The 230,686-nt window shown below is 57.9% G+C and carries 198 protein-coding genes, 5 tRNA genes, 1 other RNA gene and 4 pseudogenes (2 of these 208 cut by a window edge); 113 read left to right on the top strand and 95 right to left on the bottom strand.

Features of this window, described 5'->3' with window-relative positions; genetic code table 11:
- From BVK86_RS08970 to BVK86_RS08920, 11 genes are all read left to right on the top strand, one after another.
- A protein-coding gene (locus BVK86_RS08970; protein ID WP_075946077.1) for an SDR family NAD(P)-dependent oxidoreductase crosses the window boundary here: on the top strand, positions 1-281 show its final stretch. The gene continues 460 nt to the left of window position 1, outside the view; the window shows 281 of its 741 coding nt (coding positions 461-741); its start codon lies off the left edge, out of view; the stop codon is at positions 279-281.
- Between the two features lie 90 nt (positions 282-371).
- A complete protein-coding gene (locus tag BVK86_RS08965; RefSeq protein ID WP_075946076.1) occupies positions 372-1,331 on the top strand; it encodes a PDR/VanB family oxidoreductase in 960 nt (319 codons plus the stop codon).
- 11 nt (positions 1,332-1,342) lie between these two features.
- On the top strand, positions 1,343-1,825 hold the full coding sequence (locus BVK86_RS08960) for a flavin reductase (RefSeq protein ID WP_075946075.1): 483 nt from the start codon (positions 1,343-1,345) through the stop codon (positions 1,823-1,825).
- 181 nt (positions 1,826-2,006) lie between these two features.
- Positions 2,007-3,254 (top strand): OprD family outer membrane porin, encoded by a 1,248-nt coding sequence (locus BVK86_RS08955; RefSeq protein ID WP_075946074.1) that lies wholly within the window; start codon positions 2,007-2,009, stop codon positions 3,252-3,254.
- A gap of 59 nt (positions 3,255-3,313) precedes the next feature.
- Entirely contained in the window at positions 3,314-4,639 is a 1,326-nt protein-coding gene (locus BVK86_RS08950; protein WP_075946072.1) for an MFS transporter, read from the top strand.
- A 50-nt stretch (positions 4,640-4,689) separates the two neighbouring features.
- On the top strand, positions 4,690-5,313 hold the full coding sequence (locus BVK86_RS08945) for an NIPSNAP family protein (RefSeq protein ID WP_075946124.1): 624 nt from the start codon (positions 4,690-4,692) through the stop codon (positions 5,311-5,313).
- A 234-nt stretch (positions 5,314-5,547) separates the two neighbouring features.
- On the top strand, positions 5,548-7,035 hold the full coding sequence (locus tag BVK86_RS08940) for an aldehyde dehydrogenase family protein (protein WP_075946071.1): 1,488 nt from the start codon (positions 5,548-5,550) through the stop codon (positions 7,033-7,035).
- Between the two features lie 373 nt (positions 7,036-7,408).
- The gene (gene feaR / locus BVK86_RS08935; RefSeq protein ID WP_075946070.1) at positions 7,409-8,323 is read left to right on the top strand and encodes a transcriptional regulator FeaR; all 915 of its coding nucleotides are present in this window, start codon (positions 7,409-7,411) and stop codon (positions 8,321-8,323) included.
- 222 nt (positions 8,324-8,545) lie between these two features.
- Positions 8,546-10,012 carry a flavin monoamine oxidase family protein gene (locus BVK86_RS08930; RefSeq protein WP_157720427.1) on the top strand — a complete coding sequence of 489 codons (1,467 nt, stop codon included), beginning with the start codon at positions 8,546-8,548 and terminating at the stop codon, positions 10,010-10,012.
- Positions 10,013-10,391: 379 nt separating this feature from the next.
- Positions 10,392-10,862: a Cif family virulence factor gene (locus BVK86_RS08925; protein ID WP_075946069.1), complete on the top strand. Its 471-nt coding sequence runs from the start codon at positions 10,392-10,394 to the stop codon at positions 10,860-10,862.
- 79 nt (positions 10,863-10,941) lie between these two features.
- Positions 10,942-12,276 carry an alginate export family protein gene (locus BVK86_RS08920; protein WP_075946067.1) on the top strand — a complete coding sequence of 445 codons (1,335 nt, stop codon included), beginning with the start codon at positions 10,942-10,944 and terminating at the stop codon, positions 12,274-12,276.
- Positions 12,277-12,322: 46 nt separating this feature from the next.
- Here the strand turns inward: BVK86_RS08920 and BVK86_RS08915 are convergent, their stop codons facing one another.
- The 3 genes from BVK86_RS08915 to BVK86_RS08905 are packed head-to-tail and all read right to left on the bottom strand — an operon-like array spanning position 12,323 to position 15,251.
- The gene (locus tag BVK86_RS08915) at positions 12,323-13,402 is read right to left on the bottom strand and encodes a maleylacetate reductase (protein WP_231977943.1); all 1,080 of its coding nucleotides are present in this window, start codon (positions 13,400-13,402) and stop codon (positions 12,323-12,325) included.
- 13 nt (positions 13,403-13,415) lie between these two features.
- Positions 13,416-14,426 carry a cyclase family protein gene (locus BVK86_RS08910; RefSeq protein ID WP_075946066.1) on the bottom strand — a complete coding sequence of 337 codons (1,011 nt, stop codon included), beginning with the start codon at positions 14,424-14,426 and terminating at the stop codon, positions 13,416-13,418.
- 27 nt (positions 14,427-14,453) lie between these two features.
- Positions 14,454-15,251: an IclR family transcriptional regulator domain-containing protein gene (locus BVK86_RS08905; RefSeq protein ID WP_075946065.1), complete on the bottom strand. Its 798-nt coding sequence runs from the start codon at positions 15,249-15,251 to the stop codon at positions 14,454-14,456.
- A 211-nt stretch (positions 15,252-15,462) separates the two neighbouring features.
- Between BVK86_RS08905 and BVK86_RS08900 the strand changes: the two genes are divergently transcribed.
- Together BVK86_RS08900 and BVK86_RS08895 are read left to right on the top strand one after the other, a co-directional pair.
- Positions 15,463-16,248, top strand: a complete 786-nt coding sequence (locus tag BVK86_RS08900) for a dioxygenase family protein (protein ID WP_075946063.1) — start codon at positions 15,463-15,465, stop codon at positions 16,246-16,248.
- Positions 16,249-16,317: 69 nt separating this feature from the next.
- Positions 16,318-17,451 (top strand): muconate/chloromuconate family cycloisomerase, encoded by a 1,134-nt coding sequence (locus BVK86_RS08895; protein ID WP_075946062.1) that lies wholly within the window; start codon positions 16,318-16,320, stop codon positions 17,449-17,451.
- A gap of 70 nt (positions 17,452-17,521) precedes the next feature.
- On the opposite strand, the gene BVK86_RS08890 is transcribed toward BVK86_RS08895, so the two are convergent.
- Both BVK86_RS08890 and BVK86_RS08885 read right to left on the bottom strand, forming a co-directional pair.
- Positions 17,522-18,121, bottom strand: a complete 600-nt coding sequence (locus BVK86_RS08890; RefSeq protein ID WP_075946061.1) for a hypothetical protein — start codon at positions 18,119-18,121, stop codon at positions 17,522-17,524.
- An 85-nt stretch (positions 18,122-18,206) separates the two neighbouring features.
- On the bottom strand, positions 18,207-19,547 hold the full coding sequence (locus tag BVK86_RS08885; protein ID WP_075946121.1) for a spinster family MFS transporter: 1,341 nt from the start codon (positions 19,545-19,547) through the stop codon (positions 18,207-18,209).
- A 268-nt stretch (positions 19,548-19,815) separates the two neighbouring features.
- Here BVK86_RS08885 and BVK86_RS08880 point away from each other — a divergent pair, with 268 nt between their 5' ends.
- The 4 genes from BVK86_RS08880 to BVK86_RS08865 all read left to right on the top strand — a co-directional run bounded on the left by BVK86_RS08880 (position 19,816) and on the right by BVK86_RS08865 (position 23,951).
- Positions 19,816-20,784, top strand: a complete 969-nt coding sequence (locus BVK86_RS08880; protein ID WP_075946060.1) for an AraC family transcriptional regulator — start codon at positions 19,816-19,818, stop codon at positions 20,782-20,784.
- Positions 20,785-20,875: 91 nt separating this feature from the next.
- Positions 20,876-21,979: an NAD/NADP-dependent octopine/nopaline dehydrogenase family protein gene (locus tag BVK86_RS08875; RefSeq protein WP_075946059.1), complete on the top strand. Its 1,104-nt coding sequence runs from the start codon at positions 20,876-20,878 to the stop codon at positions 21,977-21,979.
- Entirely contained in the window at positions 21,979-22,974 is a 996-nt protein-coding gene (locus tag BVK86_RS08870; protein ID WP_075946058.1) for a 3-hydroxybutyryl-CoA dehydrogenase, read from the top strand. The genes BVK86_RS08875 and BVK86_RS08870 overlap by 1 nt, the downstream gene beginning before the upstream one ends.
- A gap of 62 nt (positions 22,975-23,036) precedes the next feature.
- Positions 23,037-23,951 carry a ketopantoate reductase family protein gene (locus BVK86_RS08865; protein ID WP_075946057.1) on the top strand — a complete coding sequence of 305 codons (915 nt, stop codon included), beginning with the start codon at positions 23,037-23,039 and terminating at the stop codon, positions 23,949-23,951.
- A gap of 41 nt (positions 23,952-23,992) precedes the next feature.
- On the opposite strand, the pseudogene BVK86_RS30505 reads toward BVK86_RS08865, so the two are convergent.
- The 3 genes and pseudogenes from BVK86_RS30505 to BVK86_RS08855 form a co-directional block, all read right to left on the bottom strand.
- Positions 23,993-24,538 (bottom strand): annotated as a pseudogene (locus tag BVK86_RS30505) (methyl-accepting chemotaxis protein); the annotation flags it as partial.
- Between the two features lie 312 nt (positions 24,539-24,850).
- Positions 24,851-26,134: pseudogene (locus BVK86_RS30500) on the bottom strand (HAMP domain-containing protein); the annotation flags it as partial.
- 202 nt (positions 26,135-26,336) lie between these two features.
- Positions 26,337-27,686: an MFS transporter gene (locus tag BVK86_RS08855; protein ID WP_075946054.1), complete on the bottom strand. Its 1,350-nt coding sequence runs from the start codon at positions 27,684-27,686 to the stop codon at positions 26,337-26,339.
- Between the two features lie 108 nt (positions 27,687-27,794).
- Here BVK86_RS08855 and BVK86_RS08850 point away from each other — a divergent pair, with 108 nt between their 5' ends.
- The 5 genes and pseudogenes from BVK86_RS08850 to BVK86_RS08825 form a co-directional block, all read left to right on the top strand.
- Entirely contained in the window at positions 27,795-28,703 is a 909-nt protein-coding gene (locus BVK86_RS08850) for a LysR family transcriptional regulator (protein ID WP_075946053.1), read from the top strand.
- Between the two features lie 539 nt (positions 28,704-29,242).
- Positions 29,243-29,608 carry a YybH family protein gene (locus BVK86_RS08845; RefSeq protein WP_075946052.1) on the top strand — a complete coding sequence of 122 codons (366 nt, stop codon included), beginning with the start codon at positions 29,243-29,245 and terminating at the stop codon, positions 29,606-29,608.
- A gap of 42 nt (positions 29,609-29,650) precedes the next feature.
- Positions 29,651-30,958 carry an NAD(P)/FAD-dependent oxidoreductase gene (locus tag BVK86_RS08840; RefSeq protein ID WP_075946051.1) on the top strand — a complete coding sequence of 436 codons (1,308 nt, stop codon included), beginning with the start codon at positions 29,651-29,653 and terminating at the stop codon, positions 30,956-30,958.
- A gap of 437 nt (positions 30,959-31,395) precedes the next feature.
- Entirely contained in the window at positions 31,396-32,601 is a 1,206-nt protein-coding gene (locus tag BVK86_RS08830) for an MFS transporter (RefSeq protein ID WP_075946049.1), read from the top strand.
- A gap of 275 nt (positions 32,602-32,876) precedes the next feature.
- Positions 32,877-33,277, top strand: a pseudogene (locus BVK86_RS08825) (PAS domain-containing protein); the annotation flags it as partial.
- A gap of 519 nt (positions 33,278-33,796) precedes the next feature.
- On the opposite strand, the gene BVK86_RS08820 reads toward BVK86_RS08825, so the two are convergent.
- The 4 genes from BVK86_RS08820 to BVK86_RS08805 are packed head-to-tail and all read right to left on the bottom strand — an operon-like array spanning position 33,797 to position 40,191.
- A complete protein-coding gene (locus tag BVK86_RS08820) occupies positions 33,797-35,212 on the bottom strand; it encodes a site-specific integrase (protein ID WP_075946048.1) in 1,416 nt (471 codons plus the stop codon).
- Positions 35,202-35,810, bottom strand: coding sequence for a hypothetical protein (locus BVK86_RS08815; protein ID WP_075946047.1), 609 nt, complete (start codon positions 35,808-35,810; stop codon positions 35,202-35,204). The genes BVK86_RS08820 and BVK86_RS08815 overlap by 11 nt, the downstream gene beginning before the upstream one ends.
- A 9-nt stretch (positions 35,811-35,819) precedes the next feature.
- Positions 35,820-37,892 carry an integrase gene (locus BVK86_RS08810; protein ID WP_075946046.1) on the bottom strand — a complete coding sequence of 691 codons (2,073 nt, stop codon included), beginning with the start codon at positions 37,890-37,892 and terminating at the stop codon, positions 35,820-35,822.
- Positions 37,870-40,191 (bottom strand): hypothetical protein, encoded by a 2,322-nt coding sequence (locus BVK86_RS08805; RefSeq protein WP_231977911.1) that lies wholly within the window; start codon positions 40,189-40,191, stop codon positions 37,870-37,872. Before BVK86_RS08805 ends, BVK86_RS08810 begins: the two co-directional genes overlap by 23 nt.
- A gap of 52 nt (positions 40,192-40,243) precedes the next feature.
- Here BVK86_RS08805 and BVK86_RS08800 point away from each other — a divergent pair, with 52 nt between their 5' ends.
- On the top strand, positions 40,244-40,552 hold the full coding sequence (locus BVK86_RS08800; protein WP_075946045.1) for a 50S ribosome-binding protein YggL: 309 nt from the start codon (positions 40,244-40,246) through the stop codon (positions 40,550-40,552).
- Positions 40,553-40,600: 48 nt separating this feature from the next.
- Here the strand turns inward: BVK86_RS08800 and BVK86_RS08795 are convergent, their stop codons facing one another.
- Positions 40,601-41,791: a benzoate/H(+) symporter BenE family transporter gene (locus BVK86_RS08795; protein WP_075946044.1), complete on the bottom strand. Its 1,191-nt coding sequence runs from the start codon at positions 41,789-41,791 to the stop codon at positions 40,601-40,603.
- 255 nt (positions 41,792-42,046) lie between these two features.
- Here BVK86_RS08795 and BVK86_RS08790 point away from each other — a divergent pair, with 255 nt between their 5' ends.
- Positions 42,047-42,811, top strand: a complete 765-nt coding sequence (locus tag BVK86_RS08790; protein ID WP_075946043.1) for a GntR family transcriptional regulator — start codon at positions 42,047-42,049, stop codon at positions 42,809-42,811.
- Positions 42,812-42,897: 86 nt separating this feature from the next.
- Here BVK86_RS08790 and guaD read toward each other — a convergent pair whose 3' ends face one another.
- The 4 genes from guaD to xdhA all read right to left on the bottom strand — a co-directional run bounded on the left by guaD (position 42,898) and on the right by xdhA (position 49,053).
- Entirely contained in the window at positions 42,898-44,202 is a 1,305-nt protein-coding gene (gene guaD, locus BVK86_RS08785; RefSeq protein ID WP_075946042.1) for a guanine deaminase, read from the bottom strand.
- Between the two features lie 25 nt (positions 44,203-44,227).
- Complete coding sequence (xdhC, locus tag BVK86_RS08780) at positions 44,228-45,073, bottom strand: xanthine dehydrogenase accessory protein XdhC (protein ID WP_075946041.1); 846 nt, start codon at positions 45,071-45,073, stop codon at positions 44,228-44,230.
- Between the two features lie 133 nt (positions 45,074-45,206).
- Positions 45,207-47,606, bottom strand: coding sequence for a xanthine dehydrogenase molybdopterin binding subunit (gene xdhB / locus BVK86_RS08775; RefSeq protein ID WP_075946040.1), 2,400 nt, complete (start codon positions 47,604-47,606; stop codon positions 45,207-45,209).
- Complete coding sequence (xdhA, locus tag BVK86_RS08770) at positions 47,599-49,053, bottom strand: xanthine dehydrogenase small subunit (RefSeq protein ID WP_075946039.1); 1,455 nt, start codon at positions 49,051-49,053, stop codon at positions 47,599-47,601. Before xdhA ends, xdhB begins: the two co-directional genes overlap by 8 nt.
- A gap of 264 nt (positions 49,054-49,317) precedes the next feature.
- Between xdhA and BVK86_RS08765 the strand changes: the two genes are divergently transcribed.
- The 7 genes from BVK86_RS08765 to BVK86_RS08735 all read left to right on the top strand — a co-directional run bounded on the left by BVK86_RS08765 (position 49,318) and on the right by BVK86_RS08735 (position 60,864).
- Positions 49,318-49,977, top strand: a complete 660-nt coding sequence (locus BVK86_RS08765) for a GntR family transcriptional regulator (RefSeq protein WP_075946038.1) — start codon at positions 49,318-49,320, stop codon at positions 49,975-49,977.
- Positions 49,978-49,979: 2 nt separating this feature from the next.
- Positions 49,980-53,468 (top strand): chromosome segregation protein SMC, encoded by a 3,489-nt coding sequence (smc, locus tag BVK86_RS08760; protein ID WP_075946037.1) that lies wholly within the window; start codon positions 49,980-49,982, stop codon positions 53,466-53,468.
- Between the two features lie 257 nt (positions 53,469-53,725).
- The gene (zipA, locus tag BVK86_RS08755; RefSeq protein ID WP_075946036.1) at positions 53,726-54,580 is read left to right on the top strand and encodes a cell division protein ZipA; all 855 of its coding nucleotides are present in this window, start codon (positions 53,726-53,728) and stop codon (positions 54,578-54,580) included.
- A 220-nt stretch (positions 54,581-54,800) separates the two neighbouring features.
- On the top strand, positions 54,801-57,158 hold the full coding sequence (gene ligA, locus BVK86_RS08750; protein WP_075946035.1) for an NAD-dependent DNA ligase LigA: 2,358 nt from the start codon (positions 54,801-54,803) through the stop codon (positions 57,156-57,158).
- 170 nt (positions 57,159-57,328) lie between these two features.
- Complete coding sequence (locus BVK86_RS08745; protein WP_075946034.1) at positions 57,329-58,495, top strand: zinc-binding metallopeptidase family protein; 1,167 nt, start codon at positions 57,329-57,331, stop codon at positions 58,493-58,495.
- Positions 58,496-58,641: 146 nt separating this feature from the next.
- Positions 58,642-58,738: signal recognition particle sRNA small type (gene ffs / locus BVK86_RS08740), an RNA gene on the top strand.
- Positions 58,739-59,175: 437 nt separating this feature from the next.
- Positions 59,176-60,864 (top strand): putative bifunctional diguanylate cyclase/phosphodiesterase, encoded by a 1,689-nt coding sequence (locus BVK86_RS08735; RefSeq protein ID WP_075946033.1) that lies wholly within the window; start codon positions 59,176-59,178, stop codon positions 60,862-60,864.
- Between the two features lie 21 nt (positions 60,865-60,885).
- On the opposite strand, the gene BVK86_RS08730 is transcribed toward BVK86_RS08735, so the two are convergent.
- Positions 60,886-61,626, bottom strand: a complete 741-nt coding sequence (locus tag BVK86_RS08730) for a substrate-binding periplasmic protein (RefSeq protein ID WP_075946032.1) — start codon at positions 61,624-61,626, stop codon at positions 60,886-60,888.
- Positions 61,627-61,749: 123 nt separating this feature from the next.
- Here BVK86_RS08730 and dnaX point away from each other — a divergent pair, with 123 nt between their 5' ends.
- From dnaX to BVK86_RS08705, 5 genes are all read left to right on the top strand, one after another.
- On the top strand, positions 61,750-63,834 hold the full coding sequence (gene dnaX / locus BVK86_RS08725) for a DNA polymerase III subunit gamma/tau (RefSeq protein ID WP_075946031.1): 2,085 nt from the start codon (positions 61,750-61,752) through the stop codon (positions 63,832-63,834).
- A 67-nt stretch (positions 63,835-63,901) separates the two neighbouring features.
- On the top strand, positions 63,902-64,240 hold the full coding sequence (locus BVK86_RS08720) for a YbaB/EbfC family nucleoid-associated protein (RefSeq protein WP_056856987.1): 339 nt from the start codon (positions 63,902-63,904) through the stop codon (positions 64,238-64,240).
- Between the two features lie 189 nt (positions 64,241-64,429).
- Positions 64,430-65,467 carry an NADP-dependent oxidoreductase gene (locus BVK86_RS08715; protein ID WP_075946030.1) on the top strand — a complete coding sequence of 346 codons (1,038 nt, stop codon included), beginning with the start codon at positions 64,430-64,432 and terminating at the stop codon, positions 65,465-65,467.
- Positions 65,468-65,542: 75 nt separating this feature from the next.
- The gene (gene recR / locus BVK86_RS08710; protein WP_075946029.1) at positions 65,543-66,145 is read left to right on the top strand and encodes a recombination mediator RecR; all 603 of its coding nucleotides are present in this window, start codon (positions 65,543-65,545) and stop codon (positions 66,143-66,145) included.
- Positions 66,146-66,326: 181 nt separating this feature from the next.
- Entirely contained in the window at positions 66,327-67,475 is a 1,149-nt protein-coding gene (locus BVK86_RS08705) for an acyl-CoA dehydrogenase family protein (RefSeq protein ID WP_075946028.1), read from the top strand.
- A 134-nt stretch (positions 67,476-67,609) separates the two neighbouring features.
- Here the strand turns inward: BVK86_RS08705 and BVK86_RS08700 are convergent, their stop codons facing one another.
- The 18 genes from BVK86_RS08700 to ccoN (BVK86_RS08615) all read right to left on the bottom strand — a co-directional run bounded on the left by BVK86_RS08700 (position 67,610) and on the right by ccoN (BVK86_RS08615) (position 84,026).
- Positions 67,610-68,158, bottom strand: a complete 549-nt coding sequence (locus BVK86_RS08700) for an adenine phosphoribosyltransferase (protein ID WP_075946027.1) — start codon at positions 68,156-68,158, stop codon at positions 67,610-67,612.
- 79 nt (positions 68,159-68,237) lie between these two features.
- On the bottom strand, positions 68,238-68,972 hold the full coding sequence (fnr, locus tag BVK86_RS08695) for a fumarate/nitrate reduction transcriptional regulator Fnr (protein WP_075946026.1): 735 nt from the start codon (positions 68,970-68,972) through the stop codon (positions 68,238-68,240).
- 92 nt (positions 68,973-69,064) lie between these two features.
- Positions 69,065-70,447 (bottom strand): oxygen-independent coproporphyrinogen III oxidase, encoded by a 1,383-nt coding sequence (gene hemN / locus BVK86_RS08690; RefSeq protein WP_075946119.1) that lies wholly within the window; start codon positions 70,445-70,447, stop codon positions 69,065-69,067.
- A 139-nt stretch (positions 70,448-70,586) separates the two neighbouring features.
- Complete coding sequence (locus BVK86_RS08685) at positions 70,587-71,270, bottom strand: sulfite exporter TauE/SafE family protein (RefSeq protein WP_075946025.1); 684 nt, start codon at positions 71,268-71,270, stop codon at positions 70,587-70,589.
- On the bottom strand, positions 71,263-71,481 hold the full coding sequence (gene ccoS / locus BVK86_RS08680; protein ID WP_047531427.1) for a cbb3-type cytochrome oxidase assembly protein CcoS: 219 nt from the start codon (positions 71,479-71,481) through the stop codon (positions 71,263-71,265). The genes BVK86_RS08685 and ccoS overlap by 8 nt, the downstream gene beginning before the upstream one ends.
- A 22-nt stretch (positions 71,482-71,503) precedes the next feature.
- A complete protein-coding gene (locus BVK86_RS08675) occupies positions 71,504-73,954 on the bottom strand; it encodes a heavy metal translocating P-type ATPase (protein WP_075946024.1) in 2,451 nt (816 codons plus the stop codon).
- 174 nt (positions 73,955-74,128) lie between these two features.
- On the bottom strand, positions 74,129-74,668 hold the full coding sequence (locus BVK86_RS08670) for a FixH family protein (protein WP_075946023.1): 540 nt from the start codon (positions 74,666-74,668) through the stop codon (positions 74,129-74,131).
- 11 nt (positions 74,669-74,679) lie between these two features.
- Positions 74,680-76,095, bottom strand: coding sequence for a cytochrome c oxidase accessory protein CcoG (gene ccoG / locus BVK86_RS08665; RefSeq protein WP_075946022.1), 1,416 nt, complete (start codon positions 76,093-76,095; stop codon positions 74,680-74,682).
- Between the two features lie 205 nt (positions 76,096-76,300).
- Positions 76,301-76,711 carry a type II toxin-antitoxin system VapC family toxin gene (locus BVK86_RS08660; RefSeq protein ID WP_075946021.1) on the bottom strand — a complete coding sequence of 137 codons (411 nt, stop codon included), beginning with the start codon at positions 76,709-76,711 and terminating at the stop codon, positions 76,301-76,303.
- Positions 76,711-76,965 carry a type II toxin-antitoxin system Phd/YefM family antitoxin gene (locus BVK86_RS08655; protein ID WP_075946118.1) on the bottom strand — a complete coding sequence of 85 codons (255 nt, stop codon included), beginning with the start codon at positions 76,963-76,965 and terminating at the stop codon, positions 76,711-76,713. The genes BVK86_RS08660 and BVK86_RS08655 overlap by 1 nt, the downstream gene beginning before the upstream one ends.
- 161 nt (positions 76,966-77,126) lie before the next feature.
- The gene (gene ccoP, locus BVK86_RS08650) at positions 77,127-78,110 is read right to left on the bottom strand and encodes a cytochrome-c oxidase, cbb3-type subunit III (protein ID WP_075946020.1); all 984 of its coding nucleotides are present in this window, start codon (positions 78,108-78,110) and stop codon (positions 77,127-77,129) included.
- On the bottom strand, positions 78,107-78,292 hold the full coding sequence (locus tag BVK86_RS08645) for a CcoQ/FixQ family Cbb3-type cytochrome c oxidase assembly chaperone (protein WP_003175465.1): 186 nt from the start codon (positions 78,290-78,292) through the stop codon (positions 78,107-78,109). Before BVK86_RS08645 ends, ccoP (BVK86_RS08650) begins: the two co-directional genes overlap by 4 nt.
- 5 nt (positions 78,293-78,297) lie before the next feature.
- Positions 78,298-78,906, bottom strand: a complete 609-nt coding sequence (gene ccoO / locus BVK86_RS08640; protein ID WP_010456412.1) for a cytochrome-c oxidase, cbb3-type subunit II — start codon at positions 78,904-78,906, stop codon at positions 78,298-78,300.
- On the bottom strand, positions 78,906-80,348 hold the full coding sequence (gene ccoN / locus BVK86_RS08635; protein WP_075946019.1) for a cytochrome-c oxidase, cbb3-type subunit I: 1,443 nt from the start codon (positions 80,346-80,348) through the stop codon (positions 78,906-78,908). The genes ccoO (BVK86_RS08640) and ccoN (BVK86_RS08635) overlap by 1 nt, the downstream gene beginning before the upstream one ends.
- A gap of 483 nt (positions 80,349-80,831) precedes the next feature.
- Positions 80,832-81,785 (bottom strand): cytochrome-c oxidase, cbb3-type subunit III, encoded by a 954-nt coding sequence (gene ccoP, locus BVK86_RS08630; protein ID WP_075946018.1) that lies wholly within the window; start codon positions 81,783-81,785, stop codon positions 80,832-80,834.
- Positions 81,782-81,979 (bottom strand): cbb3-type cytochrome oxidase subunit 3, encoded by a 198-nt coding sequence (locus BVK86_RS08625; protein WP_075946017.1) that lies wholly within the window; start codon positions 81,977-81,979, stop codon positions 81,782-81,784. The genes ccoP (BVK86_RS08630) and BVK86_RS08625 overlap by 4 nt, the downstream gene beginning before the upstream one ends.
- Before the next feature lie 3 nt (positions 81,980-81,982).
- Positions 81,983-82,591 (bottom strand): cytochrome-c oxidase, cbb3-type subunit II, encoded by a 609-nt coding sequence (gene ccoO / locus BVK86_RS08620; protein WP_075946016.1) that lies wholly within the window; start codon positions 82,589-82,591, stop codon positions 81,983-81,985.
- Positions 82,592-82,601: 10 nt separating this feature from the next.
- Positions 82,602-84,026 (bottom strand): cytochrome-c oxidase, cbb3-type subunit I, encoded by a 1,425-nt coding sequence (ccoN, locus tag BVK86_RS08615; RefSeq protein WP_075946015.1) that lies wholly within the window; start codon positions 84,024-84,026, stop codon positions 82,602-82,604.
- A 92-nt stretch (positions 84,027-84,118) separates the two neighbouring features.
- Here ccoN (BVK86_RS08615) and BVK86_RS08610 point away from each other — a divergent pair, with 92 nt between their 5' ends.
- Positions 84,119-84,796: an alpha/beta family hydrolase gene (locus BVK86_RS08610; protein WP_075946014.1), complete on the top strand. Its 678-nt coding sequence runs from the start codon at positions 84,119-84,121 to the stop codon at positions 84,794-84,796.
- A gap of 176 nt (positions 84,797-84,972) precedes the next feature.
- Here BVK86_RS08610 and BVK86_RS08605 read toward each other — a convergent pair whose 3' ends face one another.
- From BVK86_RS08605 to acnA, 3 genes are all read right to left on the bottom strand, one after another.
- A complete protein-coding gene (locus BVK86_RS08605) occupies positions 84,973-86,538 on the bottom strand; it encodes a methyl-accepting chemotaxis protein (protein WP_075946013.1) in 1,566 nt (521 codons plus the stop codon).
- A gap of 105 nt (positions 86,539-86,643) precedes the next feature.
- Entirely contained in the window at positions 86,644-87,435 is a 792-nt protein-coding gene (locus tag BVK86_RS08600; RefSeq protein ID WP_075946012.1) for a CPBP family intramembrane glutamic endopeptidase, read from the bottom strand.
- A 180-nt stretch (positions 87,436-87,615) separates the two neighbouring features.
- Complete coding sequence (acnA, locus tag BVK86_RS08595) at positions 87,616-90,357, bottom strand: aconitate hydratase AcnA (protein WP_075946011.1); 2,742 nt, start codon at positions 90,355-90,357, stop codon at positions 87,616-87,618.
- Between the two features lie 222 nt (positions 90,358-90,579).
- Here acnA and rlmM point away from each other — a divergent pair, with 222 nt between their 5' ends.
- Both rlmM and tusA read left to right on the top strand, forming a co-directional pair.
- Positions 90,580-91,653 (top strand): 23S rRNA (cytidine(2498)-2'-O)-methyltransferase RlmM, encoded by a 1,074-nt coding sequence (gene rlmM, locus BVK86_RS08590; RefSeq protein ID WP_075946010.1) that lies wholly within the window; start codon positions 90,580-90,582, stop codon positions 91,651-91,653.
- Between the two features lie 92 nt (positions 91,654-91,745).
- Positions 91,746-91,997 (top strand): sulfurtransferase TusA, encoded by a 252-nt coding sequence (gene tusA, locus BVK86_RS08585; protein WP_075946117.1) that lies wholly within the window; start codon positions 91,746-91,748, stop codon positions 91,995-91,997.
- A 43-nt stretch (positions 91,998-92,040) separates the two neighbouring features.
- Here the strand turns inward: tusA and BVK86_RS08580 are convergent, their stop codons facing one another.
- Positions 92,041-93,450 carry an MATE family efflux transporter gene (locus BVK86_RS08580; RefSeq protein ID WP_075946116.1) on the bottom strand — a complete coding sequence of 470 codons (1,410 nt, stop codon included), beginning with the start codon at positions 93,448-93,450 and terminating at the stop codon, positions 92,041-92,043.
- A 164-nt stretch (positions 93,451-93,614) separates the two neighbouring features.
- On the opposite strand from BVK86_RS08580, the gene pdxB reads away from it, so the two are divergent.
- A complete protein-coding gene (gene pdxB, locus BVK86_RS08575; protein WP_075946009.1) occupies positions 93,615-94,757 on the top strand; it encodes a 4-phosphoerythronate dehydrogenase PdxB in 1,143 nt (380 codons plus the stop codon).
- A 93-nt stretch (positions 94,758-94,850) separates the two neighbouring features.
- Here pdxB and BVK86_RS08570 read toward each other — a convergent pair whose 3' ends face one another.
- The gene (locus tag BVK86_RS08570) at positions 94,851-95,030 is read right to left on the bottom strand and encodes a PA1571 family protein (protein ID WP_075946008.1); all 180 of its coding nucleotides are present in this window, start codon (positions 95,028-95,030) and stop codon (positions 94,851-94,853) included.
- A 251-nt stretch (positions 95,031-95,281) separates the two neighbouring features.
- On the opposite strand from BVK86_RS08570, the gene BVK86_RS08565 reads away from it, so the two are divergent.
- On the top strand, positions 95,282-97,069 hold the full coding sequence (locus BVK86_RS08565) for an ABC transporter transmembrane domain-containing protein (protein ID WP_162279040.1): 1,788 nt from the start codon (positions 95,282-95,284) through the stop codon (positions 97,067-97,069).
- A 133-nt stretch (positions 97,070-97,202) separates the two neighbouring features.
- Here the strand turns inward: BVK86_RS08565 and BVK86_RS08560 are convergent, their stop codons facing one another.
- Entirely contained in the window at positions 97,203-99,131 is a 1,929-nt protein-coding gene (locus BVK86_RS08560) for a transglycosylase SLT domain-containing protein (RefSeq protein ID WP_075946006.1), read from the bottom strand.
- A gap of 213 nt (positions 99,132-99,344) precedes the next feature.
- Here BVK86_RS08560 and BVK86_RS08555 point away from each other — a divergent pair, with 213 nt between their 5' ends.
- Positions 99,345-101,261, top strand: coding sequence for an ATP-binding cassette domain-containing protein (locus BVK86_RS08555; RefSeq protein ID WP_075946005.1), 1,917 nt, complete (start codon positions 99,345-99,347; stop codon positions 101,259-101,261).
- 159 nt (positions 101,262-101,420) lie between these two features.
- Here BVK86_RS08555 and BVK86_RS08550 read toward each other — a convergent pair whose 3' ends face one another.
- On the bottom strand, positions 101,421-101,861 hold the full coding sequence (locus tag BVK86_RS08550) for a universal stress protein (protein WP_075946004.1): 441 nt from the start codon (positions 101,859-101,861) through the stop codon (positions 101,421-101,423).
- Positions 101,862-101,965: 104 nt separating this feature from the next.
- Here BVK86_RS08550 and BVK86_RS08545 point away from each other — a divergent pair, with 104 nt between their 5' ends.
- From BVK86_RS08545 to BVK86_RS08515, 7 genes are all read left to right on the top strand, one after another.
- Positions 101,966-102,403 (top strand): hypothetical protein, encoded by a 438-nt coding sequence (locus tag BVK86_RS08545; protein ID WP_075946003.1) that lies wholly within the window; start codon positions 101,966-101,968, stop codon positions 102,401-102,403.
- Positions 102,404-102,927: 524 nt separating this feature from the next.
- Complete coding sequence (fadB, locus tag BVK86_RS08540; RefSeq protein ID WP_075946002.1) at positions 102,928-105,075, top strand: fatty acid oxidation complex subunit alpha FadB; 2,148 nt, start codon at positions 102,928-102,930, stop codon at positions 105,073-105,075.
- Between the two features lie 29 nt (positions 105,076-105,104).
- Entirely contained in the window at positions 105,105-106,280 is a 1,176-nt protein-coding gene (gene fadA, locus BVK86_RS08535; protein ID WP_075946001.1) for an acetyl-CoA C-acyltransferase FadA, read from the top strand.
- 99 nt (positions 106,281-106,379) lie between these two features.
- On the top strand, positions 106,380-106,616 hold the full coding sequence (locus tag BVK86_RS08530) for a DUF1653 domain-containing protein (protein ID WP_075946000.1): 237 nt from the start codon (positions 106,380-106,382) through the stop codon (positions 106,614-106,616).
- 114 nt (positions 106,617-106,730) lie between these two features.
- Entirely contained in the window at positions 106,731-109,358 is a 2,628-nt protein-coding gene (topA, locus tag BVK86_RS08525; RefSeq protein WP_075945999.1) for a type I DNA topoisomerase, read from the top strand.
- Between the two features lie 142 nt (positions 109,359-109,500).
- Positions 109,501-110,025, top strand: coding sequence for a DUF6586 family protein (locus BVK86_RS08520; protein WP_075945998.1), 525 nt, complete (start codon positions 109,501-109,503; stop codon positions 110,023-110,025).
- A gap of 94 nt (positions 110,026-110,119) precedes the next feature.
- The gene (locus BVK86_RS08515; protein WP_075945997.1) at positions 110,120-110,353 is read left to right on the top strand and encodes a hypothetical protein; all 234 of its coding nucleotides are present in this window, start codon (positions 110,120-110,122) and stop codon (positions 110,351-110,353) included.
- Between the two features lie 92 nt (positions 110,354-110,445).
- Here BVK86_RS08515 and sulA read toward each other — a convergent pair whose 3' ends face one another.
- The gene (sulA, locus tag BVK86_RS08510; protein ID WP_075945996.1) at positions 110,446-110,922 is read right to left on the bottom strand and encodes an SOS-induced cell division inhibitor SulA; all 477 of its coding nucleotides are present in this window, start codon (positions 110,920-110,922) and stop codon (positions 110,446-110,448) included.
- 10 nt (positions 110,923-110,932) lie between these two features.
- Positions 110,933-111,541 (bottom strand): transcriptional repressor LexA, encoded by a 609-nt coding sequence (gene lexA, locus BVK86_RS08505; RefSeq protein WP_056857020.1) that lies wholly within the window; start codon positions 111,539-111,541, stop codon positions 110,933-110,935.
- A gap of 229 nt (positions 111,542-111,770) precedes the next feature.
- Between lexA and BVK86_RS08500 the strand changes: the two genes are divergently transcribed.
- Positions 111,771-112,478: a TetR/AcrR family transcriptional regulator gene (locus tag BVK86_RS08500; RefSeq protein ID WP_075945995.1), complete on the top strand. Its 708-nt coding sequence runs from the start codon at positions 111,771-111,773 to the stop codon at positions 112,476-112,478.
- 158 nt (positions 112,479-112,636) lie between these two features.
- Positions 112,637-113,647 (top strand): beta-N-acetylhexosaminidase, encoded by a 1,011-nt coding sequence (nagZ, locus tag BVK86_RS08495; protein ID WP_075945994.1) that lies wholly within the window; start codon positions 112,637-112,639, stop codon positions 113,645-113,647.
- Between the two features lie 128 nt (positions 113,648-113,775).
- On the opposite strand, the gene BVK86_RS08490 is transcribed toward nagZ, so the two are convergent.
- From BVK86_RS08490 to mfd, 3 genes are read right to left on the bottom strand one after another with little or no spacing between them, the layout of a single operon-like run.
- Positions 113,776-116,469, bottom strand: a complete 2,694-nt coding sequence (locus tag BVK86_RS08490) for a DEAD/DEAH box helicase (RefSeq protein WP_075945993.1) — start codon at positions 116,467-116,469, stop codon at positions 113,776-113,778.
- A gap of 11 nt (positions 116,470-116,480) precedes the next feature.
- Positions 116,481-117,047, bottom strand: coding sequence for a CsiV family protein (locus BVK86_RS08485; protein ID WP_075945992.1), 567 nt, complete (start codon positions 117,045-117,047; stop codon positions 116,481-116,483).
- A gap of 10 nt (positions 117,048-117,057) precedes the next feature.
- Positions 117,058-120,507, bottom strand: coding sequence for a transcription-repair coupling factor (gene mfd / locus BVK86_RS08480; RefSeq protein ID WP_075945991.1), 3,450 nt, complete (start codon positions 120,505-120,507; stop codon positions 117,058-117,060).
- Between the two features lie 363 nt (positions 120,508-120,870).
- Between mfd and BVK86_RS08475 the strand changes: the two genes are divergently transcribed.
- The 7 genes from BVK86_RS08475 (at position 120,871) to sthA (ending at position 128,157) form a co-directional block, all read left to right on the top strand.
- Positions 120,871-122,334: a glyceraldehyde-3-phosphate dehydrogenase gene (locus BVK86_RS08475; RefSeq protein ID WP_075945990.1), complete on the top strand. Its 1,464-nt coding sequence runs from the start codon at positions 120,871-120,873 to the stop codon at positions 122,332-122,334.
- 217 nt (positions 122,335-122,551) lie between these two features.
- Positions 122,552-123,037 carry a PAAR domain-containing protein gene (locus BVK86_RS08470; protein ID WP_083659310.1) on the top strand — a complete coding sequence of 162 codons (486 nt, stop codon included), beginning with the start codon at positions 122,552-122,554 and terminating at the stop codon, positions 123,035-123,037.
- Between the two features lie 115 nt (positions 123,038-123,152).
- Positions 123,153-124,265 (top strand): polymorphic toxin type 44 domain-containing protein, encoded by a 1,113-nt coding sequence (locus tag BVK86_RS08465; RefSeq protein WP_075945989.1) that lies wholly within the window; start codon positions 123,153-123,155, stop codon positions 124,263-124,265.
- The gene (locus tag BVK86_RS08460; RefSeq protein WP_231977909.1) at positions 124,246-124,689 is read left to right on the top strand and encodes a hypothetical protein; all 444 of its coding nucleotides are present in this window, start codon (positions 124,246-124,248) and stop codon (positions 124,687-124,689) included. The genes BVK86_RS08465 and BVK86_RS08460 overlap by 20 nt, the downstream gene beginning before the upstream one ends.
- A gap of 123 nt (positions 124,690-124,812) precedes the next feature.
- The gene (locus tag BVK86_RS08455; RefSeq protein ID WP_408003003.1) at positions 124,813-125,187 is read left to right on the top strand and encodes a hypothetical protein; all 375 of its coding nucleotides are present in this window, start codon (positions 124,813-124,815) and stop codon (positions 125,185-125,187) included.
- A 381-nt stretch (positions 125,188-125,568) separates the two neighbouring features.
- Positions 125,569-126,555 carry an FAD:protein FMN transferase gene (locus BVK86_RS08450; protein ID WP_231978002.1) on the top strand — a complete coding sequence of 329 codons (987 nt, stop codon included), beginning with the start codon at positions 125,569-125,571 and terminating at the stop codon, positions 126,553-126,555.
- 207 nt (positions 126,556-126,762) lie between these two features.
- Positions 126,763-128,157: a Si-specific NAD(P)(+) transhydrogenase gene (sthA, locus tag BVK86_RS08445; RefSeq protein WP_075945986.1), complete on the top strand. Its 1,395-nt coding sequence runs from the start codon at positions 126,763-126,765 to the stop codon at positions 128,155-128,157.
- 42 nt (positions 128,158-128,199) lie between these two features.
- Here sthA and BVK86_RS08440 read toward each other — a convergent pair whose 3' ends face one another.
- On the bottom strand, positions 128,200-128,922 hold the full coding sequence (locus BVK86_RS08440; protein ID WP_075945985.1) for a glycerophosphodiester phosphodiesterase: 723 nt from the start codon (positions 128,920-128,922) through the stop codon (positions 128,200-128,202).
- A gap of 14 nt (positions 128,923-128,936) precedes the next feature.
- Positions 128,937-129,518: a PilZ domain-containing protein gene (locus tag BVK86_RS08435; protein ID WP_075945984.1), complete on the bottom strand. Its 582-nt coding sequence runs from the start codon at positions 129,516-129,518 to the stop codon at positions 128,937-128,939.
- A gap of 94 nt (positions 129,519-129,612) precedes the next feature.
- On the opposite strand from BVK86_RS08435, the gene BVK86_RS08430 reads away from it, so the two are divergent.
- The 3 genes from BVK86_RS08430 to BVK86_RS08420 all read left to right on the top strand — a co-directional run bounded on the left by BVK86_RS08430 (position 129,613) and on the right by BVK86_RS08420 (position 132,862).
- Positions 129,613-130,863, top strand: coding sequence for a lipoprotein-releasing ABC transporter permease subunit (locus BVK86_RS08430; protein ID WP_075945983.1), 1,251 nt, complete (start codon positions 129,613-129,615; stop codon positions 130,861-130,863).
- Between the two features lie 7 nt (positions 130,864-130,870).
- On the top strand, positions 130,871-131,554 hold the full coding sequence (gene lolD, locus BVK86_RS08425) for a lipoprotein-releasing ABC transporter ATP-binding protein LolD (RefSeq protein WP_167371501.1): 684 nt from the start codon (positions 130,871-130,873) through the stop codon (positions 131,552-131,554).
- A 63-nt stretch (positions 131,555-131,617) separates the two neighbouring features.
- Positions 131,618-132,862, top strand: a complete 1,245-nt coding sequence (locus BVK86_RS08420; RefSeq protein WP_075945981.1) for a lipoprotein-releasing ABC transporter permease subunit — start codon at positions 131,618-131,620, stop codon at positions 132,860-132,862.
- A gap of 51 nt (positions 132,863-132,913) precedes the next feature.
- Here the strand turns inward: BVK86_RS08420 and BVK86_RS08415 are convergent, their stop codons facing one another.
- Positions 132,914-134,263 (bottom strand): heavy metal sensor histidine kinase, encoded by a 1,350-nt coding sequence (locus BVK86_RS08415; RefSeq protein ID WP_075945980.1) that lies wholly within the window; start codon positions 134,261-134,263, stop codon positions 132,914-132,916.
- Positions 134,263-134,943, bottom strand: a complete 681-nt coding sequence (locus tag BVK86_RS08410; RefSeq protein ID WP_075945979.1) for a heavy metal response regulator transcription factor — start codon at positions 134,941-134,943, stop codon at positions 134,263-134,265. The genes BVK86_RS08415 and BVK86_RS08410 overlap by 1 nt, the downstream gene beginning before the upstream one ends.
- 156 nt (positions 134,944-135,099) lie before the next feature.
- Here BVK86_RS08410 and copI point away from each other — a divergent pair, with 156 nt between their 5' ends.
- Together copI and queF are read left to right on the top strand one after the other, a co-directional pair.
- Positions 135,100-135,648, top strand: a complete 549-nt coding sequence (gene copI / locus BVK86_RS08405; RefSeq protein WP_075945978.1) for a copper-resistant cuproprotein CopI — start codon at positions 135,100-135,102, stop codon at positions 135,646-135,648.
- A gap of 61 nt (positions 135,649-135,709) precedes the next feature.
- Positions 135,710-136,540: an NADPH-dependent 7-cyano-7-deazaguanine reductase QueF gene (gene queF, locus BVK86_RS08400; RefSeq protein WP_075945977.1), complete on the top strand. Its 831-nt coding sequence runs from the start codon at positions 135,710-135,712 to the stop codon at positions 136,538-136,540.
- 39 nt (positions 136,541-136,579) lie between these two features.
- Here queF and BVK86_RS08395 read toward each other — a convergent pair whose 3' ends face one another.
- On the bottom strand, positions 136,580-136,843 hold the full coding sequence (locus BVK86_RS08395) for a DUF4404 family protein (protein WP_075945976.1): 264 nt from the start codon (positions 136,841-136,843) through the stop codon (positions 136,580-136,582).
- A gap of 124 nt (positions 136,844-136,967) precedes the next feature.
- The gene (gene pcrP, locus BVK86_RS08390) at positions 136,968-137,588 is read right to left on the bottom strand and encodes an HAD superfamily inactivated hydrolase PcrP (RefSeq protein ID WP_075945975.1); all 621 of its coding nucleotides are present in this window, start codon (positions 137,586-137,588) and stop codon (positions 136,968-136,970) included.
- Positions 137,589-137,786: 198 nt separating this feature from the next.
- On the opposite strand from pcrP, the gene BVK86_RS08385 reads away from it, so the two are divergent.
- From BVK86_RS08385 to rssC, 3 genes are all read left to right on the top strand, one after another.
- Entirely contained in the window at positions 137,787-138,476 is a 690-nt protein-coding gene (locus BVK86_RS08385) for an MlaA family lipoprotein (RefSeq protein ID WP_075945974.1), read from the top strand.
- 330 nt (positions 138,477-138,806) lie between these two features.
- Positions 138,807-139,991, top strand: a complete 1,185-nt coding sequence (gene rssB / locus BVK86_RS08380) for a two-component system response regulator RssB (RefSeq protein WP_075945973.1) — start codon at positions 138,807-138,809, stop codon at positions 139,989-139,991.
- Positions 139,988-140,470, top strand: coding sequence for an anti-sigma factor antagonist RssC (gene rssC / locus BVK86_RS08375; RefSeq protein WP_056857042.1), 483 nt, complete (start codon positions 139,988-139,990; stop codon positions 140,468-140,470). The genes rssB and rssC overlap by 4 nt, the downstream gene beginning before the upstream one ends.
- A gap of 122 nt (positions 140,471-140,592) precedes the next feature.
- Here the strand turns inward: rssC and tal are convergent, their stop codons facing one another.
- Positions 140,593-141,519: a transaldolase gene (gene tal, locus BVK86_RS08370; RefSeq protein WP_075945972.1), complete on the bottom strand. Its 927-nt coding sequence runs from the start codon at positions 141,517-141,519 to the stop codon at positions 140,593-140,595.
- Positions 141,520-141,720: 201 nt separating this feature from the next.
- Entirely contained in the window at positions 141,721-142,683 is a 963-nt protein-coding gene (locus BVK86_RS08365; RefSeq protein ID WP_075945971.1) for a glycosyl hydrolase family 5, read from the bottom strand.
- 293 nt (positions 142,684-142,976) lie between these two features.
- Here BVK86_RS08365 and BVK86_RS08360 point away from each other — a divergent pair, with 293 nt between their 5' ends.
- From BVK86_RS08360 to BVK86_RS08325, 8 genes are read left to right on the top strand one after another with little or no spacing between them, the layout of a single operon-like run.
- Positions 142,977-143,417: a low molecular weight protein-tyrosine-phosphatase gene (locus BVK86_RS08360; RefSeq protein ID WP_075945970.1), complete on the top strand. Its 441-nt coding sequence runs from the start codon at positions 142,977-142,979 to the stop codon at positions 143,415-143,417.
- A 39-nt stretch (positions 143,418-143,456) separates the two neighbouring features.
- On the top strand, positions 143,457-145,685 hold the full coding sequence (locus BVK86_RS08355) for a polysaccharide biosynthesis tyrosine autokinase (RefSeq protein WP_075945969.1): 2,229 nt from the start codon (positions 143,457-143,459) through the stop codon (positions 145,683-145,685).
- A 40-nt stretch (positions 145,686-145,725) separates the two neighbouring features.
- Positions 145,726-146,808, top strand: coding sequence for a glycosyltransferase (locus tag BVK86_RS08350; RefSeq protein WP_075945968.1), 1,083 nt, complete (start codon positions 145,726-145,728; stop codon positions 146,806-146,808).
- A gap of 15 nt (positions 146,809-146,823) precedes the next feature.
- Positions 146,824-147,936 (top strand): polysaccharide pyruvyl transferase family protein, encoded by a 1,113-nt coding sequence (locus BVK86_RS08345; protein ID WP_075945967.1) that lies wholly within the window; start codon positions 146,824-146,826, stop codon positions 147,934-147,936.
- A complete protein-coding gene (locus BVK86_RS08340; RefSeq protein WP_075945966.1) occupies positions 147,933-149,165 on the top strand; it encodes an MATE family efflux transporter in 1,233 nt (410 codons plus the stop codon). Before BVK86_RS08345 ends, BVK86_RS08340 begins: the two co-directional genes overlap by 4 nt.
- Positions 149,156-150,259 (top strand): hypothetical protein, encoded by a 1,104-nt coding sequence (locus tag BVK86_RS08335; protein ID WP_075945965.1) that lies wholly within the window; start codon positions 149,156-149,158, stop codon positions 150,257-150,259. Before BVK86_RS08340 ends, BVK86_RS08335 begins: the two co-directional genes overlap by 10 nt.
- 12 nt (positions 150,260-150,271) lie before the next feature.
- Entirely contained in the window at positions 150,272-151,309 is a 1,038-nt protein-coding gene (locus tag BVK86_RS08330) for an acyltransferase family protein (RefSeq protein WP_075945964.1), read from the top strand.
- Positions 151,310-151,336: 27 nt separating this feature from the next.
- Positions 151,337-152,467: an SGNH/GDSL hydrolase family protein gene (locus BVK86_RS08325; RefSeq protein ID WP_075945963.1), complete on the top strand. Its 1,131-nt coding sequence runs from the start codon at positions 151,337-151,339 to the stop codon at positions 152,465-152,467.
- A 15-nt stretch (positions 152,468-152,482) separates the two neighbouring features.
- On the opposite strand, the gene BVK86_RS08320 is transcribed toward BVK86_RS08325, so the two are convergent.
- Together BVK86_RS08320 and galU are read right to left on the bottom strand one after the other, a co-directional pair.
- The gene (locus BVK86_RS08320; RefSeq protein ID WP_075945962.1) at positions 152,483-152,893 is read right to left on the bottom strand and encodes a phosphohexomutase domain-containing protein; all 411 of its coding nucleotides are present in this window, start codon (positions 152,891-152,893) and stop codon (positions 152,483-152,485) included.
- 63 nt (positions 152,894-152,956) lie between these two features.
- A complete protein-coding gene (gene galU / locus BVK86_RS08315; protein WP_075945961.1) occupies positions 152,957-153,790 on the bottom strand; it encodes a UTP--glucose-1-phosphate uridylyltransferase GalU in 834 nt (277 codons plus the stop codon).
- A gap of 391 nt (positions 153,791-154,181) precedes the next feature.
- On the opposite strand from galU, the gene galE reads away from it, so the two are divergent.
- The 6 genes from galE (at position 154,182) to BVK86_RS08285 (ending at position 160,380) form a co-directional block, all read left to right on the top strand.
- On the top strand, positions 154,182-155,198 hold the full coding sequence (gene galE / locus BVK86_RS08310) for a UDP-glucose 4-epimerase GalE (protein ID WP_075945960.1): 1,017 nt from the start codon (positions 154,182-154,184) through the stop codon (positions 155,196-155,198).
- A gap of 231 nt (positions 155,199-155,429) precedes the next feature.
- Positions 155,430-155,666 carry a hypothetical protein gene (locus BVK86_RS08305; RefSeq protein WP_075945959.1) on the top strand — a complete coding sequence of 79 codons (237 nt, stop codon included), beginning with the start codon at positions 155,430-155,432 and terminating at the stop codon, positions 155,664-155,666.
- A gap of 88 nt (positions 155,667-155,754) precedes the next feature.
- Positions 155,755-156,870: a polysaccharide biosynthesis/export family protein gene (locus tag BVK86_RS08300; RefSeq protein ID WP_173668846.1), complete on the top strand. Its 1,116-nt coding sequence runs from the start codon at positions 155,755-155,757 to the stop codon at positions 156,868-156,870.
- An 11-nt stretch (positions 156,871-156,881) separates the two neighbouring features.
- The gene (locus tag BVK86_RS08295) at positions 156,882-157,547 is read left to right on the top strand and encodes a YjbF family lipoprotein (RefSeq protein WP_075945957.1); all 666 of its coding nucleotides are present in this window, start codon (positions 156,882-156,884) and stop codon (positions 157,545-157,547) included.
- On the top strand, positions 157,544-158,305 hold the full coding sequence (locus BVK86_RS08290; RefSeq protein ID WP_075945956.1) for a capsule biosynthesis GfcC family protein: 762 nt from the start codon (positions 157,544-157,546) through the stop codon (positions 158,303-158,305). Before BVK86_RS08295 ends, BVK86_RS08290 begins: the two co-directional genes overlap by 4 nt.
- Positions 158,302-160,380 (top strand): YjbH domain-containing protein, encoded by a 2,079-nt coding sequence (locus tag BVK86_RS08285; RefSeq protein ID WP_075945955.1) that lies wholly within the window; start codon positions 158,302-158,304, stop codon positions 160,378-160,380. Before BVK86_RS08290 ends, BVK86_RS08285 begins: the two co-directional genes overlap by 4 nt.
- Positions 160,381-160,676: 296 nt before the next feature.
- Here BVK86_RS08285 and BVK86_RS08280 read toward each other — a convergent pair whose 3' ends face one another.
- From BVK86_RS08280 to BVK86_RS08270, 3 genes are all read right to left on the bottom strand, one after another.
- Positions 160,677-162,071 (bottom strand): undecaprenyl-phosphate glucose phosphotransferase, encoded by a 1,395-nt coding sequence (locus BVK86_RS08280; protein WP_075945954.1) that lies wholly within the window; start codon positions 162,069-162,071, stop codon positions 160,677-160,679.
- 368 nt (positions 162,072-162,439) lie between these two features.
- A complete protein-coding gene (locus tag BVK86_RS08275; RefSeq protein WP_075945953.1) occupies positions 162,440-163,099 on the bottom strand; it encodes a winged helix-turn-helix domain-containing protein in 660 nt (219 codons plus the stop codon).
- Between the two features lie 294 nt (positions 163,100-163,393).
- Positions 163,394-164,134: a winged helix-turn-helix domain-containing protein gene (locus BVK86_RS08270; protein WP_075945952.1), complete on the bottom strand. Its 741-nt coding sequence runs from the start codon at positions 164,132-164,134 to the stop codon at positions 163,394-163,396.
- Positions 164,135-164,689: 555 nt separating this feature from the next.
- Between BVK86_RS08270 and BVK86_RS08265 the strand changes: the two genes are divergently transcribed.
- A complete protein-coding gene (locus BVK86_RS08265; RefSeq protein ID WP_075945951.1) occupies positions 164,690-165,526 on the top strand; it encodes an undecaprenyl-diphosphate phosphatase in 837 nt (278 codons plus the stop codon).
- A 45-nt stretch (positions 165,527-165,571) separates the two neighbouring features.
- On the opposite strand, the gene dusA is transcribed toward BVK86_RS08265, so the two are convergent.
- A complete protein-coding gene (gene dusA / locus BVK86_RS08260; RefSeq protein ID WP_075945950.1) occupies positions 165,572-166,567 on the bottom strand; it encodes a tRNA dihydrouridine(20/20a) synthase DusA in 996 nt (331 codons plus the stop codon).
- A gap of 443 nt (positions 166,568-167,010) precedes the next feature.
- Between dusA and BVK86_RS08255 the strand changes: the two genes are divergently transcribed.
- The 3 genes and pseudogenes from BVK86_RS08255 to BVK86_RS08245 all read left to right on the top strand — a co-directional run bounded on the left by BVK86_RS08255 (position 167,011) and on the right by BVK86_RS08245 (position 168,415).
- Positions 167,011-167,361 carry a DUF6124 family protein gene (locus tag BVK86_RS08255; RefSeq protein WP_075945949.1) on the top strand — a complete coding sequence of 117 codons (351 nt, stop codon included), beginning with the start codon at positions 167,011-167,013 and terminating at the stop codon, positions 167,359-167,361.
- A gap of 136 nt (positions 167,362-167,497) precedes the next feature.
- Positions 167,498-167,998 (top strand): annotated as a pseudogene (locus BVK86_RS08250) (MmyB family transcriptional regulator); the annotation flags it as partial.
- A 198-nt stretch (positions 167,999-168,196) separates the two neighbouring features.
- Positions 168,197-168,415: a hypothetical protein gene (locus tag BVK86_RS08245; protein WP_075945948.1), complete on the top strand. Its 219-nt coding sequence runs from the start codon at positions 168,197-168,199 to the stop codon at positions 168,413-168,415.
- Between the two features lie 49 nt (positions 168,416-168,464).
- Here the strand turns inward: BVK86_RS08245 and BVK86_RS08240 are convergent, their stop codons facing one another.
- The 6 genes from BVK86_RS08240 to BVK86_RS08215 all read right to left on the bottom strand — a co-directional run bounded on the left by BVK86_RS08240 (position 168,465) and on the right by BVK86_RS08215 (position 173,810).
- On the bottom strand, positions 168,465-168,893 hold the full coding sequence (locus tag BVK86_RS08240; RefSeq protein ID WP_075945947.1) for a DUF2628 domain-containing protein: 429 nt from the start codon (positions 168,891-168,893) through the stop codon (positions 168,465-168,467).
- Between the two features lie 149 nt (positions 168,894-169,042).
- The gene (gene copD / locus BVK86_RS08235) at positions 169,043-169,963 is read right to left on the bottom strand and encodes a copper homeostasis membrane protein CopD (RefSeq protein ID WP_075945946.1); all 921 of its coding nucleotides are present in this window, start codon (positions 169,961-169,963) and stop codon (positions 169,043-169,045) included.
- 3 nt (positions 169,964-169,966) lie between these two features.
- A complete protein-coding gene (gene copC, locus BVK86_RS08230; protein ID WP_075945945.1) occupies positions 169,967-170,350 on the bottom strand; it encodes a copper homeostasis periplasmic binding protein CopC in 384 nt (127 codons plus the stop codon).
- Positions 170,351-170,402: 52 nt separating this feature from the next.
- Entirely contained in the window at positions 170,403-171,290 is an 888-nt protein-coding gene (locus BVK86_RS08225; RefSeq protein ID WP_075945944.1) for a copper resistance protein B, read from the bottom strand.
- Between the two features lie 10 nt (positions 171,291-171,300).
- Positions 171,301-172,998, bottom strand: a complete 1,698-nt coding sequence (locus BVK86_RS08220) for a copper resistance system multicopper oxidase (protein WP_075945943.1) — start codon at positions 172,996-172,998, stop codon at positions 171,301-171,303.
- Positions 172,999-173,105: 107 nt separating this feature from the next.
- The gene (locus tag BVK86_RS08215; protein ID WP_075945942.1) at positions 173,106-173,810 is read right to left on the bottom strand and encodes a murein L,D-transpeptidase catalytic domain family protein; all 705 of its coding nucleotides are present in this window, start codon (positions 173,808-173,810) and stop codon (positions 173,106-173,108) included.
- Between the two features lie 82 nt (positions 173,811-173,892).
- On the opposite strand from BVK86_RS08215, the gene BVK86_RS08210 reads away from it, so the two are divergent.
- The gene (locus tag BVK86_RS08210) at positions 173,893-175,641 is read left to right on the top strand and encodes a L,D-transpeptidase family protein (RefSeq protein ID WP_075945941.1); all 1,749 of its coding nucleotides are present in this window, start codon (positions 173,893-173,895) and stop codon (positions 175,639-175,641) included.
- 178 nt (positions 175,642-175,819) lie between these two features.
- A complete protein-coding gene (locus tag BVK86_RS08205; RefSeq protein ID WP_075945940.1) occupies positions 175,820-176,608 on the top strand; it encodes a lipopolysaccharide biosynthesis protein in 789 nt (262 codons plus the stop codon).
- A gap of 23 nt (positions 176,609-176,631) precedes the next feature.
- Here the strand turns inward: BVK86_RS08205 and BVK86_RS08200 are convergent, their stop codons facing one another.
- Positions 176,632-177,474 (bottom strand): LysR family transcriptional regulator, encoded by an 843-nt coding sequence (locus BVK86_RS08200; protein WP_075945939.1) that lies wholly within the window; start codon positions 177,472-177,474, stop codon positions 176,632-176,634.
- A gap of 108 nt (positions 177,475-177,582) precedes the next feature.
- On the opposite strand from BVK86_RS08200, the gene BVK86_RS08195 reads away from it, so the two are divergent.
- The 4 genes from BVK86_RS08195 (at position 177,583) to BVK86_RS08180 (ending at position 182,349) form a co-directional block, all read left to right on the top strand.
- The gene (locus tag BVK86_RS08195) at positions 177,583-178,287 is read left to right on the top strand and encodes a haloacid dehalogenase type II (RefSeq protein WP_075945938.1); all 705 of its coding nucleotides are present in this window, start codon (positions 177,583-177,585) and stop codon (positions 178,285-178,287) included.
- A 17-nt stretch (positions 178,288-178,304) separates the two neighbouring features.
- Positions 178,305-179,078 carry an aldolase gene (locus tag BVK86_RS08190; RefSeq protein ID WP_075945937.1) on the top strand — a complete coding sequence of 258 codons (774 nt, stop codon included), beginning with the start codon at positions 178,305-178,307 and terminating at the stop codon, positions 179,076-179,078.
- A 150-nt stretch (positions 179,079-179,228) separates the two neighbouring features.
- Positions 179,229-180,800, top strand: coding sequence for a sensor domain-containing diguanylate cyclase (locus BVK86_RS08185; RefSeq protein WP_075945936.1), 1,572 nt, complete (start codon positions 179,229-179,231; stop codon positions 180,798-180,800).
- Between the two features lie 142 nt (positions 180,801-180,942).
- A complete protein-coding gene (locus BVK86_RS08180) occupies positions 180,943-182,349 on the top strand; it encodes a DUF1254 domain-containing protein (RefSeq protein WP_075945935.1) in 1,407 nt (468 codons plus the stop codon).
- A gap of 53 nt (positions 182,350-182,402) precedes the next feature.
- On the opposite strand, the gene BVK86_RS08175 is transcribed toward BVK86_RS08180, so the two are convergent.
- Entirely contained in the window at positions 182,403-182,717 is a 315-nt protein-coding gene (locus BVK86_RS08175; protein ID WP_075945934.1) for a hypothetical protein, read from the bottom strand.
- A 239-nt stretch (positions 182,718-182,956) separates the two neighbouring features.
- Here BVK86_RS08175 and BVK86_RS08170 point away from each other — a divergent pair, with 239 nt between their 5' ends.
- Both BVK86_RS08170 and BVK86_RS08165 read left to right on the top strand, forming a co-directional pair.
- Positions 182,957-183,751, top strand: a complete 795-nt coding sequence (locus BVK86_RS08170; RefSeq protein WP_075945933.1) for an exodeoxyribonuclease III — start codon at positions 182,957-182,959, stop codon at positions 183,749-183,751.
- Positions 183,752-183,864: 113 nt separating this feature from the next.
- A complete protein-coding gene (locus BVK86_RS08165) occupies positions 183,865-184,692 on the top strand; it encodes an arylamine N-acetyltransferase family protein (protein WP_075945932.1) in 828 nt (275 codons plus the stop codon).
- 59 nt (positions 184,693-184,751) lie between these two features.
- Here the strand turns inward: BVK86_RS08165 and BVK86_RS08160 are convergent, their stop codons facing one another.
- Both BVK86_RS08160 and BVK86_RS08155 read right to left on the bottom strand, forming a co-directional pair.
- Positions 184,752-185,078, bottom strand: a complete 327-nt coding sequence (locus tag BVK86_RS08160; protein WP_075945931.1) for a BrnA antitoxin family protein — start codon at positions 185,076-185,078, stop codon at positions 184,752-184,754.
- Positions 185,079-185,081: 3 nt separating this feature from the next.
- The gene (locus BVK86_RS08155) at positions 185,082-185,363 is read right to left on the bottom strand and encodes a BrnT family toxin (protein ID WP_075946113.1); all 282 of its coding nucleotides are present in this window, start codon (positions 185,361-185,363) and stop codon (positions 185,082-185,084) included.
- Positions 185,364-185,619: 256 nt separating this feature from the next.
- Here BVK86_RS08155 and BVK86_RS08150 point away from each other — a divergent pair, with 256 nt between their 5' ends.
- A complete protein-coding gene (locus BVK86_RS08150) occupies positions 185,620-187,137 on the top strand; it encodes a nucleobase:cation symporter-2 family protein (RefSeq protein ID WP_075945930.1) in 1,518 nt (505 codons plus the stop codon).
- Between the two features lie 65 nt (positions 187,138-187,202).
- Here the strand turns inward: BVK86_RS08150 and BVK86_RS08145 are convergent, their stop codons facing one another.
- The 15 genes from BVK86_RS08145 to antA all read right to left on the bottom strand — a co-directional run bounded on the left by BVK86_RS08145 (position 187,203) and on the right by antA (position 201,213).
- Positions 187,203-188,435, bottom strand: a complete 1,233-nt coding sequence (locus BVK86_RS08145; RefSeq protein WP_075945929.1) for a dienelactone hydrolase family protein — start codon at positions 188,433-188,435, stop codon at positions 187,203-187,205.
- 28 nt (positions 188,436-188,463) lie between these two features.
- Positions 188,464-189,252 carry an SDR family oxidoreductase gene (locus tag BVK86_RS08140; RefSeq protein WP_075945928.1) on the bottom strand — a complete coding sequence of 263 codons (789 nt, stop codon included), beginning with the start codon at positions 189,250-189,252 and terminating at the stop codon, positions 188,464-188,466.
- A complete protein-coding gene (locus tag BVK86_RS08135) occupies positions 189,249-189,842 on the bottom strand; it encodes a cysteine hydrolase family protein (protein ID WP_075945927.1) in 594 nt (197 codons plus the stop codon). The genes BVK86_RS08140 and BVK86_RS08135 overlap by 4 nt, the downstream gene beginning before the upstream one ends.
- Positions 189,842-190,375: an aromatic-ring-hydroxylating dioxygenase subunit beta gene (locus BVK86_RS08130; RefSeq protein ID WP_075945926.1), complete on the bottom strand. Its 534-nt coding sequence runs from the start codon at positions 190,373-190,375 to the stop codon at positions 189,842-189,844. The genes BVK86_RS08135 and BVK86_RS08130 overlap by 1 nt, the downstream gene beginning before the upstream one ends.
- A complete protein-coding gene (locus tag BVK86_RS08125) occupies positions 190,365-191,696 on the bottom strand; it encodes an aromatic ring-hydroxylating dioxygenase subunit alpha (RefSeq protein ID WP_092267178.1) in 1,332 nt (443 codons plus the stop codon). The genes BVK86_RS08130 and BVK86_RS08125 overlap by 11 nt, the downstream gene beginning before the upstream one ends.
- A gap of 17 nt (positions 191,697-191,713) precedes the next feature.
- On the bottom strand, positions 191,714-192,658 hold the full coding sequence (locus tag BVK86_RS08120; RefSeq protein ID WP_075945925.1) for a PDR/VanB family oxidoreductase: 945 nt from the start codon (positions 192,656-192,658) through the stop codon (positions 191,714-191,716).
- Positions 192,659-192,777: 119 nt separating this feature from the next.
- Positions 192,778-193,572, bottom strand: a complete 795-nt coding sequence (locus tag BVK86_RS08115; protein WP_075945924.1) for an alpha/beta hydrolase — start codon at positions 193,570-193,572, stop codon at positions 192,778-192,780.
- A 6-nt stretch (positions 193,573-193,578) separates the two neighbouring features.
- Positions 193,579-194,265, bottom strand: a complete 687-nt coding sequence (locus BVK86_RS08110; protein ID WP_075945923.1) for an ABC transporter ATP-binding protein — start codon at positions 194,263-194,265, stop codon at positions 193,579-193,581.
- A complete protein-coding gene (locus BVK86_RS08105; RefSeq protein ID WP_075945922.1) occupies positions 194,258-195,007 on the bottom strand; it encodes an ABC transporter ATP-binding protein in 750 nt (249 codons plus the stop codon). The genes BVK86_RS08110 and BVK86_RS08105 overlap by 8 nt, the downstream gene beginning before the upstream one ends.
- On the bottom strand, positions 195,004-196,020 hold the full coding sequence (locus BVK86_RS08100) for a branched-chain amino acid ABC transporter permease (RefSeq protein ID WP_075945921.1): 1,017 nt from the start codon (positions 196,018-196,020) through the stop codon (positions 195,004-195,006). Before BVK86_RS08100 ends, BVK86_RS08105 begins: the two co-directional genes overlap by 4 nt.
- A gap of 10 nt (positions 196,021-196,030) precedes the next feature.
- Positions 196,031-196,942 (bottom strand): branched-chain amino acid ABC transporter permease, encoded by a 912-nt coding sequence (locus BVK86_RS08095; RefSeq protein WP_075945920.1) that lies wholly within the window; start codon positions 196,940-196,942, stop codon positions 196,031-196,033.
- A 66-nt stretch (positions 196,943-197,008) separates the two neighbouring features.
- Positions 197,009-198,169, bottom strand: a complete 1,161-nt coding sequence (locus BVK86_RS08090; protein WP_075945919.1) for an ABC transporter substrate-binding protein — start codon at positions 198,167-198,169, stop codon at positions 197,009-197,011.
- Positions 198,170-198,273: 104 nt separating this feature from the next.
- Entirely contained in the window at positions 198,274-199,296 is a 1,023-nt protein-coding gene (antC, locus tag BVK86_RS08085) for an anthranilate 1,2-dioxygenase electron transfer component AntC (RefSeq protein WP_075945918.1), read from the bottom strand.
- Positions 199,297-199,315: 19 nt separating this feature from the next.
- Positions 199,316-199,807, bottom strand: a complete 492-nt coding sequence (gene antB / locus BVK86_RS08080; protein WP_075945917.1) for an anthranilate 1,2-dioxygenase small subunit — start codon at positions 199,805-199,807, stop codon at positions 199,316-199,318.
- Between the two features lie 2 nt (positions 199,808-199,809).
- Complete coding sequence (antA, locus tag BVK86_RS08075) at positions 199,810-201,213, bottom strand: anthranilate 1,2-dioxygenase large subunit (protein WP_075945916.1); 1,404 nt, start codon at positions 201,211-201,213, stop codon at positions 199,810-199,812.
- A gap of 361 nt (positions 201,214-201,574) precedes the next feature.
- Between antA and BVK86_RS08070 the strand changes: the two genes are divergently transcribed.
- The 3 genes from BVK86_RS08070 to BVK86_RS08060 all read left to right on the top strand — a co-directional run bounded on the left by BVK86_RS08070 (position 201,575) and on the right by BVK86_RS08060 (position 205,095).
- Positions 201,575-202,825 (top strand): OprD family porin, encoded by a 1,251-nt coding sequence (locus tag BVK86_RS08070; protein WP_075945915.1) that lies wholly within the window; start codon positions 201,575-201,577, stop codon positions 202,823-202,825.
- Between the two features lie 259 nt (positions 202,826-203,084).
- On the top strand, positions 203,085-204,098 hold the full coding sequence (locus BVK86_RS08065; RefSeq protein WP_034147836.1) for an AraC family transcriptional regulator: 1,014 nt from the start codon (positions 203,085-203,087) through the stop codon (positions 204,096-204,098).
- Position 204,099: 1 nt separating this feature from the next.
- Entirely contained in the window at positions 204,100-205,095 is a 996-nt protein-coding gene (locus BVK86_RS08060) for an AraC family transcriptional regulator (RefSeq protein ID WP_075945914.1), read from the top strand.
- Between the two features lie 79 nt (positions 205,096-205,174).
- On the opposite strand, the gene BVK86_RS08055 is transcribed toward BVK86_RS08060, so the two are convergent.
- Positions 205,175-205,250, bottom strand: a tRNA-Asn gene (locus BVK86_RS08055).
- 230 nt (positions 205,251-205,480) lie between these two features.
- Here BVK86_RS08055 and BVK86_RS08050 point away from each other — a divergent pair.
- Positions 205,481-205,711, top strand: coding sequence for a hypothetical protein (locus BVK86_RS08050; protein WP_075945913.1), 231 nt, complete (start codon positions 205,481-205,483; stop codon positions 205,709-205,711).
- Here BVK86_RS08050 and BVK86_RS08045 read toward each other — a convergent pair.
- Together BVK86_RS08045 and BVK86_RS08040 are read right to left on the bottom strand one after the other, a co-directional pair.
- The gene (locus BVK86_RS08045) at positions 205,708-205,920 is read right to left on the bottom strand and encodes a hypothetical protein (protein ID WP_075945912.1); all 213 of its coding nucleotides are present in this window, start codon (positions 205,918-205,920) and stop codon (positions 205,708-205,710) included. The two genes, BVK86_RS08050 and BVK86_RS08045, sit on opposite strands and share 4 nt — an antisense overlap.
- 231 nt (positions 205,921-206,151) lie before the next feature.
- Entirely contained in the window at positions 206,152-207,348 is a 1,197-nt protein-coding gene (locus tag BVK86_RS08040; RefSeq protein ID WP_075945911.1) for an amino acid aminotransferase, read from the bottom strand.
- A gap of 336 nt (positions 207,349-207,684) precedes the next feature.
- Between BVK86_RS08040 and uvrB the strand changes: the two genes are divergently transcribed.
- Positions 207,685-209,700 carry an excinuclease ABC subunit UvrB gene (gene uvrB / locus BVK86_RS08035; protein WP_075945910.1) on the top strand — a complete coding sequence of 672 codons (2,016 nt, stop codon included), beginning with the start codon at positions 207,685-207,687 and terminating at the stop codon, positions 209,698-209,700.
- A gap of 57 nt (positions 209,701-209,757) precedes the next feature.
- Here uvrB and BVK86_RS08030 read toward each other — a convergent pair whose 3' ends face one another.
- Positions 209,758-211,308: an MDR family MFS transporter gene (locus BVK86_RS08030; RefSeq protein ID WP_075945909.1), complete on the bottom strand. Its 1,551-nt coding sequence runs from the start codon at positions 211,306-211,308 to the stop codon at positions 209,758-209,760.
- Positions 211,298-212,347 (bottom strand): HlyD family secretion protein, encoded by a 1,050-nt coding sequence (locus tag BVK86_RS08025; RefSeq protein ID WP_075945908.1) that lies wholly within the window; start codon positions 212,345-212,347, stop codon positions 211,298-211,300. The genes BVK86_RS08030 and BVK86_RS08025 overlap by 11 nt, the downstream gene beginning before the upstream one ends.
- 241 nt (positions 212,348-212,588) lie before the next feature.
- Between BVK86_RS08025 and gltX the strand changes: the two genes are divergently transcribed.
- From gltX to BVK86_RS07975, 10 genes are all read left to right on the top strand, one after another.
- The gene (gene gltX, locus BVK86_RS08020; RefSeq protein ID WP_075945907.1) at positions 212,589-214,070 is read left to right on the top strand and encodes a glutamate--tRNA ligase; all 1,482 of its coding nucleotides are present in this window, start codon (positions 212,589-212,591) and stop codon (positions 214,068-214,070) included.
- 201 nt (positions 214,071-214,271) lie between these two features.
- Positions 214,272-214,347, top strand: a tRNA-Ala gene (locus BVK86_RS08015).
- A 79-nt stretch (positions 214,348-214,426) separates the two neighbouring features.
- A tRNA-Glu gene (locus tag BVK86_RS08010) sits at positions 214,427-214,502 on the top strand.
- Positions 214,503-214,555: 53 nt separating this feature from the next.
- Positions 214,556-214,631 (top strand) — tRNA-Ala (locus BVK86_RS08005).
- 78 nt (positions 214,632-214,709) lie between these two features.
- Positions 214,710-214,785, top strand: a tRNA-Glu gene (locus BVK86_RS08000).
- Positions 214,786-214,969: 184 nt separating this feature from the next.
- Positions 214,970-215,509, top strand: a complete 540-nt coding sequence (locus tag BVK86_RS07995) for a TetR/AcrR family transcriptional regulator (protein ID WP_056853720.1) — start codon at positions 214,970-214,972, stop codon at positions 215,507-215,509.
- A gap of 29 nt (positions 215,510-215,538) precedes the next feature.
- Positions 215,539-216,372, top strand: a complete 834-nt coding sequence (locus tag BVK86_RS07990; RefSeq protein ID WP_075945906.1) for an alpha/beta fold hydrolase — start codon at positions 215,539-215,541, stop codon at positions 216,370-216,372.
- Positions 216,373-216,420: 48 nt separating this feature from the next.
- Positions 216,421-216,858 carry an acyl-CoA thioesterase gene (locus tag BVK86_RS07985; RefSeq protein ID WP_075945905.1) on the top strand — a complete coding sequence of 146 codons (438 nt, stop codon included), beginning with the start codon at positions 216,421-216,423 and terminating at the stop codon, positions 216,856-216,858.
- Between the two features lie 77 nt (positions 216,859-216,935).
- Positions 216,936-217,895, top strand: coding sequence for a tRNA dihydrouridine synthase (locus BVK86_RS07980; protein WP_075945904.1), 960 nt, complete (start codon positions 216,936-216,938; stop codon positions 217,893-217,895).
- Between the two features lie 121 nt (positions 217,896-218,016).
- Positions 218,017-218,463, top strand: a complete 447-nt coding sequence (locus BVK86_RS07975; RefSeq protein WP_075945903.1) for an Hsp20 family protein — start codon at positions 218,017-218,019, stop codon at positions 218,461-218,463.
- Between the two features lie 52 nt (positions 218,464-218,515).
- On the opposite strand, the gene BVK86_RS07970 is transcribed toward BVK86_RS07975, so the two are convergent.
- The 3 genes from BVK86_RS07970 to BVK86_RS07960 form a co-directional block, all read right to left on the bottom strand.
- A complete protein-coding gene (locus BVK86_RS07970) occupies positions 218,516-220,792 on the bottom strand; it encodes a nitric-oxide reductase large subunit (protein ID WP_075945902.1) in 2,277 nt (758 codons plus the stop codon).
- A 350-nt stretch (positions 220,793-221,142) separates the two neighbouring features.
- Positions 221,143-224,421 (bottom strand): PAS domain S-box protein, encoded by a 3,279-nt coding sequence (locus tag BVK86_RS07965; RefSeq protein ID WP_075946111.1) that lies wholly within the window; start codon positions 224,419-224,421, stop codon positions 221,143-221,145.
- Between the two features lie 66 nt (positions 224,422-224,487).
- Entirely contained in the window at positions 224,488-225,378 is an 891-nt protein-coding gene (locus BVK86_RS07960; protein ID WP_075945901.1) for a LysR family transcriptional regulator, read from the bottom strand.
- Between the two features lie 147 nt (positions 225,379-225,525).
- Here BVK86_RS07960 and leuC point away from each other — a divergent pair, with 147 nt between their 5' ends.
- The 5 genes from leuC to asd all read left to right on the top strand — a co-directional run.
- On the top strand, positions 225,526-226,944 hold the full coding sequence (leuC, locus tag BVK86_RS07955) for a 3-isopropylmalate dehydratase large subunit (protein WP_075945900.1): 1,419 nt from the start codon (positions 225,526-225,528) through the stop codon (positions 226,942-226,944).
- Between the two features lie 10 nt (positions 226,945-226,954).
- Positions 226,955-227,599, top strand: coding sequence for a 3-isopropylmalate dehydratase small subunit (gene leuD, locus BVK86_RS07950; RefSeq protein WP_075945899.1), 645 nt, complete (start codon positions 226,955-226,957; stop codon positions 227,597-227,599).
- Positions 227,600-227,754: 155 nt separating this feature from the next.
- Complete coding sequence (locus tag BVK86_RS07945; RefSeq protein WP_075945898.1) at positions 227,755-228,522, top strand: class I SAM-dependent methyltransferase; 768 nt, start codon at positions 227,755-227,757, stop codon at positions 228,520-228,522.
- 66 nt (positions 228,523-228,588) lie between these two features.
- Positions 228,589-229,671, top strand: a complete 1,083-nt coding sequence (gene leuB, locus BVK86_RS07940) for a 3-isopropylmalate dehydrogenase (protein WP_075945897.1) — start codon at positions 228,589-228,591, stop codon at positions 229,669-229,671.
- A gap of 68 nt (positions 229,672-229,739) precedes the next feature.
- Positions 229,740-230,686, top strand: the 5' portion of a protein-coding gene (gene asd, locus BVK86_RS07935; protein ID WP_057715575.1) for an aspartate-semialdehyde dehydrogenase. 166 nt of this gene lie beyond the right edge of the window; only the first 947 of its 1,113 coding nucleotides appear in the window; its start codon is at positions 229,740-229,742; the stop codon falls past the right edge of the window.

Raw genomic sequence — 230,686 nt, 5'->3', positions numbered from 1 at the left:
CGTCCAAAGGCGCAATCGTCACCCTGACCAAAATCTTCGCCAAGGAATTCGCTTCCAGGGGTGTAACCGTCAATGCGATCGCCCCTGGCCCGATTGATTCGCCCATGGTGCGTGCAGCAGTGCCAGCGGATCGGATGGGCGCTCTTTGCAGCAACATCCCCGTGGGACGGTTGGGAGACGCAGCGTTCCTGGGAGATTTGATTGTGCAGTTCTCTGGCGAGGATGCCTATTTTGCCACTGGCTCCACGCTGGATATCAATGGCGGGCTTTTCATGCGTTAAGACAATGGCCAGCGAACGCGCTGGCCGTTGTAGCAATGTCTGATGAGTTGGCCCGTAACCCGGCCTCAAAGAACAACAGGAACACCGGTCATGAAAGAAGAATCTCTAAATGTCGTCGTGCGGAAGCGTGAGATCCAAGGGGCAGATGTTGCAGTGCTCGAATTGGTGCGCCAGGACGGTGTGTTATTGCCGGTGTTCACTGCCGGTGCGCATGTGGATATCCATATCGCACCGGGGTTGGTTCGCCAGTACTCCCTCTGCAGTGACCCTGCTGATCCATCTAGCTATCGACTAGGTGTTTTGAAGGATCCGTCCTCCCGGGGCGGGTCGGTCGGTGTGCACGATATCTTGCATGAAGGTAACGAGGTACAGATCAGCGCTCCTCGAAATCTGTTCCCACTGGCTGAAAATGCGCGCCGCTCGATTCTTCTGGGCGGTGGCATCGGAATCACACCCATGATTGCGATGGCTTACGAGCTGGCAGCAGCGGGTGCCGAGTTCGAGCTTCATTACAGCGCCCGTTCGCGTAAAAGCAGCGCGTTTCTGGATGAGCTGGCGACCTCGGGATTCTCCAGCAATGTTCACACCCACTTTGATGACGAAGATGCCAGCCAGCATCTCGACATCGCAGCAGTGCTGGGCAACCCGGAAGAGGGTGTACACATCTACACGTGCGGGCCGTCGGGCTTCATGGACTGGGTGATTTCCAGTGCGCTCAAAGCAGGTTACCCAGACAGTCAGATTCACCGGGAATATTTTCAGGTCGAAGTCGACAGTAGTGGCGAAGCCTTTGAGGTCGTGGCGGCTAAAAGTGGTAAATCCGTTCAGGTGGCTGAAGGCCAAACCATCCTGGAAGCGTTGGCTGAGATCGGTATCAAAGTGGAGATCTCCTGCGAGCAGGGCGTCTGTGGCACCTGCTTGTGTGATGTTCTTGAGGGTGAGCCCGACCATAGAGACGTATATCTGACGGACGATGAGAAAGCAGCGAATGATCAAATTCTTGTCTGCTGCTCTCGCTCTAAATCTAAAAAACTCGTTCTTGATATTTGAGGAGATCGGAAATGGTTGATGTAACAATTTTCCGTAATGCCATGGCCATGTTGAGTGGCGCAGTTTCCGTAATTACCACTGACGGAGCCAGCGGTCGCTTTGGATTCACAGCGTCTGCGGTGTGCAGTGTTACCGACTCGCCTCCCACGTTGCTGGTTTGCATGAATCGCGGCTCACCTTCTAACAAACACTTCGTCGATAACAAAGCGATTTGCGTGAACGTCTTGGCAGGAACTCATCAAGAATTGTCCGGAACGTTTGCAAACAAGAACTTGACAATGGATGAGCGCTTTTCCAGCACGGGGTGGACAACACTTGCAAGTGGTGCTCCGGTGATGTTGGACGCGCTGGTCAACTTTGACTGTCGTATTGCTGAGATTCATGACGTAGGTACTCACAGTATTTTCTATTGCGAAATTGTTCAGATCAGGCAGGGTGAGGCGGCAGAAGGCTTGGTCTATTTCAATCGTGCATACCATTGCTTGGGTGCTTAGTCTAAAACGACTCACTGATTCTAGAGATGTAAATATCAAGCCTGACGAAGTTTAGGCAAGACGCGCTTTATGCACTGAGAAGAATAAGAGGATTTTATGCTTCCTCTTTCGAGTATTAAATTGGTTGAGCTGCTCAAAATAATAAGCCCACATTCGTGGGCGTCACCAATGGAGCGTCACGATGTTAAACCCGTTCAAAGTTGGTCGCTTTGCGTGCTTGACTATCTTCGGATCTCTGTTTATGCCGCTTTTAGCACGGGCAGATGTTATTGACGATAGCCACCTCAAGATCGATTTCAAAAACTTTTACCTGAAAAGGAATTTTACAAAAAGCGGTGCGCCCGTTTCTGATGTGGGTAATTGGTCTCAAGGCATGGACTTGCAATTTACCTCAGGGTATACAAATACGCCAATTGCTTTCGGCCTGGATGTAGATGCCCAGTATGCAGTCAGGCTTGACTCGAAGGGCAATGACGGATCGCTTCCTTATAGCGTGCGAGATAATCAAACCGCTCATGACTACAGTCGGGCGGGTGCGACTTTCAAGGCCAAGGTATCCAAAACCGAACTCAAGGTGGGGGACATGCGACCTGAGCTTCCAGTCGCCTGGCATGATCCTAGTCGCCAGCTGGATACTATTTTTCAGGGTGCAGTAGTCGAGTCGAAGGAGTTAAACAACCTGGTGCTTACTGGTGGGCGATTTTGGTCTGCTGTAACTCGGGAATCCTCTAATCACGAAAAGTTTTATAAGTTTGGCACGAATCGTAATTTGAACAGTGATGCGCTTGATTTTGCTGGAGCTACCTACGATTTGAGCTCGGCGTTTCAAGTCAGTTATTTTCATGCTGTGATGCATGATATTTATAAGCAAGATTACTTGGGATTTAAGCACCAGATGGATCTGGGCAATGGCTACGGTATGCGTTTTGATCTGCGTGGTTTTGATAACCGAGACGATGGTGACGCAGTCGCTGGAAAGGTGGATAACCGAGCATTGTCGACTGGGGTAACCCTTTCGAAGGGCGGCCATCGGGTGAATGCTGTATACCAGCGCATGTATGGAGACACTATCTTCCCCACGCCAAATGGCTACATTCCTCAATTTTATCTTTTGAACTGGGCTAACCAGCCATTCATTAGGCCTCAAGAAAGATCTTGGTCGGTTGGTTACGCATACGATTTCGCTGCAATGGGCGTTCCTGGGCTGAACTTCAGTACCCGGTACATCAAAGGTACGCAAATCGCCAGAGGTGATGGTCTTTCGGACGAGACAGAAAATGAGAGGGACATTGCCATCGGCTACGCAATCCAGAGCGGGCCGCTTAAAGGGCTCGGGTTCATGTGGCGAAATTACCTGGTTAAGCAGCGCTATGGTAGCGACTTCGATGAGAACAGGCTTATCACCTCTTATACCTGGAACATTTGGTAAAGCGTCGATCCCTCTTCCCTACTTCTGAAGATGTATCGAGCAATGGATCTGGAGTCGAGATGACTTACTTACCGCAAAAAAATAAAAAACTACGCCGTATCGTGGCTGCTTCGGTGATCGGCAATGCTCTGGAATGGTACGACTTTTTTCTCTATGGCACTGCTGCAGCGTTGGTGTTTGGGCCGCTCTTCTTTCCCGCCGGAACCGATCCTGTTCTAGGCACGCTCGCTTCGTTTGCGGGGTTTGCTGTGGGTTTCGTAGCCCGTCCTGTTGGCGGCATAATATTTGGTCATATTGGTGACAGGCGGGGGCGCAAACAGGCATTGGTGATAACCCTCACCATGATGGGCATAGCTACATTTCTAATGGGCCTGCTGCCAACGTTTGAGCAGGCGGGCTACCTGGCTCCGGCGTGTTTGGTCATTCTGCGAGTCATTCAGGGGATCGCCTCGGGTGGAGAGTGGGGTGGCGGGGTACTCATGTTGAGCGAAAACGCCCCGCCTGATCGAATTGGATTTTATTCTTCCTGGAGCCAGTTGGGTGTAACGGGAGGATTTCTGCTCTCTTCAGCAGCATTCTATCTTGTACAAATGCTTTCTACGGAAGACTTCATGAGTTGGGGGTGGAGGATTCCGTTCTTGGCCAGCGTGGTTATCGTCGGCGTTGGTTACTACATCCGGCGCTCGCTCCCCGAAAGTGAAAGCTTTGTACGTGATGTGAAAGCCAAAGCGGAATCCAAGCATCTGCCAGCTCTTCAGGTTTTGAGGGAGCATCCGAAGGCTGTTCTGCAAGCAATGGGGTTACGGCTGGCTGAGAATGGTGGAGTCTACATATTCCTGTCGTTCACTATTGCCTATGCAAAATTTACAGGTCTTTCCACGCAATTGGTACTTGCTGGAATCATGCTGGCAATGGTTTTCGAAGCCTTCAGTATTCTCTTCTGGGGATGGCTGTCGGACATTGTTGGTCGAAGAGCAGTTTATGCCTTCGGTGCTGTTAGTTTGACCGTGTTGGCATTCCCATTCTTTTGGCTGATCGATACTCATCAGACACACTTGATCTACCTGGCGCTTTTCCTTGGCCTGCCGATTAGTCACGGTGCAATGATCGGTACCCAGCCTGCTTTGATGGGTGAGTTGTTTCCGACGGAAGTTCGGTATACCGGACTTGCAATGGGCCATGAAATAGCCTCTATATTTGCAGGGGGCTTCGCCCCTTTAATTGCAATGGCTCTATTCGCCAGTCAAAAATCCTCGTGGCCCGTTTCCGTAATGTTAATTGTGTTTGGGGTGCTGACGTTATTTGCGCTTTATACGATCAAGCCGCAGGGCAAGAGGGTCGAAGTAGATAGCAGTCTTGATACTGCCGGAATCAAAGAGGTTTAAGATTAACCCGTTTGCCCGGAGTGCTCGCCGGGCTTTTTTTTGAGGTCAAAATGAAGTATTTCGAAGTATTGATGTTGACGGTTAAAGCGCGCACAGTGTTTTCTGCATTGGCCAGGTTGGAAGTCGCTTTGAAGGAGAGTGTGACTGGCACGCATTTACTTGGTTGCTGGACATCAGAATTGGGCCCGCAAAACCAGATCGCTATTTTGCGTGGTTTTGACTCTCTGGATACCCGTCAAAGTGAACGGGAACGGCTGCTGCTCGATTCAAACGGTTTGGATGTTTCTGATGTCCTCTTGAATTGGGAGTTCAACGATTACACTATCTTCCCATTTTTGAAGCCTTTAGAGCCTGGTACTCACGGCCCACTCTACGAATTCCGTGAATACAGTTTGGTGGGCACTGGCTTAGCGCCGACACTCAAGGGTTGGCAAAAGGCAGTAGCGCCTCGCACAACCGATCAATACTCCCAGGTTTATGCTGCCCTGTACGCCACCAGTGGATCTGCCCCTCGGTACTTGCACATTTGGCCTTATCAAACACTGGAGCAGCGTCTGGATGTCAGGTCGAGAACTGTAGCCGATGGTGTATGGCCTCCAGAAAACGCCGGGCCGCAACTCCAGTTGATGAAATCGACCTTGTTTTTGCCAGCTAGCTTCTCGCCGCTCAAATGAGCGTATGAGCTATACCGAAGTGCCGTCAGTCGATCAGTGCATCCATCTGAGCCACTTAGGCGAGGCAAGATGTCAGCAGGAAGCAGGTGTGATGTCCACCGCAGCCAAGCTTTCTGACCATGAATGGATACCATGGGACAGCCTTCGAGCTAATCATGGCAGTCATTTGGCATGTATCTCCGAGCCAATCAGCGGTGTGGAGAGTGCCAACACGTAATCTATCAGGGGCATGCGATGCAAAACGTCACCATCACTCAATTCGTTCAGGAATATCTAGCGCGCCGTCATGGATCGTTCATCAACGGAAAAGTTGTATTCGACGAGTCTGCTGCCTCGATCGACATTGTGAACCCTGCTAATGGAGAACCTATCTCGTCCTTTGCAGCGGCGACAGACGCTCAGGTCGAAGAGGCAGTCTTGGGTTCCAGGGCTGCTTTTGAAGGGGTATGGGCCAAGACCTCTCCCTACCAGCGTGGCGTTTTGATCAACAAGCTAGCCGATCTAATCGAGGCCAATACAGAAGACCTCGCGCAGCTTGAGTGCCTGTGCTCCGGTAAGGCAATCAACTTGGCCAGAGGGTTGGAGGTAGCGCAGAGCGCTGTGTTCCTGCGCTACTTCGCTGGCTGGGCGACCAAAATCAACGGTGAGACGATGACTCCATCCCTGCCATCCATGGCCGGGGAAAGCTACATGGCGTACACGACACGTGAGCCTGTAGGCGTTGTTGCGGGTATCGTGCCTTGGAATTTCCCGGTGATGATTGGCATCTGGAAAATCGCCTCTGCGCTCTCTACGGGGTGCACCGTTATACTCAAGCCAAGCGAGTTCACCCCGTTGACGCTGCTGCGTATTGCGGAACTCGCCATTGAGGCCGGCATCCCTGCAGGCGTGATCAACGTCCTGAACGGCACAGGCAGTATCGGGCAGAAATTGATCGCCCATCCCAAGGTGAGCAAGGTCTCGTTCACCGGCTCTGTACCTACCGGTATCGCTGTCGGCAAAGCAGCAATGGATGCCAAGCTGACTCGTGCGACTCTAGAGTTGGGCGGTAAAAACCCCGCTGCGCTCCTGGCCGACGTCGATATTGATAGTGCAGTGCAAGGCATCGTCTATACGGCCTTCTCGCATCAAGGCCAGATCTGTGCGGCTCCAGAGCGCCTCTATGTACATCGCTCGATTGTCCAGGAGTTCTCCAAAAAACTGGGTGAGACCCTGAGCTCCCTCAAGATCGGCTCGCCCCTGGATGAAACCGTTCAATTTGGGCCGCTCTCCAACAAACCCCATTTTGACAAAGTGTTGGATTTCTTCAGCCGGGCCTCAGTATCGAATACGATCATTTGCGGTGGTAACGCAGTTCCTGGCCCGGGCTACTTTGTGGAGCCCACTGTCATTCTGGCGAATGGCGCTGATGACCCATTCCTTCGAGAGGAGACCTTTGGTCCGATCGTCTGCATCCAGCCTTTTGACGATGAAGACGAGCTTGTTCAGCTGATGAACGATAGCCCTTACGGTTTGGGTGCCAGCATCTGGACGAATAACCTTTCCAAGGCCTTCACGATCATCCCGAAATTGGAGTTCGGTACGGTGTGGGTGAACATGCACACCTTCCTCGATCCGGCTGTTCCGTTCGGTGGTACCAAGGCTTCTGGCATAGGCCGGGAGTTCGGGAGCGCTTTCATTGATGATTACACCGAGCTCAAGTCAGTGATGATCCGTTACTAAGATTCACACTCTGTAGCCCGCTTTCAACTGGTGTGAGAGCGGGTGACATCAGAGGTAGCAGAAATGGGGATTTTTGACTGGAAATACTGAGTTGTCATTCCAGCAGTGGCAGTCCTTTTCTTCAGTGGTAAGAAAATCCGCACGTTGGGCTCTGACCTCGGTCAGGCCATCACAGTCTTCAGGGCGCATTAGACGAGGAGCAGCGGAATCAGTCGTCCAATGATGGGACTGTATGCACCGGTAAATTGGTTGATAAGGAAAGCATTCTGTCCTGAGATGGCTCAAAAAATGCATCCTTTTGGTTGCAATAATAAATCCAAAAATCACGTGAAATATGCATCAAAACTGTTCGCGGGTCGCGTGAGGAGGCATCATGGTAGGGCACATATCGACACGGCTTGAGGAATGGCGTCAGATCTCAGAGGAAGTGTGTGGGCGTTTTTCCACCCAATTCTCTCTCAGTGAGGCTCTGTTCGTCGGCGACATCCACCGAGAGCGCTTCGGTCTTACCGATGTTGCGTTCATCAGAACAAATGCTTCTCAAATCGTCCGTGCCCGTAGCAATTCCGATCTTGCCGAAGACCGTTTTTGCTTCCTGGTGTTGCAGCAACAAGGGTCTATGGAGGTCTCCATGGGGTCTGAACGTATGGTGCTCCGCGAGGGGGATCTGGCGTTACTGGACTCAGCGATGCCTATCGAAATGGTGCCCAATGGATTGTTCAAGCACCTCTCAGTTCATTTGCCCCGTGAGGCCTTGAGAGGACTCGATAAAAAAGCCTACGGGAAATTGCCCTCTGGTGGGTTCAGTGGGCAACTGCTTCGTTCAATGATGCATCAAATTGCCTCGGGAGATCTTTCTAATCAGCCAGGTAGCGATGAGGGCCCGGCTTTACAGAACGCGATTCTCGCGCTGTTAGACCCTGTTGTAAGGTTTGATGCAAGCTCAGATTTTCCTGAATCATTAAGATCGCAGGCTGAGCAGATAATTAGGCAGCAATTAACCTGTACGAATCTTACGGCATCATCCGTCGCCGAACAGCTCAACATATCTAGCCGTCATTTATACCGTATATTCGAGTCTGATAGTGATACGGTATGTCGGTTTATACAACGTTTGCGACTAGAAAAAGCAGCGCTTATTCTCAGAGAGCCTGCGTTGCGACATAAGACAATAACGGATGTCGCAATGGACATAGGCTATCCAGATCCCGCTCATTTTTCCAAGGCGTTTCGTAAGCGTTACGGTCAGTCGCCCCGTGAGTTCAAATCTAGCGCAAGTCAGCTCTGATCTAAGATCGCGGCGCGCTGCTAGAGGGACAACCCTAGGGCAAGTGGTATTTTTGAGTTGACCTGGCTACGTGTCAAATCTCGGCAAGTCGGTGTCATCCACAGCCAAGAAATTTTCGTGTAAAAGTTGCAGAGTATAACTAAGAAACACTCTGCAAGCCTTGGTGATGGCGCCGATTGTCTCGGTGCCTATTAATAATAATAAACGCTAATGGTACTGATCATGTCGACGTATGATCCAACCCGAAATAGACGCAATTTCCTTAAGGCGGCCGGTCTCAGTATTGCCGGATCGGTGATTGCGAGTAACGCCATTGCTGCCGGGCTTGCACGCAGCGAAGAATCGAAAAAAAAGACCATAGCGAATGGCTCCGAATATGACGTAATAGTCATTGGAGGTGGGTTTGCAGGGCTCGCAGCAGCTCGCGACTGTGCTTTGCGGGGTCAAAAGGTCCTGCTGCTTGAGGCTCGCAACCGCGTCGGCGGTCGAACTTTCACGTCGAATTTCATGGGTCACCAGATCGAGCTAGGTGGTACTTGGGTTCACCAGGCGCAACCCTTCGTATGGAGCGAAATTCGTCGTTATGGCTTGGGGATAGTTGAGAGCCCAGGTGTGGGCGCTACGCAGGGCAGCTGGTTGTACAATGACAAATTGTACCAAGGTGATATGGTTCCTCTCTTTACCAAGATGAATCAAGCATTTGCCGAGTTTTGTAATATTGACGGGCAGGGTGGTCGTACAATTTTCCCTCGCCCGTACGAGCCATTCTTAAATCGAGAAAAAGTTAACGAGCTGGACAAGCTTTCCCTGCTCGATCGCTTGAACCAAGTTAAGCTCGACGATGAGGCCAAAGCACTTGTCAACGTGATGGTGGCGCAAAATTGCAACAATGCACCTGAAACAGGCTCTTTCCTAGACCAGCTGCACTGGTACGCCAATTGTGATTATGATCTCGGCATGCTTTTCGATCGTTGCGGTCGTTTCAAGATCGCCGAAGGAATGACTGGACTGGCTCATGCAATTCTTGGTGATTCCGATGCTGATGTACTTATGTCTACCCCAGTCACTCGCGTTCAACAGAATGCCCAAGGCGCGGTGGTTACCACTGGCGACAGTAAACAGTTCAAAGCAAAGGCTGTAATTTGTGCCGTACCGATGAACTGTTTGGGCGACATTGCTTTCGAGCCGGCCTTGTCCAGCAAAAAATTGGAAGCAGCTAAAGTACGGCATACAGGCAATGGTATCAAGGTTTACGCCCATATTAAGCAAGATATAGGCGCATGGCTGGGTATGGCTCCGTATCCTAATCCAATCATATTGGCTGCTACCGAGGAGAATAGTGAGCACGGCACTACTCTCGTGCTATTTGTGCGGCCTGATGGTCTTGATGGTAATAATGCACAGCAGGTTCAGGCCGAACTCCGTAAGTTTTATCCAGGTGTCGATGTGGTCAAGTCTGTGTCTTATGGCTGGGCAGAGGATCCCTACTCTAAAGGTACTTGGGCATTCTACCGGCCAGGCATGATGAGTAAATCACAAGAAGCATTGATGGAGACCGAAGGCGTCGTGCATTTCGCGAGCGGCGATAGCGCGACGGGCTGGCACGGGTTCGTTGACGGTGCCTTGCAAGGTGGCGTCGAGACTGCTCGCATTGTCTGTAAGCTGCTTGTTGCACAGACCCGAGCATGAAATGCGGGATTGGCTTTTTGGGTTCTGACATTGCTCAGCGGTAACTGCTCGGCAAACTCGTATAAGCCAATGGCGGAAGAGGATGTTTTCACAAATTATTGTGCGATGTGCCATGTATCAGCTTCAGTTCGGGAGCCCAGTATTGGCCCGAGCTTGAGAGGTGTGGTCGGTCGTGCGGTAGCGAACTTCCCCGGGTTTACGTATACGCCGGCCATTAGAAGTCAGGAGGGTAGCTGGACTGAATCGGCTTTAAACGACTTTCTAACTAAACCGATGGCGAAAGTGCCTGGAACCGCAATGACTTTCGGCGGTTTGAGTGTCGCGAACGATAGGAAAGTTCTTATTGTTTACCTGAAAAACCTTAAACGAGGATATTGCTATGAACATTCGTGCCATGTGTGGCGCTATTTTTATCTGCTCTGCGATCGCCATGATCCCCGCCGTTTCAATGGCTACAATCGCTCAAGGAAAAAATGAGGAGCAAATTTCTTCAAAGTTGCAGCATCTCGCCAAGACTTGGGCAGATAAAAAGCCAGAGGATATCGTCAAGTCAATGTATGTTGATGAAACCGAAATCACAGGGGAGGGCGTTCCGGAACTCTACACAGGGCATCAAGCTTTGGTTGGTCTTATCGGCCACTTGATGGAAAGCTCCAAGTCTACCACCATCGATCTCAATCGTTTCAAGCAGCTGACTGATAATGTGGCCTATACCTGGGTTACTTGGAATGTGACGCCTGCTGACGCGTCTGCCCCATTCCAAATGAAAAGTCTTTTTGTATGGAAGAAAATTGGTAATGATTGGCGGATCGTCGCTGACATGTTTGCCAATGGTGCAATGCCAAATTAAGAAGTGACTCAGCCAGCTTATGCTGGCTTATATAACAAATGAAAATGTGAAGTGGTCTGTATAGGATCGAGGTGTTCTTATGTCTAAAAATAAAATTACATTGATGTCGAGAGCAAGCCTCGGTTTGGCTGTAAGTGTCGTTATCTTCAACGCTCAGGCCATTCAGCTTTATTCTGATGACTCAAAGACGCTTAATTTCGATTTGAGTGGCGCGATGGGTTTGTTTCACAGTGGCAAGAATTACAATCAATGGGGCAATAAGAACGCTGGGTCGTCCAACTGGCAAGAGGGCTTTGTTAAATATGGGCTCAGCGGTACTCTTCCGGCTGGTGACTCCAGTCAGTTGTACAGCGCTTTCAGCATGGTTACGTCTGGATCTTTTGGTGACGGAGATGCGGGAGGGTTCACCAATGGTTCAGAGCGTTTGACCAAGATTGAGGACGCCTCATTAGGGTGGCGTTCTGGTGATATTTTCCCTGCACTCGGAAAAGATGGCCTGGATTTTTCGTTTGGACGTCAGCCGCTCTATATCGGGGATGGCTTCCTGATCGCGGGTGACGGATTGAACTTCGGTAAGGGACTTCTGGACGATCAGTGGAATCGCGGTGGGGCTTATTACATCACGGCGCGCCGCAATTTCGATCGGACGGCGATCCTCCGACTGGGCGGTAAAGAGGGTGTTCACGGCATGGTGGGGTGGTTCAAGTCCGACAACCCCGCCCAAGCAGACACCGAGATGGCGTTCTCGACCCTTGAATACACGGAAGAGCGGGGGACAGTCGGTTTGACCTACCTCAAGGGCCTATCTGTTGATAAACAACTGGCCACCGGTTATTACGCCGAGCGCGGTGACATGGACGTCTATAGCATCAGGGCTCAAGGTAACGCGGGTGTTCCCGACTTATTCTTGAACGCAGAATATGCGATCGAGGATCGCCCGAGTGGCCGAGAAACTGCCTGGAACGCTGAAGCCGCCTACACCTTTAGTGAAAAACCATGGAAGCCCACAATCGGCTATCGGTATAGTCGCTACTCCAAAGAATGGGATGCGCTGTTCAACGGTTTTTCTCGCGGTTACGGCACCTGGTTCCAAGGCGAAGTTGCAGCTAACTACGCCGGCCCATTCAACAGCAATAACTCAACGCACATGCTTTATCTGAAGGGGCAACCCTCAGATACCGTCAGTGTAGGAGCGCTGCTCTACGACTTCTCGACGCTGCATAAAGGCAATGCCGTGAATTTTGATGGTCAGGAGTTGGATTTGTACCTGGACTGGGTCGCAACGCCCAATGTGGTAGTCAGCCCTCTTGTAGGCCTGTACAAACCCAGCGCGGATGCTGATCATGGCGGGGTACAGCTGGGCGATAACAACCTGAATGTGTACGGACAATTGATCTTCAACTTCACATTCTGAAAAAGGCGGCAATTGCTATGCGTGGTAGCAATTGCCGCCTGTGGTACTACGCGGGGCGCTTCCCATTCCATGCATCGCTAATCACTTGTCTCACACCTTCCGGCTCCAGCCGACGCGGATTCGGGTAGACGTTCTTGAAGGCAAGATCTGTTGCCCGATCAATCCCTTCTTCAGGCATTCCCAGATTCTTCAGTGACATTTCTGCCCCAAGCGACTGCGCCAGATCGAACAGCGCAACAGCTGGGTTGTCGTGATTGAGCGCCCGTTTCAGGCGTTCGATCGCTTGAGGCGCATGACCAGCGTTGTAAGCCAAGGCATGCGGCAGCAGCGCTGTGTGCGTTGGTGCATGTGGCAGATCGAATGTTCCGCCCAGGGTGTGGCACAGCTTATGGTGGATGGCCATTGCAGTAGATCCCAGGCAGATACCGCAAAGCCAGGAGCCATACAGAGCCTGCTCACGCGCGCTGATATTGTCCGGCGATTTCGCTAGCTTAGGCAGAGCAGCAGCCAGCGAACGTACGCCCTCTTCTGCCAAGGCGGCGATCACGGGATTGGTATCGTGGGCGTAGAGTGCTTCCACCGCGTGAGCAATGGCATTCATCCCGCTCGTGACGGAAATGTCCACCGGCAGGGTGGTTGTCAGCTCTACGTCATAAATGACGGTTTCAGGGCGGATACGAGGATCGCTTTTAGTGATCTTCAGGCCATCTTGGGTCTCGCCCAAGATCGCTGTCATTTCCGAGCCTGAATAGGTGGTAGGCACAACGATCTGAGGAAGGCCTGTGCGGAAGGCAATGGCTTTGCTCAAGCCGATGCTTGAACCACCACCAAGACCGACAACGCCATCGATATCGAGCTGGGCAACGATGGCCATTGCTTGCTCGGTGACTGCCACGGGCGTGTGCATGGCCGCGCCGTCAAACAGCGCAACAGCATTGGCTCCAATGACTTCCTTGAGTGCTTCCATTTGAGACCGCTGGTTTTGCGTGCCAACGATCAACACCCGCTTAAGGCCTAGCAGTTCGATTTCCTGTGCCAAGCGGCTCAAGGTGCCTGTACCGAACACGACCCTTGAGGGCGCGCTGGTGTAAACGAAAGGGGTGGCCAGTTGATTGGTGTTTTCCACTATTGTCACCTGCTTATCTGATTGCGATGGCGTTTGCTGGGGAACCGACACCGCCCACGATCGGAAGCGGGGCGGCCGTCAGCATGAAGGTGTAGCGACCGTCGGCTGCGCAGGCCTCTGCCAGCGCATCAATGGCCCAGAGCTCACCAATTGGCATGCCCAAGAGAGGGATGATTGCTCGGTGCATGATGCCCGCATGGACACTGCACGCCTCATGTCTAACCTCGGCGGGGGTGAAGAAGGGGCTTTCTGGTTTAGCTGGCCAGCATTCCAGGGCAAAGTTGTCAGCGGCGATGATGCTGATCCGGTTGTCCCACAGCCAGGCGAGGGTTTTCTCGGATTGTTCGAGGCCAGGGTGGAACTGTTCGGTAACGAGATTGGTTCGGGCCTCTTCACTGGCACGATTCAGGTAGTAGTCGAGCCATCCGAAACGAATGATGACCGCATCACCAGGTTCGATCGTCACCCCTTGGCTAACTCTGGCTGCTTCGAGTACTTGCGCCGAAATAGCCTGGCCGCTTGCTTGATCAAGATCGAGGCCTGCCTTGGCCATGTAGCGCTGGACATCGATCAAGACTCCGCGCGTGGCAATCGGAAGCGCAGCGAAATGGTGGATGCTCAGCGTGTCGGTGCCAGGCTTGAATTGGGTGTGGTCGTAACCGTTGTAGAAGCCATATTCAGGATGGCCGATGTGGCGCAAGCCGTCGATTTGACTTCCGTACTGGGTGTAAAAATTATCCAGCCACTCATCATGGTGGAAGTCATTGCGTTGGAAAATGTGATGGGTGATGGGTTTGCGCGTTGGTGCCAGGGAAGGGTAGATAGAGGTTGATGGCAAATCGAGGCTGAAAGCCTTGCCCTCAACTGCAGAGGCGATGCCTCGCAAGCGTGCGGCGTTATCAATCAGGTTCAGCGTCCCCACCTGATCGTCTTTGCCAAAAAGGCCCCAGCTGGAGCCTGGAGGCGCGTCTTTGCGCTCCAACAACTGCTTGTATGTCGGCAGGGATTTGGACGTGTCAGTCATCTTTAATGCACCTCTATCTATTGTTTTTTACGTGGATTTGTTGTGGTAGTAACCAAGTGCGTTGCTGATTTGCTTAGCTGCATTCAGGAGGTGAGGCAGGAAGTCCTCACGCATGGTTTCGAGGCTCTTTCCAGCAGTGCCCGTCGACAGGGAAAGGGCGGCAGTGACATTGCCGTGCTGGTCAAAAACGGGAACTGCAAGCGAGCGACGTCCAATTTCCAGCTCTTGATCAACAGCGTCCCATCCTCTGGCTCGCACCTCGTCAATGCGCTGACGAAGCTGATCCGGATCACTGATCGTCCGATCGGTGAGAGGTTTGAGGGTGGCCGTTTCGAAGTATCGTTCAAGAGCGCGGCCTGTCAGGCCCGCCAGTAGTACATGGCCGGATGAAGTGGCGTGTGCTGGCAACCTGGTGCCTGCCGCCAGGGTGATGCTCGTAATCCGGTGTCGGTGAACGCGGTTGATGTAGATGACATCAGTCCCGTCCAGTGCCACCAGCGAAGTGCTTTCATTGAGAAGATCGGTGAGTTGCTCAAGCTGGGCTTGAGCGATCTGGGTCAGGCTTTGTGAGGACTGATAGGCATAGCCCAGCTCCAGCATCTTCGGAGTTAGTCCGAACAACGATTCCGTTTGTTTGACATACCCCAGCTGCTCCAGCGTGAGGAGTATGCGCCGCGCTGTCGGTTTGCTCAGCCCTGTCCGTTTCGCGACCTCGCTAAGGGTGCTCGCGGCGGACTGATGGGTGTACGAGGAAATCACCGCCATACAGCGCTCAATGGATTGGATGAAGTCCCCATTGCGATCCTCAGTTCTCTCTTTATTCATGACTAGCCCTTCAGTTGCGTGGCGGCCTGGTGTTGACACGCAGGCGGATTATAAGCACGATGTACTCAAGCCGTACAGATGGTACGCATAGCGTACATCGATGCGGATTTTTACTCAAGGTTTGCGCATTCGGGATGCATTTACTCGTTCCGAAAATTACAACAAGCATTGCTGCGAGCCGTTCAGGCGCTCAGCAGCAGGAGGATAAAAAATGGCCGTTAGCCGCTTAGCCGAACTTGTCACTGCCCTGGAGTCAGACCTGCTGGATTTCATGCGTCGGCATCGCGTTAGCCACGATGAGTACCGAGCCGCGACTGACTTGATTATCGATTCGATCAAAAAAGGCGAAGAGTCGCTGCTTTTCGACGTCTTCTTCGAGGCTCAGGCAACTGACACCAGCAACATTGGCAGGCAGGGGAGCCCTGAGGCCATTGAAGGCCCATTCTATTTTGAAGGTGCTCCGCTGCTGTCATCCCCTGCAGTGATGCCGCAGCGTCCCGACGAACCTGGGGATATTCTGTTCTTCAAGGGCCATGTCAGCGATGCTCAAGGCAACGCGGTGGCCGAGATGGAAATTGATCTTTGGCACGCAGATGCGGAAGGGCTTTATTCTCAGATTCACCCAGGTATCCCCCATTTCAACCTGCGCGGGCGCTTTCACACCAATGACCAGGGTGATTTTGAGGTCAAAACTATCCTCCCACCTCCGTACGAAATTCCGAAGTCTGGCCCTACCGGTTACGTGCTAGGCCAGCTGGGTCGCCATTACTTCCGACCCGCTCACCTGCATATGAAACTCCGCCATCCAAAACACCATGAAATGACCTCTCAGTTGTACTTCTCAGGCGGGGAGTATCTGGAAACCGACGTAGCTAACGCGGTTCGCGAAGGGTTGATTGGTGAACTGGTGCACGTCACTGATACCGCTGAGATCGCCCGCCGAGGGCTGTGTAAACCGTTCTATATCTATCGCTACGATTTTGAAATGCCAGCCTAAATTGCTGGATGTAGATACATAAAGCCCGGCTTGAATGTCGGGTTTTTTCTTCACGTTGGAGAAATGACCATGTCTCAGGGATTCGTAATCGGGCGGGTGCTCGCGCAACGGCTGGATATACCTTTCAGTCAGCCTATCAGAATGTCTTTCGGTACTCTTGATAGGCTGAATCTTCTTCTCGTGCGCCTCATTGATGAGAACGGGATCGAGGGTGTCGGTGAAGCCACTGTGATGGGCGGGCCTTATTGGGGGGGGGAAAGTATTGAGGCAGTTGAGGCGGCGGTTGTTAAATATCTCGGCCCACAGCTCATAGGCCAACGTTTTCGGGGGTTGGAAGAGTTCAGTTATCGCCTCAGCAAAACGGTAAAGGGGAATGCCGCTGCTCGCTCCGCGTTGGAAATGGCAGCATTCGACCTGGTTGGCAAGCAGTTGGGTGTTTCTGCTTCCGCCTTGTTGGGCGGGCGGTGCCGTGACCGCCTTCAGGTTGCTTGGACGCTGTCCACAGGAAGTGAGGGCGGTGACATCGCTGAGGGTGAGCGAGCCATCCAAGCTCGCGGGCACACCCGCTTCAAGCTCAAATTTGGCAGCGGCGACCCAGACGCTGAATTGTTGCGGGTTGCGGGGATCGCCGAGGCGTTTAGAGGGCGGGCTTCGATCATCCTCGATATCAACCAGGGTTGGGATCTAGGCACAGCGCTGCGATATTTTCCTGTCCTTGAAGAGGCTGGGGTCGAATGCATTGAACAGCCTCTTGCCGCCCTTGACCTGCATGGTGCGGCACGGCTGAAAGCATCGACCTCGATGGAGATCATCGCAGATGAGGTGTTGACCGACCTGCGTTCAGCATTTGAAGTTGCCACCGCAAACGCTGCTTCGGCGGTTTCGCTCAAGCCTAACCGGGACGGTGGAATGCTCGCCGCTAAAAGGGTCGCGACGGTCGCATCGGCATCAGGGCTGAAGATCTACGGTGGTACAGCGCTGGAAAGCTCTCTGGGCACTGCGGCAAGTGCGCTCATATATGCAAGTCTGCCCTCCCTCCAGCTAGGAACAGAACTGTTTGGCCCGCTGCGTTTGCAGGCTGATATCGTGAAGGCGCCTTTGCTTCCGATCGATGGTCATTTGGACGTCCCTACAGGAGAAGGCCTTGGGGTGGTTCTGGATGAAGACCTGATTCGCAGCCTTAGTGTCGACGTTCTGCATTGAGCCATGAGCCATGAGCCTTGCGGCTACAAGGTAGAACGAGAAGATCGTTCTACCTTCTTGGTTACCTGGCTTAGATATCTGAAGAAGGCGCTTGGGCTGAGCATTCAGCTGCAAGGTCAGTGGTCTTCTTGATGGCGCATTCGGCGAATGAGTCGACGAGAGACTTGGCATCTTGATAATTGTGTTGCTGAGCTAACGAAAGCGCCTTCACCTGTATGTCCTCTTGATCGAGGACGTATTCATAAAATGCTGAATGCTTCAGTGGTACGATCGTTTTGGAACTCTTGAGTTCTTCCAAATATTTTGCAGTCGCACCCTGTAGCGTCCCTACAAATTTCTCCGGTGCAATCCACTGAAATGCAGCAGCCGCGTAACTCTTGATGCCTGCCATGAAGTTGTTAGGTTCAAGTGACAGCTCTTTAGCGACGGGGGTATAAATGCTGAGAGTTATTTCCTCGAGCCTATAGTAGCTGCCCCAGAACTCGGCTTGGCCTTCACCACTATCTCTGTTGCGAAAAATGTCAGCCGCTTTCCTCGCCGTGGCTCTGTTAGTGAGCTCTTTTTGAAAGAGTTCCGTGAACTCGGGGTTATTGGAGTTATTCGAAGCATCTGCAGATGCGATGCCTGGAGCAGCAGCCAAGGCAGCCAGTATTGCCAAAAGCGTTTTCATTGAAGCAATTCCTATTAAGCGTCGATCGAAACTAGTGAGCGCGCCAGTGAAGCAGGGGCTGACCCACCCCTGCTTCAAGGGGATGTTACTTACCCTCGCGCTCAAGGCTGTTTCTGTACTGGGAGCAACCAAAACTCAGCAAGACTAATGTCAGAAGGCAAGCGACTACGTTGACGAGGGAGATGGAGTCGCCCACCGCAGCTGGATTTTTGAATACTTTGTCTGTTATCAATGCAACCAGAGTCGTGCCAATACCCAGTGCAATCAAATTCGAGATCATAAGGAAGACAGCGCTCACCTGAGCTCGCATTTGATTAGGTGGAAGGATCTGGGTAGCAGCGTTCGCCGCTGGCATCGCGATTGAAGAAAAGAACATTGCCATGGCTAGGAGCGTGAGGCAGACGGGCAAGCTTTCTACCTGCGAAAAAGCTGCCACAGGTATCAGCAGTGCTGAAGCCCCGATGACGCCGGCGCGAATCGGCGCATCGCTGTAGCCGCGTTGAGCCAGCCAATCAACCAACCATCCGCCGAACAGTACGCCTCCAGTGTTAGCGACCAGGACTACACCGCCAAGGATGTAGCCGGTTTCCGCAGGGCTAAGACCGTATTTACGCATCAGGAATGCAGGAGCCCAGCTCATCATCGAGAAAAGGCTGAGGGCCGCGAAGGAGTAGCCACCATACATGCAGAAAAAGGTCTGACGGTGCTGTTTCAAAAAGGCCACGGTGTTTTTCAGGCTTGGCTTGATTACATTTCCTTCCGCATCCACCTTCAAATTTCCACGAGGGGGATTCTTCACGGTCAAGATGATGAGCAACGCCACCAGCACGCCGGGCAACCCAACGATGAAAAATGTTACCTGCCAAGGGTACATCTGGCCGATCAGAGGAAGCGTAATGGTGTCCAGGTTTTTCAGCAGGTCGATGACGTAGCCACCTATCAGGAAGGCGATCCCGCCACCGATGAACGAACCTATCGAGTAAACGGCTAGCGCCCGTCCGATTTTGTTGCGGGGGAAAAGGTCGCTCAGCATCGAATAGGTAGCGGGTGAAAGTGCGGCCTCACCGATCCCAACGCCAAGTCGGGCCAGGAACATCTGCGTGAAGTTTTTGCTCAGGCCACAAGCCGCTGTAGCCAGACTCCAGAAAGCTATCCCGATCGCGATAATGCGCGGTCTGGAAAACTTATCGGCCAAGATTGCGATCGGCATTCCCATGAATGCATAGAAGAGAGAGAAGGCCAATCCGTGGAGCAAGCTGAACTGGACATCGGTCAGCTGCATGTCTCGCTTGATGGGCTCGATCATGAGCGCCAGGATCTGGCGATCAATGAAGGAAAAAATGTACGCAAGCATGCATACGCTGACCACGTACCACTCGTACATGTAGGTTTTTTGTGGCGACTTCACGTCACTCTGATTGTTCATAATCGATGATTTGCCCCGGTTAGTTATTGTCGGCTTTAGTGGCATTTTTTTAGGGCTACGTTTCGTGACAGATGGCTGGGTGAAATCCGCCCAAAACAAGCTCATCGCCTGCGTTCTCATGCAGCCATCGCAACCCATCATCGTTTTTAAATGATGGAAAAATCTCCTACCATCCGAGATGCGAAGCCCGCGTTCCATGCGTGCAAAAAACCGCCGAGTGGTGTAAATTTGATGGAAATATCCATTATTTCTGAGGTGGGTGGCGGGCATGTGGGTGGAAGATTCTGTACTGAAGCGTTTTTGCCTGGTCGACTCCTCGGACTACGGCCAGATCAAGGACGTTGTAAGCCAACACCTCAGGCCTCACAGAATGCGCCTGGAGCAATCGAGGTCGCTCCATTCACAGCTGTACGGCGTATGCTTTGGCGATTGCGCATTGTTGGATCTGCGGTACGGAGCAGCGGTGGAGATCGACATTGGCGATATCCAAGACTATTACCTGCTTCGATTTACCCTTCAGGGAGCCGGCCAGGTATCCCAAGGTAGAGATGTCGCTGTGCTGAGAAAGGGGACAATTACCGTTTCCTCTCCCTCACAGCATTCGACCATTCAAACAGATGAAAAATGTAGAAATCTGCTCTTGCGAGTTGAGCGCTCCGCACTGGAGAGCCAGCTCCAGGTCATGCTCGGTCGAGCGCTCACCCAGCCGTTGATTTTTCAGATGTGTGTTGACCCGCAGCACCAGGGTCTTGAGATTGTTCGCAGTTCCATTGAGCACATACATGCCCTTCATCAACATCCTATGGATGACACAATGAGGCTTGGTGTGTCTGCATACGCGGTTTCCGTGCTGCTCACCCAGCTTCCACACAACTACTCGGCACTGATTAACCTCGACCGCCGCTCGCTGATGCCTCGGCACGTGAGGCTGGCACAGGATTACATCGAATCGCACCTGAATGAGGCGCTGACTTTGGTAAAGGTTGCAGAGCAGTGCGGGGTATCAGTTCGGACTCTGCAGAATGGCTTCGCACGATTTCTGAATCAAACACCAACGGAATACTTGCGCTCGCGGCGCCTTGCTAGAGTCCATCAGGCCCTCAAAACTGCCAACGGGCAGACCAGCGTCACCGACATTCTTCTGGATCATGGCGTCAGTAGCATTGGTCATTTTGCGACGCACTATCGGAAAGAATTTGGCTGTTTACCTTCAGTCACGCTCAAGCAGCATTGTTGACGTTTCGCACTAGGAATTTTGCTTGCGCGTTTGGGGCAGAGTCCGTTGATTCCGCTCGATAGCATGACTCGACCTACAGAGGAGAGTGGTCATGCAAATTAGCGTTATTGGAGGTGGTCATGGTTGCTACGCTGCTGCCGTCGAGCTTTCCGAAAAGGGGCATTCAGTTAAGCTCTGGCGCAGAGACACTGATGCCCTGCGGCGCCTGAAAGATTCAGGGGGGCTTGAGGTCACGGATCATGCCGGCATCCGTCTTATCGGGCTGGGCGGGCAGGCGGATTTGCTGCAGGTCGCTGAGACGTTGCGCGAGGCGGTCGATCATGCAGAGCTATTGGTGGTCGCACTACCTGCAACCACTCATGACAGTCTTGCTGAGGAAATGGCGGAGCTGTTCAAAGACGGTCAAGTCGTTTTCTTCCCTCCAGGAACCCTAGGCAGCTTGGTGTTCGCAAACGCTATGCGCCAGGCAGGGAACACTCATCAAGTTGCCTTCGCCGAGACAGGCACGTTGCCATATTTGGCTCGTAAGCACGGCGAAAACCGCCTCACCATCAGCGGTTATGCTACCCGACTGCCGACAGGTGTTTTCCCGGCCAAGCTGAGCAACCTTGCGTTTTCCAAGCTTCGCGAGGCCTACCCAGCGGTAGAACCTGCTGGGGATGCTGTCAGTGGTGCGCTGATGAACGCGGGGCCCATCATTCATCCGCCTTTGATCCTTATGAATGCGGGCCCCTTGGAGCATTTTGCTGCTTGGGACATACACAATGAAGGCACTGTTCCTTCAATCCGTCGGGTTACTGACCAACTGGACGCTGAGCGTATAGCGATTCGAAACGCCTTGGGATACAGCGCTCCTCACTTTCCATTGGCAGATCATTACGCACCAGACGGCGATGAGTGGATGTACGGGCGTAGTGCACATGTTAAAGCCACTGACAGTGGCGATTGGAGAGAGAAGATCGATCTTCAATCGCATCGCTATATGCTGGAGGATACTGCCCTCGGTTTGTCTTTTCTTGTTTCCATAGGGAAGTGGGCAGGGGTTCAAACACCGTTGGCAAGAGGGCTTCTGAGCATCGCTGAAGCGGTGTGCGGCGTAGACCTATATCAATCTGGTCGCACACTTGAATCGCTGGGCCTGGCCGGATTGGATCGTCAGGAGATGGCCCGTCTCCTGAATGAGGGATGGCATTGATGAATGATTCCAGTCCCCCGATTTGCATCATCGGCGCAGGTCGCATGGGTGAGGGTATGGCCGTTGCTTTCAGCTATGCCGGCTTCTCAGTCACGCTCATCGATCTGAAGCAAAGACTGGCTGGCGATGCGGAGATTTACTGCCACGAAGTGCGTAGCAGCCTTGAGGCAGAATTGCTGTCACTGCAGAGCTTGGGGCTTTTGACCAGCAACCAGCTTAAGCGGGTCAATCAGCGGATTCAGATATGCAGCCGAGAAACGGCGAAACCTCATTTTGCTCGTGCTGAACTTATCTTTGAAGCGGTACCCGAAGTGCTCGATATCAAACGGAGCTGCTTTGCTTGGCTTTCAGAGCAGTGTTCACCCGATGCCATCATCGCCTCAACCACATCGACTTTTTTAGTGACCCAGCTCGCCGAATTCGTCAGCAATCCACGGCGCTTCGTGAACGCACACTGGTTAAACCCAGCCATGTTCATGCCATTGGTTGAGATAAGCCGGAGCGCCACAACATCCGAGCATGTCGTTCAGCGTCTGTCCTCGATGCTGAGAAAAATTGGAAAGGTGCCGGTCGTCTGCGCTCCTGTTGCCGGCTATATCGTGCCACGCCTGCAGGCTCTAGTGATGAACGAGGCTGCCCGTATGGTCGAAGAAGGGTTGGCAACCGCTGAGGAAATCGACACTGCGGTGAACGTTGGATTTGGCTTACGTTTCTCGGTCTTGGGCCTTCTTGAGTTCATTGATTGGGGAGGGGGGGATACGCTGTTCTACGGATCCAAGTACTTGGTGGAGCAGCTCTCACCTAGATTCACATCTCCCTCCATCATCGCGGAGCACATGCATAGCCATCGGAATGGGATGAGGGATGGACAGGGCTTCTACAACTATGACGGCGTCAACCTGAGCCAATACAAGAAGCAGCGTCTAGAGCAGTACATACAGCGGCTTGAGCTTATGGGGAAAATGCCTGTATTCGAAGCCTCTTCAGAGTCCTGATAAGCGATGCCCGGATGGCTCAAGACACGCGTAGCCATCCGGTCGACCGTAGGAGATTGGCGATGGAAGTAGTGATCATTGGGGCAGGAGCGATGGGGTGCCTGTTCGCCGCGAAACTGCAGCATTCTGGTGCCTCCGTCAGATTGGTTGAAGTCGATGAACCGACCGTTTCTGCCATTGCGGTGCGAGGCATTGAAGTGACCTGTGGTGGCTTGTCGCTAAGCCAATTTGTTCCAATTACCCGAGCAGACCAGACTCACCGGTCTGCAGATCTGATTGTCGTTTTCACTAAGGGATTGCATACCCGCCAGGCTATCGACTCGGTTCGGCACCTACTGACTGATACGACCTGGGTACTCACCCTCCAAAACGGACTGGGCAATGCGCAAGTCATTGCCCAACTTACCGATCCCGATCGTCTCGCAGTGGGGATGACCGATGTGCCGGCGGATCTCGCAGGGCCAGGCCAGGTGTCGACAGCTGATGCAGGAGAGATTCGATTCTGGAGCTACAGCAAGGCATATCATCCGATATTGGGTGAATTTCAAAACATGCTCTGTCGAGCTGGATTTCAGGCTGCGGTGGATGAGGGAGTGGTTGGCCATATCTGGGAGAAGGTGGCCTTTAACGCTGCTTTGAATGGCCTATGTACGCTTCTGGATTGTCGGGTAGAGTTGATCGGGATGAGCCAGGATGCTCGCTGGATCGCAACCCGGGCAGTGGCCGAGTGCGAGGCCGTGGCGCACCGCCTCGGGATCCCTTTCCGAAGTGATCAAGTGCTGGCAAGGATGGAAGAGGCCTTCATGCACCAAGCAGATCACATCGCGTCCATGCTTCAGGATCGAAGGGCTGGCAGGAGAACTGAAATTGAGTCAATCAACGGAGGGGTGATAAGGCTCGCAGACGAGATGGGTGTGGACGCTCCCGTCCTCAAAACGCTCTACCACCTCGTCCGATTCTCAGAGCCCAGCTCATAGCGAGCACGGCCTAAAAGGAAGCCAGTGCCCCCTTTCCAAACCTATGTCCGGAATTGGCCGATCAGCTGTTGCTGTTGGTTGGCCTGATTGTTCAGCTCGTGGCTGATGCTTGCGGCGTGCTCTGCTTGATCCGAGAGCGACTCAGTTACATCTCGGATGAAGCTGACGTTTCGATTGATCTCCTCCGCGACACTGCTTTGCTCTTCTGCAGAGCTCGCGATCAACAAATTCATTTCTGAGATTTCGTTGACGGCTGCGTCTATTCGCTCCAAGGCTGCAACTGCCATCTGGGCCTGCAAGACATTGTCTTGCGCGAGACCATGCCCGATGTTCATGCTGTGGGTCACGCTATTCGAGCCCGCTTGCAAGCTTTCTATTACACCGCGGATCTCCTCCACAGAGTCTTGAGTTCGGCGCGCAAGACTTCGAACCTCATCGGCCACTACGGCGAAGCCACGACCCGCTTCGCCAGCTCGCGCTGCCTCAATGGCAGCGTTGAGCGCTAACAGGTTGGTCTGACCTGCAATCGATAGAATTACTTCCAGCACCGAGCCTATCTGCTGGCTGCTGTATCCTAGTTTTTCCAGATCCTCCATGCCCTTGCTCATCGCAGATGCTTGGCTACGGATCGCTTCCATCGTCTTGGCGATCATTTCCAGTCCCTCTGCTGTCGCCTGTTCGGCTCGTCGAGCGGCATCAGCGGCCTGGGCGGCGCTTTGGGAGGATGTATTGGCGGTGACGGACATTTCATGCAGTGCAGATGCGACTTGATCAATTTCCCCGAATTGCTTCTGCATGCCTGAATTGGTCTGGTCTGCAATCAAGGCTGATTGGCTGGCCGTCTCTCTGATCAGACCGACAGAACCTTGGACTTTTGAGATCACAGGTTGAAGCTTATCCAGGAAACGATTGAAGGCCACCGACAACCGTCCTAATTCATCTCCCTTGTTATGCGTCAATCGCTGAGTCAGATCGCCGTCCCCATCGGCAATCTCTTCCAGACGATGCGCTACGCGAAGAATAGGGCGTGTGATGCCTCTGGCAGTCAACCACATCATGAGAGCGCCGAAGGCAGCCACTATCAAGCCGGTGAACAACTCCACCCCTGATGATTTAAGGCGTTGTTCGTCGAGCATCTCCGACATGTTGCGCGTTGGTGCTTCCAACACCGATTTTGGCACGTCGACAATGACAGTCCAGTTTGCAGAATCGTCAATAGGGCTGATTGGCACGAAGGCCGTTACACTTTGACCGCTTTCCAGCGATTTCGTAACACCTTGGTGGATAGCATCGGCCCAGCTTTTAGCACTTTGAGGAAGAGCCTGGTTGAGTAAGGATCCAACCTTGGTACTGTCAGCTGTGTGAGCGGACAGTACACCTGAAGAACTGACGATGCTGATCGTGGATTGCCCAGCATAAATCGCCTTCGCCCCCGACTCCGCATTGCGCTGAAGATTGTCGAGCCCGATATCGATCCCAATGACACCGATGACCTCACCATTTTCCATGATGGGGAAGGAGATGCTCGTGACGAGCCGTTTTGTCCCTGATGAGCTGTCGAAGTAAGGAGAGATCAGGCACGCAATTTTGCTCTTGATCGGGCATGTGTAAAACGAGTTGAAAGGTGCGCCACTGGGCCCTGGGGTCTCATCCGCGAGCAGTTGCTCATCGCCTGATACGTTGTTTAGCGTTCCGGCAGATGGCTGCAACCAGTAGATGGCGAAACGCCCTTGATCGTTGCTGCCTAAATCTGTTCGTCCCCTAAACGCACCATCTACACCATCAAGCTTGTTGGGTAAAAACGATGTAAACAAGCCGAGGATATCTGAGTGCTGTGCCAGTGCATCTCTCAGCGTCGCATTCAGATCATGGCGCAAAGCCGAAGGTGTGGACTGGTTGCGACGGGCTTGAGCTCTTAGGAAAAGGATCTGCCGTTGCACCCCAAGACCGAAGTCGTAGGCCCGACTAAACTCTCGTTGAATCAAGCTGGCTTGCAAGGCTGCCTGGGTCTGTAGATTCTGCTTGGCAGCATCAGTGAGGATGCTGTTCGAAGCGTTGATAGCACTCGCAGTGTTAGATTTGCTTTCCTCGATTGACAGCGTCAGAAGGGATCCGACCACGGCAATCAAACAGAGACTTGCCAGCAAGGTTATTTTATTTTGGATGCTGATAGTGATGGGCATTTGAGTGTCCGACGTGGATAACCGGTGTTAGCGATTGGTGGAGGTGTCGGTCAATGTATCGGTATGATTTGGGCCGGCAGTACCACATGGCAGGCACATGCAACTTGATGTCAGTCAGGTGCAAAAATTTCCCGTAGGCGCATGGCTCTACCGCGCCTAGGATGCACAGAGTAAAAATCATTACCATCCGCCCGAGCCTTTGTCACACGCTCAGCCGGCGAATTCGAAGGCTCATATAGATAGGGATGACGACGCTCAGCGCGGCAATCAGGAAGGAGATCCGGTAAGCCGCTGCGGGCTCTACCAGGTTAGTAAGCAGACTGAAAGTCACGCTAGTGACCGTGACCCCGCTGCAAAATGCTACCTGCCGGTTTACGCCCCAGAGTGCACTCGCCTGGTTCAAGCGTTGGATAGGGATGTTCATGAAGGCACCGCTTTGAGCTGTAGAGGTGCAAATGCTCCCACCGAGTCCCATCAGGCCATATATCGTCCCGAGCAATAACATATCGGATTGCTCCGTCGATCGGCTGAGCAAGAAGAAGCCGATGGCTTGCAGGATCGCTCCTACAGCTAGCAGTGGACTCGGGCCTACTCGCTTGTACAGCTTGCCATTTAGAAAGATTCCTATCCCCGCACCTACTGTCCAGGGAAGCATCAGACTACCTGCCTTGGTGGGTGAAATGCCCAGCACCTCTTGTAGGTAAAGCATGGCGAGAATGTTGATGCCTATGAACAGGCCCGTAATGGCGTGGTAAACAAGGACACCGAACCGTAGTAAACGATCCTCTAGAAGGCTTAGGTCGAGCAGTGGATGGTCGCTTCGTCGGTAATGCCAAAGATACAACGCAGCGAAACCAATGGCGGCGACCACCTGAGAAAAACCTACTGCGAATTTCCCTTCACTGAAATCTGTCAGGCCCAACAGCATTAGTGCCAACGCGGGAACGCCCATCGCAAATCCCTTGAAGTCGAAAGCGACGTTGCTGGCTCGCTCACTATCTTTCGGCAGCCACCAGAGTCCCAGTCCGATTGCGATCACCGTTGGAGGGAGAGTGCACAAAAACACCCAGTGCCAGGACAACGTTGAGACGATGAAACCGCCGATCATGGGGGATAGTGCCGGTGCAATCAGCCCAACCGCAAGGATCAAAGTTGCAAGCTGCGAGCGCTCTTCTCTTCGATATTGGGCATACACCAACGCCTGCCCTGCAGGTATGAAAAGCCCTCCACCCGCACCCTGCATAAAGCGCAGGCCCAGTAAGGTACCAATATCGGTTGCCACAGCGGTGAGCCCGGTGGCGACGCCGAAAAGCACAAGCGATCCGATCAGGAGAGATTTGAGGCCTAGCCGTTGAGCGAGCCAAGTACTCGCGGGAATGGCTAACGTAAGTCCAAGCACATAGGCAGTACTGATCCAGGCTACCTCAGCGACAGAGGCGGCCAACGCTTTGCCGATTATGGGGCTCGCAACGCTAGCAATGTAGGTGTTAATAAGGTCTAGAAACAAACCCAGTAGATAAAACGTCAGTATGCGAGCGCGTGAAAGGGGCATAGGTATCTCCGGTAGCGTTGCCCATTTTAAATCTCTCGAATTACGTAGATAAGTGCTCTAATCATGGACGTGTTGTTTGTGTTTTTTTGACAATAGGGAGGTGTTGCTTTGCTTGATCTTCAGCGAGTGGCGACGTTCGTTGCTGTGGTAGAAGCCGGCAGTTTCACAGCTGCTGCCAACACTCTCCGGCAGACGAAGGCAACGGTCAGCTTCAACGTGAGGCGACTTGAAGATGATCTAGGCGTAGCGTTGCTAGCGCGCAGCACGCGTCACACCGCCCTTACCGAGGCTGGTGAGCGATTCCTGATTCAGGCGAAAGCGTTGCTTGAGCAAGCTGACTATCTGGTTGAATGCACGCGTGGGCTGGAAGGTGAGCTGAATGGAAGCCTACGTATCACGAGCACCTTTGATTTCAGCAACTACATGGTGCTTGCGGCCATCGCTCGATTCTCAAAGGTGCACCCGCATTTACGAATTGACCACGTCGCTTCGTCCCGTCCTGAGGATTTGGTCTCGGAAAGGTTCGACGTCGCGGTAAGGCTAGGCAGCTTGCAAGACAGCGATCACAAGGCCGTGATGTTAGGCAGGTATGCGGTTTATCCCGTGGCTAGCCCCGCGTATCTCGCATCAAATCCGATCGATGGCTTAAAGGATCTCGGCAATGCTCTGTGGATTGGGCACAGTAGGTTGAGCAGGACAGCGCAATGGCTCGTCAAGGGAGCAAATGGGCGGAGCCGGAAATTCAGCATCAGTAATTTACCCAGACTGTATTCGGACAGCGCCAATGGACTTCTGCAACTTGCCCTCAACGACGCGGGAGTCGCGCTCTTACCTGATTGGGTCGCCCAGGATCACATCGAGGCCGGTCGATTGATCCATCTGGTACCTGAGATCGTTTTTCCACATCAAGAGGTACATGCGCTATATCGGAACGCTACGCATGTGCCCAGAGCCGTGAAGGAATTCATTGAGTACCTGCGATCGCATTTCACTGGTGATCGCCAGCACTCTGAATGAGAGATTTCGGTTCGATGTGCCATATGTGATGTTCGGCAGACATAGGCTAAAGCGCAAATTGGGCCTGTCTTGGCCGAGGTATCGCCTTTCCTTGAGTGCCCGTGTCCGAAAGCAGGCTTGGGCGTTGTGGCGCGATGTGAGATAGCTGGGTGCTTCCCTAGCGACGGCTATGAGTTGGTAGCTCCCTTTGGGCTGCATAGCTGCTACACAAATCTGCCTGAACACCATGCCGCCCTCGACTCTCGCGAAGTCGACGAGACCTACCCACATTGCTTCAATACTCTCCAGAGGTAGCTCGACACTAGCATCTTCGTTCCCGCCTTTGGGCCTTTGAGTTTCAGAGCAACCGGGGCAATTCAGGCAGATGCTTACCTGATCCAATGGTTACAAAGGGTCTATGAATGACGTCTACAGGTGTCTTGATAGGGAGATGTCAGTGTCGGCCAAATCCATGTCACTGTCAGACCGGTTACCGCTGTGATTTCGGCTCAGAATAGGTACGGCTAAACCTTCGTGCGTAAAAAACTAGGAGATACGAAATGACGATCGAAATTGCGGTGGAACGGCTTCAGGCTGGTTGCCAGGCGCATGACATAGAAGCTGTGACCCATCTTTTTACTGAGGATGCCACAGTGTCTGGTGAGGGCGCCCCCGGTCTCCTGCAGGGTCATGATCAATTGCGTCCAGTTTTAGGTTTTATGTTCGAACACACTCCAAAGTTATCCATTGAAATTTATCAGAAGACGCAGATCTCACCTGAAAGTGTTCTGACGTGGCTGCAATGGAGTTCTCCTTCTGCTGACGGTTCATTTATTAATTTTCGCTCTCTGACTGTGTGGCGCAAGACCGCAGATAGCTGGAAGATTGTCTCGGACTTCTACGGCCAAGGCGTGTTTGAAGATTAAGCTTTCAAGATCAAAAAATAACTATTATTAGGCAGGTGTTGAATGTCGTTGCCCTTTGAAATTCCATCAACGTACTACACGATGACCAAGAAGTACGATCTTCACTATCCTAGTCTGGAAGAGGATCTTGATGCTGAAGTCGTTATCATTGGTGGTGGATTCACAGGGATCAACACCGCCCTCGAGCTTGCCGAGCGCGGTGTTACCAATGTGGTTGTCCTTGAGACCAACTATTTAGGTTTTGGTGGTTCAGGTCGCAATGGCGGTCATGTTATGGCTGGCATAGGGCACGATCTAGAGACAATTGAAAAGGATGTTGGCCCTGAGGGGTTGAAGGCTATTTTTGAAGTTAGTGATATGGGCGCTAAACTTATCAAGGAGCGCATCGAACGGTATGGGATTCAGGCTGACTTTCAGCACGGCTATGGCTATCTTGGATTCAATAAGCGTCAGGGTAAATTGTTGCAAAGCTGGGAGAAGGATTTTCAAAGCCTGAATCCCGATCAGGAAATAACGTATCTGGAAGGAGCAGCTGTCCAAAGTATCGTCGGATCGTCGCGTTATACTTGTGCCCTCAAACATATGGGGAACGGCCACGTTCACTCTTTGAACTTGTTGCTAGGTGAGGCTAAAGCCTTCACCGAAGTGTATGGGGGGCGCATATTTGAGCACTCTCCCGTTCTCGATGTTAAATATGGCCCAAAAGTTGTTGTGCGGACGGCAAAGGGTAGCGTAAGGGCGGATAAGGTGCTATGGGCGTGCGGTGCGTTCATGAACAACCTAGAGCCTTCTCTGCATAAAAGTTTTATCAATGTCTACACGGTAAACTGTGTAACCGAGCCACTGCCGGAAGATGTTCTTCTTCGGTTGAGTCCAATTCGGGGGGCTTTCACTGATATTAGGCCTATTTTGGACTACTATAGGATTACACCTGACAATCGTCTGATGTGTGGAGGTGGGCATTCTGTGCTTGAATATTTCCCCGGGGACATCAAAGAGTGGGCTCGAAAAAAGGTTTTACACCTTTTCCCTTATTTGGGTGATGTGAAGATTGATGCGGCTTGGGGCGGGCCTATGGACTGCACGCTCAATTTGTTTCCACAAGTCGGAAATGTTGACGGGCATCGAAACGTTTTTTACGTGCAAGGATACTCAGGATTTGGTGTGACGCCGAGTCAGGTAATTGCTCAGGTTGTCGCAGACGGCATGGGTGCTGGTTCGCCTGTCTGGGATGCCATGAGCAAAATTCCACGGCGGAACATTCCTGGAAAAGATAAATTCCGCGAGGTGCTGTGCACCCTTGGGAAGGTTCAGCGACAACTCAATGCGTATCGTTTAGGTCGTCGATGATCACTAAACTATCGTTGGCTGGTTTCGCGCTCTGAGTTTTCTGATCTTAAAATTTCATGGTGTTGATAGCAATTTTATCGCTGGATTAATGAGTTCCGCTTTAGGGCTCGTATTATCACTACGCTTAAATGCACTACTGGAAAAAGTTCAGGATTTACATCGGCGATTTGCTAATGTTGCTGATGTAATTTTTGGCTACGGATAGCATGTATTCGCTATCAAAAAACGGTGCCTTGGTGGCACTCCTGTCAAAGAGCAAGGCAGGATTGACCATGTTGTTTAGCGGTTTTTGGCGGATAATCAAAAGCGTTGGTTTGCATTGTCTCTTAACGGACGGTGCGCGATCGCACATGGCTTCGGCGCGCGTGCTGTCTTCCTTCACCAGCCCATACTGCTCGAGTGGTATGGATATAATGATAATAACAGCAGGGTAACTGATGAATTCCGTCGAATCACATCCTATCGATAAGATATCGGTATACATTTGCGCTGGTTTGGTTTCCGGGGCTGGCGCATTGCTTTTAAACGTGTTGCCGTTATTGTTCGGCGCTTTCTCCGAAAGCTTCGGCTTAAGTGAAATCCAGCTTGGCAATCTAGCGTTATCAATGAATCTCGGTTTCGGACTGCTTGGTCTTGCATCCCTATTATGGGTGCATCGTATCAGCTGGCGAGTTATAGCATCACTGTCATCGCTACTCGTAATTGCCATGATTCTGCTCATGCTTGGGCAGCCAACTTATGAGAAATTGCTGATCGTAATGGCAGCTGCCGGGGCCGGAACTGGTGCGCTCTACGCATTAGCTATGACGATCTTTGGCGACAGCGCCCAGCCGGAAAAAGCGTTTGGCTTCAAGCTGGGGCTAGAATCCGTACCTGGTGCATTGTTGCTTGTATTGTTGCCCGTGGCCGTTGTCCCGTTGTGGGGTGTCGACGGGATGCTGCTGACGATCGCTGTAACAATGGTAGTTATAGGTATTCTTCCATTGCCCTGGGTACCAAAGAATAGCGTGAGGGGAGCAGTACCACTCGCAGTATCTATATCGTCTGCGGGTGCTCATCGTTCCATTGTCTGGCTTAGTCTGCTGGCGAGCCTGATTTTTTTGACAGGCGTCATGTCTGTCTGGGCGTTTCTAGAGCTAATTGGCAAAAAGACGGGGTTGTCCAGTGATACCATTGGAACGGTATTGGCTATAGGGTTTCTGATTAATGCTGTAGGCGGTTTTATCGCTTCTGCACTTGGTCTCAAGGCCGGTCGTTTCTACCCAATGGCTGTAATTATCATCGTCGAAGTGGTTGGGCTTCTTGTTTTAAGTCACTTCGATTCGCTTACTACGTACGTGGTTGGCGTCTTCTGCTTCTTGATTTCAATCAGTTTTGTTCTCGCCTATACTTTCGGCATCATGGCTGAGTTTGATCAGTCCGGAAAAATCGTTGCGCTTGGCGCTCTTTGTTTGTCCATTGGGGCGGCATTCGGCCCCGCGATTGGTGGGCAGCTGATCGAAAATTATGGATATCTCAGCACCTTGCTATTCTCTGGAGGGTGCTCAATAGCAGCTTTAGGCGTTTACGGAGTAGCGGTGTTTCGATCACGCCAGGTTTCTCGGAAAATGAAAGATGCGTCTACAATCGCTTCGGTAATTTGATCCGTCTGGACTGAAGATGATTTGGTTGATTGGATTATCTGGGCCGATTAGTTGATCGTGACTTCAGGTTTCTAAGAAACTGAGGTGAACTAGGGGTTTAAGAGTAGTCGCACCTGGGGTTTTGATGCGGCTTGCACCTAGACGCCTGGTGGTTAACCGGCGCAGCTTCGAGCGAAATTGAAAGAATATTTCGCCGATGAGGTATCCCTTCGGGTGAGCTGAGGACTCATGGACGCTGATAATGGACAACACACCTCAGCTCGCTGCGAAACCGGCGGATTTCCAATCAGTTCCGCCTGCTCATGGGGTATGCCGCGCATGAGTGCCCGATGGCTGGGATGCTCAAGTCAACATCACCCTTCCTGACGATCTGCCGAAGATTATGGCAATCTTCGATCGGGAGATCCTTGCGTCTCATGGCAGCGGCGAATATGTCTTTGCATATCGGATGCGCCACAAGACGCGTGACTACATCTGGTGTCGAGAGCGTGGTCGAGCGGTCCGAGATGAGCGGGGGCGATTGACCCGGATGATCGGCGCGGTGCGCGACATCAGCGATGAGCAGTCAGCCAGGACGACTCATCAACAGTTGCTTGAGCAGAATCAGGCGACCTACGGGCAAATCGCAACCATCGTGAGTGTCATCAAGGGCATTGCGGACCAGACGGGCCTGATTTGCTCGATTTATAAACTAATGACTACATTTTATTTTCTAATGACCACTGAAGGTAAGGTAGGTAGTAATTTCGATAGGTTGTATGAACCAAAAGATTATAGTGATATCTAGAGAAACCTTCAGGAGTATCGAGTACTTTGTGCGTCGCGCTGCGCCGCGGGCGACAGCTTAGCCAAGGCCGCTCGATGTATGAGTGATACCAGATGTGGGGTTAAGAATGTCGCCTAGCAAGAGGTGCGCATTGGAATGCGGCTGTCCAGCGCAGAACCACAGAAATTAATTACTCAGCACCACGATACAAAAAGTTTCACGCACGCCACTCATGTATCTTTGAATAACGTTTGACTAACAGCGGAGAAATAGAAGAGATTCGAAACTCGAACTTCGCTGTCAGAATTAGGGGTCCTAGAAAAACCAATCGTAAAGATTGCATGTTTTTCTGTCGTCAAATGGCCATGGCCGAACATGCGATATCCGAAAAGCGGCTGGTGACGGCGCTAGCCTGCCGTCCTATGAAGTTCATTGGTTAAGAAACTCTTTCTCCATGAGGGCAGTAAGCGTCTCCTCCTCTTGAATATATGATTCCATACTAATTCTTTTTGTTTTTAGTTGCTGTAGTAGGTGTTTTCTCCTACGCTCATAAGTCTCATAGCTTTTAGCGGCTTCCACGTTGCGAACGATCTGTTCAAATCTAGATTTTTGCCGGAATGCAGTGTCGACGTAGCTAAGTAGGCTTTCCAAAGTAGTATGGCCAGTTTGTTTCATTGCTTCCGCGGCTAGAGTTTTATCAGTCAAAAGTGTTAGTCGAAACGAGTCAGGGTTGAGGCTTTGTGTTTCTGAAATAAGTCGGGAAACAATGTTAGTGCAGAATAGGTGTCGGAATAAATGTGCGCAGGCTTGAACCTCCAGTTTTGCATGGCGCCTGATAAGTGAAAACTCCACGGTGAAAGTATCAGTTTGCAGTGGCTGTCCTCCTCGTTCGGAAATAAAAAGAAATCCGTGGTCAGCACTAATGCCGACTTTCTTTAAAGTAATACGGCGATCAGTTCGAACATGGTTCAACATGTCGCTGACCAACGCTGGACTAATAGCAAGCTCCCGAGTCTGTCCTTCCCCTCTTTTAAGCGTATTTAGAAGTATTGTTGGTTTTGCCATTGCCGCTGCAGTTAGAACCTGGCCAACCATTATCGATCTGATCTCGCCTCTACGCGCACCGGTCTCCTCAAAAAGCGATATCATTAGATGTCTTCGATTACATAAAAACTCTGATGTGGACATGTCGTCAATCGCATCGCGCATTTTAACAATAGTGGCCTGAGCAATTGGACGTCGTCTTTTTTTCGCATTAGCACTCCTAAAAGATCTATGATGAACACTGGAATGCTTAAATGCTTTGCCGTTTCGATAACCTGTTGACTCGATCAACTCAATTGAAATTGTCCCATTTATTCCAACAAAATTATGGGCCAGGTTTATTTCTCCAACGTGGGTTAAAAAGCTCAAACATCTTCTGCCTATACTGGTTATTGTTCGCTCAGTTCTTTTTAGTTGTTGTGGTTTGTTTGGCTTTGTTTCATGGCGTAATGCATCGATAAAATTATAAAAATCGTTGTCAGTAAGGGAGATGAAGTTTTTATTGTTATAATAGCAGTATCTAATAAGGTGGCTTATTTTTCCTGCGTAGTCACCAAAGCTACCTCCTTTGCTGCCAAGTCTTGAAAAGCCCCCACCAAAGCGACCTGGTTGCATGCGGAGCGTAATCATGTAGGAGTTTGCCAGCAGGCACGGAGTGCCGTCCGGCCACATTAAGAAGGGCATATTGCTGCCATCAACCGTTTTGATATTGTCTAGACTGATATAATCGTAAAGGCGAAGCGTTGGTACCATTGAAAAAAGTTGAGATGAGGATGGGTAATCAATGATTCTACTTTTCATTGTGAACTAGTTCCAAATGAGTTTTCATTGAAAGGATGGCAACATCGTTGAAAGGTTCAGGATTCAAGCTCAGTATTTTTATAATGCGATCTAATGCATCATTTATTCGCTTTTGCCTTAATCCATTATTGTTCGTACTGGCGATTGTAAGTAAGTCCCTGCGGTTGATGGCCAAAGCTTGAGTTAGAATCAGATTTATGGCGTGTAGTTGGTCGATAGAATCTTTCTGCTTTTGAATTTTATCTTCTAATGCCGATTTGGTGCGCTTTGTGAAGGTGGTTGAGCTTGGTGCGCTAGTTTCTGATATTGCTTTTTTAGCATGTCGCCGAAGTTTGTCGAGAAACGGAAGGCTTTTTTCATAAGTATTATTCTTTGTCTTGTTTTTCAGGGTGTTCAAGCTCAGCGGAAGAATTGAATGAGACACCCCGTCTACGGAGAACTCCATGTCTAGAGAGCACAAGCTTGCTTGGCTTTTAAGTGCGGCTATGAATTCTACGTTATCGATATATGTTGTCGGAGAGCGACAGGCATCCAACAATAGTAAAAAAGTACTGTTTATAGATGCATCGATCATTTTTTGTTTAGGTTCGTTTTTCATGTTTTGGCTCTAGCATACGATAAAAAGAACACGCATGGATTTCCCGCTTGCATCGTTGAAAAAATGAGGTTCAACACGGGCTTTACCTTCCTCAAGCATTCCAGCGATATATTCCTCTATGTGTTCTTCATTGACTAAATTAAATTTGGAAGTGCCAAATTTGGCAAAAAGTAAATCTTGCAGATTTTGATAGTTTTCAAGTCGCCCCAGTTTGGCGAGATCAGCAAAGTAACGCGCGCTTGCTCCTTGTATGTCTTTAGGTGTGAGGCACTCAGTCAAATATCGCCAAACATGCTCAATATCCCGGTGGCCTAGCATCCATCGGAGAGTGTCAAGGTCTCCGAAAGTGTTTGTATAAAAAAACATTATTGCAAAGAAACGTCTCAGTTGATGTTGGCGGATGTAATAGCGTTGGCCTGATGTAGTGATTTCACTTTCAAAGTAATCGCAGGCAAAGTCTAAGTGGCGGTTATAAAGGTAGCGTGAGGTTTTTTTTAAACCCCTGCGCCCCGTGAGAAGAGGGCTTGCGAAAAGATTGGTCAACTCATTGATTACGCCGAGACGCTTAAGGATTTTTTGGAATCGAATCAACTCTTCTATCATTTCAACCGCGATAGTATCAATTGGCCGTGATTCTATTTGTCTGAGGCCTAATGCTCCGCGGGTCGACTTTGCCATATTAAATATTAGCCATGTCTTAGTTTTGTCGAGGCACTTTGCGGATTCCAATGTTACTAATTCATCCATTCGTCTAGCCATCATTGTCCCAACGATAATCTCGATAGCGCCTATATATATATGGGTCAGTTCTAGCAGTCCGTAGTTGGCTCTGAAGCGTTTGTAATATAAAGCTCTCTGCGGTTTTCGGGTTTTTCTGGGACCACCGGTCGGTTTTGAAAAGCTGGAAAGTCCAAGTGCTCTAACTCCAAGCTGGTGAAGCTCGGGACCGATAATTTCCAGAAATTCTTCATTCGAAAGATGAAACATCGGAATATTTAGTTTATGACAGTGTGCGGCTATTTTAATGAATCCATTCAGAATTTTCCTGCCGTGTGAAATGTGTAGCTGTACGCTTTTCCTGAATAGTAATAAAAGATTTTTCGAAGGGACGCTTTTGAATCGAGCAGCGTTAGCAACCGGCGGTATATAGTTTTCAATTGCGTCAAGATCGACAGGGGCGGGTAGCCCTATTTTTGCTAGAGCTGAGATGCAGGAGAAGAAATTTCTATAGTATAAGTAATAGTCAATCTGCAAATTTTTTGGTGTTCCAGTGGTTACTAATACTGTTGGATATTCCCGGCGGTGTGTGGGCTCGTTTGGGAAGAAGGCGAGTGCATGCAATGCTGGTTTCTTCGTGTCCTTTCCTCGTAGAGTGTCTGTGTATAAATGTTCTGAGAGTTTGCGAGTGTTTGCCGCAAGAGCGTAGCCATCGGTTTTGGCGAAAAATCCGAATCGCATGAGTGCTGCTCTAATCTTTGGTATTTCTTTTATAGAAATGTCTAGCTTGAAGTTCTCCACTTGATCATCGGTTACAATCTTCATTGCCGGATATTTAGAAAGTATATCGTTGATGTCTTGCTCGCTCAGCTTGTTAAGCAAGTTTTTGCAAAAAATGCTTACCCTATTATGCCAGTCATAGATGGAGTCTTCACTACTTGGAATGGATGCAAGTTTGTCCAAAATTCCCTTTAGTGAGTCCGAGTCCAATGTGGCTAAGCCATGTTCCACAAGTTCTAGACTGCGAGAATGGATAAGAAGGTAGTCAATTGCTCTCATGCTGCATCTCAACCGAATATTTTTCGTTTTCGGCGAGAGATTGGCGAATTCTCCGCTTGCACCATCTGTAGTGATAATCAAAAGGTGCTTAAGCGAATTGAGAAGTAGTGAGTTTTCTGAGGAGGTGAGGAGACTTCCATTCCAAAGAGGAATCTGCCAGTCTAGAAAAATTGGTTTCTTTTGGGAGGTCTGGATTTGCCAAATACAACTCTCGAAATCATTCTGTAACCATGTCGCGGTCTTGTATGGCGATTCGTCAAATTCTTCTAAATCATTTAAAAACTCATATCCAGTGAGATGGGACATATATTAATTTCTCCATTTTTTTTGGGTCAACTAACTTTAGTGCGGTTTTAAGATATTGTTTTTGTAGCCTCTTATGTCCGTTGGTGATTTCAGATTTTATATGGTCCGCTATTGAAGCCCAATATTTTGCTTTGCCACATACTTGGTCGCGGTTAGTTGAAGACCTAACGGCCGCATCTAAGGATAAGAGTGAAGCCAGAAAGCCCACCCCGATAGAGAAAATGGCTTCGCTACCATCTGTGACCTTTCTGTCATTCAACCGATCCGGGTCCGAGGCCTGGGTTGGAATCTCTTTAATTGCATGATTTGCGAGGAAAGTGTGTAATTCATCCATATTTTGAAAGTTGGTTGCTCTCAGTAAATCCTCGCTATCTTTCATTGCTTCGCATATGATTGCTTTTTGAAAAATTCGGATCCAACGCGATTTGATAAAGGCAAGGATGGGGTCTGGAAGGTAATGGCTTAATAAGTCGGGATAATAGTGTGTATGTCCTAATGCCTTAGACATGGTCTCGGTGCTTTTTGTCTCTAGGAAAATTTCCACTGCTCTAGAAGCCCGTATCGTCGAAAGACGGACCCTCTCGATGAAATCTACCAGCTCAGTTTCGGGCAGGCTTAGATATGGGCTAAACTCATCAATCATCTGTTGGCGTAGCATTTTATTGTTAGTGTAGATGGAGTTGTTAAATATAGTGGCTCTTGATCGTCGTGGGTATGAAAATGCCTGTCCTGTCGCTAAGAACAAATAGCGATGCGCGTCATCTCCATTGAGTTTCAAAATATTTCTTGCCCGTGATGTTATCTCTATTATTTCGCACGCCCGATCATAGGCGGCATCAGATAATTTTATAATTTGCTCGCGCTGATCAGGAGGCTTGCGCATTTTGTAGCCGGTAAAATGTCGATTTTCTCTGTCTAAGCCTGCAAGTTGATTATCTTCGTTGTATAGTTCGAAATTTCTTAAAAAATCAGTAGTGATCGCAGGATGCTCCATGACCAACAGGCACTGGTGTGGGAAAAGACTACGTGACACCGATAGCCCGAAGTGATTGGCAAGTTGAATCGCACTGCATGGAAGTCCTGTATTGTGCTCATAAACCTTACAAAGAAATTCAGGGGGAGTTTTTGACGTGGGATCTTCAAGTGTTGCGCAGATATCTGCGAGCGTATAGCGATCAATTACTTCCTTTGCCCAGTACGAAATAGGCGTTCCAGTTTTTGCCAAAGATGTCCGATATCGATTTCGAGATATAAGGCTATCTGCATGATAAGTAGCCCATTTTCGGACGGCGGAGATGTCATTTTTTATGTGAAAAAACAACAGTTCTATCGCTTCTGTGTCGGTAATGTGAAGGGGGATGCTGGTAAGAAGTTTCTCTTGAGTTAATAAACCATTATCGCCTTTCGTGATTTTGGTTTGTGATCCATGCTTTGTTGAAGGTGGTGGCCTTTTTATCGATGATGATAGTTTTGCCCATACGCCGCTTTTGCAAAGACAGTTTTCCACGCCTGTTAGGAACTGTACCCAACTTTTAATTTCAGATTGGGCGTCATTTCCTAAAGTTTGAGCCTGAGTGAAATAAAAACGCGTGAATTCGTGCATGAATCTCATCACCCCAGTCGCAGTTGAGAAGCTCCTGGCGGGCCATTTGACATGGCATTCTGAGAGATAATCAAACATTTTATTCCATTGGTGGCGTAATGATCCAGGTCTGTTGCCGTAGTATTTTCTTAGATTCGTATAAATACTATCGACATATTCACGACCGTAGATATGAGCGAGGGGGGCCAGACGCAAATAAGTGACGTCGCGTCCTGTGCCCTTGATCGTCCATCCCGCCCAATACCAGCGTTGGTCATCTGATGCTTCGCTCAGTCGTTTACAAACTTCTGGATTGGGGGAAAAGTGCCTGATGCTCCAGGAGCATGGATGGCTTTCCGGCATAATCCTGTGGACTATAGCGAATGTGCGGTAGAAGTCCCGGCACATGGCACTACCTCTACGATCTGAAAGATTTACAAGCACACCACCCGCTACTGCAGAGCAGAACTCTTTGAGGATTTTCTCGATCTCAGGGCGTTTGAGCGTATCCATAGTGATCCGCTGGTTCGTCACCTCGCAGTAAGCTTCCAAAAGCTTCAAGCAGGGGATGACTTGGAATCTATGAGTGTCGTACATGCACTCATGCGTGGCAGCTGCATGGATGAGCAGATCGCCGACATTTTGGTCGATTGCGATAAGTGGGTGATTCCGGATAGCGCGGGTTTTTTTGACAATTGTCAGTTCTTCATTCAGCATCATAGTCACCGATACCCCAATGCCAGCACGCGTTCAGCAAGGATGACACCGAATGCTGAATAGTCAAAATCAAGAGCTGGGTTTCGAACTGAACCTGGATTTCAAAGAAGATTTGGCTGATGAAGCCATTGATGCTTTCCTCGACGCTTTCCTCAAAGAAGCCATGGAAGCCAACGGTCTGGGTTATGTTGGCGGCGACGACTTCGGTCTGGTTTGCCTGCAGAAGCGTGGCTCGGTTTCCGAAGCGCAGCGTGCAGCGGTTGAAGCCTGGCTCAAAGGCCGCAGCGAACTGACCGAAGCAACGGTCAGCCCGCTGATCGATGTCTGGTACCCGGAAAAGCCGATCAATCCGGTAGCTTGATGTCCTGAGAAGAACGGCGACCCAAGGGTCGCCGTTTTTTTATGCCTGTCAGGCCTTGCGCCAATTCAAAATCACCATTGTCACAACCCCCGCCACAATCCCCCAAAACGCCGAACCAATGGAAAACAGCGTCAGCCCCGACGCCGTGACCATGAAGGTGATCAGCGCCGCCTCACGCTCCTTCACTTCGCTCATGGCAATGCTCAGGCCGTTGATGATCGAGCCAAACAACGCCAGCGCGGCAATCGAAAGCACCAGTTCCTTGGGCAATGCCGCAAACAATGCCGCCAGCGTCGCGCCGAATACCCCGGCAATCCCGTAGAAAATCCCGCACCAGACGGCGGCTGTGTAGCGTTTGTTGCGATCCTCGTGGGCATGCGGCCCGGTGCAGATGGCGGCACTGATCGCTGCGAGGTTGATGCCATGGGAGCCGAACGGCGCCAACAGCAGCGAAGCGATGCCTGTCGTGGTGATCAGCGGTGAGGCCGGCACGTTATAGCCGTCGGCGCGTAATACGGCGATGCCGGGCATGTTTTGCGAGGTCATCGCCACCACGAACAGCGGAATGCCGATGCTGATTGTCGCGGCGAGGGAGAAGTGCGGTGTGGTCCAGACCGGCGTGGCTACTTCCAGATGGAAACCGCTGAAATCCAGCAACCCCATGAAGCCGGATAACGCGGTACCGATCAACAACGCCGCCAGCACCGCGTAGCGAGGCGACAGGCGTTTGACCAGCAAATAGGTGACGAACATGCCCAGGACCAGCGCCGTACGATGCTGGGCGGCGACGAAGATTTCGCTGCCGATCTTGAACAGAATGCCCGCCAGCAAAGCGGCCGCCAACGAAGCCGGGATCTTTTTCACCAGGCGCTCGAAACTGCCGGTCAGGCCGCAAATCGTCACCAGCACGGCACAGGTAATGTAGGCACCGATGGCTTCGCCGTAGGACACGCCGCCGAGGCTGGTGATCAGCAGCGCGGCGCCCGGGGTCGACCAGGCAATGGTGATTGGCGTGCGATAGCGCAAGGACAGGCCAATCGAGCACACCGCCATGCCGATGGAAATTGCCCAGATCCACGACGAAATCTGCCCGCTGGTCAGGCCTGCCGCTTGTCCGGCCTGGAACATCAGCACCAGCGAACTGGTGTAACCGGTCATCATCGCGATGAACCCGGCAACGATCGCCGACGGTGACGTGTCGGCCAGGGGGCGTAATTGCGTGCGCGTGGCGTCGTTCATGACGGCGGTGTTCCTTATACAGATGAAGTCATCCCCTTCAGGAGATCGTGCTTGGCAGCGAATTCTGAGATCAAGCCTAAACTCAAACGTAATGGAACGTTGCAATACAGCGGAAGTGACAAACAGCCGTACAGTCGTGTTGCCACTAAGCATTGTGTACAATCGCCATGTTTTTTACGCGATACTTGCCAGTGACCCACTGTGCCGTATTACAGTCACGGTCAATTCGCCGCAGTTCTCCCGACTCGAGTGCCCATGAACGAACAGTTGCAGCCCCTAAAGAAACAACCGCGAGCAGGCAAAGCCGGCCGTAGCGGTACCCAGGACGATATTGTCTACGCGCATATCTTCGAGGCCATCCTCGAACAGCGTCTGGCGCCCGGCACCAAGTTGAGCGAAGAAGCGCTGGGGGAAATTTTCGGGGTCAGCCGCACCATCATTCGCCGCGCCTTGTCGCGCCTGGCCCATGAAGGCGTGGTGCTGCTGCGTCCGAATCGTGGCGCCGTGGTCGCCAGCCCGAGCGTCGAAGAAGCCCGCCAGGTGTTCATGGCTCGCCGTCTGGTGGAGCGCGCGATCACCGAACTGGCCGTCCAGCACGCCACCGCCGAGCAGATCGCCGAGTTGCGCCAGATGGTCAACGACGAACGCGACAGCTTTTCCCGTGGTGATCGCGGTGCCGGTATCCGTTTGTCGGGCGAATTCCACCTGAAACTGGCCGAGGCGGCGAAAAATGCGCCGTTGATCAGCTTCCAGCGCAGCCTGGTGTCCCAGACATCGCTGATCATTGCCCAGTATGAGAGTGGCAACCGTTCCCACTGCTCCTACGACGAGCACACCCAGTTGATCGATGCCATCGAAAAGCGCGACGGCGAACTGGCGGTGAACCTGATGATGCATCACATGGATCACATCGACAGCAAGCTCAACCTCGATGAGGACAGTGCTTCGGATGATCTGCATGCGGTGTTCTCGCATTTGTTGCAGACCAAGAAGCCGGGGCGTTCGCCGGCGAAAATCTGACGGACCGCGTCGCCTCTATCGCTGACAGGCAATAAAAATCCCCCGGGCTGAAAAGCGGCGGGGGATTTTTTATGCCCGAAGAAAACTCAGCGCTGATGCACCAGATTCCCCGCCGCATAGGTCTGCTGAACCGTCCGGTCATCCCCCAGCGTCATCAACACGAACAACGTCTCGGCGATGTTGTTGGCCTGCTTCAAGCGATAACCCAGCAACGGTGTGGCGTTGTAGTCCAGCACCAGGAAGTCGGCGTCGGTGCCCGGTTGCAGGTTGCCGATCTTGTCTTCCAGGCGCAACGCACGGGCGCCGCCGAGGGTCGCCAGGTACAGCGATTTGAACGGGCTCAGGCGCGCACCTTGCAGTTGCATGACCTTGTAGGCTTCGTTGAGCGTTTGCAGCAGCGAGAAACTGGTGCCGCCGCCGACGTCGGTGCCGAGGCCGACATTGAGTTTGTGCTTCTCGGCCATCGGCAGGTTGAACAGGCCGCTGCCGAGGAAGAAGTTGGAGGTCGGGCAGAAGGCGATGGCCGAGCCGGTTTCCGCCAGGCGCGCGCACTCGTCGTCGCACAGGTGCACGCCGTGGGCAAACACCGAGCGCTCGCCCAGCAACTGGTAGTGATCGTAGACGTCCAGGTAGCCCTTGCGCTCCGGGAACAGTTCCTTGACCCACTCGATTTCCTTGAGGTTCTCGCTGATGTGGGTCTGCATGTACAGATCGGGGTATTCGGTCAGCAACTGGCCAGCGAGGGTCAGTTGTTCCGGGGTGCTGGTCGGGGCGAAACGTGGCGTCACCGCGTAGTGCAGGCGACCCTTGCCGTGCCAGCGCTCGATCAGCGCCTTGCTTTCGACGTAGCTGGATTCAGCGGTGTCGGTCAGGTAGTCCGGGGCGTTGCGGTCCATCATCACCTTGCCGGCGATCATCCGTAGATCCAGCTGTTCAGCCGCTTCGAAGAACGAATTCACCGATTGCGGATGCACGCTGCCGAACACCAGCGCGGTGGTGGTGCCGTTGCGCAGCAGTTCCTTGATGAAAATGTCCGCGACTTCGTCAGCGTGGGCCTTGTCGGCGAACTGGCTTTCGCACGGGAAGGTGTAGGTGTTGAGCCAGTCCAGCAGTTGCTCGCCGTAGGCGCCGACCATGCCGGTTTGCGGCAGGTGAATGTGGGTGTCGATAAAACCAGGGGTGATCAGGGCGTCTTGATAGTGGGTGATTTCAATGTCTGCCGGCAGCGTCGGCAGCAAATCGCTGGCGTGGCCCAGTGCGCTGATTTTGCCGTTATCCACCACCAACAGGCCGTCCTCGAAATACTCATAAGAGGCTTCGATGCCGACTTCGGCAGGGTCGGCGATGCTGTGCAGAATGGCGGCGCGGTAGGCTTTGCGAGTCAGAGGCATGTGGGTTCTCGATTTCTAAGGCTTGTCAATTAGAGGCTTGGCTGCGGCGTGAAGCAGGCAGCAGTTTGGCAATCGATGATCCGGCACTGGCAGTCTGCTGGCCGAAATTCGCGTTGTAAGTGGCGATGATCTCGCCAGCGATGGAGATGGCGATTTCCACAGGCAGCTTGCCTTTGACTTCGCCGATGCCCATCGGGCAGCGCATGCGTTGCACGACGCTGCTGTCGAAGCCGCGATCACGCAGACGATGTTCGAACTTCACCCGTTTGGTCTTCGAACCGATCAGGCCGAAGTAGGCGAAGTCGTTACGCTTGAGGATTGCGGCAGTGAGTTCGAGGTCGAGCTGGTGGTTGTGGGTCATGACAATGCAGTAGCTGCCGGCGGGCAGATCGTCGATTTCATCCACCGGTTCTTCGGAAACGATCTTGCGCACGCCATGGGGGATCTGTGCAGGGAATTCGTCATCGCGCGAGTCTATCCAGCGAATGCGGCAAGGCAGGCTGGCGAGCAGCGGCACCAGTGCACGGCCGACATGGCCGGCGCCGAACACGGCGATTTGCGCTTGCACCTGGCCCATCGGTTCGAACAGTAAGACGGTGGCGCCGCCGCAGCACTGGCCGAGGCTGGCGCCGAGGCTGAAGCGTTCCAGGTGGGTGTCCTGTTTGCCGCTGGCGAGCATCTCGCGGGCGATCTGCATGGCCTTGTATTCCAGGTGCCCGCCACCGATGGTGTCGAACGCCTGGGCCGCGCTGATGACCATCTTCGAACCGGCATTGCGCGGCGTCGAGCCGAGCTCTTCGATGATGGTCACCAACACGCAGGGCTCACCCTGGTTTTGCAGGTCGGCGAGGGCGTCGATCCAGTTGTACATGTTTCACCTCAACGTCTCTGTTGTCTTTCTCGGCCTCTTCGCGAGCAGGCTCCCACATTGGATGTGGATTGATTCATAAATCACCACATAACCCTGTGGGAGCGAGCCAGCTCGCGAAGGCAGCGCCTCGATCCTAGAGCGGAGCCAACTCGGTTTCAGCCTCGACAGCCTTCGCCACCTTTAACTGGCGCATCTGCTCGCACCCCCACAACACCCGCTCCGGCGTCGCCGGGGCGTCGATCTTCGGTTGATGCTTGTAGTCGCCCAGACTCGCCACGGCATCCTTGATCGCGCACCACGCGGCGATGCCGAGCATGAATGGCGGCTCGCCCACGGCCTTGGAATGGAACACCGTGTCTTCCGGGTTCTTGCGGTTCTCCACCAGCTTCACCCGCAGGTCCAGCGGCATGTCCGCCACGGCCGGGATCTTGTAGCTGGCCGGGCCGTTGGTCATCAGCTTGCCTTTGTTGTTCCACACCAGTTCTTCCATGGTCAGCCAACCCATGCCCTGGATGAAACCGCCCTCGACCTGACCGATGTCGATGGCCGGATTCAGCGAGGCACCGACATCGTGGAGGATGTCGGTGCGCAGCATTTTGTATTCGCCGGTCAGGGTGTCGACCAGCACTTCGCAGCACGCCGCACCGAAGGCGAAGTAGTAGAACGGACGTCCCCGGGCCTGGCTGCGGTCGTAGTAGATTTTCGGGGTTTTGTAGAAACCGGTGCTCGACAGCGACACCTGATTGAAATACGCCTGCTGGATCAGTGCTTCGAAGGTCAGGATGTGATCGCGAACCCGTACGTGGCCGTTGTGGAATTCCACATCTTCTTCGCTGACTTTGTACTGGCGAGCGGCGAATTCCACCAGGCGTTGCTTGATGGTTTCAGCGGCGTTTTGTGCAGCCTTGCCATTCAGGTCGGCGCCACTGGAAGCAGCGGTTGGCGAGGTGTTCGGCACTTTGTCGGTGTTGGTCGCGGTGATCTGCACGCGGTCGATTTCGACCTGGAAGACTTCAGCCACGACCTGCGCGACTTTGGTGTTCAGGCCCTGGCCCATTTCGGTGCCGCCGTGGTTCAGGTGGATGCTGCCGTCGGTGTAGACGTGCACCAGGGCACCGGCCTGGTTGAGGAAACTGGCGGTGAAGGAAATACCGAATTTCACCGGGGTCAGTGCCAGGCCTTTTTTCAGGATCGGGCTGTTGGCGTTGTAGCGACGGATCGCTTCGCGACGCTCGTAGTACTGGCTGCTTTCTTCCAGTTCGGCGGTCATTTCCTCGAGCATGTTGTGCTCGACGGTCTGGTAGTAATGGGTGACGTTGCGCTCGGTCTTGCCGTAGTAGTTGGCCTTGCGCACCGCCAGCGGGTCGAGCGCCAGATGGCGGGCGATGGCATCCATCACTTCTTCGATGGCGACCATGCCTTGCGGGCCGCCGAAGCCACGGTAAGCGGTGTTCGACGCGGTGTTGGTCTTGCAGCGGTGACCGTTGATGGTCGCATCGCCCAGGTAATACGAGTTGTCCGAGTGGAACATCGCACGGTCGACAATCGACGCTGACAGGTCCGGCGAGCAACCGCAGTTGCCGGCCAGTTCCAGAGCGATACCGTGCAGACGACCGGCGCTATCGAAGCCGACGTCGTACTCGACGTAGAACGGGTGACGCTTGCCGGTCATCAGCATGTCTTCGACGCGGGGCAGGCGCATTTTGGTCGGCTGGCCGGTCAGGTGCGCGATCACCGCGCACAGGCACGCCGGGCTCGCCGCTTGCGTTTCCTTGCCACCGAAACCACCGCCCATGCGACGCATGTCGACGACGATCTTGTTCATCGACACGTTCAGCACTTCCGCCACCAGCTTCTGCACTTCGGTGGGGTTTTGCGTGGAGCAGTAGACGATCATGCCGCCGTCTTCGGTCGGCATCACCGAAGAGATCTGGGTTTCCAGATAGAAATGCTCCTGGCCGCCGATGTGCAGCGTGCCCTGGATGCGGTGCTCAGCGGTGGCCAGCGCGGTCGCTGAGTCGCCGCGATGATGGGTATGGCTGTCGAGCACGAAGTGGCGTTTGCGCAGGGCTTCGACCACGTCGAGTACTGGCTCCAGATCTTCGTATTCAATGATCGCGGCCATCGCTGCTTTGCGTGCGGTGTCCAGATCTTTCGCGGCGACGGCGATCACCGGTTGCCCGACGAATTCCACGGTGTCGATGGCCAGCAACGGATCGCCCGGCAGCAATGGGCCGATGTCTTTCAGGCCCGGCACGTCTTCGTGGGTGATGGCGATGCGCACGCCTTCAAAGGCGTAGCACGGCGAAGTGTCGATGCTGATGATTTTCGCGTGGGCGCGGTCCGACAGGCGTGCATAAACGTGCAGCTGATTTGGAAACTCCAGGCGATCGTCGATGTACTGCGCTTCACCGGACACATGTTTGGCGCCGCTGTCGTGTTTGACGCTGCGACCGACACCAGTGGTCAGGTCTTTGGCGAACAGTTCAGCCAGTTCGGCCTGGGTCTTCTCTACGGCGTGATGATTAGACATAAGCGGTCACCCGAGTCTCGATGTGCGGTGTTTGCAGTTCGATGAAGTATTTGCGCAGCAGGTTCTGCGCGCTGAGCAGGCGATATTCCTTGCTGGCGCGGAAGTCCGAGAGCGGCGTGAAGTCTTCGGCCAGGGCGGCGCAGGCACGTTCGACGGTGGCGTTATTGAAGGGCGAGCCGAGCAATGCCGCTTCACAGGTTGCAGCACGTTTTGGAATAGCCGCCATGCCGCCAAAGGCGACGCGGGCTTCTGCGACGACGCCGTTTTCCAGGCGAATGTTGAAGGCGGCGCACACCGCGGAGATGTCATCGTCCAGGCGCTTGGAGACTTTGTAGGCGCGGAACAGCGTTTCGACGCTGGCGCGGGGCACGATGATCTTCTCGATGAACTCACTTTCCTGACGCGCAGTCACGCGGTAATCGATGAAGTAATCCTCAAGCGCCAGGGTGCGGCGGGTTTCACCCTTGCACAGGACGATTTGCGCGCCGAGGGCGATCAACAGGGGCGGCGAGTCACCAATCGGCGAGGCGTTGCCGATGTTGCCGCCGAGGGTGCCCTGGTTGCGGATCTGCAAGGAGGCGAAGCGTTGCAGCAGTTCGCCGAAGTCCGGGTATTCGGCCTTCAAGGCTTCGTAGCAGTCGGAGAGGGCGGTGGCGGCGCCGATTTCCAGGCGGTCGTCGAAGCGTTCGATGCGTTTCATTTCGGCGACGTTGCCAACGTAAATCATCACCGGCAGCGTGCGGTGGAACTGCGTGACTTCCAGCGCCAGGTCCGTTCCGCCGGCCAGCAGGCGGGCCTGTGGATAAGCGTCATAGAGGTCGGCCAGGTCGGCCACGGTCAGCGGCACCAGGCAGCGCTTGTCGCCGCTGTTGAGTTCGCCGATGTCCTTCGGAGCGATGGCTTTCAGACGGGCGATGGTCTCGGCTTCACGGGCGTCGAACTGGTCGGGTTGCTTGGCGCAGCACGATTGTTGGGCCGCTTCCAGGATCGGACGGTAGCCGGTGCAGCGGCAGAGGTTGCCGGCCAGGGCTTCGTGGGCTTTATGAGAGTCGGGCTCGTCGCTGTTTTTTTGCAGGGCGAACAACGACATGACGAAGCCCGGGGTACAGAAACCGCACTGCGACCCGTGGCACTCGACCATGGCTTTCTGCACGCTGTGCAGTTCGCCTCTGTGCTTGAGGTCTTCAACGCTGATGAGCTGTTTACCGTGCAGTGACGACACAAACGTCAGGCACGAGTTGAGGCTGCGATAGCGAATATGTTCGCGGCCATCGTCATCCGTCTGCAATTCGCCAACCACCACGGTGCACGCGCCGCAGTCACCGCTGGCGCAGCCTTCTTTGGTGCCGGGTTTGCCCACATGGTCGCGCAAATAGTTGAGCACGGTCAGGTTCGGGTCCAGGGCGTGCTCGCTACGGAGTTCCTGGTTTAGTAAAAACTGGATCACGGAAGGCCTCGCAGACTCATTATTGTTGTTAACCGATGGGACCGAATTTAGCAGGTCTGACTTTTCGGTCAATTGTTTTCTGACTTAAAGGTCAGGAAAATGCATTTTGTCGACTAACAACTCGTTTCTTCATTATCGACCCTCGCGGGCTAGCCTGCTTTTTGCTTGAATCGTGCCAAAACCCCCGCCAGGGCTGTGCGCCATGACGTATCAATTGCGCTACACTGCGCCGCTTGTGCAGATCGAACAGTTTGAAGGACAACCATGACGTTCAAGGCGCCGGACAGCCTCGCCGAGCAAATCGCTCATCACCTCGCCGAACGCATCATTCGCGGCGAAATGAAGCCCGGGGAGCGCATCCAGGAACAGAAGGTCACCCTGGCACTCAATGTCAGCCGCGGTTCGGTCCGTGAGGCCTTGCTGATCCTTGAGCGACGCCATCTGATTGCGATCCTGCCGCGACGTGGCGCCCACGTGACCGAGCTCACCGAGCACAAGGTGCGCAGCCTGTGCACGCTGATGGGCGAAATGTACATCCTGCTCGCCAACGCCGTGGCCAGTGGCTGGAAAGTCCAGGCTGACCTGGCGCCGTTCGTGCAGATCCAGCAGCGCCTGACGGCCAGCTTCGAGCGCCAGGACATCCATAGCTTCGTCGACGACAGCTTCAATGTGATGCGCGCCACGTATTCGTTCGCCAACAATCCGTACCTGCAGGAAACCGTCGAAAATCTGCAGCCGGCCATGAGCCGTGCCTATTTCCTCGCCCTGGATCAGCGCAAGGCCTCGATGAGCGAGTACCTTGAACTGTTCGATCGCCTGCTCGCCGCCGTGATTGCCCGTGACTACGCACAGATCCGTGAAGTGTTGATCGCCTACGGCCAGCGCAGCTGCGATCTGGTGATCTCCGCCCTGACGGACGCCTGATCTTGCGGCTCAAGTGCATCAAGCTGGCGGGGTTCAAGTCCTTCGTCGATCCGACCACGGTAAACTTCCCCAGCAACATGGCGGCGGTGGTCGGGCCCAATGGTTGCGGCAAGTCGAACATCATTGACGCCGTGCGTTGGGTCATGGGCGAGAGCTCGGCCAAGAACCTGCGTGGCGAGTCGATGACCGATGTCATCTTCAACGGCTCCACCAGTCGCAAGCCTGTGAGCCAGGCGAGCATCGAGCTGGTGTTCGATAACGCCGACGGCACGTTGCTCGGCGAGTATGCCGCTTATGCGGAAATTTCCATTCGCCGCAAAGTCACTCGCGACAGCCAGACCACGTATTACCTCAACGGCACCAAATGCCGTCGTCGCGACATCACCGATATCTTCCTCGGCACCGGCCTCGGGCCGCGCAGCTACTCGATCATCGAGCAGGGGATGATCTCCAAGCTGATCGAGTCCAAGCCCGAAGACCTGCGTAACTTTATCGAGGAAGCGGCGGGCATTTCCAAGTACAAGGAGCGTCGGCGCGAGACTGAAAACCGCATCCGCCGTACCCACGAAAACCTCGAGCGCCTGACTGACCTGCGCGAAGAGCTGACGCGTCAACTCGAGCGCTTGCACCGCCAGGCCGAGGCCGCGAAGAAGTATCAGGAATACAAGGGCGAAGAGCGCCAGCTCAAAGCGCAACTGTCGGCCCTGCGCTGGCAGGACCTGAACGATCAGGTCGGCCAGCGCGAAGCGATCATCAGCACCCAGGAAATCAGTTTTGAAGCGTTGGTCGCCGAGCAGCGCAATGCCGATGCCAGCATCGAACGCTTGCGTGATGGCCATCACGATCTCTCCGAACGCTTCAATCTGGTGCAGGGGCGCTTCTATTCGGTCGGTGGCGACATCGCCCGCGTCGAGCAAAGCATTCAGCACGGCCAGCAGCGCTTGCGTCAGTTGCAGGACGATTTGAAAGAGGCCGAGCGCGCGCGGCTGGAAACCGAATCACACCTGGGCCATGACCGCACGCTGTTACTGACCCTCGGCGAAGAGCTGGACATGCTCACGCCGGAACAGGAAATCACCAGCGCCGCTGCCGAGGAAGCCGCCGCCGCGCTGGAAGAATCCGAAACCACCATGCATGGCTGGCAGGAGCAGTGGGACGCCTTCAACCTCACCGCTGCCGAGCCGCGTCGTCAGGCTGAAGTGCAGCAATCGCGAATCCAGCAGCTGGAAACCAGCCTGGAGCGTTTGGCTGATCGTCAAAAACGTCTCGGCGAAGAACGGGCCTTGCTCTCGGCGGATCCCGAAGACGCGGCAATCATGGAACTCAGCGAACAACTCGCTGAATCCGAAGCGACCCTCGAGGATTTGCAGACCAGTGAAGAGGCTCAGGTCGAAAAGCTCGAGCAGCTGCGCCAGCAATTGCAGCAGACCCTGACGGCGCAGCAACAAGCCCAGGGTGATCTGCAGCGACTCAATGGGCGTCTGGCGTCACTGGAAGCCTTGCAGCAAGCCGCGCTCGACCCCGGCACCGGCACTGCCGAATGGCTGCGCGAGCAGCATCTGGCGGATCGTCCGCGTCTGGCCGAAGGCCTGAAAGTCGACGCCGGTTGGGAGCTGGCGGTGGAAACCGTGCTGGGTGCCGACCTGCAAGCGGTGCTGGTGGATGACTTCAATGATTATGATCTGGCCGGGTTTGCCCAAGGCGATTTGCGCTTGCTCAGCCCTGCCGGCGATGGCGTGCGGGTGGCAGGCAGCCTGCTCGACAAGGTCGAGGCGCAGATTGATCTGTCGCCTTGGTTGGGGCAGGTCAGGCCGGTTGAAAACCTTGAGCAGGCGCTGGCCTTGCGCGGGCAGTTGAGCGCTGGCCAAAGCCTGATCAGCCGTGACGGCTTCTGGGTTGGCCGGCATTTCCTGCGGGTGCGTCGGGCCAGTGAAGCCGAGAGCGGTGTGCTGGCGCGGGGGCAGGAAATCCAGGCGCTTGGCCTTGAGCGTGAAGAGCGCGAAGCCGCCGTCGAAAACCTCGAAAGCCAATTGCAAAACCTGCGCGCCCAACAGCGTCAGCAGGAAAACGGCCGCGAACATTTGCGCCGTTTGCTGCAAGACGAAGCCCGTCAGCAAGGTGAATTGAAAGCCCAATTGTCGGCCGGCAAAGCCAAGGCCGAACAGTTGACCCTGCGCCGCACTCGCCTCGACGAAGAACTCATTGAGCTCGACGAACAGCGCGCGCTGGAGCACGAAAACATCGGCGAAGCGCGCCTGCAGTTGCAGGAAGCGCTCGACAGCATGGCGCTGGACACCGAACAGCGCGAGTTGCTGCTGGCCCAGCGCGACAGCCTGCGCGAGCGCCTTGATCGGGTGCGTCAGGAGGCGCGGCAGCACAAGGATCACGCCCATCAACTGGCGGTGCGACTGGGTTCGCTCAAGGCCCAGCATGATTCGACGCGACAGGCGCTGGAGCGTCTGGAGATGCAATCCGAACGCCTGACCGAAAAGCGCGAGCAGTTGAGCCTCAATCTGGAGGAGGGCGAAGCACCGCTGGAAGAGCTGCGCCTGAAGCTCGAAGAGCTGCTCGACAAGCGCATGACCGTCGACGAAGAACTCAAGACTGCGCAGATCGCTTTGGAAGACGCCGACCGTGAACTGCGTGATGCGGAAAAACGGCGCAACCAGGCTGAGCAGCAATCGCAGTTGATCCGCGGTCAACTCGAACAGCAACGCATGGAATGGCAAGCGTTGACCGTGCGCCGCAAGGCCTTGCAGGATCAACTGCTGGAAGACGGCTACGATCTACACGGTGTGCTCGCCACGCTGACGGCCGAAGCCAGTGAGAAAGCTGCCGAGGAAGAACTTGAACGCATTGCTGCGCGAATTGCACGCCTCGGTGCGATCAACCTCGCGGCCATCGACGAATACCAGCAACAATCCGAGCGTAAACGTTATCTGGATGCCCAGGACGCCGATCTGGTGGAAGCACTGGAGACGCTGGAAAACGTGATTCGCAAGATCGACAAGGAAACCCGCAACCGTTTCAAGGATACCTTTGATCAGATCAATGGCGGTTTACAGGCGCTTTTCCCAAAAGTTTTCGGGGGTGGTCGCGCGTATTTGGAACTGACGGGCGAAGATCTACTCGATACAGGGGTAACGATCATGGCGCAGCCGCCAGGAAAGAAGAACAGCACCATCCATTTGCTCTCCGGTGGCGAAAAAGCCCTGACGGCATTGGCTCTGGTTTTTGCGATCTTCAAGTTGAACCCGGCGCCGTTCTGCATGCTCGATGAAGTTGACGCGCCACTGGATGACGCTAACGTTGGACGCTACGCACGACTGGTCAAAGAGATGTCGCAGACGGTGCAGTTCATCTATATCACCCACAACAAGATCGCCATGGAAATGGCCGATCAACTGATGGGGGTGACGATGCACGAGCCCGGCTGTTCGCGTCTGGTGGCCGTGGATGTCGAGGAAGCGATGGCGATGGTGGATGCCTGACCCGGTATTCGTAGGAGGAGTATTTACAGTCTGTAGGACTTTTCACTTGCTTCGACTTGCTGGCCAATCGATATATTCGCGTAAGCCGGGGCGGTAGACGGTGTAAAGTTGCCTTTGGTCGTGCTAGTTTAATGTCAATTTTTCGTATACGTGGGCAAAACGCCTGTCAGAACATAGAGTTGGCGCCACGTTTTAAAGCGGTTTACAGGTTGTAAACCCCTTATTTTTCAGCATTTTTTATAGAGGCACGGGATTACATGGAAATCGGTCTGCGAGAGTGGCTGATCGTCATCGGCATAATTGTCATTGCCGGTATTCTTTTTGATGGCTGGCGCCGGATGCGCGGCGGCAAGGGAAAACTGAAGTTCCGTCTTGATCGAAGTCTGTCCAACCTGCCGGATGAGGACACCAGCGCCGAGCTGTTGGGGCCGCCCCGCGTGCTGGACACCCATAAAGAACCGCAACTGGACGAGCACGACCTGCCTTCGGTGAGCATGCCGGCCCGCGAGCCACGTGAGTCGGGCTCCAAGCGTGGCAAGCGTGGTCATGGCGAGCCGGCCCAGGGCGACATGAACCTCAGCCTGGATCTGGACGGCGGCCCGAACTTCAGCAGTCGTGACGACGATTTCCCGGATGACACCAAGTCCTCGCCGTCGGTCAGCGAAAAGGATCAACCTCAGGCTGAAGAAGTGCTGGTGATCAGTGTGATCTGCCGTGACACCGCCGGCTTCAAAGGGCCGGCGTTGTTGCAGAACATCCTTGAAAGCGGTCTGCGTTTTGGCGAGATGGATATCTTCCACCGCCACGAAAGCATGGCGGGCAACGGTGAAGTCCTGTTCTCCATGGCCAACGCGGTGAAGCCGGGTGTGTTCGATCTGGACGACATCGACCATTTCAGCACCCCGGCGGTGAGCTTCTTCCTTGGCTTGCCAGGCCCGCGTCATCCGAAGCAAGCCTTCGACGTGATGGTGGCTGCAGCGCGCAAACTGTCGCAAGAGCTCAACGGCGAATTGAAAGACGATCAGCGCAGCGTACTGACTGCCCAAACGATCGAGCATTACCGTCAGCGCATCGTCGAGTTCGAGCGTCGCGCCCTGACCCAGAAACGATAAGGTCGCTTTTGTGACGAGGGAGCTTGCTCCCGCTGGGTCGCGAAGCGGCCCCAAGGCCATCCTCCTCGTTGTGCCGGGTACAACGAGGTTGCAGGGTTTACGACGGCTACGCCGTCACGCGGGAGCACGCTCCCTCGCCACGATGTCCATAGCCTTGAGCTATTGTGATTTGGAAAATTGAGCAGCCTCGGCTGCTCTTTTGCTTTATGAGAGAACACCCATGACTGCCGCCAAAAACCGCATTCTAGAGCTGCGTGCCGAGCTGGATCAGCACAACTATCGCTATCACGTGCTGGACGAGCCGAGCATTCCGGACATTGAGTACGACCGGTTGTTCCACGAACTCAAAGCCCTTGAAGCTGCCAACCCGGAACTGGTGACCAGTGATTCGCCGACCCAGCGGGTGGGCAGCGCAGCCCTGTCGGCGTTCACCCAGGTGCGCCATGAAGTGCCGATGCTCAGCCTCGGCAACGCCTTCGAAGAAACCGACATGCGCGAGTTCGACCGGCGAGTGACCGAAGGTCTGGACCTGCCGGTTGGCGATCTCTTCGGTGGTGGCGCGGCGGTGGAGTACAGCTGCGAGCCGAAGCTCGATGGCCTGGCGGTCAGCTTGTTGTATCAGGACGGCGTGCTGGTGCGCGGAGCCACGCGCGGCGATGGCACCACCGGCGAAGACATCAGCGTCAACGTGCGCACCGTGCGTAATATCCCGCTCAAGTTGCATGGCACGGGTTGGCCGGCGACGCTGGAAGTGCGCGGTGAAGTGTTCATGTCCAAGGCCGGTTTCGAGCGGCTCAACGCCACGCAACTGGAAGTTGGCGGCAAGACCTTCGCTAACCCGCGCAACGCTGCCGCGGGAAGTTTGCGACAGCTGGATTCGAAGATTACCGCCAACCGGCCATTGGAGTTTTGCTGCTACGGCATCGGCCAGGTTTCGGCGGACATTGCTGAGACACACATCGGCAATCTGCAACAGCTCAAGGCCTGGGGCTTGCCGATCAGCCACGAGCTGAAACTGGCGAACGGTATCGCTGAATGCCTGGCGTATTACCGCGATATCGGCGAGCGCCGCAACGCGCTACCGTACGAAATCGACGGTGTGGTGTTCAAGGTCAACAGCATCGCTGCACAGCGTGAGCTGGGTTTCCGCGCCCGTGAACCGCGCTGGGCCATCGCCCATAAATTCCCGGCCATGGAAGAACTCACCGAACTGCTCGACGTGGAATTCCAGGTCGGTCGTACCGGTGCCGTAACGCCGGTGGCGCGACTGAAGCCGGTCAAGGTCGCCGGTGTCACCGTGGCCAACGCAACGCTGCACAACATGGACGAAGTGGCGCGCCTGGGCTTGATGATCGGTGACACGGTGATCATCCGCCGTGCAGGCGACGTGATTCCGCAAGTGGTGCAGGTGGTGCTTGAGCGTCGACCGGATAACGCGCGGCCGGTGAAAATTCCTGAGCAATGCCCGGTGTGTGGCTCCCATGTCGAGCGTACGCAACTGGTCAAGCGCAGCAAAGGCCGTGAGACAATCAGTGAAGGTGCGGTGTACCGCTGCGTCGGCCGGCTGGCCTGTGGCGCGCAACTCAAGCAGGCGATCATTCATTTCGTGTCGCGTCGGGCGATGGACATCGAGGGCTTGGGCGACAAGAGCGTGGAGCAGTTGGTCGACGAAGGGCTGGTCAGCTCGCCGGCGGATCTGTACGCACTGAAGTTCGAAGACATCGTCGATCTGGAAGGCTTTGCCGAGGTGTCGAGCAACAAGCTGCTCAGCGCCATCGAAGGCAGCAAGAAACCGGGGCTGGCGCGGTTCATCTATGCCCTGGGGATTCCCGATGTCGGCGAGGAGACGGCCAAGGTGCTGGCGCGTTCCCTTGGTTCGCTGGAGCGGGTTCAACGGGCATTGCCGCAAGTGCTGACGTACTTGCCGGATGTCGGCCTCGAAGTGGCTCACGAGATTCACAGCTTCTTTGAGGATGCGCATAACCAGCAGGTGATCGCCGATCTGCTCAAACATGGTTTGCAGATTCAGGACCAGGGCGACTTGGGCGCTGAGTTCGCGGCCAGCACGACATTGGGTGGTTTCCTCGACAAGCTGCACATTCCTTCGGTCGGGCCGGGCGGGGCGCAGAAACTGGCTGAAAAGTTCGGTTCGCTGCAAGGGGTCATGAGTGCCGACTGGCTGGACATGCGTCAGGCGTTGCCGGAAAAGCAGGCCAATTCGGTTCGCGAGTTTTTTGCCAGCGAGGAAAATCGCCAACTCGCCGAAGCGGCTGAAAAACAACTGGCCGATTTCGGCATGCACTGGCAGAGCGAGAAGAAAGTCGTCGAAGGTCTGCCGCTGGCCGGGCAAACCTGGGTGCTTACCGGTTCGCTGGAGTTGATGAGCCGCGACGTGGCCAAGGACAAGCTCGAAAGCCTCGGCGCCAAAGTGGCAGGTTCCGTCTCGGCCAAGACCCATTGTGTGGTGGCGGGGCCGGGGGCGGGGTCGAAGTTGACCAAGGCCAATGAGCTGGGACTGAAAGTGTTGGATGAAGAGGCGTTTGTCGGATTCCTGAAGGATCACGGTGTTCCTGTCTGATTTTTGACCTGTGGCGAGGGCGCTTGCTCGCGCTGGAGCGCGAATCGGTTCAACTCGAGCTGGCGCCTGCTACTCAGGCGAACGGGAGCAAGCTCCCTCGCCACAAAGAGCAAGGAACGATCCTGTCCGGGAAATGATCTAGTCTTGGCAAGCCCCAGGGAGAGATCGCCATGTACCGCTTCTTCGAACAGCTCAGCTCGCGCATCGCTGCACCCTTCATGGGCGAAAGCTCGCGCAACAGCAAGATCTGGCCTTGTCGGTGCGGACAGTCGCTGTTCTTCCGCAACAGTCAGTGCCTGGCGTGCTCGGCGGCGTTGGGCTATCAGCCGGAGCGGAGTCGCTTGTCGTCGCTGCAGCCGGGCGATGTCCCGGATACCTGGTTGCTTGATGTCGATCCCGCAGCAGGCCTGTTTCGTCGATGCGCCAACCTTGACTCACCGGCCGCGTGCAATTGGCTGCTGCCTGCCAATGGCCACGACGCGTTGTGCATCGCCTGTAACCTGAATCGCACCATTCCCGATTTATCGATAGCCGAAAACCATGCACGCTGGCGCAAGGTGGAAACGGCCAAGCGGCGGCTGGTCGCGCAGTTGGTCAGCCTGGGTTTGCAGGTGACTCCGAAGACAGTCGACGAAGAAACCGGCCTGGCCTTTGATTTCATCGGCGTGGACCTCGAGGGCAAGGCGCCTACCACCGGTCACGCCAATGGCTTGATCACCCTCGACATCAAAGAAGCCGACGATGCCCATCGCGAACAGGTGCGCGTGCAGATGCACGAACCCTATCGCACATTGCTCGGGCATTTTCGCCACGAAGTCGGGCACTACTACTGGGATCGTTTGATCGCCAACAGTGACTGGTTGCCAGCGTTCCGCGGATTGTTCGGGGATGAGCGCGACAGCTACGCCGAAGCCATCGAGCGGCATTACCAACAGGGCGCACCGCTTGACTGGCAGCAACGCTACGTCAGTGCCTACGCCACCATGCACCCCTGGGAGGATTGGGCTGAAACCTGGGCGCATTACCTGCACATGATGGACGCAGTCGATACTGCGCTGGGGTTTGGCATGAGCGCGCGGGAAATGGACTTCGACTATCAGCCGTTTCCGCTGGATACCCTCTACGACCCGCAGCATCCTGGCGGCGCGGCGTTTCTGTCGTTCGTCAACGCGTGGATCGAGCTGGCCGGCATGCTCAATGAACTGTCGCGCAGTATGGGACAGCCGGATTTCTATCCTTTCGTATTGCCGCCGGCGGTGATTGCCAAGCTGCACTTCATCCATCTGGTGATCCAGCGCGAGGGCGGCAGGGCGGATGAGGTGCTGCAGGACGTGTAGTCATCGCCGAAGCCTGCGCAGTTTTTAGCGTTCTGCATGTCATTGAAGCTGCTCATATTTTTTAATCCGCCGGAACGGTTGTAAGTTCGTCTCAGATAGGTACAATGGCGCGGCTCGCCGTCAGGTGAGCGTCGTTATGGTGACCCCATCGGTCCCCCCGCAACGATTACCCGTGAACCTGGTCAGATCCGGAAGGAAGCAGCCACAGCGGGAACATTGTGTGCCGGGGTGTGGCTGGTGGGGTTGCCTCCATAACGTACCGCGAGTCTTCTCTCGCGTTATCTGAATAAAATACTTTTTATTGCGCTGCCATGGATCTGGTCCATAGCGGTTTTTTGCCGTCTGCAAATTGGTAAGGCGACGTAAATTTGAGCTGGCGCGCCCAACGGATTAACCTGCGGCTCGCTTTAGGGGTTGGACGTTCACCGGCGGATGTTTTGCGGCAGGTAGCGGCATGATCACTGACCTTTCCTTGCAAAATGTACCGCATCTCGTAGAATCGCCGCCGGAAACGGGCATTTAATGGCCTTTTTTCAGTCGTTCGATCTATAAAATCAAAGCCAGCATGGCGTCCGCTCACAGGGTTGCGTGAGTCTTTGGGCCGCCGTGGTATCCCGCGGATTGTCAGCGGTATATCGCCGCTTCTGCGCCGCCAATGTTAGCAACAGCGAGTCTGACTCATGGATGAGAAGTACCGCAGGGCCGTGGATGCCGCCGCGATTTTTTCCGAAACCGATCTGTCCGGCCGGATTACCCACGTCAACGACCAATTTTGCGCCATCTCCGGCTATAGCCGGGAAGAGCTGCTGGGGCAAAATCATCGTCTGCTCAATTCCGGCACCCATTCGACCGAATTTTTCGCTGGCATGTGGCGCACCATCGCCCTGGGCAACGTGTGGAAAGGCGAAATCTGCAATCGCGCGAAAGATGGCAGTCTGTATTGGGTCGAAAGCACGATGGTGCCGGTCCTCGACAAAGCCACCGGGCGGGTTGAGCGGTATTTGTCGATTCGCTTCGATATCAGCGAAAAGCGTCAACTGCTGCATACCCTGCAATGGCGGGTCGGGCACGACGTGTTGACCGGTCTGCCCAATCGCGCCTTTCTTTCCGATTTGCTCGATCAGGCGCTGGAGTTTTCACGACAGGAAAACATCCCGCTGGCGGTGTGCATGCTCGACCTTGACGGTTTCAAGGCGGTTAACGATGGCTACGGGCATGCCACCGGCGATTTATTGTTGGTCGAAGTGGCCAAACGATTGCGCAGTATCATTCGCGCCGAGGATGTCGTGGCGCGGCTGGCCGGTGACGAGTTTGTGCTGGTGCTGCGTTACGTGCGTGACCTGCCGGAGTTGCGTGCGGCGTTGAACCGGGTGCTGGGCACGATTTCGGCGCCATACTCGCTGCACGGCAAGGACATCAATGTGTTTGCCAGTATTGGCGTCACGCTGTTCCCCCATGACAACGAAAATGCCGAAACCCTGCTGCGTCACGCGGATCAGGCGATGTATGTGGCCAAGCAAAGCGGTCGCAAGCGTTTTCACCTGTTTGATGTATCCCGGGACCAAGAGGTCAAGGCCACTCACCAGACTGTCGAGCGGGTGCGCCAGGCGCTGAACAACCATGAGTTGCGCCTGCACTTCCAGCCCAAGGTCAACATGCGGCGCGGCGAGGTGGTCGGGTTCGAAGCATTGCTGCGCTGGAAGCACCCGCAAAACGGCATGCTGGCTGCCCGGGACTTTCTGCCCCTGATAGAGGAAACAGACCTGATCATCGATATCGGTGAGTGGGTGATGGATCAGGTGTTGTTGCAGTTGGACCTTTGGCGTCAGGCCGGATTTGACTGGCCGGTGAGCGTGAACATCGCAGCACGGCATTTTCAGCGGGCGGACTTTGTCGACCGGCTTAAAAGCGCATTGGCCCGGCATGCGCGGGTGGCCCCGCAGAGGCTTGATCTGGAAATCGTCGAGTCGGTGGCCGTCGAGAACATCCAGCACGTCGGCGAGTGCTTGCGGGCCTGTCAGGCACTGGGCGTGCAGTTTTCGTTGGGTGACTTCGGCACGGGTTACTCGTCCCTCAGCTATCTCAAGCGGTTGCACACACAAACGATCAAGATCGATAAGTCGTTTGTGCGGGACATTTTGCATGATGGCGATGACCTCGCCCTGACCACGGCGGTCATCGGCCTGGCCCGGGCATTTGGCCGACAGGTGATTGCCGAGGGCCTGGAAAGTATTGAGCACGGTGAATTATTGCTGCGCCTGGGGTGCGAGGTGGCGCAGGGGTACTTCATTGCTCACCCGATGCCATCCGCCGATGTGCCAGCGTGGGTAGAGGGGTTTGTCGCACCGCCGCAATGGCGCAATTGTTGACCGGCCTGCGCATTCGGCGGGTCAGGATTTATCGCCGATATAAAGCCGGATGATGTCATCGATTTCACCGGACATTTTCATCCGTAACAACGTCCGCAGAATTCGCTGCACCGGGACTTTCGGATCGTTGCGCACATAGCAGCCGACACTCTGCTCCTGTAAGACCGCCACACTCAGTAATTGCTGCTGCGGTAACAGGCGCTGGTTGTACCAGTCCAATGTCCATTGATTGCTGACCGCATAGCGGTTGCGACCGGCATTCAGCTTTTCCAGCACCTGCGCCTGATTGCGCGCGTCATCGCGGTGCAGGCGCTTTGCGTCGAACAGCGGTTGCAGGGTCTGGTAGTTGTAGCCCAGAACAGTGCCGATCAATTGGGGGTGCAGGTTTGCAGGCACCACCGGCTCGGCTTGGGCAGGGCGGCTGATCAACAGGTCAGGCTGCGTCCACAGCGGGATACTCCAGATGTAATCGCCGGACTGATTCGGCAGCCACGATTGCGCGGCATAGCAACGCACATCGACTTCGCCATGTTCCATGGCATTTTGCACTCGCCCTCGGGGCAATACATGAAATTCGGCCGGGATGCCGACTTGAGTCGCCAGACTGATCATTACGTCGTAAAGGATGCCCTGGGTCGGCCGGCCATGCTCGAGGTGCACCATCGGCATCGTCCAGCTGTCAGGCACCACGAAGCGCAACGGCGCATCATCGGCCGCGGCGTCCAGGCTGATCAACAGCAATGCCCCCAAGGTCAACCGCATAAACGCTCCAATAAACCCGCACAAAATGCAGCTTAGCCAGATTAGACGAGGACACCGGATGCAATTTTGGCCTTGCTCCGCTAGCATTAGCCGCTTCTGCTTCCTTCGCTGCGACGGTTTTCGATGAGTTATCAGGTTCTTGCACGTAAATGGCGTCCGCGCTCGTTCCGCGAAATGGTCGGCCAGACCCATGTGCTCAAGGCTCTGATCAATGCCTTGGACAGCCAGCGGCTGCACCATGCCTACCTGTTCACCGGTACGCGCGGGGTTGGCAAGACCACCATTGCGCGGATCATCGCCAAATGCCTGAACTGTGAAACAGGTATCACTTCGTCGCCGTGCGGTGAGTGTTCGGTGTGCCGCGAAATCGATGAGGGCCGTTTTGTCGACCTGATCGAGATCGACGCCGCAAGCCGGACCAAAGTCGAGGACACCCGCGAGCTGCTCGACAACGTGCAATACGCTCCGAGCCGCGGGCGCTTCAAGGTCTACCTGATCGACGAAGTGCACATGCTCTCCAGCCATTCCTTCAATGCGCTGCTGAAAACCCTCGAAGAGCCGCCGCCGTACGTCAAGTTCATCCTGGCCACCACTGACCCGCAGAAACTCCCTGCAACGATTCTGTCGCGTTGCCTGCAGTTCTCCCTGAAGAACATGACCCCGGAGCGAGTGGTCGAGCATTTGACCCACGTACTGGGCGTCGAGAACGTGCCGTTCGAAGACGATGCGCTGTGGCTGCTGGGCCGTGCCGCCGATGGTTCGATGCGCGACGCCATGAGCCTCACCGACCAGGCGATTGCTTTCGGCGAAGGCAAGGTCATGGCCGCCGACGTGCGGGCGATGCTCGGGACCCTCGATCACGGTCAGGTTTACGACGTCCTGCATGCGTTGATCGAAGGTGATGCCAGGGCTTTGCTCGAAGCGGTCCGCCACCTGGCCGAACAAGGTCCGGACTGGAGTGGCGTGCTGTCCGAGATTCTCAATGTGCTGCACCGTGTCGCCATCGCCCAGGCCCTGCCTGAGGGCGTCGACAATGGTCACGGTGACCGTGACCGGGTGCTGGCGCTGGCCCAGGCGTTGCCGGCCGAAGACGTGCAGTTCTACTACCAGATGGGCCTGATCGGCCGCCGCGATTTGCCGCTGGCGCCGGATCCCCGTGGCGGGTTTGAAATGGTGCTGCTGCGGATGCTCGCCTTCCGACCGGCAGACACCGCGGATGCCCCGAGGCAACCGCTAAAGCCAGTGGGGATCAGCCAGGCCACAGTTGATTCCGCAAATTCAGTGGCTGCCGCGCCGGTTGTTGCGCCGGTGGTCGCTGCGGCAGTTACATCGACACCCGTTGCCGCCATCGCACCAGCCGCGCCGGTGGCTCCAGCACCTGAGCCTGAGCCGGTTGAAACGGTCGTTGAGCCCGAGCCTGTGGTCGAAACGGTGGTGGTCGAAGAAGTGGTCGACCTGCCGTGGAATGAACCGGTCGAGCCTGCCCCGGCTCAGCAGCCAGCGGTTGAGCCTGTACTGGAAACCACCAGCGAACAGCCCGAATTGCCACCGATGCCGTTGCCGACGCCTGACAGCGTGGTGCCGGACGCGCCTGAGTGGGCCGCTGCGCCGATTCCGGAGCCGACCGTGGCAGAGGTCGATGCTGCGACGCCAGGCATCGACCTGGATGACGAGCCTCCGCTCGACGAGGACTACATCGAGCCGGATATGGATTCGGCCTACAGTTACCTCGACGAACTGGCCAGCGAGCATGCCGCCGAGCCCCCACCGGAACCTGAACCTGAGCCCGCAGCGGCGCCGGCCACCGGCCTGGCCCTGCAATGGCTGGAGCTGTTCCCCAAGCTGCCGATCTCCGGCATGACCGGCAGCATCGCCGCCAACTGCACACTGATCGCCGTGGATGGCGACAACTGGCTGTTGCACCTGGACCCGGCTCACAGTGCCTTGTTCAACGCGACGCAACAGCGCCGGCTCAACGATGCCTTGAACCAGCATCACGGCCGCACCCTGACCCTGACCATGGAGCTGATCAAGCCCGAGCAGGAAACCCCGGCCCAGGCGGCGTCCCGCCGTCGTGCCGACCGTCAGCGCGAGGCCGAGGAGTCGATCCACGGTGATCCGTTCATCCAGCAAATGATGCAGCAGTTCGGTGCGGTGATCCGTAACGATACTATTGAACCTGTCGAAGCTCTGGTCAGTCAGGGCTAATAACTGAGGGCGTTCGGCCGTCAGGGCCGGACGCTGTTTTAATCCAAGTACTTTTGAGGTGATTCCCATGATGAAAGGTGGCATGGCCGGCCTGATGAAGCAGGCGCAGCAGATGCAGGAAAAAATGGCCAAGATGCAGGAAGAACTGGCCAACGCCGAAGTCACCGGTAAAGCCGGTGGCGATATGGTCACCGTGGTGATGACCGGTCGTCATGACGTCAAGCGCGTGACCATCGACCCGAGCATGGTCGAAGGCCTGAGCGAAGATGATCGCGAGATGCTGGAGGCAGTGTTCGCCGCCGCCGTCAACGACGCCGTGCGCAAGATCGAGGCCAACAGCCAGGACAAAATGTCCGGCATGACCGCAGGCATGCAACTGCCGCCGGGCATGAAACTGCCATTCTGATTCGCCTTCGGGGGACAGATGAGCTACAAAAAATGCCAGGCATCGCGCCTGGCATTTTTATTTGTGGCTGTTGGTACAGGCTGTCTGATGGGACGCCATCGCGGGCAACTGCTGAATCATCGAACCCACCACCGCCACAAAGGTCTGCTCCCTATATCACCCACCTCATCGATGAAAGGAGACGCTGACATGTCCGACCCCATGACACTCAACCAACGTATCGTCCTGGTCTCACGCCCGGTGGGCGCGCCGACGCCGGAAAACTTCCGTCTGGAACGGGTCGCTTTGCCCGATCTTGCCGACGGTCAGGTGCTGCTCAAGACCCTCTATCTGTCGCTGGACCCCTACATGCGCGGGCGCATGAGCGATGCTCCGTCCTACGCCGCTCCGGTGGAAATCGGCGATGTAATGACCGGTGGCGCTGTCAGCCGTGTCGAGCGTTCGCTCAACCCCAAGTTTCAGGAAGGCGACCTGGTGGTAGGTGTCACGGGCTGGCAAAGCCACAGCATCAACGACGGTCGCGGCATTATTCCGGTCCCTAAAGGCTTGCCGAGTCCATCCATGGCCTTGGGTGTGCTGGGCATGCCGGGCATGACGGCCTATATGGGCTTGATGGATATCGGCCAGCCGAAGTCCGGTGAAACCCTGGTCGTCGCGGCGGCCTCTGGCGCGGTGGGTTCGGTGGTTGGCCAAGTGGCGAAGATCAAGGGCCTGCGTGTGGTCGGCGTGGCGGGCGGTGCGGACAAATGCCGTTACGTAGTCGAGGAGTTGGGTTTCGATGCCTGCGTCGACCACAAGAGCGCAAGTTTTGCCGACGATCTGGCCCAAGCCTGTCCCAAAGGCATTGATATCTACTACGAAAACGTCGGCGGCAAGGTGTTCGACGCCGTGGTGCCGTTGCTCAATCCCAAGGCTCGGATCCCGTTGTGCGGGCTGATTGCCTCGTACAACGCCAGCGAAGCGCCAAGCGGGCCGGATCGCTTGCCGCTGTTGCAGCGCACGCTGCTGACCAAGCGTGTACGGATTCAGGGTTTTATCGTGTTCGATGACTATGGTGATCGTCAGCCGGAATTCATCAGTGCGATGGCGCCGTGGGTGCGTGATGGCAAGGTGAAATTCCGTGAAGACGTGGTCGATGGTCTGGAGAACGCACCGCAAGCGTTCATTGGTCTGCTGGAAGGGCGTAATTTCGGCAAACTGGTGGTGCGCGTCGCCCAGAGCGAGTAATTGGCGACGTAATTTGACGCTAAACGGAGGCGCGGGTATAAACCGCGTCTCGTTGTTTTGTCGGACTTTTTCCTCATGAGCTTCAGCCCTTTGATTCGCCAACTGATCGACGCCCTGCGAATTTTGCCTGGCGTGGGTCAGAAAACCGCCCAGCGCATGGCGTTGCAGTTGCTCGAGCGTGACCGCAGCGGCGGCTCACGACTGGCGCTGGCCCTGAGCCAGGCCATGGAAGGGGTCGGTCACTGCCGTTTGTGCCGCACGCTGACCGAAGACGACCTCTGCCCGCAATGCGCCGATACCCGCCGCGATGACACGCTGCTGTGCGTCGTGGAAGGGCCGATGGATGTCTACGCTGTGGAGCAGACCGGTTTCCGTGGCCGCTACTTCGTACTCAAGGGGCATCTGTCGCCCCTTGATGGCCTGGGGCCGGAAGCCATCGGCATTCCACAATTGATGGCGCGGATCGAAGAAGCGGGCAGCTTTGCCGAAGTCATTCTGGCGACCAACCCGACGGTGGAAGGCGAGGCCACGGCTCACTACATCGCCCAGTTGCTCAGCAGCAAAGGCCTGATCGCCTCGCGTATCGCCCATGGCGTACCGTTGGGTGGCGAGCTGGAGTTGGTGGATGGCGGGACGCTGGCGCATTCGTTTGCCGGGCGAAAGCCGATCAGCTTGTAATTTTGTCTCGTCTGAGTTGACGCCATCGCGGGCAAGCCCGCTCCCACAGGCGTTACGCTGAACCTGTAGGAGCCGGCTTGCTGGCAATGCTGGCACCTCGCTCCTCCAGATTCACACAATCTTGTTGAAAACCAAGCAAGCGCTCGGTTAACTTCGCTGAACCCTTCAGTGGAGTTCGCCGATGTCTGCCTTTCAGGAATACTTCGACCCCAGCCACCAAATGGTCCGCGACAGCGTCAGACGTTTCGTGGAGCGTGAGATTCTTCCGGACATCGATCAGTGGGAAGAGGCCGAAAGCTTTCCCCGTGAGCTCTATCTGAAGGCCGGTGCGGCGGGAATTCTGGGCATCGGCTACCCGGAGTCTTACGGTGGCAGCCACGAAGGCGACCTGTTCGCCAAGGTTGCCGCCAGCGAGGAGCTGATGCGCTGTGGCTCGGGCGGCCTCGTGGCAGGGCTTGGCTCGCTGGACATCGGCCTGCCGCCGATACTGAAGTGGGCCAGGCCGCAAGTCCGTGACCGAGTGGTGCCGCAGGTGCTGGGCGGGGAAAAGATCAGTGCCTTGGCCATCACTGAGCCCGGGGGCGGCTCCGACGTGGCCAACCTGCAAACCCGCGCCGTGCGTGAGGGTGATTTTTACCGGGTCAGCGGCAGCAAAACCTTCATCACCAGCGGCGTGCGTGCCGATTACTACACCGTTGCCGTGCGCACCGGTGCGCCGGGTTTTGCCGGCATCAGTCTGTTGTTGATCGAGAAGGGCACACCCGGTTTCACGGTGGGGCGGCAGTTGAAGAAAATGGGCTGGTGGGCGTCGGACACGGCTGAATTGTTCTTCGATGATTGCCGGATTCCTGTAGGAAACTTGATCGGCGCAGAGAACATGGGCTTCGCCTGCATCATGGGCAACTTCCAGAGCGAACGCCTGGCGTTGGCCCTGATGGCCAACATGACCGCGCAACTGGCGCTTGAGGAAAGCCTGAAGTGGGCACGGGCGCGAGAGGCTTTTGGCAAACCGATCGGAAAATTCCAGGTGATCAAGCACCGCCTCGCCGAGATGGCTACGCAACTTGAGGTTTCTCGGGAGTTCACTTATCGCCAGGCGGCAAAAATGGCGGCGGGGCAGAGCGTGATCAAGGAGATATCCATGGCCAAGAATTTTGCCACCGACACGGCGGATCGAATCACGACCGATGCGGTGCAAATTCTGGGCGGGCTGGGGTATATGCGCGAAAGTCTGGTGGAACGGTTGTATCGGGATAACCGGATTCTGTCGATCGGCGGGGGGACGCGGGAAGTGATGAATGAAATCATCAGCAAGCAGATGGGGCTCTGAACGTCGGTGTAACGACTGACGCCATCGCTGGCAAGCCAGCGCCTACAAAGATCTGCGTTGTACACACATCCAGTGCATGACATAGAACCCTGTGGGAGCTGGCTTGCCAGCGATGGCGCCAGTGAAGGTGCCGCTTACTTGTCAGTCAGCGCAAATTGCGTCAGGCAAAACGTCGGGATGCCCATGTCTTGCAGGCGTTGCGAACCGCGCAGTTCCGGCAGGTCGATGATCGCCGCCGCTTCATGCACCCGCGCACCCATGCGCCGAATCAGGTTCGCTGCAGCGATCAACGTACCGCCAGTGGCGATCAGGTCATCGAACATCACCACCGAATCGCCTTCGCACAAGCTGTCGGCGTGCACTTCGAGGAATGCTTCGCCGTATTCGGTCGCGTAACCCTCGGCCAACACGTCCGCCGGCAGCTTGCCTTGCTTGCGGAACAGCACCAGCGGCTTGTTCAACTGATAGGCCAGCACCGAACCGATCAGGAACCCACGGGCATCCATCGCGCCAATGTGAGTGAAGTCGGCCTCGACGTAACGGTGAGCGAAACTGTCCATCACCAGGCGCAGCGCCGTGGGCGACTGAAACAGCGGAGTGATGTCACGAAATATCACGCCCGGCTTGGGAAAGTCGATCACGGGGCGGATGAGGGATTTGATGTCGAAGGAGTCGAAGACCATCGTCGGGTGTCCTGGCAGGGCTGCAAACGACGCAGTATAACGGCGGCTGAACCGTTTCGCTCAGCCGCAACCGCTTGTTTCAGCTTTCCAGTGAGCCGCCGGCCAGAGCACAGAGCTGGATCGGGTCGAGGATGCGGATCTCCTTGCCCTCGGCGGCGATCAGTTCGTTCTGCTGGAAGCGTGTGAACACCCGTGACACGGTTTCCACCGCCAGGCCCAGGTAGTTGCCGATTTCGTTGCGTGACATGCTCAGGCGGAACTGGTTGGCCGAGAAGCCCCGGGCGCGGAAACGTGCCGACAGGTTGACCAGAAACGTGGCGATGCGCTCGTCGGCGGTTTTCTTCGACAGCAGCAGCATCATTTGTTGATCGTCGCGGATCTCGCGACTCATCACGCGCATCAACTGACGGCGCAGTTGCGGCAGTTGCAGCGCCAGTTCGTCGAGACGCTCGAAGGGGATTTCACACACCGAAGTGGTTTCCATCGCCTGTGCCGACACCGGGTGTTTTTCGGTGTCCATGCCCGACAGGCCAACCAGTTCGCTCGGCAAGTGGAAACCGGTGAGCTGTTCTTCGCCGGCATCGCTGAGGTTGAAGGTCTTGAGCGCGCCGGAGCGCACCGCGTAGACCGAGTCGAACGTGTCGCCCTGGCGGAACAGATACTCACCCTTTTTCAGCGGGCGGCCACGTTTGACGATTTCGTCCAATGCATCCATATCTTCCAGATTCAGCGAAAGCGGCAGGCACAGCGGGGCCAGGCTGCAATCCTTGCAATGGGCCTGGTTATGAGCGCGCAATTTTACTGGCTCGGACATTTATTCAATCCTTGTGAGAAAACACACATAAGACGTAAGGGTAACTCACCCAAGGACATTGAGGCCAGTGCGTGGCGGTTTTGTCGCAGCGGTCAGATCACTCTGGAAAACCGCTGACGGCCGTGTTGTTCCAAGTACGCATCGAACACCATGCACACCGAGCGCACCAGCAAGCGCCCGGCGGGCAATACGTTGATCCTGTCGCTGTCGAGCTCGATCAAACCGTCCTCGGCCATGGCTTGCAGTTGTGGCCAGAGCTCACCGAAATAACCCTGGAAATCGATGTTGAACGCTCGTTCGATCTCAGCGAACTCCAGGCTGAAATTGCAGATCAGTTGCTGGATCACGGCACGACGCAGGCGATCATCGGCGTTGCACAGCAGGCCACGGCTGGTGGCCAGTTGCGTGGACGCCAAGGCGTTCTGGTATTGATTGAGGTCGCTGCTGTTTTGGCAGTACAGGTCGCCGATCTGGCTGATGGCCGACACGCCCAGGCCGATCAAATCGCAGTGACCGTGGGTGGTGTAGCCCTGGAAATTACGCTGCAGCGTCGACTCTTCCTGGGCAATCGCCAGATCATCGTCGGGCAGGGCGAAGTGGTCCATGCCGATATAGCGGTAACCGGCGGCGGTCAGTTGCTCGATGGTGCGCTGGAGCATGTCCAGTTTCTGCGCCGGCGTCGGTAGCTCATTGCCGTTGATCCGTCGTTGCGGCATGAAACGTTCCGGCAGGTGCGCATAGTTGAAAACCGAGAGCCGGTCCGGTTGCAGGCTGATGACTTCTTCGACCGTGCGGGCGAAGTTCTCCGGGGTTTGTTTCGGCAGGCCGTAGATCAGGTCAATGTTGATCGAGCGAAACTGCAGGGTTCGGGCGGCGTCGATCACCGCGCGGGTTTCCTCGAGGCTTTGCAGGCGATTGACCGCGCGCTGCACGGCGGGGTCGAGGTCTTGCAGGCCGATGCTGACCCGATTGAAGCCCAGTTCGCGCAGCAGGCCCATGGTCGACCAATCGGCCTCGCGCGGATCGATTTCGATGCCGTAGTCGCCCGAATCGTCGTCGAGCAGGTTGAAATGTTTGCGCAGGTGGGCCATCAACTGACGCAGCTCGTCATGGCTGAGAAATGTCGGGGTGCCGCCACCGAAGTGCAGTTGCTCGACCTTTTGCGCGGGGTCGAGGTGGCAGGCGATCAACGCGATTTCCTGTTCCAGGCGCTGCAAGTAAGGCAGGGCCCGGCCTCGATCCTTGGTGATGACCTTGTTGCAGGCGCAGTAGTAGCAGATGTTCGCGCAGAACGGTATGTGCACATACAGCGACAACGGGCGTAGCGCCTTGCGGCTGTCGCGCAGGGCGTGGAACAGGTCGAAAGTGCCGATCTGGCTGTTGAATTGCACGGCGGTCGGATAGGAGGTGTAGCGCGGTCCCGCCAGGTCATAACGGCGGATCAGATCGGTGTCCCAACGAATGGCGTCGAGCATCATGCGGGCGTTCCCCCGGATAGGCTGGCTGTGTCGGCCAGTCTAGGGGGCGGGGCGGCGCGGCATCTTGATTTGCGTCAAGGGTAAAAGGTGGTCGTGATCGGTTTTTGTGGCGAGGAGCTTGCTTCCTCGCCACAGTTCAGTGGCCCATCAACCAATGCTGATGTGGCCCTGGCAACGTCCAGATTCCGAACAGCATCACCAACATCCCGCCCGCCATGCGCACACTGCGCTTTCGCAGCAGAGCGGTCACCCGCTCGGCGGCTAATCCCGTGGCAAGCAAAACCGGCCAGGTTCCCAGCCCGAACGCCAGCATCAGCAGCGCACTGTCCAGCGCATTGCCCTGACTGGCCGACCACAGCAAGGTGCTGTAAACCAGACCGCAGGGCAACCAGCCCCAGAGCGCGCCCAGCAACAGTGCACGGGGCAGGCTCGACACCGGCAGCAGTTTGTTGGCAACCGGCTGGAGATGCCGCCAGAGGCCGCGCCCGAGGCTTTCGATGCGCGTCAGGCCGCTCCACCAGCCAGCCAGGTACAAACCCATCGCGATCAGCAGCAGCCCGGCGAGCACGCGCATGAACATCGCCGCCGGACTGTTGGCCACCGCCCAGCCAGCCAGGCCGATCAACAGTCCTGCGGTGGCGTAGCTGAGAATTCGCCCAAGGTTGTAAGCCAGCAGCAGGCGAAAGCGCCGACTGCGTTGTTCCTTGGGGATCGCCAGGGTCAATGCGCCCATCAAGCCGCCGCACATGCCCAGGCAGTGACCGCCACCGAGCAGACCGAGAATCAGCGCAGACACCAGCAGTGGCGCCAATTCAAGCATGGGGCGGGGCCTTGTCGTCGGGTTTGGCCGGATGGCCGCTGGCTTCGTCGACGGCCGCGGTGTGGTTCGGGTCCTGGTCATCGAACAGGATGCTGTGGGCCGGGCCGTCGAGGTCGTCGTACTGACCGCTGTCGACCGCCCAGAAGAAAATGTAGACAGCGATGGCCACGATCAGCAGGGCGGCCGGGATCATCACGTAGAGAGCTGGCATCTGGACTCCATGCCCGCGCGGCTCAGGCCGGCAGCGGGCGGGTTTCTGGCGTGGCGTTGGCACTTTGCACACCCGGCAGGCGGGTGAGACGGAGCGCATTGAGCACCACGGTCAACGAACTGATCGACATGCCGACCGCGGCCCACACCGGCGTGATCCAGCCGAGGGCGGCGAACGGCAACATGAGGCCATTGTACAACCCGGCCCACAACAGGTTCTCGATGATTACCCGACGGGTGCGCCGCGCCAGGCTGAACGCTTGCGCCAACGCATCGAGACGGTTGGACAGCAGCACCGCGTCGGCGCTGGTTTTCGCCAGGTCGGTGGCCGAACCCATGGCGACGCTGATGTCTGCCGCTGCCAGCACCGGTACGTCGTTGACGCCGTCGCCGAGCATCAGCACTTTGCGTCCTTCCTTGTGCAACTGTTGCAGCACTTGCAGTTTGTCGTCCGGACGCAAGCCACCCCTGGCTTCATCGATACCGAGTTCGGCAGCCACGCTGGCAACCATCGGCGAGCTATCGCCCGACAGCAGCAAAGTATGCCAGCCGCGGACCTTGCAGGCCTGCAGCAACGCGGCGGCATCAGCGCGCAGGCGGTCATCGAGGACAAACCAGGCCAACGGCCCGTGGCGGTTGCCGAGCAATAACCATTGGCCGGCTTCGTCCGGCATCACGGGCACCTCAGCGCCGCTGAGCTCACAGACAAAACCGGCATGGCCGATACGCAAGCGTTGATCACCCACCACACCTTCCAGGCCGAGCCCCGGCGTGCTGTGGACTTCTTCAGCCGCCAACGGTGCGCGGCCAAAGGCACGGGCGATCGGGTGTTCGGAGCGGTTTTCCAGTGCGGCGGCAAGCGCCAGGCACTGGTCGCTACCGAGGTCGCCGAGTGGGCGAATCGAGCGCAGCGCCAGACGCCCTTCGGTGAGCGTGCCGGTCTTGTCGAAAATCACCGTGTCGATCTGGTTCAAGCCTTCCAGCACATGGCCGCGCGTCAGCAGTAAGCCGAGTTTGTGCAGGGTGCCGGTCGCGGCGGTGAGGGCGGTTGGCGTAGCCAGGGACAGCGCGCAAGGGCAGGTGGCGACCAACATTGCCAGCACAATCCAGAAGGCCCGCGACGAGTCCAGTTCCCACCACAGCAAGCCGATGGCCGCGGCAGCGATCAGCGACAGCAACAGGAACCATTGCGCGGCGCGGTCGGCAATTTCCGCCAGACGCGGTTTTTCCGCTTGGGCACGGTCGAGCAGGCGGACGATTGCCGAGAGCCGGGTGTCCTGACCGAGCGCCTGGACTTCGATGGTCAGCGCGCCTTCAACGTTGAGGGTGCCCGCGGTCACCGTATCGCCCGGGGTACGCGCCTGCGGCAGGTATTCGCCGGTCAATAGCGATTCATCGATGCTCGATTGGCCATCGAGGATCTTGCCATCCGCCGGGAGGACCGCGCCCGGGTGCACCAGCACGTGATCGCCCACCCGCAGTTCACTCAGCAGGATCCGCTCGCTCTGGCCGTCGGCGCTGAGTCGCAAGCACGAGGCAGGCAGCAGATTGACCAGTTGCGCGGTCGCAGCGGCCGTGCGCTCGCGGGCGCGTCGCTCAAGATAGCGTCCGGCCAGCAGGAACAGCGCAAACATGCCAACCGCGTCGAAATACAGTTCCCCGACGCCGGTGATCGAGGTCCAGATCCCGGCGATGTAGGCGCTGCCAATCGCCAGCGACACGGATACGTCCATGGTCAGATGGCGGGTGCGCAGATCGCGCACGGCACCTTTGAAGAATGGCGCGCAGCTGTAGAAGACGATGGGGGTGGTGAGAAACAGCGCGACCCAGCGCAGGATCGTGTGCAGTTCGGGGCTGAGGTCGATGTTGAATTCAGGCCAGGTGGCCATGGTTGCCATCATCGCCTGAAACCACAGCAACCCCGCGACGCCGAGTTGGCGCAGAGCCAGGCGATTTTCACTGGCCAGTTGTTCGCTGGCACGGTCGGCCTGATAAGGGTGGGCGACGTAGCCGATGTGACGCAGCTCGCTGAGTAGCTTGCTCAGCGGCAGTTGTGCGTCGGCCCAGCGCACGTGCAGGCGATGGTTGGACAGGTTCAGACGGGCTTCTTCAACGCCGGGCAATGTGCGCAGGTGTTTCTCGATGAGCCAGCCGCAGGCCGCGCAGCTGATGCCTTCCATCAACAACGTGGTTTCGGCGAGTTCGCCTTCGTGGCGGACGAAGGGTTGTTGCACATCGGCACGGTCATACAACGCCAGTTCATCGACCAGTTGCACCGGCAGTGCTTCGGGGTTGGCGGAAGCTTCACTGCGGTGTTGATAATAGCTTTCCAGCCCCCCGGCGACGATCGCCTCGGCCACGGCCTGGCAACCCGGGCAGCAGAATTCGCGGGATTGCCCGAGCACGACGGCGGTGAAGCGGCTGCCGGGCGGGACGGGCAGGGCGCAGTGGTAGCAGGGGAGTGGAGTGGTCATGTGTGTTGCCATGAAAACCATTGTGGCGAGGGAGCTTGCTCCCGCTCGGCTGCGCGGCGGTCGCACATCGGCGAACTCGCTGAGACTGAAAGGACCGGTTTGCAGGTTTCGGGCGCGCTTTGCTTCCCAGCGGGAGCAAGCTCCCTCGCCACATTTGATCGCATTCGCAGGTTATTACTTCTTCAGGTCTTCCGCGCCTTGCAGCGGTTCATCACCGAGCAGCAGGTCTTTGTCATGGCTGACCAGTTCTTCTTCGAACATGCGCCAGATATGGTCGTCCTGAGTGCCCAGTAATTCGACAAACCGGCGACCGTCGATCTTGTCGCTCAACTGGCCGATGTAGCGGCCCTGTTCGGTTTCGCTGCGAGTGAGGACGATCTTGCGGTCTTTTTCCGGCTGGGTTGGCGAGATCAGGTTCAGTTCCAGGGTCTTGGGCTGGCTGTTGCCGCTCAAGCGCAGGTCGACTTCGCCGGTCACGTCATCGAGGTGCATGCTGGCGCGCAACAGCAGGGTTTGCGCCAACAATTCGCGGTCGAGGGAGCGGTTGATGCCTTTGCCGGCTTCGTAATAGTTGTCGTTGACCAGGTTGTCCGGGTTGTTCACCGCGATGGTCACCATGGACAGGGTCAAGGTCACCGAGCAGGCCAGAATCCCGATGATGATCCACGGCCAAAGGTGCTTGTACCAGGGACTTGCGGCAGTTGCTGCGGGCATGTTCACTTCTCTCAACGAATTTGGGGGCCGATGAATCGGCTCTTGGCTTCAACATGAATACTGGCGTCATCGGCATCCTTGAGGATGAATTTCACCTCATTGGTGCTCGATGGCAGGTGTTCCGGCGCCACGGACAATTCGGCTGGCTGGCTGATGATGTCGCCGGCCGCGACCTTGATCTCGCGTCGGCCCTGCAGCTTGAGATCCGGCAGACCGGTGGCTTCCAGCACATACGTGTGGTCGCGCTGATCCTTGTTCATGATCTTCAGGCTGTAGACGTTTTCGATCCGGCCTTCGGCGTTCTCGCGGTACAGCACGCGATCCTTGCTGACGTCGAAACCCACCAGCGAGCGCATGAAGAAGGCGGTCACCAGCAAACTGATCATCGCCAGCAGCACCACGGCATAGCCAATCAGGCGCGGACGCAGTTTATGGGTTTTCTGCCCGGACAGATTGTGTTCGGTGGTGTAGCTGATCAGGCCGCGCGGGTATTCCATTTTGTCCATGATGGCGTCGCAGGCATCGATGCACGCGGCGCAACCGATGCATTCGATTTGCAGGCCGTCGCGGATGTCGATGCCGGTCGGGCAGACCTGGACGCACATGGTGCAGTCGATGCAGTCACCCAGGCCCTGGGCCTTGTAGTCGACACCTTTCTTGCGTGGGCCACGGCCTTCGCCACGGCGCGGGTCGTAGGAAACGATCAGGGTGTCCTTGTCGAACATGACGCTCTGGAACCGCGCGTACGGGCACATGTAGATGCACACTTGCTCACGCAGCCAGCCGGCGTTGCCGTAGGTGGCGAGGGTGAAGAAGCCGACCCAGAAGTACGACCAGCCATCGGCTTCGCCGGTGAAGAACTCGATCACCAGTTCGCGGATCGGCGAGAAGTAGCCGACGAAGGTCATGCCGGTCACAAAGCCAATCAGCAGCCACATCGTGTGCTTGCTGAATTTGCGCAGGAACTTGTTGGCGCTCATGGGCGCCTTGTCCAGTTTGATCCGTTGGTTGCGGTCGCCCTCGGTGACCTTTTCACACCACATGAAGATCCAGGTCCACACGCTTTGCGGGCAGGTATAGCCGCACCAGACCCGACCGGCATACACCGTGATAAAGAACAGGCCGAACGCGGCGATGATCAACATGCCGGACAGCAGGATGAAGTCCTGAGGCCAGAAGGTGGCGCCGAATATGAAGAATTTGCGTTCGGGCAGGTTCCACCAGACGGCCTGATGGCCGCCCCAGTTCAGCCAGACCGTGCCGAAATACAACAGAAATAACGCGGCACCGCCCGCCATCCGCAGGTTGCGGAACAGGCCGGTGAAAGCGCGGGTGTAGATCTTTTCTCGAGAGGCGTACAGGTCGACGCTGTTGTCCGCGTTCTTGGCGGGTGGAGTGACGTCGTGTACCGGAATCTGGTTGCTCATCAATTGCATCCCACGGCAGTGGAAAAATGCCTCGGTCAGTACGTGCCGAACGAGGTCAAAAGGGGCATTGCAGTGGCGCAATGATACGCCTGTCGCTCTAGCCCAAGGGTGCGACCTTTAGTCACGTTGGGAGAAATTAAACGATGGTGTAATGACTTGAATCAATTGACTTGTGAATTATGGACGTTTTTGCGCGGCCTGACGTTCAATTGGCCCATGGGTTAATCAGCGGCACGCCACTGGCTTGAAAATCGCCGACGTTACGGGTGACGACCGTCAAGCCATGAACCAGAGCGGTCGCTGCAATCAGCGCATCGGCTTCGTTGGTGCGATCCGGAACATGCAAGCCGGCACAGCGAAGGGTCACGGCAGCGTCGATCGGCAGAATACGGGCATCGAACGCTGGAAGGACATGACGCTTGAGCCAGGTGCGCAACACTTTGCCCTGGGCGGGGTCGCGGCGCTCCATGCGTAGCACCCCCGTTTCCAGTTCTTTCAAGGTGATGGCTGAAATGTACATGCGTGGAGCGATGATGCTTTTGGCCCAGGCGACGACGTTTGCGTCTGCCTGGGGTTTGCGGAGCTCGGAAATCACGTTGGTGTCGAGTAGGTACATCAAGACAAATCCACAGGGCGATGAGTGATCACGGCGCGCTCGGTTTCGAACTCGATGTCTGCCGCTTCCGGCATGACCAGGAGCTCGACGATGTCGGCATTGATGCCCGTGAGTTTTTGGTACTCCTCAATGCTTAGCAGCACATGGGCCGGTTTGCCTCGGTCGGTGATGAAAACCGGCCCCTGACGCGTGGCTTTTTTGGCACCACTTGTGTCCTGGTTGAATTCGCGGCTGGAAATCGTGGTGATGGCCATCATGCCTGCGCCTCCTGAGTGTTTCGATGTAGAAACGTTACTACCTGATCCCGTGGCCCGCAACTTCATCGTGCGAGCACTCGACCGCCGGTCGCTGTTCGACAGATAAAAAAAAGCCCCGTCAGATGACGGGGCCTCATGTGCTGCATCAAGCGTTTGCCTTACTGGGCATCCGCCGCCGGAGCTTTCTCACCGTGAGAGAGGCTGTAGACGTAAGCGGCCAGCAGGTGAACCTTGTCGTTGCCTTGCATTTGCTCTTGCGCAGGCATCTGGCCCTGACGGCCGTAACGGATGGTCTGCTGCAGTTGAGCGAAGCTCGAACCGTAGATGAACGCGCCCGGGTGGGTCAGGTTCGGTGCGCCCATGGCCGGGGTGCCTTTGCCTTCCGGACCGTGGCAAACCGCGCAGTTGGCGGCGAACAGCTTCTGCCCTGCAACCGGGTCTGCCTTGGCGCCTTCCGGCAGCTTGCGGCCGTCCAGGCTGGTCAGGACAAACGCCGCCACGTCGGCAACGCCTTGCTCGCCAATCACTTCAGCCCACGCTGGCATGACCGCGTGACGGCCGCCCATGATGGTGGTCTTGATGGTTTCCGGCTCGCCGCCCCAGCGCCAGTCGGCGTCGGTCAGGTTGGGGAAGCCATAAGCGCCCTTGGCGTCGGAACCGTGGCAAACCGAGCAGTTGGAGGCAAACAGACGGCCACCCATCTTCAGGGCTTGCGGGTCCTTGGCCACTTCTTCGATTGGCATGGAAGCGAACTTGGCGAAGATCGGGCCGAACTTGGCATCCGACTTGGCCATTTCCTTTTCCCACTCGTGAACGCCGGTCCAGCCGGTCTGGCCGTTGGCGAACGCAGTCTGCTTCTCGTTATCCAGGTAGTTGTAACCTGGCAGCAGGCCTTTCCAGTTGCCCAGGCCCGGGTACAGCACCAGGTAGCCCAAGGCGAAAATGATGGTGCCCACGAACAGCATGAACCACCATTTCGGCAGCGGGTTGTCGTACTCCTCGATACCGTCGAAGGAGTGCCCAACCGTCTCTTCGGTGGACTCGGTGCGCTGGCCCTTTCGGGTCGACAGCAGCAGCCAGGTCAGGGAAAAGATCGTACCGAGACTGAGGACTGTGACGTACAGACTCCAGAATGTAGTCATTCTTTGTTACTCCTAGAAGCTTGCTCGACGTGCTTGATGGCTTCGGGATCATCCGCAAAAGGCAGCAAGGTCGCGTCTTCAAACTCCGACTTGCGCTTGGGGCTGAATACCCACAACGCCAGACCGATGAAGGCCACCATCACAACGACGGTGCCCAGGCCACGAATCATCCCGATATCCATTTAGATCACCGTTTGCTTTTGATGATGGTGCCCAGGCCTTGCAGATAGGCCACCAGCGCGTCCATTTCGGTTTTGCCCTTCACGGCATCCTTGGCACCGGCGATGTCTTCGTCGGTGTAAGGGACGCCGAGCGTGCGCAAGACTTCCATTTTCTTGGCGGTGTCTTTGCCGTCGAGCTTGTTTTCCACCAGGAACGGGTAGGCCGGCATTTTCGACTCAGGCACTACGTTGCGCGGGTTGTACAAGTGCGCACGCTGCCAGTCATCGGAGTAACGACCGCCGACGCGGGCCAGGTCCGGACCGGTACGCTTGGAACCCCACAGGAACGGGTGGTCCCAGACGCTTTCACCGGCAACCGAGTAGTGGCCGTAACGTTCGGTTTCAGCACGGAACGGGCGGATCATCTGCGAGTGGCAGCCGACACAACCGTTGGCGATATAAATGTCCCGGCCTTCCAGTTCAAGGGCGGTGCGCGGCTTCATGCCCTCGACCGGCTTGTTGGTGACATCCTGGAAAAACAGCGGAACGATCTGGGTCAGGCCGCCGACACTGACGGCGATAACCATGAAGAAGGCCAGCAGGCCAATATTCTTCTCGACTGCTTCATGCTTCATCAGTGAGCTCCAACTACAGCAATCTGTTCGGCGGCTTCAGCTTCGGCCGGGTTCGAGGCGCGTACGGTACGGAATACGTTGTAGGCCATGAACAGCATGCCGGTGGCGAAGAACGCACCGCCCAATGCACGAACGATGAAGCCTGGGTGGCTGGCTTGCAGCGCTTCTACGAACGAGTAGGTGAGAGTGCCGTCATCGTTGATTGCACGCCACATCAGACCCTGGGTGATGCCGTTGACCCACATCGAAGCGATGTACAGAACGGTACCGATGGTTGCGAGCCAGAAATGCGTGTTGATCAGGCCGGTGCTGTGCATCTGCGCGCGACCGAACAGTTTCGGGATCATGTGGTAGATCGCGCCGATCGAGATCATCGCTACCCAACCCAAGGCACCGGCGTGTACGTGACCGATGGTCCAGTCGGTGTAGTGCGACAGCGAGTTAACGGTCTTGATCGCCATCATCGGACCTTCGAAGGTCGACATGCCGTAGAACGCCAGGGAGACAACCAGGAAGCGCAGGATCGGGTCGGTGCGCAGCTTATGCCAGGCGCCCGACAGGGTCATCATGCCGTTGATCATGCCGCCCCAGCTCGGAGCCAGCAGGATGATCGACATCGCCATGCCCAGGGACTGAGCCCAGTCCGGCAACGCGGTGTAGTGCAGATGGTGCGGACCGGCCCAGATGTACAGGGTGATCAGCGCCCAGAAGTGCACGATCGACAGGCGATAGGAGTAGATCGGACGCTCGGCCTGTTTCGGCACGAAGTAGTACATCATCCCCAGGAAGCCGGTGGTCAGGAAGAAGCCCACGGCGTTGTGGCCGTACCACCACTGGATCATCGCATCCGTCGCGCCCGAGTAGGCCGAGTAGGACTTGAAGAAGCTGACCGGCAGGGACGCATGGTTGACGATGTGCAGCATCGCGGTCACGACGATGAACGCGCCGTAGAACCAGTTACCCACATAGATGTGCTTGGTCTTGCGCTTGACGATGGTGCCGAAGAACACCAGACCGTAGGTGACCCAGACAATGGCCAGCAGAATAGCCAGGGGCCATTCCAGCTCAGCGTATTCCTTGGTGGTGGTGTAACCCAGCGGCAAGGTAACGATGGCGCCGACGATCACCGCTTGCCATCCCCAGAAGGTGAAGGCGGCGAGGCTGTCGGAAATCAGTCGCGTTTGGCAGGTTCGCTGCACGACGTAATAAGAAGTGGCAAACAGTGCACAACCACCGAAGGCGAAAATCACCAGGTTGGTGTGCAACGGGCGCAAGCGTCCAAAGCTCGTCCACGGCAGACCGAAGTTCAACTCCGGCCAAACCAGTTGCGAGGCGATGAAGACACCGAGCCCCATGCCAAGGATCCCCCAGACCACCGTCATGATGGCGAACTGGCGGACTACCTTATAGTTATAAGCAGTCGGACTGATTGCTGTGCTCATTCTAAGGTTCCACGGTTTGGGTGTTTTATTAGGATTGAAAATCGGCCGCAAGTATGGAGAAAGCAGGGGGTCATTGCAACGCGCCATGACCTGGGTCAATGCTTTCAAAAGCTGATTCTGCGGCCTTTCCATGCGCCGCGTAAGGGCAAAATTACCCATGGACAAAGTGTCCGTGCGGAGAGATCAGGCGAGGGGGTCCGGTCGGGTGTAACTGAGTGTGTTCAAACGCAACGATTGGGTGACCGGAGGCAATTGGCGCGACAGCCGGTATCTACCAGCCTTTGCGGCCTGTCAGTCAGCCGATTCGTCGAACACGTCGTTTCTGGGTCGACCTGGAACCGGCACCGGCCAGTCCGCATCGGAGCAAGCTTAGACCCGAATCCCGGGATCCGAAAGGAAGACCGAAGGAGGGTGCGACAATGGGTCGCAAAGAGGAAGGGAACTGCCGCATTGCGAAGAATGCGGCAGCAGAGCGGTCGAGATTTATTCGCGGTTGTCTTCAGCCTGCAAACGCTCGGTGTTCAAACCGTGGGACAGGCTGTACACATAAGCGGCCAACAGTTGCACCTTGTCGTTGCCCAGCAGTTCGTTTTGCGCCGGCATATGGCCCTGGCGGCCGTGACGAATCGTCTGCTCAAGTTGGGTCAGGCTGGTGCCGTAGATGAACCCGGCCGGGTGCGTCAGGTTCGGCGCGCCCATGGCTTCGGTGCCTTGGCCGTTTGACCCGTGACAGGCCACGCAGGTCGTGCTGAACGCCTGCTGCCCGGCCTGCAAATCGGCCTTGCTGTCGGCAGGCAATGGCAGGCCGGCCAGTTCATGGCGTACATAGGCTGCGACGTTTTTTACCCCGGCCTCACCCAATATTTCACCCCAGGCCGGCATGGCCGCCATGCGACCGCCCATGATGGTGGTCTTGATGGTGTCGGCGTTGCCGCCCCAGCGCCAGTCGCTGTCTGCCAGGTTGGGGAAACCGAACGCACCCTTGGCATCCGAGCCGTGGCACACCGAGCAGTTTGACGCGAACAAACGTCCGCCCATTTTCAGCGCTTGTGGGTCCTTGGCCACTTCTTCCACCGGCATCGCCGCGAATTTGGCGAAGATCGGCCCGAACTTCGCGTCGGCCTTGTCCATCTCCTTTTCCCACTCGTGCACGCCGGTCCAGCCATTTTCGTAGCCGGGCAGGATACCTTTCCAGTTGCCCAGGCCCGGATACAGAATCAGGTAACCGACGGCAAACACCAGCGTGCCGGCGAACAGCATGAACCACCATTGCGGCAACGGATTGTCGTACTCCTCAATGCCGTCGAAGCTGTGGCCCATGGTCTGGTCGACACTGCCCTTGGTTTCGCCCTTGCGGGTGCCGATCAGCAGCCAGGTCAGGCCGATCAGGCTGCCGATGGTCAGTACGCAGATCCACGTACTCCAGAAAGTGGTCATGGCCGGGTACTCCTTGTGACAGGTGCTTCAGTGATGTCGGATTGCGGCTCATCGGCGAATGGCAGCAGGCGCGCTTCGGCGAACTCCGGGCTGCGCTTGGCGCTGAACACCCACAGGGTCAGGCCGACGAAGGCCACGAACACCACGACCGTGCCGAGGCCGCGGATCATTCCAGTACTCATTTCAATGACCATGGCTCACCTCTTGCTCTTGATCGCAGTGCCCAGCACTTGCAGGTAGGCGACCAGTGCGTCCATTTCGCTCTTGCCCTTGAGCGATGCAACGGCACCGCTGATGTCTTCGTCGGTGTACGGCACGCCGAGGGTGCGCAGGGTCTTGAGCTTGGTTTCGGTGTGGCTGCTGTCCAGCACATTGGCCACCAGCCAGGGGTAGGCGGGCATCTTCGATTCCGGCACGACGTTGCGCGGGTTGTACAAGTGCGCGCGATGCCACTCATCCGAGTAACGCGCGCCGACCCGCGCCAGGTCTGGCCCGGTACGTTTCGAGCCCCACAGGAACGGGTGATCCCAGACGCTTTCACCGGCCACCGAGTAGTGCCCGTAGCGCTCGGTCTCGGCGCGGAACGGGCGGATCATCTGCGAGTGGCAGCCGACGCAGCCTTCGCGAATGTAGATGTCGCGACCTTCCAGTTGCAGCGCGGTGTAGGGCTTCATGCCTTCCACCGGTTTATTGGTCACGTCCTGGAAGAACAGCGGGACGATCTGGGTCAGGCCGCCGATGCTCACGGCGAGCACCATCAACAGCATCAGCAGGCCGACGTTTTTCTCGATTGTTTCGTGTTTCATGGCGGACTCCTCAGGCCATCTGCGCGGCAGCGGCGGCTTCGGCAGGCTGCGAGGCCCGCACGGTGCGCCAGGTGTTGTAGGCCATCAGCAACATGCCGCTGAGGAAGATCGCGCCGCCCACCAGCCGCACGACGAAACCTGGATGGCTGGCCACCAGTGTCTCGACGAAGGAGTAAGTCAGCGTGCCGTCCTCGTTCACCGCACGCCACATCAGGCCCTGGGCAATGCCGTTGACCCACATTGAAGCGATGTACAAAACGGTGCCGATGGTGGCGAGCCAGAAATGCGCGTTGATCAGGCCGATGCTGTGCATCTGCTCGCGTCCGAAGATTTTCGGGGTCATGTGGTACAGCGCGCCGATGGAAATCATCGCCACCCAGCCGAGCGCGCCGGCGTGGACGTGGCCGATGGTCCAGTCGGTGTAGTGAGAGAGGGCGTTGACGGTCTTGATCGCCATCATCGGGCCTTCGAAGGTCGACATGCCGTAGAACGCCAGCGACACCACGAGGAAGCGCAGGATCGGGTCGCTGCGCAACTTATGCCAGGCGCCCGACAACGTCATCATGCCGTTGATCATCCCGCCCCAGCTCGGCGCCAGCAGCACCAGCGACATCACCATGCCCAGCGACTGCGCCCAGTCCGGCAGTGCGGTGTAGTGCAGGTGGTGCGGGCCCGCCCAGATATACAGGGTGATCAGCGCCCAGAAGTGCACGATCGACAAGCGATAGGAATACACCGGGCGTTCGGCCTGCTTCGGCACGAAGTAATACATCATGCCGAGGAAGCCAGCGGTGAGGAAAAAGCCCACGGCGTTGTGCCCGTACCACCATTGCACCATGGCGTCGGTGGCACCGGCGTACAGCGAGTAGGACTTGGTGAAACTCACCGGCAATTCAAGGTTGTTGACGATATGCAAAATGGCCACGGTGATGATGAAACCGCCGAAAAACCAGTTGCCGACGTAGATGTGCCTGGTCTTGCGCTTCATTACCGTGCCGAAAAACACGATGGCGTAGGCGACCCAGACAAGGGTGATGAGGATGTCGATCGGCCATTCCAGCTCGGCGTATTCCTTGGAACTGGTGTAGCCCAGCGGCAAGCTGATGGCTGCCAGGAGAATGACAAGCTGCCAGCCCCAGAAGCAGAACGCCGCGATTTTCGGCGCGAACAGTTGTGTCTGACAGGTGCGTTGTACCGAGTAGAAAGAACTGGCGAACAGGGCGCAGCCGCCGAACGCGAAGATCACCGCGTTGGTGTGCAGCGGGCGCAAGCGGCCGAAACTGGTCCACGGCAAATTGAAGTTGAGTTCGGGCCAGACCAACTGGGCGGCGAGAAAAACCCCGAGCCCCATGCCGACGATGCCCCACACCACCGTCATAATGGCGAATTGGCGGACCACCTTGTAGTTGTAGGCGGTACTGATAGAAGTGTTCATGGTTCCCCATCCACGGTTCAGCCGAAATGGGCGCAGCGCAAGGCAGCGTCCCCTTCGCCTGGAGTTATAGGCAGACTAAAAGCGAGGCAAGCATGAACAATGGGCACAAGGCCGGTATTGACGGGGATCAATGGGCGCAGTGTGTGCGGGAACACGGATGGCTGTGGGATACCGCCTCGAGCACGGCTTTGGCAACGTTGATTTTGGCCCACGGTGCCGGTGCACCCATGGACAGCAGCTGGATGAACGACATGGCCGTACGCCTCGCGGCGCAAGGCGTCAACGTGCTGCGCTTCGAGTTTCCGTACATGGCGCAACGACGAATCGACGGCGGCAAGCGTCCACCCAACCCGGCGCCAAAACTGCTGGAATGCTGGCGCGAGGTGTATGCCGAAGTGCGACGCCATGTCACTGGGCCTTTGGCCATTGGCGGCAAGTCCATGGGCGGGCGGATGGCAAGTTTGTTGGCGGATGAGCTGGGGGCGGATGCGCTGGTGTGCCTGGGGTATCCGTTCTATGCGGTGGGGAAACCGGAGAAGCCGCGGGTTGAGCATCTGGCTTCGTTGAAAACCCGTACCTTGATTGTGCAAGGCGAGCGGGATGCATTGGGCAATCGCGAGGCGGTCGAGGCTTATGCGTTGTCACCGAGTATTGAAGTGTTCTGGCTGGTGGCGGGGGATCATGATCTGAAACCGTTGAAGGCTTCGGGGTTCACGCATGAGCAGCATTTGGCGGCTGCGGCGAGCAAGGTGGCTGCGTTTCTTCAGTGATATTTGCGGTGAACATCATGGCCCCCATCGCTGACAAGCCAGCTCCCACGGGGACGGTGATCCTTTGTGGAGCTGGCTTGCCAGCGATGGGGGCCTATCAGGCGACATCATTATCAGATCGGCAATAAAAAACCCGGAAGCTTGCACTGTCCGGGTTTTTGTCATTCCAGCATCAATCAGCGGTTAAACCGCTCCACCAACGAATACTGGGTATTTGCCGTCTTGGTCAGCTCTTCACTCAACAACGCCGAGTTCTGTGCCTGTTCCGAGGTCTGGTCAGCCAGGTGCGAGATGTTGCTGATGTTGCGGCTGATTTCTTCGGCCACAGCGCTTTGCTCTTCGGTGGCGGCGGCGATCTGGGTGGTCATGTCGGTGATGTTGGCCACCGCTTCGCTGATCCCCACCAGCGCCTGATCCGCTTCCAGTACTCGCGCCACACCTTCTTCGGCCTGACGGTGCCCGGCTTCCATGGTTTGTACGGCCGTGCCTGCGGTTTGCTGCAGCTTGGCGATCAGGGCGTGAATCTGCCCGGTGGATTCGCTGGTGCGTTGCGCCAGTTGACGGACTTCGTCGGCCACTACCGCAAAACCACGCCCCATTTCACCGGCACGGGCCGCTTCGATGGCGGCGTTGAGCGCCAGCAGATTGGTCTGGTCGGCGATGCCCTTGATCACGTCGACCACACCACCGATTTCGTCGCTGTCCTTGGCCAGTTGAGTCACGGTCAGGCCGGTTTCCCCAACCACGACCGACAGTCGCTGAATCGCTTCGCGAGTTTCCCCGGCGATGTCGCGACCGCGACCGGTCAGGCGATTGGCTTCCTGGGTGGCATCGGCAGTGCGCTGCACATGGCTGGCGACTTCCTGGGTGGTTGCAGCCATCTGATTGACGGCGGTCGCCACTTGCTCGGTTTCGACGCGCTGACGTTCCAGGCCGGTAGAACTGTTGTGTGCCAGTGCATCGGACTGCTTGGCTTGTTCGGTCAGGTGTTCGGCCGTGTCCTGCAAACGGGTCAGACAGGTTTTCAGGCGGGCTTCCTGACTGAGAATCGACATTTCCAGGCGCGCCTGGGCGCCGCGGCTGTCGGTGTACATCCGCGCGATCATCGGGTCGGAGGTGGTCTGCTCGGCCAGGCGCAGCAAGCGCTTGATGCCACGCTGTTGCCAGCTCAGGCCCATCAGGCCCAGTGGTACCGAGAGCGCGGCGGCGAGGGCGAAACCCCACTGCGAAGTCAGGGTGGCGCCGATCATGAAACTCAACTGGCTGACCAGAATGAACGGCAGCCAGTCTTGAAGGACCGGCAACCATTTATCCGAGGAAGGGATGGCCGACTTGCCCTGGTTGATGCGTTGGTAAAGCGCTTCGGCGCGTCGGATCTGTTCGGCGGTGGGCTTGACCCGCACCGACTCGTAACCGATCACCTGATTGCCTTCGAAGATCGGTGTCACGTAGGCGTTAACCCAATAGTGATCACCGTTCTTGCAGCGATTCTTGACAATGCCCATCCATGGCAAGCCTTGTTTCATTGTGCCCCACATATGCGCGAACACCGCGGCCGGGACGTCGGGGTGACGCACCAGGTTGTGCGGCGCACGGATCAGTTCTTCACGAGAAAACCCGCTGATATCGACGAAGTCGTCGTTGCAGTAGGTGATCATGCCCTTGGCGTCGGTGGTGGAAATCAACCGTTGCTGGGCCGGGAAGGTCCGTTCGCGTTGTGTAATTGGCTGGTTGTTACGCATGGCTTTTTAATCCGCAAGGCTTTCAAGTGCTGTATCGGCACCCCTGGCCAATTGTTGAAATTATTTTTCGATAATCAGAGGCGCGTCGCAAAAATGATCCTTGCGTCAGCCGGCGAGCATCGGATAGGTGAACAGGCCGAAGTGCAGCAGGTTCAAGGCAAAGTGCGTGGCGATGGCGGCGGCCAGTCCACCCAAGCGGTAGGCCAGGCCGTAGCCGACACCCGCCAGGCTCGCCAGCAGCATCCATTGCCAGCCCGCTCCTGCGTGCATTAGGCCGAACAACAGCGAAGCCAGCAGCAGCGCGAGGTTTTCGCCGTACGCCAAGTGTTTGAAGCATCGGCTCAGGCCGCCCTGAATATAGCCGCGAAACAGCGCTTCCTCGACCAGCGTCACCAGCAGCAGATTGTTCAGCAGCCATAACCAGCCAGCGTCCGGCCATTTCGGCGCCCAAGCGATGACGTTCAGCAACAGCGCGCCACCCAGTGCAAGCACGGCGCTCAGGACCAGCGCGACGGGCGTGGCATAGAGGAACAACCGCAGTGAACGCCGGCCGACAATCCACGGGCAGACCAGCAATAGCCAGAAACCGATCAGGGGTTTATCCAGATTCAGGTACATGGAAAACCGCACCGCATCGTCCGTGAGACGCTGTGGTTCGATCACCCGACCGTTATGGAAGCCGGGCAGCCAGTGCATGGCCAGTGCCAGCGCGAGGAAGATGAACAGGCCATGGCCGAGATAGCGGCCGAACGGCAATTTTGTCTGACGCACCGCGTAACCGGCGATCAGCAACAGGCCGACGGAAATTCCGGCGAGCCAGCCGAGCCGGCCATAGGTCAGGGCCAAGCCATAGCCGAGGGAGAGCAACGCCAGAAATGTCCATGGTAGAGCGAGCATTGAGAATCCTTGTGTCTGGGCCTGCACCAGCCCTGTGAGAGCGAGCCTGCTCGCGATAGCGGAGTGTCATTTAGCATCCTTTGTGAATGTTACACCGCCATCGTGAGCAGGCTCGCTTCCTCAAGGTTTTTCTCGAGCACAAAAACACCGCCCTAAGGCGGTGTCTTTGTCAGTGCACAACTACGACGCGATCAACTGCCGTAACACGTAGTGCAAAATCCCTCCCGACTTGAAGTACTCCACTTCATTGAGCGTGTCGATCCGGCACAACACTTCGATTCTTTCGTGGGTACCGTTCTCGCGAGTGATCACCAGGGTCAGGTTCATCCGCGGAGTCAGCTCGACGCCGGTCAGGCCGAGGATATCCAGGGTTTCCGTGCCCCGCAGATTCAGGCTCTTACGGTTTTGATCAAGCTTGAACTGCAGTGGCAGCACGCCCATGCCCACCAGGTTGGAGCGGTGAATCCGTTCAAAACTTTCGGCGATGACCGCTTTGACCCCGAGCAGATTGGTGCCCTTGGCCGCCCAGTCACGGCTTGATCCCGTGCCGTACTCTTGCCCTGCGATCACCACCAGAGGCGTGCCCGCCGCCTGGTAACGCATGGCCGCGTCGTAGATCGCCAGTTTTTCCCCGGTCGGGATGTAGAGGGTATTGCCACCTTCTTCGCCACCCAGCATTTCATTGCGAATGCGGATGTTGGCGAAGGTGCCGCGCATCATCACTTCATGGTTGCCGCGGCGCGAGCCGTAGGAATTGAAGTCCCGCGGCTCCACGCCTTTCTCGCGCAGGTAGCGGCCCGCCGGGCTGTCGGCCTTGATGTTGCCGGCCGGGGAGATGTGGTCGGTGGTCACCGAATCGCCGAGCAGGGCGAGGACGCGCGCACCCGCGACGTCCTTCACCACCGGCGGCGGCCCAGCGATGTCATCGAAGAAGGGCGGATGCTGGATGTAGGTCGAGTCGTCCTGCCAGACATAGGTTGCCGCTTGCGGCACTTCAATGGCTTGCCACTGTTCATCGCCGGCGAATACTTCGGCGTATTCCTTGTGGAACATGGCGGTGTTGACCTGCTCCACGGCATCGGCGATTTCCTGGGTGCTCGGCCAGATGTCCTTCAGGTAAACCAGATTGCCGTTCTGGTCCTGGCCCAACGGCTCGCGGCTGAGGTCGATGCGCACAGTGCCGGCCAAGGCATAGGCGACCACCAGCGGCGGTGAGGCCAGCCAGTTGGTTTTTACCAGCGGATGAACCCGGCCTTCGAAGTTGCGGTTGCCCGACAACACCGAGGCGACGGTCAGGTCGGCTTTCTGGATGGCTTTTTCGATCGGCTCCGGCAACGGCCCGGAGTTACCGATGCATGTGGTGCAGCCATAACCGACCAGGGCGAAACCCAACTCATCGAGGTACTGCGTCAGGCCGGCAGCCTTGTAGTAGTCGGTGACCACTTTTGAGCCTGGGGCCAGGGAGCTTTTCACCCACGGCTTGCGGCGCAGGCCTTTTTCCACGGCTTTCTTCGCTACCAGGCCGGCGGCCATCATCACGCTCGGGTTGGAGGTGTTGGTGCAGGAGGTAATCGCGGCGATCACCACCGCGCCGGTTTTCAGGCGAATGGTTTGTCCATCAGAGTCGTAATCCACTTCACCGGCCAGATCGGCGTTGCCCACCGCCACGCCACCGCCGCCTTCGCTTTCCAGGCGGCCCTCTTCCTTGCTGGTAGGCTTGAGTTGCATTCCCAGGAAGTCGCTGAAGGCTTGCGCGACATTCGGCAGTGAAACCCGGTCTTGCGGACGCTTGGGTCCGGCGAGGCTGGCTTCGACGCTGGCCATGTCCAGCGCCAGACTGTCAGTGAACACCGGTTCCTTGCCCGGCAGGCGCCACAGGCCCTGCGCCTTGCTGTAGGCCTCGACCAGTTTCACGGTTTCAGCCGGACGGCCGGACAGGCGCAGATAGTCCAGCGTCACGTCGTCCACCGGGAAGAAACCGCAGGTGGCGCCATATTCCGGGGCCATGTTGGCGATGGTTGCGCGATCCGCCAGCGGCAGGTCGGCGAGGCCATCGCCATAGAACTCGACGAATTTCCCCACCACGCCTTTCTTGCGCAGCATCTGGGTGACGGTCAGCACCAGATCGGTGGCGGTAATGCCTTCCTTGAGCTTGCCGGTGAGTTTGAAGCCGATCACTTCCGGGATCAGCATCGACACCGGTTGTCCCAGCATCGCCGCTTCCGCTTCGATGCCGCCAACGCCCCAGCCGAGCACGCCGAGCCCATTGATCATCGTGGTGTGGGAATCGGTGCCGACCAGCGTGTCCGGGAAGGCGTAAGTGCGGCCGTCCTCGTCTTTGGTCCACACGGTGCGGCCCAAATACTCCAGGTTCACCTGGTGGCAGATCCCGGTGCCCGGCGGCACCACGCTGAAATTGTCGAAGGCACTCTGGCCCCAGCGCAGGAACGCATAGCGTTCGCCGTTGCGTTGCATTTCAATATCGACGTTCTGTTCGAACGCGCTGCTGGTGGCGTACTTGTCGACCATCACCGAATGGTCGATGACCAGATCGACGGGGGAGAGCGGGTTGATCCGCTGCGGATCGCCACCGGCCTTGGCCATCGCCGCGCGCATGGCGGCCAGGTCGACCACTGCGGGCACGCCGGTGAAGTCTTGCATCAGCACCCGCGCCGGGCGGTACTGGATCTCGCGATCGGAGCGGCGCTCCTTGAGCCAGGCGGCAATCGCCTTGAGGTCGGCACCGGTGACAGTTTTCTCGTCCTCCCAGCGCAGCAGGTTTTCCAGCAGCACCTTCAACGACATCGGCAGCGGGTCCAGGTCACCCAGGCTCCTGGCGGCATCCGGCAGGCTGAAATAGTGGTAGGTCTTGTCGTCGACTTGCAGGGTTTTCAGGGTCTTCAGACTATCGAGGGACGGCATTACGATCACTCCTTAGAGTCCGCACGGCTACGGACTGAGGGGACGGGCAGAGCATTAAACCTAGCCCTGTTTTAAGTAGCTGGCTAATAACTGGACTCTATGGACAGACCCCAGGTTCCGATCTCGGCTATCATGCGCCGGTTTTCGTGACAGGCTTTGCTCCAGAGCAAGCCTGGGCATCGCGCAGTGGTTGAATGTCTCGCCATCTGCCCAGGAGTAAGAATGAACACCCTATTCATGCATTGCCGGCCGGGCTTCGAAGGCGAAGTCTGTTCCGAGATTTCCGACCTCGCCGCACAACTGAACGTGGCCGGTTATGCCAAGGCCAAGGCCGCCAGTGCCTGCGCCGAATTTGTCTGCACCGAAGAGGATGGCGCCGAACGCCTGATGCGCGGTCAGCGTTTCGAACGCCTGATCTTCCCGCGCCAATGGGCACGGGGCATTTTCATTGATCTGCCGGAAACCGACCGCATCAGTGTGATCCTCGCGCACATGGCGGATTTCCCCGTGTGCGGCAGCTTGTGGCTGGAAATGGTCGACACCAATGATGGCAAGGAACTGTCGAACTTCTGCAAAAAGTTCGAAGTGCACCTGCGCAAGGCATTGATGGCGGCCGGCAAACTGGTGGACGACGCCAGCAAGCCGCGCCTGCTGCTGACCTTCAAGAGCGGTCGTGAAGTGTTCGCCGGTCTGGCCGAGTCGAACAACTCGGCGATGTGGCCGATGGGCATTCCGCGTTTGAAATTCCCTCGCGAAGCGCCGAGCCGTTCGACCTTGAAGCTGGAAGAGGCCTGGCACCATTTTATCCCGCGAGATCAATGGGACGAGCGCTTGCACAGTGACATGACCGGCGTCGACCTTGGCGCCGCGCCGGGGGGCTGGACCTGGCAGCTGGTCAACCGCGGCATGCTGGTGACCGCCATCGACAACGGCCCGATGGCCGAAAGCCTGATGGACACTGGCCTGGTGCAGCATTTGATGGCCGACGGTTTCACCTTCAAGCCCAAGCAACCGGTGGACTGGATGGTCTGCGACATCGTCGAGAAACCGGCACGCAACGCCGCGATGCTCGAAGAGTGGATTGGCGATGGGCATTGCCGCGAGGCGGTGGTCAACCTCAAGCTGCCGATGAAACAGCGCTATGCCGAAGTGAAGCGCCTGCTGGAACGCATTGCCGATGGCTTCAAGGCCCGGGGCATCAAGGTCGAGATCGGCTGCAAACAGCTGTACCACGACCGCGAAGAAGTGACCTGCCATTTGCGCCGACTGGACGTAAAGAAACCCAAGTCCCGTTGATACCCATCGATGGCTTTTGTGGCAAGGGAGCAAGCTCCCTCGCCACAAACCCGGCAATGCGCGACAATGCCGGCCAGATTCAGGAGTTGATCATGAGTGAAATACTAGATACGCCGGTTGACGGCACCCTCGACGCCACCGGCCTCAACTGCCCGGAGCCGGTGATGATGTTGCACCAGCACATCCGTGACCTGACGCCTGGCGGTCTGCTCAAGGTGATTGCCACCGATCCGTCGACCCGTCGTGACATCCCCAAGTTCTGCGTGTTTCTCGACCACGAACTGGTAGCGCAGCACGAAAACGCGGGCACCTATCTGTACTGGATCCGCAAAAAATCCAATTAACAGAAAAAAAGACCTGCAAAAGCAGGTCTTTTTGTTTATGCAGTCAGCCCGCCGGGCGGCTTGGTCGAATCCGTTTGCGAGCACTACGGGTCAGTCGAATCGACAGCATCAGCGCCGCACAACTCAAGCCGGCGATCAAGCCTTCCCAGAGCCCGCTCGGGCCGCTGGCGGGGCCGAGCCAATCGGTCAGCCCCAGCACGTAACCGACCGGCAAGCCGATTCCCCAGTAAGCGAACAGCGTCAGGATCATCGTCACCCGCGTGTCCTGGTAACCACGCAGCGCTCCGGCGCAGATCACCTGGATGGCATCCGAGAACTGATACAGCGCGGCATAGACGATCAACATCGACGCAATCTGGATCACCGCCTTGTCGGGCGTATAGATCGAAGCGATCGGTTCGCGCAGGCACAGAATCAGCGTCGCCGAAAACGCGGCAAATACCAGGGCGGCACCGAGCCCGACTTTCGCGGCGAACCGCGCCTGCCAGGGATTGCCAGCGCCCAGTGCCTGGCCGACCCGAACCGTGACCGCCATGCCCAGCGAGTAAGGAATCATGAACAGCAGCGAGCTGATGTTCAGGGCGATTTGGTGGCCGGCGACCACGGTGGAGCCGAGGCTGCCGATCAGCAGGGCAATGACCGCAAAAATGCTGGACTCGGCGAAGACCGCGATACCAATCGGCAGGCCAATGCTGACCAAGCGCTTGATCACGGCCCATTGCGGGCGGTCGAAGCGCACCAGCACACGAGTACGCGCATAAAACGGCGCCCAGAAGGTCCAGGCGGCCATGCTCAACGCCATGAACCACATCACGATGCCGCTGGCCCAGCCGCAGCCGACGCCACCCAGGGCCGGAGCGCCGAAGTGACCATAGATCAGCGCATAGTTCAGCGGGATGTTCAGCAACAGGCCGCACAGGCCAATGACCATGCTCGGACGCGTCCGACCCATGCCATCGCTGTAGCAGCGCAGCACATAATAGAAGGCCATGCCCGGCAAGCCGAAAGCGATGCCGTGCAGGTAACCCATGCTCGGCTCGATCAATTGAGCATCGACTTTCATCCAGTGCAGGATCGGCTCGGCGGCAAGCAGCAGGCCACTGCCGATCAACCCGACACACAGTGCCAGCCATAACGCCTGGCGTACCAGCGGACCGATCTCGTCGAACTGCCCGGCGCCAAAGCGTTGTGCGACCTTGGGCGTGGTGGCCAGCAGAACGCCGGACATCAGCAGGTAGACCGGAATCCAGATCGAGTTGCCCAGCGCCACCGAGGCGAGGTCTCGCGGGCTGACGCGGCCGGCCATCACCGCATCGACAAAGCCCATGGCCGTGGTAGCCAACTGCGCGACCATGATTGGCACCGCCAGGCTGAGCAGGCCTTTGAACTCGATGCGTACGGGCGTCGTGCGCGCAGGCGCTGCGGCGGCGGTATTTTCAGTTACAGGATTCAATAGCAAAGCGTCCAAAAGGTTTTGTTGCACAGGCGCGCATTCTACGCGTTGACGCAGTGGTCAGGAAAAGACCCGTGTTAGCGTTTTGTAATCGACCCTCTGGCGTGTGCTAGGCGTTATGGGCCATCTCCGCCTACACTGCCGATCCGCCTAAGGAGCCTGCCATGCTGATTGTTGCCGACGAAAATATTCCCCTGCTTGATGCGTTCTTCGAAGGTTTCGGAGAAATCCGCCGGGTGCCGGGCCGATCCATCGACCGCGCCACCGTCGAACAGGCCGACGTATTGCTGGTGCGCTCGGTGACCAACGTCAACCGCGCGCTGCTCGAAGGCAGCAAGGTGCGCTTTGTTGGCACTTGCACCATCGGCACCGATCACCTGGATCTGGATTACTTTCAACAGGCCGGCATCACTTGGTCGAGTGCGCCGGGTTGCAATGCCCGTGGCGTAGTCGACTACGTGCTCGGCAGCCTCCTGACCCTGGCCGAAATCGAAGGGGTCGACCTGACGCGGCGCACATATGGCGTGGTCGGTGCCGGTGAAGTGGGCGGGCGACTGGTCAAGGTCCTGCAGGGGCTTGGCTGGAAAGTGCTGGTTTGCGACCCGCCCCGGCAAGCCGCTGAAACCGGCGATTACGTCAGCCTTGAAGACATCATCGAGCAGTGCGACGTGATCAGCCTGCACACGCCGCTGACCAAACAAGGCCCGCAGTCGACCTGGCATCTGTTTGATAGAAAACGCTTGAGCCAGCTCAAACCCGGCGCCTGGCTGATCAATGCCAGCCGCGGGCCGGTGGTCAATAACGCTGCATTGCGTGATGTGTTACTGGAGCGTGAAGACCTGCAGGCCGTGCTTGATGTCTGGGAAGGCGAGCCGGAAGTCGATGTAGCGCTGGCCGAACTCTGCGTATTGGCAACGCCGCACATTGCCGGCTACAGCCTCGACGGCAAACAACGCGGTACGGCGCAGATCTACCAGGCGTATTGCGAATTCCTCGGGCAACCGGCCACCGTCAGCTTGAGTGATTTGTTGCCGGCACCCTGGTTATCGCAAGTGACCTTGAGCGCTGAAAGCGATCCGGCCTGGGCACTGGCGATGGTGTGCCGAGGCGTGTACGACCCGCGCCGCGATGACGCGGACTTTCGCCGCAGTCTTGTAGGCAGTGTGAGCGAGCAGCGTGTGGCGTTTGATGTGCTGCGCAAGAATTACCCATCGCGGCGCGAGATCAATGGCTTGCAGGTGCGGATTGACGGTGATGCGCCGGCATTGCAACAGATTGTCGCAGCGTTGGGCGCGACACCCGTCTAAAGACCACTCGTGCGGCAGCTCCCACACAAAGCTGTTTGTGCGGGCATAAAAAACCCGGCCTGCAAGGGCCGGGTCAAGAAGACGGTGGCTATATCACTCTTGTTCGACAGGCTTGACCAATCGCTTCTCCAGTTCGCTGCAAGCTTTCTGGATCATGTCTTCAGTGATCGGTACTTCGCGGCCCTGTTCATCGATAATCGAGCAACCCAGAGACTGGTCTGGCTGTGTGCGGATCACTTGAATCTTGTCATCGCTGCTGTTTTGCAAGGACATGGCCTGTCTCCTCATCAGGTTGTGTACCCACTATAAAACCGCCAGGTGACCAGGCTATGACAACTCCCTGCGATCACTTCAGAACGGCAATATCAGTCCACCAGAAATACTCCGGCGTTGCCACCCGGACGTTAGACCGATAGCGTCTAGCGCCTAGTCTTGGTGGACATAATTAACCTGACTCATTGTGATTTACCAAGTTCCACCCCATTGATCGGTGTAGGTTGTCCTGATCCACTCTTCCGTCCTGGATGATGCCAATGCTCACTGTTCGACACCGCCGTGCCATTCGTCTGGCCAGCCGTTTCATTGCACCTTATCGCTGGCATGCGTTGGGTGCTTTGCTGGCGTTAATTGTCACGGCAGGCATCACCTTGTCCATGGGGCAGGGCATTCGAATGCTGGTGGATCAAGGCTTCATGACCCAGTCGCCGCATCTGCTCAACCAGTCCATCGGCGTTTTCATGTTGCTGGTGCTGGGATTGGCGCTCGGGACCTTCGCCCGGTTTTATCTGGTGTCGTGGATCGGCGAGCGCTGCGTCGCCGACATTCGCCGGCAGGTGTTCAACCATCTGATTTATCTGCATCCCGGGTTTTACGAAAACAACCGCAGCTCGGAAATCCAATCGCGGCTTACCGCCGATACCACCCTGCTGCAATCGGTGATCGGCTCTTCGCTCTCGTTGTTTTTACGCAATCTGTTGATGGTGATCGGCGGCATCGTCCTGTTGTTTATCACCAATCCCAAGCTCACCAGCATCGTCGTGGTCGCCTTGCCGTTGGTGATTGCGCCGATCCTGATTTTCGGCCGACGGGTGCGCAGCCTGTCACGCTTGAGTCAGGACCGGATCGCCGATATCGGCAGTTATGTCTCCGAGACCCTCGGCCAGATCAAAACCGTGCAGGCCTACAACCACCAGTCCCAGGACGAACGGCGGTTTGCCGTCACTGTGGAAGAAGCGTTCGACACCGCGCGTAAACGCATTTTCCAGCGGGCCTGGCTGATTACCCTGGTGATCGTGTTGGTGCTGGGTGCGGTAGGGGTCATGCTCTGGGTCGGTGGCATGGACGTGATTGCCGGGCGCATTTCGGCGGGTGAGCTGGCGGCATTCGTTTTTTACAGCCTGATCGTTGGCAGCGCGTTCGGCACCTTGAGCGAAGTGATCGGCGAATTGCAGCGCGCCGCCGGTGCAGCGGAACGGATCGCCGAGTTGCTGCGTTCAGAAAACATCATTCAACCACCTGCCACTGACGTAGTCGCCTTACCCGAACGAGTGAAGGGCGAACTGGTGCTTCAGGACGTGCGCTTTTCCTACCCGTCGCGTCCCGAAAGTTATGCCGTCGATGGCTTGAACCTGAGCATACGGCCTGGAGAAACCCTGGCCTTGGTCGGTCCCTCCGGGGCGGGCAAGTCGACGGTGTATGACCTGCTGCTGCGCTTCTACGACCCGGCCGAGGGGCGCATCCTGCTCGACGGCACGCCGTTGACCCAGCTCGATCCATTGGACCTGCGTCGTTGCTTCGCACTGGTCTCGCAGACCCCGGCGCTGTTTTTTGGCAGCATTGAAGAGAACATCCGCTACGGCAACCCGACGGCGACGCTTGCTGAAGTGCAGGAGGCGGCAAAAATCGCCTACGCCCACGACTTTATCGAAGCCATGCCCAACGGTTACCAGACGCACCTGGGCGATGGCGGCCTCGGTTTGTCCGGCGGCCAGCGCCAGCGCCTGGCCATCGCGAGGGCGTTGCTGGTGGATGCGCCGATCCTGTTGCTCGACGAAGCCACCAGCGCCCTCGATGCACAAAGCGAACATTTGATTCAACAAGCGCTGCCCAGCCTGATGAAAAACCGCACCACCCTGGTCATCGCCCATCGCCTGGCCACCGTGAAAAACGCCGACCGCATCGCGGTGATGGACCAAGGCAAACTGGTGGCGGTGGGCACGCATCAAGAACTCATCGCCAGCAATGCGCTGTATGCGCGGCTGGCGGCCTTGCAGTTCAGTGATGGCAACGCTGAGCTCAATCTTCACCTGTAGGCACTGTGCCAGGCTGCGATGTTTTGATCTAGTTTCAACAAAAATGCCCGCATCAATCGATGCGGGCATTTTGGTGTCTTGCAGACAAGTGCAGATCAAAAGATCGCAGTCTTCGGCAGTTCCTGGCGGGGCATCACTGGTCGTCGAAGTACCGTTCGTGCCAGTCCACGATTGGCTGCGGTGAGTTGAGTTTCTGGCCGTAGATCACCGAGTACGACAACACGTTTTGCACGTACTGGCGGGTTTCGTCGAACGGGATGCTTTCGACCCACACGTCGAAGCTCAGGTGGTCGGCGCCGCGCAGCCACTGACGCACACGGCCTGGGCCTGCGTTGTAGGCGGCGGAGGCGAGGACGCGGTTGCCGTTGAATTGGCTGTGCACCTGGCTCAGGTAGGCGGCGCCGAGCTGGATGTTCTTGTCCGGGTCGAACAATTGCTGCGGCGAGGCGTACGGGATGCTGAATTTGCGCGCGGTTTCCTTGGCCGTGGCGGGCATCAACTGCATCAGGCCTGAAGCGCCGACGCCCGAACGTGCATCGTCCATGAAGGCGCTTTCCTGCCGGGTAATGGCGAACACCCAGCTCGAATGCAAGCCACGATTCTTGGCTTCACGCACCAGTGCATTGCGGTGAGCCATCGGGAATCGAATGTCCAGGTCATCCCAGTACTGTGCCTGGCTGATCGTGCGGATCGCCGGGAAATACCATTTCAGGTCATAGGCCAGTTTCGCCTGGGCAACCATTTCATCACGGCTGAAGTGGCGACTGACGTGGTACCACTCGCGGCGCCCGTCGACGATTTGCCCGCGAGCGTGGAACTCCAGGGCGCGACGTATGCCGGGGGTATTGCGCACTTTATTGATCAAGGCCTGGCTCATCACCAGTGGTTTGTTGTTCAACGAATAGGGTGATTGCGACCGATCGGCGGCGAGAAATCCGTAGAAGTCACGCTCCCGGGCGAGGTTCTTGTAGAGGGTTTGCGGTTCTGGACTCTGTGGTTGCGCCAGTTCCAGGCTGCGGGCTTGCCAGTATCGCCAGCGATTGGTGGTAGCGAGATCCTGCGGCAGGCGTCGGGTCAACTGATAGGCGTCGTCCCAACGGGCCAGGCGAAGCAACAGGCGCATGCGCCATTCGGATACGGTATTGTCGCGCAACTCCGGATCATATTTGGTCATCATCTCCAATGCGCGACCGTCGAAACGTTTGGCGAGCGTCAATCCGATTTCTCTGGCAATCGCGACTTTTTCATCCCGCGAGAAGTGCATGCTGCTGGCATATCCGTCCAACAGGTTCATGGCCCTGTCAGGGTCCTGGCGGGCAAGGCGGCGCAGGCCGAGACTGACCACGTCGGACATCGGCTCATCGGCCGGGGTGAAGCGCGATGGCTGGTTTAACAGCTCCGGGTTCTGCGCCACATCCACCAGCAAGCGGCCACGAGGGGCAAGGGTGGTCAGGCCATTGACCAGGCTGTTGGCCAGTGGGTAGTTGCGCGCCTGGGCGGCGAGCTTGGTGCGCTCCCAGCGTTTTTGTTCGGTCAACTGGCCGTCGGCGGCCCACATGCCGAACAACGCGTCACAGGCCGCCGGTTGCGATTTGCCGGTCAGCCAGAGCTTGTTGGCGTTGGCGTAGCCTTCGGACTTGAGGTTGTGGCTGATCTGGTACTGCGCGTTCAGGCAGTCCAGTTCGGTGAAGTTGAGCTTGGGGTCGTAGTACTTGACGAAGGTCGCCCAGTCACCGCGATCGGCCAGCCAGCGCAACCAGCGCAGTTTCATCCAGTTGGCTTGCGGCAGGTCGCCATGCTCGGCGAGAAATTTTTCGATCTCGGCGTTGCTCGCGGTTTTCAGGCGCGCGGTCAGCTCGTCGTAGGCCAGGTAGGGTTCCAGCGGATAATCGGCCAAGGCCTGGCTGTAACGGAAATAAGGGCCGGTGTCGCCCTTGGCCAAGGCGCGTTTGGCTTCATCGTAATACTGGCGTTGGGTGGACAGGTCTACCGCCTGGGCGGATTGAACGGCAGCGGCAGACAGTAAAAAGCACGATAAAAAATTGAAAAGGCGACTGCGCATGAGACGTCCGGACAGAAAAACCATGACAAGTGCTGGCGATGCCGACACTGAATTATCTGTAGCTTAGCCTTTTGCCAGCAGCGGGTGAAAGCTTTGCGGACCTGTCTGCATCAGTTCGCAACATTTGTTGTGCAGAGTGCTTCGACAGTGAAATTGCCGGCCTTCTGAAGCCTTGATTCAGGTAGAATGCGCGCCCGGTTTTTGGAGAAGCTCATGACCCTGCTCAAATTCAGCGATGTGTCCCTTGCTTTCGGCGCTATGCCGTTGTTGGACAAGGTGTCCTGGCAGATCGCCCGTGGAGAGCGGGTGTGCATCATCGGCCGCAACGGCACTGGCAAATCCAGCATGATGAAGCTCGTCAAGGGCGACCAGAAGCCCGATGACGGCTCTGTTTGGCGCGCACCCGGCCTCAAGATTGGTGAATTGCCGCAAGAATTGCCGGTAGCCGACGAGCGGACCGTGTTCGACGTGGTGGCTGAAGGCCTTGACGGTGTGGGTGCCTTGCTCGCCGAGTATCACCACCTGAGCCAGAACATCGTCACCGACGCTGACCTGGACAAACTGATGCATGTCCAGCACGACCTCGAAGCCCGCGATGGCTGGCGTTTGCAGACGCTGGTCGACAGCACCCTGAGTCGCCTGCAATTGCCGGCAGACAAGACGCTGGCCGAATTGTCAGGTGGCTGGCGTCGCCGCGTACTGCTGGCCCAGGCCCTGGTTTCCGAGCCGGACCTGCTGCTGCTCGACGAACCGACCAACCATCTGGACATCGGTGCGATTGCCTGGCTTGAAGAAGCGCTGAAGGATTTCCAGGGCGCCGTGCTGTTCATCACGCACGACCGTTCTTTCCTGCAAAACCTCGCGACTCGCATCCTCGAACTGGATCGCGGTGGCTTGATCGACTGGAATGGCGACTACGCCAGTTTCCTGGTGCATAAAGAAGCCGAACTGGCTGCCGAGGCCACGGCCAATGCGCTGTTCGACAAACGTCTGGCCCAGGAAGAAGTGTGGATTCGCCAGGGCATCAAGGCTCGTCGCACCCGTAACGAAGGCCGTGTGCGAGCCTTGAAAGCCTTGCGTGTCGAGCGTAGCGAACGGCGCGAGCGTACCGGCAAGGCCAACATCCAGCTGGAAACCGCCGATAAATCCGGCAAGCAGGTGATGGTGCTCGAGAACGTGAGCTTTGCTCACCCGGGCGGGCCGTTCCTGATCAAGGATTTCTCCATGGTGCTGCAGCGTGGCGACCGCATCGGTCTGCTCGGCGCCAACGGCACCGGCAAGACCACGCTGCTCAAACTGATGCTCAGCGGTCTGCAACCGACCAGCGGCAAAGTGGAGGAGGGCACGAAGATCGACGTCGCCTACTTCGATCAGTTGCGTCATCAGCTGGATCTGGAAAAAACCGTGATCGATAACGTCGCTGAGGGGCGCGACTTCATCGACATCGACGGCCAGAGCCGCCACGTGCTGAGCTACCTCGGCGACTTCCTGTTCAGCCCGCAGCGTGCCCGCACGCCGGTCAAGGCGCTGTCCGGTGGTGAGCGTGCCCGTCTGTTGCTGGCCAAACTGTTCAGCAAACCGGCGAACCTGCTGGTCCTCGACGAACCGACCAACGACCTCGACGTCGAAACCCTCGAGTTGCTGGAAGAGGTCTTGCTGACCTTCAACGGCACCGTACTGATGGTCAGCCACGACCGGGCATTCCTCGACAACGTGGTGACCAGCACCCTGGTCTTCGAAGGCGAAGGCAAGGTTCGCGAGTATGTCGGTGGTTATCAGGACTGGCTCCGTCAGGGCGGCTCGCCGCGTCTGCTGGGCGTGACCGAAAGCAAGTCTGGCAAGGCCGACCTTAACTCCGCAGTGGTCAAGGCTGAGCCTGCGCCAGTGGCGGCAGCGGTCGAGGCGCCAGCGAAGAAAAAGCTCAGCTACAAGTTGCAGCGCGAGCTGGAAGCGTTACCGGGCCAGATCGAAGCCATGGAGCAGCAGATCGCCGCTGTGCAAGCTCAGATGGCGGATGCGGGTTTCTACCTGCGCCCTGCGGCTGAAACCGCAGCCGTGATTGCTCAGCTGTCGCAGTTGCAGGCTGAGCTCGACGTGATGGTCGAGCGTTGGGCTGAACTGGATGCTTGATTGATCCTGTAATAAAAAAGCCCGGCGCTCAGAGATGAACGCCGGGCTTTTCATAGGGAATGCGGTCCTTTGCAGGCGCTGGTTTGTTGGCAATGGCATCGCCGCGGTGCAGTTTGTGTCGTCCGCATCGCCAGCAAGCCGGCTCCTGCAGGGGGCGCTTCAGCTTTTGCTTTGCAGTCGCACCGCCAGCACATCGCAAGGTGCGCCGTGCAGCACGTCATTGGCAGTGGACCCCAGCAGTAGCGCCAGGCCGTGTCGGCCATGGCTGCCTACCACGATCAGATCGCATTGCTGTTCCTTGGCGAAATGATGGATCTCCTGGCGTGGCTGGCCATAAGTCAGTTGGCAGTTGGCACCTTCGAGTTCGGAGTATTTGCGTTTCAAATGCTCAAGGCGCTCCTTGGCCTGATCGAACTGCTGTTGTTGCAGTTGTGACAGATCCATCGGCACATCGCCGCCGAAGGCCATGGCCATGGGTTCGACGATGTGAACCAGGGACAACTTCGCACCGTTGCTCACCGACAGCTCGCGAGCGCGATGGATTACAGGGTCGCACTCTTCGGTTAGATCTACAGCGACCAGAATATGGTGGTAGGGCATGAGGTGCTCCTCCTGAGGGATGCAATATTGGTAAGTATGGCTGGTTTCAAGCGCATTGGTTCCAAAGTCATTCAATGCGCTCATTCAAAATCGGGAGTACAGATATGACGGTCTGGATAGTGGTGTCAATCCTGTTGGTGGTGCTCAGTCCACTGGCATGGTTGCGTCCCTCGCGTCATCAGAGCGGCCGGATGGCTCTGCGCATGGAGGCGCGGCGCATGGGCCTGGCCATGCAACTGGCGCCTCAGGAGTGGCCGCACTGGCTCGGTCAGGAACCGCCAAACCCGTGCGCCCAGTACCATCGACCGCGGCGCGGCAGTCAGCTGGCATGCTGGAGTTATTGGCAGAAGGCGCCAGGTGTATGGGTGAATCAATGGCAGGAGGTCTGCGAGGAACCGGCGCTGCTGATTCATTTCGAAAAGTTGCCGGACAACGTCTACAAGGTTGAAGCCGACAAGCAGATGATTACCTTGTACTGGGGCGAGAAAGGCGAAGCCGAGGTTCTGCAGCACATCGACGCCACCCTCAAAGCTCTCGCCTGAGATACAGACCTCCCGCAGGTCTTAATTCCCAGGCAATAAAAAGCCCGACATCAAGCATCGGGCGGGGTTGGCCAGGCAGGCCGGTAACTCGGTTTGGGCAGATCTTACGCTGGGTGTTCACCGCAGCGTTCAAAAATTTTTCTCTCGAGTCCCGCCAGCGTAGCTTGTTAAACAAAGACTGCAGGGAATTAGGGCGACTTTTCTAATGATTGATTCTATGAATGGCAGCACATGCACCCGCGTGTTAGAGATCTTCGTCATACGGAAATGACTGCAAAGTCGCGTTTCAACCCGCATTTTGGGCGATTGACAATTGTCGGAAATTCCGTGAAGGTGGCATACCCAAATCAAACGGGCGTATGAATTGAGCGTTTGTATTTCAGACCGCTCCTACAGAATCCCGACTATCGCGTTGGCGGGTGTGCCGGGGGAATGGGCGTAGCATCGACGTTTAACGTCCCTGCCGAGCCATTCGCCTGCGTCCGACGTGTACTGTTCAGCTTCCATATCGTGGAGATCAGTTGATGATTTACGAAGGTAAAGCCATCACGGTTAAGGCTCTTGAAAGTGGCATTGTCGAACTGAAGTTCGACCTCAAGGGTGAGTCCGTCAACAAGTTCAACCGTCTAACCCTGAACGAACTGCGTCAGGCCGTAGACACCATCAAGGCAGATGCTTCGATCAAGGGTGTGATCGTCAGCAGTGGCAAAGACGTGTTCATCGTCGGCGCCGACATCACCGAATTTGTCGACAACTTCAAGCTGCCGGATGCAGAGCTTGTTGCAGGCAACCTCGAAGCCAACAAGATTTTCAGCGATTTCGAAGACCTCAGCGTCCCGACAGTTGTTGCCATCAACGGCATCGCGTTGGGTGGTGGTCTGGAAATGTGCCTGGCGGCGGACTACCGCGTCATGTCCACCAAGGCCAAGATCGGTCTGCCGGAAGTCAAGCTGGGTATCTACCCGGGCTTCGGCGGTACCGTACGCCTGCCGCGCCTGATCGGTGCCGACAACGCCATCGAATGGATCGCCTCCGGCAAGGAAAACCGTCCTGAAGACGCGCTGAAAGTCGGCGCCGTCGATGCTGTGGTTGCTCCTGAGAAGCTGCAGGAAGCTGCCCTCGAAATGATCAAGCGCGCCATCTCCGGCGAGTTCGACTACAAGGCCAAGCGTCAGCCGAAGCTTGAAAAACTCAAGCTGAACGCTATCGAACAAATGATGGCTTTCGAAACCGCCAAAGGTTTCGTGGCTGGCCAGGCTGGCCCGAACTACCCGGCGCCGGTGGAAGCGATCAAGACCATCCAGAAAGCCGCGAACTTCGGTCGCGACAAGGCGCTGGAAGTCGAAGCGGCAGGTTTCGTCAAACTGGCCAAGACCTCTGCCGCGCAGAGCTTGATCGGTCTGTTCCTGAACGATCAGGAGCTGAAGAAAAAGGCCAAGGCCTACGACGAAATCGCCAAGGACGTGAAGCAGGCCGCCGTATTGGGCGCCGGCATCATGGGTGGCGGCATCGCCTATCAGTCGGCGTCCAAAGGCACGCCGATCCTGATGAAGGACATCAACGAAGCCGGTATCGAACAGGGCCTGGCCGAAGCTGCCAAGCTGCTGGTTGGCCGCGTTGATAAAGGCCGCATGACCGCCGCGAAAATGGCTGAAGTGCTCAACGGCATCCGCCCAACCCTGTCTTACGGCGACTTCGGTCACGTGGACCTGGTGGTGGAAGCAGTTGTCGAGAACCCGAAGGTCAAGCAAGCCGTACTGGCAGAAGTTGAAGACAAGGTCAAAGAGGACACCATCCTCGCCTCGAACACCTCGACCATTTCCATCACCTTGCTGGCCAAAGCCCTCAAGCGTCCGGAAAACTTCGTCGGCATGCACTTCTTCAACCCGGTGCACATGATGCCGCTGGTTGAAGTGATCCGTGGCGAGAAGTCCAGCGAGCTGGCTGTTGCCACCACCGTTGCCTACGCCAAGAAAATGGGCAAGAACCCGATCGTCGTCAACGACTGCCCGGGCTTCCTGGTCAACCGCGTGCTGTTCCCGTACTTCGGTGGTTTCGCCAAGCTGGTCAGCGCCGGTGTGGACTTCGTCCGAATCGACAAGATCATGGAAAAATTCGGCTGGCCTATGGGCCCGGCGTACCTGATGGACGTGGTCGGCATCGACACCGGTCACCACGGTCGTGACGTGATGGCTGAGGGCTTCCCGGACCGCATGAAAGACGACCGCCGTTCGGCCGTTGACGTGCTCTACGAAGCCAAGCGGCTGGGCCAGAAGAATGGCAAGGGCTTCTACGCCTATGAGACCGACAAGAAAGGCAAGCAGAAGAAGGTTGCCGATCCATCGGTACTGGAAGTTCTCAAGCCAATCGTGTTCGAGCAGCGCGAAGTCACCGACGAAGACATCATCAACTGGATGATGATCCCGCTGTGCCTGGAAACCGTGCGTTGCCTGGAAGACGGTATCGTCGAAACCGCCGCCGAAGCCGACATGGGGCTGGTCTACGGTATTGGTTTCCCTCCATTCCGTGGCGGTGCGCTGCGCTACATCGACTCGATCGGTGTGGCAGAGTTCGTTGCCCTGGCTGACCAGTACGCTGATTTGGGCGCGCTGTACCACCCGACCGCGAAGCTGCGCGAAATGGCCAAAAACGGCCAGAGCTTCTTCGGTTAAGCGCCCCCAACTAGAGTGAGAGTGAACTTATGAGCTTGAATCCTAGAGACGTCGTGATTGTCGACTTCGGTCGTACTCCGATGGGCCGCTCCAAGGGCGGCATGCACCGCAACACCCGCGCCGAAGACATGTCGGCGCACCTGATCAGCAAACTGCTGGAACGTAACGTCAAGGTTGACCCGAGCGAAGTCGAAGACGTGATCTGGGGCTGTGTGAACCAGACCCTGGAGCAGGGCTGGAACATCGCGCGCATGGCGTCGCTGATGACCCAGATCCCGCACACTTCCGCCGGCCAGACCGTCAGCCGCCTGTGTGGCTCCTCCATGAGTGCGCTGCACACTGCTGCGCAAGCGATCATGACTGGCAACGGTGACGTGTTCGTCGTCGGCGGCGTCGAGCACATGGGCCATGTGAGCATGATGCACGGTGTCGATCCGAACCCGCACATGTCGCTGTACGCGGCGAAAGCCTCGGGCATGATGGGCCTGACCGCTGAAATGCTGGGCAAAATGCACGGCATCACTCGCGAGCAACAGGACGCTTTCGGCGTGCGCTCCCACCAACTCGCCCACAAGGCGACCATGGAGGGTAAGTTCAAAGACGAAATTATCCCGATGCAGGGCTATGACGAGAACGGTTTCCTGAAAACCTTCGACTACGACGAGACCATTCGTCCGGAAACGACCCTGGAAAGCCTGGCGGCTCTGAAGCCAGCGTTCAATCCGAAGGGCGGCACCGTGACAGCCGGTACTTCGTCGCAAATCACCGATGGTGCTTCGTGCATGATCGTGATGTCGGCGCAACGTGCACAGGACCTGGGTATTCAGCCTTTGGCGGTGATCCGCTCGATGGCAGTGGCAGGTGTGGACCCGGCGATCATGGGCTATGGTCCAGTACCGGCCACACAAAAAGCACTGAAGCGCGCGGGCCTGGGCATCAACGATATCGACTTCTTCGAGCTCAACGAAGCTTTCGCCGCACAGGCCTTGCCAGTGCTGAAAGATCTGAAAGTGCTCGACAAGATGAACGAGAAGGTTAACCTGCACGGCGGCGCGATCGCCCTGGGTCACCCGTTCGGTTGCTCTGGTGCGCGTATCTCCGGCACTTTGCTGAACGTGATGAAGCAAAATGGCGGCAACCTCGGGGTAGCCACCATGTGCATTGGTCTCGGCCAAGGCATCTCCACCGTCTTCGAACGCGTTTAAGCGTCTCGTTGATGGAAGCCGGGGCCAAGTGCCCCGGTTTTTGTTTTTCCGGATTTATTTTTGTTTTTATTTTGAAAAAATTTGAGTGAGGGCCAAAGCATGCCGATACAACCTGGGCTCTACCAACATTATAAAGGTCCGCAATACCGCGTTTTCAGTGTTGCGCGGCATTCGGAAACCGAAGAAGAAGTGGTCTTCTACCAAGCCCTGTATGGCGATTACGGCTTTTGGGTGCGTCCCTTGAGCATGTTCCTGGAGTCCGTCGAGGTTGACGGCGAACAGGTGCCACGCTTTGCTTTGGTGCAGGTCGAAGAAAGCCTTTTTACCAAGCCATAAGCTGAGTTCGCGCAAAACCCTGCGCTTGACCTCACCTTGTTGCCACTATATATAGCGGTGCCGCGTCAGGCGCCAACCGCCTTTCACTTCTCGAATTCAGGAATTTTCCGATCCATGGGCAAATCGCTGGTCATTGTGGAATCCCCGGCTAAGGCCAAGACCATCAACAAGTATTTGGGCAACGAATACGTGGTGAAGTCGAGTATCGGCCATATCCGAGACCTGCCCACCAGCGGTTCGGCTAGCGCCAGCAAAGAACCAGCTGCCAAGCGCGGCAAGGCTGTTGCGGGCGAAGCGCCGGCCTTGTCGCCGAAAGAAAAGGCGCGCAAGCAGCTGGTAGCCCGCATGGGGGTCGATCCCGATCATGGCTGGAAAGCCAAGTACGAGATCCTTCCGGGCAAGGAAAAGGTCATCGAAGAGCTGCGCCGGCTCGCCAAGGATGCTGACACCATCTATCTCGCAACCGACTTGGATCGCGAGGGGGAAGCCATTGCCTGGCACCTGCGCGAAGCCATCGGTGGTGACGACACCCGCTACAAGCGCGTGGTGTTCAACGAAATTACCAAGAAGGCGATTCAGGAAGCTTTCTCCAAGCCGGGCGAGCTGGATATCGACCGCGTCAATGCGCAACAGGCGCGACGCTTCCTCGACCGCGTCGTGGGCTACATGGTGTCGCCGCTGCTGTGGGCCAAGATCGCCCGTGGCCTGTCCGCCGGTCGCGTACAGTCGGTTGCAGTGAAGCTGGTGGTTGAGCGTGAGCGCGAAATCCGCGCGTTCATCCCGGAAGAGTACTGGGAAGTTCACGCCGACCTCGGCACAGCCAAAGGCGCCAGCGTACGTTTCGACGTCGCTCGCGAGAAAGGCGAAGCCTTCAAGCCGCTCAACGAAGCCCAGGCAATGGCCGCGCTGGAGAAGCTCAAGGCTTCCAGTTACAGCATCGTCAAGCGCGAAGACAAGCCGACCAGCAGCAAGCCGTCGGCGCCGTTCATCACGTCCACCCTGCAGCAGGCCGCGAGTAACCGCCTGGGCTTCGGTGTGAAGAAAACCATGATGATGGCCCAGCGTCTGTACGAAGCCGGCTACATCACTTACATGCGTACTGACTCCACCAACTTGTCGACCGATGCCGTGGCGATGGCGCGGACCTACATTGAAAGCGAGTTCGGCAAGAAGTACCTGCCGGAAACCCCGAACGTCTATAGCAGCAAGGAAGGCGCACAAGAGGCTCACGAAGCGATTCGTCCGTCTGACGCCAACACTGAGCCAAGCAAGCTGTCGGGCATGGAACGTGACGCTGAGCGCCTCTACGAGCTGATCTGGCGCCAGTTCCTCGCTTGCCAGATGCTGCCAGCGCAGTACCTGTCGACCACCGTGACTGTCGGGGCCGGCGACTTCGAGCTGCGCGCCAAGGGCCGCATCCTCAAGTTCGACGGTTACACCCGTGTCATGCCGCAAATCGCCAAGCCAGGCGATGACGAAGTACTGCCGGACATGGCCCAGGGCGACGTGATGAAGCTGATCAAGCTTGATCCGACCCAGCACTTCACCAAGCCTCCGGCGCGTTACTCGGAAGCCAGCCTGGTAAAAGAAATGGAAAAACGCGGCATCGGTCGTCCTTCGACCTACGCTGCGATCATTTCGACCATTCAGGACCGCGGTTACGTAGCGTTGCACAACCGTCGTTTCTACTCGGAAAAGATGGGTGACATCGTTACCGAGCGTCTGGCCGAAAGCTTCTCCAACCTGATGGACTACGGGTTCACCGCGGGCATGGAAGAGCATCTCGATGACGTGGCCCAGGGCGAGCGCGACTGGAAAAACGTGCTCGATGAGTTCTACGGCGACTTCAAGAAAAAACTCGAAGTAGCCGAAAGTCCGGAAAACGGCATGCGCGCCAACCAGCCGGTCATGACTGACATTCCGTGCACGACCTGCGGCCGCCCCATGCAGATCCGCACCGCGTCGACTGGCGTGTTCCTCGGTTGCTCGGGCTACAGCCTGCCGCCGAAAGAACGCTGCAAGGCCACCGTCAACCTGGTGCCGGGCGATGAGATCGCTGCGGACGATGAGGGTGAGTCGGAATCGTTGGTACTGCGTGGCAAGCATCGCTGCCCAATCTGCAGTACCGCCATGGATGCCTACCTGCTCGATGAGAAGCGCAAGCTGCACATCTGCGGTAACAACCCGGATTGCGATGGCTACGAAATCGAAGAAGGCAGCTATCGCATCAAGGGCTACGAAGGACCTAGCCTGGAATGCGACAAGTGCGGCAGCGAGATGCAGCTCAAGACCGGCCGTTTTGGCAAGTTCTTCGGTTGCACCAATCCGACCTGCAAGAACACCCGCAAACTGCTGAAGAGCGGTGATGCGGCGCCGCCGAAGATGGATCCGGTCAAGATGCCTGAGCTGAAATGCGAAAAGGTCAACGACACCTACATCCTGCGCGACGGTGCTTCCGGGTTGTTCCTGGCCGCCAGCCAGTTCCCGAAAAACCGCGAGACCCGTGCTCCATTGGTGCTGGAGATCATCCCGCACAAGGATGAAATCGATCCGAAGTACCACTTCCTTTGTGAGGCGCCGAAGAAAGATCCGGATGGCCTGCCAGCCGTGATTCGCTACAGCCGCAAGACCAAGCAACAGTACGTCCAGACTGAAGTCGACGGTAAGCCGACAGGCTGGAAGGCTTTCTACGACGGCGGTAAGTGGAAGGTCGAAGACAAGCGACCAGCCGCGAAAGCATAAAGTGTTGCGGTACTGAAAAGGCCGCATGACAACCCTCGGGTTTTCATGCGGCCTTTTTGTTTTGTGCTTGCGGTCAGCTTGGGTGATCCACGACACTGTCCGACCTGCATCAAGCACATATTTCGTTGTGGAGGCTGCCGTCATGGCCCACGAACTCTATACCCGCACCAACCAGAAAATTTACTTCGCCGGCCTGTCGCTGGAAGCTCTCGCCAAGGCCGAAGAGGGGCGGGCGATGAATTCCCTGGCGCTGATTCAGGCGGGTCGCGAATCAGCGTTGTTTCACCTGTACGGGGCGCTGTTGGGGCTGTGCCATGAGATAGCCGGTTTTTACCGTTTGCCTCAGGCCAATGCATCCCGTGCCGAGTCTTTGCTGACCCGCGAAGTACTGGACAGTATTGCTATCCCCGAAATGGCCGAGATGGTTGAGCTGGCCAACAACCCGGAAACCTGGTTGGCCAAGCTGTTGGCAGCCCACGCGGCGCTGTTTCAGCCACCAAGGGCGCCGCACAAGCCTAAAGGCGATGTGACGCAGCCTTTGATCCTGGCTGTGAACCTCGACGAAGAGGAGGCGCCTGAAGAGCTGAGTCGTGAGGAGCTGGAGAGCTGGCGTCAGAATCTGAAGGGGTTGGCGATCCGTTTTCGCGAAGGCCTGAACGAGTGCTGAAAGAAACAGTTTTGGGGCGGCATCTGGTCAAGATCCCGAGCGAAGCCTGGCCGATGCCTATATAATCCCCGCCTTTCGTGGAGAACAGACCTTTATGCCAACGTCCTTTCTAGAAATTGTCGAGTTACCAGACGGCCGTATCGAGCTGCGAAGGGCTGAGGACGAGGGTTCTCTGGTTACTTTGGATTTCTCCGCGGACGCCAAAGCCTTTCTGCAAGGTCAGCACGTAGAAGTCGCCAAGGCGATGCTGAGTGTCGGCGTGCAGATGGCTGGACGCCTGGTTGAAGGTGAACTCGACAAGGAAGAGGGGTCGCGGGTCCTTCATTGATCCCGTCTGTCGGTTTTTTCTGATATCGATTCATTTCGGCTTCTCTGTCCTTGGAGAAGCCCGACACGACTTAAATGTGCGCGACTTGCATGTTAGCCCAACCGAATATTCAGGCTTTGCGCGTCCCCGGTTCGGGCGGCGCTGATCAGCTGTTGGCGCGACGTTGTGCTCAGTGGGTTCAGCCAGCTGACAACCGTGTGGCTGCGACCCAGGCGAAGGGCCTCGCATGTCAGTTGCTGGGCACTCTGTGTGCCGCGTGGTTGCAGCAGCAGGATGCGTTCGCGATTGAGTCCTGCGTCACGTAGCCAGGCCTGAGTCAGGCTGGCAGGTGGGGCGATCAACGTCAGCCAGCGGGCATCCTGATCCTGACTCAATTCCCTGAGAATTGGTGCCAGAAGGTTCAGGCAGTTCCCGGCTGCACCACGCAGAGACAATTCACTGAAGACTTCAGGTTCGGCGCTCCACGGCGACTCGACCACTTCCTTCAGAATTGGCGCAAGCGGTTGCGCCATGAACGCTTCGAACAGCAGAGGCAGTTGGGCTTGCTGGGATGTGTGTGGGAACTGCATAGAGCCTCCTTTAGCGGCGAATGACGCCGACACTCAAGCCTTCGATCACCAGTTCCTGATCTTTAAGGTTCACTTCGATAGGGGCAAATTCAGGGTTTTCTGCGATCAGCCAGACCTTGCTGCCATCGCGCTTGAAGCGCTTGACGGTCACTTCGTCACCGATCCGTGCTACCACGATCTGGCCGTTGCGGGCTTCGCGAGTGGTGTGGACCGCCAGCAGGTCGCCGTCGAAAATACCGACGTCTTTCATGCTCATGCCATGAACCCGCAGCAGATAATCGGCGCGAGGGTGGAAGAACGCCGGGTTGATGTTGCAGGATTCTTCGACATGTTGCTGGGCAAGGATGGGCGCGCCAGCGGCGACCCGGCCAATGATTGGCAGGGTGGAGTCGTCGGCCTTGGCTTCAAATCCGGGGATGCGGATTCCGCGGGAGGCACCGGGGGTCATCTCGATGGCGCCTTTGCGAGCCAGCGCCTTGAGGTGTTCTTCCGCCGCGTTGGGCGATTTGAAACCCAGCTCCTGAGCGATTTCCGCGCGGGTCGGCGGGTAGCCGTTGTCTTCCAGGCAGCGTTTGATGAAGGCCAGAATCTCGGCTTGGCGTGGCGTCAGCTTTAGCATATTGATCGCTCTGTCTTTTTATACAGTGACTGGGATTATATACAGTGAAACGCTCTTGGCAATGCCCCTTTTTTTGCAGGCCGCCAGACGGTCGATCAGCCCGTTGATTGAAGCTTTGCTGTTGTATGGTTAAATGTCTGACCGACCATTCCCAAAACGAACTCCCAGGCTTGACAAGGCACAGGCTGAAACGTATGTTTCAAACAAGTGTTTGTCAGGCGGAGTAGCCATGGCCCAGTCGGAAACCGTTGAACGCATTCTCGATGCTGCCGAGCAGTTGTTCGCGGAAAAAGGTTTCGCTGAAACCTCGTTGCGTCTGATCACCAGCAAGGCCGGTGTCAATCTGGCGGCGGTGAACTATCACTTCGGGTCGAAAAAAGCGCTGATTCAGGCAGTCTTCTCGCGATTCCTCGGGCCGTTCTGCATCAGTCTTGATAAAGAGCTCGAGCGTCGTCAGGCCAAGCCTGAAAACAAACCGACGCTTGAAGAGTTGCTGGAAATCCTGGTAGAGCAAGCCCTGGTGGTCCAGCCACGCAGTGGTAACGATCTGTCCATTTTCATGCGGTTGCTCGGTCTGGCATTCAGTCAGAGCCAGGGGCATTTGCGGCGTTATCTGGAAGATATGTACGGTAAGGTGTTTCGCCGTTACATGATGCTGGTCAATGAAGCTGCGCCGCGCATTCCGCCAATCGAGTTGTTCTGGCGTGTGCACTTCATGCTGGGGGCCGCTGCGTTCAGCATGTCCGGGATCAAGGCCTTGCGCGCCATTGCCGAGACCGATTTCGGCGTGAACACCTCCATCGAGCAGGTCATGCGTCTGATGGTGCCGTTCCTGGCCGCTGGCATGCGCGCCGAATCCGGTGTCACCGACACCGCGATGGCCACCGCACAATTGCGTCCACGCAGCAAATCGACACAGGTTGCCGCCAAGGTTTAACCGCTCACGGGTGGGCGACGCAGCTTACATCCGCTAAGCTAGCCGCCCATGCCGACTCTCGTTCTGAACCCGCTCCCCAGTAATGTCGCCGAACTACCGGGCACTGCCCACGGTGGCGATTTGGCGCGAGCCGGGTTTATCGTTATCAAGGAATCTCTATGACTGCTGGCCTGCAAGGCTCGTTGATGGTGGACGTCGCCGGTACCTGGCTGACGGCTGAAGATCGCCAATTGTTGCGTCAGCCCGAAGTGGGCGGCCTGATCATTTTTGCCCGCAACATCGAGCACCCGCGTCAGGTGCGGGAGCTGAGCGCATCGATTCGTGCCATTCGCCCCGATCTGCTGCTGGCGGTGGATCAGGAGGGCGGGCGGGTTCAGCGGCTGCGTCAGGGATTTATCCGGTTGCCCGCCATGCGTGCGATTGCCGATAACCCGAATGCCGAATACCTGGCTGAGCAGTGCGGCTGGATCATGGCCACCGAGGTGCTGGCGGTTGGCCTGGACCTGAGCTTTGCGCCGGTGCTGGACCTCGATTACCAGCGCAGCGCGGTGGTCGGTACTCGCTCCTTCGAAGGCGACCCGCAGCGTGCTGCGTTGCTGGCTGGCGCATTCATTCGCGGCATGAACAACGCTGGCATGGCGGCCACAGGCAAACATTTCCCCGGTCATGGTTGGGCTGAGGCGGATTCTCACGTCGCGATCCCGAACGACGAGCGTAGCCTCGACGAAATCCGTGCCAATGACCTGGTGCCGTTCGCCAGGTTGAGCAAGCAACTGGCCGCTGTCATGCCAGCCCATGTGATTTACCCGCAAGTCGATTCCCAGCCTGCCGGCTTCTCTCGCCGCTGGTTGCAGGACATTCTGCGTGGTGAGTTGCAGTTCGACGGTGTGATTTTCAGCGATGACCTGTCCATGGCTGGCGCTCATGTCGTTGGCGATGCCGCCAGTCGTATCGAAGCGGCGCTGACGGCGGGTTGCGACATGGGCCTGGTGTGCAACGATCGTGCTGCCGCCGAGCTGGCCCTGAGTGCCGCGCAACGTCTGAAGGTCAAGCCTTCAGCGCGTATCGCGCGGATGCGTGGTCAGTCGTTTGCCAGCACCGACTACCGTCAGGATCCACGTTGGTTGGCTGCGGTCGGTGCGTTGAAAGAGGCTCAGCTGATTGATTGAGTAGACCCCGTTGCGAGCAGCCTCGCTCCTACAATTTGATGGGTGTTCAGCCTCAAGAACCAGGCCGACACAACACCACTGTAGGATCGAGCCTGCTCGCGATAATGTCGGTTCAGACGCAAAGGCTCTCAGCGCTTTTCAAGTTTGTCCGGCAACGGCGCAAACAACGCCTCGATATCATCGTTTTGCAGTTTCCAGTCCCCGGCCTGACGGCCATCCAGTACGCCCGCTGCCAGATCGGATTTTTCCTTCTGCAGATGCTGAATTTTCTCTTCCACCGTGCCGCGCGCAATCAGCTTGTAGACGAACACCGGCTTTTCCTGGCCGATGCGATACGCACGGTCCGTCGCCTGATTTTCCGTAGCCGGATTCCACCATGGGTCGTAGTGAATCACGGTGTCTGCTTCTGTCAGGTTCAGGCCAACACCACCTGCCTTCAAACTGATCAGAAAAATCTGACGCTTGCCGCTTTGAAAGTCTTTCACGGGCGTTCGTCGGTCGCGGGTCTGACCGGTCAACAATGCGTAAGCCACCCCGCGTTTTTTCAGTTCGTCTTCGATGAGCGACAACATGGAGGTGAACTGCGAGAACAGCAAAATCCTTCGGCCTTCCTCAAACAACTCTTCGAGCATCTCCATCAGGCTGTCTAGCTTGCCTGACGTACTACCGCGCGCCGGTAGGGTTGCGTCATTGACCAGACGCAAATCACAGCACACCTGACGCAACTTCAACAGCGCCTCAAGAATAATGATCTGACTGCGGGCCACGCCTTTGCGGGTGATCTCGTCGCGGACTTTCTTGTCCATGGCCAGGCGCATGGTTTCGTACATGTCGCGCTGGGCTTCGTTGAGCTCGACCCAGTGGATGATTTCGGTTTTCGGCGGCAGTTCGGTGGCCACCTGCTCCTTGGTTCGGCGTAACAGGAACGGTTTGATCCGGCCGTTGAGGTGCTGAAGCCTCACTTCGCTGGTGCGCTTTTCAATCGGCACGCGGTAATCACGATTGAAGCTTTTCACATCGCCGAGCCAGCCCGGCAGCAGGAAGTGAAACAGCGACCACAGCTCACCCAAGTGGTTTTCCAGAGGCGTGCCGCTCAAGCACAAGCGCTGGCGGGCGTTCAGTTCCCGGGCGGCCTGTGCGGCCTTGCTGTTCGGGTTCTTGATGTATTGCGCTTCATCCAGCACCAATACATGCAGCGGCTGGGAGGCCAGACGTTCGACATCCTTGGGCAGCAGTGCATAGGTGGTCAGGATGAGGTCGTAATCCGCCAGGTGCTCGAAATGTTTTTTACGACTGGCGCCGTACAGTGCCAATACTTTGAGCTGCGGCGTGAAGTGCGCCGCTTCGTCGAGCCAGTTGGGGATCAGGCTGGTCGGCATCACCACCATGCAAGGGCGGTCGAGGCGGCCGGCAATTTTCTCGGTGAGTATATGCGCCAGGGTTTGCAGGGTTTTTCCCAGGCCCATGTCGTCCGCGAGAATCCCGCCAACCTCCAGCTGCCGCAGCGATTGCATCCAGCTCAAGCCCTCGAGCTGATAGGGTCGCAACGTTGCGTTCAGGCCTTGCGGCGCCGTCGCGGTGTAATCCTTGATGTCGCGCAGGCGCTGGGCAAAGGTGCGGATTTGCTCGCCCCCCTCCCAGAGCAGGGGCAGGTCTTCCAGTGGATTCAGGCGCGTGGCATCCGCCTTGCTCAAGCGTAAGGTGGTTTCGCCTGGCTCCTGCAGATAGAACTCGCCCAGCGTTGCCAGCACCGGTTTCAAGCGGCCGAAGGGCAGGGCCACTTGCAGGGGGCCGTATTCGGAGTTCGGTCGGTTTGGGATGTTCACCAGGATCAGTTCGTCGTCGCGACGTCGGGCCAGCCGTTCCGGATTGAGGAGTTCGGTGTGCGAGCGCATCAGGTTCAGCAGGATCGGTAGCAGGCTCAGTCGCTCGCCGTTGACGATGATTCCCAGTTCCAGGTCGAACCAGTCGCGCTCGGGTGCTTGTTCTACCGTGGCGTACCAATCGTCCACTGCCGTCAGGTCGAAGCCGAAGTCCTCATTGATCTGCAGCTCCCAGCCTTGAGTCCGGAGCTTGGGCAATTCGTTTAGGGTGAAGGTCAGCCAGGCGCTGTCATTGACCATCTCGAACAATTCCCCGGCGCTTTCCGGCAGGGCCTTGCTCTGGCGGGTGGCGATTTTGAAACCGAGGATTCGTAACTGTTCGCGGTAGGACTGTTCCACTTCCGGGTGACGTTTTATCCGTAAGGTCTGTGTTTCCTGGCGGATCAGGATGTCAGTGTTTTTTTGCCCGGAAACGTATTCGTCCAGATACCTGAAGGACAGCGCAGCCCGGTGCTGGATGTAGCGCTGCATGCGTCCATTGCGCGGCTCGAACGCACTGAACTCGATGCTCGCCAGCCACAGGCGCGGCACGGGTTGCACGTTGTCCACCATGACTTGCGGTGGTGCCTTGGGACTGCGGTTCTCCAGCACGGCCTGGAGCTTTTCCAGCAGTTCGGCGTCTTTGGCAGCGGCGGGGTAGTCGAGGGTTTCCTGCACTTGCAGCAGTACCGCTGCGCAGTGTTTGCAGTTGCTGTGAACCGGACAGGAGCAGAGGGCATCAACCATCAGCAGGGTGCCTTTGGCTGACTCGCGCAAGCGAATGGTCTGACGGTAAACATTACCGCCAGAGCCTTCGCAGGCCGCGATGATGGTGGCGTCGCCGGCCTCGACGATCCTGACGCGGTTCTCCAGTGCGTAGCGCCGGCCACGCTCCAGGCTCTGTTCCTTGAATCGGCTGACCCAGGAAGGTGCCAGGGGTTTGCTCAGGGTCGCGGACATGGGGACTTCAATCAGTCAGGGACGACTTCAGGGGCTTCCCGGGGAGCGGGCGCCGTCAATGAAGTGATCTTGATCAGCAAGCCGAGGTGGCCGGCGTCGAGGAAGTTCAGTTGGCCGTTTTTGGTATGGCTTTCCTGTTTCAGGCGTTCGCTGGCGGTCACCAGGCCGTCTGCGTTGAACTGGTTGACCCAGAAGTCGGCGCCAACATCGGTGAAGCGCCCGAGTTTCAGGTCGAGGGTGCCTTCGATCGGGAATTGACCGAACTGCTCCTTGCCATCACTGATCGCCACTTTGACCGGGGATTCGCCAAGCATCTGCTGCCATGCCTTGTGCATCAGGACGCTGTAGTCGTTGCTGGCGGTGAGTTTTTCCACTTCTGGGTTGAGGCTTGGCGTGCGAAAACTCTCAGGATCGATGCGCTTGGCGCCAGCGTCCCAGTCTTCCGGTGCGGCACGGCTGACAATCGCCGGCACGGCGTTTTGACGGACCAGAATCATTTCGACCTGATACAGGTCATCGGCAAACGCCGTAGGTGCGACCAAAGTCATCAGCAAGGTCAGTGAGCGAAACAGGCGCATGCGGCGTCCTTCAAGCAGTTTTCGGAGTGAGGCGCTCGAACAGCGCCTCTACAGTATTAAAGCGCTCTTCCGGGCGCTCCATCGGGACCTGGAACTTAAACATCGTGGCCCCTTCGAATTTGTAGCGTTTTGGCTGGCTCTGGATCAGTTTGATCAGGGTCAACGGGTCCACCGGAGTTTGCGCCGCGAACTCGATGCGCCCACCTTGCGGGCCGCCATCGACTTTCTTGATGCCCAGCAATTCAGCCTGCAATTTCAGGGCGGTGATGCGCATCAGGTTCTTGGTCGGCTCCGGCAGCAGGCCAAAGCGGTCGATCATCTCCACCTGCAAATCCTTGAGGCCTTCCTCATCGGTGGCCGAGGCAATGCGCTTGTAGAGAATCAGGCGGGCGTGAACGTCCGGCAGATAGTCTTCGGGAATCAATGCCGGTACGCGCAAGTTGACTTCCGGACCACCGCCCAGCGGTTGATCGAGGTTCGGCTGCTCGCCCTTGCGGATCGACTTCACCGCGCGCTCGAGCATTTCCATGTACAGCGTGAAGCCGACCGCCTGGATTTGCCCGCTCTGGCCATCGCCGAGCAATTCCCCGGCGCCACGGATCTCCAGGTCGTTGGTGGCCAGCACGAAGCCCGCGCCGAGATCCTGGGTGTTGGCAATCGCTTCCAGGCGCTTTTCCGCGTCCGTGGTGATTTGCTGGCGCGGCGGCGTCAACAGGTAGGCGTACGCCTGGTGGTGGCTGCGCCCGACCCGGCCGCGCAACTGGTGCAACTGCGCCAGGCCGAATTTGTCGGCACGCTCGATGATGATGGTGTTGGCGCTCGGCACGTCGATGCCGGTCTCGATGATGGTCGAAGCAATCAGTACGTTGAAGCGCTTGTGGTAGAAGTCGCTCATCACCTGTTCGAGTTCGCGTTCGCGCATCTGCCCGTGACCGATGCCGATCCGTGCTTCCGGTACCAGTTCGGCGAGGTCGGCGGCGCACTTCTCGATGGTCTTCACGTCGTTGTGCAGGTAATAAACCTGGCCGCCACGCAGCAGTTCACGCAGCAGGGCTTCTTTGACCGTGCTCTTGTTCTGCTCCATGACAAACGTGCGAACCGACAGGCGTCGGGCCGGTGGCGTGGCGATGATCGACAAGTCGCGCATGCCCGACACCGCCATGTTCAGCGTGCGCGGAATCGGCGTAGCGGTCAGGGTCAGGATATCGACTTCACTGCGCAGGGCTTTGAGCTGTTCTTTCTGGCGCACGCCGAAACGGTGTTCCTCGTCGATGATCACCAGGCCGAGGTTTTTGATCTTCACGTCGTCCTGCAGCAGCTTGTGCGTGCCGATGACGATATCGATCTTGCCTTCGGCCAAATCCGCCACGGCTGCGTTGACTTCTTTGGTCGATTTGAAGCGGCTCATCACTTCCACGGTCACTGGCCAGTCGGCAAAGCGGTCGCGGAAGCTGTTGTAGTGTTGTTGGGCGAGCAGGGTGGTCGGCACCAGGATCGCCACTTGCTTGCCGCCATGCACGGCGATAAACGCGGCGCGCATCGCCACTTCGGTCTTGCCGAAGCCCACGTCACCGCACACCAGTCGGTCCATCGGTTTGGGCGCCAGCATGTCTTCGCGCACGGCTTCGATGGTGGTTTGCTGATCGGGGGTTTCTTCGAACGGGAAACCGGCGCTGAAGGTGGCGTAGTCGGCTTTCGGGTCAGCAAAGGCATAGCCTTCGCGGGCGGCGCGGCGGGCGTAGATGTCGAGCAACTCGGCCGCCACATCGCGCACCTGCTCGGCAGCCTTGCGCTTGGCTTTCTGCCAGGTTTCGGAGCCGAGGCGATGTAGCGGGGCCAGTGCGTCGTCGCTGCCGGTGTAACGGGCGATCAAGTGCAGGTTGGCCACCGGGACGTAAAGCTTGGCGCCCTCGGCGTATTCCAGGGCGAGGAATTCGGCGGTCTGGCTGTCGATTTCCAGGGTCGCGAGACCGAGGTAGCGACCGACACCGTGGTCGATATGCACCACCGGCGCACCTTCGCGCAGCTCGGTGAGGTTCTTGATGACGGCGTCGTTGTTGGCGTCGGCGCGTTTTTCGCGGCGACGGCGTTGCATCACGCGCTGACCGAACAGCGGGCTTTCGGCCACCAGCGCCAAGGCTGGGTCGTCCAGCAACAAGCCTTCATCCAGCGGCGCGATGGTGATCGCCAGGCGTTCTTTGCCGGCGACAAAGTCCGGCCAGCTATCGACGGTCTTTGGTCGCAGCTTCAAGCGTTCCAGCAGTTCCAGCAACACTTCGCGACGGCCCGCAGATTCGGCGGTGAACAGCACGCGACCGGGGAACTCGTCGAGGAATCCTGCCAGTGCCGCCAATGGCTGGGTGGCCTTGGCTTCGATCGCCAGGTTCGGCAACTCGCGAGCGGGGAAGCGCTCGCGGCCCGCGCCGCTTTCTACATCCTGTTGACTGGCCACCACGCGCGGCCAGTTTTTCAGGCGCGCGAAGCAGTCTTCGACCGGCAGGAACAGCTCGGCGGGCGGTAATAAAGGACGGGACGGATCGACGCGGCGCTCTTCATAGCGATTGCGGACGTCATTCCAGAAGTTTTCTGCCGCTTGTTCGATGCCTGGCAGGGAGAACACTTGTGTGTCCTGGGGCAGGTAATCGAACAGGGTAGAAGTTTCTTCGAAGAACAATGGCAGGTAGTACTCGATACCGGCGGGGGTGATTCCGCTGCTCAAGTCCTGAAAGATCGGACAGCGACGGAAGTCGACATCGAAGCGTTCGCGAAAGCGTGCCTTGAAGCGCGTGACGGCTTCTTTTTGCAGCGGGAATTCCTTGGCCGGCAGCAGCTTGACCGATTCGACCTTGTCGATGGAGCGCTGGTTCTCCGGGTCGAAGGTGCGCAGGGTTTCGATTTCGTCGTCGAACAGGTCGATGCGATACGGCAGTTTGCTGCCCATCGGGAACAAGTCGATCAGCGAGCCGCGCACGGTGAATTCACCGTGTTCGTACACGGTATCGACATAACGATAACCGGTGGCTTCCAGCCGGGTGCGCATTTGCTCGACGTCGAGCTTTTGCCCGACATCCAGCACCAGGCTGCTGCCCAGCAGGAATTTAGTCGGCGCCAGGCGGTGCAGGGCCGTGGTGATCGGCACGACCAGCACGCCATGGCTCAGTTCCGGCAGCCGGTACAGGCTGGCGATGCGCTGGGAGATGATGTCCTGATGCGGCGAGAACAGGTCGTAGGGCAGGGTTTCCCAGTCAGGGAAATGCAGCACAGGCAAATCCGGGGCGAAGAAACCCAGCTCCTGTTCCAGCCGTTCGGCACTTTGGCTGTCGGCTGTGAGCAGCAGGGTAAAGCGCTTGGCAGCGCTGGCAGCCTCGGCGATGGCCAGGCTCAGGGCGGCACCGGGCAGGTTGCCCCAGTGCTGTTTACCTGCCGCGGCAGGGAGAAGCGGTAGACGCAGAACGGGCACGGAAGGTTGAGCTCCAAGCGTTGCGACAAAGTCGGTAATTGTAGCGGTCCGGAGTGCCGCCTGTCAGTTGCAGACTGTGTCTATTACGCAGGTTTGACGAAATGTAGTGGTAAAGACAAAAAACCGCGGTTTTTTACCGGAAAAAACCAATTATGTAGTGGTAAAACGAAGAGGTGTTACGGAGGGTTACGGACAAGGTAGCGATACCTCCAAAAAATTGACTCTTCTGAAAGCCCCGTATTTACTGGGCTTTAGCGCCGTGCAATTTTTTTGAACGGGAAAATGTTACTGATCGCACGACAGGCGCGCATTGCTACACGCGTCACTCGGCGGCATAATGTAGCCCCTTTTTTCTGCCCCTACATGTGGAAGGTTCCCGTGACTCAGAAGCCCGACCAGTGTCTTGGTGAATGGATCGACCGTGAAGCACTCGCAGAAGCGATGATTCCGCTTATCGGTCAGCTCTACCGCAATAACAACGTGGTGAGCTCGATCTATGGCCGCAGCCTGATCAATCGTTCAGTCATTGCGATTCTCAAAGCTCACCGCTTTGCTCGTCACCGTCAGTCCGACGACAGCGAGCTGTCCGTCCACGAAACATTCCCGCTGCTCAAAGCAATGAGCGAGCTCAAGCTCGGCGCCGCTTCGGTCGACCTGGGCAAGCTGGCGGCCAAATTCAAGGCCGAAGGCAATGGCCGTACTGCCGAGCAGTTCGTCCGTGAAGAACTGGCTGACGTGGTAGGTCAACAGAACGCTTCCGCCCGCAAGGGCACCGACGTTGTCCTGTACGGCTTCGGTCGTATCGGCCGTCTGCTGGCGCGCATCCTGATCGAGAAAACCGGTGGTGGCGATGGCCTGCGTCTGCGCGCCATCGTGGTCCGCAAGGGTGCCGAGAACGATCTGGTCAAACGTGCCAGCCTGCTGCGCCGTGATTCGGTTCATGGTCCGTTCGACGGCACCATCACCATCGACGAAGCCAACAACACCATCACCGCCAACGGCAACCTGATCCAGGTTATCTACGCCAAGAGCCCGGCCGAAGTCGACTACACCCAGTACGGCATCGAAAACGCTCTGATCGTCGACAACACTGGTGTATGGCGTGACGCCGACGGCCTGGGCCAACACCTTGCCTGCCCTGGCGCTGCCCGCGTAATCCTTACCGCACCTGGCAAAGGCGCGCTGAAGAACATCGTGCACGGCATCAACCACAGCGAAATCACCCCTGACGACAAGATCATCTCGGCCGCTTCCTGCACCACCAACGCCATCGTGCCGGTGCTGAAAGCCGTGAATGACAAGTACGGCATCGTCAACGGCCACGTCGAAACCGTTCACTCGTTCACCAACGACCAAAACCTGATCGACAACTTCCACAAAGGCAGCCGTCGTGGCCGCGCCGCGCCGCTGAACATGGTCATCACCGAGACCGGTGCTGCCACCGCAGCCGCCAAGGCGCTGCCAGTGCTCAAGGGCAAGCTGACCGGTAACGCGATTCGCGTGCCTACGCCGAACGTGTCGATGGCTATCCTGAACCTGAACCTGGAAAAAGCCACGACTCGCGAAGAGATCAACGAGTACCTGCGCCAGATGGCCATGCACTCGGATCTGCACAAGCAGATCGACTATGTCAGCTCCCAGGAAGTGGTTTCCACCGACTTCGTTGGCTCGCGCCACGCAGGCGTTGTGGACGCTGAAGCGACCATCACCCAAGACAACCGCGTTGTTCTGTACGTTTGGTACGACAACGAATTCGGTTACAGCTGCCAGGTGGTTCGCGTGATGGAAGACATGGCCGGTGTAAACCCGCCAGCATTCCCGCGCTAAGCCTTTAGCTGCACATGAAAACGCCCCGGCCTTGGTCGGGGCGTTTTTGTTTGTGCGCTCCGCGATAAATACGTTTTAGAAACAATCCTGTAGGAAAAGGATAGTTTCTATTGGCGAAACTTCTGAATCATTCCTTTGACCCTGCCGTGAGGGTCGCGACGCTGTTAGCGACCTCCGCATCATTTCTGAACACCCTTCCTAGGATATGGATTTTGAAATGAATGCACCCTTGCAGCCTTTGTATACCAACTCTGTTTCCCCAGAGTATCTGCGCAGTCTGGACAATCCACACTTCACTGAGCAGCAAATTGCGCAATTCCATGAGCACGCCCAATTGGTTGTGCGTCAACAGCAGGCTTACATCGACGCTCATCCTGCTATCGCCATCTTCCGGTGCGCAACCGAGGGCAGCCACACCCGTAACGGCGGCGTGGTCCAGCAAGGGACAGGGCCGCTGGAATTCAAGTTGGAAAATGGACGGTCGGTGCGCGTAGCGCGAAAAGGCGACTACGTCCTGTATGCCGATGGCAGTACGGCGCAAATCATCACGGGTGCAGGGCAAGACAACAATGATGTGGCGCTGGTCGGCAGCATGCTCAGCAATGGCGACGAAATCATCAATACACCGCAAGGCGGCTACGTGTTTATTGCGCGCGAAGGTGAGTCGATGGGCGAGGATTTTTTGCCATCGGTCGCGGACTGAGCGGCGAAGCCTGGCGCTGTCCAAAGCTGTCTCAGTGCTGCGTTGCTTAAATGCTCACGCAGCTGATGGTCGAAAACTTTCTGGACTCGGCCGGAAGTAATGGAGAAGAAAATCAATGAAAGAAGGACATTTCATCGGTCTGAATGACCGAACCACCTGTGGTGGCAAAGTTCTGGATGGCGACACCCGGATCATGATGTATGGCGTTGCCCACGCCTGCGATGGTGATCGAGTCACGTGTGGAAAAGACGGGAAGACGTATCGGGTCGTCGGTGGTATTTCGCACATGATCAGTCATGGAAAGCTCATGGCTGGTACGCTGGACAGTTACAGCAACTGCCCCTGTAAAGCTCGGCTGATCTCCTCCGTAATGACGGCCACGTATCAAAGCAACGCAAGCCCTGCACAGGCGGCCGCGAGGGTCGCGGGATCATCGGCGGCTCCGGCTGAAAACAGCTTTACAGTCAAGCCTCAGGTGGTTGATCTGAAGCTGGCAGATAAAATCTCTGCACCACCCGGCGACCTTGGTGGAAGCGAAGCCTGTAACCATCCAGACCAGATGGAAGAGCTTGCCAGCTACATTGCAGGTGAGATGAACAGGAACATCAAGCATCCGTCTGTGTTGAAAATGAAAGAGCTGATGAGCTACGACAGCAGCGCGCAAGCCAGGAAGTTTCGGGCGTTACCCTGGCACGCCAGACTGGCTGGACCACCAAATTTCAACGGAATTGCATGGACGAAAAAGCTTGAGGCGATGGCGATTTGGACGAAGCAGGTGGGTCAGAATAGGGAGTGGGATCACAAGCCGAAGCTTCGGGAGCTGTTTCCTGGTGTACGACACAAGCAAGGGAAGTATCTCTACTACTACGACATTTGGTCGAACATCCACTACGGTTATGTCGGAATCATAGGGGGACTTTCAGAAAGCTTACTGCTAGACGGAGCAGGGGCCGAGCAAATCGCCTCAGATACCCTGCGCAAAGCCGAAGAGATAAGAACAACGCCCAAAGAAGATAGAGAGCTCCTTGGCCCTCGTCCTACAGCTAGCCCTTGGACTGAATTGCGATCATGGGATGATGTAGCTGATAGAGTGTCGATAAGCATCGGTATAAAGCTCGCCAATCAGCACCCTGAAGGCGGGATATCAGCGCAGATGATCATGAATAAGGTGTTGGCAGTTCCACCAGAGAACTGGGGAGATGGAGTCCGTGTCCACGTCTGTAAATAACCCCCGATCTCGTTACTTACGGTGGCTATGGATTCCGTTTTTACCACTGCTGCTGCCACTGCTGGTACTGCAGTTGATGGCCCTCTGGAATATTTATGTTCTACCCAGTGCAACCGTCAATTATTCCAGGGATGCCGAGCACGGATTGCGGTACACCTGGAACGTTCAAGATCGGATATACAGGGGGCGGATGTCCCCAGGAGGTGCCACCAGCGACCACGGATATCTATTTCCGGATGCCGAATTTTTCATGGAGTTTTCTTGGGCTGCCGAGAATGGGCGTTGGCACTGCATCAGCATCAGACCGAAGTGGCCCAACATGCATATTTTTCTCGACGCCGAAGGCAACATTGATATGGGCAAAGGGAGTGGTGCAGATGTGGATAGGCTGAAAGAGTGTCAATGGGATTTGGCGAAACCATAACATGCACCAAATTTAGTAGGCAGTCTTGGCTTGGTTAATGAAATGTTTGCCAATAGATCCGCCACTGAAGGAAAAGAGTTCGTGGACGCATTGGCCAGTAAACCCCTAAAACGGTACTCGCGGTTGTTATGGATCCCAGTTGCTTTTCTGCTCATCACCCAATGGGATATTGGGTTACCTACTGTGACTATCCATTACTCCAAAGATGCTAAAGAAGAACTTAAATACATCTGGAACGTACAGCACCGAATATTCAAAGGGCGGATGCAGCCTGGGGGCGGTACACGTGATTATGGCTTTCTGTTTCCAGATGAGAGATTTTTCATGGAGATTTCTTGGTGGGACGATGGAGTGCTACGACATTGCGTCAACGTAACCCCTAAGTGGCCTAATACGCATATTTATCTCGATGCCAACGGCGATATTGATCGCAGCGAAGGCAGTGGCACGGATTCGGATCGACTAAAACAATGCGTCACCGATACCGCAACTCCATGAAAAGACCTCGTTTGCAGCCATTGCTGTTCGGTCAAGAACTTTGTAGGCGCGAGCTTGCTCCGCGCGGCGTTCCGACGATGGAGCCAAGAGTGCTGCGTTTAATCAGCAAACATGCGTTATCGTTGACGACCATCGCGAGCGAGCTCGCTCCCACAGGGTTATCAGGTGTACGCAGCATCTGCGGGTATCCAAAAAACATTGTGGGAGCGAGCTTGCTCGCGATGAGGCCCGCCCATTCAACATCGGTGTCGCCTGACAGGCCGCCATCGCGGGCAAGCCCGCTCCCACAGTTCTATCGCATAATGGCTGGCCCTGGCGGTGTGTCAGGGGGTGTATCGGGGAGCTCGGGAATTGTTGATCAGGTGGCAGGGGGTGGCATTTTTGCTGCTCGGCGCACTATCAGGCTGCGGCAACGGCGACACTCTGGAAAGCTTCGGCGGCCCGACCATGGGCAGCACTTATTCGATCAAGTATGTGCGCCATGCCGGCCTTCCGGCGCCGGACGAGGTCCGCTTCCAGGTCGAGCAGATCCTCGCTGACATGGACCGGCAAATGTCGACCTACCGCAGCGACTCGGACATCGAGCGCTTCAATGCATTGCCGGCCAACAACTGTCAGGCAATGCCGGCGTCGATCCTCGAATTGGTCCGCGTGGGCGAGCAGCTGTCGGTGCAAAGCGATGGTTCCTACGATTTGACGGTGGAGCCGTTGCTCAATCTCTGGGGATTTGGTCCGCAGGCGCGTGGGGAAACAGTCCCGACCGCCGAGGCACTCGCCGACGCCCGCAAACGGGTCGGTCATCAACACTTGCGTATCGAGGGTGATCGGCTGTGCAAGAACGTCGCCGTCGAGGTTGACTTCAACAGCATCGCTGCTGGTTATGCGGTGGACACGATTGCCACAAGGCTCGAGGCGATGGGCATCCGGGGCTACCTCGTCGAGGCCACGGGCGAACTCAAGGCGTCCGGGAAGAAGCCCGACGGCTCATCGTGGCGCATCGCCCTGGAAGAACCGCGTGACGATCAAAAAGTGGCCGAACGCATCATTGCTGTCGACGGTTTTGGGTTGTCCACCTCCGGCGACTACCGCAATTATTTCGAACAGGGTGGCAAGCGTTATTCCCACGCCTTCGATGCCCGCACCGGTGCGCCGGTCTCGCACACCCTGGCCTCGGTCACCGTGATTCATCCTTCAGCGTTAATGGCCGATGGCTTATCGACGCTGTTGCTGATTCTCGGTCCGGAGCGCGGTTGGGACTACGCGGAAAAACACGACATCGGCGCGTTTTTTGTCATTCGTGCCGATACAGGTTTCGTCACACGTACCAGTCACGCTTTTGAACGCCTCAGCGCTGGAAAAACTGAATGAGTGCGGCGATTCAAGCATTGAAAAGTGGCGTTGTAGTGCAGGCAAAACTAGCCTACGACGCGACCAAGGGTTAATGTGCGCGGCGTTGACGCTTCTATAGACTGTGTCCGGGTTCTGCACTGGCCCCAAATTGTTCCTTCATGCCACAGATTGGCGTGATTTAGCCGCAGGTGCCGATGGCGCCGCGGCCTGTTCTGAGGAGTACGCATGGCTGTCTACAACTACGACGTGGTGGTGTTGGGTTCCGGCCCGGCGGGAGAAGGCGCGGCAATGAACGCCGCCAAGGCAGGGCGCAAGGTCGCGATGGTCGACAGCCGTCGCCAGGTCGGCGGCAACTGCACTCACTTGGGCACCATCCCGTCCAAGGCACTGCGTCACTCGGTCCGGCAGATCATGCAGTTCAACACCAACCCGATGTTCCGGGCCATTGGTGAGCCGCGCTGGTTCTCGTTCCCGGACGTGCTGAAAAGCGCTGAAAAAGTGATCTCCAAGCAAGTTGCGTCGCGCACCGGCTACTACGCCCGTAACCGCGTCGACGTGTTCTTCGGTACCGGCAGCTTCGCCGACGAGCAAACCATCGAAGTGGTCTGCGCCAATGGCGTGGTCGAGAAACTGGTGGCCAAGCACATCATCATCGCCACCGGCTCGCGTCCGTATCGCCCGGCGGACATCGATTTCCACCACCCGCGCATCTACGATAGCGACACCATCCTCAGCCTCGGCCACACGCCGCGCAAACTCATCGTTTACGGCGCTGGCGTGATCGGTTGCGAATACGCATCGATCTTCAGTGGTCTGGGGGTATTGGTCGAGCTGGTGGACAACCGTGGTCAGTTGCTGAGCTTCCTCGACTCGGAAATTTCCCAGGCGTTGAGCTACCACTTCAGCAACAACAACATCACCGTGCGCCACAACGAAGATTACGAGCGCGTCGAAGGCGTGGACAACGGCGTGATCCTGCACCTCAAGTCCGGCAAGAAGATCAAGGCCGACGCCTTGCTCTGGTGCAACGGCCGTACCGGCAATACCGATCAGTTGGGCCTGGAAAACATTGGCGTGAAGGTCAACGGTCGCGGCCAGATCGAAGTCGACGAAAACTACCGCACCGGCATCCAGAACATCTATGGCGCCGGTGACGTGATTGGCTGGCCAAGCCTGGCCAGTGCCGCTCACGACCAGGGTCGTTCCGCCGCTGGCAGCATCGTCGACAACGGCAGCTGGCGCTTCGTCAATGACGTCCCGACCGGCATCTACACCATTCCGGAGATCAGCTCGATCGGCAAGAACGAGCAGGAGCTGACCCAGGCCAAGGTGCCGTACGAAGTGGGCAAGGCGTTCTTCAAGAGCATGGCGCGTGCGCAGATCGCCGGCGAGCCGCAAGGCATGCTGAAGATTCTGTTCCACCGTGAGACTCTCGAAGTGCTGGGCGTGCACTGCTTCGGTTATCAGGCGTCCGAGATCGTGCACATCGGCCAGGCAATCATGAACCAGCCGGGCGAATTGAACACCTTGAAGTACTTCGTCAACACCACGTTCAACTACCCGACCATGGCTGAAGCCTACCGGGTAGCGGCGTACGACGGCCTCAACCGGCTTTTTTGAGCGGCTCCGGCCGGTGGCCTGAGCCGGCCGGGGAGACCGATTTCAGCAATTCTCGAGTGTGGCAGTGGCCAAACCGGGAAAGTCTGTAATCAGGCTGTCAACGCCGAAGTCGGCGAGTCTGCGCATCAGCGCGGGCTCGTTGACTGTCCATACCGACACATGCAGCCCCTGACGCTGCGCCTTCTGCAGGCGTTCCGGCGTACACAGGGTCCAGTTCAGCGCCAGAATTTCACAGCCATAGCTTTGCGCGACCTTCAGCGGGTCGAGCCAGGCGTACTCGGCCACCAATCCACGGGAAACGTCCGGCACCAGGTCCAGCGCGGCCTTCAGCACTTCCCGCGAGCTCGAGGTGATTGTCACCTTGTCGAGCAAGCCATGACGTTGCGCCATTTCGCGAATCGCCAGCACGGTGGTTGCCGCGCGAGTGCGTGAGGCGCTCTTGACTTCCAGTTGCCAGTGATCGAAATCGCATTGTTCGAACAGCGACTCCAGGGTTGGAATCGGGCATGGCTTGATCCAGCCGGGGCCGCCCTTGCGCGCGTCGTAAGTCACCAGATCGGCGGCCGTGTGCTCGACGACCTTGCCGCGCCGGTCGGTGGTGCGCTTGAGCGTCGGGTCGTGGATGACCATCAGTTCGCCGTCCTTGGACAGGTGCAGGTCCAGTTCGCAGCGACGCACGCCGTGCTTGAGACATTCCTGAAAACTGGTCAGGGTATTTTCCGGTGCTTCGCCCTTGGCGCCGCGGTGGCCATAGATGAGGGTCACGGTTCTTCCTTAAATTAATTGCCTGATTCGATTTGTTCGCGGGCCAGACGTCGTTCCTGGGCCTGCTTCTGCAAGATGTGGCGGGCCAACAGTTGCCGCTGGGCGTCGGTCAGGTGTTCGAACTCAGTGCCGACGTCATAACCATCACCCTTGCGGTCGCAGTGGGTGACGCGAGCGCGCAGCAGCAACCCCAAGGCCTGCGGCATCAGCACCAGCTTGACCGACAGGCGAGAGCCGGCGGCGATAGGGTTGGGGTGCTGAAAGTCGATGCCACCCTCGGAGATGATCACTGGCTGCGGCTCGCCAATTTGCCCGAGTACCGTCAGGGCGATGACCTGGCTCAGCAAGTCGATGCGCTTGTTCTGGGCTTTCAGGAATGCAGCGATATTGCGGTCGCGCTCATTGATCTGGCGCAACAGGTGCTGCGACTCGAATTCGCTCAGGTGCAATTCGCTGAGCAGGTTGAAGAGCGGGGAAGCATCCTGCAACACTTCCTGGCCTGTGGCTTCGGTAGCGGACAGGGGCCGAATTTCCAGTGCGATCGTGTCCTCGATACGGTAGTATTCGCGGCGATCTTCTTCATCTAATGTCGACATGGCGAACCCATGGTAGCGGCGGTGGTCTGAGTGTAAAGCTGGTTATCGACCCCCGCCACAAGGACGTTCCTTTTCCCTCCGAACAAGCCCCGACATGTTCAGACCTCTCTTCGTATTTATCGGCACGCGTTACACCCGTGCAAAGCGTCGCAATCATTTTGTGTCATTCATTTCCCTGACTTCGATGATCGGGCTCGCCCTTGGCGTGGTCGTGATGATCGTCGTGCTGTCGGTCATGAACGGCTTCGATCATGAGATGCGTACCCGCGTGCTGGGCATGGTGCCCCACGCGACCATCGAATCCGGTGAAGCCATCAGCGATTGGCAAAGCCTGGCCGCCAAGGTCAAGCAGAACCCGCAGGTGACGGCCGTGGCGCCGTTCACGCAAATGCAGGGTTTGCTGACCAATAACGGCAAAGTCTCGAAAGTCCTGCTCAATGCCATCGACCCGGCGCTGGAGCGCCAGGTATCGATCATTGATCACTTCATGCAGCAGGGCAAACTCGACGATCTGGTGCCGGGCGAGTTCGGCATCGTCATCGGCGACAAGGCCGCGGCAAAGCTCGGTGCGGCGATTGGCGACAAACTGACGTTCGTGGCACCTGAAGTCACCGTGACCCCGGCCGGGATGTTCCCGCGCATGAAGCGCTTTACCGTAGTGGGCATCTTCCACGTCGGCGCGGGCGAGCTCGATGGCTACCTCGGTATCACCAACCTTCAGGACCTGGCGCGTCTGCATCGCTGGAAACCGGATCAGGTCCAGGGCCTGCGCCTGAAGTTCGATGACCTGTTCCAGGCACCGCGTACCGCGTGGAATATCGCCCGGGACCTCGGCGAAGATCATTTCTATGCCCGCGACTGGACGCGTACCCACGGCAACCTGTATCAGGCGATCCGCATGGAAAAAGCCATGATCGGCCTGCTGTTGCTGCTGATTGTTGCCGTCGCCGCCTTCAACATCATTTCCACGCTGGTGATGGTGGTGAACGACAAGAAAGGCGATATCGCGATCCTGCGCACACTGGGCGCCACGCCGGGCACGATCATGCGCACGTTCATGGTGCAAGGCACGGTCATCGGTGTGGTGGGTACCGCCATCGGCGCGGTGGTCGGGATCTTCGCCGCGTTGAACGTCAGTGCCGCGATCTCGGCCCTCGAAGGCTTGATCGGGCACAAGTTCCTCAATGCCGACGTGTATTTCATCGATTACCTGCCGTCGCAAGTGCAGAGCCAGGATGTTGTGATGGTCTGCTCTGCGGCGTTGGTCCTGAGTTTCCTCGCCACCCTGTATCCAGCCTGGCGTGCCGCGCGCACCCAGCCTGCGGAGGCGCTACGTTATGAGTGAGTCGGGCATGAGTGATAAAGCAATCTTGAGCTGCCGCAACCTGGGCAAATCCTACGAGGAAGGCCCGGAGTCGGTGCAAGTGTTGGCCGGCCTGCAACTGGAGTTGCACCCGGGTGAGCGCGTGGCGATTGTCGGTACCTCGGGTTCGGGCAAGAGTACCTTGCTCAACTTGCTGGGTGGCCTCGATACGCCGACCAAGGGCAGCGTCTGGCTCGACGGCGAAGAACTCTCGGCACTCAGCGAAAAGAAACGCGGTCTGCTGCGAAATCGGTCGCTGGGTTTCGTCTACCAGTTTCACCATTTGCTGCCGGAATTCACCGCACTGGAAAACGTCTGCATGCCGCTGCTGATCGGCAAGACTGCGATTCCTGAAGCGCGCCAGCGTGCCACGGCGTTGCTGGAGCGGGTAGGGCTCGGCCATCGCCTTGAGCACAAGCCGGCCGAGTTGTCCGGCGGCGAACGTCAGCGTGTGGCCATCGCCCGCGCCCTGGTGAACAAGCCGGGTCTGGTGATGCTCGACGAGCCCACCGGCAACCTCGATTCCCACACCGCCCAGGGCATTCAGGATTTGATGCTGGAACTCAGCACCTCGATGCGCACGGCGTTCCTGGTGGTGACCCACGACATGAACCTCGCCCGCCAGATGGACCGCGTCCTGCACTTGCAGGAAGGTCGCCTGACGGCTATCTGACGGATTGAAACCCGATGCCTGAAAAGGCCTCGGGTCTTTTATTTTTATACGGTGCCCCAGCGAATGTTCAGACCGTTATCGATCTTTATCGGCACGCGCTATACCCGCGCCAAGCGCCGCAATCGCTTCGTTTCATTCATCTCGATGACTTCGATGATCGGCCTCGCCCTGGGTGTGCTGGCGATGATCGTGGTGCTGTCGGTGATGAACGGCTTCCAGCGCGAAATGAGCTCGCGCATCCTCGGCATGGTGCCGCACGCGACCATCGTCGGTGTCAACCCGATCGACGATTGGCAGCCCGTTGCGGCAGCCGCGATGAAAAACCCGGAAGTCACGGCAGCGGTGCCGTTCACCGAGATGGAAGGCATGCTGTCCTATAAGGGCACGATGCAGCCGATCCAGGTCAGCGGCGTTGATCCGGCGCTGGAAGGTCAGGTGTCGATCGTCGCCAAGCACATTGTCCAGGGGCGTCTCGATGCCCTGAAGCCGGGTGAGTTTGGCGTGGTGATCGGCGAGATCACGGCGCGCCGCTTCCGCCTGAACGTCGGTGACAAGATCACCCTGATCGTGCCGGAAGTCAGCACCGCGCCGGGCGGGATTACCCCGCGCATGCAGCGCTTGAACGTGGTCGGTGTGTTCAAGGTCGGCGCCGAGCTGGATGGCTCGATGGCGCTGATTCACGTTGCCGATGCCGCGCAGATGCAGCACTGGGAGCCGAATCAGGTCCAAAGCGTGCGCCTGGCGGTGAAAGATTTGTACGCTGCGCCAAAGGTATCGAGTGACATCGCCACCGGGCTCGGCGCCGCGTACAAGGCGGATGACTGGACCCACACCCAGGGCAGCCTGTTCAGCGCGATGAAAATGGAAAAAACCATGATCGGCCTGTTGTTGCTGATGATCGTTGCCGTGGCGGCGTTCAACATCATCGCCACTCTGATCATGGTGGTGAACGACAAGGGCGCGGACATCGCTATCCTGCGAACCATCGGCGCCACGCCACGGCAGATCATGGCGATCTTCATGGTGCAGGGCACGGTCATCGGTATCGTCGGTACCTTGATTGGCGGGGTGCTCGGCGTCATTGCCGCGTTGAACGTCAGCGAGATGGTCGGCTGGGTGGAGCGGGTCACCGGCCAGCACATCTTCAGTTCCGACGTGTATTTCGTCAGCAACTTGCCGTCTGAGTTGCAGGGTGCGGATGTGGCGTTGATTTGCTCGGCGGGGTTTGTCTTGAGCTTCCTGGCCACAATTTACCCGGCGTGGCGGGCGGCGAAGATCGAGCCGGCTCATGCGCTCAGATATTCATAGCCTTTAGCCGTTATCGCTGGCTTGCCAGCGATGAGGCCGGCAGGTCCGGCCTCAATCTCCTTTTGGCAACTCAATCACAAACCGGGTCCACCCATCAGCCGATTCGCAATGAATCTGCCCACCGTGGGCGCGGACAATCGACTGGGTGATTGCCAGACCCAACCCCGCATGCTCGCTGCTCCCTTCATGGCGCGACGGATCGGCGCGGTAGAAGCGATCGAACAGGCGCGGCAGCAACTCTGCGCAAACCCCGGCACCACTGTTTTCAACCGTCAGGCTCAAGTCTTTGGGCTGATCGACGATCTTCACCCGCACATCGCCCTGTACCGGAGTAAAGCGCAACGCATTGTCCAGTAAATTGGAAAGCGCCCGCCGCAACATGCTCCGGTCACCGTTTATGCGCGCGCTTCCTTCGCGGCTCAGCGTCATTTGAGCGTCCTCGGCCAGCGGTGCAAAGAACTCCAGCAACACATCCGCCTCTTCTGCAAGATCCAGTGATTCGCGTTTGGGCATTAATAACCCGTGGTCTGCCTTGGCCAAATACAGCATGTCGTTGACCAGTTGCGCCATCCATTGCAGTTCTTCGAGGTTGCTGTGCAGTGCTTCGCGATAGTCCTCGATGGGGCGCGGGCGGGTGAGGGTGACCTGGGTGTGGGTCAGCAGGTTCGACAGCGGTGTGCGCAGTTCATGGGCGATGTCAGCGGAGAACGCCGACAGCCGCTGAAAAGAGTCGTCAAGGCGTCCGAGCATGGCGTTGAAGTTGTGGGCCATTTCCGCGAGTTCCGGCGGCATGTCGTCCTCGGGCAGGCGTGCGTTGAGTGATTGCGCCGATACACCGCTGGCGACCGCACTCATGCGCCGCAACGGCCGCAGTCCGCTGCGCGCCGCCCAGGCGCCGAGCAGGGCAGTGGCCAGGGCCGACAAACCGACCGTCAGCCAGATCAAGTGCTGCATGCGTTGTAGAAAGTGCTGGTGGTGGGTGATATCCAGCAGCAAGGTCAATTGCGGGGAGTCAGGCTTGTCGGTAAACAGCGGCGCATTCAGGACGCGGTAGTCAGTGCCATCGTGGTTGAGGGTCGACAGGCCTGGCTGGCGTGGCAGTTCGTCGGGCAGTTGCGTCGAGCTGTCATACCAGCGTTTGCCATCGCTGCCAGTGATCCGTAATGACAGATCCGCCTGCCGACTCAATTCCTCGGCGAGTCTGACCTGGCTGTCGCTCGATTGAAGATCGTGCAGTGCCCGCCGCAGACCAATCAACTTGCCATCCAGCAGTTGCTGATCAAGTTCGATGAAATGCGCCTCGCTGGCGCTACTGAACAACACTCCGGCGAACAATGAAACGACCGCGGTGCAGGCGGCAAACAGCAGCGCCAGGCGACTGCTCAAGGACAGTCGGCGCATCAGGCGCAGCGCTCTTCTAGCACGTAACCCATGCCGCGCACGGTGTGGATCAGTTTGTTGGGGAACTCATCGTCGATCTTCAGGCGCAATCGGCGGATCGCGACCTCGATGACATTGGTGTCACTGTCGAAATTCATGTCCCAGACCTGGGAGGCGATCAGCGATTTGGGCAGGATTTCACCCTGACGACGCAGCAGCATTTCCAGCAGGGCGAATTCCTTGGCGGTCAAATCGATGCGCTGGCCGTTGCGTTCCACCCTGCGGCGAATCAGGTCCAAGCGCAGATCAGCCAGTTGCAGGCTGGTTTCTTGAGGCGAGGTGCTGCCCCGGCGCAACAGGCTGCGCACCCGCGCCAACAGTTCGGAGAACGCGAATGGCTTGACCAGATAGTCATCGGCGCCCAGTTCCAGGCCATGCACCCGGTCTTCCACCGCGTCCCGTGCCGTCAGGAACAGGACTGGCGTATCAAGGCCCGCACTGCGCACCGCTTGCAGAATCTGCCAGCCATCGCGACCCGGCAGCATTACGTCGAGAATCAACAGCGCGTAGTCACCGCTCAAGGCCAACTGCTGGCCGGTGTTGCCGTCGGCCACCAGTTCGGTGGTAAATCCGGCTTCGGCCAGGCCCTGGCGCAAGTAGTGGCCGGTTTTCGGTTGGTCTTCGACAATCAGCAGTTTCATGGGGGGGCTCGGGTCAAATGGAACGAAAGCTTTATACCGCGGGCGCCGACGGTGCGGTCCAACCTGACAAAGTTGTAATCTGACTGTCAGGTTGCGGGCAGTGATTGCAGTTTAGAGTCTTCCACAGGCTGAACCTTATTTTGTTGGAGTACGACTATGTTTATGCGCAAAACCCTGGTGGCAGTCGCGTGCCTGTTGGCGCTGACGTCGCCGGCATGGGCTGCCCCCGCGCACACCTACGATTTTGGCCAACCGGCGCCGGCGGTCAAGGCAACTCGCAGTATTGAAGTAGTGATGGGTGATATGTCGTTCAACCCGGGGACCATCGAGATCAAGGCGGGCGAGACCGTGCGTTTCGTGCTGGTGAATAAAGGTCAGTTGCTGCACGAATTCAACCTCGGTGACGCATCGATGCATGCCAGACACCAGCAGGAAATGTTGCAGATGCAGCAGAGCGGCATGCTCACGCCTACTGGTATGAAGGAAATGGACCACGGTGCAATGGCCGGTATGGATCACGGTTCAATGGGGCACCATATGAAGGGCGGCATGAAGCACGACGACCCCAACAGCGTGTTGGTTGAGCCGGGCAAAACGGCGGAACTGACCTGGTCCTTCACCCAGGCGACCACTCTCGAATTTGCCTGCAACATCCCGGGTCACTATCAGGCCGGCATGGTCGGCAAATTGACTGTCAGTCAGTAAGCACTCAAAGGCGGGAGCAAAGGCTGATAGAATCCGCTGATTCTTCAGTCAGGTTTCCGTCATGCATCCCGCAGCCGAACACTCGCCGCTGGGCAAATCCAGCGAATACATCGCCACTTACACGCCGTCCTTGCTGTTCCCGATTCCGCGTACCGCGAAGTGGGCAGAATTGGGCCTGATGGCTGAAAGCCTTCCGTATAAAGGCGTCGACTTCTGGAACTGCTTCGAGCTGTCGTGGCTGCTGCCTTCGGGCAAGCCGGTGGTGGCGATCGGCGAGTTCAGCATCCCGGCGGACTCGCCGAATATCATTGAGTCGAAGTCCTTCAAGCTGTACCTCAACTCGTTGAACCAGACCCCGTTTGCCGACACCGCGAGCCTGGAAGCGACGCTGGTCAACGACCTGTCGGCCGCTGCCGGCAAGCCGGTCGGCGTACGGGTTCGCAGCCTGAAAGATGTCGAAGCCGAAGGCGTCGTGGCGCTGCCCGGTGTGTGCATCGATGACTTGGATATCCGTGTCAGCAACTACGAGCATCCGCGTCCGGAACTGCTGCGTTGTGACGACTCGCGCATTGTCGAGGAAAGCGTGCACAGCCATTTGCTCAAGTCCAACTGCCCGGTGACCAGTCAGCCTGACTGGGGCAGCGTCGTGGTGGAGTACCGTGGCGCGGCACTGGATCACGCGAGTTTGCTGGAGTACATCGTCAGCTTCCGCCAGCACTCGGACTTCCATGAGCAGTGCGTGGAGCGGATTTTCCTGGATCTGCAGCGGTTGTTGAAACCGGAAAAACTGACGGTCTATGCGCGTTATGTGCGCCGTGGCGGGTTGGATATCAACCCGTATCGCAGTACCGAAGCCGTGCAGTTGCCGAACCGTCGTCTGGTTCGTCAATGAAGATCTGATGCGGGAGCGAGCCTGCTCGCTCCCGCAGGCTCAGATTCCCATGCTGTGCAGGGCCGTACCAATTCGGCGCAGGGCGTCGGAGAGGGTCGGGTGCTCAAGTTCGAAGCGTTCGACGGCAAGGTTGACGTTATCGGCGAGGTTGACGTCCTTGGTTTTGTTTTCGAGATCAAGTTCCAGCTCGATCTGCTGCATCAACACGTGCAGTTCTTCGCGCTCGGGTTCGGACAGCGGAGGATTCTTATCCAATTGCTCGCGCAGGGCATTGAGCTGTTCTTGCAGTTCGCGGGCAGGCATGGCGTTGTTCCTTCTCTCAATTGGCACTGGCATAGACCGCAGCGAAACGCCAAAGGTCTATGGCTTACCTCAAGATTAATCCACTCCCGCGTAATCTGCATGCTTCATAGGTGTTGCGCGGCGTTCAGGGCTTTTCGCCTTTGAGTCGACGCAGGCTGATATCGGCCAGGCAGGTGTCGAGTTCGCCGAGGTGGTCGATCACCGAATGCACACCCAGGCCAAAGAGTTGCAAGGTTGCCTTGCCGCGCTTGATGTCGCGTTCCTGCGCAGACAAGGCTTGCCATTGCGCAGGCGACAAGCCGCAAAGCGAGCCGCACGACGCGAGCCCGATCGTCCATAGACCGGCATTGAGCCCCGATTGCAGCAGACGCGGTTCGCCGCTGACCAGTACGCAACCATCCAGTCGCTCGACGTTTAGCGCCATCAAGGCTTGCCAACACGCGTGGGGTGCCGGCCAAGGATTGTTTGTTGCAGAGTGTTGCGAGGATTTCACCCACTCCGGCAGGGCGATCGCCAGGGACTGGCTGAGGGCAGGGGGCAGTTCATCGAGCCAGGCGCAAGGTATCTGTTGCTGCTGCAAGCTGTGCAGGCTGTCGAGGGCGCCGGGCGTGGCCTCGGTGTGCTCGGCCGAATGACCGCCGTTCAGACGCGTGTGAGCGCCGAAATCCACCAGGCAACCACTGAGGCCGAACAGCACGGCAGTCAGGTTTGGCGCAGTTTGAGGCTTGGTTTCGGCGTGCGGCATGTCAACGTCCCTGAAATAGCCTCGAGGCTAGCGGGCCGCGATGACAGTTGAGTGACACGGATGTGAACCGATCACAAACAGCCAAATCCCGAATCCGCCCTTGGGGGCATGCTGCCTAAAGCGACCTTTCCGTCTTATACTAGCGGTCTTTGCGCCAGGCTCAGCGCCCGGCAACGGAACAATCCAAGGAGTTTTTATATGCGCTGGAGCAATCAACTCGCTCAGCTTTGTGTGTGTGCCAGCGCGTTGCTGGTTCCGTTCGTTGCCCAGGCAGCGTCGGAAGACGACCCTTGGGAAAGCATCAACCGTCCAATCTACAAATTCAACGACGTGCTCGACACCTATGCCCTGAAGCCTTTGGCCCAGGGCTATCAGTTCGTGACGCCACAGTTCCTTGAAGACGGCATCCATAACATGTTCCGCAACGTCGGCGATGTCACCAACCTCGCCAACGATATCCTGCAGGCCAAGCCTGCGGCGGCCGGTGTCGATACCGCGCGTTTGATCTTCAACACCACCTTCGGCCTGCTCGGTTTCTTCGACGTCGGTACCAAGATGGGCCTGCAACGCAACGACGAAGACTTCGGCCAGACCCTCGGTTACTGGGGTGTCGGCAGTGGTCCGTACGTCATGCTGCCGCTGCTGGGGCCAAGCACCCTGCGTGATGCGCCTTCGAAATTCGTCGACGGTTACACCGGTCCGTACCGCTACATCAACGATGTGCCGGTGCGTAACTCGATCTTCGCCCTGAACATTGTCGATACCCGTGCCAATCTGTTGTCCTCCGAGAAGCTGATCACGGGTGACAAATACACCTTCATCCGTAATGCGTACCTGCAGAACCGTGAATTCAAGGTGAAAGACGGCCAGGTTGAAGACGATTTTTGATCTATCCCGGTCATTGAAGAAGGCGGCCATCGAGCCGCCTTCTTCCTTTTTGGATGCCTGCGGTCCTTCCATTGTGTTTCGGTTTTGGCCGTTCTTATAACTCTCGGTGATTTGACACAGATGGATGTCAAGCGACCATCGGCGTGAGCTTGAAACGCCTCGCGGATGGGAGTACCGTCTGCGCCTTAGAAGGGCACCTCTGGTGTACATGCGTGTAGGGCAAATGCTCGAAAACAGTGCGACAGAGAGGCTAGAAAGCGAATCCAGTAGTGTGAGCCGGGCCAAAATCCGAGCCGCTACGCCAACCTAATTCTGGCGCCGTTTGCCCACATGCCAAAAACCAGTGCCACGCTGCTGATAATCGATGATGACGAAGTAGTGCGCGAGAGCCTCGCCGCCTATTTGGAAGACAGTGGTTTCAGCGTCTTGCAGGCCAGCAATGGTCAGCAGGGTCTTCAGGTATTCGAGCAAGACAAGCCCGATCTGGTCATCTGCGATCTGCGCATGCCGCAGATGGGCGGACTCGAACTCATTCGTCAGGTGACCGAACTTTCCCCGCAAACGCCGGTGATCGTGGTGTCCGGTGCCGGCGTGATGAATGACGCGGTCGAGGCATTGCGCCTGGGCGCGGCGGATTACCTGATCAAGCCTCTCGAAGATCTGGCGGTGCTCGAGCACTCGGTGCGTCGGGCCCTGGATCGAGCGCGTCTGCTGCTGGAGAACCAGCGTTACCGCGAGAAGCTGGAGAAGGCCAACCGCGAGCTCGCCGCCAGCCTGAACCTGCTCCAGGAAGACCAGAACGCCGGTCGCCAGGTGCAGATGAACATGTTGCCGGTCAGCCCCTGGACCATCGACGAGTTCAGGTTTGCCCACCAGATCATCCCGTCGCTGTACCTGTCGGGTGATTTCGTCGACTACTTCCGGGTCGACGAGCGCCGGGTTGCGTTCTACCTGGCGGATGTTTCCGGTCATGGTGCCTCTTCAGCGTTCGTTACCGTGCTGTTGAAATTCATGACCACGCGCTTGTTGTTCGAATCCAAGCGCAGCGGCACATTGCCGGAATTCAAGCCTTCAGAAGTCCTTGGTCATATCAACCGGGGCCTGATCAGTTGTAAGCTGGGTAAACACGTCACAATGGTCGGTGGAGTCATCGACGAGGAGACAGGTTTGTTGACCTATAGCATCGGCGGTCATTTGCCGTTGCCAGTGTTGTACACACCCGACAGTGTTCGTTATCTGGAAGGGCGTGGTTTGCCGGTTGGCCTCTTCAATGAAGCCACTTATGAAGACCACGTGCTGGAGCTGCCGCCGACATTCAGCCTGACGCTGATGTCTGATGGCATTCTGGACCTTTTGCCAGAACCCACACTCAAAGAAAAAGAAGCTGCGTTGCCCCAACGGGTCAAGGCAGCGGGCGGCAGCCTGGATGGTCTGCGGCAGGTTTTTGGATTGGCCACGCTAGGGGAGATGCCGGATGATATCGCCCTGTTGGTGTTGAGCAGGAATCTTCAATGAGTACCGGTAGAATCCAGTTCGCCGAGCAGGACGGCACCTTTGTCCTGAAGTTCGTCGGTGAAGTTCGCCTGACCCTGTGTTCGGCGTTGGATGCGACTATTGATCGGATCTTCACCGCGTTGAACTTCAACGCCATCGTGATCGACCTGACCGAAACCCGCAGCATCGACAGCACCACCCTTGGCCTTCTGGCCAAGCTGTCGATCCTTTCGCGGCAAAAGGTCGGCCTGCTGCCGACCGTCGTCACCACCCATGAAGACATTACCCGTCTTCTGCAGTCCATGGGCTTCGAGCAGGTGTTCAACATCGTTGACAAGCCTGTGCCGTGCCCGGAGTGCCTGGACGACCTGCCAGACCAGGATCAGTCCGAAGAAGTGGTGCGAATCAAAGTGCTCGAAGCGCACAAGATCCTCATGGGCCTGAACGATTCCAATCGTGAAGCGTTCCATGACCTGGTGAATGCGCTGGAGCGGCACTAAGCACACCGCTAGCCTGTGGCGAGGGAGCAAGCTCCCTCGCCACACATCATCATTTGCCACAAAGCCGCAAAAAAAGGGCGAACCCGACAGGGTTCGCCCTTTTTGCATCACGGTAGCTCAGATCACAGCTTGGCTTGCAGCAACGCCTCAAGCTTTTCCTGGTCACGAGCAAACTGACGAATGCCTTCAGCCAGTTTCTCGGTCGCCATGGCGTCTTCGTTGGACAACCAGCGGAACTGCGCTTCGTTCAGGGTCAGGCGCGCTTCACCGGCCTGGCCCGGCGCCAGTTTGCGTTCCAGCTTGCCGGTATCCGCCGCCAGCTTGTCGATCAGGTCCGGGCTGATGGTCAGGCGGTCGCAACCCGCCAGTTGTTCAATCTGGCCCAGGTTACGGAAGCTTGCGCCCATCACGACGGTTTTGTAGTCGTTGGCCTTGTAATAGTTGTAGATGCGGGTCACCGATTGCACGCCCGGATCATCCGCGCCGGTAAACTCGTTACCGGTGGCTTTCTTGTACCAGTCGTAGATGCGGCCCACGAACGGCGAAATCAGGAACACACCGGCGTCGGCACATGCGGCGGCCTGAGCGAAGGAGAACAACAGGGTCAGGTTGGTCTGGATGCCTTCCTTTTCGAGGATCTCGGCAGCACGGATGCCTTCCCAGGTGGAGGCAATCTTGATCAGCACGCGGTCGCGGCCAATACCCGCCGTTTCGTACAGCTCGATCAGACGGTGCGCACGCTTCAATACGGCGTCAGTGTCGAACGACAGGCGCGCATCCACTTCGGTGGAAATACGCCCCGGGATCACCTTGAGGATTTCTTGCCCTACCGCGACGCCAAAACGGTCGCTGGCCAGGCCTACATCGCCCTTGCAGTCGCTGACGCAAGCATTGAGCAGCTCGGCGTAAGCGGGGATGGCAGCGGCCTTGAGCAGCAGGGAAGGGTTGGTGGTAGCGTCTACCGGCTTGACGCGGGCGATCGCTTCGAAGTCGCCGGTGTCGGCAACCACGGTGGTCATTTGTTTGAGTTGTTCCAGCTTGGAAGTCATGGGCGTGCTCTGTCCTATGGGTCTGATGACATTACCCGAGCGCTGACAGCCACTCAAGGGTGTGTACGTGTATCGATGGCCCCTGCGGCAACAACCTGAAAACGATTGTTTGAAAGGTGGGGCGCGGTGTCGATGAATACGATGCCAAAACAACTCACAGGTTCAAAGCAACCGACCTGCGCACAGATCGGTTGCGCAGGCTTACTCTGCATTGAATTGACTTTCGACGGTGATTCTTGCCGGTTTCGGCTGCCCGTCGGAGGTCAGCAAACCGAAATTCTTCTCCCGGTCGTTGCTGCCTGAGTCGCTGTTTTTCCATTCATAGATGGAGGTCAGCGGGATGTTGAGCTTTTTTACATCGGCTATGAACGAGCCGATTTTGCTGGCTTGTCCTTCGACGCCGCCGTTGGAGGCGAGTGCCGAAATGCCCCATTCGCTGATCACGCCCGGCAGATGGAAGTTCTGCTGGATAAACGCCTGCGCGTTGCTGATCTGTGTGCTTGTCATGCCATAGGGGTGGTAGGAAATGGCGTTCAGGCATTTGGGGTATTCGCTGACGATGCGGTTCAGCGCCACGGTCGATGCAGATCCGGCCGTCGGTGGGCGGGCGAAGCCGAAGCCCACTCGGGGCGTCGCTTGCGGTTTGTCTTGCAGCGACTTGCACATGGCGCTCATGAACGGCACGAAGGTCGTGTCGAAATTGCGCGTCGGCCAATAGGTTTCGAGGTCCGGCTCGTTCCAGATTTCAATGGCCACGAGTTGAGTGCTGTAGGACGTTTCCAGCTTTGTCACGGTGTTGGCGAAGGATTCGCCAGCGGTTGCCAGTTCACTGAGGTTGCCTGACGCGGTCATCAACGGCTTGATGGCGCGCACGGTCAACAGCACCGGCAGGCCAGCGGACCTGGCGGCCGCAAAGGCATCGCTGACCTGTTTCTGATATTTCGCACTGCCCAGGCTGTCGCTCCATACACCGAAGCGCACAAAGCTGAAACCGGCCGCTTTGATCTGCCCGGCGTCGGCGGCGGAAAAGTTCTGAATCTTGACCTGCACGCCAACGGTCCGGGTGGGGAGGTTAGGGAACAGTTCGCTGGCGTGAACCTGAGTCGTCGCACCCAGCGCTATCAGTGTCAGCGCGCCGAGTCCTTTGAGATGTGCTGATTTCATGTCTGCTCTCCTGATGAGAAGTGACAACTTCGAATAGATATCTCTTTACTTATGTTTCGATAATGAAGGAGGTATGAAGTGCACGAATGTTATTTTTTGTCGGAAAACCATGAGCTGAAAATCACAGTTATTTTTAGTCCGGTAATTGTGGTTGGGGGGCTTTTGAGCGCTGTGGTACTTAATGCTCCGGTACTAACAGGTCGAATCTATTTCTGAGTTCAGGAAGATCCTGAGGGTTCATTAAGATCCTCTCGAGATGTTGGCCGTTTGACATTACACGGGAAAGTAAAACCTTGTTCAGAAAGATCCTTGTCGTCTGCGTGGGCAATATATGCCGAAGTCCGACAGCAGAGCTTTTGCTGCGTAACGCGCTGGCCTCTTCAGCGATCACGGTGACCTCCGCAGGCCTGTCCGCAAGGGTTGGCGAGTCCATGGAAGCGTCGGCCCGGCAAATTCTCGAAGACCATGGGCACTGCGCCGAAGCGTTCACGGCGCGGCAATTGACACCGGACATCGTCAATGAAGCAGACCTGATTCTGGTCATGGAAAAAGAGCATGTAAAACAAGTATTGAAGATTGCCTCTCACGCGAGGGGCAAAGTTTTTCTGCTCGGTAAGTGGCAGAGCGAGCGCGAAATACAAGACCCGTATCGTCGAGGCAAGGCCGCTTTTATTCATGCCCATGCATTGATTGAAGATGCTGTTAGCTCATGGGCGCAACGCCTCGCGCGTTGATAAATATTCTTCAGATCAATGAATGGTAAGAACAGACTTATGCAGTTACCGTCCGTAATCGGCACCCGTGACAACGATCAAGACAGCATTGATCTTCTCGGCATATTTGGCAGTTTGATCGATCAGAAATGGTTGATCGGCGCGCTCACCGGCGCCTTCATGGTGACCGGGGTTGCCTATGCGGTATTGGCGACGCCGGTGTACCTGGCGAACGCGCTGGTGCAGGTCGAACCGAAGAAGAACGACATGCTCGGGTTCTCCGATCTCAACAGCATGCTCGGGGGGCAATCGCCCTCGGTGACCGAGATCGGCATCATCAAGTCCCGCGCGGTGATCGGCAAAACGGTCGACGACCTGCGCCTTGATATCGACGTCACGCCCAACACTTTCCCGGTCATTGGTGGCTTTCTCGCCCGGCGTTATCGCGGCGAGACCGAGTTCAGTGTCGCGGCGCCACGTTTCGGTCTCGACAGCTACGCCTGGGGCGGTGAACGCCTGGAGATCACCCGGCTCAATCTGCCCAAAGAACTGCTGGGCAAGAAACTCACGCTGGTTGCCGGTGAGCAGCATCGATTCCAGTTGTTTGATGAGAACGACAACCTGCTGGCGGAAGGTGTTGCTGGACAGGCGTTCGCCCAGGACGGCGTAGAGGGGTTGATCGCTCAGCTGTCGGCGAACCCAGGCACGCGTTTTGAAGTGGTGCGCAATCCACGGATCGTGACCATTCAGGGGTATCAGGAAGCGCTGGATATTTCCGAGCAAGGTAAGGAATCGGGAATCATCCGTTTGGCCCTGGCGAGCTCCGATGCGGCTGAGGCGGTGAAAATCCTCAACAAGATCGCTGCGTTGTATGTGCAGCAGAACGTGCAGCGCACCTCGGCGGAAGCGGCGCAGAGCCTGCAATTCCTGCAAGGCCAGTTGCCCCAGGTCAAGCGTGATCTGGCCAAGGCCAGCGATGCGCTCAACCGTTATCAAACCCGTGGCAAGACGGTCAATATTTCCCTCGAGACCCAATCGGTGCTGGAACAGGTCGTCAGCCTGGACACGCGGATCTCCGAGCTGAAAATGCAACAGGCGGAACTGGACCGCAAGTTCACCCGGCAGCACCCGGCGTATCGCGCGCTGATGACCCAGCTCGGCGAGCTGACCCAGCAACAGAAGGCGCTGGAGAGCAAAGCCCAGGACTTGCCTGCCACGCAACAAGAGTTGCTGAACCTGACCCGCGATGTGGAAGTGGCGTCGCAGATCTACACGCAACTGCTGAACAAATCCCAGGAGCTGGACATTGTCCGGGCGGGGGCAGTGGGCAATGTGCGCTTGATCGACAGCGCGGACGTCGACCTGACCAGCCCGGTCAAACCGAAGAAAGCCTTGATCGTGCTGATCGCAACTTTCCTCGGAGCGTTTTTCGGGGTCGCGCTGGTGTTGCTGCGCAAATCCCTGAGTCGCGGGCTGGAAGGGCCGGAAGCCATCGAGCAACTCGGTTTGCCGGTGTACGCTTCGATTCCCTACAGCGCGTTGCAGCAGGAAGAGGACAGCAAAAAAGGTCGCGCCCGGGACGGCGTGGACAAACCGGCCTACCTGCTGGCCCTGCGCAACCCGACGGATCTGTCCATCGAGTCGATTCGCAGCTTGCGCACCTGCCTGCACTTTGCCGGGCTCGATTCGACCAACAACCGCATCATGATTTCCGGCCCGAGCCCGCAGGTCGGCAAGACCTTCGTTTCTTCCAACCTCGCGGCAGTCATGGCGCAAAGCGGACAGCGCGTGGTGCTGATCGACGCCGACATGCGCAAGGGCCATCTGCACAAAACCCTGAATACACCGATTACCAACGGTTTGTCCGACCTGCTGGTCAAGCGCTGCAGCATTGAGCAGGCGATCAATAGAGTCGAAGTCGACAACTTGCATTTCATCAGTCGTGGCCAGGTTCCGCCCAATCCTTCCGAGCTGTTGATGCACGCCAACTTCCGCGAACTGCTGGCGCAACTCAGCGAGCGCTACGACCTGGTGATCATCGATACGCCGCCGCTGCTGGCCGTGACCGATGCGGCGATTGTCGGTCGTGAAGCGGGCATCAGCCTGATTGTCACGCGCTTCGGGGTGAACCCGGCCAAAGAGATCGAACTGACGATTCGTCGCTTCGCCCAGAACGGCATCGAGTTGAAGGGCGCGGTGTTCAACGGTGTCGAGAAGCGCGCGGCCAGTTACTACGGCAACGGCGGCTACGGCTATTACAACTACGAATACGCGTCCGACAAATCCTGAGTGTCAGCGATTTTTCTTTCATGTTTGAAGTGGGTGACTTGTGAAAAAAATATTGCACGTGGCTGAGACAATCAAAGGTGGTGTCGCGACGGTAATCCGCACGATTTCAGCTTCACCCGAAGGCGACGCGGCCAAGTATGAGCTGGTCTATCTGGTGCCTGAGGATCAGGAAAAGGAACTGCACGGGATTGCCGCGCAACAAGTCCGCACCTTTGCCCGGACCGGGCGCAATGTCCCGTCGTTGCTGCGCTTCGCCTGGCGGTTGACCCAGGTGATGCTCAAGGAAAAACCCGATGTCGTGCATTTGCACAGCACCTTTTCCGGGGTTATCGGGCGTTGCGTGTGCGTGCTGTTGCGACCTTGGCGCAAGCCGAAAATTGTCTACTGCCCGCATGCCTTTTCGTTCCTGATGGAAAGCTCGCCGACCAAGCAAAAAGCCTATGCGTGGATCGAGCGGGTGTTGCAGAAGGTCACCGACGTGATCATTTGCGTCAGTCAGTACGAGCTGGATAAAGCCGCGCGATTCGGCATTCAGCGCAAACGCATGAAGCTGATCTACAACGGCATTCATCATCGGGACGAAGCGGCCAAAGCGAGCAATCCCGAACCGATTCATCTGCTGTTCGTTGGTCGTCTCGACTACCAGAAAGGCTTCGACGTGTTGCTCAAGGCGTTCGCCAACGTCCAGCGCAGCGATCTGAAACTGACTGTGGTGGGCAGTGCCGTGAACGAAGATTCGGTCGAGTGCCCGCCAATGGAAGGGGTTGAATACCTGCCGTGGGTGACACCGAACGAAGTCCAGGCGCTGTATCGAAAAGCGGATGCGCTGATCGTGCCGAGTCGCTGGGAAGGTTTTGCCATGGTGCCGCTCGAAGGCATGGCCATGGGCTTGCCGGTGATTGCCAGCAACTGCACCTCGCTGCCCGAGTTGGTCACCAACGAGGTGTCCGGCTACGTCTTCCCCAGCGGGGATCACCAGGCGCTCGCCGATGTGCTGAAGAAAATCCAGAAGCCGCGGTTGCTCGACCTTGGCAGCGAAGGGCGCAGCATCGTCCGTGAGCGCTTCAGCGCCGCGTTGATGATCCGCCAGACCTATGACCTGTATCGCGCCCCCTCTTTTTAAGTAGAACTCAAGCATATGAACGTAACGATTTTGCATGGCTACAGTGCGTCCAACTCCGGTGACGGTCTGCTCGTGGATCTGGCCATTGCCCTGGTGCAGCGAAACTTTGGCGACGACACTGCGATCAGTGTCGTGGCCTCCGATCCAGAGTCCTTCAGCTACTTGCCGCACCCGCGCTTCGACGCGCCGGTGATGGCGGCCAAGGGGCTGGGCCGGGTCAAGCAAGCGGTATTCCTCAACCAGTCCTACGCCGGACTCGCCGATCTGTTGAAGAAAACCGATTTGATAGTCGGCGTCGGCGGCGGCTACATGCGCTCCAAAAGCGCCTTCGAACACATCAAGTTGAAACTTGGTCACGCCAAGCAACTGGAAACGGCGATCCTCAGCAAAGTGCCGTCGGTCTACCTGCCGCAAAGCATTGGCCCGTTCCACGGCGAGAGCAGCAAGATTGTCGAGCATTACGCCAGCGCCGATGCGGTGTTTGTGCGTGACAACAGGTCGTCGGCGATTTTCGATGCCTGCGAAAATGTCTATCGTGCGCCGGATCTGGCGGTCCAGTCCCTGGCAAGCAAAATCCTCCAGCAACCCAAGTTCACCCGCTGCGCCTCTTCACCGGCCACGGTGTGTGTGGTGCTGCGCAAGCCGCCGGAGTGGAGCAAGGAAAAGAAAGTCGCTTATGTGGCCAACTTGAAATTGCTGCTGCAGCGCTTGAAGAACAAGAGCAAAGTGGTTTGCGCGGTGCAAAGCGCGGTGCGCGGTAACGATGACGGCGCGTTCTACCGCGAGTTGGGCATTACCGAAGACCTGCTGCCGTTGAAGGCGACGCTGGCCAAGTATCAGCCGGACCTGGTGATTTCCGTGCGCCTGCATGGCGCCATCGAATCGCTGCTCTCCGGCGTCCCGGCGTACCACATCAGCTACGAGCGCAAAGGCTTCGGCGCCTATCAGGACATGGGCGTGGAAGACTGGGTGATCAACGGCGGCGACATCGATGTCGATACCATTATCAACACGGTCTACGCACCGAACGCACTGTCCGGTTTCGGCAAACGCCTGACCGATACCTGTCGCGAGATCGAAGCGAAAACCGTGGCCATGGACGACATCATCAAAGGTGTCGTTCGATGATATTTCGGCTATTGCTTCGCGGCGGGGCATTAGGCGCGAAGTTTTTGCTGGTGTTGGCCATCACCCACTACCTGGGCTATGAAGCGCTGGGCTTCTATGGCGTGGTGGTCGCGGCTTCGTTGATCGCTTCGAAGTTCTACAGCGTCGGCTTCAGTTCCGAGATCAATCGGTTGATCAGCGTCGGTGGTACTTCGCGACGGGTGGTCGACAAGGTTTTGCTGCTGTATCTAGCGGTAGGGTTAGTACTGTCGATGGTGACGGTGCTGATTTACTTGCTGTTCCAGCAAGTCGAGGCAACGACGGCGCTGATCCTCTGCGTGACGCTGGTTCTGTTGACCGAACACCTGTCTTTCGAAATCAATTCCTTCGTGTTTTCCGCGCAGAAAGCCACGGCGGGTGCGCTGCTGTTTTTCGTCAAGACCGGTCTTTGGGCGGTGTTGGCGGTGGGCGGGATGATGCTGGGCTGGGTGTCCGGGATTGCCAGCGTATTGTGGCTCTGGGTGGCCGCCAACGTGCTGGTGATCATCGCCGGTTACCTGATTGTGGTGAACGTGCATAAAGGCCGGGAGGCCGGCGCGCTGGCCACGGCCACCGTGTGGAAAGCCGGGTTGCCGTTCTATCTCGGCACCGGGCTGATCGCGTTGAGTCAGTATGCCGAGCGCTTTCTGATCATTGATCTGGAACCCTACGCCAGCCTCGGTAAATACGTGTACGCATGGTCGGCGGCCAACACCTTGCAAGCGTTGTCCTATGCGGTGGTGGCGGTGGTCGGAATTCCGGTGCTGGCCAAGCGTTTTCAGGCGGATCAACAGCCGTTCACGGTCCGGCAGTTGTTCATCAACAAATGGGTCATGCGCTCGCTGGTGGTGTCTGCCGCGGTGGCGGTGCTGATTTATCTGTTTTTCAATGTCGTCCTTGATTACGTTGGCGCGGCAGTGCCGCGGCCGGACAACGCCATCCTCGGCGTGTTGATTTTTTCCTTCGCCCTGCGCGCCATCGGTGACATCGTCTGGGGTGGGTTGATCGCCTCGAAAAACAGTCGGGTGTCATTGGCGAGCGCGGTCATCTGCCTGCTGGTTTCAGTGCCGGTCAGCTTCCTGCTGATCAAACACTATTCGATCTACGGTGCTGCCTGGGGCAACGTCTTCGCGATCATTGTGCAGCTCGCTGCGATTGCTCTGCTGACCCGTGTGACCGGCGCGAAAAAGGCTGCTCTGTCATGGGCCTGAAGCTGCCGTGCATCGAGTTTCGCGGCAAGAAACTCGACTCGTCGATTTCGTTTTTGATCCTGTTCACCGGGTTGTTTCTGTCGGTGGCCATGCCACTGTTGGTCCCGCGTGATCCCGGCCCGGATGCCATGACGTTGTGGTCGTCCTATGCACGCGCCGACAACTGCAACTTCTGGAACCCGTTCTCGCCGGATCGCTCTTCTTATGAGTGCTCGGCGTTTCTGTTGCGGCCCACCGGGATCAACCTGACCAATGCCTGGGCCTACGGCATGTTCTGCAATTTTTTCCTCACGGCGATTCCGGTGGTGGTGTTCCGCCGCATGCCATTGGCGATCTTCGGCACCCTGTGCCTGTGGGGCATCGTTCGCTCGTTTTTCCTTGAGAACCTGACCAAGGAAATCATTGTGTCGGTAGCGGTGTTGAGCATTTTGCTCAGTTCGCTGACGCACAAATATCGCGGCGGATTTTTCCTCTCGGCGGTGATCTACGGCGTGTTGATCCGGCCCTACTGGATTCTGTTTTCACTGTCCTGGGTCGGCGTCTGCGTGATGAAGAAATACGTCTCGCGCTTCACCTTCTTCCTTATGCTGTTCCTGTTCTACCTGGCGGTCGCCATGGCGATCCAAGTGGCGCTCGGGTTTCCGGTGTCGTCGATTCGCGCCAGTAACAACGAGCTGCGAACGGCGGGCGAGGAGGGGTCGAAATCGTTGATCGTCTCGTGGCTCAGCGGCAGCGACTTTGTCTCGCAGGCTCTGGATTCGATGATCATTTTCTTCCGACTGTCGTTTCCCGTGGAGCTGATCCTGTTGTCCGGGCCGGGTCAGGTGATCTTCGTGGCGTTGATGATCATGACCGCGTTGCTGCTGTTCAAAGTCATCACCTCCACCGATTACAAGGGCGCGCCGATCCAGACCAAACCCAAGGAACTGATCGCGATTCCGCTGGCGTTTTTGCTGGTGCAAGGCTTGTTCGAACCGGATTTCGGCTCCTTCGCCCGGCACTTTTCCATGGTGGTGCCGGTGCTGTTTGTCGGCCTGGGATTGATGCTGCGGGCCAACAAACCCGTGCAGGTTGAATCAAGAATACTGAATTGAGGCAGGTGCTTTATGTCGAGCAAAAAAAAGTCCCTGGAAATAGAAACCCTGCGTGGCCTGGCGTGCCTGTTGCTGGTGCTCTACCACGTCATCGGCCCGTTGGGCGGCGGTTTGAAAATTGACCTGGGCTCGCCGTTCCGGGTGATCGCCGACTCGATGGTGTACGTGCGCATGCCGCTGTTTACCTTCATCTCGGGCTACATTTATTCGATCTACAAAATCCGCGGCAATGATTTTCCAGCATTCATCAGCGGCAAGGTGCGTCGGTTGATCGTGCCGCTGTTTTGCGTGGGCGTGCCGTTTTCCGTATTGCAAGCGGTTGGCCCGGGGGTGAACAAGGACGTCGGTGTGATCGAGGCGTTGTTGTCGTTCTGGGTGCCGATCAACCACTTCTGGTTCCTGCAGGCGGTGTTCATCATTTTCATGTTCGTCGGCTTGCTGGAGTGGCGCGGATTGCTTCGATCGGCGACGCGCTTGTACCTGTTGTTTGCCTTTGCGGCGGTGGTGTTCCTGCTGCCGCCGTTCAAGGTCGATGCGTTCGGCATCAACGGCGCGATCTACCTGCTGCCTTTTTTTGTGGCGGGGATGATCGGCCAGGAAAACGTCGAGGCATTGAAGCAGCGGTTCAAGGTGATCGGCCCGCTGGTGTTCGTGGTGATCTCGCTGACGCTGTTGTACGTGGCGGCGGTGGATCGCGAGTTGATCGTCGACCGTCGCAGCCTGATCGGTTTGACCGTGGGCTGCGTGTCCTGCATCGCGTTGCTGTGCAGTGACATGCGCTCGAAGTGGTTGACCTGGCTGGGCGGCTATTCCTATACGATCTTCCTGTTCCATGTACTGTTCGCAGCCACTTCGCGGTTTGTCCTGGGGCGGTTGGGCGTGAAGGATGAAAGCCTTCTGGTGTTTGGTGGTGTGGCCTGTGGTTTGCTCGGGCCGGTGGTGTTGTCGATGATGTTCAGTCGGTTCAATTTCACCTCCGTGCTGTTTCTCGGTGAGCGCGCAGCGACTAAAAAAGCCCCGGCGAACATCACTCCGGTGGCGCAGACTTGATGATTGTCCGAGGGAAGGAAGCCGTGCATGTTGGCAGTTGATGACGTCCAGCCTGTCGCGGCGTCGGTGGTCGAGGTGGGTGACGCCCGCGAGCGTTTTGCTCAGTGGCGCGAAGGCAAGACCGGCAAGGTGCTGTCGATCTCGGTGATCGGCGACAGCTACAGCGCCGGGCAGGATTTCTATCTGAATAAACTGGTGCAGCGCGTGTCCGGGGAGGCCGGTTTTGCCGGCCCTGGCTACGTCGGCTTCAACCACGGTGCGGCCCTCGGCGGTACGCATTTCAAATACACCCGCAGCAGCGAAAAGTACTTTGGCGGCGGCTGGCAGGTGTCCGGCCTCGGCCAGGCCAGCCCCGACAGCCGCACGGTGACGGGGCGCCCCGGCGCCTGGCTGCAGATCGATGCCAGCCCGACACCGTCCATCAACACCGCTGTGACCCAGGCAAAATTGCTCTACCTCGGCAACGGCGAGCCCAGCGAGATCCGCTATCGCTGGACGCCATCCCAAGACTGGCGACCCTTGACGCTCGGCGGCTCGGGGGTTCAGGAAGTGCCGTTGCCCGACGCATCACAGGCAGCGAACTGGGCGCTCAGGCTGGAGGTGGTGAAAGGCGCACCGACCCTGTTCGGCCTGTGGATGAGCAATGATCAGGGCGGTGTGCGGGTTTCCAAACTGGCGGCGTCCGGCGCGGCGTCCGCTGACTTCTACCACGGCGACTTTGCCTGGCAGACGCAGTGGAAAGCGGCGGTGTCGAAGATCCCTGCGGACATCTATTTGATCATGCTCGGTGGCAACGATCAGGGCTTCGGTGTGAAGCCGGAGCAGTATCTGGAGAACGTACAGGGGTTGGTGGGGATGATTCGCGAGATCCAGCCAGCGGCGAGCATTAACCTGATCCTGCGGCAGGAAACCACACGCTCCAGTGCCTATCCGATGTCGGCATATGCGCAGGTGTTGGAGCCATGGGCGCGCGCGAAACATCTCGGTTACGCCGATCTGCAATGCGCGTTCGGCAGCGACGTCAAACGCTATGCCGCCTCCATGATCGGTCCGGACAAGATTCACCCGGTTCCGGCCACGGGTGGACGACTGATTGCCGATTACTTCTATCGCTGGATGGTAGGTGGGCAAGAGCGCTGCGATTGGGGCTTGAAGTAGGCGTTGCCGCAGTGGTTAGCCTTTCTCGAACGAGTCCAGGTGACTTAGCAACTCTGCGGTTTTGAGCGGCATCAATTGCGTCGCGCAGCGGGTTTCCACATTGATGAGGATGGCCGGTTCGTTGCAGCAAATGCGCACCCGGAACCGCCAGTCACTGAATATCACTTTGAGGCCATCGCGGTCATCCACTTCCAGCGCCTGCTCGCCGTAGAGTTTTTTCAAGTGGGCGAGGAGAGGGTAGGGGTCGCGTAGCGGGCGGCGGATGTCGCCCGATGAGGGAAACATGCCGATCCGCTCCACCAGCAGCGTGGTGCCCAACCACGGCTCGTTCGCGCTGGGTAGCGGCTGATGGCGGGGCAACCAGGTCATCACGCCGAGGTTGCCCACCTCCAGTTCAATGTCTGCCGAGTGTTTTGCATTGTTCATGATGGCCTGCCTGGGTGAAGAGTGGGCGTGGTTGTGCGTGCAGCAATGAGTCGGGGTGGTCCGTCAAAGGCCCTTGAGGTACACGTTGTCGTAGCAGAAATTGGTCGCTTCGAGATAACCCTCGGCGCCGCCACAATCGAAGCGCATGCCTTTGAACTTGTAGGCCAGCACGCAACCGTTCTGCGCCTGTTTCATCAACGCGTCGGTGATCTGGATTTCCCCGCCTTTGCCAGGTTGGGTGTCGGCGATCAGATCAAAAATATCCGGCGTCAGGATGTAGCGGCCGATGATCGCCAGGTTGGACGGCGCGTCTTGGGGGCTGGGTTTTTCCACCATGTTGTTGACCCGGTAGATCCCTTCGGAGATCAGCTCGCCAGCGATCACGCCGTATTTGTGGGTCTGGTCGTGTGGCACTTCCTGAATGGCCACGATCGAGCAGCGGAATTTCTTGTAGAGCTGGATCATTTGCGTGAGCACGCCGTCACCTTGCAGGTTCAGGCACAGGTCATCGGCCAGCGCCACAGCGAAGGGCTCATCACCGATCAACGGGCGGCCGCTGAGAATCGCGTGACCCAGGCCTTTCATCTCGACCTGACGGGTATAGGAAAAGGTGCACGTGTCGATGAGTTCGCGGGTGCCGGCGAGGAACTTCTCTTTTTCGGTGCCACGAATCTGGTGCTCGAGTTCATAGCTGATGTCGAAGTGGTCTTCGAGTGCACGCTTGCCCCGACCTGTCACGATTGCCATGTGTTGCAGGCCGGCGTCCCGAGCTTCTTCAACGGCGTACTCAATCAACGGCTTGTTGACGATGGGCAGCATTTCCTTGGGCATGGCTTTGGTGGCCGGCAAGAAACGCGTGCCGTAGCCGGCAGCGGGGAACAAACATTTACGAATCATAAAAGTATCCTGGACAGTCACGGCACGCCGTTAACGGCTGCGCGCAATAACAAGTGATTGCAAGTTCAATGATTATTGAAGGAGTACTTTAATACCCGAGTCGGGTTGTTAATGGCAATTAGCAGTGCGCGCAGAATGCGTCAATGTTATGAGATGTCGGTTTGATACTTGTTAGTTATTTTTAGTCGGTATCTGTTGATAGTGAGGAAAGCACTGGAGTGCTAATAAGTACCGGGCAATACAGTTTGACCTGCAAAAATATTTATTGCCAGTCGTTGAACTAAATTTGTTTTAGGTTGTTGTCGCCCTTGTTTGTGTGGTGCGCCACACATTTTCAATATATGGGGCTTGACACACTACTGAGTACTTATCTCTCTCTATGGACCGCACTATGAAAATTCTGGTAACGGGTGGAGCCGGGTATATCGGCTCGCACACCACACTCGCACTGCTTGAAGCAGGCTATGAAGTTGTAGTGCTGGATAATCTTTGCAACAGCAGTGATGCGGCCTTGCATGCGGTGGAAGCCATATGCGGCAAAAGTGCAATGATGATTCGCGGTGATGTGTGCGACCGGGCATTGCTGGACCGGATTTTTCGTGAGCACACCATTGATGCGGTCCTGCACTTTGCCGGGCTCAAGGCGGTGGGTGAGAGCGTGCGCAAGCCGCTTGAGTATTACGAGACCAACGTCAGCGGCAGCATCACGCTGTGCCAGGCGATGGCCGCTGCCGGGGTGTTTCGCCTGGTGTTCAGCTCGTCGGCCACAGTCTACGGCGCGCCGGAACAGATGCCGATCCGCGAAGACTTCCCGACAGGCAATCCGACCAACCCTTATGGCCAATCGAAGCTGATTGTCGAAAACGTGCTGCGCGACCTGAGCCTCGCTGAGCCGCGCTGGAGCATCGCCCTGTTGCGTTACTTCAACCCGATCGGCGCCCACGACAGTGGTCACATGGGGGAAGACCCCAACGGCATTCCCAATAACCTGGTGCCTTATATCAGCCAGGTGGCGGTCGGGAGCCTGCAGGAGTTGTCGATCTTCGGTAACGATTACCCCACGGTCGACGGCACTGGCGTACGTGACTACATCCACGTCGTGGACCTGGCGGACGGGCACCTCAAGGCATTGCAGTCCATCGCCGGGCGCACGGGAATCCATACCTGGAATCTCGGTACGGGCGATGGCTACAGCGTGATGCAAGTGCTGCGTGCATTCGAGGAAGCGAGTGGGCAACCGGTGCCGTTTCGCATGATGCCGCGTCGTTCGGGTGATGTTGCCCAGAGCTGGGCCGACCCTTCCAAGGCCGCGAAAGAGCTGGGCTGGAAGGCGACGCGCACTTTGCAGCAAATGATGACCGACACCTGGCGCTGGCAATCGAATCATCCCAAGGGTTATCTCGGATGATGTCGTTTTGGCCTAATGTTATTTCCAGTCAGGTTGTTAGATAACGTCGGGAAAATACACTGGAAATGCCTTTTGCATGTCCGTAGATATAAACCTGCCGTTTGACGTTTATCAGTCAGGTAGGACTGTGAATGAATGACGGATCTTGTTCGCACTTTTCGCGACTTGAACTCTACCAACTCTAACGGAACATCCGGTTTTAATCGGATCAAATGTTAGAAAGGAGTTGATATGAAAAAAGTGATGGCGATTGCCTTGTTGACGATGTTGAGCAACTGGGCTGCCGCAGCTGAAACACCGCTGACTGCGGTGACCAATGTAGGTGGCAGTGTAGCGGCTTCTCAAGCCCCTGCAGCCAGTACTGCAATGGTTGCCAGTGCAATAGCGGCGTCCAATAGCGGTGGCAGTGCCAACGGCGGTACCACCGGTACGACCGGTACCACCGGTACCACCGGCACGCATAACTAACAGAAGTTTTGTTAGTGCAGTACAGGGTCGCCCGACGCAAGTCGGGTGACTTCTTTTTAGATTCGCCCTTGAATAGCGTAGTGCCATTATGACTCGTAGTTTTTCTCTTTTAATGTTGGCAAGTCTCGCTTTACAAGGTTGCATGTTTTCCCCCGGCCAATACCTGAGCACCAGTGATATCACCCGCCAAGGGGCCAGTGAAAGCAGCCGGGTCGAGCTGATCCCGATTACCCCCAAGCTGATTTCCACCACCCGCGCCACGCAAAAGCGTGAGTCGCTGCCGGCGGAGCTGTTGGCGACTCCGGCCGAGTACCGCATCGGTAACAACGATGTCTTGTACATCACGGTCTGGGATCACCCTGAGCTGACAGCCCCGTCCGGCGCGCAACAACAGATCGATGCCAACGGCCGGCTGGTGCGCTCCGACGGCACGCTGTATTACCCCTACATCAAGGAAGTGCAGGCCGCCGGGCGTACGATCCAGCAACTGCGCGCAGACATCGAGCAACGGCTGTCGGCGTTCATTGCCGAGCCGCAGGTAGATGTCGCGGTGCTGCGTTTCGCCAGTCAGAAAGTCGTGGTGACTGGTGCCGTGGCCAAGGGCGGTCCGCAAGCGATTTCCACCAATCCACTGAGCGTGGTCGAGGCCCTCGGTTCCGCCGGAATCGATACCAACAACGCTGACTTGTCCGGCCTGACCCTTACGCGCAACGGCCGGGTGTATCCGCTCAATCTCGACTCGCTCAACCAGCAGGATTCCGAGTTGCAGGGCGTGTATCTCAAGGGTGGCGATCAGTTGTATCTGCCGTACAACGACAACAAGCGCATCTACGTCATGGGCGAGGTCAACCAGCCGCGCGCATTGAGCTTCAAGACCGCCACCATGAACCTGTCCGATGTCCTCGGCTCGGTTGGTGGCTTGAGCCAGACCACTTCCAACGGCAACGCGGTGTACGTCATCCGCGGGGTTGAAAATCTGGACGTGGAGCCGGCGAAGATCTACCAATTGAACGCTGAATCGCCGACCGCCATGGCGCTCGCCACGCACTTCGAAGTGCGCCCTCAGGACGTTGTCTATGTCGGCCCTGCCAATGTGACTCGCTGGAACCGCTTCATCAGCCAATTGGTGCCATCGGCGTCGATTGTCGGTACGGGTGCTTCCGCTGCGAAGAACTGGAGCGAATACAGTAACAACAGCAAATAAGGTCGCCGACTGTGAACATGTTGAAAGTTGGCGTCTGCCTGAGCGCGGCCCTGTTGTTGTGTGGCTGCAACCCGCTGATGAGCGCTTCGTTGAACAACCTCAAATCGGCGGTGATCGGACCGGATGAGGTGGACGTGACCCCGGCCCAGGTGGCCGAGGTCAACTATCCGCAGATCAAACTGACCACGCCGACCGGCTCCGGGGTATTGGCGCTGGTACGCGAGCGTGAAGACCTGCAGTTCTGGGTCGCCTCCGGTAAACAAGTGCTGCTGCTGCGCAATGGCCTTGCCGTGCGCAGCGTTGGCCTGGGCCTGGAGGGTGACCTGGACGGCACGCGTCTATCGGATACCTCACCGTTCAAGCAAGGCCTTCATCAAGTCGCCGATGGTTACACCTCCCGGCGCTGGATCGATCTCTATAAGGACCAGGAAGTGGGGGTGATCGTTAACAGTCGCTTCTCCCGAAAATCCATGGACACCTTGACCATTCTCAACAAGGAATACAGCGTGCTGCGTGTCGATGAGCAGATTGATGCCCCGGCCATCGGCCTGCGGGCGATCAATCGTTATTGGGTCGACCCCGTCGACGGTTTCATTGTGCAGAGCGAGCAACAGCTGACGTCGCAGTTGCGCGTCAGGATCGTGCAATTGACCCCCAACCGCAGGCATGTCCCGTGAAGCGCTGGGGAAGGCTATCGGCGTGTTTACTGTTGATCACCAGCTTCAGTCAGGCCGCTGTCACTGTCAGCGGTGACGTCGCCAACCCCGGGCCGGTCGAGTTGCCGGCCGGCGGGCGCTTGCTCGATGCGATCAACGTGGCGGTGCCCAATGTCGAAGGGTATTGGCTGGCGGGTGTCTTGTTGCGTCAGTCGTTGCTGCAAGAGCAGGCGCGGCTCAAGGCGGGCGTGTTGTTTGATCTGGACGTTTTGCAGCGTATGGCTTCGCTCTTCGATAAACCAAGCCGTGCAGCGCTGGCACTGCGTTTGTCTGAGCAAGTGCGGCAGATGCCGGTCACCGGGCGACAGATCGCCAATCTTGATCCGGTCGCGGTGGAAGTCGGCTTCGCGCGCAACATTCGTCTCGACGATGGCGACCGCCTGATTTACCCGAAACGTGTCGATGAAGTGGAAGTGCTCGGTGCTGTCGCGCAAACCTGCCACTTGCCCTATCAGCCGTTACTGGAGGCTCGCGAGTATCTGCAAGGTTGCACACCGCTGGGCGATGCCGAGGCCGATTACCTGTGGCTGATTCAGCCCGACGGTGTGGTCCGGCGGGTCGGTATTGCGCACTGGAATCGCGAGAGCGGTCACTTTCCCGTTGCCGGCAGCAAGATTCTGGTGCCGGTGAAAAATGATGACCTTGATCCGCCTGTCCCTGAGCTGAATCAGCAGTTGGCCGAATTCATTGCCACGCAGCTGGCTGAGGTGGTTCGTTGAATTTACGTTTTGCAGCCGTGTTGTTATTGCCGTGTGGTCTGGCCCATGCAGAGCCACGCATTACTCAGAATGACTTTGGTGGTGCTGGCTTGTGGCAAACGCCGACGGCGCGAATGTTGCCGGCCGGTGAGTTGAGCGTGAATGCCAATCGCACCGATCCCTACAGCCGGTACAGCGTATCGCTCCAGCCGTTTGAATGGCTGGAAGGTTCGTTCCGCTATACCGCCATTACCAACCGCCCTTATGGCCCCGACTCGCTGAGTGGCAGCCAGAGCTATAAGGACAAGGCGGTCGACCTCAAAGCCCGACTCTGGGAAGAAAGCCATTGGGCGCCGGAAGTGGCGCTGGGCTTTCGAGACATCGGGGGTACGGGTCTGTTCTCCAGTGAGTTTGTGGTTGCCAACAAGCGCTATGACAATTTCGATTTCAGCGCCGGTATTGCCTGGGGTTACATCGGCAATCGCGGCGACTTCGACAACCCGCTGGGCGAGCTCGCTGACCGCTACAATACCCGGCCCGACAGCGAAGGCACCGGCGACGTCAACGCCGGGTCGTACTTTCGCGGCAAGCCTTCGCTGTTCGGCGGCGTGAGCTACCAGACACCATGGGATCGGCTCAGCCTGAAACTGGAATACGAAGGCAACGATTACAAGCACGAACCGAAGGACAATGAGATCAAGCAGGACTCGCCAATCAACCTCGGTGCGGTGTTCAAACTGACCGACTCGATCGACGTCAGCGCGGCGTGGGAGCGCGGCAACACCGCCATGTTCGGCGTCACCTTCCACACCAACTTCGTCAGCCGCAAGGCACCGGCGAAAAACTTCGATCCACCGGCCGAACCGCTGCCGGCCAAAAAGCCGAGCAAGGAAATGGAGCAGGTCAATTGGGCCGATGTGTCCCGACGCCTGCAGCAAAATGCCGGCTACAAGGTCGAGCGCATCAGCCAGCGCGGGTCGGAGTTGTTTGTCTATGGCGAACAGCAACGGTATTTCCATTCGGCCAAAGCGGTGGGGCGCGCGAGCCGGATTCTGGACAACAGCGTCAACGACGATATCGACTGGTTCACCGTCGTGAACAAGCGCTACGACCTGCCGCTGGAAGAGACCAGCGTGCCGCGGCAAACCTTCCGTGAAGTGATCAACAACGAGGAGCCATTGCAATCGCTGCACCGCACCACCGAGGTCAATCCGGCGATGCCGCACAACGAAAAAACCCTCTACACCGAAGCCCTTCAACCCTTCAGCTATGGCGTCGGGCTGGGCTTCAAGCAGAATGTCGGCGGCCCGGATGGCTTGCTCTATCAATTCAGTGCCGACGCGGACGCCGAGTATCGCTTCAACCGCAACACCTGGTGGAGCGGGTTGCTCAGCGCCAATCTGGCGAACAACTTTGACAAGTTCACCTATGACGCTCCCAGCGGCCTGCCCCGTGTGCGCACCGACTTGCGTCAGTACCTGACGACCTCCGAAGTGACCATGCCGTTGTTCCAGGTCAGTCACGCCGAGCAGTTGGACAAAGACCTGTACGGCATGGTTTACGGCGGCTATCTGGAGTCGATGTTCGCCGGGGTAGGGGGCGAGGTGCTGTTTCGCCCCACCGGCCAGCGCTGGTCGCTGGGTGCTGACCTGAACTACGTCCGCCAGCGCGAATTCGATCAGGGTTTTGGTCTGCGAGATTATTCGATCGTCACCGGTCACATCACCGGCTACACCGACTTGCCGTTCGATACGCTTGCGGCGGTCAGCGTCGGGCGTTACCTGGCGGGTGACTGGGGCGGCACGCTGGATATCTCGCGGGAGTTTTCCAACGGTGTGCGCTTTGGCGCCTGGGCGACGATCACCACCGCCAGCGGCAACGAGTATGGCGAAGGTAGTTTCGACAAAGGCATCTACCTGTCCATCCCGTTCGACGAGTTGATGAGCATGTCGACCATGCGCCGCGCCAACCTTGTCTGGTCGCCACTGACCCGGGACGGCGGTGCACGACTCAACCGCAGCTATCAGTTGCACTCCATGACCGACAGCCGCGACGACGACATGTTCTATCGCAACTTCGAGAAGATCACCGAGTAACTTTGTGGGAGCGAGCCAGCTCGCGAAGGCGTCGCAACATTCAGCCTGGATGTTGACTGACCCACCGCTATCGCGAACAGGCTCGCTCCTACGATTGTTCATCGGTGACGCAACCAGCGAGCCCCACCTAAATCCCCTTTAGGCGCGAGCCTGCTCGCGATGGTGTCAGCGCATCAAACGTGGGTGCCAGCTGACCCGCCACTCAAGCCAGTGCAACCACCAACCTCCAAATCCCACCCACAAAAAAGGGGACTTGCGTCCCCTTGCGGTGTTGCGTCGTGCAACGTTTTAAACCATCAGTAGATGTCCTTCGACAGTAGCGTAAATGGCGTCTTCACCAGAATTTTCAGGTCCAGCCACAACGACCAGTTGTTGATGTACTTGAGGTCAATTTCTACACGCTTCTGCATCTTGTCGAGGGTGTCGGTCTCACCACGGCAGCCGTTGATCTGTGCCAGGCCGGTGATACCCGGTTTGATTCGGTGGCGTGCCATGTAAGCGAGGATTTTCCCGGAGTAGTAGTTGTTATGCGCAACCGCATGCGGCCGTGGGCCAACCAGTGCCATATGGCCTTGCAGCACGTTGAACAGTTGCGGCAGTTCATCCAGCGAAGTGCGGCGGATGAAGCGGCCGACGGCGGTGATACGCGAGTCGTTGCGGCTGGCCTGCTTGACCTCTTTATCATCGTGGACACGCATCGAGCGGAACTTCCAGACCTGAATTACCTTGCCGTTCCAGCCATGGCGATCCTGCTTGAAGAACACCGGGCCAGGCGAGTTGAGCTTCACCGCCAGTGCAATGACCAGCAGTACCGGGCTCAACAGGATAATGGCCAGCAGCGCCACGCTTTTTTCCACCAGGCTTTTGCTCAGTGCAGCAGTTGGGCGGCTGGTCAGTGGGCTTTCGTTCAAGTAGATCGCCGGCAGGCCGTCCACGACTTTCACCGAGTGATTGAGCAGCGTCAGGCTGTTCAAGTCCGGTACCCACACCACGTCAACGTTGGCATCGAGCAAATCGACATACATGGCTTCGATTTTTGCCGCTTCCGACAAGGGCAGCGTGATGTACAGGCGACGGATATCATGGGTTTTGATCAGTTCGAGCAGATCTTCCTGAGCGCCGACAATGCTCGGTGCGCCCGGCTTCAGCGAGGGCACGTCGCCGTTGCTGACCAGACCGACCAGTGGCAGGTTTTCAAGATGGCTCAGCTTGTTGGCCAGCCCCAGGGCCAGTTCGCCGGTGCCAACGATCAGGGTTTTATGCTCGCTTTTACGCGACCGCTGGTAGAACTTCGAAAAGGCATGCAGCGGCGCATACAACAGTGCCTGGCCCAGGAAACCGTACACCGCCCAGCCCAGAATCACCTTCCGCGAAAACAGCTCATCGGCCTTGCAGATAAACGCAATGCAAGCCAGTGCAGCCATGGTCATGGACCAGCCCATGAACAGACGTCCCAGACCCGTCAGATAGTTGTCTCTTTTTCGATAAACGCCACTGAACGTGTAAGCCGGGACCGAGGCAAGTACAGCGAGCGTTGCACACATTCGGTAGTAGAACTCGACCGATCCTGTGTGTCGCTCAGCAAGTAGGAACAACAATGAAACAACAAAGCCCTGTGCCAGCGCCCATTGGCCCCAAAATGTAAGTCCCTTGAGGCCGGTGTTTCGATTGATACGAAGAGTAAGATCCATACGATATCCCCAGAAAACGTCCATTCAGGTTTCGACAGTTGAAATCCGAGTTGTTAAGTAGACTTATTGTTGTTGTTAGAGCGAATGTCCTGAGGTAACAACGCCGGTATGCGGAACTGTCGTCAGTCAATAGACTAAGTTATTGCTGGGGACGCTGTCTGACGAGTTCTAACAAGGTGGCAAAGTGCAACTAGCCATAAAATATAAGTAGTCGGCCGTTAGAATTGGTCGACGAGCAGGGGGTGAATAAATGGTGTTGTATTGGGTATTGTAGGAGGGGTGGAGGCAGGAGGAAGTTAGCGGGAAGATAAAACAAACAGAGTGCTATTTTTATTGTTGTCGCACTGTTGTTTGATTGGGTCAGGCGTTCAGCACACCACTTCCTGGATCAGGCAGTAACCGCGGTTTCTCACCGCACGAAACAGGCGTTCACCATTGCTGGCACTTTTGAATTTGTCCTGTAGACGACTCAGGCACATTTCCAGGCCGCGGTATTGTTCCGGTTCCCGGCCGATACTCAGGATCAGTTCGTCCCGACTGACGACGCGTTCTTCATGGTGCAGCATTTTCTTGACCAGTGCGGTTTCCAGTCCGGTCAGGCTTATTTCGACACCCTCTTTAACCAATGCACCTTGGTCATTATCGAGTTGCCAGACTTCGCTGGAAGGCGCATTACCCTCGATTGATTGGGCGCTGCCACTGGCGTCTGCCATGATAGCCGGCTTACTGTGGAAGGGACTTTCTGATTGAGCTGCCAACCATTCGGATTCGAGTGTGGCCAATATTTTCTGCGTATCGTGTTCAATGCTCTGCGCAACTTTTTTCCTTGTCACGCTTGGGTAAGAGAACTCCATCAGCACGGGGGCGGAAGAGGGCGAGGCAACTCCTTCAACAAACATCTGTGCCTGGGAGGTCCCAAATGAGTTGAATCGCTCACTGGACAGAATGGTCTCTAGTTCACGTTGCGACGTTGTGCTGTGGGTTACGACGACGAAATATTTTCTTGGGAGGGGTGTACTAATTTCCATGTCTCTCTCCTGAAGTACGCACCAAATTTGGCAAAAAAATGATCGGCAGGGGAGTAAAGACTCCCTCGGAAGTAATCGAAAGGCAGGGTTTGGGCCCAAAAATGGCCCTCGATGGGTTCCACACGATCTGCTATAGAATGACTTCTTATTGTTATGGTTCAGTGTTGCCACGGTCATGGAGTCGATAAATTGGCATGAAGTATAAAAGACAAATCAAACAATGAAACCGATATCTTTGTACAGCTTAAAAAAACATTACCTTAGATGATGTCAAAAAGCCTCTGAATTGCTGGCTCATACAGTCGATATCAACCCTCTCATCAGCCGGTATCCATAGCCTCGTATGCTCTGGATGGCGTTTGTACCGTAAACATCTTTGATTTTTCCGCGCAAGCGACTGATGGACTTTTCCAGCGCTCTGGGGTCGTAGAAATTGGTGTTGAGCCCCATGATAGCGGCGATTTCATCGTGACTTAGTATGTGATTACTGGTTTGCGCAAATGCTTCCAGAATCTTCATTTCGGCAAACGAAATATCCAGTTTTTTGCGGGTGCCCATTAAGCAGATACGAGTAGGGTCCAATATCAGATTGATATCTCTTTGCCATTCTTCACTGTTGAAAAAATCGGTAAGTAGCTCTGAACCTTCTTCAGATAAGGTATTGAACTTGATACAAAAGTCGGCCCCTGCCAGATAGTATTTCATCTTGTTGGGAGTGCCGCGTCCGGTAATAACCGCACATATGATAGGCTTTAAATGGGCGTTGCGCAGGTTTTCGACTACCGCAAGGCTCTCCTCGAGGGCCTGAGGGCTATCGATGATGATGAAGATGGCTCGATACGAACCGAGGTACTCGTTCTTTTTATATGAAAGAGTGTACGAACTGACATCAAGTGCTATATCGGTTCGCACGTGCCTTGCGACTAGCGCTCTAAAATGTTCAGCCACGCCACGCGTCCGACCCAGGGTGAGAACACCGGGTTCGTCGTTTGTCTGGCGCAGGCTTCTAGTCGCTAAGTTCCCTGTAAGCATCATGCATTGACTCGAATAGGTGCTGACATCGGGATGTTAAAGCACCGGTTCTCGTCTGTGACTGACAATTGGTAACATTTAAGCGAATTTTAGACGTGGCTCCCGAGTTTTCTAACAATAATTAAGCTTTTCAAGCTTTTAGTTGATTTTCTCGGTGCGCTGAACTAGTGAAAATTAGCTCGTTAGATGGTGGCAATATGGAATTGTGCCACTATTTTGAGTCTATGGCGATTTATTTTCATGTCCATTTGCCACTGTTTGTATCCTGTGGCGTCACGCTTTTTGAAATTCAGGCCAATGACGTGAAAATACAAATAGTGTGAGCTTGATCACGTTTTATCGCATGAGGTCGTCATCTCACCTAACTAGCGAATTACTTCCGCTGAAGTAATCAGCCGGACGATTCTTAACATGGCTTGAGTGTATTGTTTGATAAGACATATTCTCCGTCGCTGGGTCGAGCAATGGGTGTCAATTTGCCAGTTGCTTTGAGTTCGGTTGCTCAATACCTGAAGGTAGTTAACGCGGCGCTCATACGGGCAGTCTGACGGAGGATTAATGGATTTCTTGACCCTTATAAAGGTGTTGATTCTAGGTGCAGTAGAAGGCCTTACAGAGTTTTTGCCCATCTCCAGCACGGGGCATCAGATTATCGTTGCAGATTTATTAGAGTTTGGCGGTGAACGCGCCATGGCGTTCAATATTATTATTCAGTTGGGTGCCATTCTTGCCGTTGTGTGGGAGTTTCGTCCGAAGATCTTCGACATCGTCAAAGGCTTGCCGACGCAGCGCAATGCTCAACGCTTCACCCTCAACCTGCTGATCGGTTTTCTGCCAGCCGTTGTTCTGGGCGTGTTATTCGCCGACAAGATTCACGAATACCTGTTCAACCCGATAACCGTGGCCGTCGCGTTAGTCATCGGTGGCATTGTCATGTTGTGGGCGGAGCAGCGTGACCATGTGGTGTACATCGAGCATGTTGACGATATGCGCTGGTCAGATGCGCTGAAGGTGGGGTTCGCACAATGCCTGGCGATGGTACCGGGTACTTCCCGTTCCGGGTCGACCATCATTGGTGGTTTGCTGTTTGGCCTTTCGCGAAAAGCCGCCACCGAGTACTCGTTCTTTCTGGCGATGCCCACCATGGTCGGCGCTGCGGTGTACTCCGGCTACAAGTACCGCGACCTGTTCCAGAACAGCGATCTGCCGGTTTTCGCCCTGGGTTTCGTCACTGCGTTCTTTTTCGCGATGATCGCTGTGCGCGGCCTGCTCAAGTTCATTGCGAACCACAGTTATGCCGCCTTCGCGTGGTACCGCATCGCCTTCGGATTACTGATCCTGGCCACTTGGCTATTTGGTTGGGTGAATTGGACGGCGGCCGCAGCGGCGGGCTGACAGCAGCGCCAGGCGGTTCAAACCGCCTGGCTCGATTGCCGGGGCTTAACGTCCTTCAAGCAACTCAGCAGCTTGATCCAGCAGCGCCAACGGCTCCTTGGCTTTATGGATATCCACCGACAACAACTGGCGAAACTTGCGCGCGCCCGGAAACCCGGTGCCCAGGCCCAATATGTGTCGGGTGATGTGGTGCATCGAGCCACCCGCATCGATGTGCGCAGCGATGTAAGGCCGTAACTGCGCCAGCGCTGCGGCACGGGTGATCACCGGCGCAGTGCTGCCGAACAACTGCTGATCCACTTCAGCCATCACGTAAGGGTTGTGATACGCCTCGCGGCCCAGCATCACACCGTCAAACGTCTGCAAATGTTCATGGCAGGCCTCCAGCGTCTTGATCCCGCCGTTGAGAATGATCTCCAGCTCCGGAAAGTCCGCCTTCAGCCGCGCCGCGACGTCATAACGCAACGGCGGAATGTCACGGTTCTCCTTCGGTGACAACCCTTCCAGAATCGCAATCCGCGCATGCACGGTAAAACTGGTGCACCCGGCATCCCGTACCGTACCGACGAAGTCGCACAGCTCTTCGTAACTGTCGCGACCATTGATGCCGATGCGATGCTTGACCGTCACCGGAATCGACACCGCATCGCGCATCGCCTTCACACAATCGGCCACCAACTGCGGATGCCCCATCAGGCACGCGCCGATCATATTGTTCTGCACCCGATCACTCGGGCAGCCGACATTCAGATTCACCTCATCGTAACCATGCTCCTGCGCCATCCGCGCACAGGCCGCCAAATCCAGCGGAACACTGCCACCCAACTGCAACGCGAGCGGATGCTCAGCGTCGTCATGCCGCAGAAAACGCTCGTGATCACCGTTGAGCAGGGCGCCGGTGGTAACCATTTCGGTATAGAGCAGGGCGTTTTTCGACAACAGGCGCAGGAAAAAACGGCAATGGCGGTCAGTCCAATCCATCATCGGCGCAACCGAAAACCGGCGGGACAGCGGGGCGGGTGTAGCGTTGTTTACGGGCATGAGGAATCTGGAATCGGTGGGGCTGGGAGGTGAGGGAGTTTATCAGGATTGGCCTTGTGGGGCGCGGACGTGTCCGAAAGCGGCTGACAAGATGCTGATCTGCCGTTTATAGCATCACGAAAATGTAGGAGATTTCTCTCAAGTCGCGTCCGCTTTACCCATATTGCTCATCATTTGTTAGCCCCGCTAACCTTACGCCGTCGCTGCAAAATCAGCGACAAGGGTGTGGAAGCCCTTCACAAGATCTAGGCGCACAAGGCGCCACCTGAATTTAAGCAGGCGTTTTTTTCATGTCTGCTGTTAAATTATGGCGGCTGTGCGCGGGGCACTCTCGAGTGCGCCGGGTTCCTAGATCCCCGGTCTTCCACACCTGCGCACAGCTGCCACCCATCATGTGGAAGTGATGCTGGCAGTTCCTTTAATTAATTCTAGGAACGAAAACGATGAAAAAGATCACGCCTGATCCTCCTGAGTCCTCAACCGCTTGCGAAGCTGTCAATTTTGGTCAGCTCTCCGAAGCCAGTCATCGCGTTGTCAGAAAACGCCTACGCAATCCGAGCCACGCCGACCCTATCTGTCACGTTCTTACGATAGTTCCCAACGTCGACACTGAAACCTTGCTTTGTCATGCCTGCGAAACTCTCGCGTCGCTAAACGCCTTGACCACCGATCTGACTTGCAAACTCGAAGGTTCACCGCGCAGTCTTGCTCTGTCGATCCAGCAGTTGGCAGTAGTGGGGGAGCTGTTGGTGAATCGCGCGCTGGATAACATCGAGCCACCCGGTGGGGTATGAAGGTACTTTCGGCACCTGGAGGGTAATGATGGATAACAGAAGGACGTTCTGGATGGCGTCCTTTTTGATTTCAGTCTTAAACGTGGAGAAAAGGGCACTAATTTATTCTGGAAAATAAATCCGTCCCCTTTTTGGTATAACTCACCTGCTTCATGCCAACAACCCCGCACCAGCGATTGTCTTGGGGAGTCAGTGGGAGATATTGGCAGCCAACGCCAGCACTGGAGTGCTGTTCGATCTGGTCGGCCTGAGTGCCGATGCGGCAGAAGGCCTAAATCTGTTGGTAACGCTGCTGGAGCCTGGAGGGTTGGGCGATCATCTGAACAACGTCGAGGAAATCAGATTGATTGCTTGGCAAAGGGCAGCTAGAGAGGCCCTGAGCAACCCGGGGCTCGCTACGCTTCTGAAAAGCCTCCCCACGCCTCAAGAGGCTTCCACGTTGACAAACGAACTGCCTCCGTTGGTACTGACGCGGCTCGACTCAAGGCATGGGGAACTGAAATTCATGTCAACTTTTACAACATTTGGCATGCCTCTCGACATTACGATGGAGTCGCTGCGTATTGAGCATCTGATTCCTGCCGACGCGAGAACCTGGGAAGTCATGGCCCGAGCCTATGGACAATTGAAATGCTGATGCCGTTATCTTCGGTTCAACACATTCATAGGTGTGTTCGCCAGACGCTTACCGCGGACGTGCCTCAAAGCGATGTTTTCAACACTTCCTGAACCGACGCTGTCGCCGAGTCAGGTTTCATCCTGCCTGACCGAACTCCGGCATAGGATCAATCCCGACCCTTTTCAAACTGCATCCAGCCCCACAGGAACCCGCAAAATGATCGCAAACCTCATCAAAGTCTCGTTGATCGCGGGTGCTGTACTGTTGAGCGCCTGTTCCGGTGTGAGTACCGATCACCGGTATGCGGATGACTCGTGGCCGTCCAGCGGTTTCGGCCCGGGGCCGACTCGTAGCGCCAGCCAGTTGAATTTCCATGGCAGTGCGCTGGGCAACAGTTTTGGTGAGTACAGTTCGGGGTTGTTGCAGGACGATTGACCGATGCAGAACGGCGCAATGATTGCGCCGTTCTGCATTCGGGAGAGGATCAGAGCATCCTCAAACCTTCAAAAGGATTCCAGCCTTGTGAGCCTTTGACCTGTTTCAGGTAGTAGGCGTAGTTGGCGCTCAGCCCGTACATCAGCGCAAAGACGATATTCAGGCCGGTGTTTAGGGCTTTGGGGCCTTCTTCGTAACCCAGCAGACTGAATATCAGTGTCAGGACGAAGGAGAGGGCGATGATAATCGCGATGATCGCCAGGTTCTTTTTCCACAGTCCAAGCACGAACAGATAGATGGGCCCGAAGAAAAACGCGATGAAGTTCAGGTTGATCAGAATGCGCTTGCGCGCTGGCAACTGCTTGAAAGCGGATTTGAATTCCGGGCTTTTTGGCGCGCCGTGTTGATCGAAGAAAGCGAAACGCTCTTGCCATTTCGGGCTGGCGTTGTAGGTTTGCAATTCATCCGTGCTGCTCATTGTCTGTCCTTTTTTTGAGGGTTTTGCTCGGTCGAGGCATCGACCGAGTTGTCGTTCGGTGCGCTTATCAACGCGTCTTGCATGCGACCGGCGTGCTGTCGGCGCGACCGCAGTTTCGGACATGTATCAAGATTTAACAAGCCATGACGTCACAACTCGTCCACTTGCGGGCTCAACGTTCCCAGCCACGCCACCAACCCTACAATCAACAGACCTGCAGCGAGCTCTATCTTCATGCTGCAGCGAAGCGTGTTCGCCGCTACGCGATACTGCCCCTCTCGCAATGAGTGCTGGAGCAACGGTCCCCAATGGAGGCGGTTTAGCGCGGCCAGTACGAGCATACCGGCGAACAAGGCGACTTTGATCAACAGCAAAACGCCGTAGGTGCCTGGCAGCACTGCGTCAATGCTTGGTCCGGCGATGTATAGGTAGTTCACAACGCCGGTGATTGTGATGACAAGCACAATCAGCGCACCCACGGACTCGAACCGGGTGACGGCACGTGCCAGGAGACGGATGTGCTTTTCCGATTGCAGGCGGTTGTCGCGTGACATCCAGAAAAACGCGACCAATGCCCCCAGCCAGGCACCCGCGGCCAGCAAGTGCAGGATGTCTGCGGTGAAATGCCAGACGCCTTCATCCATGGCTCCATGTCCGCTCCAGGCCAGAGAGGCGAGGGCGATAGCGCCAGCAATAGCCGCTACCCATAAGCCTGGTGCAGATGCGCGCGTGTTGCATAACACCGCCAAAGCGACGACTGACAACATCGTGATCCGAATCATCCAGGCCATCCCGGCGTCCATTTCAAACACCATCATTTCCATGTGCGGGCGCAGTTCGCCAAGGTCGGATTCCCCGCTCATGGCGCTGACCATCAGCAGCATGCCAATGACGGATAGCGCCCCCCCGACAATGGCCGCGCCCACCAGTAGTGATCGAAATGGCAGCACGCCCCCCGAAATCCGTTCCTGCCCCTTAAGGCTGTACAACCCGAACAGCGCGATGCCAAATAGCAGCATCAAATCCACGTACAACAAAAAGCGCAGAACGATCTGGGCCGAGTCGCTCATCAATCACTTCACTTTGAATGAAACGTTGCCGGTGATCGGGTGGGTGTCCGAGGACACGGCGCGCCACTCGACCTTGTAGGTGCCAGCGGGTAGCGGTGCCAGCGGCGTAATGAGCATGAATTTCGGGTCGCTGCCAGCGCTGACTCTGGCTTTCATGGGCGTGGGAGAATGCGCCATGCCGGACATTTCGGTCATGACCAGTTTTGCCCCGGAAAACTGCGTGACCAGGTTTTCGGAAAAGTGCAGTTCGATGGTGTCGGGCGCCGCACCCATGGCACCGTCGGCAGGGCTGGAGGACAGCAACTTCGGATGGGCTTGAACTATGGTGCCCATTAGCAGCCCGGCTGACAGCACGACAGTGACAGCGGTGTTTTTGATGATGTGCATGCAAGGCCTCTTGCCGCTCAATGCGGCTGTTTTTCATTGTGGGTATAGGGGGTCAGAACCACAGACGCACGCCGAGAACCAGCCGCGCCTCGCTGCGATCCTCGCCATCGGTCGTGGCGTAATCGGCGGTTTTGCCGTAGGTGCGGTTCCAGGTCACGCCAATGTAGGGCGCAAACTCCCGGCGAATTTCGTAACGCAGGCGCAGGCCCGCTTCGCTATTGGACAGGCCGGAGCCAATCCCTCGTTGCGGGTCGTTCTTGCCGTAGACGTTAAGTTCCGCGGTCGGTTGCAGGATGAGGCGGTTGGTCAGCAGGATGTCGTAGTCGCCTTCCAGTCGCACGGCGCTCTGACCGCCTTCACCGATGAATGCCGTCGCCTCGGTTTCGAAGTTGTACAGCGCCATGCCTTGCACGCCTAACGCGGCCCAGGTTTGCGGGGCACCGGGTTTGAAGTCCTGGCGGATACCGCTGACCACGTCCCACCATGGGCTGATCGCATGGCCCCAAAGCGCCTGGATTTCAGCATCTTCGGTCTTGCCGTTGGTGCGTTCGCCTTCAGAGCGCAGCCAAAGACGATCGATGTCGCCACCGATCCAGCCGGACAAATCCCAGGCCAGGGTGCTGCCGTCGTCGGCGTCCTGCCATTCGAGTTTATCGGCAAGAAAGAGTGAGTTCAGCGCAGTGTCATGTACGGCATGACCGCTATGGCTGCGGAAGACGGCCGCTCGGTCGGCGTCGGTCAGTGCCGGGATGGGCGTACGACTTTCGGTCGGGGCTGCAGGTTGCATCTGGCCTTCGTCCATGGTTTGCAGCTCGCCATGATCCATTGAGGTCATCTGGCTGTGATCCATGCCCTGCATGTCGCTTGAGGCGGCTTTTACCGTGGAGAACGGCAGACCAGCGGTGATGAAGGTCATGGCAATGGGGATGAGTCTGATCATGTTTGGCGCCTCATTCTTCCACGCGAACTTCACGGAACATGCCCATTTCCATGTGGAACAGGAGATGGCAGTGATAGGCCCAGCGCCCGAGCGCGTCGGCGGTTACCCGGTAGCTGCGGCGTGTGCCCGGTGGCATGTCAATGGTGTGCTTGCGCACCATGAAGGCGCCGTTCTCGTCTTCGAGGTCGCTCCACATTCCGTGCAGGTGGATGGGGTGCATCATCATCGTGTCGTTGACCAGCACCACGCGAACGCGCTCGCCATACGTGAGGTACAGAGGCTCGGCATCGGAGAATTTCACGCCGTTGAACGACCAGGAGAACTTCTCCATATGCCCGGTCAGATGTAACTCGATCGTGCGCCCGGGATCGCGGCCATCCGGGTCCTCGAAGGTACTGCGCAGGTCGGCGTAGGTCAGAACCCGGCGGCCATTGTTGCGCAGGCCCAGGCCGGGGTCGTCGAGTTTGGGTGAGGTGGACATGGCTTGCATGTCCACCAGCGGGTTGTCGTTTTCCGAATCGGGATGAGACTGCATCCCGGGCATGGCCATGTTGCTGTGGTCCATGCCGGCCATGTCGCCGTGATCCATTCCGCCCATACCCATGTCCTCCATGCTGACCAAGGGACGAGGGTCCAGCGGTGGCACAGGCGCGGACAGGCCAGGTTTCATCGCAAGGCTGCCGCGGGCGTAGCCGCTACGGTCCATCGATTGAGCGAACACGGTGTAGGCGGTGTCAGTCGGCTCGACAATCACGTCGAAGGTCTCCGCCACGGCAATGCGAAATTCGTCGACGCTCACGGGTTTGACGTGCAGGCCATCGGCCGCGACAACGGTCATTTTCAGGCCAGGAATGCGCACGTCGAAGTAGCTCATGGCCGAGCCGTTGATGAAACGCAGCCGCAGTTTTTCGCCGGGACGGAACACACCGGTCCAGTTCGCGTCCGGTGGCTGGCCGTTCATCAAGTAGGTGTAGGTGGCGCCGCTGACGTCGGCCAGATCGGTGGGATTCATCTTCATTTCAGCCCACATCTTGCGATCGCCAACGGTCGCCCCCCAACCGTTGGCGCTGACGTCGTCGATGAAATCGCCCACGGTGCGCTTGTGGTAGTTGTAGTAATCGGACTGCTTTTTCAGCGTTTTCATCAGGCTGGCCGGGTCTTCGTCGGTCCAGTCGGTCAGCATCACCACGTAATCGCGGTCGTACTGGAAAGGCTCCGGCTCCCTGGCGTCAATCACCAGCGGGCCGTAGACGCCGGATTGTTCCTGCAGCCCCGAATGGCTGTGATACCAGTAGGTGCCGTTTTGTCGGACTTTGAATTGGTAGACATACAGCCCGCCGGGGTCTATGCCCTTGAAGCTCAGCCCCGGCACGCCATCCATGTTGGCGGGCAACAAAATCCCGTGCCAGTGAATGGAGGTGCTGTCCTTGAGTGCGTTCTTCACCCGCAACGTGACCGTATCGCCTTCGCGCCAGCGCAGGAGAGGGCCGGGAAGGCTGCCATTGATAGTCATCGCGGTGCGCGGATTGCCGGTGAAGTTGACAGGGGTTTCACCGATGAACAGCTCGAAATCGCTGCCGGCCAGCACTTGCGGTTCGCCGGGGCTGGTGATCGCCCAGACGGACGGGCGCCATAATCCGAAACCGCTCAGCAGTCCGCCTGCAGCCAGGCCTTTGACGAAGGTGCGTCGTGAAGTGTTGGAGTGCATGCCGATTATCCCGTCCGTCAGCCTGGTGAACTTATCGACGAGACTAACGAACGGTGCCTTTCAACAGGCTGAGGCGAAGATTACAGATTTGTCAGGTGGAGGACGTTTTACTGGCGCTTGGTAGGCTTGTCAGACGAGGCCACGGTGCCGCCGCTGCAGTTGATGTAGGACGACGACTTCAGCCAGCGCTGATCCGGGTAGTAGGAAAACAGCAGTTGCCCATCCTTCATCGAATCGATCAGCCGGTGGGCAATTGCCGGTCGGACTGCGGGGCAACCGAGGCTTCTGCCGATCCGGCCATTCGCCCTTGCCAGCACGGGACTGACGTACGGCGCGCCATGAATGACGATTGCGCGGTCGAAGGCGTTATCGTTGAAGCCCGGTTCCAGGCCTTCCATGCGCAATGAATAGCCATTCTGGCCGCGATAGCTTTGCTGGGTGCGGAACAGGCCCAGGCTGGTGGCGAAGCTTTCGTTTTGATTGGAGAACTGAGTGGCCATGTTTTCGCCGCTGTTGCGGCCATGGGCGACGAGCTCCTGGAACAGCAATTTGCGCTTTTTCAGATCGAACACCCACAGGCGTTGTTCGGTCGAAGGCAGGGAGTAATCGATCACTGCTAGTCTCTGTGCCGGGGCGGCGCCTTGGACGCGGGTGCATTGGGTGGCACGGACTGCCAGGGCAATCACCTTGGCATTGGCATTTGGAGCGGCTTTGGCCAGCGCGACTTCAAGTGAATCGGCGTAGGCTGTTGAAAGGGAAGCCGACGTCAACAGCAGAGCTGTGTACAGAAAGCCAAAGCGATGTAGCGCCATAAAAATGTCTCATCAGGAATATTTCGAGTCTAGCAGCGAGTTGGACGCTAGCCCTTTGATTGCGGGAGATTAAGGATTATCCATGGGTCAATTAACAAGGTTATTCGTCATAAGCCGTGTATTTTTTATGGTCTTTCTGATCAGCGGCACTGCCTTCGCCGAAACTTCGCCGATCATGCCGATAACTCCGCCAACCAGTCCCGTGGCTGCTGCGCCGGATGATGTCGTCGGTCAAGCGATCCAGGCGGTGCTGGAACCGATGCAATCTTCGTTCCCGCCGCTGCTCACTTCGGGCAAGCATCAACGCGTGGATGTCAGCCGGGTGGTGATGGATTTCTATTCCCATCGTAATTTTCGTGCCGCCTGGACGGACGGGCGGGACGTCACGCAACTGCTCAAAAGCCTCAACGAAACAGATATCGATGGCCTTGTGCCGACGGATTTCCGGGTGGCGGAACTGGCTCAGGCGCAACTGGCGCTTCATGCGACCGCACCGACTCCGGCGCAGGCGGCGGCTTTTGATCTCGCGGCTACTCGCACACACATCACCGCGCTGCTGCAATTGCGGCGTGGCAAAGTCGATCCGGCACGCCTGGATTTCCACTGGAATTTTGACCCGGTCGGGGTGGATCCCCGCGAGGACGTCAACAGCTTCTTCACTGCCCTGGACGATCACGATGTGGCTCGCGCATTTGCTCAAGCGCCACCGCAGGAGGCGGTTTATCGCAACATGCGTGTGGCCTTGGCGCATTTGCGCCAGGTCAGGGATGCGGGCGGCTGGCCAACAGTGACGCAAGGACAATCGCTCAAGCCCGGCATGGACGGTGTGGCAGTGGCGCAGCTGCGTGCCCGCCTGGCGGCCGGTGGCTACCTGGAAGCGCAAACGGGCAAGCGCACGGATTACGACGAAAAAGTCATCGCGGCGGTGAAGAAGTATCAGTCTGAGCAGTATCTGGGCGCGGATGGTGTAGCGGGGGCGGCGACCCTGGCGGCGTTGAACGTGCCGGTGGAGGCGCGGATCGATCAGGTCCGGGTGAACATGGAGCGGGCGCGGTGGTTGCTGTACAAACTTCAGGGCACGTTCGTCATCGTTGATATCGCCGGATACAAGGTTGCGCTGTATCGCGATGGCCAACCGGTCTGGCGCTCCCGGGTGCAGGTCGGCAAGCCGTTTCGCAGCACGCCGGTGTTCCAGTCCGAAATTACCTATGTCACGTTCAACCCGACGTGGACGGTGCCGCCAACGATTCTGGTCAAGGACATGTTGCCCAAGATTCAACAGAATCCGGGCTATCTGGCCGCCAACCGGATCCGGGCCCTCGACCGGGAGGGCAATGTGCTCGATCCGGCGGGCATCGACTGGTACAACGCTCGCGGCATTACGTTGCGCCAGGATGCCGGTCCGGAAAACTCCCTGGGCCAGGTGGTCATTCGCTTCCCCAACGATTACGCCATTTATTTGCACGACACGCCGCACCGCGAGTTGTTCGCCAAGTCCATGCGCGCCACCAGTTCCGGCTGTATTCGGGTGGAGAATCCGTTGCAGTTGGTCGAACTGTTGTTCAACGATCCGGTGCGCTGGAACAGCGAAGGTATTCAAAAGCAATTGGCCAACGGCAAGACCGAAAACATCAAGCTGCCGGTCAAGGTGCCGGTGTTGTTGGCTTACTGGACGGTCGATATGAGCAACGATGGACGGGTGACGTTCAAGCCCGACGTGTATGGCTATGATTCTCCGGTGTTGCGCCGGTTGAACATGCCGACGGAGTTGCCCGCACTGGATTTGCAGCAGGCGGCAACGTCTATGGTGGTGTCGGGGCAAAACAACTGATTGCCCGGCAGCGCAGTGCTGGTTACTCCGTTCAATAACGGTCAAAAGCTCTAGGCCGGCCTTGTGCTCCGTCGCAAATTTGCGAACTGGCAACGCAATGCAGTTGGCCATGAGGTTAAAACTATCACAATGAAAGTAGGTCATAGATGACCGGGCTAAATGGGATAGGGAATTCAAGATGGATGTTGTGCAAAAAAAATCGTCACTGACCGCAGGTCCACTTCATGTGCATGACCTTGATGAGTGCCGCAACATTCAGAAAGGATCAGTGTTTATTGTGGCTTCGGGGGCGTCCGCCAAGGACTTTCCAGCGCAAAAGTATGCTGGCGTTCCCATGATCACCATGAACGGTGCGATTTCGAAGTTCGTTGGAACAGGGATCAAACCGTTTTTTTATGTGTGTACCGACCTCGGCTTTCCCCGGGAGCAACCTGATTTGTTTTCCCAGGCCATGGGTATCAGTGAGCGAGTCGCACTCGGCGAAGATCATCTCTGGGGCAATCAGGCGGAGCCCGAAGGCGAGTTGTATTTGCTCGGGCGGGCGCCCAAACAGTCCTGGAGTGATTTGTTCCGCACGGATCAGGAGCTGGTCAGAAGTCGCAAGTTGGGCACCGGGCGCACTCGCAGCCTGGGTTTCAGCAAGAATCTCAAACGCGGCTTTTTTGACGCTCGCACGGTGGCTTATCTGGCATTACAGCTTGCCTATCATCTGGGGTTTACCAAGGTGTTTCTGGTCGGCGTCGACTTGAATGAAACGGTCTGTCGTTTCTACGAAGAGCCTGGGTCCAAGACATCTCCTTGCCGGCTCGATCAGCACTTTTTTACGAGAATCTTGCCGTCGTTGGAAATTCTGTCGAAGTACGTCGTGAATGAAGACTTTCAGGTCTTCAACCTGTCGGACACGTCGAGGATTCCGGTGGAGCTCGTGCCCCGGGTGACGATGGACCAGCTCGATGCACTGATCTGACCGCTGCCGTGGGAGAGTCGGGCTTAGGGGGGCGATAGCGCTCCTCGCAAGAACTCGATCAAGGCCTGCTGTAAACCGCTCAGAGCGCCGTCGCGGCTGATCAACGCCAGTTCCGTGGGGGGCAGTGGCGGCAGGTCGGTGCAGACGCTGTGTTCAGGCAACACCGCCGATGCGGGCAACACCGAAATGCCCAACCCGCAAGCCACGGCGGCTTGAATGCCCGTCAGGCTATGACTGCCGAAGGCGATTCGCCAGGGCCGTTGCGCGACATCCAGCAATCGGATGGCGCGCTGACGATAAAGGCAGCCCTGCGGAAACAGCGCCAGGGGTAATACGCCGTCGATGGACTCAACATCCGCACCTTTGACCCACACCAGTGTTTCCGGCCAGGCGTCCCAGCAGGGGCCGCTGCCGGGCTCGCGCTTGACCAGCGCAATATCGATGCCGCCGCTGGCGAGTTGCTGTTTAAGGTCGGTGCTCATGCCGCTGACTGTTTCCAGGCGTGCCTGGGGTTTCTCCCGCTTGAACCCGGCCAGAATCGTTGCCATGCGCCGGGCGTCGAAATCCTCCGGGACACCGATGCGCAGGATCTCCAGATCAACGTCGCTGGCCAGCGCTTCGACGGCTTGCGACGACAGCGCCAGCAAACGCCGGGCATAGTGAATCAGCATTTCGCCATGCTCGGTGACGCTGATGTTTTGCCCGGTGCGATCGCGCAACAACAGTGCATGCCCGACCATTTCTTCGAGTTTGCGCAGCTGTTGACTCACCGTCGATTGCGTTCGATGCACGCGCTCGGCGGCGCGGGTGAAGCTGCCTTCATCCACCACGCAAACGAAGGTCTTGAGCAGTTCGAGATCGAGCATGGCAATCCCCTTGATATTTGAATTACAACTAACATGCGTCTATTAATTTAATTTCACACTATCACGTAGCGCTCATAAGCTGAAGATCACCTTTCAGAGGATGCTTCCATGACACTGCAAAACACTCCACGCCCTGAGTGGCTGACCTTTGATTGCTACGGCACGCTGATCCAGTGGGATGAAGGCTTGAAAGCCGTGGCGGCCGATATCCTGCGCGGCAAGGACGAACATGCTGTGGATGTCGAGCGCCTGATCGAGGTCTATGACCGCCACGAGCATCGACTGGAGCAAATCCCGCCGCATCGGTCGTTCCGCGAATTGAGTACCCAAGGTTTGCAACTGGCCCTGGAAGAGCTTGGGCTGACGAGTGATCCACAGGACAGTCAACAATTGGCGTCGGCCATCCCACGGATGCCGCCGTTCTCCGAAGTCATTGCGACACTGGCGCAGCTCAAGGCCATGGGCTTCAAGCTGTGCATCGTTTCCAATACCGACGACGACATCATTGCCGGCAACGTCGCGCAACTGGGCGGGCATATCGACCGGGTCATCACCGCCCAGCAGGCCGGCGCCTACAAACCCGATCCGCGCTTGTTTGACTACGCTCACCAACAGCTTGGTGTCACTCGCGAGCAGGTGGTGCACATCTGCGCCAGCCCGACGCTGGATCACACCGCCGCCCGGGACATGCATTTCCGGTGCGTGTGGATTGACCGTGGCACCGGCCGGCAATTGCTGCCGGATTATCGACCCGATGCGATATTGAACACGCTGGATCAGGTCGTGCCCTTGTTTAAGTCCCTTGGCTGGTAACACACGGAGTCGTCAACATGGCACACACGCTTGCAGGCAGTTCCCGGCGTTCGTTTTACGCTGACCTGAACCTGGACTCAGAGGCCGTCATCACCGCTCGCACCGAGTTGGCGGCGTGCTTTCAACTGGCGGCGCGCCACGGTTTGGAGGAGGGCATCTGCAACCATTTTTCGGCCATGGTGCCGGGGCGCGATGATCTGTTTTTTGTGAACCCGTATGGCTACGCATTCGAAGAAGTCCGCGCCGACAACCTGCTGGTCTGCGACTTTCACGGCAATGTCATCGACGGCGATGGCCAGCCGGAAGCGACGGCTTTCCATATCCACGCGCGGCTGCACAAACAACTGCCCCGGGTGAAAGTGGCGTTCCACACGCACATGCCCCATGCCACGGCGTTGTGCCTGCTGCAGGGCCCGCCGCTGTTATGGCTGGGCCAGACTGCCCTGAAGTTTTATGGCCGCACGGCGGTAGACGAGCATTACAACGGCCTGGCCCTCGATGAATCCGAAGGCGACCGGATTGCCGGCGTCATGGGCAACGCCGACATCCTGTTCTTGAAAAACCACGGGGTGATCGTCGCCGGGCCGACCATCGCCGAAGCCTGGGACGATTTGTATTACCTGGAGCGCGCAGCGCAGGTGCAATGGATGGCGATGGCAACCCAGCGCGAACTCAAACCGGTGCCCCATGAAATCGCCCAGCGGGCCTATGAGCAAATGCGCCTGGGCGATGCCGAGAGTGCGCGGGCGCATTTGCACAGTGCGATGCGGCGATTGCAGCGTTCTGGCTGATGCGCGGTCATTCGGGGTGTCGGGCGCAGAGCAACGGAACCATATGCCGAGTGGTCTCCATTTATTCCTGATAACCCCGTAGACTACGCGCACAAAAAATAAGGGCTTTTGGGCAGGTGCCCATGCATTGCCCTTAAAGGACGAGCTTTTTTGCCCACACGCTTCCTGGACCGTTATTACACTCCCGGCGTCGCCTTCAAACGCGCACCGTTGCGCAAAGCGGCTGTACTATTTGTAGCCACGGTGTGCCTGTGCCTGTGCGGTTTGCTTTACCTGCAACTGGAACAATCCCGGCGCCACGACCTGAACCAGGCTCAGATTGCGTCCTCGAACCTGACGCGCGCCATGGCGCAGCAGGCCGAAGACACGTTCATGAAGGCCGACCTGGTGCTGACCAGTCTGGTGGACTGGATTCAAGTGGACGGTTTCGGCCCGGCGCTCAGGCCACGCTTGCAGAAAACCTTCGCTCGACGCGTGCTGTCGCTGGAACAATTGCACGGCATCTTGCTGTTCGACCAAAAAGGTCAGTGGATTGTCACTTCCTTTGAAAGCCTTCCTCGCGGACCCGGCGTGGCGGATCGCGACTACTTCAAATTCCATCAGCAAAACGTGACATCCGCGGCGCACATCGGTGCGGCGATTCGCAGCCGGGAAAATGGCGAGTGGATTATCCCGGTTTCCAAGCGGATCAACGACAAGAACGGCCAGTTCCAGGGGGTGTTGTTGGCCGGGATCAAGATGTCGTACTTCGACCAGTTCTTCAAAAGCTTCAGCATCGATGACAACGGCTCGATGTTCATGGCGTTGACCGATGGAACATTGTTGGCGCGCCGGCCCTTTGTGGAGTCGCAGATCGGCACTTCTTTGGCCCGGAACGAAATCTTTCAGACACTCCTGCCGCAAGCGTCTTCGGGCAACGCAATGTTAACCTCGGTGGTGGATGGCATTGTCCGCTTGTTCGGGTACCGGCAGTTGGAGGCTTACCCGCTGGTGGTGTCGTCGGCCTCGTCGAGGGACTCGATTCTCGCCGGGTGGTACGACACCGCGTTTCGCTCCGGCCTCATCGTTGCGTTGGTGATGTTGGGTGTGGCGCTGTTCGGATGGGTGTTTCTGCGGCAGGTGCGCGTCGGCGAACGGGTCGAGGCGGATTTGCGCAAGGCCCAGGAAGCGCTGGAGTTGATCGCGACGCACGACAGCCTGACCGGCCTGGCCAATCGCCGATTGTTCGAGCGAGCGCTGGATATCGAGTTCGGGCGCGGTGCGCGACAGAGCAGCGCGCTGAGTCTGATCATGCTCGATATCGATTACTTCAAGCGCTACAACGACACCTATGGCCATGTGGTAGGGGACCACTGCCTGGCGCAGGTGGCCCGGGCGATCAAAGGTTGCTGCCATCGCAAAGCGGATCTGGCCGTGCGTTACGGCGGTGAAGAGTTTGCGGTGTTGCTGCCCGACACCGACATCCACGGCGCCATGACCCTTGCCGAACAAATACGCCGCAGCGTCATGGACAAGAACATCAGCCATACCGGTTCACCCACCGGCTATGTGACGGTCAGCCTCGGTTGTTACTCGTTCGTGCCGACGGGGCGTGACAGCATGGAGGTGTTTATCCAGCGCGCCGACGCGGCGCTGTATCAGGCCAAGCACGCGGGGCGCAATCGCTCGGCGGTGCTGTCGATGGAGGGTCATGTCGAGGCGCTGATGCGTTCTGACCGATAAGTTGGAACTCGACTCTGTTTCACGAAAGCAACACCCCGGCCAACCGGTGGTCCGCCTGTCGGGTCATGTTCATTTGATCGTCTAGAGTTCCGATAGCTCTGCCAAATCCGGCAGATCTCCCATCGCACGGACGATCGCCATCATGTTGATAACCCAAGCATTGACGGCCGTTGCCATGACCGTTGCCGTCGCAGCCATGTTTCCGCTGGTCAGCCAGGCTCAATCGAACACCACTCCCGAAGAGGCTCACGCCATTGGCGTTGAGGCCTACGTTTATTTCTATCCCTTGTTGACCATGGACATCACCCGCAAACAGTTCACCAACATCGAGCCGGGCAAGGCGTTCGGCAAAGGCCCGATGAACATGTTCGTGAGTGTGCCGCAATATCCGCCCGCAGATTTCAAAGGGGTGGTGCGCTCCAATTTTGACACCTTGTATTCCATCGCCTGGCTCGACTTGACCAAGGAACCGCTGGTCATCGCCGCGCCGGACACCGCCGGACGCTTCTATTTGCTGCCGATGCTCGACATGTGGAGCGACGTTTTCGCCTCACCGGGCTGGCGCACCACGGGAACCGAAGCCGCGCAATTTCTGGTGACGCCACCAGGCTGGACCGGCACGGTGCCGGCCGGGCTGAGTCATTTGCCGGCGCCGACGCCATTTGTCTGGGTCATCGGCCGGACCAAAACCGACGGCGCGGCGGACTATGCGGCCGTGCACAAGATCCAGGCCGGCTACACCGTGACGCCGTTGTCGCGACTGGGCAAAGACGCCGAGCCGGTCAGCGTAAAAATCGATTCGTCCGTCGACATGAAAACCCCGCCGAAGATTCAGGTCGACTCGCTGTCGGCGGCTGACTACTTCGCCTACGCCGCCGAGTTGCTCAAAGTGCATCCGGCCCACAGCACGGATCAGCCGATACTGGCGCAGATCAAACGCATTGGTATCGAGCCCGGCAAATCGTTCGACATGGGCGCGCTGGCACCTGAAGTCCAAGCCGCGCTCGATTCCGTGCCCGCACAAGCGCAGAGCCTGATGAAGTGGAAGGTGGAAACCCTGGCGCGCGTCGTCAACGGTTGGTCGATGAATACCGACACCATGGGCGTCTATGGCAACTACTACCTTAAACGCGCGATCGTCGCCCAGGTCGGGCTCGGCGCCAACTTGCCCGAGGATGCGATTTATCCATTGAACATGGGGGATGCGGCCGGCAAGCCACTCGACGGCACGAACAAGTACGTGTTGCATTTTGACAAGGGGGATACGCCACCGGTGAATGCTTTTTGGTCGATCACGCTGTACGACCCGGAAGGGTTCCAGGTTGGCAATGAACTGAATCGCTTTGCAGTCAGCAGCTGGATGCCGTTCAAGAGCAACGCTGACGGCTCGCTGGACATTTACTTCCAGAACGAAAGCCCCGGCAAAGACCTTGAAGCCAATTGGCTACCTGCACCCAAAGGGCCATTCAACCTGACGATGCGCTTGTACGGGCCCAAGGCCGAAGCGCTGAACGGCAAATGGAATCCACCGCCTGTCAGGCAGATTTAGCTAGCCGGCAGCAGGCAGCCGCGGGTGTCTCACCATCGGTTGCCTTTACGCGTTCAGCTGCCGGTCCCGCCGCCAGCACCCCCGGTGCCACCGCCGGATGATCCGGTACCACCACCGGCGCCTGATCCCGACCCCGAACCGCTGGAGCTACCGGCACTGCCGCCCGATGAACCCGTCGCACCACCGTCACCGGCGTTGCCGCCTGACGGTGCGCTGGGGGTGTTGTCGGGCGGCATGACAGGGCCGCTGGTCGCGCCGGATTTGGTGCTCGTCGCATCAGCGTCATCGCCAGAGGCGGCGATACTGGCCATGGACGCCACAGAGAGCAATCCGGCCAATAGCAGCGAAGTACATTTAATGTTCATCATGGTCCGTCTCCACAAATGAGTCGTTACCTGATGTTGGTGTGATGGGCCGCGCGGAGGGTGCCGTTTGGCTGACGAGCGGCAGTCACTGATCATCACCGATGGTCAGCCGCTATCCCTGTGGGAGCGAGGTGTTGGGTGTATTCGTCGACGGTTGATACGCCGCAGACCGGCCGGCCGACGAAACACCGGCAAGTCTGCGAGGTCACAGCCAGGACAGCCGGGCATATGGAGCGTGGGTCATGAAAAAATTGCGAATCGCGACGTTCAACGTCAACGGCATGCGCGCACGGTTGCCCAACCTGCTGGCCTGGCTCGAGCGCGAGAAACCGGACATCGCCTGTCTGCAGGAGCTGAAGTCGGTGGACAGCGCATTTCCTGCCGCCGAGCTTGAGGCCGCCGGCTACGGCGCGATCTGGCAGGGGCAGGCGTCGTGGAACGGGGTGGCGATTCTGGCGCGGGATGCGCAGCCACTGGAAAGCCGCCGGGGCTTGCCGGGCGATGACAGCGACAATCACAGCCGCTATCTCGAGGCTGCCGTGCATGGTGTTTTGGTGGGGTGCCTGTACCTGCCCAACGGCAACCCGCAACCGGGTCCGAAATTCGATTACAAACTGGCGTGGTTCGAGCGACTGATCCGCTACGCTCAAGCTCTGCAGAGCAGCGAGCACCCGGTGGTGCTGGCCGGCGACTACAATGTGGTCCCGACGGACCTGGACATCTACAACCCGCGTTCCTGGCTCAAGGATGCGTTGCTGCAACCCGAGAGCCGCGAGTGTTATCAGCGACTGTTGGATCAAGGCTGGACCGACTCCCTGCGACATCTTTATCCGCAGGAGCGGCTCTACACCTTCTGGGATTATTTCCGCCAGCATTGGCAAAAAAATTCCGGCTTGCGCATCGATCATCTGCTGCTCAATCCGGCCTTGAGTCCTTATCTGGCAGGTGCGGGTGTCGATGCCTGGGTCCGCAACGAACCGCATGCCAGTGACCATGCGCCCACCTGGATTCAACTGGGTTCGCGCAAGCGTCGTTGATGTGTCTCGGGGGAGCGATTGGCTAAATCAATTGTCGTGCGCAGCGGTTCATCCCTTATACATAACGGCCATGGGTGGAGCGATCCGCCGCTTGCGTGCATAGGGACTGAACGATGAGCAAACCCCGCCTGACCAATCGTGCGCTATACCTGCAACGGCTGGGCTTCGATGCGCCGCCGGCGCCGACCCTGGAGACCTTGCGTCAGCTGCAATTGCGCCACACCGGCGTATTCCCGTTTGAAAACCTGACCACCTTGTCCGGCGAGCCGGTGCAGATCGATCTTGCGTCGATCGAACAGAAAATCCTGGATCAGGGACGCGGCGGTTACTGCTACGAACTCAACTACCTGTATCTGACCTTGCTTCAAGAACTGGGTTTCGATGCGCAAGGCATCAGTGGCCGCGTGGTCATGGGTCAGTCCGAAGGCGCCTGGACGGCACGCACCCACCGCTTGAGCGTGGTGACGCTGGGTGGCGTACGCTACATCAGCGATGTGGGCTTCGGCGGCATGGTGCCCACCGCGCCGCTGTTGCTCGACAGTCCCGCTGAGCAAACGACGCCTCATGAGCCTTATCGCATCGAACAACACATGGACGGCTACACCCTTCGCGCCAAGGTCGGCGACGAGTGGCGAGCGATGTACATTTTCGATCTGCAGCGCCAGGAAGACATCGATTACAGCGTCGGCAACTGGTACGTCTCGACTCATCCGCAATCATCCTTTGCCAGGCAGTTGATGGTGGCGCGGACCGGGGAAGGGTGGCGTCGTACGCTCAACAACGGCAGCTTCGCCATCCACCGCATCGGCCACGACAGCGAGCGTCGGCAGGTGGCCGATTTGCAGGCGTTGCTCGGCGTGCTGGAAGGGGAGTTCGGTATTCGGGTGCCGACCAATGCGACGTTAATGCGCACACTCGAGGGCCTTATCCGGCCGAAATAGCACCATATCGTGTGCACAAGAAAGGGGCGGATTGAATCAATCTGCCCCTTTTTGTTGGCCTACGGCCGAGCATCGGGCTCCATCACACGATGGATTTCATTAAGGGCCTCCAGCAGTTTTTTCTCCAGGCTTTTCAACTCCGTGGCCGTGATGCCCGGTTTTAAATGCCCGGTCGTTTTCGGCTCGGTCGTTTTGTTCAGATCGCTGAGCAATGTCCGTCGCAGGATGTTGTTGATGACGGTCTGATAGCCGTACCCCTCAGTTTCTGCCAACGCGCGTGCCGCCTCGATGACCACTTCATCGAGCATGATGGTGATTCGGGTTTTGCCTTTGCCCGAAGCAACGGCCCCGCGCTTGGCATTGCTGAAGTCGTATTCGTCTTTCATGGGTCAAGCCTCCAGATACTGGCTTCGCTCGGCTTTGCTGGCGGGGCGCACAGAAATAATTCGAACGAAATTCGGATCACGATAGGTGTATGCAACGACCAGCAAATGCCCTTTGCCATCCAGCCCCATGGTGATCCAGCGTTGTTCGTCATGGTCTTCGTCCTGAAAGGTCAGGGCGTGCTCGTCATGGAATACCGGTTCGGTCTCGGCGAGGCTGATGCCTTGGTGCTTGAGCTTGTTGGCTGCGTTCTTTGCCTTGTGACACTGAATTTCGAATGACTTAATTATGCATACTTTATATGTATATTGAAGAAGTCGAGCTCTACCGACGGTCGTCATGAATTCAAAAGACTAGTGGTTGCAGGAGAATGGCTCAGCCGGATGTATTGCAAGGAATTAGGCAAGGCAGGAAAGCGGTGGCACACAGTCTGCATGACTGACCGTTCATAATTTGACGAGCGAGTTGTATACAACTCTATAGACATTTGTCCTGAGTCTTGCATACAGTGTGCGCATAACAAAAACCAGGGAACCCCCTAACATGAAAACGCCCCATGTTTCACACCAACGGCCCGAAGACGAAAACCTCGGGATCGGCGCGAATATGGCTTACGGCCTGCAACATGTTCTGACCATGTACGGTGGCATCGTCGCGGTGCCTTTGATCATTGGTCAGGCTGCCGGCCTCTCGCCAGCGGACATTGGTTTGTTGATTGCTGCTTCATTGTTTGCGGGAGGGCTGGCGACGTTGCTGCAAACCCTGGGTCTGCCGTTTTTCGGTTGTCAGTTGCCGCTGGTACAGGGCGTGTCGTTTTCCGGCGTCGCGACCATGGTGGCGATTGTCAGCAGTGGCGGCGAGGGTGGGTTTCAGTCGATTCTGGGGGCGGTGATAGCGGCCTCCCTGATCGGGTTGCTGATCACGCCGGTGTTCTCGCGAATCACCAAGTTCTTCCCGCCGCTGGTGACGGGCATTGTGATCACCACCATCGGCCTGACGCTGATGCCGGTGGCCGCGCGCTGGGCCATGGGCGGTAACAGCCATTCCCCGGAGTTCGGCAGCATGGCCAACATCGGCCTGGCCGCCATGACACTGGTGTTGGTGCTGTTGCTGAGCAAGATTGGCAGCGCGACCATCTCCCGTCTCTCGATCCTGCTGGCGATGGTCATCGGTACGGTCGTCGCGGTGTTCCTGGGCATGGCGGATTTCTCTTCCGTTGGCGAAGGTCCGATGTTCGGCTTCCCGACCCCGTTCCACTTCGGCATGCCGACCTTCCACTTCGCGGCGATCCTGTCGATGTGCATCGTGGTCATGGTGACCCTGGTGGAAACCTCGGCGGACATCCTGGCGGTCGGTGAAATCATCGACACCAAGGTGGATTCCAAGCGTCTGGGCAATGGGCTGCGCGCTGACATGCTGTCGAGCATGATCGCGCCGATCTTCGGCTCCTTCACCCAAAGCGCCTTCGCCCAGAACGTCGGGCTGGTGGCGGTGACCGGGATCAAGAGCCGCTATGTGGTCGCCACCGGCGGCCTGTTCCTGGTGCTCCTCGGCCTGTTGCCGTTCATGGGGCGGGTCATCGCGGCCGTGCCGACCTCCGTCCTTGGCGGCGCCGGTATCGTGCTGTTCGGCACCGTAGCCGCCAGCGGCATCCGGACGCTGTCCAAGGTCGACTACCGCAACAACGTCAACCTGATCATCGTCGCGACCTCGATCGGCTTCGGCATGATCCCGATCGCTGCACCGAACTTCTACGATCATTTCCCAAGCTGGTTCGCCACGATCTTCCATTCGGGCATCAGCTCTTCGGCGATCATGGCCATCGTGCTCAACCTGACCTTCAACCACCTCACCGCCGGTAACTCCGACCAACAGTCAGTGTTTGCGGCGGGCACCGAGCGGGTCCTGCGTTATCAGGATCTGGCAGCGTTGCGCGAAGGGGATTACTTCAGCGACGGCAAACTGCATGACTGCGATGGCAAAGAAGTTCCGGTGGTCGAGGTGGACCACGGGCATGGCGAGCCACGGGCGGCGCATGCGAAAGCCAGTGAGCATGTCTGACGTTTGAGTGAATGAAAAAAGGCCGATCCGTTGAATGACAGATCGGCCTTTTTCAATGTCGGGCTCTATTGCCCGCTTTGCGTCCAGCGCCCCATCAACGTATTGGACGGCAGTTGTTCATCCAACAGCTTTCTCGCCGTTTCCACCCCTGCCACCGGCAGCCCTTCAGGGTTCAACAAGCCAATTTGCACCAGCACGCTGGCCTGGTCCCAGTAGATATGCTCGTGGTACAGCTTGTCCCCCCGGAACTTGATCACCCCCAGCATTGGAATCTCCACGTACTTCCCGGTCGGAGCCACGTTGGGCAGCATCCAGTCGATTTCGCTGCTGTGGGTGAAGCACATGATGAATTCGTCGACGATCTGCAGGGCACCGATGGTGCGGGAGATGGGGATGAGCTTCATGTCTGGCGGATTGCCGTGGACAAAATGGTGTTGGTAGAAGCGGCTGAGTTCCTTGGCGCCGACGCCGCCGGTCATGGTCGGAATATGGTTGACGTAGGGTTCGGCGACCATGGTCGCCATGGTGGCGGGCACGTCGCGGGTGTCGAACTCGTGGCGGATGTGTTCTTCCCACAGGGCGGACAGGTTGAAGTGCGGGCCGATCTCACGCTTGAGTGCGGCGATGCTGCGTTCATGGGCCATCAGCGAGGCCGGCTTGTCGTAGTGTGAACTTCCAGCCCGGGCGAAAGCGTGGTCGACGCCCGGGTACACGTAGATTTCGGCCTGGTCGTTGCCGGCCAGGTGTTCGCTGATCAGCGCGCGGGCATTGGCGTCGCAGTAGCTATCGTTTTCGGCAAAGTGCAGGACTAACCGACCCTTGAGATTTTCCGATTCGTGCAACAGGTGTTCGATGCCCATGCCGTAGTAACCGACAGCGCAGGCCACGTCGGTGCGCGTGGCGGTCAACCAGGCCAGTTTGCCGCCCATGCAGAAACCGACGTAACCCAGGCCCGGCCCTTCGACTTCAGGCAATGCCCGCAGGGCTTTGAAGCTGGCGTCGATATCAGTGACGGCCTTGTCCACGTCCAGGCGCTGGAACAGGTCGATGGCCATGGCGAAATCCGCTTCGGTGTAGCCCAGGTCAACGCCCGGCTGCAGGCGCCAGAACAGGTCCGGCACCAGCGCCACATAACCCTCCTCGGCATAGAAATCGGCCACCGCGCGCATGTTGGCGTTGACCCCGAATATCTCCTGGCCGATCACCACGCCAGGTCCTTTGCCGCTGGCCGGCAGGGCCAGGTAACCGCTGAACGTGGCGCTGCTGTCCGTTGCACGGATCTGAATCATTTTGCCCATGTCATCTTCCTCATTCGGTTATCAGGATTTATTGGCTGTCACGGTATTGCTGGAACCACACGCGGGGCGACACGCCACGGTCGGGCCCGAGAATCGAAAAGCCGCCGTCCACCGGCACGTCGACACCGGTCATCCAGCCTGCACCCGGGCTGCACAGAAAGGCCACCACGCTGCCGATTTCATGGCCACGGCCGATGCGTCCGAGCGGGTGAAAGGGTGCCCCGACCCGGTCGGCCAGTTGCGGATCGTTGTCGCTGAAGTCGGCGACGCTGGGCGACCAGGTCCAGGCCGGGGATACGCTCAGCACCCGGATCTGTTCCGGAGCCAGGGTCATGGCCAGGTTTTTCGTCAGTTGCAGGATGCCGGCCTTGGAGGCGGGGTAGAGCGCGCGCCCGGCCGCGCCGAACTTGCCGCCCGTGCTGCCGATGTTGATCACCACGCCGCCACCGGGCAGATGCACGGCCGCTTTCTGGGTGAAAATCGCCGCCGATACCAGATTGACGTTCAGGGTTTTCAGCCACTGCGCGCGGTCCGAAGCCAGCCCCTGATCGGCGTACAGGCAGGCATTGTTGACCAGTATGTCGAGCCTGCCGAAGCGGGCCAGCGTGGTAGCGATGCACGCGTCGATGTCTTCGTCGCGCTCCACGTCGCACGCTGAAAACCCGCAATCGAGTTCTTTCGCCAACGCTTGGCCACTGTCGGCGTTGCGTCCCACCAGCATCACCCGCGCACCTTCGGTCAACAACTGCCGGGCGATGTCCAGGCCCAGCCCTTGGGTACTGCCAGTGACAATCGCCACTTTGCCTTCGAGCATCATGCGAAATCCTCCAGTGCTGCCTCGACGTGGCTGATGCGGGCGATCAGCGCCATGCTCGCCAGCGAGGCCGTGTGTGTGCCGCTGTCCGCGCTGGCGCAGGCATCGGCCGCCACCGTGACTTCGAAACCGCAGTCCACGGCATGACGCACCGTGCTTTCCACCACCGAGTGAGTCGCCACGCCCGCGATCAACAAGTGTGAAGGATTGAACTGGCGCACCAGGCTTTCCAGCGGTGAGCCATAAAAGGCATTGATCCGGTTGTGGGTGACGACGAACTCCTGGCGGCTGACCTTTGGTACCAGTGCGCTGTAGAACTCCGCGCCCCAGCTGCCTTCCCGGACAGCGCCAAGGCTGGCGACAGCGCGCAAGATCGGCGCGTTCTGGATCAGGTCGGCGTAGTCCGGCCGGAACGCCACGCGCACGTGGATGATCGGCCAGCCCTTGGTTCGCGCGCCGGCGAGCAGCCGCCCGGCAGCGTCGAGCAGCGCAGCGCGCACGAGGTCATCGGCCCCCAGCCCGACCCGAATCTTGCCCTCGGGGTGCAACACGTCGTTCTGATAGTGCAGGGCGATCAGCACCGGCGCGCTCATCACACGAACACCTCGAGGTTGGCGAACACATCGTTGCAGTTGATGAGATCCACGCGCTTGAGCTGGATCTGCCAGCCACCCCCCTCCTGAGCGGCCAACTTATAGGTGTAGCGACCGGCGAGCTGACGTTGTTCCAGGCGCCATTCGCTGTACTGGAAGCTCGCGCTGACCACCAGCAAGCCCTGGGCATCGAGACCCTCGACCATCACGTTACCCACCAGGTGCGCGGTTTGGGTCTGCGGTTGCTGCGACCAGTTGCGGGCGTTTTCCACCCGGCGGATCCGCACCTCGCGCAGCATGCGGTTTTCCCAGAACAGCGAAATATGGTCGAACGGGTTGGCTTGCTCGTGCTTGTGCGGCACCCAGTACATGCCGGTGTCGGTGAACAGCTTGTCCCACTCCCAGAAACGCCGCTCATCCAGCAGGCGCGCTTCCTGGTAAAGAAACTGTTCGATCTGGCGCAGGGTTTCGACGGGAACCTGGGCGGGGGTCAACTGGCGGGTGTCGACGTCGATTCGGCGGTCAAGCAGCATGGGTGCTCTCCTTGGCGATCAGGGTGGCGGTCATGAACTGTTTCCAGGCGGCGAACTGGTTGCGCATCGGCAATTCGCTGGTGCCGTTGGTGGACACCGCGCCGTCTTCCAGCGGCTTATCGGTACCGACGTAGCGGTGCATGCTGATCCACTCGCCACCACGGGTCATGTTGCCTTCCTGGCAGCGAGCATAGACTTCGACGTCGTCGGGCATCACGTTGGAGGAGGGCGAGTTGATGACGTTGGCGTAGGTCAGTGCGCGGTCGAACACGGCATCCGGGGCACCTTTGCAGCGGAAGGTTTGAATCTCGACCATGGTCTGGTCCACGGCGATGGGGCGGATCACCCGGAACTGCATGAACACGGTGTGCGGCGAACCGCTGCCGTAGATCACCGTGTTGTGGCGGTTCATGCCCAGGATCTCTTTGGCGCGCTGCTCGCCGTAAGCCTCGCTCAGGCATTCGAAGTGCGCGCGGGAGACCTCGTCGCGCTCGGCGGCGGTCGGGTCGAAGATCGCTTCCATGTAGCCGTGGCCGTTGTGATAGGCGCGCAGTTCGAGTTTTTCCCAGAAGTCATAGGGCTCGCCGTTGCCGTCCATGATCAGCAGCTCGAAAGGCATTTCACCGATGGCTTGGGCTTCGTCACGCGCAGCATCCACCGACGATTCGTGGGTCACGCGGGCATGCATGGTGTCGTGCAGGTTCTCGTAGAACACTTTCCAGTTGGAGCGTTGCTGAACGCGGAAGATGCCGCCGGCCACCTCGACCTCACCGACCGGTGAACGGTCGCAGAGGTTGTCGATGGAGGTGATGACGCCGCCCAGAAATGTCTTGAGGTCCGGTCCGAATGCCGCCTGGCTGGCAAACACAAAGCCGCGATAGGCCTCGACGCGGGCCACACTGACCATGGAGAAATCCGGGTGTTTGGGGTCGTAGCAGGTGCCTTCGAAACCACTCTTGAGCGGCGCCGACAAATGCTGGCCGTCGAGCTTGAAGGTCCAGGCGTGGTACGGGCAGCGGAAGAATTTGCCGACACTGCCGTCACCGTCAGCCACCAGTTTGGCGCCTTTGTGCGGGCAGCGGTTGTACAGCACGCTGACCTGCTGGTTGGCGCCGCGCACCAGGATCACGTCCTGATCGCCGATGCGCGTGGTGTGGTAGTCGCCGGGGTTCTTGACCTGGCTTTCATGGCCGACGTAGATCCAGGCGTTGCCGTAGATGCGCTCCATCTCCAGCTTGAACAGGGTCGGGTCGGTGTAGACGCTCTTGTGAACGCTGTCTTCGCGGATCAAGGCAGCGATTTGCTCGTTGGTCGGTATCACGGGATGTCCTCGGCTTGTCACAGATCGAGTACCAGCAGCGCGCTGCTGGCACGGGAGACACAGGTGCAGAAACTGCCGCTGGCGCGATCGCGCTCCGACAGGCAGATGTCGCGGTGGTCGGGCTGACCGTCGATGACCTGGGCGACGCACACGCCGCAGTCACCCCGCCGGCAGTCGAACATCGGGTCCAGGCCGGCCTGGAGCATGGCGTCCAGCACGCTTTGCCCGGCGGCCACTTGCAGGTTCACGCCGCTTTCGCGCAGGTGCACCTCGAAGCCCTGGTCACCGGCCATTTCCAGCGCGCCGCTGAACAGTTCGTAATGCAAGTGATCGTCTGCCCAGCCCTGTTCGCGAGCGCAGGTCAGCACACTGTTGAGCATGGCGGTCGGGCCGCAGATGTAGAGGTGCAGGCCGGGTTTTGGCGCGGCCAGAATCTCAGCGACGGGCAAGCGCTTCTGCGGGTCGCCGCCGCTGATCCAGCAATGGTTGTCGAGGCAGGCGCGCGCTTCGGGCAGATAGGCCATCTGTGCTTCATCGCGACCGGCATAGTGCAGGGTGAAAGACTTGCCCGCCGCTTGCAGCGACCGGGCCATGCTCAGCATGGGCGTGATGCCGATGCCACCGGCAATCAGCAGCGCGTGTTCGGTGTTGTCACAGAGTGGGAAGTGGTTGCGTGGCGCATCGGCCAGCAGTTCATCGCCGACCTTCAGCGAGTGCACCCAGCGCGATCCACCGGTGCTCGTTTCTTCGAGCTGGACGGCGATTTCGTAGTGTTCGCCGTCGGGCAGGTTGACCAGCGAATAGGCACGGCGTTGAGCGCGGCTGCCAGGTACATGCAGCTCCAGATGGGCGCCGGCAGTGAAGTCCGGTAGCGGCTGGGTGTCGCTGGACACCAACAGCACGCGGCGGATTCTGGGGGTCAGAGGCTCGATCTGTTGGACCCTGAGCGAGAGGCTGGACATACGCAATTCCTGTCTGAATTCGTAGCCACTGTATGAAGCCTGCGAGGGTCAAAAAAGCCGCAAACGGCAAACCGGTATCCACTTCTGGCGAGAGTTATTTGTAGGAGCAATGCGTGCTCTTACGGGGTCAGGTGCTCAAGCAAGGCCTGCACGTGTTCGCCATCCACCCTGGCCAGATCGTCCAGCACCGCGAAGTGATGACACCCGGCAAGCTCGACAAGGCGCACGGCCTGCCCCGCCTCGCGGCAGGCACTGGCGTACTCGCGCGAATGGCGGATCAATGCCGGCAACTCATCCCCGCCCACGGTCACCAGCAACGGTGCGCCATCGCCGATCAGCCGTTGCGGGCTATAGCGCTGGATGTCGTCTGCGCTCAGGCGCAGCTTGTCGTTGAGCCAGCAGCGGCTGATGGGGTCAAGCTCCATCAGGCCGCTGATCGGCATGGCCAGGGTCACCAGCGTATGCCGACGATACAGCGCGGTCAGATGACCGCCTGCCGAGTGCCCGCACAGCACCACCTGCTGACCGATGTTCAAGGCGTCGCGATGCGCCAGCAGATAATCCAGCGCCTTGCCGATCTGGCCGACGATGGTGCCCATGCTCGCTTCGGGCGCGAGGGTGTATTCCAGCAAGCCGACATTGAAACCGGCCTCGATCAGGCCCTCGGCGATAAAGGCGTAATCGTCCTTGTCCGAGGCTTGCCAGTAACCGCCATGTATGAACAGCAGCGTCGGCGCCCCGGCATTCGCCTGGGCGTACCAGTCGAAACGCTCGCGCATGGCATTGCCATACGGCACATCACGCTGCCAGGCGTGGCTCACATAGGTCTCGGCGCTGCGTTGGCGAAAACGCTGCATGATCTGCGGAAAATTGCCCACGGCGGCGACGTTGTTGTAAGCCTGATCGAAATCCATGTGCGCTCACACTCCCAGGTAGCGTTGCGACAGTTCGGGTTGAGCGGCCAGCTCCAGCGGTGTGCCATCCCAGACCTGGCGCCCCTTCTCGATGATGTGATGGCGGTCGACCACCCGCGCCATTTCCTTGAGGTTCTTGTCGATCACCAGAATCGTCTCGCCCTCGGCCTTGAGGGTGGCCAGGCAACTCCAGATCTGCTCGCGGATGATCGGCGCCAGGCCTTCAGTGGCTTCGTCGAGAATCAGCAGGCTGGGGTTGGTCAACAGCGCGCGGCCGACCACCAGCATCTGCTGCTCGCCGCCCGACAGGGTGCGTGACAGCTGGTCCTGGCGCTCCAGCAAACGCGGGAACAGTTCGTAGACCCGCGCCAGGTCCCATTTGCCCCGCGTGGCGGTGGCCAGCAGATTTTCCCGCACGCTCAAGGTGCCGAAGGCGCGGCGGCCTTCCGGCACCAGCCCCAGGCCGGCCTTGGCGATGCGATAGGGCGCGGCACCGCGCATTTCCGTGCCGTTGATGCGAATGCTGCCGGCGCTGGGCTTGAGCAAGCCCATGATCGATTTGACCGTGGTGGTCTTGCCCATGCCGTTGCGGCCGATCAGCGACACCACCTGGCCCTGCTCGATGCTCAGGTGCATGTCGAACAGCACCTGGCTCAAGCCGTAGCCCGCTTTCAAACCTTGAACCTCAAGCATGTTCTTCTCCCAGGTAAGCGGCCCGCACTTGCGGGTCGTTGCGCACTTGTTCGACACTGCCGGTCAGCACCGTCTGGCCGTACACCAGCACCGTGATACGGTCGGCGAGGGCGAATACCGCATCCATATCGTGCTCGACCAGCAGGATCGCGTAACGACCCTTGAGGCTGTGCAGCAGCTCGGTCATGCGCGCGGACTCGTCGGCGCCCATCCCGGCCATCGGCTCATCGAGCAATAGCACCGAAGCTTCCTGAGCCAATGCCAAGGCGATCTCCAGTTGCCGCCGTTCGCCATGGGACAGTTCGTGGACCGCATCTTGCGCGCGAGGGCCCAGGCCCACCTGTTGCAGGTAGCCCAGCGCCGGTTCCAGCAGGCGGGTGTCGCGGCTCAGCGGACGCCACATTCCAAACGCCTTGCCGTCGCGGGCGGCGATGGCCAGGGCGATGTTTTCCAGCAGGGTGAACTCGGTATACAGCTGGCTGACCTGGAAGGCCCGCGCCAATCCCAGGCGCGGCCGCTGCCAGGCGGGTACACGGGTGATGTCCTGGCCATTGAGATGGATCTGGCCCTGGTCGGGGAAAATCTCGCCGGCAATCTGCGCGATCAAGGTGGACTTGCCGGCGCCGTTGGGACCGATGATGGCGTGCAACTCGCCCTTGGCCAGTTCGAGGCTGGCGCCGTTGGTGGCTTTCACCGCGCCAAAGGCCTTGTGCAGATCCCGAATCGATAGCTGTGCGCTCATGGGCGTGCCTCCACGGCGGCATTCGGTTTGATGGCAAGTGCCTTGGGTTTGCGCTGCAGCAGGCTGAGCAGCAATCCGTAGACGCCTTTCTTGCCGAACAGCACCACCAGCAACAGCAGGGGGCCGAAGATCAGCATCCAGTGCTCGGTCCACTGGCTCAGCACCTGTTCAAGTCCCAGGTAAGTGGCCGCGCCCAGCAGTGGGCCGAGCAGGGTGCCGACGCCGCCGAGAATCACCATCGCCATCAGCTCGCCGGACTTGTGCCAGGCGCCCATGTCGGGGCTGACAAACAGCGCGTAGTTGGCCCACAGAATCCCCGCCAGACCACCGCCGGTGCCGGCGATCACAAACGCCGTGAGGCGATAGCGCAAGGGTTTGAGACCCAGGCTGACGCTGCGCCGCTCGCTCTGCTTGAGCCCGCGCAGGACAAAACCGAATCGCGAATTGACCAGCCGCCGGCACAGCAGCAACCAGCCCGCCAGCAAGATCACGCACAGGTAGTAGAAGTGGTTGGCGTCACCCAGGTCCAACCCGCCGAGGGTATTGCGCTCGTTGAGCAAAATGCCGTCGTCACCGCCGTACAGCGACAGCGAGCCGAGCACGAAGTAGAGCATCTGGCCGAACGCCAATGTGATCATGATGAACTGCACGCCGCTGGTGCGCAGCGACAGATAACCCACCAGCAGCGAAAGCAACGCGCACACCAGCAGCGCCAGTGGCCACACCACCAGCGCGCTGTTGCTGCCTTCCCAGCCCCACAACGGCATGCCTTGCGAGGTGTGAAAGGCCACGATGCCGACGATGTAGCCGCCCAGGCCGAAGAACGCTGCGTGGCCGAAACTGACCATGGCGCCGTAGCCGATCAGCAGGTCCAGGCTGATGGCCGCCATGCCGTAGATGGCGAGGCGGGTGAAGAAGCTGACCAGGTAAGGCTCGTGCAGCCAGTGGGCCAGCAGCGGCATGCAGGCGAAGGTCGCCAGGCACGCAAGGTCGATGATGAGGCGTGGTGACATAGGGTTCTCCTCAGGCGCGGGCCGGCAGCAGGCCGCGGGGGCGCACCAGCAGCACCAGGGCCATGACGATGTAGGCGCTGGCGGAAATCAGCCCGGCGCTCAGGGTGCCGCTGGTCTCGCTGGGCAGCAGTTGGTCCAGCAGCGGCGGGATGTAGGCACGGCCCAGGCTGTCGACCATGCCGATCAGCAAGGCCCCGACCAACGCGCCGCGCACCGAGCCGACACCGCCGACGACGATGACCACGAAGGTGGTGATCAGGATCTTTTCACCCATGCCGATCTCCACCGACAGCAGCGGTGCCGCCATGAAACCGGCCAGGCCGCACAGCACGCAGCCGAACACGAAGACCAGGGTGTACAGCCGGGCGATGTTGACCCCCAGCGCGCCGACCATTTCATGGTCGTCGGCGCCGGCGCGAATCAGCATGCCCAGGCGCGTGTGGTTGATCAGCAGCCACATGCCGACCGCCACGATCAGCCCGGCGGCGATGAACAGCAGCCGGCTGACCGGGTACATCAATCCCGGCAGTACTTCGACAAAACTGGAATACCACTCGGGCGTGGGCATCGCCGGTGGGCTGCGGCCGAAGATCAGGGTCAGCAGTTCGTTGCTGAAAAACACCACGGCCAGCGTCGCCAGCACCTGATCGAGGTGATCGCGATTGTAGAGGCGACGCATGATCGTGGTTTCGATCAGCGCGCCGTAGCAGGCCGAGCCGATCAGCGCGGCCAGGCCGCCCAGCCAGAACGACCCGGTGGCCATGGCGGTGTAGGCGGCACAGAATGCGCCGACCATGTAGAAGGCGCCGTGGGCCAGGTTGATCACGCCCATGATGCCGAAAATCAGGGTCAGGCCTGAGGCCAGCAAAAACAGCAACGCGCTGTATTGCAGGCCGTTGAGAATCTGTTCGAGCAATAACATGACTGCGTTCCTCACGAAAACGCCCCGCAGCGGTACTGCGGGGCGAGGACAGGGCTCAGTTGCCGGTCAGATCGAGCATTGAGCGGCGTAGCTGTCGACGTGGCGAGTCGCCAGGGTCCTGATCGGCACTTCGACCAGCTTGCCGTCGGCGCCGCTTTGCACTTGCAGCAGGTACCAGTCGATCACCGGGTGCTGGTTCTGGGCGAAGCTGAAGTCACCGCGAATGGAGTCGAACTGGACGTTCTTCATCGCCGTGCGGAAGGCCGGCTGGTCCTTCAGATTGCCCTGGGAGGTTTTCAGGGCAGCACCAATCAGGCGTGCCGTGTCATAAGTCTGGGCCGCATACACCGTCGGGGCGCGCTTGTATTTTTCGGTGAAGGCTTTGACGAAGGCCTGGTTGGCCGGGTTGTCCGATTGCGGGTTCCAGAGGGTGACGACGTTGGTGCCCTTGGCCACATCGCCGACCGCGGCGAGCATGCGTTCATCCATGGAGAACACCGGCACCACCATCGGGATTTGCGCCGACAGGCCCGAGCCGCCGTATTGCTTGGCAAAGTTGATGCCGCCGCCACCCGGGTGAAACTGGAAAATCGCATCCGGCGTCAGTGAACGTACGCGCGCCAGTTCCACCGAGAAATCCAGCTGGTTGAGCTTGGTGTAGATCTCCGTCACCTCGCCCTTGAAGGTGCGCTTGAACCCGGCCAGTGCGTCACGACCGCCCTGATAGTTGGGCGCCAGGATCACCATTTTCTTGTAGCCCAGCTCGTTGGCCGCGACACCGGCCATTTCGTGCGGAGTGTCGTTCTGGTAGGAGCCGACGAAGTAGTTGGCCATGCACTTTTCACCGGCCAGGGTCGAGGGGGCGGTGTTGTTGCTGACGTAGAAACCGTCCTTGGTGGCGGTGTTGATCACGGCCGCCAACACGTTGGAAAAAATCACCCCGGTGTACAGCGAGATGCCGTCCAGGCTCATGCGGTCGGCGATCTGCTTGGCCTTGGCCGGTTGCAGGCCGTCATCTTCCACGATGAGTTGCACCGGCACGCCGCCGAGCTTGCCGCCTTCCTGATCGATCGCCAGTTGGAAGCCGTCGCGCGAGTCTTCGCCCAGGTAACCGGCGGGGGTGGAGAGGGTAGTGATGAAGCCGATTCGGACAGGTTCCACGGCCTGGGCAGCCGTCGCTGCGCAGAGGGAGGTTGCCAGACATGCACGCAATACCAGGTTTTTCATGAGGCGGCCTATGAAGTAGGTCGTGCCAACGCACGGTAGATGTCGATGAGGGCAGTGATTCAGTGTTCGGACGGGCCGATTGATTGTTGTTATGGGGTGCTGCGTCAGCTGTTGCTCTCGGTGAACTTCTCCAGATAAAGGCGGCTTTGCTCCAGGCTGTGCTGCTGGCGCCAGTCCTTGATCGACTCGACCATCGGCGGCGGGCCGCACAGGTACAGGTCGAACGGCTGGTCGCGCAGTTCGGCCACTTCCAGGTGTTCGGCGATGTAGCCGGTCTTGCCCGGCCAGTCGGGGTTGGGGTTGCTGACCACGGGCGTGAAACGGAACCCCGGGATCCGCGCGGCATAGGCCTCGATGCGCGACACCTCGCACAGGTCCTCGGCCTCGCGCACGCCGTAGTACAGGTGTACCGGGTGGCCGCAGCCATTACGGTCGGCTATCTGATCGAGCATGCCGAGGAACGCCGACAACCCGGTGCCGCCGGCGACCATCACCAGCGGACGGTCGATATGGCGCAGGTAGAAAGCGCCCAATGGCGCTTCCATGTGGATCACGTCGCCGACCTGGCAACGATCGCGCACGTAGTCGGTCATCACGCCGCTGGGCAGCAGGCGAATCAGAAACTGCAGGTTGCTGCTGCCCGGTGCGCAGGCAAAGGAATACGAGCGCCGATGTTCGGTGCCCGGTACTTTCAGGCGCGCGTATTGCCCCGGCAGATAGTCCAGCGCCGCGCCCGCTGCGCCGACCTCCACGTGCACGATGGCGGTGGTCGGCGAGACCTGCCGCACCTCGCTCACAGTGCCTTGCAGGCTGCTCGGGCCGTTGCTGCCGCAGAGGCGGGAATCGAAGTCGAAGTAGAAGGCCGCGTCGGACTGCACGCGGGTCTGGCAGGTCAGCACCTTGCGCTCGGCCAGGTCGCTGGCCGACAAGGCTTCATCGTCCACATAGTCCTGGGTGTACTGCCCGGATTCACAGCGGCCCTGGCAGGTCGCGCAAACTCCTTCGCGGCAGTCCAGCGGAATCTTGATCCCGCTGCGCAGGGCCGCGTCGAGCAGGATTTCATTGTTCTGCACGTTGCAGAAGAGTGTTTTGCCGTCGGCGAAACTGAAGGCGACCTTGTACGTCATGAGCGTTAATCCGCAGGGTTCAGAGATGGTAGAAGTCGAGCACGGAGTTGATCGTGTCGTTGAGCAGCACCACGTGTTTGCGGGCGATTTTCCAGCTCTCGCCGTCGGGGCGCAGACGGTACGTGGCGTGGCCGAAGAATTGCTCGGCGGTCTGCATGCGGTAATAGAGGGTGCTCCAGTTGACGCGTACCTCCAGCTCATCGTCCTGCAGCGGCGCGATGCGCACGTTGCTGATCAGGTGCAGGGTGCGCGGCATCGGAATGGTCGACGCCGCCTTGCCGGTACGAATGCGGAACACCCGGTCCTCCAGGCCGCCACGGTTGGGGTAATAGATCAGCGACATGCCTTTTTTCGGGTCGGTGGTGTAGACGTGTTCGGAGTCCCATTGCGGCAGGTGGAATTCGCTGTCGTCGCTGAACATGTCGAGGTAGGTGTCCCAGTCTTGGGCATCACAGGCCTCGGCCTTACGGTAAAGGAGTTGCTCGACGCGGTATTGCAGTTGCGAATTCATGTTCACACCTCACGCAGTTTCAACGGTTGTTGTTCGGCCGCTTTGCGCGCCAGGCCTTCAAGCAAAAAGCGCTGCCAGTTGGCGTGCTGGTTGACGTACAGGCCTTCATGGGTGAACTCGGTGCCGGTCAGGGCTGGAGCGATGCCAATGGTCTCGCTGTTGCGGGTCGGGCCTTCGACCCACTTGCCCTGGCCGCGGGAAATATCGCTCCAGCGCTCCAGGCGTGCCTGGAAGCCACGCTGGGCTTCACGGAACTCCACCAGGTCATCGGGGGTGCCCATGCCGGACACGTTGAAGAAGTCTTCGAACTGACGAATGCGGTTTTCCCGATCCGCGTCCGACTCGCCGACCACGCCCAGGCAGAAGCTGTTGATCTCGGTCTTGTTCCAGGCCAGCGGGCGGATGATCCGCAACTGCGAGCTGATCTGGTCGAGGAAGAACATGCTCGGGTAGACGTTGAGGTTGCGCAGGCGGTGCATCATCCATTCGGCCTTGCCTTGGCCGTGTTCCTCGACCAGGCGCGGCATGATGCTGGCGTAGCCCGGGCGCACGGCGGGGTTGGGCATGTCGCTGAACAGCACGCTGTGGCCGTTGTGGAAGGCGAACCAGCCGTCATCGGTTTCCTTGTCGCCCGCGCCCAGCTTGCTGTAGTCCAGGGTGTCGCTGGCGGTCAGGCCTTTCTCGGCGTTGACCTGCTGGCGATGCTGAACGGTGGCCACGTAGTTGTAGTGGACGGTGCTGACGTGATAACCGTCCAGACCGTTCTCGTTCTGCAGTTTCCAGTTGCCGTCGTAGGTGTAGGCCGATTTGCCCGGCAGCACTTCGAGCTGACCGGTCGGCGATTGCGCCACCATCATGTCGAAGAACACCTTGGCGTCACCGAGAAAGTCTTCGAGGGTATCGGTGCCTTCCACATTGAGGCTGACGAACACAAAGCCGTTGTAGCTTTCGATACGGGCCTTTTTCAGACCGCGGGTGGCCTTGTCGAAACCCTCGGGGTATTCCCCCGGTGCCTTGACCTTCACCAGACGGCCGTCGCTTTTGTAGCACCAGGCGTGAAAAGGGCAGGTGAAGGTCGACTGGTTACCCTTGCCGACGCGGGTGAGGGTGGTGCCGCGGTGCTGGCAGGCATTGATCAGGGCGTTGAGACGACCTTCACCATCGCGCGTGATGATCAGCGGCTGGCGGCCGGCGCGCATTGTCATGAAGTCGTGAGGATTGGCGATCTCGCTTTCGTGGCAGGCGTAGATCCAGTTCTTCTCGAAAATCAGTTCCATTTCCAGATCGAACAGTTCCGGGTCGGTAAACATATCGCGGGCAATGCGATAAACACCGTCTTGCGGGCGGAAGTCCAGGCAACTTTCTATATAACTTTTCCACTGTTCGACACTTCGTGCAGTTGTCATTTCCCAGTCCTCGGCCAATGGGCTAATTCACGCCTTCATTTAATGCCGTGGCAGCTGACAGGGTCTATCCGCTTATTAGTGGAAACGCATCCGGAAAATAAGCCGTGAACCTCGGTTGTTGGCGACAGACCCCCGTAATTATTGGTTGTTGCTGCGAATGGCGGCTGAGCAAGTGGCTATTTGTCATTTAGTAACGGGATAGCCGCTGATGAACTTGTTGCGGCTTAATTTCAATCGAAGCACCACCAGAGTGTCTCGCTTCAGGTCACTAAAAACTGCCATTACTCATGGCCCAGGGTTCTGTACCCGAAGTGCCTTCTATTCATGCGCTGCTCAATAAGCGGCAGGGGGAAGAAATAATATGTTGCATAAGTCGTGGCTGGTTCGGGGAGTTCAAACAGTTGGCTTGTTGACACCATTGTTGGCGCAGGCAGATGTCGTCAATGACAGCAAGCTGACCCTTGGCACCCGTAACTTTTACATTGATCGGGACTTCAAGGGCGACAATCCGCCCCATTCGCGAGTGGGCAGCTGGACCCAGGGTTTCGACCTGCGTTTCGCCTCCGGCTATACCGAGGGTCCGGTGCAGTTTGGCGTGGATGCGGAGGTGCAATACGCCTATCGACTGGACGGCGGTGGCGGGCGGGGCGATGACAGCATCATCCCTTACAGCAAAAGCCGTCAGGAACAGGCCGATGAATATGGCCGCGGCGGTGCAACGCTGAAAATGCGCTATTCGAAAACCGAGTTGAAAGTCGGTGAGCTGCGCCCGTTTCTGCCGGTGGTGATCATTGATGACTCTCGCCAATTGGTCACGACCTATCGCGGTGGCTTGCTCGAGTCCAAGGAAATCGACGGCTTGACGTTGACCGCCGGGCGGCTGACGGAAATCGGTGCGCGTAACTCTTCCAACTACGAAAAGTTGTACCTGCAGACGGGCTCCGGCGTGCGCCACGGCAGCGACGGGCTCAACCTCGCCGGTGCCAGCTATGCCTTAACCCCGTCGCTGACCGGTTCTTACTTTTACGCGCAACTGGAAGACATCTACCAGCAGCACTACCTGGGCATCACCCATCTGGCAGACCTGGGTAACGGTTATGGCCTGAAGACCGACCTGCGTTACTTCAACAACAACGAAGAGGGCGATGCCCTTTACGGCGACATCGACAACAGTTCCTACGGCGCCATGACCTCGCTGAAAAAGGGCGGGCACCGGTTCGGCGTGGGCTACCAGCGCATGCTGGGCGACAGCAACTTCCCGACCTTGGGCGGTTATGTACCGCAGCCGTTCCTGGTGAACTGGTCGCGGGTAGGGTTCATCAAGCCTAACGAAAAATCCTGGCAGGTTCGTTATGACTACGACTTTGCCGCCATGGGCGTGCCAGGCCTGAATTTCATGACCCGCTACTTCAAGGGGACGTCGGTGGACCGTGGCGACAACCTCAGCCAGGCGGCGGAACAGGAGCGCGACCTGGTGCTGTCGTATGTCGTGCAAAGCGGCCCGCTCAAAGGTGTGGGCGTGGAGGCGGGCAACGTCGTTTCCAAATTCAGTCACGGCAATGACTGGGTAGAGAACCGCCTGATCACCACCTACACATGGAAATTTTGGTAACGTCCTGCCCTGAAATGACAAGCCGTTGTGCGCTGAAGTGACGCCTCGGGTAGCGTTTTACCCGAGGCGTCGACCCGTTATGGCACCCTGGCCGTGCACATCAACGCCGCGCAACGCGTTCAATATCCGGATAGTTTCCGATTGCTAGCCGAAAATTGCGGATTTCGTCTGTTCGCACCGGCTGGGCATAGCCCTTGCAAACCCAATGAGAATACGCGCCGAAGAGCGTGTCGATGTCCATTGCCGTGGGTGTACTGACATGACCGAACCAAATGTTGTTCAGTTTCGAGATATCCGCATAGATCGCTACGACCTGGCCGGTGCCCGTGCGTGGATGGCCGGCATTTGCGGGCCGCATGAATTACAGACCAGCCAGCCGAACCGGATTCAGTTTCACCACAAGGCCAATGTGTTCAAATCGATGTCCACGACCCTGGGGCGTATGGAATATGGCACCGACGTGACCATCGGCGTCGAGGACGCTGAACACCTCAACTGCTACAGCCTCAGCCTGCCGATTCGCGGCGAGCAGGAGCTGATCAAGGATGGTCGCCGGTTACACTCCAACCAGGACCAGGGGCTGATCGTGACGCCCCACGAAACCCAGTCACTGAGCATGGCCGGTGACTGCCACAAGATTTCCGTGGTGATCACCCGCATGGCCATGCGCCAGACTCTGGAAGGCATGCTGCAACGTCCGCTGGAGATGCCGGTGAAATTCGAGCCGGTGATGGACGCAGTCAACGGCGCCTCTGCCTCCTGGTGGCGACTGGCCCGTTACTACATCGATGAGATGGAACGCGGCCATGACCTGTTCAATCAGGTGTTCTTCACCCGCGATATCGAAAGCGCGCTGATCAAGGGGCTGATTCTTTCCCAGCCCAACAACTACAGTGCCGAACTGCGTGAGCAACTGGGCGTCAAGTTGCCGTATTACCTGGTGCGCGCCAAGGACTTCATCGAAAGCAACGCCCGCGAGGACATTCACCTGGAGGACATCGAAGCGGCGGCAGGTGTGTCGCGCTTCAAGCTGTTTGAGGGTTTTCGCAAGCACCTGGGCGTATCGCCCATGGCTTACTTGAAAAAGTATCGCCTCGGCGCCGTGCGCCAGGAAATCCTCGAAGACGCCTCGGTGCGCAATATTTCCGTGATCGCCATGTGCTGGGGGTTCTCGCATCTGGGCCGGTTCGCCAGCGAATACCGCAAGCTGTTCAACGAAACGCCCAGCGCCACCCTGCAACGCAGCGAAGCCCGTCGCAATCGGTCGCTTTGAAATGACGACTCTACACGCGGCCACTGCTAACAGTGTGGGCCTGAACTTGTCGCTGATGTGCCGTGAGCCGGTCTTCACCAGCCGCTCGGCGCAGGAAACCCAGCGTTTGATGAGGCAAGTGCTGGTGGAGCATGAGCTGGAGTGGCCGCGGGGCGGTGTCGATACGGCGTTCTATCGTGGCCAGGTCGCCAGTTGCGAACTGTATGCGCTGCGCTACGGCGGCCTGGTGGAAATCCGCCCGCAGCCGTTCGAAGATTTCGTCCTGGTACAAATGCCGCTGCGCGGTAGCGCCACCCTGGAGTCCGACGGCATGAGCTATGGCGTCAGCCCTGGCGAAGTGGCGATCCTGTCCCCGCGTGAGCAGGCGCGAGTGGTGTGGGAGGAGGGCTGTGAGCAACTGATTCTCAAACTGCCACTGGCATTGATCGAGGCGAGCCAGCAAGCGCTGGCCGATGACTTGCCGTCGGGCTTCACGCTGGCGCCGGTCAGCCGCCTGCAACGACCACTGGCGATGCGCTGGTTTCGACTGGTCAGCGAGTTGCTGGAGCATTTGCCCGAGGGCGAGGCGAGCGTGGCACCTTCGCGCTGGTTGCAGCACCTGGAGCAAAGCCTGCCGTTGTTTCTGCTCAGCCATTGTGGCGTTGCGCAACAAGACTCGCCGGCGCCACGGCAGCCCACGCGGCAGCTGCAAAAAATCGACGCGTGTATGCGCGAGCACCTTGTCCAGGGCATTACCCTGGCTGAACTGGCGGTTGCCACCGGGGTGAGCATTCGCAGCTTGAACACCCTGTGCCAGCGCGAATACGGTCAGAGCCCGATGGATCGCTTGCGCGGATTACGGCTTGAGGCCGCGCGGGAATACTTGCTGGCGCGACCGCACGCCAGTGTGACTGAGGTGGCGCTGGAATTCGGGTTTGGGCATGTGGGGCGATTTGCCAATTACTATCGGCAGCGGTTTGGAGAGTTGCCGAAGCAGACGATGAAGTCTCAGGCATGAGCAGGAAACGCGAGCACAAAAAAACCCGCCATAAGGCGGGTTTTTTGTTGGCCGGAGATTTTGATCTCCGAACCTTGTCTGGCTCCACGACCTGGACTCGAACCAGGGACCCAGTGATTAACAGTCACTTGCTCTACCAACTGAGCTATCGCGGAATGGCGCCTATGTTACTGATTCAAAAAGAGAAGTCAAGCGACTGTTAGCAAGATGGCGGATTCATCGTGACAGACGGTGGTTTATCGGTGATTGGCGGTTACCGGAATCGTCTCAGGGGGCTAACATGGCGACCCGGAAGTGGTTACACGCGCTGCCGGCCATTCGCCGAAAAGGTACGCGCCATGTCCCGTTTGCCCCTCACAACGTCTCGAAACAACGAGGTGCTCCCATGAGCATCGCTCAGATCAGCCTGCCCAAAGGGGTCGGCCCGCCTGCCGAAAAACTCTTCGACGCGATCACTCAGGCCAGCACCGCCGATGAGTTGAACCGCGCCGGTGGCAAGGCCGAGGGATTTGTCCTGGGCCTGGAAAGCACCAAGGCGATCAAGAGCCAGGTCGCGGAATCGCTTTACGTCGCCTATGACGACGCCGCCAGCCAGCGCGCGACCGAGTTGGCTTAACCGCCGAAGGTGATCGTGCCCATCATCAGTTTGGCGTAGAGCGCCGTGGCGCCCAATTGCACCAGCCACAGGGCCAGGCCGCCGAGAAACACCCCGGCAGCGACTTGCATCACCAGGTTGTTGCTGCGTTGTTTAGCCGGGGTGCGAGGAGTAAAGCGATCCAGGTCGTCAAGGTCATCGCGATCGGCGCGTAGGTCATCGTTCTTCATGTGGGCTCTCTTTCGAATTCTCGGGTGTACACAAAACCTGTAGGAGCCGGCTTGCTGGCGAAGAGGCCATTACATTCAACATGGATATTGACTGATCGCCATCGCCAGCAAGCCGGCACCTACAACAGATAGTGTGCAGTTTAAGGGCTCGGTCGCCGCTTTGAGATTTATCTGCGACAAATAAAAAACGGGAAGCCCAATGGCTTCCCGTTTTTCGTATCACGGCGCGGTTCAGATCACCTGAACAATCGCATCCGTCACAGCCTTGATGTTGCTCTGGTTCAACGCAGCCACGCAGATACGACCAGTGTCCAGCGCGTAAATGCCAAACTCGTTGCGCAGACGGTGAACCTGCTCAACGCTCAGGCCGGAGTACGAGAACATGCCACGCTGACGACCGACGAAGCTGAAATCACGCTGCGGTGCGTTTTTCGCCAGGGTCTCGACCATCTGAGTGCGCATGCCGCGAATGCGCAGGCGCATTTCGGCCAGTTCCGCTTCCCACTGGGCGCGCAGCTCCGGGCTGTTCAGTACGGCAGCAACGATGCTTGCGCCGTGGGTCGGCGGGTTGGAGTAGTTGGTGCGGATCACGCGTTTGACTTGCGACAGCACGCGCGCGCTTTCTTCCTTCGATTCGCTGACGATCGACAAGGCGCCAACGCGCTCGCCGTACAGCGAGAACGATTTGGAGAACGAGCTGGAGACGAAGAAGGTCAGGCCCGATTCCGCGAACAGACGCACGGCAGCGGCGTCTTCGTCGATGCCATCGCCGAAACCTTGATACGCCATGTCGAGGAATGGCACATGGTTTTTCGCTTTCACGACGTCCAGAACGTTTTTCCAGTCCGCCGGGCTCAGGTCAACGCCGGTCGGGTTGTGGCAGCAAGCGTGCAGCACAACGATCGAACCGTTTGGCAGGGCGTTCAGGTCTTCCAGCAGGCCCACACGGTTTACGTCGTGGGTCGCGGCGTCGTAGTAGCGATAGTTCTGCACCGGGAAACCGGCGGTTTCGAACAGCGCGCGGTGGTTTTCCCAGCTCGGGTCGCTGATCGCCACAACCGCGCTCGGCAGCAGTTGCTTGAGGAAGTCGGCACCGATTTTCAGCGCGCCGGTACCACCCACAGCCTGGGTGGTGAGGACGCGGCCGGAAGCGATCAGCGGCGAATCATTGCCGAACAGCAGTTTTTGTACGGCCTGGTCGTAGGCGGCGATGCCGTCGATTGGCAGGTAGCCACGGGAAGCGTGTTGAGCGACGCGAATGGTTTCGGCTTCGACAACGGCGCGCAGGAGTGGAATTTTCCCCTCCTCGTTGCAATAAACACCGACGCCCAGGTTGACCTTATTGGTACGGGTATCGGCGTTGAATGCTTCGTTGAGGCCCAGGATTGGATCGCGTGGTGCCATTTCGACAGCGGAGAACAGGCTCATTTTTGCGGCGGCTCTGAATGGAGAATGGAGGGACGTGTCGCGCTCCAGCCGAATGCACTAGAGCGGTGCACAAACGGGGAGCTAGTATAGAGGCCATCTGCGATCGATGGCGACAGACGATTCGGCTTTTAAGGTAAGTTTTTCCGATTATTTTTCGACCGTTAGTCGATTGGTGTCGTCCAAGGCTTTAGGCGATGTAAGACGTTTGCCTTGAAAGCGATGGCAATCGGCTCCACATTGAGTGCAATCCAGTTTTTTCCTCGGGCGACATCGGTCGTTTGCGGTCTTTCTCGTTCGCGCCGGTTTTGCCGGCAAGCGTGATCCCAGAGGTTTTACATGTCTGAATTTCAGCTAGTCACCCGTTTCGAGCCCGCTGGCGATCAGCCGGAAGCCATTCGCCTGATGGTCGAGGGCATCGAAGCCGGGTTGGCGCACCAGACGCTGCTCGGTGTGACCGGCTCGGGCAAGACCTTCAGCATCGCCAACGTGATCGCCCAGGTGCAGCGTCCGACGCTGGTGCTGGCACCGAACAAGACCCTGGCGGCGCAGTTATACGGAGAGTTCAAGGCGTTCTTCCCGAACAACGCGGTTGAGTATTTCGTTTCCTACTACGACTACTACCAGCCTGAAGCCTACGTGCCGTCCTCGGACACCTTCATCGAGAAAGACGCCTCGATCAACGATCACATCGAGCAGATGCGTCTTTCCGCGACCAAGGCGTTGCTCGAACGCAAGGACGCGATCATCGTCACCACGGTGTCGTGCATCTACGGTCTGGGGAGCCCGGAAACCTACCTGAAGATGGTGTTGCACGTGGATCGCGGCGATCGGCTCGACCAGCGTGAATTGCTGCGTCGTCTGGCGGACCTGCAATACACCCGCAACGACATGGATTTCGCCCGTGCGACGTTCCGGGTGCGTGGCGACGTGATCGATATCCACCCGGCGGAATCCGACTTTGAAGCGATCCGCATCGAACTGTTCGACGACGAGGTGGAAAGCCTGTCGGCGTTCGATCCGCTGACTGGCGAGGTCATCCGCAAACTGCCGCGTTTCACTTTCTACCCGAAAAGCCACTACGTGACGCCACGGGAAACCCTGATGGGCGCCGTCGAGGGCATCAAAGTCGAGTTGCAGGAACGCTTGGAATACCTGCGTTCCAACAATAAACTGGTCGAGGCGCAGCGCCTGGAGCAACGCACCCGATTCGACCTGGAGATGATCCTCGAACTGGGCTACTGCAACGGCATCGAAAACTACTCGCGCTACCTGTCCGGCCGTGAGGCTGGCGCGCCGCCGCCGACCCTTTACGATTACCTGCCGGCCGACGCCTTGTTGGTGATCGACGAATCCCACGTCAGCGTGCCGCAGGTGGGCGCGATGTATAAGGGTGACCGATCGCGTAAAGAGACACTGGTGGAATACGGTTTCCGCCTGCCGTCGGCGCTGGACAACCGGCCGATGCGTTTCGACGAATGGGAAAGCATCAGCCCGCAGACGATTTTTGTCTCGGCGACCCCGGGCAACTATGAAGCCGAGCACGCCGGCCGCGTCATTGACATGGTGGTGCGTCCGACCGGTCTGGTCGACCCGCAGATCGAGATCCGCCCGGCACTGACCCAGGTCGACGATTTGTTGTCGGAAATCACCAAGCGCGTCGCGCTGGAAGAGCGGGTGCTGGTCACCACGCTGACCAAGCGCATGGCCGAGGACTTGACCGACTACCTGGCCGATCACGGCGTGCGCGTGCGCTACCTGCACTCGGACATCGATACTGTGGAGCGGGTCGAAATCATCCGCGATCTGCGCCTCGGCACTTTCGATGTGCTGGTGGGGATCAACCTGCTGCGCGAAGGCCTGGACATGCCGGAAGTGTCGCTGGTGGCGATTCTCGATGCCGACAAGGAAGGTTTCCTGCGTTCCGAGCGCTCGCTGATCCAGACCATCGGCCGGGCGGCGCGTAACCTCAACGGTCGGGCGATTTTGTACGCCGATCGGATCACCGGGTCCATGGAGCGAGCGATCAGCGAAACCGAACGTCGTCGCGACAAGCAGATCGCCTTCAACCTGGCCAATGGCATTACGCCTAAAGGGGTGTTCAAGGACGTTGCCGACATCATGGAAGGCGCCACCGTGCCGGGTTCGCGTAGCAAGAAGCGCAAGGGCATGGCCAAGGCTGCCGAGGAGAACGCCAAATACGAAGCAGAATTGCGCTCGCCGGGCGAGATCGCCAAGCGCATCAAGGGGCTGGAAGAAAAGATGTATGCGTTGGCGCGTGATCTGGAGTTCGAAGCCGCGGCGCAGATGCGCGATGAAATCACCAAGTTGCGCGAGCGGTTGCTGACTGTCTGATCTTCAGTGCCTGACAGCGCCCCATCGCGGGCAAGCCCGCGATGGGGCGCCACGGTCTCAGTGCGCCTCGCCAGCCTTCAATCCTTCCGGCAGCTTCTTGGTCAACAACACTGCCAACATGCTGATCCCCAGCGCAATCCCGACAAAGTGAAACGCATCGTTATAAGCCATGATCGACGCCTGCTGATGGGCAATCTCGCTGAGCTTGCCCAGCGCCGCCGTCTCATTGCCCAAGCGGTCGGTGAGTGACGCAATACGTTCGGCAACCTGCGGGTTGCTCGGCACGATGGATTCGCGCAAGTAGTCAAAATAGGTCTTGGTGCGCGCATCCAGCAGCGTGGCGAGGAGGGCGATGCCAATGGCGCCGCCGAGGTTGCGCAGGATGTTGAACAGGCTGGAAGCGGACCCGGCGTCTTGCGGCAGGATGTAGGCGGTGGCGATCAACGAAATGGTGACCATGATCAGTGGCTGACCCAGGGCGCGGATGATCTGGATCTGATTGAACTGTGGTCCGGCAAAGTCCGGGTTCAGCACCCCGGACGAAAAACTCGCCAGGCCGAACAACCCGAAACCCAGCGTGCACAGCCATTTCGGCGAGATGTATTTCATCAGCTTGGGCACCAGCGGAATCAGAAACAGCTGCGGCACGCCCATCCACATGATCACTTCACCGATCTGCAGGGCGTTGTAATTCTGGATCTGCGCCAGGTACAGCGGCAGCAAATAGATCGAGCCATACAGCCCAACCCCCATCCCGATGCTGGAAATACTCGACAGGCCGAAATTGCGATTGCCGAGGATGCCCAGGTTGATCAACGGATTGGGTTTGGAAAACTGCACGATCACGAAGGTGATCAGACTGATCAGCGCGATGCTGCCCAGGCTCACGATCAGGCTCGATTCAAGCCAGTCCTTGCGATGGCCTTCCTCCAGAAACACCTGCAAACAGCCGAGACCGACGCCCAGGGTGACGATGCCGGCGTAGTCGGTGCTTTTGAGCAGTTCCCAGTGCGCTTCTTTCTTTTCCAGCCCGTACATCAGGCCGGCGATCATGATCAGCCCGGGTGGAATGTTGATGTAGAAGATGTATTCCCAACCCCAGTTCTCCGTCAGCCAGCCACCCAGTGTCGGGCCGATGGAGGGCGCGAAGGTGGCGGTCATGGCGAACATGGCCATGCCTTTGGCGCGGTGATGCTCCGGGAGTTTGATCAGCGTGAGGGTGAACGCCAGCGGAATCAGCGCGCCGCCGGTGAAGCCTTGAAGAGCGCGGAAGACGATCATGCTTTCCAGGCTCCAGGCCATGGAACACAGCAAGGAGGCGACCAGGAAACCGAGGGACACCCACACCGCCAGGCGCCGCGCCGACAAGAGCTGCACCAGCCAGGCGGTGAGCGGGATCATGATGATTTCCGCCACCAGGTACGAGGTGGAAATCCATGAGCCTTCTTCCAGGGTGGCCGACAGTGCGCCCTGAATGTCCTTGAGCGAGGAATTGGTGATCTGGATATCCAGCACCGCCATAAAGGCGCCGAGCATCACGCTCATCACCGCAATCCAGTCCCGCCGCGTCGGTTCCTCGACCGGGCGGATCAGTTGATCACCGGCCATCGACAGGGGAGTCTTTGATGTTCACTTTTGCGGTGACCGACATGCCCGGGCGGATTTTGCCATGCAGTGGATTATCAGCGGCGAAGGTCAGTTTGACTGGAATCCGTTGCACGACCTTGGTGAAGTTGCCGGTGGCATTGTCCGGTGGCAACAGGCTGAACTGCGCGCCCGAGGCAGCGAACAGGCTGTCGACCCGCGCTTCGATCGGCGTGTCGCCATACGCATCGAAGGTCAACTCGGCCTTCTGGCCGGGCTGCATGTGGCCGATCTGGGTTTCCTTGAAATTGGCCTGAATCCAGATGTCTTCATCCGGCACGATCGACAGCAGATAAGCGCCGGCCTGCACATATTGGCCATTGCGCGCGGCGCGCTGACCGATCAGGCCGCTGATCGGCGCGTGGATTTCACTGCGTGTCAGGTTCAGCTCGGCCTGGGCCAGGTCGGTCCTGGCGTTGACGATCTGGGCGTCGAGGCGCTTGATTTCGGCGTTCAGCGCATTGATCTGCTGGCGCTGGCCCTGGGCATCGGCCTGGGCCTTGGCCAATTGCGAGCGGGCAATGTGGTTATCGGCGGAGAGGGTGGTGACACGCTCCTCCGACACATAGCCGGGTTTACGCAAGGTTTCGGCGCGGGTCAGGTCGATTTGTGAACGACCAAGGCTGGCCTGGCTGGACGCGACTTGCGCATCGCTGGCGGCGATCAGGCTGCCTTGCTGGGTCAGCCTGCTCTGGGCTTGCAGGCGTTCGGCCTGGCGGGTGGCGAGGGTTGCATTGGCGCGGTCGACGGCGAGGCGGAAGTCATCGCCCTCAAGCTTGATCAGTAACTGGCCTTTCTCGACGTGCTGGTTGTCCTGCACCAGTACTTGATCGATGCGCGCGCCCAATTGGCTCGACACACGGGTGATCTCGCCCTGCACATAGGCGTTGTCAGTGCTTTCATAAAACCGTCCCTTGAAGAACCAATGGGCAAAGAACCCCCCGGCAATCAGCAGGACGATTAACAGGAATATGGACAGGCGACGCTTGAGTTGGGCAGGCATGGGGCAAACTGTAGTCGAGAATATGTAAGGAAAGTTATCAGCAGGTGAATCAGGCAGACAGCCGATAAACGGTAAATGGCATCGGCTGATATGCAGTCATTCACCGCGCCATACGGGGCTGTAGTCGCAACCTTGGCTTAAATGCCCTGTTCGCTGGAGCCGGGCGTACGTCGCCTGTTACCATTCGGCTCTTGTTTGAAGTTCGCTTTGATCTTCGCTTTTATTCTTTTCGAGACATGCCATGACCACCGTCCGCACTCGCATCGCGCCATCGCCTACCGGGGACCCCCACGTAGGTACCGCTTACATCGCATTGTTCAACTACTGCTTTGCCAAGCAGCATGGCGGTGAGTTCATCCTGCGGATCGAAGACACCGACCAATTGCGTTCGACCCGCGAGTCCGAACAGCAGATATTCGACGCCCTGCGCTGGTTGGGCATCGACTGGAGCGAAGGCCCGGACGTCGGCGGCCCGCACGGTCCGTACCGTCAAAGCGAGCGCGGCGACATTTACCAGAAGTATTGCCAGCAGCTGGTCGACATGGGCCACGCCTTCCCGTGCTTCTGCACCGCCGAAGAGCTGGATCAGATGCGCGCCGAGCAAATGGCTCGCGGCGAAACCCCGCGTTACGACGGCCGTGCGCTTTTATTGTCCAAGGAAGAGGTTGCTCGACGTCTCGCTGCCGGCGAGCCTCATGTGATCCGCATGAAAGTGCCGAGCGAAGGTGTCTGCGTGGTGCCGGACATGTTGCGTGGCGACGTGGAAATCCCGTGGGACCGCATGGACATGCAAGTCCTGATGAAAACCGACGGTTTGCCGACGTACTTCCTGGCCAACGTGGTCGACGACCACCTGATGGGCATCACTCACGTATTGCGCGGCGAAGAGTGGCTGCCATCGGCGCCGAAACTGATCCTGTTGTACGAGTACTTCGGCTGGGAACAACCCGAGTTGTGCTACATGCCGCTGCTGCGTAACCCGGACAAGAGCAAGCTGTCCAAGCGCAAGAACCCGACCTCGGTGACCTTCTACGAGCGCATGGGCTTCATGCCTGAGGCGATGCTCAACTACCTGGGGCGCATGGGTTGGTCGATGCCGGACGAGCGCGAGAAGTTCTCGCTGCAGGAAATGGTCGACAACTTCGATCTGAAGCGAGTTTCTCTGGGCGGGCCGATTTTCGACATTGAGAAACTGTCGTGGCTCAACGGCCAATGGCTGCGTGACCTGCCGGTGGAAGAGTTCGCCGCGCGCGTGCAGAAATGGGCATTCAACTCCGACTACATGATGAAGATCGCGCCGCACGTGCAGGGCCGGGTTGAAACCTTCAGCCAGGTTGCACCGCTGGCCGGGTTCTTCTTTGCCGGTGGCGTGAACCCGGATGCCAAGCTGTTCGAATCGAAGAAGCTTTCGGGTGATCAGGTTCGGCAGTTGATGCAATTGATCCTGTGGAAGCTCGAAAGCCTGCGTCAGTGGGAGAAAGACAACATCACCGCGACCATTCAGGCTGTGGTGGAGTCCCTGGAGCTGAAGCTGCGTGACGCCATGCCACTGATGTTCGCCGCGATTACCGGGCAAGCCAGTTCGGTATCGGTACTCGACGCCATGGAAATCCTCGGGCCGGATCTGACCCGTTTCCGTCTGCGCCAGGCCATCGACCTGTTGGGTGGCGTGTCGAAGAAAGAAAACAAAGAGTGGGAAAAGCTGCTGGGCGTTATCGCCTGAGCACGACTGACTCTGCAGTAGCCGCCGGAGGTCGGGATTTTTGCTCCTGTCCTTCGGCGTTTTCTCCTGAATTTACGGGGGAAGGGCGGTAAGTGGTTGTTATGCCGACAAAAAATTTTGAAATTTTTCAAAAATAAGTTTGACAGGCTTTCGATACGCCCTTAAGATTCGCCCCGTCCTCAGCGATGACATCAACGATGAGGGGCTATAGCTCAGCTGGGAGAGCGCTTGCATGGCATGCAAGAGGTCGACGGTTCGATCCCGTCTAGCTCCACCAATTTACACTTCAAGGTCTGGCCACACCGGCCTTGAAGCGATCAACACTCAGCGTTGATCAGTTGTATAGAAGGGTTTGTGTCCCCTTCGTCTAGTGGCCTAGGACACCGCCCTTTCACGGCGGTAACAGGGGTTCGAGTCCCCTAGGGGACGCCAGTTTTACAGAAGCGATGTTGCAAAATGTCGCTCCGCCGCGAGGCGAAAAATCCGGGGCTATAGCTCAGCTGGGAGAGCGCCTGCATGGCATGCAGGAGGTCAGCGGTTCGATCCCGCTTAGCTCCACCAATTTACAGTTCAAGGTCTGGCCACACCGGCCTTGAATCGATCAGCTCTCAGCACTGATCAGGTGTATAGAAGGTTTGTGTCCCCTTCGTCTAGTGGCCTAGGACACCGCCCTTTCACGGCGGTAACAGGGGTTCGAGTCCCCTAGGGGACGCCACGATTACCCGCTCTGCGGGATTTTATAAGGGTCATTCAATTATTGAATGGCCCTTTTGTTTGTCTGGCGTTTGGCCAAATCCCCCCAATTCTTTCAAACTGTTCTTCAGACCAGCGGTCACATCCACGACTTGCAGAAAATTATTATGAGAATAATATTCTAGTCGTAATATTCGGAGGCAACGATGAACGATAAAAAAGCTCAAACCCGCGAACGCATCCTCAAGGCCGCCAGCGCAGCGCTGATCCAGCGCGGCCCGGCGGAACCGAGCGTTGGCGAAGTGATGGGCGCAGCGGGCCTGACGGTCGGCGGCTTTTATGCGCACTTCGAAAGCAAGGACGCAATGATGCTGGAGGCGTTCAAGCAATTGCTCGGCCACCGTCGCGGCCTGATTGCCGATATGGATGCCGAGTTGACCGGCGAAGAGCGTCGCGCCTTGGTGGCGGCGTTTTATCTGTCGCGCAAACACCGCGACTCGTCCGAATCGGCATGCCCGATTCCAGCGTCGGTCGGTGAGCTTGGGCGCCTGCCGGAAGCGTTTCGTATCGCCCTGAATGAGCACGTGGAAATGATGGTCGCGCAACTGGCGGCCAGCCCGGAAGACACCGACAAGGCCCTGGCTGACATGGCGTTGATGGTGGGTGGTCTGGCTCTGGCGCGGGCGCTGGGGCCGGGAGAGTTGTCCGACCGTTTACTTCGCGCCGCTAAATCAGCGGTGCTGTGACCTGAAGGCTGCGGCCTGGGGAGAATGCGATGAGCACGTTGAAGTGGGTTCGTGGCGTGAATGGCACCTTGGGTTGGTTTGCACCGAAACTGGTGGCAAGCAAGATGCGACTGGCGTTCATGACGCCGAGGGATTTGCCGCCGCGTGACTGGGAGCTGCCACTCCTGGCGAAGTCCGAACGGATCACCCTGCGGTTCGGCCTCTCGGCGCTGCGTTGGGGGCAAGGCCCTGCGGTATTGCTGATGCACGGCTGGGAAGGTCGGCCGACGCAGTTTGCCAGCCTCATTACTGCGCTGGTCGATGCCGGTTATTCAGTGGTTGCCCTTGATGGCCCGGCGCACGGTCGCTCACCCGGCAGTGAAGCGAATGTGGTGTTGTTCGCTCGCGCCATGCTTGAAGCCGCCGCCGAATTACCACCGTTGCAAGCCGTCATTGGTCATTCAATGGGAGGCGCCAGTGCCATGCTTGCCGTGCAACTGGGCCTGCGCACCGAAACCCTGGTCACCATTGGCGCGCCAGCGCGGATCCTTGGCGTGTTGCGCGGGTTTGCCCGCTATGTGGGGCTGCCACCCAAAGCCCGTTCGGCGTTCATTCGCCAGGTCGAGAAAGATGTCGGAATGCGCGCCGCCATGCTCGACGTCGCCCACTATCAACTCGACATGCCCGGCCTGATCGTCCACGCCGAAGATGACAACTTTGTCTCGGTCAAGGAATCGCAACTGATCCACGAAGCCTGGTTCGACAGCCGCCTGCTGCGCCTGTCAGAGGGCGGTCACCAGCGGGTGATGGCTGACCCTCGGGTGATTGATGGCGTGTTATCACTGCTGGCGGGACGCAGCCTGCAATCGCGCCAATTGGCCTGAGCTTCCGTTACACTGCCCCGGTCGAAATAATCTGACCGGGAGTGGGGCATGGGCTGGGATCGGGCAACGCCATTTATCATTGATCTTCAAGTGGGTGCCGAAGACATCGACGGGCTGGGCCACGCCAATAATGCGGTGTACGTGACCTGGCTCGAACGCTGTGCCTGGCGCCATTCCCAGCGCCTGGGCCTGGATCTGGTCGAATACCGTCGCCTGGACCGGGCCATGGCCGTGGTGCGGCATGAGATCGATTATCTGACCGCTGCCTACGAGGGTGATGAGCTGCAATTGGCGACCTGGATCGTCGATTGGGATCAGCGCCTGAAAATGACCCGTCACTTTCAGTTAAAGCGCCCCAGCGACAACGCCACATTGCTGCGTGCGCAGACCACGTTTGTCTGCATCGAGCTGTCCACGGGCAAGCCCAAGCGCATGCCGGCCGAGTTCATCGAAGGCTATGGCCCGGCCTTACAGATCCTGATGTGAAAAGACCGTGTGGCAAGTCATTCGCTCGATAATCCAGTAAACTGCCGCACGTTTTTTCCTTGAGTAGTGTTTTCCCCATGCAAATTGCCTTGGCGCCCATGGAGGGGTTGGTCGACGACATCCTGCGCGACGTGCTGACCCGAGTGGGCGGCATCGATTGGTGCGTGACCGAATTCATTCGGGTCAACGACCAATTGCTCACGCCGGCCTATTTCCACAAATTCGGCCCAGAGCTGCTCAACGGCGCTCGTACGGCCTGCGGTGTGCCACTGCGCGTGCAATTGCTGGGTTCCGACCCGGTGTGCCTGGCGGAAAACGCCGCGCTGGCCTGCGAGCTCGGCTCCGAAGTGATTGACCTCAACTTCGGCTGCCCGGCCAAGACCGTGAACAAATCCCGGGGCGGTGCGGTGTTGCTCAAGGAGCCCGAATTGTTGAACCGGATCGTCGAGCACGTCCGTCGTGCCGTTCCGGCGCACATTCCTGTTACCGCCAAGATGCGCCTGGGCTTCGACAGCCCGGATGGTTCGCTGGTGTGCGCCACGGCGCTGGCCGAAGGCGGGGCGCAACACATCGTGGTGCATGCGCGGACCAAAGTGGACGGCTACAAGCCACCGGCGCACTGGGAGTGGATCCCGCGGGTGCAGGACGTGGTCAAGGTGCCGGTGTTCGCCAATGGCGATATCTGGAGTGTCGAAGACTGGCACCGTTGTCGCGAGATCAGCGGCGTGGAAGACATCATGCTCGGCCGTGGCCTGGTTTCGCGCCCCGATCTGGCGAAGCAAATCGCCGCCGCGCGGGCCGGTGAAGAGGTCGTGGAAATGACCTGGGCCGAACTGCTGCCGCTGATCCAGGACTTCTGGCTGCAAGCCAAGGCGCAGATGACTGCGCGACAATCGCCGGGCCGCTTGAAACAATGGCTGGCGATGTTGACCCGCAATTATCCCGAAGCTGTCGAGCTGTTCACCGTCCTGCGTCGCGAGACCGAACTGGATAACGTCTCGCGTTTGCTGGGCCTGCCGGTGGCTGAAGCTGCCTGAAAAAAATCTGAAAATAATCTCTTGAAATGCAATCAGCGGTCCCAATCTAAGGGTTACGCGATGCCGAATTCGGGTCGCGGAGACAAAAGACCTTGCTGATTGTTTTCAGGAGATTTGAACCATGACTACTGCATTTTCCCTGGCTCCACTGTTCCGTTCCTCGGTAGGTTTCGACCGTTTCAACGACCTGTTCGAAACCGCCCTGCGCAACGAGCCAGGCAGCACCTATCCACCCTATAACGTGGAAAAACACGGCGACGACCAATACCGCATCGTCGTAGCGGCGGCCGGTTTTCAGGAAGAAGACCTGGAACTGCAAGTCGAGAAGGGCGTGCTGACCATCAGTGGCGGCAAACGCGATGCCAATGAAGGCGTGACTTTCCTGCACCAAGGCATTGCCCAGCGCGCGTTCAAGCTGTCGTTCCGTCTGGCGGACCACATCGAAATCAAGGCCGCCGGCCTGAGCAACGGTCTGTTGAGCATCGACCTGTTGCGGGTGGTTCCGGAAGAGGCGAAAGCCAAGCGCATCCCTATCAACGGGGCGCAAAAACCAGCTCTGCAACACTAAGCCGAGCAAAACAAGAAGGGCGCCAATTGGCGCCCTTCTTTGTGTCTGCGGTTTAACGTTGTCCGGTCACGGTTGCGGATTCCACCGCTCGCGGGTGGCGGGACGAAAACAGCAAGCCGCCAGCGATTTGCCAGATCACCGCAAACGCGCCGACCAGGAACACGATGTCACCGAACGTGCGCACCCAGCGCAGGGTTTGCAGCAAATCCTGCTGCATGAAGGCTTCGCTGCGGGCGTACCACAACCCCTGGCTGGCGCTGGCGTAAAACTGCAGGATGCCAATTGGCAGCAGGCTGGTAACGATCATCAGCATCAGGCCGCCGTTGAGCCACCAGAACCCGGTGTTCATCAGTCGGTCGTTGAACTGCAAGTTGGGTCGCAGATAACGCAGGATTAGCAGGCTGAAACCCAGCGCCAGGGAGCCATACACCCCGAACAGTGCCGCGTGAGCGTGCAAGGGCGTGGTGTTCAGGCCCTGGATGTAATACAGCGCGATCGGTGGGTTGATCAGGAAACCGAACACCCCGGCACCGAGCATGTTCCAGAACGCGGTAGCGATGAAGAACTGCAGCGGCCAGCGCAGCCGAGCCATCCACGGCGCGCGCTCTTTCAGGCGCCAGTTCTCCCAGGCTTCATGCCCGAGCAAGATCAACGGTACCACTTCCAGTGCGCTGAAGGTTGCGCCGACAGCCATCACCGGGGTGGTGGTCCCGGAGAAGTAGATGTGATGGAACGTACCGGGCACGCCGCCGAGCATGAACAGCGAAGCCGAGCCGAGGGTGGCGGTGGTGGCCAGGCGCTTGGAGACCAACCCCATGCTGGTGAAAATGAAGGCCAGGGCGGTGGTGGCGAACACTTCGAAAAAGCCTTCGACCCACAGGTGCACGACCCACCAGCGCCAGTACTCCATGACCGACAGATTGGTGCGCTCGCCATAGAACAGGCCAGCGCCGTAGAACAGGCCGATGGCGATTACAGACGCGGCCAACAACGCCAGCAGGTTCTTGTCGCCGGGCTGACGCAGGGCAGGGACCATGGCGCGCAACATCAGTACCAGCCAGAACACGATTCCGGCGAACTTGGCGATCTGCCACAGACGACCCAGATCAACGTATTCGTAGCCCTGATGCCCGAGCCAGAAGCTCCATTGGGCCGGCATCAACTGGGCGATGGCGAGGAAGTTGCCGGCATAAGAACCGACGACCACCAGCACCAGCGCCCAGAACAGTACATCCACGCCGAGCTTTTGCCATTTCGGATCTTTGCCGCCATTGATGAACGGCGCCAAAAACAGCCCTGCCGCGAGGAAGCCAGTGGCGATCCAGAACATCGCACTCTGCAAATGCCACGTTCGGGTCAGCGAGTACGGGAACCACTTCGACAGCGGCAACCCATAGAAATCCTGGCCCTCGACCGTGTAGTGCGCGGTCAGGCCCCCCATCAGGACCTGGAAGCCAAACAGCGCACCGACCAGCAACAGGTATTTGCCCAGGGCTTTTTGCGAAGGCGTGAGTCTGATCAGGCTCAGCGGATCCTGGGCCGGGACTTTGGGTTGGCCTTCGTCGTGATTGCGCAGGAACGCCCAGCCCCAGACCAGGAAGCCAATACCTGCCAGTAGTACGACGATGCTGACAATCGACCAGACCATGTTTTCGGCAGTCGGCTGGTTGTCGATCAACGGCTCGTGGGGCCAGTTGTTGGTGAAAGTCGCGCTCTGGCCATCGCGCTCGGTGGCGGCAGCCCAGGCTGTCCAGAAGAAAAAGTGCGTCAGTTGCTGGCGCCGAGCGGCATCGGGCAGGGTGTTTTCTTTCATGGCAAAGCTTTCGCGGCTGTGGTGCAGCGCGGGGTCATTGCCGAACAGGGCGTGGTAATACGCGGCGGTTTGCGCGATAGCCTGGATGCGGCGGTCGCTGAGCACCAGTGTGCCGTCGACCAGACGGTTGGCACGGTACTCGCGTTTGAGTTGATGGCGCAGCAGGGCCTGCTGATCGTCATCGATATCCTGATAAGGCTTGCCATAAGTCTGCTGCGCCGCCAGATCGAGCCAGGCGAGTAGCTCGCGGTGCAGCCAGTCGGCGGTCCAGTCCGGCGCCTGATAGGCACCATGACCCCAAATCGAGCCTAGCTGCATGCCGCCAATGCCCTGCCAGGCCGTCTGGCCGTCGAGGATGTCGTCGGCACGAAACAGGATCTTGCCCTCGACGCTTTGCACCTGTTCCGGGATCGGTGGCGCCTGTCGGTAAATCTCGTGGCCGAACCAGCCGAGCAGGCAGAAGGTCACGCCGAGGACGCCAATCAGCGACCACCATAACTTGCGGTATTCACCCATGGATCACCTTAATGTCAAAAAAAAGCGCCCGCATAACGAGTATGCGGGCGCAGAAAACCCGGCCGTGTGATCGGGAAGAGACGCCGGGGTGTTGCTCAGGGAAATGATCGGTTGCCGCGATCATCCATCAGCGGTGCGGGACGTTTGTCCGCAGACCGAATGCGTGGCTTCAATGTAAGGCGCACCCGCAACCGCGTCACTCCTACACAGGGTCAGTGGCGTCACGTCTGGGTTTTAATGATTCATACGAAGGTATTAAAAATTGCAGGAGCTGGCTTGCCAGCGATGGCGTTGGGTCTGCAACCATCAATGTGGACTGTGTCGGCCTCTTCGCTGGCAAGTGGTTGATGTCACCGGAGCAGTTTCTGAAACTCCTCCACCGGCAATGGCTGGCTATGCAAATACCCCTGATAGAAATGGCAGCCCAGCCCCTGCAGGAACGCCAGTTGCTCCGCGGTCTCCACGCCCTCGGCAATCACTTTCAACTCCAGGCTGCGGGCCATGGCAACGATGGCGCGGATGATTTCGGCATCGTTGGGGTCGGTGGTGGCGTCGCGGATGAACGACTGGTCGATTTTTAAAGTGTCGACCGGCAGACGCTTGAGGTAGGTCAGCGATGAATAGCCGGTGCCGAAGTCGTCCATGGCGAAACTGACGCCGAGTTTTTTCAGGCGACGCATTTTGCCGATGGTGTCTTCCAGGTTCTGGATGACGATGCCTTCGGTGATTTCCAGCTTGAGCAGCGAGCAGGGCAGGCCGTAGCGCGCAAGGCTTTCTTCGATGCGATCGACGAAGTCGGTCTGGCGAAACTGCCTTGGGCTGATATTCACGCACAGACTGAAATCGAGCGGGTTCACCAGGCCGTCGGAAATCATTTGCCGGCAGGCCTTGCAGGCTTCGTCAAGAATCCAGCTGCCGACCTCCAGGATCAAGCCGCTGTCTTCCAGTACCTTGATGAATTCGGTGGGGGATTGCGCGCCGAGTTCCGGATGGTTCCAGCGCACCAGGGCTTCGGCGCCGACGATGCGGTTGTCGCGAGCATCGAGCTGCGGTTGGTAATGCACACGAAACTCGCCACGGGACAGCGCCAGGCGCAGGTCGGTTTCCATGCGCAGGCGTTCACTCGCGGCCTTCTGCATGGTGTTGTGGTACATCTGCGCGGTGTTGCGCCCCGAATCCTTGGCGCGATAGAGGGCAATGTCGGCACGTTTGAGCAGGTCGGTAGGCGTTGAGCCGTGATCGGGAATGAGTGCGATGCCGATGCTCGGCGTCACTTGCAGGCGCTGGCCGTCGAGGAACATCGGCTCCGACAACAATTCACGCAAGGTGTCGGCCAACTGCCGGACCTGGGCGCTGACGTCATTGCGCGAGCCTTCAAGCCCGCTGAGCAGCACCACGAATTCATCGCCGCCCAGGCGCGCAACGGTGTCTTCCATGCGCACGCTGGCTTCCAGGCGAGCGGTGATGATCTTCAGTACCGTATCGCCCACCGGATGGCCGAGGGAGTCGTTGATGTGCTTGAAGTGGTCGAGGTCGAGGAACATCAGGGCGCCACGTAAATTGTGGCGCTTGAGCAGGGCAATCTGCTGGCTGAGCCGATCCATCAAGAGAGCGCGGTTGGGCAGGTTGGTCAGCGGATCGTGGTAAGCCAGGTGGCGAATCTGCGCCTCGGCGTTTTTCAGCAGGCTGACGTCCCGCGCGGTTAACAGCAGGCACGCGGTTTCGTTAAGGTTGATCGGTTCAACCGAGACCTCGACGGTGAGCAGCTCACCGCGCTTGTTGCGCCCGAGCATTTCCTGATGATGAACCCGACCCTTGATCCGCAATTCGGCCAGCAACGCCGAGCGTTGTTTTTCTTCGGCCCAGATCCCCACCTGATACACCGTGCGGCCAATCACTTCGTCGGCGCGGTAACCGGTCAAGCGGCAGAAACCGTCGTTGACCTCCAGATAGCGCCCGGTGTCGCGTTCGGTGATGGTGATGGCGTCGGGGCTGGAGTGAAACGCCTTGGCGAATTTCTCTTCGCTGGCCTTGAGCGCCGCTTCAGAGCGCTGTTGCTGGGTGATGTCGCGCAGCGTGGTGACGATGCACGGCTGGTCGCCGACGCTGATCTGCCGGCTGGAAATCACGCAGGTCAGGGATTGGCCGCTTTTGTGCTGGACGACAATCGCCACGTTATTCAGGCCTTGTTCGCGAATCACCTGTTCGATCCGCTGCAAACTTTTTGCCGAGGCGTCCCACAGGCCGATTTCATCGGCGCTGCGACCGATCACATCGGCAGTGGTCCAGCCGAAAGTCTGGGTGAAGCTGGAATTGATCTCGATGAACTGGCCGGTGTCCTGGCGGGTCACGCAGATCGGGTCCGGACTGACCTGGAACAGCGTGGCGAATTTCTCTTCCGAGGCCACCAGTCGTTGCTCGCGTTCGACCTGATCGGTGATGTCGAGCAAGGTGCCGGCCATGCGTAGCGGCAGGCCGTTTTCATCGCGGTAGAGGCGGGCGCGGCTTTCCAGGTAGCGCGAGCTGCCATCGGGCAGCTGCACGCGGTAGGTCAGCTGATAATTGCCGGCCGGGCCTTCGCGCAGGCTGCGATAGGCGTCGCGCATGGTGTCGCGTTCTTCGCCGGGCACGCCTTCGAAAAACTCTTCGAAGGACTCATGGAAAGGCTTGGCCTCCAGGCCGTGCAACTGCGCGGCGCGGGCCGAGCCATAGAGCATGCCGCTGGGAATGTGCCAGTCCCAGGTGCCCAGTTGCGCAGAGTCCAGCGCCAGGTCGAGGCGTTCCTGGCTGTCCTTCAGGGCATGCTCGGCGACTTTGCGGTCGGTGGTGTCGAGGAACGTGCTCAGCAGGTAGGGCTGGCCCTCGAGCTCGACCTTTTGCGCGCTGAGGATGCCATCGTGGATCTGCCCATTGCTGGCACGAAATTGCACCTCCATGCTGGTCAACTCGCCTTTGGCTTTGGTGGCCTTGACCAATTCCGCCCGTTGCTCCGGGTGCACCCACAGGCCCAGTTCCAGGGTGGTGCGGCCGATGGCATCTTGCACCGGCCAGCCGAACAGGCTTTCAAAATACTGGTTGGCCTCGGTGATCAGGCCGTCTTCCTGACGGGTCAGCAGGACCATGTTCGGGCAAAGGTGAAACAGCGTGGCAAAACGCTTTTCCGAGCTGCTCAGCGCCTGCTCGCGCTGGCGCTGGTGGGTGATCTCGCGGATCACGCCGATCATCCGCGGCCGGCCGTGTTTGTCCGGTAGCAGGCTGCCGTTGATCTCCAGCCAGTGCAGGCTGCCGTCGGGCCAGCGGATGCGGTGGTGCATCGCATGCTCCAGCGGTGCGCCGGCGATCACCGCGTGGAAGGCGCGGACGGTTTTCGCGCGGTCTTCGGGGGGCAGCAAATCGAGGTATTCCAGATCCGCCGGCAGCGGTTGCCGGGGATCGAAGCCGAACAGCGCCTGCGTACCCCGCGACCAACTGATCTGTCCCCGTTCGATATCCCAATACCACGCACCCAAACGCGCGCCGTTCAGGGCTGCCAGCAATTGCGGAGCACTTTCCCAGCTCTGCTCGGAGCTTTTGGGGTCAATTGCCTGGATACGCGGCATCGGCGGAACACGGTCAACAGATTTCGGCATTGGCAGGCCTTGGGCTGAGTTGAGCATTGGGCACAGGAATTCGCGGTTCTATAGGAGTAGCACAAGTTAGCCTTGAGTCCCTGGCAGATCGATTTGCGCATCCAGCAGGGCCATGAAGGCCCGTGCCGCGTTCGACAAGGTCCGTTCTGTGTGCAGGATATAGCCTAGCTGGCGAGAGAGCTGTATGCCCGGCAAAGGTATCCGTGCAACTTGATTGTCGAGCATGGTCCGTGGCAACACGCTCCAGGCCAGGCCGATCGAGACCATCATCTTGATGGTTTCCAGGTAATTGGTGCTCATGGCGATGTTCGGCGTCAGGCCCTGGGCTTCGAACAAGCGCTGGACGATATGGTGGGTGAAAGTGTTCCCGCCGGGGAAAACCGCCGGGTGCCGGGCGATATCGGACAGATTGACCGCGCCGTTGTTGAGCAGCGAATGCTCCGGGGCCACCACGAAGTCCAGCGGATCGTCCCAGACCGGCATGGCCTTGACCAGGCCATGGGGCTCCGGCGCCAGGGTAATGACCGCCAATTCCGCTCGGCCATGGAGGATTTCTTCGTAGGCTACTTCCGAATCGAGAAACTGAATGTCCAGCGCCACTTCGGGATAACGCCGGGTGAACTCCCTTAATAAGGGCGGCAAACGGTGCAGACCGATGTGGTGACTGGTGGCCAGGGTCAGACGACCGGTCACCTCGCCCGTAAGGTTGGTCAGCGCACGGCGCGTATCATCGAGGACGTTCAGAATCTGGTAGGCCCGCGGCAGCAGGGCGCGACCGGCCTCGGTCAACCCGACCTCGCGGCCCAGTCGATCGAACAGTCGCACCTTCAATTGCTGCTCCAGCCCGGCAATGCGTTTGCTGATGGCCGGTTGTGTCAGGTGCAACCGTTCGCCCGCGCCGGAGAAGCTTCCGGTCTCCGCGATGGCAATAAAAGCGTTCAGGTTGGCCAGGTCCATGGTTGCATTCCAGTTGGTTATCCAAAGCATAAAAAATATGAATTTGAGTTATTTAATGTAACCCCATAGGATCAGCCTCACAAGCCAAAGGGTTATTGAAAACTTCAAAGCCCGGGGCATAGAAACAAGCTGATGAGGAACCGTCTGATGGCCGGCAAAACGCTCTACGACAAGCTCTGGGATTCGCATTTGGTCAAGCAGCGCGACGATGGCTCCGCGCTGATCTACATCGATCGTCACATCATCCACGAGGTGACCTCGCCGCAAGCCTTCGAAGGTCTGCGTCTGGCCGGGCGCAAGCCTTGGCGTATCGATGCCAACATCGCGACCCCGGACCACAACGTACCGACCACCCCGGAGCGCAAGGGCGGCATCGAAGCCATTGCCGACCAGGTCTCGCGTTTGCAGGTTCAGACTCTCGACGACAACTGCGATGAATACGGCATTGTCGAGTTCAAGATGAACGACGTCCGCCAAGGCATCGTCCACGTCATTGGTCCGGAGCAGGGCGCTACCTTGCCGGGCATGACCGTGGTTTGCGGCGACTCCCATACTTCGACCCATGGTGCATTCGGCGCTTTGGCTCACGGTATCGGCACCTCCGAGGTCGAGCACGTGCTCGCCACCCAGTGCCTGGTTGCCAAGAAAATGAAGAACATGCTGGTATTGGTCGAAGGCCAATTGCCATTCGGCGTGACCGCCAAGGACATCGTCCTCGCCGTCATCGGCAAGATCGGCACCGCTGGCGGTAACGGTCACGCCATCGAATTCGCTGGCAGCGCGATTCGCGACCTGTCCGTCGAAGGCCGCATGACCATCTGCAACATGTCCATCGAGGCCGGCGCCCGCGTTGGTCTGGTCGCGGCTGACGAAAAAACCGTGGCCTACGTGAAGGGCCGTCCATTCGCTCCGAAAGGCGCGGAGTGGGACTTGGCTGTCGAAGCGTGGAAAGACCTGGTGTCCGATGCCGATGCGGTATTCGACACCGTCGTCGAGCTCGACGCGACCCGGATCAAACCGCAAGTCAGCTGGGGCACGTCGCCTGAAATGGTGCTGGCCGTTGATCAAAACGTTCCGGACCCTGCGAAGGAAATGGACCTGGTCAAGCGCGGTTCCATCGAACGCGCGTTGAAGTACATGGGTTTGACCGCCAATCAGGCGATCACCGACATTCAACTGGACCGCGTATTCATTGGCTCCTGCACCAACTCGCGGATCGAAGATTTGCGCGCAGCAGCGGTGATCGCCAAGGGCCGCAAAGTGGCCTCGACCATCAAACAGGCGATTGTGGTGCCGGGCTCGGGTCTGGTGAAGGCTCAGGCTGAATCGGAAGGCCTGGACAAGATTTTCCTCGAAGCCGGTTTCGAATGGCGTGAGCCGGGTTGCTCGATGTGCCTGGCGATGAACCCGGACCGTTTGGAGTCCGGCGAGCATTGCGCCTCGACGTCCAACCGAAACTTCGAAGGCCGTCAGGGCGCGGGTGGTCGTACTCATCTCGTCAGCCCTGCCATGGCCGCCGCCGCCGCTGTGAACGGTCGTTTCGTCGACGTCCGTGAATTGATTTAAGGAGCACAGCATGAAAGCTTTTACCCAGCACACTGGACTTGTCGCGCCTTTGGATCGTGCCAACGTCGACACCGATCAGATCATTCCAAAGCAGTTCCTGAAGTCGATCAAACGCACCGGTTTCGGCCCGAACCTGTTCGACGAGTGGCGTTACCTGGATGTGGGTCAGCCGTACCAGGACAACTCCAAGCGTCCGCTGAACAAGGACTTCGTTCTCAATGCCGAGCGTTACCAAGGCGCCAGCGTGTTGCTGGCCCGCGAGAACTTCGGTTGCGGCTCCAGCCGTGAACATGCGCCGTGGGCGCTGGAAGAATACGGTTTCCGCAGCATCATCGCGCCGAGCTACGCCGACATCTTCTTCAACAACAGTTTCAAGAACGGCTTGCTGCCGATCATCTTGAGCGATGCCGAAGTCGATGAGCTGTTCAAACAGGTCGAAGCCGATCCGGGTTATCAGTTGCAGATCGATCTGCAAGCGCAGACCGTGACCCGTCCGGATGGCAAGGTGTTGAGCTTTGAAATCGACGCGTTCCGCAAACACTGCCTGCTCAATGGCCTGGACGACATCGGCCTGACCTTGCAGGACCATGAGGCGATTGCGACGTTTGAAGGCAAGCACCGTGCGAGCCAGCCCTGGCTGTTTCGTGACGCTTGATTGATCCGAGATTGACGTAGTCAGGGCCGGCCTCTTCGCGAGCAGGCTCGCTCCCACAGGGATTTTGTAAACACTGAAAATCCAATGTGGGAGCGAGCCTGCTCGCGAAAGCGTCAGCCCAAAAAAACCAAGACTCCCCCCAAAAGGAAGTGACCATGACCCGCACCGCCCAGCACAGCCAGGTAGTCCAGAAGCAATTCGGTGAGCAGGCTTCGGCCTACCTGAGCAGCGCCGTACACGCTCAAGGTGCTGAATTCGCGCTGCTACAGGCCGAACTGACGGGGCAGGGTGATGCCAGGGTTCTGGATTTGGGGTGTGGCGCCGGCCACGTGAGTTTTCACGTAGCCTCGCTGGTGAAGGAAGTGGTGGCTTATGACCTGTCGCAGCAAATGCTCGACGTGGTAACGGCCGCTGCTGCCGATCGTGGCTTGAGCAACGTGTCCACGGTCAACGGTGCCGCCGAACGCTTGCCGTTCGCCGATGGCGAGTTCGATTTCGTGTTCAGCCGTTATTCAGCGCATCACTGGAGCGATCTTGGCCTGGCCGTGCGGGAAGTGCGTCGGGTATTGAAACCGGGCGGTGTGGCGGCGTTCATCGACGTGTTGTCACCGGGTAGCCCGTTGTTCGACACTTACCTGCAAAGCGTCGAGGTACTGCGCGACACCAGCCATGTGCGCGATTATTCCGCCGGCGAGTGGTTGCGTCAGGTCAGCGAGGCGGGGTTGCATACCCGCAGCACCACGCGGCAGCGGTTGCGTCTGGAATACAACAGCTGGGTCGAGCGCATGCGCACACCTGCAGTGATGCGCGCCGCCATCCGTGAGTTGCAGCAGTCGATGGGCAACGAAGTGCGCGAATATTTTGAAATTGAGGTCGACGGTTCGTTCAGCACCGATGTGTTGGTACTGTTTGCAGAGCGATAGGTACAGATCGATAGAATTTTTCCGGGGGCGCCCCCAGGGCGCACCGACTGATGACATGAGGAAAGCATGAGCAAGCAGATTCTGATTCTCCCAGGTGACGGTATTGGCCCGGAAATCATGGCCGAAGCGGTCAAGGTGCTGGAATTGGCCAGCAACAAGTTCGACCTGGGCTTCGAGCTGAGCCACGACGTGATTGGTGGCGCGGCCATCGACAAGCACGGTGTGCCGCTGGCCGACGAAACCCTGGAGCGTGCCCGCGCAGCCGACGCGGTACTGCTGGGCGCCGTTGGCGGCCCGAAATGGGACACCATCGAGCGTGACATCCGTCCTGAACGCGGCCTGCTGAAAATCCGTGCGCAACTGGGCCTGTTCGGCAACCTGCGTCCGGCGATCCTGTACCCGCAACTGGCCGAAGCTTCGAGCCTGAAGCCGGAAATCGTCTCCGGTCTGGACATCCTGATCGTTCGCGAGTTGACCGGTGGTATCTATTTCGGCGCCCCGCGTGGCACCCGTACCCTGGAAAACGGCGAGCGTCAGTCCTACGACACCCTGCCGTACAGCGAAAGCGAAATCCGCCGCATTGCCCGTGTCGGTTTCGACATGGCGATGGTCCGCGGCAAGAAGCTTTGTTCCGTGGACAAGGCCAACGTATTGGCCTCCAGCCAACTGTGGCGTGAAATTGTCGAAGAAGTGGCCAAGGATTACCCTGAGGTCGAACTGAGCCACATGTACGTCGACAACGCCGCCATGCAACTGGTGCGCGCGCCGAAGCAGTTCGACGTGATCGTCACCGACAACATGTTCGGCGATATCCTGTCCGATCAGGCTTCGATGCTCACCGGTTCCATCGGCATGCTGCCCTCGGCGTCCCTGGACACCAACAACAAGGGCATGTACGAGCCGTGCCACGGTTCGGCGCCGGATATCGCAGGCAAAGGCATTGCCAACCCGTTGGCAACCATTTTGTCGGTGTCGATGATGCTGCGTTACAGCTTCAATCAGCAGGCCGCGGCCGATGCCATCGAGAAAGCCGTCAGTCTGGTGCTGGATCAGGGCTTGCGCACGGGCGACATCTGGTCGGCCGGTTGCACTAAAGTGGGTACGCAGGAAATGGGTGACGCAGTAGTCGCCGCGCTGCGGAATCTGTAATCTCTCGGGCCCGCTGCCCATTTCACCCCCGAAAGCAGCGGCCCACATTTCAAGAAGGTGTAGTTGCGATGAAACGTGTAGGTCTGATCGGTTGGCGCGGTATGGTCGGTTCCGTGCTCATGCAGCGGATGCTGGAAGAGCAGGATTTCGATCTTATCGAGCCGGTGTTTTTCACCACTTCCAATGTCGGTGGCCAAGGCCCGTCCGTGGGCAAGGACATTGCTCCGCTCAAGGACGCTTACAGCATTGAAGAGCTGAAAACCCTCGACGTGATTCTGACCTGCCAGGGTGGCGACTACACCAGCGAAGTCTTCCCGAAATTGCGCGAAGCCGGCTGGCAGGGTTACTGGATCGACGCCGCTTCCAGCCTGCGCATGCAGGATGACGCGGTCATCGTCCTGGATCCGGTCAACCGCAAGGTGATCGACCAGCAACTGGACGCGGGCACCAAGAACTACATCGGCGGCAACTGCACTGTCAGCCTGATGCTGATGGGCCTGGGCGGTCTGTTCGAAGCCGGTCTGGTGGAGTGGATGAGCGCCATGACGTATCAGGCGGCCTCCGGTGCCGGCGCGCAGAATATGCGTGAACTGATCAAGCAGATGGGCGCCACCCACGCCGCCGTCGCTGATCAACTGGCCGACCCGGCCAGCGCGATCCTCGACATCGACCGTCGTGTGGCCGAAGCCATGCGCAGCGACGCGTACCCGACCGAAAACTTCGGTGTACCGCTGGCCGGCAGCCTGATCCCGTGGATCGACAAGGAACTGCCAAACGGTCAGAGCCGCGAAGAGTGGAAGGCCCAGGCCGAGACCAACAAGATCCTCGGTCGCTTCAAGAGCCCGATCCCGGTCGATGGCATCTGCGTGCGCATCGGCGCCATGCGTTGCCACAGCCAGGCGCTGACCATCAAGCTGAACAAAGACGTGCCGATTGCCGATATCGAAGGGCTGATCAGTCAGCACAACCCTTGGGTCAAGCTGGTACCGAACAACCGCGAAACCAGCATTCAGGA

This window comes from Pseudomonas reinekei, assembly GCF_001945365.1.
Taxonomy (GTDB): domain Bacteria; phylum Pseudomonadota; class Gammaproteobacteria; order Pseudomonadales; family Pseudomonadaceae; genus Aquipseudomonas; species Aquipseudomonas reinekei.
This window is presented reverse-complemented; position numbering and strand designations above follow the sequence as displayed.

Bases quoted from the DNA above. Each gene is read 5' to 3' on its own strand.
- BVK86_RS08965 (WP_075946076.1), top strand. From the start codon at position 372: ATGAAAGAAGAATCTCTAAATGTCGTCGTGCGGAAGCGTGAGATCCAA.
- BVK86_RS08960 (WP_075946075.1), top strand. From the start codon at position 1,343: ATGGTTGATGTAACAATTTTCCGTAATGCCATGGCCATGTTGAGTGGC.
- BVK86_RS08955 (WP_075946074.1), top strand. From the start codon at position 2,007: ATGTTAAACCCGTTCAAAGTTGGTCGCTTTGCGTGCTTGACTATCTTC.
- BVK86_RS08950 (WP_075946072.1), top strand. From the start codon at position 3,314: ATGACTTACTTACCGCAAAAAAATAAAAAACTACGCCGTATCGTGGCT.
- BVK86_RS08945 (WP_075946124.1), top strand. From the start codon at position 4,690: ATGAAGTATTTCGAAGTATTGATGTTGACGGTTAAAGCGCGCACAGTG.
- BVK86_RS08940 (WP_075946071.1), top strand. From the start codon at position 5,548: ATGCAAAACGTCACCATCACTCAATTCGTTCAGGAATATCTAGCGCGC.
- feaR (WP_075946070.1), top strand. From the start codon at position 7,409: ATGGTAGGGCACATATCGACACGGCTTGAGGAATGGCGTCAGATCTCA.
- BVK86_RS08930 (WP_157720427.1), top strand. From the start codon at position 8,546: ATGTCGACGTATGATCCAACCCGAAATAGACGCAATTTCCTTAAGGCG.
- BVK86_RS08925 (WP_075946069.1), top strand. From the start codon at position 10,392: ATGAACATTCGTGCCATGTGTGGCGCTATTTTTATCTGCTCTGCGATC.
- BVK86_RS08920 (WP_075946067.1), top strand. From the start codon at position 10,942: ATGTCTAAAAATAAAATTACATTGATGTCGAGAGCAAGCCTCGGTTTG.
- BVK86_RS08910 (WP_075946066.1), bottom strand. From the start codon at position 14,426: ATGACTGACACGTCCAAATCCCTGCCGACATACAAGCAGTTGTTGGAG.
- BVK86_RS08905 (WP_075946065.1), bottom strand. From the start codon at position 15,251: ATGAATAAAGAGAGAACTGAGGATCGCAATGGGGACTTCATCCAATCC.
- BVK86_RS08900 (WP_075946063.1), top strand. From the start codon at position 15,463: ATGGCCGTTAGCCGCTTAGCCGAACTTGTCACTGCCCTGGAGTCAGAC.
- BVK86_RS08895 (WP_075946062.1), top strand. From the start codon at position 16,318: ATGTCTCAGGGATTCGTAATCGGGCGGGTGCTCGCGCAACGGCTGGAT.
- BVK86_RS08890 (WP_075946061.1), bottom strand. From the start codon at position 18,121: ATGAAAACGCTTTTGGCAATACTGGCTGCCTTGGCTGCTGCTCCAGGC.
- BVK86_RS08885 (WP_075946121.1), bottom strand. From the start codon at position 19,547: ATGAACAATCAGAGTGACGTGAAGTCGCCACAAAAAACCTACATGTAC.
- BVK86_RS08880 (WP_075946060.1), top strand. From the start codon at position 19,816: ATGTGGGTGGAAGATTCTGTACTGAAGCGTTTTTGCCTGGTCGACTCC.
- BVK86_RS08875 (WP_075946059.1), top strand. From the start codon at position 20,876: ATGCAAATTAGCGTTATTGGAGGTGGTCATGGTTGCTACGCTGCTGCC.
- BVK86_RS08870 (WP_075946058.1), top strand. From the start codon at position 21,979: ATGAATGATTCCAGTCCCCCGATTTGCATCATCGGCGCAGGTCGCATG.
- BVK86_RS08865 (WP_075946057.1), top strand. From the start codon at position 23,037: ATGGAAGTAGTGATCATTGGGGCAGGAGCGATGGGGTGCCTGTTCGCC.
- BVK86_RS08855 (WP_075946054.1), bottom strand. From the start codon at position 27,686: ATGCCCCTTTCACGCGCTCGCATACTGACGTTTTATCTACTGGGTTTG.
- BVK86_RS08845 (WP_075946052.1), top strand. From the start codon at position 29,243: ATGACGATCGAAATTGCGGTGGAACGGCTTCAGGCTGGTTGCCAGGCG.
- BVK86_RS08840 (WP_075946051.1), top strand. From the start codon at position 29,651: ATGTCGTTGCCCTTTGAAATTCCATCAACGTACTACACGATGACCAAG.
- BVK86_RS08830 (WP_075946049.1), top strand. From the start codon at position 31,396: ATGAATTCCGTCGAATCACATCCTATCGATAAGATATCGGTATACATT.
- BVK86_RS08820 (WP_075946048.1), bottom strand. From the start codon at position 35,212: ATGAAAAGTAGAATCATTGATTACCCATCCTCATCTCAACTTTTTTCA.
- BVK86_RS08815 (WP_075946047.1), bottom strand. From the start codon at position 35,810: ATGAAAAACGAACCTAAACAAAAAATGATCGATGCATCTATAAACAGT.
- BVK86_RS08810 (WP_075946046.1), bottom strand. From the start codon at position 37,892: ATGTCCCATCTCACTGGATATGAGTTTTTAAATGATTTAGAAGAATTT.
- BVK86_RS08805 (WP_231977911.1), bottom strand. From the start codon at position 40,191: ATGCTGAATGAAGAACTGACAATTGTCAAAAAAACCCGCGCTATCCGG.
- BVK86_RS08800 (WP_075946045.1), top strand. From the start codon at position 40,244: ATGCTGAATAGTCAAAATCAAGAGCTGGGTTTCGAACTGAACCTGGAT.
- BVK86_RS08795 (WP_075946044.1), bottom strand. From the start codon at position 41,791: ATGAACGACGCCACGCGCACGCAATTACGCCCCCTGGCCGACACGTCA.
- BVK86_RS08790 (WP_075946043.1), top strand. From the start codon at position 42,047: ATGAACGAACAGTTGCAGCCCCTAAAGAAACAACCGCGAGCAGGCAAA.
- guaD (WP_075946042.1), bottom strand. From the start codon at position 44,202: ATGCCTCTGACTCGCAAAGCCTACCGCGCCGCCATTCTGCACAGCATC.
- xdhC (WP_075946041.1), bottom strand. From the start codon at position 45,073: ATGTACAACTGGATCGACGCCCTCGCCGACCTGCAAAACCAGGGTGAG.
- xdhB (WP_075946040.1), bottom strand. From the start codon at position 47,606: ATGTCTAATCATCACGCCGTAGAGAAGACCCAGGCCGAACTGGCTGAA.
- BVK86_RS08765 (WP_075946038.1), top strand. From the start codon at position 49,318: ATGACGTTCAAGGCGCCGGACAGCCTCGCCGAGCAAATCGCTCATCAC.
- zipA (WP_075946036.1), top strand. From the start codon at position 53,726: ATGGAAATCGGTCTGCGAGAGTGGCTGATCGTCATCGGCATAATTGTC.
- ligA (WP_075946035.1), top strand. From the start codon at position 54,801: ATGACTGCCGCCAAAAACCGCATTCTAGAGCTGCGTGCCGAGCTGGAT.
- BVK86_RS08745 (WP_075946034.1), top strand. From the start codon at position 57,329: ATGTACCGCTTCTTCGAACAGCTCAGCTCGCGCATCGCTGCACCCTTC.
- BVK86_RS08735 (WP_075946033.1), top strand. From the start codon at position 59,176: ATGGATGAGAAGTACCGCAGGGCCGTGGATGCCGCCGCGATTTTTTCC.
- BVK86_RS08730 (WP_075946032.1), bottom strand. From the start codon at position 61,626: ATGCGGTTGACCTTGGGGGCATTGCTGTTGATCAGCCTGGACGCCGCG.
- dnaX (WP_075946031.1), top strand. From the start codon at position 61,750: ATGAGTTATCAGGTTCTTGCACGTAAATGGCGTCCGCGCTCGTTCCGC.
- BVK86_RS08720 (WP_056856987.1), top strand. From the start codon at position 63,902: ATGATGAAAGGTGGCATGGCCGGCCTGATGAAGCAGGCGCAGCAGATG.
- BVK86_RS08715 (WP_075946030.1), top strand. From the start codon at position 64,430: ATGTCCGACCCCATGACACTCAACCAACGTATCGTCCTGGTCTCACGC.
- recR (WP_075946029.1), top strand. From the start codon at position 65,543: ATGAGCTTCAGCCCTTTGATTCGCCAACTGATCGACGCCCTGCGAATT.
- BVK86_RS08705 (WP_075946028.1), top strand. From the start codon at position 66,327: ATGTCTGCCTTTCAGGAATACTTCGACCCCAGCCACCAAATGGTCCGC.
- BVK86_RS08700 (WP_075946027.1), bottom strand. From the start codon at position 68,158: ATGGTCTTCGACTCCTTCGACATCAAATCCCTCATCCGCCCCGTGATC.
- fnr (WP_075946026.1), bottom strand. From the start codon at position 68,972: ATGTCCGAGCCAGTAAAATTGCGCGCTCATAACCAGGCCCATTGCAAG.
- hemN (WP_075946119.1), bottom strand. From the start codon at position 70,447: ATGCTCGACGCCATTCGTTGGGACACCGATCTGATCCGCCGTTATGAC.
- BVK86_RS08685 (WP_075946025.1), bottom strand. From the start codon at position 71,270: ATGCTTGAATTGGCGCCACTGCTGGTGTCTGCGCTGATTCTCGGTCTG.
- ccoS (WP_047531427.1), bottom strand. From the start codon at position 71,481: ATGCCAGCTCTCTACGTGATGATCCCGGCCGCCCTGCTGATCGTGGCC.
- BVK86_RS08675 (WP_075946024.1), bottom strand. From the start codon at position 73,954: ATGACCACTCCACTCCCCTGCTACCACTGCGCCCTGCCCGTCCCGCCC.
- BVK86_RS08670 (WP_075946023.1), bottom strand. From the start codon at position 74,668: ATGCCCGCAGCAACTGCCGCAAGTCCCTGGTACAAGCACCTTTGGCCG.
- ccoG (WP_075946022.1), bottom strand. From the start codon at position 76,095: ATGAGCAACCAGATTCCGGTACACGACGTCACTCCACCCGCCAAGAAC.
- BVK86_RS08660 (WP_075946021.1), bottom strand. From the start codon at position 76,711: ATGTACCTACTCGACACCAACGTGATTTCCGAGCTCCGCAAACCCCAG.
- BVK86_RS08655 (WP_075946118.1), bottom strand. From the start codon at position 76,965: ATGGCCATCACCACGATTTCCAGCCGCGAATTCAACCAGGACACAAGT.
- ccoP (WP_075946020.1), bottom strand. From the start codon at position 78,110: ATGACTACATTCTGGAGTCTGTACGTCACAGTCCTCAGTCTCGGTACG.
- BVK86_RS08645 (WP_003175465.1), bottom strand. From the start codon at position 78,292: ATGGATATCGGGATGATTCGTGGCCTGGGCACCGTCGTTGTGATGGTG.
- ccoO (WP_010456412.1), bottom strand. From the start codon at position 78,906: ATGAAGCATGAAGCAGTCGAGAAGAATATTGGCCTGCTGGCCTTCTTC.
- ccoN (WP_075946019.1), bottom strand. From the start codon at position 80,348: ATGAGCACAGCAATCAGTCCGACTGCTTATAACTATAAGGTAGTCCGC.
- ccoP (WP_075946018.1), bottom strand. From the start codon at position 81,785: ATGACCACTTTCTGGAGTACGTGGATCTGCGTACTGACCATCGGCAGC.
- BVK86_RS08625 (WP_075946017.1), bottom strand. From the start codon at position 81,979: ATGGTCATTGAAATGAGTACTGGAATGATCCGCGGCCTCGGCACGGTC.
- ccoO (WP_075946016.1), bottom strand. From the start codon at position 82,591: ATGAAACACGAAACAATCGAGAAAAACGTCGGCCTGCTGATGCTGTTG.
- ccoN (WP_075946015.1), bottom strand. From the start codon at position 84,026: ATGAACACTTCTATCAGTACCGCCTACAACTACAAGGTGGTCCGCCAA.
- BVK86_RS08610 (WP_075946014.1), top strand. From the start codon at position 84,119: ATGAACAATGGGCACAAGGCCGGTATTGACGGGGATCAATGGGCGCAG.
- BVK86_RS08605 (WP_075946013.1), bottom strand. From the start codon at position 86,538: ATGCGTAACAACCAGCCAATTACACAACGCGAACGGACCTTCCCGGCC.
- BVK86_RS08600 (WP_075946012.1), bottom strand. From the start codon at position 87,435: ATGCTCGCTCTACCATGGACATTTCTGGCGTTGCTCTCCCTCGGCTAT.
- acnA (WP_075946011.1), bottom strand. From the start codon at position 90,357: ATGCCGTCCCTCGATAGTCTGAAGACCCTGAAAACCCTGCAAGTCGAC.
- rlmM (WP_075946010.1), top strand. From the start codon at position 90,580: ATGAACACCCTATTCATGCATTGCCGGCCGGGCTTCGAAGGCGAAGTC.
- tusA (WP_075946117.1), top strand. From the start codon at position 91,746: ATGAGTGAAATACTAGATACGCCGGTTGACGGCACCCTCGACGCCACC.
- pdxB (WP_075946009.1), top strand. From the start codon at position 93,615: ATGCTGATTGTTGCCGACGAAAATATTCCCCTGCTTGATGCGTTCTTC.
- BVK86_RS08570 (WP_075946008.1), bottom strand. From the start codon at position 95,030: ATGTCCTTGCAAAACAGCAGCGATGACAAGATTCAAGTGATCCGCACA.
- BVK86_RS08565 (WP_162279040.1), top strand. From the start codon at position 95,282: ATGATGCCAATGCTCACTGTTCGACACCGCCGTGCCATTCGTCTGGCC.
- BVK86_RS08560 (WP_075946006.1), bottom strand. From the start codon at position 99,131: ATGCGCAGTCGCCTTTTCAATTTTTTATCGTGCTTTTTACTGTCTGCC.
- BVK86_RS08555 (WP_075946005.1), top strand. From the start codon at position 99,345: ATGACCCTGCTCAAATTCAGCGATGTGTCCCTTGCTTTCGGCGCTATG.
- BVK86_RS08550 (WP_075946004.1), bottom strand. From the start codon at position 101,861: ATGCCCTACCACCATATTCTGGTCGCTGTAGATCTAACCGAAGAGTGC.
- BVK86_RS08545 (WP_075946003.1), top strand. From the start codon at position 101,966: ATGACGGTCTGGATAGTGGTGTCAATCCTGTTGGTGGTGCTCAGTCCA.
- fadB (WP_075946002.1), top strand. From the start codon at position 102,928: ATGATTTACGAAGGTAAAGCCATCACGGTTAAGGCTCTTGAAAGTGGC.
- fadA (WP_075946001.1), top strand. From the start codon at position 105,105: ATGAGCTTGAATCCTAGAGACGTCGTGATTGTCGACTTCGGTCGTACT.
- BVK86_RS08530 (WP_075946000.1), top strand. From the start codon at position 106,380: ATGCCGATACAACCTGGGCTCTACCAACATTATAAAGGTCCGCAATAC.
- topA (WP_075945999.1), top strand. From the start codon at position 106,731: ATGGGCAAATCGCTGGTCATTGTGGAATCCCCGGCTAAGGCCAAGACC.
- BVK86_RS08520 (WP_075945998.1), top strand. From the start codon at position 109,501: ATGGCCCACGAACTCTATACCCGCACCAACCAGAAAATTTACTTCGCC.
- BVK86_RS08515 (WP_075945997.1), top strand. From the start codon at position 110,120: ATGCCAACGTCCTTTCTAGAAATTGTCGAGTTACCAGACGGCCGTATC.
- sulA (WP_075945996.1), bottom strand. From the start codon at position 110,922: ATGCAGTTCCCACACACATCCCAGCAAGCCCAACTGCCTCTGCTGTTC.
- lexA (WP_056857020.1), bottom strand. From the start codon at position 111,541: ATGCTAAAGCTGACGCCACGCCAAGCCGAGATTCTGGCCTTCATCAAA.
- BVK86_RS08500 (WP_075945995.1), top strand. From the start codon at position 111,771: ATGGCCCAGTCGGAAACCGTTGAACGCATTCTCGATGCTGCCGAGCAG.
- nagZ (WP_075945994.1), top strand. From the start codon at position 112,637: ATGACTGCTGGCCTGCAAGGCTCGTTGATGGTGGACGTCGCCGGTACC.
- BVK86_RS08490 (WP_075945993.1), bottom strand. From the start codon at position 116,469: ATGTCCGCGACCCTGAGCAAACCCCTGGCACCTTCCTGGGTCAGCCGA.
- BVK86_RS08485 (WP_075945992.1), bottom strand. From the start codon at position 117,047: ATGCGCCTGTTTCGCTCACTGACCTTGCTGATGACTTTGGTCGCACCT.
- BVK86_RS08475 (WP_075945990.1), top strand. From the start codon at position 120,871: ATGTGGAAGGTTCCCGTGACTCAGAAGCCCGACCAGTGTCTTGGTGAA.
- BVK86_RS08470 (WP_083659310.1), top strand. From the start codon at position 122,552: ATGAATGCACCCTTGCAGCCTTTGTATACCAACTCTGTTTCCCCAGAG.
- BVK86_RS08465 (WP_075945989.1), top strand. From the start codon at position 123,153: ATGAAAGAAGGACATTTCATCGGTCTGAATGACCGAACCACCTGTGGT.
- sthA (WP_075945986.1), top strand. From the start codon at position 126,763: ATGGCTGTCTACAACTACGACGTGGTGGTGTTGGGTTCCGGCCCGGCG.
- BVK86_RS08435 (WP_075945984.1), bottom strand. From the start codon at position 129,518: ATGTCGACATTAGATGAAGAAGATCGCCGCGAATACTACCGTATCGAG.
- BVK86_RS08430 (WP_075945983.1), top strand. From the start codon at position 129,613: ATGTTCAGACCTCTCTTCGTATTTATCGGCACGCGTTACACCCGTGCA.
- lolD (WP_167371501.1), top strand. From the start codon at position 130,871: ATGAGTGATAAAGCAATCTTGAGCTGCCGCAACCTGGGCAAATCCTAC.
- BVK86_RS08420 (WP_075945981.1), top strand. From the start codon at position 131,618: ATGTTCAGACCGTTATCGATCTTTATCGGCACGCGCTATACCCGCGCC.
- BVK86_RS08415 (WP_075945980.1), bottom strand. From the start codon at position 134,263: ATGCGCCGACTGTCCTTGAGCAGTCGCCTGGCGCTGCTGTTTGCCGCC.
- BVK86_RS08410 (WP_075945979.1), bottom strand. From the start codon at position 134,943: ATGAAACTGCTGATTGTCGAAGACCAACCGAAAACCGGCCACTACTTG.
- copI (WP_075945978.1), top strand. From the start codon at position 135,100: ATGTTTATGCGCAAAACCCTGGTGGCAGTCGCGTGCCTGTTGGCGCTG.
- queF (WP_075945977.1), top strand. From the start codon at position 135,710: ATGCATCCCGCAGCCGAACACTCGCCGCTGGGCAAATCCAGCGAATAC.
- BVK86_RS08395 (WP_075945976.1), bottom strand. From the start codon at position 136,843: ATGCCTGCCCGCGAACTGCAAGAACAGCTCAATGCCCTGCGCGAGCAA.
- pcrP (WP_075945975.1), bottom strand. From the start codon at position 137,588: ATGCCGCACGCCGAAACCAAGCCTCAAACTGCGCCAAACCTGACTGCC.
- BVK86_RS08385 (WP_075945974.1), top strand. From the start codon at position 137,787: ATGCGCTGGAGCAATCAACTCGCTCAGCTTTGTGTGTGTGCCAGCGCG.
- rssB (WP_075945973.1), top strand. From the start codon at position 138,807: ATGCCAAAAACCAGTGCCACGCTGCTGATAATCGATGATGACGAAGTA.
- rssC (WP_056857042.1), top strand. From the start codon at position 139,988: ATGAGTACCGGTAGAATCCAGTTCGCCGAGCAGGACGGCACCTTTGTC.
- tal (WP_075945972.1), bottom strand. From the start codon at position 141,519: ATGACTTCCAAGCTGGAACAACTCAAACAAATGACCACCGTGGTTGCC.
- BVK86_RS08365 (WP_075945971.1), bottom strand. From the start codon at position 142,683: ATGAAATCAGCACATCTCAAAGGACTCGGCGCGCTGACACTGATAGCG.
- BVK86_RS08355 (WP_075945969.1), top strand. From the start codon at position 143,457: ATGCAGTTACCGTCCGTAATCGGCACCCGTGACAACGATCAAGACAGC.
- BVK86_RS08345 (WP_075945967.1), top strand. From the start codon at position 146,824: ATGAACGTAACGATTTTGCATGGCTACAGTGCGTCCAACTCCGGTGAC.
- BVK86_RS08340 (WP_075945966.1), top strand. From the start codon at position 147,933: ATGATATTTCGGCTATTGCTTCGCGGCGGGGCATTAGGCGCGAAGTTT.
- BVK86_RS08335 (WP_075945965.1), top strand. From the start codon at position 149,156: ATGGGCCTGAAGCTGCCGTGCATCGAGTTTCGCGGCAAGAAACTCGAC.
- BVK86_RS08330 (WP_075945964.1), top strand. From the start codon at position 150,272: ATGTCGAGCAAAAAAAAGTCCCTGGAAATAGAAACCCTGCGTGGCCTG.
- BVK86_RS08325 (WP_075945963.1), top strand. From the start codon at position 151,337: ATGTTGGCAGTTGATGACGTCCAGCCTGTCGCGGCGTCGGTGGTCGAG.
- BVK86_RS08320 (WP_075945962.1), bottom strand. From the start codon at position 152,893: ATGAACAATGCAAAACACTCGGCAGACATTGAACTGGAGGTGGGCAAC.
- galU (WP_075945961.1), bottom strand. From the start codon at position 153,790: ATGATTCGTAAATGTTTGTTCCCCGCTGCCGGCTACGGCACGCGTTTC.
- galE (WP_075945960.1), top strand. From the start codon at position 154,182: ATGAAAATTCTGGTAACGGGTGGAGCCGGGTATATCGGCTCGCACACC.
- BVK86_RS08305 (WP_075945959.1), top strand. From the start codon at position 155,430: ATGAAAAAAGTGATGGCGATTGCCTTGTTGACGATGTTGAGCAACTGG.
- BVK86_RS08300 (WP_173668846.1), top strand. From the start codon at position 155,755: ATGACTCGTAGTTTTTCTCTTTTAATGTTGGCAAGTCTCGCTTTACAA.
- BVK86_RS08280 (WP_075945954.1), bottom strand. From the start codon at position 162,071: ATGGATCTTACTCTTCGTATCAATCGAAACACCGGCCTCAAGGGACTT.
- BVK86_RS08275 (WP_075945953.1), bottom strand. From the start codon at position 163,099: ATGGAAATTAGTACACCCCTCCCAAGAAAATATTTCGTCGTCGTAACC.
- BVK86_RS08270 (WP_075945952.1), bottom strand. From the start codon at position 164,134: ATGATGCTTACAGGGAACTTAGCGACTAGAAGCCTGCGCCAGACAAAC.
- BVK86_RS08265 (WP_075945951.1), top strand. From the start codon at position 164,690: ATGGATTTCTTGACCCTTATAAAGGTGTTGATTCTAGGTGCAGTAGAA.
- dusA (WP_075945950.1), bottom strand. From the start codon at position 166,567: ATGCCCGTAAACAACGCTACACCCGCCCCGCTGTCCCGCCGGTTTTCG.
- BVK86_RS08255 (WP_075945949.1), top strand. From the start codon at position 167,011: ATGAAAAAGATCACGCCTGATCCTCCTGAGTCCTCAACCGCTTGCGAA.
- BVK86_RS08245 (WP_075945948.1), top strand. From the start codon at position 168,197: ATGATCGCAAACCTCATCAAAGTCTCGTTGATCGCGGGTGCTGTACTG.
- BVK86_RS08240 (WP_075945947.1), bottom strand. From the start codon at position 168,893: ATGAGCAGCACGGATGAATTGCAAACCTACAACGCCAGCCCGAAATGG.
- copD (WP_075945946.1), bottom strand. From the start codon at position 169,963: ATGAGCGACTCGGCCCAGATCGTTCTGCGCTTTTTGTTGTACGTGGAT.
- copC (WP_075945945.1), bottom strand. From the start codon at position 170,350: ATGCACATCATCAAAAACACCGCTGTCACTGTCGTGCTGTCAGCCGGG.
- BVK86_RS08225 (WP_075945944.1), bottom strand. From the start codon at position 171,290: ATGATCAGACTCATCCCCATTGCCATGACCTTCATCACCGCTGGTCTG.
- BVK86_RS08220 (WP_075945943.1), bottom strand. From the start codon at position 172,998: ATGCACTCCAACACTTCACGACGCACCTTCGTCAAAGGCCTGGCTGCA.
- BVK86_RS08215 (WP_075945942.1), bottom strand. From the start codon at position 173,810: ATGGCGCTACATCGCTTTGGCTTTCTGTACACAGCTCTGCTGTTGACG.
- BVK86_RS08210 (WP_075945941.1), top strand. From the start codon at position 173,893: ATGGGTCAATTAACAAGGTTATTCGTCATAAGCCGTGTATTTTTTATG.
- BVK86_RS08205 (WP_075945940.1), top strand. From the start codon at position 175,820: ATGGATGTTGTGCAAAAAAAATCGTCACTGACCGCAGGTCCACTTCAT.
- BVK86_RS08200 (WP_075945939.1), bottom strand. From the start codon at position 177,474: ATGCTCGATCTCGAACTGCTCAAGACCTTCGTTTGCGTGGTGGATGAA.
- BVK86_RS08195 (WP_075945938.1), top strand. From the start codon at position 177,583: ATGACACTGCAAAACACTCCACGCCCTGAGTGGCTGACCTTTGATTGC.
- BVK86_RS08190 (WP_075945937.1), top strand. From the start codon at position 178,305: ATGGCACACACGCTTGCAGGCAGTTCCCGGCGTTCGTTTTACGCTGAC.
- BVK86_RS08180 (WP_075945935.1), top strand. From the start codon at position 180,943: ATGTTGATAACCCAAGCATTGACGGCCGTTGCCATGACCGTTGCCGTC.
- BVK86_RS08175 (WP_075945934.1), bottom strand. From the start codon at position 182,717: ATGATGAACATTAAATGTACTTCGCTGCTATTGGCCGGATTGCTCTCT.
- BVK86_RS08170 (WP_075945933.1), top strand. From the start codon at position 182,957: ATGAAAAAATTGCGAATCGCGACGTTCAACGTCAACGGCATGCGCGCA.
- BVK86_RS08165 (WP_075945932.1), top strand. From the start codon at position 183,865: ATGAGCAAACCCCGCCTGACCAATCGTGCGCTATACCTGCAACGGCTG.
- BVK86_RS08160 (WP_075945931.1), bottom strand. From the start codon at position 185,078: ATGAAAGACGAATACGACTTCAGCAATGCCAAGCGCGGGGCCGTTGCT.
- BVK86_RS08150 (WP_075945930.1), top strand. From the start codon at position 185,620: ATGAAAACGCCCCATGTTTCACACCAACGGCCCGAAGACGAAAACCTC.
- BVK86_RS08145 (WP_075945929.1), bottom strand. From the start codon at position 188,435: ATGGGCAAAATGATTCAGATCCGTGCAACGGACAGCAGCGCCACGTTC.
- BVK86_RS08140 (WP_075945928.1), bottom strand. From the start codon at position 189,252: ATGATGCTCGAAGGCAAAGTGGCGATTGTCACTGGCAGTACCCAAGGG.
- BVK86_RS08135 (WP_075945927.1), bottom strand. From the start codon at position 189,842: ATGAGCGCGCCGGTGCTGATCGCCCTGCACTATCAGAACGACGTGTTG.
- BVK86_RS08130 (WP_075945926.1), bottom strand. From the start codon at position 190,375: ATGCTGCTTGACCGCCGAATCGACGTCGACACCCGCCAGTTGACCCCC.
- BVK86_RS08120 (WP_075945925.1), bottom strand. From the start codon at position 192,658: ATGTCCAGCCTCTCGCTCAGGGTCCAACAGATCGAGCCTCTGACCCCC.
- BVK86_RS08115 (WP_075945924.1), bottom strand. From the start codon at position 193,572: ATGGATTTCGATCAGGCTTACAACAACGTCGCCGCCGTGGGCAATTTT.
- BVK86_RS08110 (WP_075945923.1), bottom strand. From the start codon at position 194,265: ATGCTTGAGGTTCAAGGTTTGAAAGCGGGCTACGGCTTGAGCCAGGTG.
- BVK86_RS08105 (WP_075945922.1), bottom strand. From the start codon at position 195,007: ATGAGCGCACAGCTATCGATTCGGGATCTGCACAAGGCCTTTGGCGCG.
- BVK86_RS08100 (WP_075945921.1), bottom strand. From the start codon at position 196,020: ATGTCACCACGCCTCATCATCGACCTTGCGTGCCTGGCGACCTTCGCC.
- BVK86_RS08095 (WP_075945920.1), bottom strand. From the start codon at position 196,942: ATGTTATTGCTCGAACAGATTCTCAACGGCCTGCAATACAGCGCGTTG.
- BVK86_RS08090 (WP_075945919.1), bottom strand. From the start codon at position 198,169: ATGAAAAACCTGGTATTGCGTGCATGTCTGGCAACCTCCCTCTGCGCA.
- antC (WP_075945918.1), bottom strand. From the start codon at position 199,296: ATGACGTACAAGGTCGCCTTCAGTTTCGCCGACGGCAAAACACTCTTC.
- antB (WP_075945917.1), bottom strand. From the start codon at position 199,807: ATGAATTCGCAACTGCAATACCGCGTCGAGCAACTCCTTTACCGTAAG.
- antA (WP_075945916.1), bottom strand. From the start codon at position 201,213: ATGACAACTGCACGAAGTGTCGAACAGTGGAAAAGTTATATAGAAAGT.
- BVK86_RS08070 (WP_075945915.1), top strand. From the start codon at position 201,575: ATGTTGCATAAGTCGTGGCTGGTTCGGGGAGTTCAAACAGTTGGCTTG.
- BVK86_RS08065 (WP_034147836.1), top strand. From the start codon at position 203,085: ATGACCGAACCAAATGTTGTTCAGTTTCGAGATATCCGCATAGATCGC.
- BVK86_RS08060 (WP_075945914.1), top strand. From the start codon at position 204,100: ATGACGACTCTACACGCGGCCACTGCTAACAGTGTGGGCCTGAACTTG.
- BVK86_RS08050 (WP_075945913.1), top strand. From the start codon at position 205,481: ATGAGCATCGCTCAGATCAGCCTGCCCAAAGGGGTCGGCCCGCCTGCC.
- BVK86_RS08045 (WP_075945912.1), bottom strand. From the start codon at position 205,920: ATGAAGAACGATGACCTACGCGCCGATCGCGATGACCTTGACGACCTG.
- BVK86_RS08040 (WP_075945911.1), bottom strand. From the start codon at position 207,348: ATGAGCCTGTTCTCCGCTGTCGAAATGGCACCACGCGATCCAATCCTG.
- uvrB (WP_075945910.1), top strand. From the start codon at position 207,685: ATGTCTGAATTTCAGCTAGTCACCCGTTTCGAGCCCGCTGGCGATCAG.
- BVK86_RS08030 (WP_075945909.1), bottom strand. From the start codon at position 211,308: ATGGCCGGTGATCAACTGATCCGCCCGGTCGAGGAACCGACGCGGCGG.
- BVK86_RS08025 (WP_075945908.1), bottom strand. From the start codon at position 212,347: ATGCCTGCCCAACTCAAGCGTCGCCTGTCCATATTCCTGTTAATCGTC.
- gltX (WP_075945907.1), top strand. From the start codon at position 212,589: ATGACCACCGTCCGCACTCGCATCGCGCCATCGCCTACCGGGGACCCC.
- BVK86_RS07995 (WP_056853720.1), top strand. From the start codon at position 214,970: ATGAACGATAAAAAAGCTCAAACCCGCGAACGCATCCTCAAGGCCGCC.
- BVK86_RS07990 (WP_075945906.1), top strand. From the start codon at position 215,539: ATGAGCACGTTGAAGTGGGTTCGTGGCGTGAATGGCACCTTGGGTTGG.
- BVK86_RS07985 (WP_075945905.1), top strand. From the start codon at position 216,421: ATGGGCTGGGATCGGGCAACGCCATTTATCATTGATCTTCAAGTGGGT.
- BVK86_RS07980 (WP_075945904.1), top strand. From the start codon at position 216,936: ATGCAAATTGCCTTGGCGCCCATGGAGGGGTTGGTCGACGACATCCTG.
- BVK86_RS07975 (WP_075945903.1), top strand. From the start codon at position 218,017: ATGACTACTGCATTTTCCCTGGCTCCACTGTTCCGTTCCTCGGTAGGT.
- BVK86_RS07970 (WP_075945902.1), bottom strand. From the start codon at position 220,792: ATGGGTGAATACCGCAAGTTATGGTGGTCGCTGATTGGCGTCCTCGGC.
- BVK86_RS07965 (WP_075946111.1), bottom strand. From the start codon at position 224,421: ATGCCGAAATCTGTTGACCGTGTTCCGCCGATGCCGCGTATCCAGGCA.
- BVK86_RS07960 (WP_075945901.1), bottom strand. From the start codon at position 225,378: ATGGACCTGGCCAACCTGAACGCTTTTATTGCCATCGCGGAGACCGGA.
- leuC (WP_075945900.1), top strand. From the start codon at position 225,526: ATGGCCGGCAAAACGCTCTACGACAAGCTCTGGGATTCGCATTTGGTC.
- leuD (WP_075945899.1), top strand. From the start codon at position 226,955: ATGAAAGCTTTTACCCAGCACACTGGACTTGTCGCGCCTTTGGATCGT.
- BVK86_RS07945 (WP_075945898.1), top strand. From the start codon at position 227,755: ATGACCCGCACCGCCCAGCACAGCCAGGTAGTCCAGAAGCAATTCGGT.
- leuB (WP_075945897.1), top strand. From the start codon at position 228,589: ATGAGCAAGCAGATTCTGATTCTCCCAGGTGACGGTATTGGCCCGGAA.